Annotated in this window: 182 protein-coding genes, 3 pseudogenes and 1 riboswitch; of the genes and pseudogenes, 63 read left to right on the forward strand and 122 right to left on the reverse strand. The window is 39.8% G+C overall.

Translation table 11 applies throughout. The features are described 5' to 3' along the window. Nucleotides 1-18 precede the first annotated feature (18 nt). The 24 genes from RV13_RS21490 to RV13_RS01865 form a co-directional block, all read right to left on the reverse strand. Nucleotides 19-144, reverse strand: a complete 126-nt coding sequence (locus tag RV13_RS21490; RefSeq protein WP_010743578.1) for a hypothetical protein — start codon at nucleotides 142-144, stop codon at nucleotides 19-21. Beyond that, nucleotides 141-2,609 (reverse strand): hypothetical protein, encoded by a 2,469-nt coding sequence (locus RV13_RS01760; RefSeq protein WP_010743579.1) that lies wholly within the window; start codon nucleotides 2,607-2,609, stop codon nucleotides 141-143. The genes RV13_RS21490 and RV13_RS01760 overlap by 4 nt, the downstream gene beginning before the upstream one ends. An 8-nt stretch (nucleotides 2,610-2,617) precedes the next feature. Continuing rightward, nucleotides 2,618-2,977, reverse strand: coding sequence for a DUF6711 family protein (locus tag RV13_RS01765; protein WP_010743580.1), 360 nt, complete (start codon nucleotides 2,975-2,977; stop codon nucleotides 2,618-2,620). Between the two features lie 12 nt (nucleotides 2,978-2,989). Beyond that, entirely contained in the window at nucleotides 2,990-7,630 is a 4,641-nt protein-coding gene (locus RV13_RS01770; protein ID WP_010743581.1) for a phage tail family protein, read from the reverse strand. Between the two features lie 3 nt (nucleotides 7,631-7,633). After that, nucleotides 7,634-7,981 carry a hypothetical protein gene (locus RV13_RS01775; protein WP_010743582.1) on the reverse strand — a complete coding sequence of 116 codons (348 nt, stop codon included), beginning with the start codon at nucleotides 7,979-7,981 and terminating at the stop codon, nucleotides 7,634-7,636. 32 nt (nucleotides 7,982-8,013) lie between these two features. After that, complete coding sequence (locus RV13_RS01780; protein ID WP_010743583.1) at nucleotides 8,014-8,388, reverse strand: DUF6096 family protein; 375 nt, start codon at nucleotides 8,386-8,388, stop codon at nucleotides 8,014-8,016. A gap of 71 nt (nucleotides 8,389-8,459) precedes the next feature. After that, nucleotides 8,460-8,897 carry a phage tail tube protein gene (locus RV13_RS01785; protein ID WP_010743584.1) on the reverse strand — a complete coding sequence of 146 codons (438 nt, stop codon included), beginning with the start codon at nucleotides 8,895-8,897 and terminating at the stop codon, nucleotides 8,460-8,462. 15 nt (nucleotides 8,898-8,912) lie between these two features. Continuing rightward, complete coding sequence (locus RV13_RS01790) at nucleotides 8,913-9,278, reverse strand: hypothetical protein (RefSeq protein ID WP_010743585.1); 366 nt, start codon at nucleotides 9,276-9,278, stop codon at nucleotides 8,913-8,915. Then, nucleotides 9,275-9,814, reverse strand: coding sequence for a hypothetical protein (locus RV13_RS01795; RefSeq protein WP_010743586.1), 540 nt, complete (start codon nucleotides 9,812-9,814; stop codon nucleotides 9,275-9,277). Before RV13_RS01795 ends, RV13_RS01790 begins: the two co-directional genes overlap by 4 nt. Continuing rightward, the gene (locus tag RV13_RS01800; protein ID WP_010743587.1) at nucleotides 9,804-10,157 is read right to left on the reverse strand and encodes a hypothetical protein; all 354 of its coding nucleotides are present in this window, start codon (nucleotides 10,155-10,157) and stop codon (nucleotides 9,804-9,806) included. Before RV13_RS01800 ends, RV13_RS01795 begins: the two co-directional genes overlap by 11 nt. Beyond that, nucleotides 10,138-10,485 (reverse strand): phage head-tail connector protein, encoded by a 348-nt coding sequence (locus RV13_RS01805; RefSeq protein ID WP_010743588.1) that lies wholly within the window; start codon nucleotides 10,483-10,485, stop codon nucleotides 10,138-10,140. The genes RV13_RS01800 and RV13_RS01805 overlap by 20 nt, the downstream gene beginning before the upstream one ends. Before the next feature lie 15 nt (nucleotides 10,486-10,500). Beyond that, nucleotides 10,501-11,535, reverse strand: a complete 1,035-nt coding sequence (locus tag RV13_RS01810; protein WP_010743589.1) for a major capsid protein — start codon at nucleotides 11,533-11,535, stop codon at nucleotides 10,501-10,503. A 17-nt stretch (nucleotides 11,536-11,552) separates the two neighbouring features. After that, complete coding sequence (locus RV13_RS01815) at nucleotides 11,553-12,209, reverse strand: DUF4355 domain-containing protein (RefSeq protein ID WP_010743590.1); 657 nt, start codon at nucleotides 12,207-12,209, stop codon at nucleotides 11,553-11,555. 143 nt (nucleotides 12,210-12,352) lie between these two features. Further along, nucleotides 12,353-13,591 (reverse strand): minor capsid protein, encoded by a 1,239-nt coding sequence (locus RV13_RS01820; RefSeq protein ID WP_010743591.1) that lies wholly within the window; start codon nucleotides 13,589-13,591, stop codon nucleotides 12,353-12,355. After that, nucleotides 13,572-14,048, reverse strand: a complete 477-nt coding sequence (locus tag RV13_RS01825; protein ID WP_010743592.1) for a ribosomal-processing cysteine protease Prp — start codon at nucleotides 14,046-14,048, stop codon at nucleotides 13,572-13,574. The genes RV13_RS01820 and RV13_RS01825 overlap by 20 nt, the downstream gene beginning before the upstream one ends. Beyond that, a complete protein-coding gene (locus RV13_RS01830) occupies nucleotides 14,020-15,438 on the reverse strand; it encodes a phage portal protein (RefSeq protein ID WP_010743593.1) in 1,419 nt (472 codons plus the stop codon). The genes RV13_RS01825 and RV13_RS01830 overlap by 29 nt, the downstream gene beginning before the upstream one ends. Before the next feature lie 17 nt (nucleotides 15,439-15,455). Next, the gene (locus RV13_RS01835) at nucleotides 15,456-16,736 is read right to left on the reverse strand and encodes a PBSX family phage terminase large subunit (protein WP_227131890.1); all 1,281 of its coding nucleotides are present in this window, start codon (nucleotides 16,734-16,736) and stop codon (nucleotides 15,456-15,458) included. Beyond that, entirely contained in the window at nucleotides 16,729-17,085 is a 357-nt protein-coding gene (locus tag RV13_RS01840) for a phBC6A51 family helix-turn-helix protein (RefSeq protein ID WP_010743595.1), read from the reverse strand. Before RV13_RS01840 ends, RV13_RS01835 begins: the two co-directional genes overlap by 8 nt. A 25-nt stretch (nucleotides 17,086-17,110) precedes the next feature. After that, nucleotides 17,111-17,335 carry a hypothetical protein gene (locus tag RV13_RS01845; RefSeq protein ID WP_010743596.1) on the reverse strand — a complete coding sequence of 75 codons (225 nt, stop codon included), beginning with the start codon at nucleotides 17,333-17,335 and terminating at the stop codon, nucleotides 17,111-17,113. Between the two features lie 330 nt (nucleotides 17,336-17,665). Further along, nucleotides 17,666-17,848 carry a hypothetical protein gene (locus tag RV13_RS01850; RefSeq protein WP_010743597.1) on the reverse strand — a complete coding sequence of 61 codons (183 nt, stop codon included), beginning with the start codon at nucleotides 17,846-17,848 and terminating at the stop codon, nucleotides 17,666-17,668. A 188-nt stretch (nucleotides 17,849-18,036) separates the two neighbouring features. Next, nucleotides 18,037-18,120, reverse strand: a complete 84-nt coding sequence (locus RV13_RS21245; RefSeq protein ID WP_219924597.1) for a putative holin-like toxin — start codon at nucleotides 18,118-18,120, stop codon at nucleotides 18,037-18,039. Between the two features lie 581 nt (nucleotides 18,121-18,701). Further along, complete coding sequence (locus RV13_RS01855) at nucleotides 18,702-19,181, reverse strand: RNA polymerase sigma factor sigma-70 region 4 domain-containing protein (protein ID WP_010743598.1); 480 nt, start codon at nucleotides 19,179-19,181, stop codon at nucleotides 18,702-18,704. A gap of 1,091 nt (nucleotides 19,182-20,272) precedes the next feature. Continuing rightward, nucleotides 20,273-20,659, reverse strand: a complete 387-nt coding sequence (locus tag RV13_RS01860; protein ID WP_028020968.1) for a hypothetical protein — start codon at nucleotides 20,657-20,659, stop codon at nucleotides 20,273-20,275. A gap of 2 nt (nucleotides 20,660-20,661) precedes the next feature. Then, the gene (locus tag RV13_RS01865; RefSeq protein ID WP_227131886.1) at nucleotides 20,662-21,162 is read right to left on the reverse strand and encodes a hypothetical protein; all 501 of its coding nucleotides are present in this window, start codon (nucleotides 21,160-21,162) and stop codon (nucleotides 20,662-20,664) included. 111 nt (nucleotides 21,163-21,273) lie between these two features. On the opposite strand from RV13_RS01865, the gene RV13_RS01870 reads away from it, so the two are divergent. After that, nucleotides 21,274-21,792 (forward strand): HdeD family acid-resistance protein, encoded by a 519-nt coding sequence (locus RV13_RS01870; RefSeq protein WP_016178316.1) that lies wholly within the window; start codon nucleotides 21,274-21,276, stop codon nucleotides 21,790-21,792. 52 nt (nucleotides 21,793-21,844) lie between these two features. On the opposite strand, the gene RV13_RS20935 is transcribed toward RV13_RS01870, so the two are convergent. The 15 genes and pseudogenes from RV13_RS20935 to RV13_RS01930 all read right to left on the reverse strand — a co-directional run bounded on the left by RV13_RS20935 (nucleotide 21,845) and on the right by RV13_RS01930 (nucleotide 28,919). Continuing rightward, nucleotides 21,845-22,012, reverse strand: a complete 168-nt coding sequence (locus RV13_RS20935) for a hypothetical protein (protein WP_016178315.1) — start codon at nucleotides 22,010-22,012, stop codon at nucleotides 21,845-21,847. 161 nt (nucleotides 22,013-22,173) lie between these two features. Continuing rightward, nucleotides 22,174-22,368: pseudogene (locus RV13_RS21250) on the reverse strand (nucleoside triphosphate pyrophosphohydrolase family protein); the annotation flags it as partial. A gap of 123 nt (nucleotides 22,369-22,491) precedes the next feature. Then, on the reverse strand, nucleotides 22,492-22,620 hold the full coding sequence (locus tag RV13_RS21495; RefSeq protein ID WP_255212362.1) for a hypothetical protein: 129 nt from the start codon (nucleotides 22,618-22,620) through the stop codon (nucleotides 22,492-22,494). A gap of 156 nt (nucleotides 22,621-22,776) precedes the next feature. Continuing rightward, nucleotides 22,777-23,196 (reverse strand): hypothetical protein, encoded by a 420-nt coding sequence (locus RV13_RS01880; RefSeq protein WP_060789315.1) that lies wholly within the window; start codon nucleotides 23,194-23,196, stop codon nucleotides 22,777-22,779. Between the two features lie 65 nt (nucleotides 23,197-23,261). Next, nucleotides 23,262-23,528: a hypothetical protein gene (locus RV13_RS01885; RefSeq protein WP_060789314.1), complete on the reverse strand. Its 267-nt coding sequence runs from the start codon at nucleotides 23,526-23,528 to the stop codon at nucleotides 23,262-23,264. A gap of 15 nt (nucleotides 23,529-23,543) precedes the next feature. Beyond that, nucleotides 23,544-24,434: an ATP-binding protein gene (locus RV13_RS01890; protein ID WP_060789313.1), complete on the reverse strand. Its 891-nt coding sequence runs from the start codon at nucleotides 24,432-24,434 to the stop codon at nucleotides 23,544-23,546. Continuing rightward, nucleotides 24,435-25,172 carry a conserved phage C-terminal domain-containing protein gene (locus RV13_RS01895; RefSeq protein ID WP_060789312.1) on the reverse strand — a complete coding sequence of 246 codons (738 nt, stop codon included), beginning with the start codon at nucleotides 25,170-25,172 and terminating at the stop codon, nucleotides 24,435-24,437. Nucleotides 25,173-25,326: 154 nt separating this feature from the next. After that, nucleotides 25,327-25,761 (reverse strand): hypothetical protein, encoded by a 435-nt coding sequence (locus tag RV13_RS20660; protein ID WP_060789311.1) that lies wholly within the window; start codon nucleotides 25,759-25,761, stop codon nucleotides 25,327-25,329. Further along, nucleotides 25,754-25,927 carry a hypothetical protein gene (locus RV13_RS20940; RefSeq protein WP_169794376.1) on the reverse strand — a complete coding sequence of 58 codons (174 nt, stop codon included), beginning with the start codon at nucleotides 25,925-25,927 and terminating at the stop codon, nucleotides 25,754-25,756. The genes RV13_RS20660 and RV13_RS20940 overlap by 8 nt, the downstream gene beginning before the upstream one ends. Beyond that, nucleotides 25,920-26,330: a hypothetical protein gene (locus RV13_RS01905; protein WP_060789310.1), complete on the reverse strand. Its 411-nt coding sequence runs from the start codon at nucleotides 26,328-26,330 to the stop codon at nucleotides 25,920-25,922. The genes RV13_RS20940 and RV13_RS01905 overlap by 8 nt, the downstream gene beginning before the upstream one ends. Continuing rightward, the gene (locus tag RV13_RS01910; protein ID WP_060789309.1) at nucleotides 26,323-26,865 is read right to left on the reverse strand and encodes an ORF6C domain-containing protein; all 543 of its coding nucleotides are present in this window, start codon (nucleotides 26,863-26,865) and stop codon (nucleotides 26,323-26,325) included. Before RV13_RS01910 ends, RV13_RS01905 begins: the two co-directional genes overlap by 8 nt. After that, nucleotides 26,858-27,784: a DUF3102 domain-containing protein gene (locus RV13_RS01915; protein WP_070509087.1), complete on the reverse strand. Its 927-nt coding sequence runs from the start codon at nucleotides 27,782-27,784 to the stop codon at nucleotides 26,858-26,860. Before RV13_RS01915 ends, RV13_RS01910 begins: the two co-directional genes overlap by 8 nt. After that, a complete protein-coding gene (locus RV13_RS01920; protein ID WP_060789308.1) occupies nucleotides 27,784-28,083 on the reverse strand; it encodes a hypothetical protein in 300 nt (99 codons plus the stop codon). The genes RV13_RS01915 and RV13_RS01920 overlap by 1 nt, the downstream gene beginning before the upstream one ends. Before the next feature lie 12 nt (nucleotides 28,084-28,095). Beyond that, on the reverse strand, nucleotides 28,096-28,716 hold the full coding sequence (locus RV13_RS01925; RefSeq protein ID WP_060789307.1) for a BRO-N domain-containing protein: 621 nt from the start codon (nucleotides 28,714-28,716) through the stop codon (nucleotides 28,096-28,098). Nucleotides 28,717-28,727: 11 nt separating this feature from the next. Next, nucleotides 28,728-28,919 carry a hypothetical protein gene (locus tag RV13_RS01930; RefSeq protein WP_060789306.1) on the reverse strand — a complete coding sequence of 64 codons (192 nt, stop codon included), beginning with the start codon at nucleotides 28,917-28,919 and terminating at the stop codon, nucleotides 28,728-28,730. A gap of 316 nt (nucleotides 28,920-29,235) precedes the next feature. Here RV13_RS01930 and RV13_RS01935 point away from each other — a divergent pair, with 316 nt between their 5' ends. The 3 genes from RV13_RS01935 to RV13_RS01945 all read left to right on the forward strand — a co-directional run bounded on the left by RV13_RS01935 (nucleotide 29,236) and on the right by RV13_RS01945 (nucleotide 31,843). After that, nucleotides 29,236-29,577 carry a helix-turn-helix domain-containing protein gene (locus RV13_RS01935; protein WP_249024452.1) on the forward strand — a complete coding sequence of 114 codons (342 nt, stop codon included), beginning with the start codon at nucleotides 29,236-29,238 and terminating at the stop codon, nucleotides 29,575-29,577. Between the two features lie 15 nt (nucleotides 29,578-29,592). Beyond that, nucleotides 29,593-30,540: an ImmA/IrrE family metallo-endopeptidase gene (locus RV13_RS01940; protein WP_060789304.1), complete on the forward strand. Its 948-nt coding sequence runs from the start codon at nucleotides 29,593-29,595 to the stop codon at nucleotides 30,538-30,540. 109 nt (nucleotides 30,541-30,649) lie between these two features. Further along, entirely contained in the window at nucleotides 30,650-31,843 is a 1,194-nt protein-coding gene (locus tag RV13_RS01945; protein ID WP_010743621.1) for a hypothetical protein, read from the forward strand. Between the two features lie 3 nt (nucleotides 31,844-31,846). Here RV13_RS01945 and RV13_RS20945 read toward each other — a convergent pair whose 3' ends face one another. Then, a complete protein-coding gene (locus RV13_RS20945) occupies nucleotides 31,847-32,017 on the reverse strand; it encodes a hypothetical protein (protein WP_010743622.1) in 171 nt (56 codons plus the stop codon). 212 nt (nucleotides 32,018-32,229) lie between these two features. Between RV13_RS20945 and RV13_RS01950 the strand changes: the two genes are divergently transcribed. After that, entirely contained in the window at nucleotides 32,230-33,372 is a 1,143-nt protein-coding gene (locus RV13_RS01950) for a tyrosine-type recombinase/integrase (RefSeq protein ID WP_010743623.1), read from the forward strand. A gap of 99 nt (nucleotides 33,373-33,471) precedes the next feature. On the opposite strand, the gene RV13_RS01955 is transcribed toward RV13_RS01950, so the two are convergent. Continuing rightward, nucleotides 33,472-33,747, reverse strand: a complete 276-nt coding sequence (locus tag RV13_RS01955) for an HU family DNA-binding protein (protein ID WP_010743624.1) — start codon at nucleotides 33,745-33,747, stop codon at nucleotides 33,472-33,474. A 322-nt stretch (nucleotides 33,748-34,069) separates the two neighbouring features. Here RV13_RS01955 and RV13_RS01960 point away from each other — a divergent pair, with 322 nt between their 5' ends. Together RV13_RS01960 and RV13_RS01965 are read left to right on the forward strand one after the other, a co-directional pair. Continuing rightward, a complete protein-coding gene (locus RV13_RS01960; protein WP_010743625.1) occupies nucleotides 34,070-35,593 on the forward strand; it encodes an AcpB/EbpR/MafR family transcriptional regulator in 1,524 nt (507 codons plus the stop codon). Further along, nucleotides 35,571-37,115: an AcpB/EbpR/MafR family transcriptional regulator gene (locus RV13_RS01965; protein WP_010743626.1), complete on the forward strand. Its 1,545-nt coding sequence runs from the start codon at nucleotides 35,571-35,573 to the stop codon at nucleotides 37,113-37,115. Before RV13_RS01960 ends, RV13_RS01965 begins: the two co-directional genes overlap by 23 nt. On the opposite strand, the gene RV13_RS01970 is transcribed toward RV13_RS01965, so the two are convergent. Next, nucleotides 37,108-37,509 carry a hypothetical protein gene (locus RV13_RS01970; RefSeq protein ID WP_010743627.1) on the reverse strand — a complete coding sequence of 134 codons (402 nt, stop codon included), beginning with the start codon at nucleotides 37,507-37,509 and terminating at the stop codon, nucleotides 37,108-37,110. The two genes, RV13_RS01965 and RV13_RS01970, sit on opposite strands and share 8 nt — an antisense overlap. A 295-nt stretch (nucleotides 37,510-37,804) precedes the next feature. On the opposite strand from RV13_RS01970, the gene ald reads away from it, so the two are divergent. After that, nucleotides 37,805-38,941, forward strand: coding sequence for an alanine dehydrogenase (gene ald, locus RV13_RS01975; RefSeq protein ID WP_010743628.1), 1,137 nt, complete (start codon nucleotides 37,805-37,807; stop codon nucleotides 38,939-38,941). Between the two features lie 86 nt (nucleotides 38,942-39,027). Beyond that, on the forward strand, nucleotides 39,028-40,722 hold the full coding sequence (locus RV13_RS01980) for a M3 family oligoendopeptidase (RefSeq protein ID WP_010743629.1): 1,695 nt from the start codon (nucleotides 39,028-39,030) through the stop codon (nucleotides 40,720-40,722). Between the two features lie 66 nt (nucleotides 40,723-40,788). Here RV13_RS01980 and RV13_RS20665 read toward each other — a convergent pair whose 3' ends face one another. Continuing rightward, a complete protein-coding gene (locus tag RV13_RS20665) occupies nucleotides 40,789-40,965 on the reverse strand; it encodes an LPXTG cell wall anchor domain-containing protein (protein ID WP_161349258.1) in 177 nt (58 codons plus the stop codon). A 115-nt stretch (nucleotides 40,966-41,080) separates the two neighbouring features. Continuing rightward, nucleotides 41,081-41,860: an ABC transporter ATP-binding protein gene (locus RV13_RS01990; protein WP_010743630.1), complete on the reverse strand. Its 780-nt coding sequence runs from the start codon at nucleotides 41,858-41,860 to the stop codon at nucleotides 41,081-41,083. A 107-nt stretch (nucleotides 41,861-41,967) separates the two neighbouring features. On the opposite strand from RV13_RS01990, the gene RV13_RS01995 reads away from it, so the two are divergent. After that, the gene (locus RV13_RS01995; RefSeq protein ID WP_010743631.1) at nucleotides 41,968-42,663 is read left to right on the forward strand and encodes a TIGR00266 family protein; all 696 of its coding nucleotides are present in this window, start codon (nucleotides 41,968-41,970) and stop codon (nucleotides 42,661-42,663) included. Nucleotides 42,664-42,740: 77 nt separating this feature from the next. Then, entirely contained in the window at nucleotides 42,741-44,513 is a 1,773-nt protein-coding gene (locus RV13_RS02000) for a putative polysaccharide biosynthesis protein (protein ID WP_010743632.1), read from the forward strand. 66 nt (nucleotides 44,514-44,579) lie between these two features. Here the strand turns inward: RV13_RS02000 and RV13_RS02005 are convergent, their stop codons facing one another. From RV13_RS02005 to RV13_RS02065, 13 genes are all read right to left on the reverse strand, one after another. Further along, nucleotides 44,580-45,086 (reverse strand): prolyl-tRNA synthetase associated domain-containing protein, encoded by a 507-nt coding sequence (locus RV13_RS02005; protein WP_010743633.1) that lies wholly within the window; start codon nucleotides 45,084-45,086, stop codon nucleotides 44,580-44,582. 5 nt (nucleotides 45,087-45,091) lie between these two features. Next, entirely contained in the window at nucleotides 45,092-45,550 is a 459-nt protein-coding gene (locus RV13_RS02010; protein WP_010743634.1) for a hypothetical protein, read from the reverse strand. A gap of 194 nt (nucleotides 45,551-45,744) precedes the next feature. Next, complete coding sequence (locus RV13_RS02015) at nucleotides 45,745-46,899, reverse strand: trans-sulfuration enzyme family protein (protein ID WP_010743635.1); 1,155 nt, start codon at nucleotides 46,897-46,899, stop codon at nucleotides 45,745-45,747. Between the two features lie 120 nt (nucleotides 46,900-47,019). Further along, the gene (locus tag RV13_RS02020; RefSeq protein ID WP_060789303.1) at nucleotides 47,020-48,087 is read right to left on the reverse strand and encodes an SLC13 family permease; all 1,068 of its coding nucleotides are present in this window, start codon (nucleotides 48,085-48,087) and stop codon (nucleotides 47,020-47,022) included. Between the two features lie 172 nt (nucleotides 48,088-48,259). Next, complete coding sequence (locus RV13_RS02025) at nucleotides 48,260-49,303, reverse strand: HAAS signaling domain-containing protein (RefSeq protein WP_010743637.1); 1,044 nt, start codon at nucleotides 49,301-49,303, stop codon at nucleotides 48,260-48,262. Between the two features lie 2 nt (nucleotides 49,304-49,305). Further along, entirely contained in the window at nucleotides 49,306-49,641 is a 336-nt protein-coding gene (locus RV13_RS02030; protein WP_010743638.1) for a PadR family transcriptional regulator, read from the reverse strand. Between the two features lie 105 nt (nucleotides 49,642-49,746). Beyond that, nucleotides 49,747-50,973 (reverse strand): DUF1015 domain-containing protein, encoded by a 1,227-nt coding sequence (locus RV13_RS02035; protein WP_010743639.1) that lies wholly within the window; start codon nucleotides 50,971-50,973, stop codon nucleotides 49,747-49,749. Further along, the gene (locus RV13_RS02040; protein WP_010743640.1) at nucleotides 50,973-52,160 is read right to left on the reverse strand and encodes a 3-phosphoglycerate dehydrogenase family protein; all 1,188 of its coding nucleotides are present in this window, start codon (nucleotides 52,158-52,160) and stop codon (nucleotides 50,973-50,975) included. Before RV13_RS02040 ends, RV13_RS02035 begins: the two co-directional genes overlap by 1 nt. Beyond that, nucleotides 52,161-53,243, reverse strand: a complete 1,083-nt coding sequence (serC, locus tag RV13_RS02045) for a 3-phosphoserine/phosphohydroxythreonine transaminase (protein ID WP_010743641.1) — start codon at nucleotides 53,241-53,243, stop codon at nucleotides 52,161-52,163. 525 nt (nucleotides 53,244-53,768) lie between these two features. Then, a complete protein-coding gene (locus tag RV13_RS02050) occupies nucleotides 53,769-54,197 on the reverse strand; it encodes a DUF3788 domain-containing protein (protein WP_010743642.1) in 429 nt (142 codons plus the stop codon). A 290-nt stretch (nucleotides 54,198-54,487) separates the two neighbouring features. After that, nucleotides 54,488-55,579, reverse strand: coding sequence for a hypothetical protein (locus RV13_RS02055; protein WP_010743643.1), 1,092 nt, complete (start codon nucleotides 55,577-55,579; stop codon nucleotides 54,488-54,490). Between the two features lie 198 nt (nucleotides 55,580-55,777). Further along, entirely contained in the window at nucleotides 55,778-56,350 is a 573-nt protein-coding gene (locus RV13_RS02060) for a helix-turn-helix domain-containing protein (RefSeq protein WP_010743644.1), read from the reverse strand. A 426-nt stretch (nucleotides 56,351-56,776) separates the two neighbouring features. After that, nucleotides 56,777-57,388 carry a TetR/AcrR family transcriptional regulator gene (locus RV13_RS02065; RefSeq protein WP_010743645.1) on the reverse strand — a complete coding sequence of 204 codons (612 nt, stop codon included), beginning with the start codon at nucleotides 57,386-57,388 and terminating at the stop codon, nucleotides 56,777-56,779. 167 nt (nucleotides 57,389-57,555) lie between these two features. Here RV13_RS02065 and RV13_RS02070 point away from each other — a divergent pair, with 167 nt between their 5' ends. Both RV13_RS02070 and RV13_RS02075 read left to right on the forward strand, forming a co-directional pair. Beyond that, nucleotides 57,556-58,257, forward strand: coding sequence for an ABC transporter ATP-binding protein (locus RV13_RS02070; RefSeq protein ID WP_010743646.1), 702 nt, complete (start codon nucleotides 57,556-57,558; stop codon nucleotides 58,255-58,257). After that, nucleotides 58,257-60,506, forward strand: a complete 2,250-nt coding sequence (locus RV13_RS02075) for an FtsX-like permease family protein (RefSeq protein WP_060789302.1) — start codon at nucleotides 58,257-58,259, stop codon at nucleotides 60,504-60,506. The genes RV13_RS02070 and RV13_RS02075 overlap by 1 nt, the downstream gene beginning before the upstream one ends. 46 nt (nucleotides 60,507-60,552) lie before the next feature. Here RV13_RS02075 and yjeM read toward each other — a convergent pair whose 3' ends face one another. The 12 genes from yjeM to RV13_RS02135 form a co-directional block, all read right to left on the reverse strand. Beyond that, the gene (gene yjeM, locus RV13_RS02080) at nucleotides 60,553-62,040 is read right to left on the reverse strand and encodes a glutamate/gamma-aminobutyrate family transporter YjeM (protein ID WP_010743648.1); all 1,488 of its coding nucleotides are present in this window, start codon (nucleotides 62,038-62,040) and stop codon (nucleotides 60,553-60,555) included. Between the two features lie 640 nt (nucleotides 62,041-62,680). Continuing rightward, a complete protein-coding gene (locus RV13_RS02085) occupies nucleotides 62,681-64,276 on the reverse strand; it encodes a hypothetical protein (RefSeq protein ID WP_010743649.1) in 1,596 nt (531 codons plus the stop codon). After that, nucleotides 64,269-65,027 carry an ABC transporter ATP-binding protein gene (locus RV13_RS02090; protein ID WP_010743650.1) on the reverse strand — a complete coding sequence of 253 codons (759 nt, stop codon included), beginning with the start codon at nucleotides 65,025-65,027 and terminating at the stop codon, nucleotides 64,269-64,271. The genes RV13_RS02085 and RV13_RS02090 overlap by 8 nt, the downstream gene beginning before the upstream one ends. 87 nt (nucleotides 65,028-65,114) lie before the next feature. Next, nucleotides 65,115-65,582, reverse strand: a complete 468-nt coding sequence (locus tag RV13_RS02095) for a GyrI-like domain-containing protein (protein ID WP_010743651.1) — start codon at nucleotides 65,580-65,582, stop codon at nucleotides 65,115-65,117. Between the two features lie 151 nt (nucleotides 65,583-65,733). Then, nucleotides 65,734-65,940, reverse strand: a complete 207-nt coding sequence (locus RV13_RS02100) for a hypothetical protein (protein ID WP_010743652.1) — start codon at nucleotides 65,938-65,940, stop codon at nucleotides 65,734-65,736. A gap of 151 nt (nucleotides 65,941-66,091) precedes the next feature. After that, entirely contained in the window at nucleotides 66,092-66,478 is a 387-nt protein-coding gene (gene lpdD / locus RV13_RS02105; RefSeq protein ID WP_028020502.1) for a prenylated flavin chaperone LpdD, read from the reverse strand. After that, on the reverse strand, nucleotides 66,471-67,040 hold the full coding sequence (locus tag RV13_RS02110) for a UbiX family flavin prenyltransferase (protein ID WP_010743654.1): 570 nt from the start codon (nucleotides 67,038-67,040) through the stop codon (nucleotides 66,471-66,473). Before RV13_RS02110 ends, lpdD begins: the two co-directional genes overlap by 8 nt. 9 nt (nucleotides 67,041-67,049) lie before the next feature. Continuing rightward, the gene (locus tag RV13_RS02115) at nucleotides 67,050-68,522 is read right to left on the reverse strand and encodes a UbiD family decarboxylase (protein WP_010743655.1); all 1,473 of its coding nucleotides are present in this window, start codon (nucleotides 68,520-68,522) and stop codon (nucleotides 67,050-67,052) included. An 86-nt stretch (nucleotides 68,523-68,608) separates the two neighbouring features. Further along, nucleotides 68,609-69,490 carry a LysR family transcriptional regulator gene (locus RV13_RS02120; RefSeq protein ID WP_010743656.1) on the reverse strand — a complete coding sequence of 294 codons (882 nt, stop codon included), beginning with the start codon at nucleotides 69,488-69,490 and terminating at the stop codon, nucleotides 68,609-68,611. A 53-nt stretch (nucleotides 69,491-69,543) separates the two neighbouring features. Then, on the reverse strand, nucleotides 69,544-70,116 hold the full coding sequence (locus RV13_RS02125; protein ID WP_010743657.1) for an NUDIX hydrolase: 573 nt from the start codon (nucleotides 70,114-70,116) through the stop codon (nucleotides 69,544-69,546). A 121-nt stretch (nucleotides 70,117-70,237) separates the two neighbouring features. Beyond that, complete coding sequence (locus RV13_RS02130; protein ID WP_010743658.1) at nucleotides 70,238-70,933, reverse strand: response regulator transcription factor; 696 nt, start codon at nucleotides 70,931-70,933, stop codon at nucleotides 70,238-70,240. Nucleotides 70,934-70,964: 31 nt separating this feature from the next. After that, a complete protein-coding gene (locus tag RV13_RS02135) occupies nucleotides 70,965-72,425 on the reverse strand; it encodes a sensor histidine kinase (RefSeq protein WP_060789301.1) in 1,461 nt (486 codons plus the stop codon). Nucleotides 72,426-72,610: 185 nt separating this feature from the next. Here RV13_RS02135 and RV13_RS02140 point away from each other — a divergent pair, with 185 nt between their 5' ends. Next, nucleotides 72,611-74,917 carry an HAD-IC family P-type ATPase gene (locus RV13_RS02140; protein WP_010743660.1) on the forward strand — a complete coding sequence of 769 codons (2,307 nt, stop codon included), beginning with the start codon at nucleotides 72,611-72,613 and terminating at the stop codon, nucleotides 74,915-74,917. 50 nt (nucleotides 74,918-74,967) lie between these two features. Here the strand turns inward: RV13_RS02140 and RV13_RS02145 are convergent, their stop codons facing one another. The 4 genes from RV13_RS02145 to RV13_RS02160 all read right to left on the reverse strand — a co-directional run bounded on the left by RV13_RS02145 (nucleotide 74,968) and on the right by RV13_RS02160 (nucleotide 79,236). Continuing rightward, on the reverse strand, nucleotides 74,968-75,825 hold the full coding sequence (locus RV13_RS02145; protein ID WP_010743661.1) for an AraC family transcriptional regulator: 858 nt from the start codon (nucleotides 75,823-75,825) through the stop codon (nucleotides 74,968-74,970). Nucleotides 75,826-75,898: 73 nt separating this feature from the next. Further along, nucleotides 75,899-77,050 carry a pyridoxal phosphate-dependent aminotransferase gene (locus RV13_RS02150; RefSeq protein WP_010743662.1) on the reverse strand — a complete coding sequence of 384 codons (1,152 nt, stop codon included), beginning with the start codon at nucleotides 77,048-77,050 and terminating at the stop codon, nucleotides 75,899-75,901. Between the two features lie 19 nt (nucleotides 77,051-77,069). After that, a complete protein-coding gene (locus RV13_RS02155; protein ID WP_010743663.1) occupies nucleotides 77,070-77,792 on the reverse strand; it encodes an amino acid ABC transporter ATP-binding protein in 723 nt (240 codons plus the stop codon). After that, on the reverse strand, nucleotides 77,785-79,236 hold the full coding sequence (locus RV13_RS02160) for an ABC transporter substrate-binding protein/permease (protein WP_010743664.1): 1,452 nt from the start codon (nucleotides 79,234-79,236) through the stop codon (nucleotides 77,785-77,787). Before RV13_RS02160 ends, RV13_RS02155 begins: the two co-directional genes overlap by 8 nt. Before the next feature lie 141 nt (nucleotides 79,237-79,377). Between RV13_RS02160 and RV13_RS02165 the strand changes: the two genes are divergently transcribed. Continuing rightward, on the forward strand, nucleotides 79,378-80,460 hold the full coding sequence (locus RV13_RS02165) for an iron-containing alcohol dehydrogenase family protein (RefSeq protein ID WP_010743665.1): 1,083 nt from the start codon (nucleotides 79,378-79,380) through the stop codon (nucleotides 80,458-80,460). Between the two features lie 335 nt (nucleotides 80,461-80,795). Here the strand turns inward: RV13_RS02165 and RV13_RS02170 are convergent, their stop codons facing one another. Together RV13_RS02170 and RV13_RS02175 are read right to left on the reverse strand one after the other, a co-directional pair. Beyond that, nucleotides 80,796-82,565 carry a hypothetical protein gene (locus tag RV13_RS02170; RefSeq protein WP_231371748.1) on the reverse strand — a complete coding sequence of 590 codons (1,770 nt, stop codon included), beginning with the start codon at nucleotides 82,563-82,565 and terminating at the stop codon, nucleotides 80,796-80,798. 32 nt (nucleotides 82,566-82,597) lie between these two features. Then, nucleotides 82,598-83,131 carry a GNAT family N-acetyltransferase gene (locus RV13_RS02175; protein ID WP_028020504.1) on the reverse strand — a complete coding sequence of 178 codons (534 nt, stop codon included), beginning with the start codon at nucleotides 83,129-83,131 and terminating at the stop codon, nucleotides 82,598-82,600. Between the two features lie 395 nt (nucleotides 83,132-83,526). On the opposite strand from RV13_RS02175, the gene RV13_RS02180 reads away from it, so the two are divergent. Continuing rightward, a complete protein-coding gene (locus tag RV13_RS02180; RefSeq protein WP_010743668.1) occupies nucleotides 83,527-84,957 on the forward strand; it encodes a basic amino acid/polyamine antiporter in 1,431 nt (476 codons plus the stop codon). Nucleotides 84,958-85,026: 69 nt separating this feature from the next. Here RV13_RS02180 and menA (RV13_RS02185) read toward each other — a convergent pair whose 3' ends face one another. The 4 genes from menA (RV13_RS02185) to pplA form a co-directional block, all read right to left on the reverse strand. Then, entirely contained in the window at nucleotides 85,027-86,013 is a 987-nt protein-coding gene (menA, locus tag RV13_RS02185) for a 1,4-dihydroxy-2-naphthoate polyprenyltransferase (RefSeq protein ID WP_010743669.1), read from the reverse strand. 89 nt (nucleotides 86,014-86,102) lie between these two features. Then, entirely contained in the window at nucleotides 86,103-87,053 is a 951-nt protein-coding gene (gene menA / locus RV13_RS02190; protein WP_010743670.1) for a 1,4-dihydroxy-2-naphthoate polyprenyltransferase, read from the reverse strand. Between the two features lies 1 nt (nucleotide 87,054). Beyond that, the gene (locus RV13_RS02195) at nucleotides 87,055-88,119 is read right to left on the reverse strand and encodes an FAD:protein FMN transferase (RefSeq protein WP_010743671.1); all 1,065 of its coding nucleotides are present in this window, start codon (nucleotides 88,117-88,119) and stop codon (nucleotides 87,055-87,057) included. 279 nt (nucleotides 88,120-88,398) lie between these two features. After that, nucleotides 88,399-89,298, reverse strand: coding sequence for an extracellular electron transfer flavoprotein PplA (gene pplA, locus RV13_RS02200; protein ID WP_010743672.1), 900 nt, complete (start codon nucleotides 89,296-89,298; stop codon nucleotides 88,399-88,401). Between the two features lie 259 nt (nucleotides 89,299-89,557). Here pplA and RV13_RS02205 point away from each other — a divergent pair. From RV13_RS02205 to RV13_RS02220, 4 genes and pseudogenes are all read left to right on the forward strand, one after another. Further along, nucleotides 89,558-91,513: pseudogene (locus tag RV13_RS02205) on the forward strand (FAD-dependent oxidoreductase). A gap of 159 nt (nucleotides 91,514-91,672) precedes the next feature. After that, on the forward strand, nucleotides 91,673-92,086 hold the full coding sequence (locus RV13_RS02210; protein WP_010743674.1) for a NusG domain II-containing protein: 414 nt from the start codon (nucleotides 91,673-91,675) through the stop codon (nucleotides 92,084-92,086). Between the two features lie 11 nt (nucleotides 92,087-92,097). Continuing rightward, on the forward strand, nucleotides 92,098-92,664 hold the full coding sequence (locus RV13_RS02215) for a Gx transporter family protein (RefSeq protein WP_028020506.1): 567 nt from the start codon (nucleotides 92,098-92,100) through the stop codon (nucleotides 92,662-92,664). Continuing rightward, nucleotides 92,661-93,647, forward strand: a complete 987-nt coding sequence (locus tag RV13_RS02220; RefSeq protein WP_010743676.1) for a polyprenyl synthetase family protein — start codon at nucleotides 92,661-92,663, stop codon at nucleotides 93,645-93,647. The genes RV13_RS02215 and RV13_RS02220 overlap by 4 nt, the downstream gene beginning before the upstream one ends. Nucleotides 93,648-93,689: 42 nt before the next feature. On the opposite strand, the gene RV13_RS02225 is transcribed toward RV13_RS02220, so the two are convergent. From RV13_RS02225 to RV13_RS02245, 5 genes are all read right to left on the reverse strand, one after another. Beyond that, nucleotides 93,690-94,040 (reverse strand): DUF1634 domain-containing protein, encoded by a 351-nt coding sequence (locus RV13_RS02225; RefSeq protein ID WP_010743677.1) that lies wholly within the window; start codon nucleotides 94,038-94,040, stop codon nucleotides 93,690-93,692. Beyond that, complete coding sequence (locus RV13_RS02230; RefSeq protein ID WP_010743678.1) at nucleotides 94,040-94,888, reverse strand: sulfite exporter TauE/SafE family protein; 849 nt, start codon at nucleotides 94,886-94,888, stop codon at nucleotides 94,040-94,042. Before RV13_RS02230 ends, RV13_RS02225 begins: the two co-directional genes overlap by 1 nt. Nucleotides 94,889-95,033: 145 nt before the next feature. Continuing rightward, on the reverse strand, nucleotides 95,034-96,602 hold the full coding sequence (locus RV13_RS02235; RefSeq protein WP_010743679.1) for a phosphatase PAP2/LCP family protein: 1,569 nt from the start codon (nucleotides 96,600-96,602) through the stop codon (nucleotides 95,034-95,036). A gap of 25 nt (nucleotides 96,603-96,627) precedes the next feature. Continuing rightward, nucleotides 96,628-97,779 (reverse strand): FtsW/RodA/SpoVE family cell cycle protein, encoded by a 1,152-nt coding sequence (locus RV13_RS02240; protein WP_035019482.1) that lies wholly within the window; start codon nucleotides 97,777-97,779, stop codon nucleotides 96,628-96,630. Further along, nucleotides 97,757-98,899, reverse strand: a complete 1,143-nt coding sequence (locus RV13_RS02245) for an FtsW/RodA/SpoVE family cell cycle protein (RefSeq protein WP_010743681.1) — start codon at nucleotides 98,897-98,899, stop codon at nucleotides 97,757-97,759. The genes RV13_RS02240 and RV13_RS02245 overlap by 23 nt, the downstream gene beginning before the upstream one ends. A 115-nt stretch (nucleotides 98,900-99,014) precedes the next feature. Further along, nucleotides 99,015-99,182, reverse strand: a riboswitch (M-box (ykoK) riboswitch). A 348-nt stretch (nucleotides 99,183-99,530) separates the two neighbouring features. On the opposite strand from RV13_RS02245, the gene RV13_RS02250 reads away from it, so the two are divergent. After that, a complete protein-coding gene (locus RV13_RS02250) occupies nucleotides 99,531-101,732 on the forward strand; it encodes a MucBP domain-containing protein (RefSeq protein ID WP_028020864.1) in 2,202 nt (733 codons plus the stop codon). A gap of 45 nt (nucleotides 101,733-101,777) precedes the next feature. On the opposite strand, the gene RV13_RS02255 is transcribed toward RV13_RS02250, so the two are convergent. Further along, on the reverse strand, nucleotides 101,778-102,473 hold the full coding sequence (locus RV13_RS02255; RefSeq protein WP_010743684.1) for an alpha/beta hydrolase: 696 nt from the start codon (nucleotides 102,471-102,473) through the stop codon (nucleotides 101,778-101,780). Continuing rightward, on the reverse strand, nucleotides 102,474-103,109 hold the full coding sequence (locus RV13_RS02260) for a pentapeptide repeat-containing protein (protein WP_010743685.1): 636 nt from the start codon (nucleotides 103,107-103,109) through the stop codon (nucleotides 102,474-102,476). It lies immediately after the preceding gene. A gap of 147 nt (nucleotides 103,110-103,256) precedes the next feature. On the opposite strand from RV13_RS02260, the gene lepB reads away from it, so the two are divergent. Then, nucleotides 103,257-103,826 carry a signal peptidase I gene (lepB, locus tag RV13_RS02265; RefSeq protein WP_010743686.1) on the forward strand — a complete coding sequence of 190 codons (570 nt, stop codon included), beginning with the start codon at nucleotides 103,257-103,259 and terminating at the stop codon, nucleotides 103,824-103,826. Nucleotides 103,827-103,894: 68 nt separating this feature from the next. Here the strand turns inward: lepB and RV13_RS02270 are convergent, their stop codons facing one another. The 4 genes from RV13_RS02270 to RV13_RS02285 all read right to left on the reverse strand — a co-directional run bounded on the left by RV13_RS02270 (nucleotide 103,895) and on the right by RV13_RS02285 (nucleotide 107,137). Further along, a complete protein-coding gene (locus RV13_RS02270) occupies nucleotides 103,895-104,314 on the reverse strand; it encodes a hypothetical protein (protein WP_010743687.1) in 420 nt (139 codons plus the stop codon). 2 nt (nucleotides 104,315-104,316) lie between these two features. Continuing rightward, the gene (locus RV13_RS02275; RefSeq protein ID WP_010743688.1) at nucleotides 104,317-105,615 is read right to left on the reverse strand and encodes a Y-family DNA polymerase; all 1,299 of its coding nucleotides are present in this window, start codon (nucleotides 105,613-105,615) and stop codon (nucleotides 104,317-104,319) included. A gap of 247 nt (nucleotides 105,616-105,862) precedes the next feature. Further along, the gene (locus RV13_RS02280; protein ID WP_010743689.1) at nucleotides 105,863-106,807 is read right to left on the reverse strand and encodes a permease prefix domain 1-containing protein; all 945 of its coding nucleotides are present in this window, start codon (nucleotides 106,805-106,807) and stop codon (nucleotides 105,863-105,865) included. Between the two features lie 3 nt (nucleotides 106,808-106,810). Next, nucleotides 106,811-107,137, reverse strand: a complete 327-nt coding sequence (locus RV13_RS02285) for a PadR family transcriptional regulator (protein WP_010743690.1) — start codon at nucleotides 107,135-107,137, stop codon at nucleotides 106,811-106,813. 196 nt (nucleotides 107,138-107,333) lie between these two features. On the opposite strand from RV13_RS02285, the gene RV13_RS02290 reads away from it, so the two are divergent. Further along, a complete protein-coding gene (locus RV13_RS02290; RefSeq protein WP_010743691.1) occupies nucleotides 107,334-108,443 on the forward strand; it encodes an NAD(P)/FAD-dependent oxidoreductase in 1,110 nt (369 codons plus the stop codon). 16 nt (nucleotides 108,444-108,459) lie between these two features. Here RV13_RS02290 and RV13_RS02295 read toward each other — a convergent pair whose 3' ends face one another. The 3 genes from RV13_RS02295 to RV13_RS02305 all read right to left on the reverse strand — a co-directional run bounded on the left by RV13_RS02295 (nucleotide 108,460) and on the right by RV13_RS02305 (nucleotide 110,778). Then, on the reverse strand, nucleotides 108,460-109,023 hold the full coding sequence (locus RV13_RS02295; RefSeq protein ID WP_010743692.1) for a YdeI/OmpD-associated family protein: 564 nt from the start codon (nucleotides 109,021-109,023) through the stop codon (nucleotides 108,460-108,462). Nucleotide 109,024: 1 nt separating this feature from the next. After that, complete coding sequence (deoC, locus tag RV13_RS02300) at nucleotides 109,025-109,726, reverse strand: deoxyribose-phosphate aldolase (RefSeq protein WP_028020866.1); 702 nt, start codon at nucleotides 109,724-109,726, stop codon at nucleotides 109,025-109,027. A gap of 146 nt (nucleotides 109,727-109,872) precedes the next feature. Next, the gene (locus RV13_RS02305; protein WP_010743694.1) at nucleotides 109,873-110,778 is read right to left on the reverse strand and encodes an AraC family transcriptional regulator; all 906 of its coding nucleotides are present in this window, start codon (nucleotides 110,776-110,778) and stop codon (nucleotides 109,873-109,875) included. A 306-nt stretch (nucleotides 110,779-111,084) separates the two neighbouring features. Between RV13_RS02305 and RV13_RS02310 the strand changes: the two genes are divergently transcribed. The 11 genes and pseudogenes from RV13_RS02310 to rarD all read left to right on the forward strand — a co-directional run bounded on the left by RV13_RS02310 (nucleotide 111,085) and on the right by rarD (nucleotide 117,689). After that, nucleotides 111,085-112,116, forward strand: a complete 1,032-nt coding sequence (locus RV13_RS02310) for an aldose epimerase family protein (protein WP_010743695.1) — start codon at nucleotides 111,085-111,087, stop codon at nucleotides 112,114-112,116. A gap of 1 nt (nucleotide 112,117) precedes the next feature. Continuing rightward, the gene (locus RV13_RS02315; RefSeq protein ID WP_010743696.1) at nucleotides 112,118-113,284 is read left to right on the forward strand and encodes a galactokinase; all 1,167 of its coding nucleotides are present in this window, start codon (nucleotides 112,118-112,120) and stop codon (nucleotides 113,282-113,284) included. Nucleotides 113,285-113,412: 128 nt separating this feature from the next. Then, nucleotides 113,413-113,625: a DUF3955 domain-containing protein gene (locus RV13_RS02320; protein ID WP_192926140.1), complete on the forward strand. Its 213-nt coding sequence runs from the start codon at nucleotides 113,413-113,415 to the stop codon at nucleotides 113,623-113,625. A 139-nt stretch (nucleotides 113,626-113,764) separates the two neighbouring features. Further along, nucleotides 113,765-114,235 carry a hypothetical protein gene (locus RV13_RS02325; protein ID WP_010743698.1) on the forward strand — a complete coding sequence of 157 codons (471 nt, stop codon included), beginning with the start codon at nucleotides 113,765-113,767 and terminating at the stop codon, nucleotides 114,233-114,235. Between the two features lie 122 nt (nucleotides 114,236-114,357). Then, complete coding sequence (locus tag RV13_RS20950) at nucleotides 114,358-114,507, forward strand: hypothetical protein (protein WP_010743699.1); 150 nt, start codon at nucleotides 114,358-114,360, stop codon at nucleotides 114,505-114,507. A 168-nt stretch (nucleotides 114,508-114,675) separates the two neighbouring features. Then, nucleotides 114,676-114,933, forward strand: a complete 258-nt coding sequence (locus RV13_RS02330; protein ID WP_010743700.1) for a hypothetical protein — start codon at nucleotides 114,676-114,678, stop codon at nucleotides 114,931-114,933. A gap of 159 nt (nucleotides 114,934-115,092) precedes the next feature. After that, nucleotides 115,093-115,272 (forward strand): hypothetical protein, encoded by a 180-nt coding sequence (locus RV13_RS02335; protein ID WP_010743701.1) that lies wholly within the window; start codon nucleotides 115,093-115,095, stop codon nucleotides 115,270-115,272. Nucleotides 115,273-115,321: 49 nt separating this feature from the next. Beyond that, complete coding sequence (locus tag RV13_RS02340; protein ID WP_010743702.1) at nucleotides 115,322-115,756, forward strand: GNAT family N-acetyltransferase; 435 nt, start codon at nucleotides 115,322-115,324, stop codon at nucleotides 115,754-115,756. 121 nt (nucleotides 115,757-115,877) lie between these two features. Then, nucleotides 115,878-116,054, forward strand: a complete 177-nt coding sequence (locus RV13_RS20955) for a hypothetical protein (protein WP_010743703.1) — start codon at nucleotides 115,878-115,880, stop codon at nucleotides 116,052-116,054. 94 nt (nucleotides 116,055-116,148) lie between these two features. Beyond that, nucleotides 116,149-116,667: an HdeD family acid-resistance protein gene (locus tag RV13_RS02345; RefSeq protein WP_060789284.1), complete on the forward strand. Its 519-nt coding sequence runs from the start codon at nucleotides 116,149-116,151 to the stop codon at nucleotides 116,665-116,667. A 130-nt stretch (nucleotides 116,668-116,797) separates the two neighbouring features. After that, nucleotides 116,798-117,689: pseudogene (rarD, locus tag RV13_RS21645) on the forward strand (EamA family transporter RarD). A gap of 42 nt (nucleotides 117,690-117,731) precedes the next feature. On the opposite strand, the gene RV13_RS20960 reads toward rarD, so the two are convergent. From RV13_RS20960 to RV13_RS02380, 7 genes are all read right to left on the reverse strand, one after another. Then, entirely contained in the window at nucleotides 117,732-117,896 is a 165-nt protein-coding gene (locus RV13_RS20960; protein ID WP_010743706.1) for a hypothetical protein, read from the reverse strand. Between the two features lie 319 nt (nucleotides 117,897-118,215). Continuing rightward, nucleotides 118,216-119,115: an NAD(P)-dependent oxidoreductase gene (locus RV13_RS02355; RefSeq protein ID WP_060789283.1), complete on the reverse strand. Its 900-nt coding sequence runs from the start codon at nucleotides 119,113-119,115 to the stop codon at nucleotides 118,216-118,218. Between the two features lie 182 nt (nucleotides 119,116-119,297). Next, entirely contained in the window at nucleotides 119,298-120,743 is a 1,446-nt protein-coding gene (locus RV13_RS02360; RefSeq protein WP_010743708.1) for a PTS mannitol transporter subunit IIBC, read from the reverse strand. Between the two features lie 13 nt (nucleotides 120,744-120,756). Beyond that, the gene (locus tag RV13_RS02365) at nucleotides 120,757-121,188 is read right to left on the reverse strand and encodes a PTS sugar transporter subunit IIA (RefSeq protein ID WP_010743709.1); all 432 of its coding nucleotides are present in this window, start codon (nucleotides 121,186-121,188) and stop codon (nucleotides 120,757-120,759) included. A 9-nt stretch (nucleotides 121,189-121,197) separates the two neighbouring features. After that, nucleotides 121,198-122,343, reverse strand: coding sequence for a mannitol-1-phosphate 5-dehydrogenase (locus RV13_RS02370; RefSeq protein WP_010743710.1), 1,146 nt, complete (start codon nucleotides 122,341-122,343; stop codon nucleotides 121,198-121,200). A 9-nt stretch (nucleotides 122,344-122,352) separates the two neighbouring features. Continuing rightward, nucleotides 122,353-122,910, reverse strand: coding sequence for a 6-phospho-3-hexuloisomerase (hxlB, locus tag RV13_RS02375; RefSeq protein WP_010743711.1), 558 nt, complete (start codon nucleotides 122,908-122,910; stop codon nucleotides 122,353-122,355). 13 nt (nucleotides 122,911-122,923) lie between these two features. Beyond that, nucleotides 122,924-123,619, reverse strand: coding sequence for a ribulose-phosphate 3-epimerase (locus tag RV13_RS02380; RefSeq protein ID WP_010743712.1), 696 nt, complete (start codon nucleotides 123,617-123,619; stop codon nucleotides 122,924-122,926). Between the two features lie 279 nt (nucleotides 123,620-123,898). Between RV13_RS02380 and RV13_RS02385 the strand changes: the two genes are divergently transcribed. Next, nucleotides 123,899-124,648, forward strand: coding sequence for a DeoR/GlpR family DNA-binding transcription regulator (locus RV13_RS02385; RefSeq protein ID WP_010743713.1), 750 nt, complete (start codon nucleotides 123,899-123,901; stop codon nucleotides 124,646-124,648). Between the two features lie 34 nt (nucleotides 124,649-124,682). Here the strand turns inward: RV13_RS02385 and dapF are convergent, their stop codons facing one another. The 4 genes from dapF to RV13_RS02405 all read right to left on the reverse strand — a co-directional run bounded on the left by dapF (nucleotide 124,683) and on the right by RV13_RS02405 (nucleotide 129,645). Then, nucleotides 124,683-125,510, reverse strand: coding sequence for a diaminopimelate epimerase (gene dapF / locus RV13_RS02390; protein WP_010743714.1), 828 nt, complete (start codon nucleotides 125,508-125,510; stop codon nucleotides 124,683-124,685). Between the two features lie 24 nt (nucleotides 125,511-125,534). After that, on the reverse strand, nucleotides 125,535-126,833 hold the full coding sequence (gene lysA / locus RV13_RS02395; RefSeq protein ID WP_010743715.1) for a diaminopimelate decarboxylase: 1,299 nt from the start codon (nucleotides 126,831-126,833) through the stop codon (nucleotides 125,535-125,537). A 15-nt stretch (nucleotides 126,834-126,848) separates the two neighbouring features. Next, nucleotides 126,849-128,003, reverse strand: coding sequence for a M20 metallopeptidase family protein (locus tag RV13_RS02400; RefSeq protein WP_174520508.1), 1,155 nt, complete (start codon nucleotides 128,001-128,003; stop codon nucleotides 126,849-126,851). A gap of 247 nt (nucleotides 128,004-128,250) precedes the next feature. Next, nucleotides 128,251-129,645: a glycoside hydrolase family 1 protein gene (locus RV13_RS02405; RefSeq protein WP_010743717.1), complete on the reverse strand. Its 1,395-nt coding sequence runs from the start codon at nucleotides 129,643-129,645 to the stop codon at nucleotides 128,251-128,253. A 186-nt stretch (nucleotides 129,646-129,831) separates the two neighbouring features. Between RV13_RS02405 and celB the strand changes: the two genes are divergently transcribed. Both celB and RV13_RS02415 read left to right on the forward strand, forming a co-directional pair. Continuing rightward, nucleotides 129,832-131,103 (forward strand): PTS cellobiose transporter subunit IIC, encoded by a 1,272-nt coding sequence (gene celB, locus RV13_RS02410; RefSeq protein WP_010743718.1) that lies wholly within the window; start codon nucleotides 129,832-129,834, stop codon nucleotides 131,101-131,103. 98 nt (nucleotides 131,104-131,201) lie between these two features. Then, nucleotides 131,202-131,921, forward strand: a complete 720-nt coding sequence (locus RV13_RS02415; protein ID WP_010743719.1) for a GntR family transcriptional regulator — start codon at nucleotides 131,202-131,204, stop codon at nucleotides 131,919-131,921. A 62-nt stretch (nucleotides 131,922-131,983) separates the two neighbouring features. On the opposite strand, the gene RV13_RS02420 is transcribed toward RV13_RS02415, so the two are convergent. Genes RV13_RS02420 through RV13_RS02430 form a run of 3 tightly spaced genes read right to left on the reverse strand, consistent with a single transcriptional unit; the run spans nucleotide 131,984 to nucleotide 135,989 of the window. Continuing rightward, nucleotides 131,984-132,223, reverse strand: coding sequence for a hypothetical protein (locus RV13_RS02420; protein ID WP_010743720.1), 240 nt, complete (start codon nucleotides 132,221-132,223; stop codon nucleotides 131,984-131,986). After that, nucleotides 132,217-133,950, reverse strand: a complete 1,734-nt coding sequence (locus RV13_RS02425; RefSeq protein WP_010743721.1) for a hypothetical protein — start codon at nucleotides 133,948-133,950, stop codon at nucleotides 132,217-132,219. Before RV13_RS02425 ends, RV13_RS02420 begins: the two co-directional genes overlap by 7 nt. A gap of 14 nt (nucleotides 133,951-133,964) precedes the next feature. Beyond that, nucleotides 133,965-135,989, reverse strand: a complete 2,025-nt coding sequence (locus tag RV13_RS02430; RefSeq protein ID WP_060789281.1) for an LPXTG cell wall anchor domain-containing protein — start codon at nucleotides 135,987-135,989, stop codon at nucleotides 133,965-133,967. Between the two features lie 589 nt (nucleotides 135,990-136,578). Here RV13_RS02430 and RV13_RS02435 point away from each other — a divergent pair. Then, nucleotides 136,579-138,210: a malolactic enzyme gene (locus RV13_RS02435; RefSeq protein WP_010743723.1), complete on the forward strand. Its 1,632-nt coding sequence runs from the start codon at nucleotides 136,579-136,581 to the stop codon at nucleotides 138,208-138,210. 139 nt (nucleotides 138,211-138,349) lie between these two features. Next, nucleotides 138,350-139,672 (forward strand): 2-hydroxycarboxylate transporter family protein, encoded by a 1,323-nt coding sequence (locus RV13_RS02440; RefSeq protein ID WP_010743724.1) that lies wholly within the window; start codon nucleotides 138,350-138,352, stop codon nucleotides 139,670-139,672. Nucleotides 139,673-139,730: 58 nt separating this feature from the next. Here RV13_RS02440 and RV13_RS02445 read toward each other — a convergent pair whose 3' ends face one another. The 5 genes from RV13_RS02445 to RV13_RS02465 all read right to left on the reverse strand — a co-directional run bounded on the left by RV13_RS02445 (nucleotide 139,731) and on the right by RV13_RS02465 (nucleotide 145,774). Beyond that, entirely contained in the window at nucleotides 139,731-141,023 is a 1,293-nt protein-coding gene (locus tag RV13_RS02445) for an MATE family efflux transporter (protein ID WP_010743725.1), read from the reverse strand. A gap of 152 nt (nucleotides 141,024-141,175) precedes the next feature. Next, nucleotides 141,176-141,622, reverse strand: a complete 447-nt coding sequence (locus RV13_RS02450; RefSeq protein ID WP_010743726.1) for a GNAT family N-acetyltransferase — start codon at nucleotides 141,620-141,622, stop codon at nucleotides 141,176-141,178. 120 nt (nucleotides 141,623-141,742) lie between these two features. Then, complete coding sequence (locus tag RV13_RS02455) at nucleotides 141,743-143,278, reverse strand: MFS transporter (protein WP_060789280.1); 1,536 nt, start codon at nucleotides 143,276-143,278, stop codon at nucleotides 141,743-141,745. A gap of 54 nt (nucleotides 143,279-143,332) precedes the next feature. Further along, the gene (locus RV13_RS02460; RefSeq protein WP_010743728.1) at nucleotides 143,333-143,866 is read right to left on the reverse strand and encodes a PadR family transcriptional regulator; all 534 of its coding nucleotides are present in this window, start codon (nucleotides 143,864-143,866) and stop codon (nucleotides 143,333-143,335) included. A gap of 228 nt (nucleotides 143,867-144,094) precedes the next feature. Further along, complete coding sequence (locus tag RV13_RS02465) at nucleotides 144,095-145,774, reverse strand: metallophosphoesterase family protein (protein WP_010743729.1); 1,680 nt, start codon at nucleotides 145,772-145,774, stop codon at nucleotides 144,095-144,097. 265 nt (nucleotides 145,775-146,039) lie between these two features. Between RV13_RS02465 and RV13_RS20965 the strand changes: the two genes are divergently transcribed. Next, nucleotides 146,040-146,189: a hypothetical protein gene (locus tag RV13_RS20965; protein ID WP_010743730.1), complete on the forward strand. Its 150-nt coding sequence runs from the start codon at nucleotides 146,040-146,042 to the stop codon at nucleotides 146,187-146,189. Nucleotides 146,190-146,767: 578 nt separating this feature from the next. On the opposite strand, the gene RV13_RS02475 is transcribed toward RV13_RS20965, so the two are convergent. Then, nucleotides 146,768-147,106 (reverse strand): hypothetical protein, encoded by a 339-nt coding sequence (locus RV13_RS02475; protein ID WP_141741227.1) that lies wholly within the window; start codon nucleotides 147,104-147,106, stop codon nucleotides 146,768-146,770. 254 nt (nucleotides 147,107-147,360) lie between these two features. Here RV13_RS02475 and RV13_RS02480 point away from each other — a divergent pair, with 254 nt between their 5' ends. The 5 genes from RV13_RS02480 to RV13_RS02495 are packed head-to-tail and all read left to right on the forward strand — an operon-like array spanning nucleotide 147,361 to nucleotide 151,067. Then, a complete protein-coding gene (locus RV13_RS02480; protein ID WP_010743733.1) occupies nucleotides 147,361-148,071 on the forward strand; it encodes an ABC transporter ATP-binding protein in 711 nt (236 codons plus the stop codon). A 17-nt stretch (nucleotides 148,072-148,088) separates the two neighbouring features. Then, nucleotides 148,089-148,868 (forward strand): hypothetical protein, encoded by a 780-nt coding sequence (locus tag RV13_RS02485; RefSeq protein ID WP_010743734.1) that lies wholly within the window; start codon nucleotides 148,089-148,091, stop codon nucleotides 148,866-148,868. Nucleotides 148,869-148,920: 52 nt separating this feature from the next. Further along, complete coding sequence (locus tag RV13_RS02490; RefSeq protein WP_010743735.1) at nucleotides 148,921-149,388, forward strand: response regulator transcription factor; 468 nt, start codon at nucleotides 148,921-148,923, stop codon at nucleotides 149,386-149,388. Then, nucleotides 149,389-149,616, forward strand: coding sequence for a winged helix-turn-helix domain-containing protein (locus RV13_RS21265; protein ID WP_303621059.1), 228 nt, complete (start codon nucleotides 149,389-149,391; stop codon nucleotides 149,614-149,616). Beyond that, on the forward strand, nucleotides 149,613-151,067 hold the full coding sequence (locus tag RV13_RS02495) for a HAMP domain-containing sensor histidine kinase (RefSeq protein WP_010743736.1): 1,455 nt from the start codon (nucleotides 149,613-149,615) through the stop codon (nucleotides 151,065-151,067). The genes RV13_RS21265 and RV13_RS02495 overlap by 4 nt, the downstream gene beginning before the upstream one ends. 265 nt (nucleotides 151,068-151,332) lie before the next feature. Here the strand turns inward: RV13_RS02495 and RV13_RS02500 are convergent, their stop codons facing one another. Then, nucleotides 151,333-152,937, reverse strand: coding sequence for an NlpC/P60 family protein (locus RV13_RS02500; protein WP_060789279.1), 1,605 nt, complete (start codon nucleotides 152,935-152,937; stop codon nucleotides 151,333-151,335). A 295-nt stretch (nucleotides 152,938-153,232) separates the two neighbouring features. Between RV13_RS02500 and RV13_RS02505 the strand changes: the two genes are divergently transcribed. Then, the gene (locus tag RV13_RS02505) at nucleotides 153,233-154,147 is read left to right on the forward strand and encodes a GIY-YIG nuclease family protein (protein ID WP_192926142.1); all 915 of its coding nucleotides are present in this window, start codon (nucleotides 153,233-153,235) and stop codon (nucleotides 154,145-154,147) included. Between the two features lie 70 nt (nucleotides 154,148-154,217). Continuing rightward, nucleotides 154,218-154,712, forward strand: a complete 495-nt coding sequence (locus tag RV13_RS02510) for a GyrI-like domain-containing protein (RefSeq protein WP_028020873.1) — start codon at nucleotides 154,218-154,220, stop codon at nucleotides 154,710-154,712. 513 nt (nucleotides 154,713-155,225) lie between these two features. Here the strand turns inward: RV13_RS02510 and RV13_RS02515 are convergent. Further along, complete coding sequence (locus tag RV13_RS02515) at nucleotides 155,226-155,840, reverse strand: histidine phosphatase family protein (RefSeq protein ID WP_010743740.1); 615 nt, start codon at nucleotides 155,838-155,840, stop codon at nucleotides 155,226-155,228. 357 nt (nucleotides 155,841-156,197) lie between these two features. Here RV13_RS02515 and RV13_RS02520 point away from each other — a divergent pair, with 357 nt between their 5' ends. Together RV13_RS02520 and RV13_RS02525 are read left to right on the forward strand one after the other, a co-directional pair. Beyond that, nucleotides 156,198-156,458: a DUF6442 family protein gene (locus RV13_RS02520; protein ID WP_010743741.1), complete on the forward strand. Its 261-nt coding sequence runs from the start codon at nucleotides 156,198-156,200 to the stop codon at nucleotides 156,456-156,458. Nucleotides 156,459-156,558: 100 nt separating this feature from the next. Beyond that, nucleotides 156,559-157,293 (forward strand): YdcF family protein, encoded by a 735-nt coding sequence (locus RV13_RS02525; protein WP_010743742.1) that lies wholly within the window; start codon nucleotides 156,559-156,561, stop codon nucleotides 157,291-157,293. A gap of 33 nt (nucleotides 157,294-157,326) precedes the next feature. Here the strand turns inward: RV13_RS02525 and RV13_RS02530 are convergent, their stop codons facing one another. Together RV13_RS02530 and RV13_RS02535 are read right to left on the reverse strand one after the other, a co-directional pair. Then, a complete protein-coding gene (locus tag RV13_RS02530; RefSeq protein ID WP_010743743.1) occupies nucleotides 157,327-157,743 on the reverse strand; it encodes a hypothetical protein in 417 nt (138 codons plus the stop codon). 189 nt (nucleotides 157,744-157,932) lie between these two features. Beyond that, entirely contained in the window at nucleotides 157,933-158,187 is a 255-nt protein-coding gene (locus RV13_RS02535) for a hypothetical protein (protein WP_010743744.1), read from the reverse strand. A 334-nt stretch (nucleotides 158,188-158,521) separates the two neighbouring features. Between RV13_RS02535 and aspD the strand changes: the two genes are divergently transcribed. From aspD to RV13_RS02550, 3 genes are all read left to right on the forward strand, one after another. Further along, nucleotides 158,522-160,117: an aspartate 4-decarboxylase gene (gene aspD, locus RV13_RS02540; protein ID WP_010743745.1), complete on the forward strand. Its 1,596-nt coding sequence runs from the start codon at nucleotides 158,522-158,524 to the stop codon at nucleotides 160,115-160,117. A 158-nt stretch (nucleotides 160,118-160,275) separates the two neighbouring features. Beyond that, nucleotides 160,276-161,094, forward strand: coding sequence for a bifunctional hydroxymethylpyrimidine kinase/phosphomethylpyrimidine kinase (thiD, locus tag RV13_RS02545; RefSeq protein ID WP_010743746.1), 819 nt, complete (start codon nucleotides 160,276-160,278; stop codon nucleotides 161,092-161,094). Beyond that, the gene (locus RV13_RS02550; protein WP_028020693.1) at nucleotides 161,084-161,632 is read left to right on the forward strand and encodes an ECF transporter S component; all 549 of its coding nucleotides are present in this window, start codon (nucleotides 161,084-161,086) and stop codon (nucleotides 161,630-161,632) included. Before thiD ends, RV13_RS02550 begins: the two co-directional genes overlap by 11 nt. A 118-nt stretch (nucleotides 161,633-161,750) precedes the next feature. Here RV13_RS02550 and RV13_RS02555 read toward each other — a convergent pair whose 3' ends face one another. After that, a complete protein-coding gene (locus RV13_RS02555; RefSeq protein WP_010743748.1) occupies nucleotides 161,751-162,143 on the reverse strand; it encodes a nuclear transport factor 2 family protein in 393 nt (130 codons plus the stop codon). Between the two features lie 187 nt (nucleotides 162,144-162,330). On the opposite strand from RV13_RS02555, the gene RV13_RS02560 reads away from it, so the two are divergent. The 6 genes from RV13_RS02560 (at nucleotide 162,331) to RV13_RS21650 (ending at nucleotide 169,009) form a co-directional block, all read left to right on the forward strand. Beyond that, nucleotides 162,331-163,071, forward strand: a complete 741-nt coding sequence (locus RV13_RS02560) for a LytR/AlgR family response regulator transcription factor (RefSeq protein ID WP_010743749.1) — start codon at nucleotides 162,331-162,333, stop codon at nucleotides 163,069-163,071. 15 nt (nucleotides 163,072-163,086) lie between these two features. Beyond that, entirely contained in the window at nucleotides 163,087-164,481 is a 1,395-nt protein-coding gene (locus RV13_RS02565) for a sensor histidine kinase (RefSeq protein WP_010743750.1), read from the forward strand. 111 nt (nucleotides 164,482-164,592) lie between these two features. Beyond that, nucleotides 164,593-165,666: a CPBP family intramembrane glutamic endopeptidase gene (locus tag RV13_RS02570; RefSeq protein ID WP_010743751.1), complete on the forward strand. Its 1,074-nt coding sequence runs from the start codon at nucleotides 164,593-164,595 to the stop codon at nucleotides 165,664-165,666. A 306-nt stretch (nucleotides 165,667-165,972) separates the two neighbouring features. Further along, entirely contained in the window at nucleotides 165,973-166,119 is a 147-nt protein-coding gene (locus RV13_RS20970; protein ID WP_010743752.1) for a hypothetical protein, read from the forward strand. 518 nt (nucleotides 166,120-166,637) lie between these two features. Continuing rightward, complete coding sequence (locus RV13_RS02575) at nucleotides 166,638-168,167, forward strand: ABC-F family ATP-binding cassette domain-containing protein (protein WP_010743755.1); 1,530 nt, start codon at nucleotides 166,638-166,640, stop codon at nucleotides 168,165-168,167. Nucleotides 168,168-168,418: 251 nt separating this feature from the next. Beyond that, a complete protein-coding gene (locus RV13_RS21650) occupies nucleotides 168,419-169,009 on the forward strand; it encodes a helix-turn-helix domain-containing protein (RefSeq protein ID WP_010743756.1) in 591 nt (196 codons plus the stop codon). Nucleotides 169,010-169,052: 43 nt separating this feature from the next. On the opposite strand, the gene RV13_RS02585 is transcribed toward RV13_RS21650, so the two are convergent. Next, nucleotides 169,053-169,493, reverse strand: coding sequence for a hypothetical protein (locus RV13_RS02585; protein ID WP_010743757.1), 441 nt, complete (start codon nucleotides 169,491-169,493; stop codon nucleotides 169,053-169,055). Nucleotides 169,494-169,656: 163 nt separating this feature from the next. On the opposite strand from RV13_RS02585, the gene RV13_RS02590 reads away from it, so the two are divergent. Then, nucleotides 169,657-171,228 (forward strand): Nramp family divalent metal transporter, encoded by a 1,572-nt coding sequence (locus tag RV13_RS02590; protein WP_010743758.1) that lies wholly within the window; start codon nucleotides 169,657-169,659, stop codon nucleotides 171,226-171,228. Between the two features lie 40 nt (nucleotides 171,229-171,268). Here the strand turns inward: RV13_RS02590 and RV13_RS02595 are convergent, their stop codons facing one another. Next, entirely contained in the window at nucleotides 171,269-171,823 is a 555-nt protein-coding gene (locus RV13_RS02595; RefSeq protein ID WP_010743759.1) for a DUF5131 family protein, read from the reverse strand. Next, nucleotides 171,820-171,987: a DUF5131 family protein gene (locus RV13_RS21735; RefSeq protein ID WP_016250127.1), complete on the reverse strand. Its 168-nt coding sequence runs from the start codon at nucleotides 171,985-171,987 to the stop codon at nucleotides 171,820-171,822. The genes RV13_RS02595 and RV13_RS21735 overlap by 4 nt, the downstream gene beginning before the upstream one ends. A gap of 133 nt (nucleotides 171,988-172,120) precedes the next feature. On the opposite strand from RV13_RS21735, the gene RV13_RS02600 reads away from it, so the two are divergent. The 3 genes from RV13_RS02600 (at nucleotide 172,121) to RV13_RS02610 (ending at nucleotide 174,531) form a co-directional block, all read left to right on the forward strand. Then, the gene (locus RV13_RS02600) at nucleotides 172,121-172,390 is read left to right on the forward strand and encodes a hypothetical protein (protein ID WP_010743760.1); all 270 of its coding nucleotides are present in this window, start codon (nucleotides 172,121-172,123) and stop codon (nucleotides 172,388-172,390) included. Nucleotides 172,391-172,432: 42 nt separating this feature from the next. Beyond that, on the forward strand, nucleotides 172,433-173,353 hold the full coding sequence (locus RV13_RS02605; RefSeq protein ID WP_010743761.1) for a DNA/RNA non-specific endonuclease: 921 nt from the start codon (nucleotides 172,433-172,435) through the stop codon (nucleotides 173,351-173,353). A 161-nt stretch (nucleotides 173,354-173,514) separates the two neighbouring features. Further along, the gene (locus RV13_RS02610; RefSeq protein ID WP_010743762.1) at nucleotides 173,515-174,531 is read left to right on the forward strand and encodes an LPXTG cell wall anchor domain-containing protein; all 1,017 of its coding nucleotides are present in this window, start codon (nucleotides 173,515-173,517) and stop codon (nucleotides 174,529-174,531) included. A gap of 40 nt (nucleotides 174,532-174,571) precedes the next feature. Here RV13_RS02610 and fsa read toward each other — a convergent pair whose 3' ends face one another. Continuing rightward, the gene (fsa, locus tag RV13_RS02615) at nucleotides 174,572-175,219 is read right to left on the reverse strand and encodes a fructose-6-phosphate aldolase (protein WP_010743763.1); all 648 of its coding nucleotides are present in this window, start codon (nucleotides 175,217-175,219) and stop codon (nucleotides 174,572-174,574) included. Between the two features lie 240 nt (nucleotides 175,220-175,459). Between fsa and RV13_RS02620 the strand changes: the two genes are divergently transcribed. Continuing rightward, nucleotides 175,460-175,831, forward strand: a complete 372-nt coding sequence (locus RV13_RS02620) for a YxeA family protein (RefSeq protein ID WP_010743764.1) — start codon at nucleotides 175,460-175,462, stop codon at nucleotides 175,829-175,831. Nucleotides 175,832-176,141 lie beyond the last annotated feature (310 nt).

Genomic DNA, 176,141 nt, shown 5'->3' on the forward strand with positions numbered 1-176,141 from the left:
TATCTTGACTTATTACCACTAGACTTTATCGTTTTCTTCTGCGGTAGTTGAATTTAATGCAACGGTCAATTTTGCGTTTTCTAGCTCTAAATTTGCAATACGTTGCAACAATTGTTCAATCACTTTTTCAGCATCTACATTCACAGGTCTTCCCTCCATCTTTCTTCTATTTCTTGGTTGGTAAATTCTTGCAGAACCAAACGATCTTTTTCATATCCTGTACGTTTGGCTTTGATTTCCCAAGCAAACCGAATCATCGGTCTATCTGAACAAACTAAAAAAGCATCTGATCGAAAATCAGATACCCAGACTCTTGCATCATCGTAAACTTGTAAAAACACTTCGTAAGGTATATCCAAATTGACCGTATCACTAAAGATCGCATCAATCGGCACCCATACCTCGCATTCTTCATTTGTCACGTTTCTACCGATATCTCCCAAATAGCTCTCTGTCGTTTCGTAAGCGGGTGTCGCTCTCACGCCGTCTCTAGTCACATGAATAGCGTTTTTTGCCCCTGTCGCGTTTAGATTTCCGACAGTAAGATTTCCTCTTATATCATTGGTGTATGACATAAGTAACGTCTTAGTGTTGGCATAACCGATTTGAAGGGTTTTGTTCTCTTCAGAAAAAAGATAAGCATCCCCATTTGACAGCACCTCGAATCCAGCAACCCTTTGATACTCGACTGAACCATTTGAAAGTTTTTTATACTTGTAACTAGCTACTTCTAGCCCACGGTTGCCAATAAGTCCAGGAGTTCCGCTGAACTTCCCAACGGCTACAATAATCTTATTGTCATAAATATCAATATTTGACGATGTCGGCGTTCCGTTGTATACAACAAATCCGTTATCCCCGATCACACTTGAATTCGTTGTATTTTTTTTAAAATACATCAGACTTTTATCCAGATTAATATTAATTTTTCCTAAAGCGTTGGTAATATTCCCCGATTGAAAATTGACTTGTCCGGTATCGAAATTGATACTTAAATTCTTTCCAGTAGCGATTCCAGTAGAGATTGCTTTTGCATTCAAATTCGTTACCGTGATTTTACTTGCATCTAAGGTTCCTGCGTTTATTGTACCTGCGTCGACTGATCCAATCATTGCGGATGTGATTATAGCTCTGTCAATCTTAGTTTCTTTTGTCAGCCAGATTTTTGCTCCCTCGATTTTCAACCATTCTTTGCCATCCATTTCGGAGCTTAAATTGATCGTTTTGATGATGTCATCTTTAGGTGTAGAATTTTCAATCTGATCCTTAATATCCTGATCCATTGTCGTTGAAGTAGTCATCACCCACTCAAAAACTCCAGGAGAAATCTGTTTGTATACCCAAATTTCATCATCAGGACCATTCTTCTTGAACCAAATATCGCCTTCTTTCGGATGTTTCGGTTCTTCGGTGCCATCGTAGACATTATTCTTCCCTGCGGCATCCACTCGATGATCAAGTTCGTCCAATTTTTGTTGAAGTGGTCCTTTGAAGGTCGAAACATTTGATGAATAGGCTTTTGTATCTGCGCTAATCGTTGAGTTTAGCCCACCGTCGAAAACAATCGTATAGTTTAACACAGGAGACTTGAACTGTTTCCCTTTACGATCGATCATCGTGACCCAATCGCCAACCTCTAAAGCTGGATTTCCGCGCCATTTTAAGTTTATGGGATAATAATTTATTCCCTTCACTTGTTGGAAAATCAAATTCAGCAGCGGCTGTGTCATTACATTATTCTCTATACTGATTTGAGCGCCTGCAGTCGATCCTGCTTGTAATACGTTCGTTTCGTTACTTGACTCTCCTTTAGGCGTAACTACTTTACACGAAATCCCTTTAGGTTGGTACATGAGTTCGCTTTTGGTAAGTCCTTTTAAGAAATATTCATTCGGATCAATGCGGAAGCGCGGGTCTTCTAAATTTCGAATCGCTAATCGTCCATACCGATCGAAGAACACGAAACCAGATTGAAATTGGCCAATCAATCCAATCGCTTGTCGATAGGTATATCCTACTGGCTCATTGATGACATATTCATTTAAATGGTTAAATGAAACGGGATCAATTTCAGAGCCGCTCAAGTTTGCGATTTCTAAGGCGACATATGGAAGTTCGATTGGATAAGACAGCTTCGATTGATAATCAGACTCCATAAAAATAAAGCCATCTCTGGCTTCAATGGTCGTGGTGTTCTCGTTTCGGTTCGGATCCACACGATCGCTGATATAAAATGTCCCCAATGGGACAAACTCATACCGATCCGGAATATAGCTCACTATTCTTGCCTTTCCTATTTTTGCTCGACCGATTCTCGAAACATTATTGATATCCGAAGGTAGACCAGAACCACGAATTTTTATTCCTAATTCAATTTTCACTTCATCTAATTCTTTTAATCCTTCAATGATTTCAGTAAAGATAATTTTTACTGTCGCCGATTGAGTGGAGCCTATTTGATAGTTCTCCCCACCAAATACCCCTGCTGAATAATTGATCGTTTTGATTTTATCTTTCAGATAGGTTGTTCCATTGATTGTTACTTTTGCGAAAACTTCACGTTCCGATTCTTTGAAGGCTTTATGAAATTCTTCTGTCACGCTCAACATGTCATCACCTACATTTCAATGAATGGCACAGATAACCCTTGCCACATCATCTTTGAAAATTTAGCGTTCCACGAATAAACGGGAGTTGAGCGATCGCCACAATAAAACGATTTAGTGATTAGCCCGCCTTCTTGTGGATCGAGGTATCTAACGGTGAAAAATGCCGCATCAATTAAACGTAAAATTAAAGAGACCTCTGATGTATTCAGAGGCCCCCATTTTGCATCCAACTTTGTTTTTCTACCTAAGATATCCCTTACCATGTCTCCGTTCGCATTCCGTCCACTAGAGCCGCTATCTAAGGTTTGGATACTCACTGTGAGTTCTTTTGGTGTTGCCACTTTTGATCCTGCTATTAAAAAATCCATGTTTTATCCTCCTTACAAGTTAAGCTCTAGGGCTCCTATCTGTTCATGGTACTGATTGATTCCTTTTACAGTCACTTGACCTAATCTCGTGGAATCTACTTCAAGAATAACTTCTATCGGTTGGTCTCCGCCTTTTAGTTTTAGACTAGACAGTGCTTGTACAATCGCAGTTGCGATGGATTCCCCAAGACTTGCCAGTAAATTAGTGGACAATCCTTCCATTCCATTTCCAGAAATAGCCATTGTCGATGTTCCCTTTTTACCGCTACCGGAGTAGCCTTCAGAAGAATCACTAAACACATCAGGCATGGTCAAATCTGGGAGACTATCATAGCCCATAAAATCTAACGCTTCATTGATTCGTTGGAAAGCTAGTTCCGAATTACTCAATGGGACGATCATCTCCGGATTATTCCCCTCAGCCAATTGATACCAACCAAAACGATCCACCAATCCACCATCTGCGAAACCTGTGAAATTATTGATCATTTCGACAATCATATTTGTCACGGCGTCTTTTGCATATTTCAGAAAGCCTGAAGCAACTGACAACATCGGATCTTGAATACCTGAGATATCAACAAATTTGCTGATTGCTTCAGAGACCAACGCAGAAGGGTTAGATATAACATTCCATACATCCTCTGCGACCCCTTTCGCTTTATCAAATCCATTTGTAAAGAAATCTTTAAAGCTTCCGAATATTCCCCCAGCGTAGTGAGGAACCAGACTTCCTGGCAAGACTTGCGCACCTCTTGGAAGATCAACCAACATATTCCGTTGTCTTGGGAACATACCCATGCGGCCACCCGGTAATTTGAACATTTCTTGGTAGCTAGATCCTGGTGCATCATTGACTAGCGCCGGTCCTCCAGGATGGTAATCCGTACCTGTTTTGTATGTAGGGATTGACCATTTGTTCAATGACCATCCCGCGTTCACGGCACCTAGAACCCAGTTGATCGCGCCAATAGCGGAATTGACCGCATCACCAATTGGTCTAGCAATCGTATTCGCAATGTTTCCAATGGCATTGCCAATCGCCTGAACACCATTTGATAGACCGTTCGCAATCTTTCCTGGTAAATCTTTGGCCCAGTTTCCTATATTGCTAAAAACATCCGAGGCTACGCTCTTCACGTCATTCAGTTTAGAAGAAACGCCCTCTTTCAAGCTACCAAACGCTGAGACTGCTTTACTTTTTGCAGACTCGGCTCCTGAACGGACGGCTTCGGCTGCACTCGACATTTTTGAACTTGCTGCATTCCGAACTTCTTCAAATTTGCTAGACGTTGCACTTTTTAAGTCATTCCATTTTTCTGATGCCCAATCCTTCGCATTCCCAGCTTTTTCTTTAACTGTGTTAGCGACATTCGTAAATTTATCTTTTGCAGCATTATAGATTTCACTTGCTTTACTGGTCACAGCGTCTTTCGCAGCATTCCATTTTTCCGAGGTCCAATTTTTTACATTATCCCAAGCAGTTGAAGTAGCATTTTTGATACCTTCCCATTTTTCACCGATCCAGTCTTTCAACTGGCTAGCTTTCTCTTTGATGGTATCCCAATTTTGCCATAACAAAACACCAACGGCAATGGCTGCACCTATCGCAATGGCCCAAGGTCCTCCAAGAGCAGTCATGAACGCTTCAAGTCCAAATTTAACTAAAGACAATGCTCCGGCTAGACTTTTTATTGAAGTAATAAAGTTAAAAACTCCTACAAGAACTTCTGCCAAACCAGCTAATTTACTAATAGCTAAAAGAACCCCTGCAAAAGTTCCGAAAACAGTTACAAATGTAGAAAATCCTTCTTGATGTTCAGATATCCAATTCCCAATACCCGAAAGAGCGTCACCTAGTTTTTTCAATACATCAACGATTAATCCACCGGTCCATTCAGCAATAGGTTTTAGAATGGAGTTCCAAAAGAAATCAAATGCTGGTTTACATCCATTAATAATTCCATTTAGTCCATCTAGAGCACCACTTAATGCTTTAAGGAATGCTGGAATTAAATCTTGAATTGTGTATTTAGCTAAAGGAAGTAAGACGTTCTTATAAAACCATTCCAAGCCATCTCCAATGTTTTTTGTCAATGATTGTATTGATTTAAGTAACCCATTAATAGAATTAAGGAGTGGACGGAAGTCAAGAGTCTTAGCCCACTCTGCAGTCGCTCCTGTCATTCGTTTGATTGTCCCAAGGACTGTGTCAATTATCTTCATAATCCCTTCGAAGATTGTTTGACCTCGGTTATTTTCATCCCATGCCTCTCGAAAGCTTTTTGCCAGATTTCCAACAGTATTGAAAATATTCGTAATGATCTCCATGATATTAGCTAGAATACTTTCGCCAATTCCCGAAGCAAAAGCCTTGTCAAATGCTGTCATGATTGAATTGATTAGCTTAAGAACTTCTGATAACGCGTTAAAGATAGCTTGAATGATCGCCGTCCCTCGACCGTTGTCGTTCCAAGCATTTTGAAATGCTTTACCTATAGTTTCTATTAAATGAAATAGCTTAGTATAGAATTCTATCAATTGTCTTGCAAGCTCTACCCCAGTGCCATTATTCCAAACTTCTCGGAATGACTCCGCGATATCATGCAAGACTTCTAACCACTGATTTAAAGCATTAAATATTTGCTGAATCAATTTAGTGCCTCGGCCGTTTTCTTCCCAAGCAATTCTAAAAGCCCTTGCAATATCACCAATGATATAAAGAACATCGCCCAATAATACTAAAAGATTTTCTACAAACTTTTGTCCGGTTCCATTAGTCCATACCTCCAAGAATGATTTACCAATTGCCTTAATCAATTTTCCAATTTCAGATAATGAATACTTGAACGCATCCATAACACGTTTTCCTTGAGCGTCCCAAGCTTTCTTTATTGGATCAAAGAGTTTTGACATGATGTCTTTAAATTTCTTGGCAAAATCCGTTAACCATTTCGGAGTTTCTGGAACTGCTGCTGATCCAAAGTCAGCCCATGGATCAGAACCAGATCCATTCGGATTCTTCGGTCTTGTTGGAATTTCCTGAGGAATGAACTCATTTGATTCGTCGTCAGAGTCATCACTGAAATCCAAAATGTTTAATTCATCAAACCCAGCTAAAAGACGTTTATATTCTTTTGCTTTTTTTCGAGCTGCTTCTGTTCTATCATGCTGATCTTTAAGTTGCTTATTTGAATCCTTAATGGATTGAGCCATCTCATCGTATCCATCTGATGCATCAGATGCAGCACTTCCAGTATCATCTAAAGCTTGGACATTGTTCATTAGTCCCTGAGCACCGTTGAATGCATCACCGATGTTCATTCCGAAAAGTGTGGATATAAATCCAGCAATATAGCCAGTAACTTTAGCTAAGGCCGACATCAAAGCATTTATCGCTGGCAAAGCTGCTTGGTAAATTGGATAAAATGCAGTTAGTAAATTGACCTTAATTTGATTTAAACTAGCTGAAAACTGTGCGTTAGTCTGTAACGCTTTAAAAAGCCCGCCAGCTAGAGTCATGATTCCTTGGTATAAGAACGTGAACAAGAATAACTGCGACCATAGCATCTTCATGGAGCGTCCAAAACCACCCATGCCTTGAGCCATTCTAGATGTTCCGCTAGTGACTTGTTTCGATTGTCTGTCAAATAAACTTCCAAATCTACCAATAGAATTACTCATCATATTTTTGAAACGTGAAAAGAGTCCTTCTGATTGTTTCGTGGAACCCGACAGATTCCTCATTCCATTTGCTGCCATACGAGCTTTTACAGGTTGCTCGCCAAGTTCCGTATTTACACTAGACAACGCTGTCTTTAGAACATCAGAACGATCTTCCAACTGAGCATATGAACGTTGCAAAGCATCATTGTCTGCAATCAATTTCTCCATTTTTGCTGATTGTTTAGAAATAGCTTCAGCGGTTTTGGTTGATTGTGGTGTATCTTGTATCCCTGTAGATTTCCACTTTCCAGATGCGAAACTTCCTGTTTCTGTTTGCTGCATCTTCATTTCATTTTTCAGAGCCTTAACTTTAGCTCTCATAGCTTCAATCTGCCGCTCATTGCCTTCCATCTTAGCTGAAATGTTAGACAGAGAATTAGGGATAGTATCATATTCGGATTTTAACCCGCGCACAATCGCTTGTGCTTGTTGTTGTGACTTGTTCATCTGAATTTGTGCTTTTGAAATTTGTTCGCCTATTCTTGATTCACTTTTAGAATCCCCAGACAACCGCGCCCCGTTTTTATTAGCCTGTAAGTTAGCTATTCGTTGTTGCGCTGCTTTGGCTTGCTGCATTTGCGTGTTCACTTTATCAACTGCGGTTTGAACATCTTTTGTCATTTTAACAGCGCCTTTGGATACTCCAGCAGAAAGTGACTTCCCAACTTCTTCGCCATTTTTTGCCGCCGATTGATTCATTCTCTTCAGCATAGAATCAAAATTTGAATTCATTTTCTCGAATTGTTTGGTAAATTTATCGAACCCTTTTGAATCAGATAAGTTTTTTTCTACAGCGTCCATCCCTTGACCAGATGAACTCTTGACTCGGCTCATCATAGAATCCATCTTTTGTTCAAATCGTGCGACCTTTTCCTCAATGGGGTTCAAGTCACCATCAAAAACGACTTCAAGTCTATCCAGCTCCATGATCTATCCCTCCTTTTCCTGTTTATTTTTCCGCTCTCGTGTAGCTTTAATCAATTCCGTTCGTTCAATCATCCGAGCCTTCATAATTTCCCAATCTTGCGGCCGATTTGATTGTTCCTGCTTATCTTCCGTTTTCAAGAATGGATAGTGTTGATCTGGTTTAGGCATTTTCTTCGGATCATTAAAACCATAAGCATTTAATTGTGCAGCTTTGTAATCCATCATGGCTTTTTCTTCCAACTGTTGCTTTCTAATCGCAACATTTGCTTCTGCTTGAATAACTATTTCTTCATAGGTCATTGACCAGTATTTTTCTGCTGGAATTCCTGCTTCTACTGCTTTGGGATACATCTCTTCTAGTAATTCAGAAAAAGAGGAGAACCTTATACTAGGCTCTCCTCCTCGTTCTTCTCTTCGCCGATTAAATCGGTTCTGTCCGTCTCTTCCTCTGAGCCGAAAAAACCTGCTTCTTCCATCAATTTTTGGATAACTTCCAATAATTTCATCATTGAGCCGCCATTATTTACATACTCATCGTACATCTCAGGCATATCTGCCATTTTGATATTGGCTGTTTGATTCGTTGCATGAAGAATCGTTAGCATCTCACCTAAACGCGGCATTTTAAACCCGCCATTACCACTCATCATAATACCGAACAGTGATTTACCTAATCGTTTTTCAATATCCACTGTCGCTTTTCCGTCTAACACTAAAGATAATGTTTTCTTGCCAAATTCTACTTTCATTGGTTTCATATTGTTTTTCCTCCTAAGATTTAAATAGGGCCAGAGGGTTATCTCTAGCCCATATAGTTTTCGTTAAACGTTTATGCCCAATCCGGTCCATCTGAAACAGTTACAGACAGCGTAAATTGATAGGCTCCGTTTACTTCACCAGAACCCATTTTCACAGTCACGCCGCCAGTAAATGTGCATTTCGCACCGTCAGGATAAGACAATTCAAATTTTGCTTCTTTTCCTGACGTTTGCACTGCCTTTAACTTTGTAAATACAGCTTTGTCATATAAGAAAGTGAACTCTAATGAATCCATATCTTGAATACCCGAAATATATTTTTTATTTGCGTCTTTTAGCGTCGTAACATCAACTTGTTCTGGATCTCCACCGATTTCAGGAACAGCTTGTAATCCTTCAATTTCAGTAAAGCCAGACTCGGAGCCTGATTTCATTGATAACGCCGTGCCCTTAGTTAGTAAACCGGCAAATAATTGTAAGTTCATCGGTAAAATTTTTGTTTTCTTCATGGTATTTCCTCCTTGTTATTGGTATACAAAAAGCGTTCGATTATCTACCACTCCTCGGAATGTTAGAATCGAACGCTTCAATGCATCTTGATTGCCATCATCACTGGCTGTATTCTTAAATCCAATCTCTTTCAATACTTTAATTATTTCACTCTGTATTGTAGATAGAGATTTGTTTCCGTATAAATCGATTTTTACTGTCCATTCAGTTAGTGCTTCTTTGTCGGATATATCTTTCTTGTGCGGCTTTGCCTTTGTCGAATAAATTGCAGCGGGCATATTCGACCATGTGTTAGGATACTCCGCAGATACGAGCTTCAGCTCAGCGACTTTTTTCAACTGAGTAACAATATCAGACTTTATGTTATAACGCTCTGTCATAGTTTCCTCAGTCCTTCCTTCACACGATCTTTATAAATGTCTTCGGCCATTTCAACCACTTCTTTCATTGACGGATATAGCCAAGGTCTTGCCGGCTGCCCACGAGTCATAAAGAAATCTTGTCCCTTGATAGTCACTCTTGGAATACCGTATACCATCTCAAGGTCAACAGGTGTTTTGTGTACAGGAATAAACCATCGTTCAGTAGAATAAACAGGATTCACTCCTGGTGGCAAATCTTTTGGTGACTCTGCTCCGACTGGACCTGTACCAAATTCACGAAACAACGCTTGTATCTTATCCGACCAAACACGACCGACTATTTTTCCTCTGCCATCTATCACGACTTCTTGTTTTGGAGAGCCGCTTAATTCGCCTGATCCGTACTTTATTGACGATTGCAGGTGACTTGTTGCTCTTGCCACAGTTTCATCTACAATATCGAATGTCGCTTCAAAAACAGCGTCTTCCATCACTTTAGGAATCGCTCGTATTTTTGACATCAGTCGGTCAGCACCTCTGAACTCAACGCCCATCTTCATCACCTAGTTTCTTCAAGGTCACATTACAATGAGCAGAAAATGTTTGAATGGCAACAATTTCATAGTCTGGTTCTTTATCTTTGCTCACATAAAGACAAATACCATCTTTCTCATTCTTTCCTTCTTTGATTTTGTCACCTTGATACTTGCAAGATTTGATGTATGGAAGACTTTGACCATAGACAGAAGCCATTACTTGTCCTCCTGCGGATTGAATATTCATTTGAATCTCTGTTGATTCATCTGAAAAACCTTCTTGAAAGTTTCCTTCATCATCTTGCCCAGTTAACCGCTCTTTTAAATAAACGGTTGAAAGGTCACGTTTCCTTAGGCGCATGAAAACTCACGACCTTTCCCAGCCTGTGATTATTTAAGCCCGATTTTAATTTAGGCGGAATATCTGTAATAAAGGTATGGGAGACGCCGCCTTCAGAACGAGCAGCATCTCCCTCATTTCCTTCCTGATTCCAAGCAATCACAACTAATTGTCGCGCATAGTAATAAAGGCTATCGTTCATCTGTTCGGTTGTTCGAGCGGTATAATCAAGAATGAGAGTAATCGCGTCCTCTAACATGCCTTTAATTTTAGGTCTTTCCTTTTCCTCAACATCGTCGAGACGTTCCATCAACACATCCGTGTGTTTTTCCAGTAACTCATCATTCATTTTCCTTTACCTTCTTTACTTACCTGTTCCAGTTCTACCAGAAGCCGTGACATTAGGAACATAAAGCTTATGTTTGAATTGAACAATACGAATATTTTTTGGCTCATATACACGTTCCCAATTACTTGCCGTTGCCAATTCGGCATTCGTAGGAGAAGAACCTGCGACAGATTTATTAGTAAATTTCACCCCTCTTGGATGTAACAAGAAGTGTTGGCGATTAATCAAAATATCATCTCCTGCTAAAGCATCACGATCAGTTTCCGTTGGCACAGGAGCCGCGCCGTTTCCTAAACCGATTGCTCCTTCTCCGAAAATATAAGAAGTGAACACATCTCCATCTAACGGCATACCATCATCAACAATGACACGTTTCCCCATATAAGTTGGAATTTTAGTATTGTCAGAAGCTAACAAGAATTCAATTAAGTTTTGTTTTCGTAAATTAGCGTATACTGAAGAATGAACAGCTAATGCTGTTAATTTTTCTTCTGCATCTCCCAGTTTGTAAGAAGCATTGATAAATGTTTCCCCTGTAAATGCTGCATCATTTCCAGTTTCAGCGGAAATATCTAGACTATTTCCAGCCATTTTAGTTGATGTTCCTCCGAACACACCTTTCAATATAGAAAGCAAAGTTACTTGTTGACGACGCGCCCAATAAGCGGCAACTAAATCACCAATTGCTCGCATAGGATCATCACCAGAAAGTGCTTTTGCTAAATCGTTCGCTTTCCAAGCTTTACCACGCATCAATAGAACCGCCTGATCTTGATTCGCGGTGATTTTATCCGTTTCTAATGGATTCGTATCAGATAAGACTTCGTCTTCACCAGTTAAATCAGCCCAAAAAGGCATGTTGATTAGTTTACCACCGGCACTAGCTAGAGCATCTAGCTCCGGATTATGGCTTACAATACCCGATTGGTATAAAGCTGATAATTCAGCTGTACGCTCGATTACATACTTATTAAAAACTTCTGGAACAATAACATCTTCAATTTTTGTTTTTTTAGCGAAAAACTGTAAATTCATTTTTAATTTATCCACGATTTTATCCTTCTTTCTTATTTATTGGCTTGAGCCATTAGCACTTTTGCCCGCTCTGGATCTTCTTTCAAAATCTGACCTTGTTTTGTAAGGTTGAGTGTTTCCTTTTTCCAAGGGTTAACTTCTGGATTTGTTGCATCCCCCAAAGGATTATCAACACTATTTTTTAGTTCTTCTTTCACTTTCTTTTGTAAGGATTTTTCCCAAGTTCCCACAGCTTTTTCCCACGTTGTTTTCAATTTGTTATATGCAGTTTGACATTTATCTGCATCTGACAAATCTAAAAGATCAACTAATTCAACAGGTAAATTATCCTCTGTTAACTGCGTAATTGACTGCGCTCGTAATTCACGCATATTTAGTTCCAATTCTCGCTGATCTAATGCCGCTTCACGCTGTTGGCGATCATAATCCGCTTTTTGTTCAGCATTCATTTGCGCCATTTTTTCAGCTTCTGTTTTCGCATCTTGCCGAACCTTTTCCAATTTCTCATCAAGTTTCGATTGCCATTTTTTGTCATTATTTTCCAAAGCCGTATTGACTGCTTTAGAAACTGCAGCATCAAACTCAGGATTTCCAGCTTCATATGGATTCCTGATTTGTTCGGAATTCTGATCTGAGGGTTGTTCTTCAGCAAAAAGTTGCAGGTCTAATTTCATTAGTAAATTTTTCAATTCAATCTCTCCTATCCCAATCAGTCCTAGCGCACGCAAAAAAAGCAGCCCAGTTTAACCAGTCCACTTGATTTTTGATTGATAGACCCAATCAGTATGTTTGATATTTTCGAACAGTTTAACGCCATATTCAGGGCAGTTAATTATTTTTTTCTGTAATTCCGAAGCTTCTTTTTCTGAAGCTCAATTTCTTTTTTAGAATATCGTTGTTTTAACTTATTCATCCAATCATCATATGTTTCTCTTTGTTCCATGGTAATTGTTTTTCCGCTGATCGGATCATGGGCTATTCGTTTGCCTGTTAGTGATCGTTTGCCAATAATAGCAACAGCAACAGTTCGACACCAAGGATGAAACGGTGGATACGTTCCGGCTTCCCCATTAACAACAGCTTCGGAAACAAGATAAATCTTTCCGTCTTTCTTCTGGCAAATTTCAGATGTTCTTAAATCTAATACAGCAATCAAACGATACTCTTTTACACCTCTGTCTCGCCATGCTTTGAGCTTTGCTTGATTTGCCATATAATTGGCCTCGGTTCGTATTAAACGCTGAGCAACACCAATTGAGCGGTCAAATTCAGTCGCTATCGCTTTAGCCATTTCAAACTCGGACATCCCTGTCATAGACTCAACAGTAAATAACTCTTCAAGACGTTTGGCCAATGCTTCAGTATCTTTCCAGATACGTTTTGAATAATTTGAACCATGCCAATGAGAATCAAGAATATTCTTGGTGTACTTAGTTGAAAGCTCCTTGAATTCGTAATCAGTCGATCGAATATCAGGATCATTCCACACCTCAATCGGTACGTCACGTTTTTGCGTCTGTTTAGATGCTTCTATTTTTGAACCATGCTTTTTTCCATTCCGAACACTGATGATCTGATCAGATTTTGTTTGCTCAACTTGCCTTATGATTGTTTCGGCAGTTGTCTCATTATACGAATCGTGAATAACATCAATATAAAATTCAGTCGATTTATCTAGTTGCACAGAAGCAATCTGTTTGGAAACTAAAAAAGACTTGGCTTTCAAGTCTTCAGCTCGTGTTATTCGCTCTTTAAATGCCAATCCATTCAATCGTTTTCTTGCGGACTCTTGAAGTTCAGGATGAGAAACATCATCAGCAAGCTTTCTCAATTCTACTAACTCATCAGGTTGAACAGTTTGATTAAGTAACGCTCTTGTTTCTCCCTCATCCATTCCAGAACGTTGTTTCGCTCGACTAAATAGTTTTCTAACTTGCCTCGTCAAATAACTTTGAGCCTGTCGATAAGCTACAATTATCTTTTGTTCGACTTGTTTCGCAGCGTCATTAATTTTTTTCTCTTGCTTAATCCCTCGATCGAGCCAGTAGGAATCATCTTGTTTTTTCGGCAACTAACTTCCCCCTATCAAAGTTTTTCTGTAGCAGTCCCGGTGGACAAATCATCAAAACCCGACTACGAGAAACTGAAACAGACTCTGCAAACTTGATTGCTTCATCTCTAGAATGAAAAGTTTTTGAATACCCATGGACAGCATACTTCATGTTTGCTGTCCATTTTTTAGATACTTCAACAGAAACATAATTAGGATAGTTTTGTTGAATATCATACAAACCGCATAATAACGCTTCGACTAACGCATTATCAATCTCATCCGGATTAAGAATGGAAACTTTCTTGTCTTGCAACTTCACGTACGATTTACAAAGTAATTGATTAGTAATCGTGATAAAAAGAGTAGACACACCAGCGCAAACGATATCTTTGCCCGGTTCAGCGTAGTGAGCATGACCAGTAATCTCATAACTAATATACGAGCCGTTACTCTTTATGAACGTTGCTTTGATCATCGTCTTCCTCCTCAGGTGGTTCATCTAAATCCGAATGACTGTCTTCTGCTTGAACGCCCATCACTTTCTTCTGTAGCTCAATTTTTTCTTCCTTTTCTAGATTCAATTGTTCAATTACTTCATCGACATCATCAATATCGGGCAACCACGACAATAAAATTTTTAGTGGCAAAATCCCTGCGTTATAAGCAGTCACAATCTGATTGATTATGTCGCTCGTGTTAATTGGGAGATTAGGTTTTAACTTAATTTTCACTCCTGAAATATCTATCTCTGGCTCTGTGTACCTCAACACTGTTGAAAATATTTCTAAGCGTTGCCTTAATCCCTTAATCATGTATCGAGACTTCACAGACATTAATTGCAACAAACCAAACAATTTATATTTCATTGCCTCACCCGAAACGTTTCCCGCGAACTTCTCATCATTCATATTTGGAACATACGTTACTTTATGAATGTCATCTAGGATTGCATCACGCAACAAAGTCACACTTGATTCATCTAATGCTTTTGTTAGATAGCTTGCAGCTGTATCAGATTTTGAACCTGGAGCTTGGAGCATTTTTTCTTTCTGAAGCTTTTCACCATCACCGTCTTGGAGAACAAACCCCTGAATAAAAAGAATCGCATCAACGAACGCTTCTTTGTCGTTCAGTCGATCCGATTGTAATAAGTTATATGCGTCAATTAATGAGATTGCTTGCTCAAAGTCCCCCTGCTTTTCTTCATTGTTTCTGTACTCAATTACAGGAACTCTTCCAAAATAGTGTGGTAAAGCTTTAACTAACTGATAGGAGCCAAATCCTCTCGATTCAGTTCTATACGTAAGTATCCGATCATCACTGTAATACTTAACAATATAATGGCTAATGCCACCTTGCAAAGTGAATACTGGTTGATAGTGAATCGCAAATAGCGGATTTTTGTCGATAGTGTCATCAGTAACTAAAAAAATCCCTCGTGGATCAATACATTTTATAGATAATTCTGCCTCATCTTTCAAATAAATTAATTCATAACCTATTCCAAAGGTCGATAAATCTTTTTCTAATTCCGTGTCATGTGAAACAATATCAATACGATCATACTCGTCAAGAATAGGCGACAAATCAACTTCTCCAGTTCCTGAATAAGCAACAGGATTGCCAACCATAAAACCAACATTCATATCAACTACATACTTCGCATGATTGATAAGAACTTTATTATTCGGAGCCGATTCGTTCTCTTTTTTTCTAAGCAAGATATCGTGCTTTCCATCATAATAATTTGAAAGTCTTTCTAACCGCTCTAATTGTTTCTGATGTTCTTGCAAGCAGTAATTTAATAGTTCTGCAGAAGGATTTTTCAAATCTCCTGCTATTTCTCTATTTACTACAATCGCCATTTAACTTTATCCCTCCTTTATAGTCCGATTTTCGCTCTATTGCCGATTACTGCTGTATTATTTCTCATATCTTCACTAAAAGCATATCGAGTTGCATCAATCGTATGGTTGTCTTTATCTTCAAGTCTTGGCTTTGGATTCCCATCCTTATCCACTTGGTAATCTATATTTTCAAATTCTCTTGCAATATTTGGTGTTCTCAGCGGGTCAATACAGATAAAATCTAAGTCGTCTAACCATTCTTCCCCGTATTCGACTGAATCAGGTCCTTTTTTTACTCCTCTAATTCTCCGAATCTCATGCTCACTTTGAAGTTCAGCAATTGATTTAGGCTCAGCGGAATCAGCAAATATTTCATCCGATTGATACCCTCTTGCTTTTGCTTGATTTGAGAACTCTCGATTGCTCATTTTTACACCATAGATTTCATCTATAGCGTAAATCCCATTTTTCTTTTTGTCATAATGCCAACGAACGAATGCTAGCGGATCTGTTGCATAACCAAAATCGAGACCATTCCTGATGTTGTCAAAGTTCGCTACCATCTCATCCGTAATACTTCCTGGTTCTACTTGAAGATTATCGAACGGAACAACACCTGAACCGATGGCTTTGCCTAAATACTCCCAATCATAACGCCTCGAATTACGTTCTTTTGTTGCTTCTGCCTCTTCTATAAAGGCTTTAGCTATAAAGGGATTGTCTTTATATGTTGTATGGTGAACATATGTATTTTTGGGCTGGAAGCTAGTCTCATATTTTTTATTCACCCAACTTTGTTTTCTCTTCGGCGGGTTGTAAGTGTAAAAAAACTTATAAAAAAGACCATCTGCAAGCTCTCCACGTAAAAGGGAGTTTGTAATGGTCGTTACATCTTCTTCTGTTTTAAACTCTGCTAATTCTTCTATCCAAGCTATTGTGAAAGGAAACTTGCTATCTTTTAAAGATTTGATCCGTTCTGGATTCTGAGCACCTCGAAAAGTAATGTAGTTACCTCTAGGCAGATATGTAATTTTCATGGGACTTTTATTGACCTTAAAATAGCTCGTTACGCCTTGCTCTTCGATTGCCCACCTCAATTGTTCAAAAACAGATAATTCAATCGTATTGTCGATAAAACGAATCGCCACTGCATTCACGGGATAACGCATGACCAATTGAATGATGATATGAGCTATATCAGAAGATTTGCCGGAACCACGTCCCCCTTTTTCTACAATGTGTAGAATTTCTGGATTAATCGCTGCTTTCCACGTACTATGAAAAGCTTTTGGCAAATACTCAGATAGTTTAACCATCTGGCTCACCACTGATGTCATCCTTAAATACAGGAGGCTCAATTGAAGTAATCTCCTTCTTATCAACAGGAGCGAATCCTCCACGATCAAGAATATCTTTAGCTGCGTTAAAACGAACCATTTCTGATCTGGCTGCTAAAAGCTTCAACATTGTATTCAACGCTTTACCTGATGACTTACCCATAATAGTTTTTACATATTCATCATAAGCATGAGTGAAATCTTCGTCTTTTAACCAATTGTAAAGTGTCTGTTCGCTTATCTTTAGTTCTTCAGCGATTTCAATCCGCTTTAAAGAGCCTTCGAACAGCAATTCTATAGCCTTATTATGCCTATTAGTAAGTTTCATAAAATCACCTCCAAACTAAAACAAACTAAACGTATTTTCTGATGTTTTCTTGTATATGAGCATCTTTCCAACGCCCATACCCACAATAAACTAGCTTGCAATGATCAATCTCTACTGGCGTTGCCTCTCTGGTCATTTCGACAATTGAATACTTCGCCTTCATTTGAACAGACATCACAACACGTTTATGTTGTCCTTTCATTGGCTTCGGATATTTATTGTTTAATGACACGTACCAGTAAGTTTTCATTGCTCTATCCCTTTCTGCGTTGCAATGTAAGCGTTATTATTGTATGCTTTATGTATAAATTGTTTACGTTTCACAGATAGATCGCTGCGGAAACAGCGGTCTATTTTTGTGTGTTGAAATACATGGCCAAGGATGATATATTTATAGTTACTTGTTACACTAAAGGGCTGCTGCGGAAACAGTGGCTCTTTTTTGTATTGCTATGTAAACGCTATGATGTTATACTTGTCTAACAACCCTTTAACATCTTTTTCATTTAATTCCTGACCACTATTACCCGGTAGTGGTCTATTTTTGTGAGCAAAATAAAACAGCCTCACGAGGAGACTGCTAGATTCTGTACGTTCCTTCTGGGTCGGCAATCATTTCAACTGCACGATCTAATTTCATTCCCCTAACTTTATTGTTCAATGATTCTTTAGCCTCAACGATTTCTTCAACTGAGACATCTTTTCTTCGAGTCAAGTTTTTCAAATATGCTGTTTCACCCTTGATAATAGCTTCTTGTAGCATTCTCATTCCTCCTCAAAATAAAAAGACCGCCGAAGCGATCTCAATTGATTTTCTATTTTCCCATGCTATAATAGACATAGAAAAAGGACGTGCTGGTAACACGCCCCATGTAGAACCGTTAAAAAGACGGTGGCTTAAATGAATAGTTTTTTTGTTAAACCATCTATCCTCGCCAAAGTGTTAGATGGTTATTTTTTGTTCTTGTGATCTGTAATCAGCAACACTAACGTCGCAAATGCGATCATCAGTGACAATGCTTGATAAACAGACATGCCTACTCCCTTCTAGGGATAAAGCTATGAACCATAGGCATCACCCCTTTATTCAAGAGATTAGCCACCATCTTTTCACTTTTCTACGCAAATATTATACAAAAAGACTAATAATCATGCTAGTATGTTTTAATTTAACAGCAAAAAAGAACGTGCTGTATGCACGCCCTGTAGAGTTGTTAAGATGAGTAAGATCTTTTTTTAAATCGTTTAAAAAATCATTCTCAAGGTATATCATTTTTTTTTTAACTTGCGCAGAGTCATAAAAATGGAGCTACTCATCTTAACTTCTCTACGTTAAATATTATACAAAAGAACATATTCGAAATCTATAAATTTTAATAAAAATTATTTGATAACAATAGACAGCACAGCGAACTTTCAACGGAAATGAAACTTTTCAACTCCATTCATTATTTATTTTTTGTGCCGTCTAGTATTTATCGTCTTGCAAACGATCGAAAAAATTGAAACGAAGAGGAGCTTCCTCCTTTCAAAATTTTCTATGCTAATAAAATATCATGCCTATTTCAATACTTCCATACACAAAATGAGTGCACATTTAGTGAATGTTGAAATTTTCAAAAAAGGGAAAGTTGCTGAGTTTTTCTCCTTTTTTCATCGTAGTATTCAAGCTCTTCTTTTTTTGCTTTTCTATCTAAATGGCGAGCCTCGTAATCATCAATAAATTGAAGCTTACTTCTGATTTCCGCATGCTTTTTTCTTATGTAAGAATCGCTATATCCGGTTTCTTCCACTATTTCTTCCAAAGTTAATCCCTCAATGTACTTCATACGAACAATTTCATTTTCGACTCCTTTGAAAGATTGAATAATGACCAACATTTCCTTTTGTTGTTCTTCTAACAATTCAATCTCATTTTCAATTTGAGTAATATTCTCCTCGAGCAATGACGATCGAGAGTTTTTTTCTATACGTACTTTCGATAAATCACCAGTTGTCCACCGAATCAATTCAAGTTTACTTTTATTCAGATTCCACTTTAAGTAGAGTAACTGTTCTTCCAAATCTTGATAATCCTTTAACCATTGAAATCTCACAATCGCCACTCCTTATGGTATAATTATCTTGTCAGTTTTTATTCATAAAGAGGCGTTGGGAACTTTCCCAGCGTTTTTTTGTACGATCTTGAAACGGAAAAATGAATTTGATAAACTTTTAGTGTGAGCTGGTTTCTAATTTTTCCATATTACCCGAATTTTTCTAGTTCACAAGCCGCTGTTTTTTTACTCAGCGGTCTTTTTTTCTTACTTATCTCCGTGTAAAATAAGACTAGGGCTAGTAATTTTCTTGAAGTTTGAGACCGACAATTTTGACACTGCACTAGCCCAATGAGTTAGGTTAAATAAAAATATAACCCACTTATTATAAGCACAACGACCTAACTCAGGGACCGCTGATATAACTGTTCAGTGGTCTTTTTCTATGGTATCATCTAAATGAGCTAGTTCTTTCCTTTCTAATTTTCGTTAACGTCAAAACCTATTTCATCTAGCTCGTAGACCGCTTTTTTAGTGGTCTATTTTTGTGATAAAACTATTTTGTCTAACGAAAACCAGGCATTATACCTTTCAAATTCATAAAACCTAGGCTTCTTAATTTATTTTTTTGTTATTTCACTTTGATTCACATAGGTGTACAATATATTTGAGCTAGAAAAATCCATAAATAATCCAAGAATACTACACTAGCTTAGGGACTGCCATATGAAAAAGCGGTCCTTTTTATGATACAATTATGAAGAGCTGATATTTTCTTTTGTTGACTACAAACAACTTTCGCAATCGGCTCATTGACCGCTAACTGACTGCCTAGCGGTCTTTTTTTATTGCGCTACTAGGTGTACAATAGTGATGAGCTGGCCCCTCCTTTTTAATCGGGTTAAAAGCATATTTCAATCAGCTCATGGCCGCTGACCAATCCCCAGCGGTCTTTTTTTGTTACAAATTATTTTGTCTAGCGGAAACTAGACGAGAGTTCTTTTCCAAGGCAGCCAGTGGTCGGCTGTCTTTTTTTATTTTTGTTTTAGGTGTAAAATACCTTTGAACTATTCTAATCAGCTACCCATAGTTCATTGACTGCCGTTTCATACCGCGGCAGTCTTTTTTACTATGGCTTCAGTTACCGAATCTTAGCAAACAGAAGTTTTCTCAAAGTCCGGCATTGGACCAAACTTCTTTTCAAACGAACCTTTGGCTTTTCTTGATTCTTCACGTACTAAGTCTATTCCGCTATACTCAATCTTTTTCGCTGCTAAACCTGCATTCTCCTTCATCAATACGAGCATTTTTTCTTTTGTATCACACATGATCATATCAAGTATCGAAATTGGTAATGATAATATCCTTGATCCCGAGTTGAGATCACTAAAAACTATCTCGATAGGATCAATCGGCACCATGACGACGGAACAATCTATACCAGCTATTTTTGCTTTGAAGCCAACTGCTCGATTCCATCCGTTTTCACATGCAAGCCACACGTAATACTCCTGTGGATCAATCACTACTTCACTCATTCTCACTCCTCCACTTTCTCGACTGCGCCACCTATTAATGACGTCTGTTGTTTTGCTTCTTTATAGCTTTTGAAATGACATGCTAGTTCTTTTTTGGGCGTAATTTCTACTGTCTCAATTTGTCCTGTTTCTAATGGACTCTTTAGATACATAGTGCTATAACAAACTATCCACTTCGGCTCTTCCTCGACCTCGTCTGGAATATGAAGTTCAGTAAAATGTGTCTTATACTTTGGAAAATCGTCATCTAGTGGCGTGCCGCAATATGGTGGTTCTTCGACTGGGAAATCCCACCAGAGAACAGGACCAATGTCTTCGTGCCATTTTTCGGCCAAATGAGCAATCACTTTCGTCGGTTCGTCTAGTTGATTAACAATTCCGATAATGTCATCGGAGGCATCATTGTATCCTTCCTTATAATCCGATCTGTCCAGTGACGTCCACGGTTTTGAAAAATCATATTTTTCTTGCTTTATTTTCTCTATAACTTCTCGTATTTCCATTTCATACCTCTTTTCTTACTTGATAGGCTGAATTAGCGTATTATTTACGTTTTATTTTCATTATTTTATTCATAAGGTTATACTATTATTTATCATAAGGAGGTGATAAGCATGGTAAGAAAAATTGGATTTAGTTGGGAATATTTTTTAATTGGATTACTTTTTGTTATAGCTTCTTTAGTATCATTTAATAATCCAGATAGTAGTTTAAAAGCAGTTGTCTACGTTTTTGCCATTGCTGCAGTTTTAAAGGGAATTTTTGAACTGTTTTTTAGACGTAAACTTCATGAATTCACTAATCAAAAATCAACCCTACTAATGATTCTCGGTATATTTGACCTGCTAATTGGTGTATTTTTACTCTTCAATACTAATGCAGGTTTACTAGCCCTACCTTATATTTTTGCTATTTGGTTTATTGTAGATTCAATTATGGGGCTTGTAGGAGCAGATATTTACAAGGTCAATGGATCAAGTTACTATTGGTTTATTCTGATAGTAAATATTATTGGGATAATTGTAGGAATTATGCTCTTATTTAATCCAATTGTTTCAGCATTTACATTAGCATTCTTAGTTGGTTTTTATTTAATGATGATTGGAATTTCTCTTATCGCATATGCGTTTTAAAATAGAGGCTTCTGCCTCTATTTTTATATGATAGGCGTGGTTACCGGAACTATTATTCTTCTGGCAACCCGTTTAGATATTCCTCTTTTTCATATCGTTCTAAAACACGTTTGTATAATGCAATCAATTGAAGAAATTCAGTTCTATTCATCACTGGTGTAATATCTTTGACTCTTTTAATAGCCTCTCTCACCTCTGGAATTGAGACTTGATCTTTCATTCGCCGTCCTCCTTGTATGCTCTCTTACTATTCCATAGAAACGATGACATGTTTAGCTCAATAAAATTACCAATACTCCACTTCCCGCCGAACAACAGAAAACTAATGGGTAGTAACCCCCATATAATATTTAAAAAGTATTAAATCCCTTCTAAGCGGAACTATCCAATCTTCAAGTCCTCAGACTTAACAAACATGCCGTTGATCATTTTCCCGTCTCGACCTTGTATCTCACCATATGCGTGCATCACGCACTCATACAGGCTCATATCGTTCTGCAAAGCTAGATTGAGTAATGTTATGACCGAATCGCCTATCGCATCTCTGAGGGCGTCTTTATCGTCTCTGACAACAGCTGGTAAGTTCTAGCCATCAATCACGTTTTTTTCTTTTTGAAGGTTTCTTCTTGACCTTACGAGGCGATACCCAATTACTCTTACAACTTTTTCCGAAACATTACATTTTTTTGTCACTTTTTTTCAGATAGGATATTTTGTTGTATCATTCTTTTTCTTTCGAGCTATTCGATTCATTTTTATGAAATAGTGATACCGTTCATAGTTTCCTTGTTTTAATTCAAAGAATGCTTGCCTTTTGTAATCATTCATAAACTTTATGCCCCCTCCGGTTGCAAAAACCACTCTAATCTTGTAATTTGGTTGCAACGACACATAAATGTTGATATAGAGCCTTTTTCTATTTTTTACAACTTTGATACGAGAAATGGGCTTTTTTCACAACCGGACTCTTTTCACCCTGTTATTTTATTGTGCTATTGCAACATCAACTACTTCTTCAATCACTTCGAAAAGAACAATGTTTTTTTCACGCATAATGCTGTAATAAATACTCATGATTGAATCATCGCTCTTTTCATGATGCATTTCTTTTTGAAGCAAGCTGTAAAATTCTGTCTGAAATCCGATGTTATCTTGTGTCAAATCAATAACTTTTTTTGTTACTAAGCTAATGTTGTTCATATTCGTCATAGTCTCTATCTCAATCTCTAATAGCGAGAGTTTAATTTGCTTGTAGATATCAAGGACCATACACTCTTTTTTCTCCTGGGCAGGGAGATCGCTTGATTTAAGACTCTTGAAACTATCTGTCTCGCGATAAGTTTTAAAGTGACTTGTTACCATCGATAGAGCGATTCTTTTTTTAATATTTTCGATATCAATCATTTCTATTCCCCCAAATATATGTTTTATTGATTTATAAAGTGGCCATACAGTAATAACCACTATTTCTATTCACACTTGTTGCACTTCGGACACGGCATCCACTTAGCTATGGATGATTGTTCATCAACGACTACTTTCTCACCGTGGCACATTGGACAAAACTCTTTTGCTAATTCATCAGATAACTGAGCGGCATTTCCAACAACCATAATCAAATCTTGTTGTAATAATTCCGGATCTTTTACACCCTCATCAATTTGATTTTTGATATCCCCGACTAATGTTTCTAGGTTCGAAACCAAATTCTTTTTATTATCAACCATTGAAATCATGTGATACCTCCATTCTTAAAACCTTGGTTTACTACGTTTATCTTGAGTTTTTTTAGTAAATTTAATAATGTGTCCATCAACACCTTTATAAATTCGACTAGTGATTTTGGGATTGTAGATTTCTTCCAATTGTTCGTTATTCAAATTAGTGGTGATTATCGTATGTTGGCGTGCGTTTAACACGCCGAAAATTACATTTTGGATATATTCTCCCGCTTCTCGGTTCTCGCGCTTAAACGACGATTCAGAGCCCAAATCATCCAACACCAATAAATCGACTTTCGAAAGCAAGTCAGTCATATTCAATTCGGTGTATTTGCTCTCGCGATTGCCAAAGCTTGCCTTAATCAATCGGAACATGTCATTCATTGAGATAAACAGGCAACTTACCATTTCTTTCGAATGCTGATTGACTGCCTGTAACATCGCCATAGCTAGATGTGATTTACCGACCCCAGGAACTCCTGTAAAAAGAGTATTGAAGCTAGGTATCATTTTCAGATCTTTTCTCGCCTTCTCACGTTCTTCGTCCGTTTTGTCTTCATCAGCAATAATTTTCAAGCATCTCTTTTCTGCTTCAAGATTTGTCATATAGGTTCCAGCAGATTTCCTGGCCATCAGCAAAGCTTGTTTCGATTCTTCACCTTCTGGGTCATAGTTACTGAAAGATGCATTCCATAAACTCGGATCACCTACGATCGAGTCTTTTTTCAACACTTCGATTGTTCGACGTTTCTGGTGTTCAGATAGAGCACTGTCTATTTCCTTTTGTTCTGATTCAGCCAGCTGTTCTTTTCGGCACTCAATGCAAAATGGTTCCATATCTCTCAACTGAACCAATAGGCAGCCATGTATTGAACAGGTTTCATCAGTCTCTTTTAATTCATCCAACAACGGAAAATCCATCTAAAACACCACCGGGCTATTGGAATTTGATTCCCTCTTAGGTTTCAATTGTTCGTTCAAATAACTATCAAACTTATTGCTGAACAACGTTTCTGGTCTAAGATAATTACTCATTTTAGGGTTATCTAGCCATTGGGATGTTTTGATATCAATAACCTTGATGAAATCATCATATCTTTGACCCTCGTTCCATCGTGCTTTTATCAAATCTTTCCACTTATTTGTGACCTTGAAGGACCTGTTAGCTTTTTTGTTTAGATACTTGATAATGTCCGAATAAGGGATCGAGTCGGGCTTGCTCGACATATGGTTTTTATTATTACTGTTACTTTTAATACTGTTAATATTAGAACTGTTAATATTAGTGGGTACACCACGTAACCGTACGTTTTGTACGTGTACATTCTCATCGGTTACAATTTGTTCCTGAACGAATTTTGGCAAAGTATAGATATTATTGCTGAAGCCATTATCTGTCCGTTCACGTGTTGCCAGAACATAATTGGAATCTCTTAGTTGCTTCATGTGTCTGTGGAACCGTCTTTCACTTATTCCTAAGTCGTGACACATTAGTTTTATGGATGGAAAAGCCGTATCTCCGGCTCCGCAATAAGAACATAAATATGCGTATATAGCCTTAGCCTCAACCGTTAAGCCACGATCTTTCATCACTAGCTTTGGAATCATCCCGTATCCTAATGAGAGTAAGTCCTCTTGTTTAAAATTATTTTTATCCATGCCTTTACCTGCTTACTTTCTATTTCATTTGTTGCATTACTTGCTGTTGTCATGGTAATATTTACGAAATACTAGCTTTATTTTTCTTCGCTTACTTCGTTGGCGGACGAAGTAGGCTCTTGTTTTATTTTCTTTTTCATATAAATTAACCTCTCTAATCTGGACAAATTACATTTAAAATGTTTTGGATTACATCTATTAACTCAGAAAGACTATCACCAATATCATCAAGCAATCCCGATTGGACTTGGTGATGTACTGCAAATTCGTCTCCTGAAGCTCTTGAATACTCTACATTTTCTAATAATCGATTGATAATTCGAATCTGATTAGAGACCGAAGTTAGCTCTGCAGCATGTTGGAGTAATTCAGCATCGCTAAGAGCACAACCGATGGTTGATCGTTCACCACAGTAAAAGCCAATAGAAAACATTTTATGCATAATGCTCCACCGTTCTTTCGGATATTTCTTAATTAAATAATCCGCTAGATCAAGCACATCTTCATGATATGGATCTTTATCTGCTAATCGTTCATCTTCTGCATAACCTAGACCGTAAGTTAAATAAGGTGTTTCCGTGTTACTCATTTTTCATACCTCCTTTTACTCTCTGTTCATATTCCCACTCGTCATACTGAATAAAAAGAATCAACGCGATCGCCACAAACAAACAAATTTTAAGTAGTGTTGGCAGCACTGTGGCCACGCCTCCAAACAAGATGGATGCTAAGACTAAATTTACTTTCTTATTCATCGATCTGTTCCTCTTCTAGTTCATCTAATTCGTTTTGGATCACTCGAAGCTCTTCGGCTTTCTTAACCAGGCAATCTAACTTATTTAAAGAGCCTTTCATTTCAGGATCAAGCACTAGAAATTGTTGACTAATGATTTTTCCGTCCTTCATATACGTATGAATCTTTTTATTATCAGAAAAGAACTGTGCGAAAATGATCTCATCATTTTCTCCGTGCATGATATAACCGGCATTTCCATTTGAGGTTTCCAATGCAGAGTTCCCGATAAAGCTTTCAATGGCCGGATAATTGTCTGTCACAACGTTATAGATAGGTGTTTCTTCTTGAAATGCTCTCAAAATAAAATCGATGTCTCCAATAAGTTTGTCCTGTTGCTCCCATAGCTCATCTTGTTTATTCATGATTTTTATTTCCTTTCTCTAATTCGATAATTTCTAACTGTTTTGGTGTCATTCTCATTTCATAATATTTAAAGTCTGATAGATCCAATTCTTTCACAAACTCAAGAGCATTCTCAAAATCCTTGTGTCGAATATTTACGTATTTGCGAACATGAAACTCCTTTTTTAGCTTATCCCACACTCTCCCTCGTATTTGGCCCATCTTGCTTAACAACAGATTTGAACTGACTCGCAGTTCAACACCATTGTTGGCTCTTTTAAAGTAACCCTTAGTGAGGATTGTAGCTTTCTTATACACTTCACTTTTAACCTCAAGTACTTCAGATTCATCTAAGAAAATTCGATCGTTCATTTTCTGAATGTCCTTTTTCAAATTGGTTTCGATTTCTTTTACTTCATTTCGTGTATTGTAAATTTCACCAATCATTTGCTGGATTGCTTTACTTTGTTCATCTTGGCGTTGCATTGTAAAACTAATAGCTTCTAATCCTTTGTCGATAGCTCCATTACTGCTAAGCTGTAAATTCTCAATCATCAATAATCTCTCCTTCTATAATTTTTCTATTTTTGTCAGGCAGGATTGCCTGCATCTCTTCTACCCACGCTTGAACCATATCTACTACACTGATTAGCTGATTTGTTGCATACGTATCTTGCAACTCATTAATTAGAGGTTTAAATCGTAAACTTGCCATTTCGGTATCAAAGAATCGATTAATGTTTATTATTCGGTCATTAAAATCGAATAAAGCTTTTACTTTCTTGTCAATGGACCGTTCTTGTTTTCGTAAAGTTTGAATATTCGCTTCCAATCGCTTGGCCTCTGCAGTATTTTTTTCAAGTAGATCGTGTTCAATTTTCAATAGCCTTAAATCACTTTGAATAGAAGATAATTGTTTTTTCAGGCTTTCATTTTCAGTTTTAGCGGCTTGATAATCTTCAGGTACCTTCTCCACTTCAATTTTTTTCTCGATGACTTCGGGACCGATAAGTTCCAACTCCTCGATTCGTTCTTCATGCTCCTTAAGCTGCTTGTCCTTCTTACTTAGCAGAGCGTCCTTTTTCTTGAGTTGCTTTTTTAATTCTTGCAATTCGCGAACTGTCATTTCATCTGGGGTTTTGGTTTCACCTTTAGTAGTGACATGTTCTTTGGTTCGTTCTTCTTCGGGAAGTGTGGCAATAGCATATAAATTTTGAAGTCCCAAATTCCGATTCGAGTCGTATTTTCCATCAAGCTCTTTTACGATTTTCATATATCTGTTCGCTAAATCATGATTCATATTCAGTTCATTTAACCAGTCACCAAAATCTCCGTGATTTAATTTATTGTTTTTTACATGTACTAATCTTCTGCCAATCTCCCAAATAAGATAATTTCCAGCTTCTTCAAAGGATTTAATTTGTGCCGTAATTATATTAATGTCATTTGATAATTCAATTTCATTCATTTTCATCAACTGGCCTCTTTCAAAATGTCATTAGGAGATACTTTCTTAGTCCTGTATTTGTTCTCATCTTTCCATCGTAGAAACCAAATGAATGTATGGACATGAATGAAAGTTGTCGAATGCCCCGGTCTAAGGATTCCATCTTTGAATTCGTCGATGCCTTCCATCTCTTTACAATATTCAACCAGTGTCGTCTTCGACATTCCATGAAACATTTCTAAGATCAAACCTTGTCGATACCAGTCATCTGGTTTTACATTTTTTTCTGCGGATTCGATTAGTTCTGCTAGTGTTGGCTTCTTCAATATCAACACCTCCTATACAGCTTGTTGACGATTGTTTCGGTTATAGATTTTTTCGCTGACAGAAAAATCAAGATTAAATTTATCTTTTATTCCCATCAGTTCAGTTGTTTCATCAAGTATTTCTTGCCGATCGATAAGCATTTCTGGCGTCATTTCTGCTTTCTTAACCATTTTCGGAAAGCCATGTAAATTAGATACTGCCTTGTTAGCAATCACATTCGCTTTGATGAAATCAATTCGTACAGGTTTCCGTAATGACTTTTTTAGATTTTGCATAGCTACTTTCTGATGTTCCTTATCCAACATGCGAAATACTTGGAAGCCTTCAAAACCTGTTGATTGGCGTAGTTCTTTGATGACTGATTTGATCCATTTTTTGAATGCTTTTGCCTCTTGTTTGCGAGACTTAAAAATCAATTCATAAATTCCAGTTTCTGCAATAATGGTAAATTCTTGTTTCCCTCCAAGGGTGTCGATAGTAGCTACCCCCTTTTCGTCAGAATCTAACTTTTTAATTGCGTCACGATTATTTCTAATAGCTAACGCATTAGTCACATCTTTCGCCACCGCCCACCATTCGCCATTAATGTTGACAAATCTGATTGTATGTCCGTTCCAAATTTCTGTTTTCATTTGATTACCTCCTATCTGATTTTGTAGAAGTCGATAATAGCCAAAAGGGTTTCGTGAGCTTTTTTACTTTGATTCTTCCCAGATAAGTAATCGTTTAAATCTTGTCTTGGCAAGTTAAAATAAGTTGCTACACTGATCAACGATATACCCTTCGATTCAAAATAATCACGAATTTTTTGTCTACTTACTGCTGTATCCGGCATACTAGTCTCCCCCTTTCTAAAATGATTTGTAAGTTAATAGAACAGAAAAGTATAAATAACCATTGACTTAATTGACCCGTTCGTATACTATGAAGGTACAGAAAATAAGCCACAACAATGCCTTTTAATTTTGCTTTCGGTCGATAAACTTATGCAAAGAAGGTGTGTTTTTGGTTTGTTGTATATCAAATTAACTTACAAGAGGAGTATAACCCTATCGGAAACTTTTTTCAAGTAAAAAAGTATCTTTTAGTAAACTTTCTTTTGTAATAACAAGGAGAATGCCTTTATGACAGTGTTTGAGAGAATACAAACTTTGGCAAAAAAACAAGGAAAAAGCGTAAAGCAGCTATCAAGAGAAATTGGATTTGGAGAAAGTACTATTTACAAATGGAAAACTCAATCTCCAAAAATGGAGTATCTTGATAAAGTCGCTGAAAAATTGAACACTACCACAGATTATCTGCTCGGTAAAACTGATAACCCTAGTATGAAGGAGTCATTCTTAGATAGTGATGAAAGTGATTTACTAGCAGCCTTCCGTCTTGAGAGTGAAGATATGTCAGAAGAACAGAAAAAGAAATTCAACAATTCTCTAAAAGGCATGATGAAGGTAGCTCGCGGATTACTGGATGATGATTCTAAATGGAAGGAATAATCGTGGTGACAGCTTATGACCAAATTCGAATACCAGCATGTCTTTTCAGATGAATATAATGAGTACCTAGAAAAAGCAAACCAACTACTTTTTGACATATCAATGCAATTTAACAAATCTGTTGATAAGCTTCGTTACGATGATATAATCAATTATTTTCGAATCAATTTTAATGTACACTTCGCTTTTTTTGAAGCAGATCCAACAGAATTATATGGTGACGAAGGATGGCCGAAAACTCAGCCTGATTCTTCTTGGATTAAATATAAAGATACGATTCAAAGTGCTGACTTCTGCTTTTTAGATTCAGAAATTGTAGATCGAATTTCAGGTGTCACTATTCCTGAAGGTAACCGTACTCTTATCTTAATTAATCAGGATCGTGTTTATCCCAGAATCATTTTTACAATTTTGCATGAACTATGTCATTTTTATTTTCACATAAGAGATAAAGATAAGAAACGAGCCTTCATTTCTCTAACTAATGATCAAATTGAAGGTCAATACTCAGATGAACTAATTCCTTTTGAAAACGAAGCAAATATTATTGGATCAATTCTTTTCTGCCCTGAAGAACGTCTTGAATACATGCTGGCCAAAAAATATACTTTTAAAGACATGTGCCGAAATACCGGTATGAGTGAGCCTGCTATGCATAACCGACTACTAAATTATTTTGATCATATATTAAAACTACCTTACTACCTAGCGTTAAATTATGTCTGGAAATTTAGAAAAGATGATTCATATACTCGAAATCTTATTGCACATAAAGTTAAGCTTTCACAACACGAAAGAAAAAATCAAGAGAAAACAATAAAACTTTTACAGATGCAAAGAGCTTATGTTGATAAACTTCAAGGTAAGCCCTTCTGGGATAGCATCCTTAAAGAAATGAATTATTTAAAAGATCCAATTTATGACTACAGTAACTTTCCTAAAAGATACCAAGATAAAGATTAACAGTCCTAAAATAAATAAAAAAAACACGATCCCACTCCGGCAAGAGTATGATCGTGATCAAATAAAGGACAGCAAAATAATTTGATTATTACATCATAGGAGTGAAATTATGGAGCAAATGGAACAATTATTTTTGACAGAAGAATTTTCTAATGCAATTGATAACTCTATTAAGGATATCCCGACACTTGATTCATCAATTGATTACTGGTTAGTTAGAGCTCAATCAGGGAAATTCTATACGGACTTCAACATCAATAACTATGTAGGGATTGGTTGGAATGAAATATCATTAGCTGATATAGAATCAACAAACAACTCATCAGAAATGTTAAAGCCAATACTTAAAATGAAATTGAACCCACAAACTTTAACTGATTCTCAGAATACAGATGAGGCACCAGTAGACGCAGAAACAAAGGAAACTCCACAAAATGACAAAACTGAAAGCCAGATTGGAACTTGGGCCGGTCAATTGCTCCGGTTTGTTAATAATTTAAAGAAAAATGACGTTGTAGTTGTTCCATCTGAGAAATCAGAGTTTTTTTTAGTGGGAAGAATTACGGGAGATATTTATGAATTAACAGATGACGATCTAAACAAACAGGAATTGTCAAAAAACTATAAAAAATCAGATTTCAAGAAACGTTGGCCAGTTGATTGGTGGGGATATTTCAGAAGGAATGATGCAGACAGCGCATTATATAAAATGATTTATTCACATGCCACATTAACTAATATCAATGACTATAAACCATATATTAATCGTGCTATGTTTCCATATTACATTGAGGATAATAAATTTCACCTGACCCTTCAAGTTACTCAACCACAAGATATTGATAGTATTTATTTAGGACAGTTGATTTATCAATATTCTCAAATGTCTACAACCATTTACCCAGAAGACAGAGTCGATGCTAAAGTAAATATTCAGTCCGAAGGTATTTTTGAAATAATCACACCTTTAGTAAAACACGGATTAACAATATTTGCCGTACTATCAGTAGTACTTGCCTTACCTTATGGAGGAAAGCTAAAGTTTTTTGGTCAATCCTTAGATATTCCTGGTATCATATCAGGGCATCGTAAATCTAAAGAAAAGAAACTTAAGGCAGACGAAAAACAGCTTGAAATCATTAGGCAAGCGATGAACTTGGCTAGAGAACTAAAAGTACCCATTTCTCAATTAGGAGTAAAGTTACCCAAGGATCTCATCAAGATACTGGATGAGCAACTCGAAGAAGAGTTTAGCAATCAATCTGAGAATTCGGAAATTGAAGATAACTCTATCGAGGAATAAAAACTAGTATGCCTCAAATTTGACATTATGCTTGAAAATAGCTGCTATCAGAATAGCTACTAAAATACCTATGTAATCATTAACTCCAACTTTTTCAAAAAGAAGCAAAGTAGGGAACAAAGCAACAAGAAAAATTGTAATTGCAACACTAAAATTTGTAATTCTTTTTCTCATAACGACCACCTACTATCTTTCTTTTTTTTATAAATATTGAATACTTTTATTTAAATTCATTTTAGCATAAATTTCAATACTTTTTTTCTAAAATGCTTAGACAAAAAACACATCCCACCCCGGCAAGAGTATGATCGTGCAAAAATAAAGCGCCTATAGGCATAGGCTTCTTTAGTTGTGCCTATTATACCAAATGATAGGAGAAAATGACAATGTGGGTAGAACCATTGAAAGATGGGCGTTTCAAGTTTATTGAACGCTACAAAGACCCGTATACTGAAAAGACTCGGAAAAAATCAGTGGTACTAAATAGCCAATCAAAACAAGCATGGAATAAAGCGCTAAGTATCCTGAATGATAAAATAGAAAATGAACTGGCTAAAAAGAAAATCGAGAAAGTCCCCTTCCAGCAAGTTTATACTGAATGGGAAAATAATTATTTTAAATCTTTGAGACCTAACTCAAAGAACACGTATGTAGCCATTCGAAAAATTATTTTCAAGAATATAAACGAAGACATTCTGATTTCAAATATTGATACAAGATTGTTGCAAAACTTCTTTGCCTCTCTCGACTATTCTCAGACTTATATCGCCCATATCAAGTCGAATCTTAACTTAGTATTCAAATATGCGATTAAACTCGGCTACGTTGATAAAAACCCTGTTGAAAACGTAGAGATTATCCCTAAAGCGAAAACCCTAGAAGATATAGAACGTATTGAGGATAAGTACCTTGAAAAAAATGAAGTAAAATTGATCCTAGATCAACTTTATAAAAGTCGGTCAACCTTTCGTGTCGGTCGATTAGCTGAATTTATGTATTTAACAGGAGTTCGCTTTGGCGAAGCAGTCGCATTAAGAGAAGGAAATTTTGACTTGGATAATAATATCGTTCACATTAGAGGTACAATCGACTACAGCAAAGGTTACAAACAAAAAGCGATAGGACCAACTAAGACCCAGAAATCGAATAGAGATGTCCAATTGACTCGGCGAACGGTTGATCTCGTAAAACGTACTTTTGAAGAAAATAAACTAGATTTGGTATCCGAATCTGATTTTAGTAATGATGGGTTCGTTTTTGTGACCCGATCAGGTACGCCGATGCAAAATAGTTCATTCAATCGTTCTTTTGCTGCTGCAGGTAAAAAAAGTGGGATCCACAAACGGTTAACATCTCATATTCTTAGACATACCCATGTATCGCTACTCGCCGAACAAAATACACCTCTGAAGGCTATTATGGATCGAGTAGGTCACGAAGATGCCGACGTCACAAATAAAATCTATACGCACATCACCGACAAAATGAAGACTGATTTAATCAGCCAACTAGAAGAGAATGGTTTATAATCATTCTTTTTCTTTTTGCCCCTTTTTTGCCCCTTTTGACCTTAGCACAAAACAAAAACCTGCTAGAGCCTTACAGCCCCAACAGGTTTGATGACGATACTATTTTACAGCATCTTTTAATTGTTTACCCGCTTTAAATGCAGGTGATTTGCTTGCTGCGATCGTGATTTCTTCGCCTGTTTGAGGGTTACGACCTTTACGAGCTGCACGTTCGCGTACTTCAAAGTTACCAAATCCAATGACTTGAACTTTTTCGCCATCTTTTAATGATGTTTGAATCCCATCAAACAAAGCGTCTACAGCTGCTGTTGCGTCTTTTTTTGTCAATCCTGTCTTCTCTGCTACTTGTTCAACTAAACTTTGTTTATTGATCATAATGTATAGCCTCCACTATCTTTTTAATGTATTCCAAAGATAATTCTATTCGTTATTGCAGAGAAAGGCAACAGTTAACGCCCTTTTTCTCTTTTTTTCACTTTTTTCTTTTTTGTTTATTTGAAATTAAAAAATAAGAAAATTATCCAAATGTTTTCAAAATAATTTGCAATATTCCTTATTATATTGGTATTCTATAAAAGGATAATTCTTATTGATCATTTTTTAAATAACAAATATATTGGAAAATTGAAGTTTCCACGCTTGTTTCACTCCTCTTTGAACATTATATTAAATTAAAAAATATTCAAGGAGCTCTATTATGAAGTTAAGAGGATTAATGAAAAAAGAAACTATTAGAAGATTACGTATTGTAGAAGAATTATATTTTGCACATGATTATTTAACATCTGAACAGTTATTAGATAAAGTGACTTGTACACTCCCTGTGTTAATTAGCGATGTTCGTTTCTTAAATGGTGAAGATCTACCATTTCAAATTTCTAAGAATAAGGGACTTTATTCCATTGATTTTGACGATAGCGCAACAATCGATAGCATTTATGCCCACATTCTTCGGAGCAATCTGGAATTCCAAACGATCGAGAGTGCTTTTTTTGAGGAAAACCAGCGCATTGACATAGCAGCTAAACGTCTGAACTGCAGCTTTTCTAACATGCAGAGATATCTCAAAGCGATCAATGCAACGCTATCCGATGGTGATATAGCACTTCTTTACCGTCCAATACGAATTGATGGCGATGAGCTCACTACTCGACGCTTTTGTTATCTTTTCTTTAAGGAATCTAGAGTCCCCTTCTCTAACTATCGTTTTTCTAATAGATTGGTAAACGCTGTGGATCAGCTGATACGGCAAATTATGTCTGAAAACAAGATCACCAATACGATGAATAGTCATTTTCAATTAGTGCACAGCTTTTTGATTGCCTTACATCGTTTGAAAAATGATCATTTTATTCGAGGGTTGTCTTCCAACAGTGGTCTTAAAATTCCAAAAGTGGAGAGACTTTCCCGACTAGGACGCTTTATCAGACAAGAGGTTGAAATAGAACTGACCGACGCGATCTTAAGAGAATGCCTATGGCCGCTGTTCAGTCATCATTTGATTTTGACTCGTCAGCAACAAGCAACGGCGCACAAAATAGATAACAAGCTTGCAGATTTTTATGATTTGCATATGTTCTTATTGCAAAAGTTGAATGCTTTGTTAGACACCCCACTCTCACACGCTGAAATGGCGGAAACAACACGATTACTAGGCAATGAATTATTCTGCTACTATCCAAATGATTGTCCTATCGAGATCCTTCAAGAAACGGAACGAATGCTTTTGACCTTGATTGATAAGAAATACAGCCGTGAATTAAGCAAGCTCAGACGAATTGTGAATGAGTTTTTAGCTCCAATCGGCCGTGAGATGATGGCGCCGCTATATCTAAGTTGCCTCATTACCATGATTGAGAATATTTTCCAGCGCTTGGTTGCTGCAGATAAGCCGCTTAAAGTGCTTTTACTATCAGATACTTCTACAACTCATGAGCGTTTCTGGCAGTCTATTTTTCCTGTTTATATTAAGGGCTCTGTCAACTATGAATACTTTGAAACGCCTTTTATCCTGCAGGAGCAATTGACTAGCTTAACGAAAAAATACGATTTAATCATAACTAATGTAACCATGACTGGATTAGAATCAGCCTGTCCATTAATCGCGATCAATGCGTATCCAACCGCTAAGGATCTTGAACGAATTCAACAATTTGTAAATCAATTCGAATCACTCTCAACACGAAAGGAATTATACGATGAACTTAAGACGTCTTCTTAAACGAGATAGTCAACGTCAATTGCAGTTAATTGAAACACTTTACTATTCCCAGCATCCACTGTCTAGCGATGAGTTAACCAAAACGATCCAATGCACTACTCCGGCACTGTTGAGTGATATTCGCTCAATCAACACTCAAAGCGACTATTACAAAGTCATTCGCGAAAACAGTCTTTATCGATTAGAGTTGAAGGAGAACGCCACTATCGATGTCCTCTTTTCAACATTGCTCCAAAAATCCATAGCCTTCAGAATGTTAGAAGCGATTTTCTTTGAAAATTGTTATTCTCTCATTCAGCTTTCTAAAAGTGTCTTCTGTAGCCTAACCGCTGTCCAAGCGTCAATGAAAGATTTAGAGGAGGCGTTAGCTCACTGGAATATAGAGATTTTGCGCCGGCCATATCGAGTCGTTGGAAACGAAACAGCCATTCGTCATTTATTTTTCTTATACTTCTCAGAAAAGAAAATCGATCGGAAGGATACACCATTTAGTGCAAACTTTTTTAACTCTGCGGATAACGTCGTCCGATCAATGATCGACAATAATAAGTTAAATGTTTCACTCGCTCAATATAATCGGTTAAGTATGACATTTTTCATTAGTCTCGTTCGTATCTCAAACGGACACCGAATGCCCGTCAGCAGTTTGAAATCCTCAGCTCTGTTGCCACCAAGTCAGAGTGCTGTCTTTAAATTTAACCCGTATCTTCGCAAGGAATTACTCTTTATTTACTCTGAAGACGTGATGAAGGATAGTTTCTGGCTACTCTATTCTGACATGTTTCTACTCGGCGATGAACAACGAAGACGGGCTTTAGAAACAAATCATAAGCTGGCCTACCATTATGAAACACATCTTGCATTAGCCGAGAGACTCAGTCAAATGCTAGTTGATCCGCTAACTAAAAAACAAAAAGAGCAGCTGGCAACAATTTTGGTTAATCAACATTTATTTCATATGAAAACTAAGAAATTTATCAGCGTCCTTCGAGACCGTAAAAAAGACTGTCTCTCATTATTGGAAACTTTCCATGCACATTGTGTTCATCAACTACGTAACTTAATGATAGATTTTACAAAAGAGTATCGGAACTTTCGCTCACAAGAATTCATAGACAATTATATCTATCAAATTGTCGCTACCGTTCCTAGCTGTTTAAACGGGATGAAACAAACAGAAAAGCCTGTAGATATTCTGATCGTTTCAACAGATTCTAAAATGCAGGAAAGCTTATTAATAGAGCTACTTCGTTTCTCAATTAGAGGAAACTACGTGATTCATCAAATCAATATGAATCAATTACATAATAAAAGCTACTTAGAGGTTTTCGAAGAGCATGATATTGTTGTCAGTACCTCTACCTTTGACGTTCCTCATTGTCAGACGCCGATTATTGCTGTTGAACTTTGTCCAAGTATCCAATCGTTAAATAAAATTCAGCAATTAGTCGATCAAATCATTACAAAAAAAGCGACTACTAAACGAACACCTAAAAAAAATAGACTCAAGCAACCTACTTGAGTCCATTCTTAAGCCCGTTTTCATCTTGTAAACGGGCAATTTCTTTATCCATCGATGCTTTTTCCGCTGTTAGACTGTCAATCATCCGTTGGTATTTCTCCTGACCATTCTTTTTGCGAATCACGTTTAATTGAATCGCTGAGAACAAAATAACCGCAAAGGCTAAAATGATGATCACGAAAAATACGAACCCTCGCTCCATTCTTACAGACGCGTACATCAGAACGATCAAGCTGATCAAGATTTCTATAAGACTCAGCTTGGCTCTGCGGCCGCCTCCAAAAATGATCCGCTTTAACAACGGACCCTCTAGCAGCTCTTCATATCTGGTCAGGCGTGCTTCAAGAAAGCTTACCTGCTCTTTTAATAAATCAATTCGTTGGTTATCTGGCATAGTGACTTCGCTCCTTAATATCCTTGGTTTTATTATGGCGAGTAATACGCGTTTTCGCAAATATTTTATTTCTTATTATAAAAATAATAAGTTTTTCAGTCTCTTGTATTTGTACGCTTTTTCTGGGAAGAGAAATCCCTCTATTAGAAAATGTAAAGGGTTTCATTTGACCGTAATTATTCAAACAGACGAAATCCTTTGCAAATTCTTAGTTGAAATTGTCTCAAAATCCTGTACAATTATTTTGTAAGCGAATTCACTTCGTGTACGACTACTTCAAAAAGGAGTGTATTAAATGATTATTGGAATTCCTAAAGAAATCAAGAACAACGAAAACCGGGTTGCCCTTCCCCCATCTGGTGTATTTGATCTGACCAACCGCGGCCATCAAGTATTAGTGGAAAAAGATGCTGGCAAAGGCTCTGCCATCGCTGACGATGAGTATGTAGCAGCAGGTGCGACGATCATCGAAAATGCCGCAGACGTCTGGGCAGCTGATATGGTCATGAAAGTGAAAGAACCGCTTCCTGAAGAATATCAATATTTCCGCAAAGGGTTACTACTATTTACCTATTTGCATTTAGCAGCAAACAAACCTTTAACTGAAGCATTAGTGAACAGCGGTGTGAATGCCATCGCCTATGAAAATGTTCAGCCCGCAGACAATACACTGCCTTTACTTGCTCCAATGAGTGAAATCGCTGGACGAATGGCCGCGCAAATCGGCGCCAATTATTTAGAACGCGTCAATGGCGGCAAAGGTATCTTATTATCCGGTGTTCCCGGTGTTCGACGCGGCAATGTCGTTGTTATCGGCGGCGGTGTCGTAGGTCTAAATGCAGCGAAATTAGCTGTAGGCTTAGGCGCTAACGTGACAATACTTGACGTCAGCGTTCCTCGCTTGAAAGAATTAGACATTATTTTTGGCAACAGTGTACAAACAATGATGTCAAACAGCTACAACATCCAAGAATGCATCAAAACTGCCGATTTAGTGATTGGTGCAGTATTGATCCCAGGTCACAAAGCACCGACTTTAGTGACAAAAGAAATGGTCGCTAATATTCCTGATCATTCAGTCATCGTGGACGTAGCGATTGATCAAGGCGGAATCTTTGAAACCGAAGATCGTGTAACTACTCATGATGACCCAACCTATGTGAAAGAAGGCGTTGTACACTATGCGGTTGCAAACATGCCTGGTGCAGTTCCACAAACGGCTACCTACGCGTTAAGCAATAGCACAATGAGCTACGCCAACTTGTTAGCGAATAATCCTTTAGAAGAGCTATTAAAGGACAATTTGGCCCTTCGCCGCGGAGTTAATACTTACAACGGCAAACTGACGATTGAAGCAGTAGCCCATGATCTATCCATGGAATACACACCAATCGATGAAGTACTAAACGAAGAGTTAATGATGAACTCATAAACAAAACAGGAGGAACCTGTCAGCATCTGCTGACAGGTTTTTTTGTTATAATGAACTGAATTCTTTTACTATAGGAGGTTTTTTCAATGCGATTCTCAGAGTTTCCCTACAAACGTCCTGACCTTGCGCAATACGAAGAGGTATTCAACAAGGCAAACGAACGATTCGTTCATGCGGACAATTATTCAGAAGCCAAACAAGCTTTACAGGAGCTGAATCACTTACGCAGCGAAATGGCTAAAAATTTAAAGTTGGCCTATATTCGCTTCTCTATTGATAACTATGATTCATTCTATCGTGAGGAAAATGAGTTTTGGGATCATCATGAGCCTTTGGTCGGCCAAATTCATAATCGCTTTTATCAAAGTCTGCTTCGTTCTCCTTTCCGCAGTCAGTTAGAAAAAGAATACCCTGAAACACTTTTTCTATTTGCAGAAGATCAATTACGTCTATTAGATGATTCCGTAATTGAGTTGAAGCAGCAAGAAAATGAAGTAGTCAGCCAATATACCCTTTTAATTGCTTCTGCTGAACTCGAGTTTAATGGGAAGACACTGACGCTTTCCGAGTTATCTGCTTACTTCACTGATCCGAGCCGAGAAACACGTCGGGCGGCTCATGAGGTTTACGAAAGCTTTTTTACAGATCATGAGGAAGAAATCGATGCAATTTACGATCAGCTCGTACACAATCGACACCAGCAAGCAAAGAACCTTGGTTTCGCCAATTATGTGGAATACGGCGATCGCTTGATGAACCGCTGGGGTTATGATCGTTCTCAGCTGCATGCATTCCGACGCTTTATCGTTGAAAAAGTCGTGCCGATCAATCAAAAGCTTTACGAGCGGCAACGAGAGCGGCTGGGTGTTGAGGTTCTGGCTCATTACGACCTGCCGTTGGTTTTTCCTGAGGGGAATCCTCAACCACAAGGCACCAGCGACGAATTAGTGGAAAAAGCGCAACAAATGTATCACGAGTTGTCGAAGGAAACAGGGGATTTCTTTGATCTCATGGTTCAGGATGAGTTATTGGACCTGATTAGTCGACCTGGCAAGCAAAGCGGCGGCTACTGTGAGTTTATTGACGGTGTGCAAATGCCCTTCATTTTTGCCAACTTCAATGGCACATCAGATGACGTCGATGTTTTAACCCATGAGACTGGCCACGCCTTTCAAAGTTATCTATCTCGCTGGATCGAGGAACCCGAGTTGGTCTTCCCGACCTCTGATACCGCTGAGATTCATTCTATGAGTATGGAATTTTTAACCTGGCCGTGGATGGATAAATTCTTTGGTTCAGAAAAGGAAAAATATACCTACGCCCATTTAAGCAGCGCTTTACAATTTCTCCCTTACGGTGCGTTAGTGGATCATTTCCAAGAAGCGGTCTATTTACACCCTGACTGGTCTGCTGCGGAGCGTAAGAGCTGCTGGCGTGAACTGGAACAGCTTTATTGTCCAGAACGAAATTACGAAGAATCTGAAGCTTTGACTCGAGGAATTTATTGGTATCGACAAGGACATATTTTTGAAGTGCCCTTCTACTACATTGATTACACCTTAGCGCAAGTGTGTGCACTGCAGTTTTGGGAGCGTAGTATCGTTAAAGAAGATCCGACGACTTGGAAGGATTACTTAGCGATTTGTCGGGTTGGCGGCAGCCAAACCTTTTTAGAAACTGTTCAATTAGGACAGCTCGCTTCTCCTTTTGATCGAGAGAAAATGTCGGATTTACTAGTTTCAGCTGAAACGTTTTTAGCGGCTTTTCCTGACGTTGATTAAAACGGAAGATCGTTTCTATGAAAAAAGAAGTGGCACAATACGTTTGTGTCCACTTCTTTTTTTTGCTTAGATTTTTTTCTTATTTAGAAAGAGTGCTGTAAACAGGAAGATGCAGGCGCCCCCGATAATCGTCAAAATTGAACTGGTTTGTTCATTGGTTTTAGGAAGCTCCGCCTGTTTGATATAGACCGATGGCGTTTGATTCGGATGAATAGGTGGTGAAATGCTTGCTTGAACAAACAAACCAATTTTACCAGTACCACCAATGACTGAAATTAAAAAACGAATATTATTTACGATTTTTATATCGTTATTTTTGACGAAAAAAATGGCTCCTCCTCTTAGGAGAAGCCTCTACCTATTTAGGAATGACCATCAATCGATCATCGGACATTTCATGGATAGTGATCGGTCGTTGATAGAAGTCGTTCAATACTTTTTCTTGCAGCAGTTCTTCTCGTTTGCCTTGCTTGAAAATTTTCCCGTCACGAATCATCAACACATGATTCAACAGCGGTAGAATCTCTTCCGTATGATGAGTCACATAGAGCAGGCTTGGCGCGTCCGCCGTTCGTTTCATTTCTTTGATACGCGATAACAGATCCTCTCGCGCAAATAAATCCAATCCATTACAAGGTTCATCTAAAATCAACAGCTCTGGTTTTGCCATCAGCGCCCGTGCGATCAAAATAAGCTGTTTTTCTCCTTGCGATAGCACCTGATACACTTTTCCAATCAGCTTTTTGGCCCCCAAAGACGCCATCAGCTGTTTCGCTTCATCCAATTCAGCTATTGTGTATTTTTGATAAATACCAATACTGGCAAATTTCCCTGACAAGACGATATATTCTGCCTGCTCTTCCCGATGGATACGCTCCTGCAGCGATTGACTCACCCAGCCGATTCGTTTCGTCAGATCGGGGATCGAGGTTCGACCGAAAACTTCCCCTAAAACCGTCAGCTTGCCGCTGGATGGCCACAAATTACCTGAGATCATGTTCAGCATCAGACTCTTTCCCGCCCCGTTTAATCCTAGAACTGCCCAATCCTCACCCGCTTCGATCCGCCAATCGATTTCCTGCAGCAGGGCTTTCTGCTGACGAATAAATTGAACCTGTTCAAACGCTAAAATTTCCATACCTACGCCTCCATATTCTTCCTTTTAACAATTTTATCAAAACAACACAGAAAAGATACGGGAAATGATATAATTTTAGCAAATGTCTTTGGAAGGGAGCTTTACCTATGAATTATGAATTATCCGAAAGTACTTTTGCGCCAATCGCGAAGGTCCACCTGCAACAAGGAGAAAAGCTGCGCATCGAACCGGGTGCGATGGTCTATGAGCTTGGTGAGATTGAATTGGAAGGACAAATGAACACAAATGGCAAGAAAGGAATTGGCGGGGCCTTAAGCGCTCTAGGTCGCTCAGTAACTAGCGGTGAAAGTTTCTTTATCAGCACAGCGACTGCCCATTCAAATGAATCGGTGATCGCCATCGCCCCTGCTGTTCCGGGAAAAATCTTTGCATTAGATGTTGGTGCAGAGCATTGGCGCTTAAACACCGGTGCTTTTCTTGCCAGCGAAGAAAACGTCAATTATCAAATGAAGCGGCAAAAGCTTTCGGGCGCTCTTTTAGGCGGCACTGGCGGACTCTTTGTCATGGAGACAACGGGCAGCGGACAAATTTTGGTTTCGGCCTTTGGCGACGTTGAAAAGATCGAACTGGATGGCCAATCACCTGTGATCATTGACAATCAACACGTCATCGCATGGACGAGTTCGTTGGACTACAATATTCGTGTCGCGTCAGGCACCTTTGGTTTCAAAACTGGCGAAGGCGTCGTAAATGAGTTCCACGGCCGCGGAACCGTATATATTCAAACCCGTAATCTCGAAAGTTTCGCCAGCCATATCAATACCTTCATCCCTAATTCTTAAAGATTGCAAGACAGGATTGTAACTAGAAGAAAGAACAGGTAAAATATGATGGATACTGTTGCAGAAAGCTGGTTAATATGACTGATAATAATACACACGAAAACGAGTTCCGAGAAACACCCTCGCGGATGGCTCGTTATCATACCGAAGCGGCCGCACCGCCGAAAAAGGAAAGAAAAAGGAAAGCCGTTCAAGTAACAGAGGTTGAGCCGACCGAACCCGTCGCGCCGCAACCTAAAAAACAAGCAACGGCACAAGAAAAAATGGTGCAAAGCACCGCATGGCTGACCGTCGGCAACATCTTTTCCCGACTATTAGGAGCGGTTTACGTTATTCCATGGATCGCTTGGATGCAGCCTCATGGGTTGGAGGCCAATTATTTATACACAAAAGGGTATAACGTTTATGCCCTCTTTCTGATGATCTCGACCGCTGGGATTCCAGCGGCGGTAGCGAAGCAGACCGCTCGTTATAATTCTATGAATGAATATGGATTAAGTAAAAAGCTGCTGTTTTATACGATGCGGTTGATGACCATCGGCGGGATTATTTGTGCCGCCATCATGTTTTTGGGCGCCCCTTATCTTTCTCAAGGAAATGCTGATTTGGTGCCGGTGATGCGATCTTTAAGCGTCGTACTACTGATCTTCCCTGCTATGAGTGTGATTCGCGGCTTCTTCCAAGGAAACAACAACATGAAGCCCTACGCGATCTCACAAATTGTCGAACAAATCGCTCGGGTCTGCTATATGTTGGCTTCGGCTTTTATCATCATGCAGATCAACAACGGCAGCTACAAGACTGCTGTGGTTCACTCGACCTTCGCCGCCTTTATTGGGGTAGCCTTTGCAATGGGGGTTCTGCTATTCTCACTGCTGAAGGAACGAAGCGCCTTTCGCGAGCTTATTAGAGAAAGTAACAATCAGATCACCTTCTCTGGCCGACAATTGGTTTTACAGATGATTCAACAAGCGATTCCGTTCATTATCGTGGGAAGTGCCATCAGTATTTTTAAATTGATCGATCAATACTCCTTTGAAAAAATCATGTCGATCGTGACGGATAATTCCGCTGCCACAAACGCTGATTTATTCGCCTTGATCTCTGCAAACCCGGACAAATTAACAATGGTGGTCATCGCGCTAGGTACCGCAATGGCAACCGCTGGTCTGCCATTGATCACAGAACGCTTTACGAAAAAAGATCACCAAGGGTTAGCAAAATTAGTCACGAACAATATCCAATTGCTGTTCTTCGTCATGATGCCGGCAACTGTCGGAATGTTCGTTCTGGCGTATCCATTGAACACGCTGTTCTACTGGCCAAATCAATTAGGATCGGACTTATTAGCCGCTTCCTGTGTGGTGGGGATCATGATGGGATTATTCATGGTTTGCTCTACTATGCTCCAAGGGTTGGATGGCAATATGCAGGCCGTCTGGTTTTTAGCGATCGGGATCTTTGTCAAAATCGTCGCGCAGTTCCCACTGACCTTTTTGTTTGAAGCCTATGGGCCACTAATCGCAACCTTTGTTGGTTTCTTGGTCGCAAACATGTTCCTATTAGACCGCATCCATGTTATCTCACAGTTTCCATTTAGAGAAACCGTGACATCGATCATTAAGGTCACCGTGATGTCGCTCATCATGGGGGCAGTCGCTTTCGTCGTGAAATTTGGTTGTGAACAATTCTTAAGTGCGGATTCAAAGGTTCAATCAATGATCATTATTTTAATCGTCGCTGCATTTGGCGGCTTCACCTACATGATCTTAGCACTAAAGACACGCATGGCCGACAAATTATTAGGTCCACGAGTGGACGGCATCCGTCGTCGTTTACACATGCGCTAAACAGCTTCACTCCCCGCAGATAATTCTGTGGGGAGTTTTTTGTCTACGCAAAAAACAGCTCAAAGCTTACGCTTCGGGCTGTTTTTCCGGAATGGTTAAATAGTGTGGTTCGATAGACAGGTTCGATAAAAATCGTTGGAAATCACGAAAGGCGATCACCAGTGTCGCTGTATTTATATTGGGATGAAACCCGATTTTTTCTGATTGATCAATGACCTCATCAATTACCAGCGTAATTCGCTGCTCTCGATCATGAGGCAAAGCCAATGGTGTTACAGAGCCTCGCTCTAAGCCCAGCAGCTCAAAAAGTTCTGCTTCTGAGGCAAAGGACAATTGCTTTTCTCCCAACTCCTTGGCAAGTGCTTTGATATCCAAACGCTTTTCTCCAGGACAGATCACAAAATAATAGTGATGACTTTTCTTGCTCTTCATCAATAAATTTTTCACGTCGGTCCCATCAATTGAAAAATCAATCTCTGCCACCGTATACACCGCCTTGTGATCCACACGCTCATAAGGAATCTGCCATTTCTCCAGCAGTTGATATACTTCCGTATCCGTCGCTTTGGTCATTTCTCTCACCTGCTTTCTTTTAAAAGATTGCGCCACGTAATGATGGTTTTATTGACGTGATTCAATACTTCTAATTCCAGCTTTTTCGTATCTGACACGTCGCGCTGCTGGAAGCCCTCCAATGTCTCATAATTTTCTTCCAGCAACGCTGGGATGGCTTTATTTGACTCTGAAGGAATCAAGCTGCCTGCTTCGGCCTTCAACTGCTTAACCACGATCGGGGTCGTTTCTTGAAAATAGGCGTAGCCGTATGTATTCAGATTTTTTTTATAAGATTGCAGCGTAGCCAGTGAAGCTTCCAAAACGGCCCAGCCATCCGCCGTCCGTTCTGGTGCTTGGACAACTTCCTTTCGCTGCTGCGGTTTTTCTTTTCGTTTTATGGCCCACCGCGTAATTAAAAAAGTCGCTAAACAAACAACCACGTTCGAAAGCAAGACTTCTGGGCGCAAAAGATTCTCAATCATGACGTTCACTTCCTCTAAGAGATGATACCATTATACCGAAATCCTTCAAGTTAAGGGAACGATTTTTCTAAAAAGATCTAGACGATATTTATGAGAGAAGTGGTTGGCTTCAAGAAATCCCCCTTCTTCCGAAGAAGTTGCCATTTGTTCGTAAAAAGGGAGAGGACAAAAGCTTTTTGTCCTCTCCTATCCTCTTATTTTACAGTTAAGCGAACTTTTGTAAGAGCCTGCTCTAAATCCTCGATCAAATCCTCAGTATCCTCGATCCCTACAGACAGCCGCAGCAGTCCTTCGGTTACACCTTGTTTGTCGCGCTCTTCTTTTGGCACACAGGCGTGACTCATAGTGATCGGATAGGATAGAATAGATTCGACACCCCCTAGACTCACCGCCGCGATCGGCAGCTGCAACGCATCCGCAAACGTATAAACAGCTTCCTGATTCGCCAGCTCAAAAGACAGTACCGCTCCACCGCTAGTGGCTTGACGTTTATGAACTTCATGACCTGGATGGCTTGGCAGTCCTGGATAATGAACCTTTTGTACCACCGGATGCTTTTCTAGCATTTCACTGATCTTCTCAGCGCTGCGGGCACTCTGCTCCATCCGCAAACTCATGGTTTTCAAGCCCCGCATGGTCAGCCAGCAGTCCTCTACGCCTAAGATGCCGCCTAGAACTTTTTGCTGCAGCTTGATTTGAGTATGCCATTCCTCATCATTTGTTACGACCAATCCTGCTACCACATCGCTGTGACCATTGATGAATTTCGTGGCACTGTGGATCACAACATCTACCCCTAAAGCCAATGGTTTCTGAAATTGCGGTGTCATAAAGGTATTGTCGATGATGGTTACTAAATGATGGTCTTTAGCCAGCGCCACCACCCCCGCGATATCAGTCACCGAAAGCAACGGGTTCGAAGGAGTCTCCAAATAAAGACCGCGGGTGTTTGGTCGAATCGCATGCTTCCAATCCGTAAGATCAGTCTCATCAACGAAGGTCACTTCAATACCGAAGCGATTCATCACTTCATTGACTAACTGGAAGGTCCCTCCATAAATACTTTTACACATCACTAGATGATCGCCTTGATTAAAACTCAACAGCACCGCCGAGATCGCGCCCATTCCCGAGGCGAAGGCTGTTGCATATTTTCCTTCTTCTAAAGCCGCGACAGCCTCTTCTAAAGCCGTTCTCGTTGGATTGCCGAAACGGGAATACGTATACGCTTGTCCCTCTTTAATAGATGCTTGCTTAAAGGTTGAACATTGGTAAATCGGAATGGATGAAGCGCCAGTCTCTTCATCAAACGCATGATAGCCATGAATCAGCTTTGTCTTATCTTTCATCACAAATCCCCCTTAGTCATTACTCACAGGATTAGCTTAACACTATTTAAAGCGTTTTCATCATTTTTGGATGAATTCCCATAAGAAACTTAGCTTATTTTTAGGAATTCTTGGCGCTTTTTAATGGATAAAGAAATAAAAGATCGTTCCCAAGAACAGAAGCAGACCAAAATTGACCACACTAAACAAACCAAGGAACTTCTTCGTCTCATTCGGATAATACGTGCGAAACAAATTGTAGCCGATCAGGTTGGCTAAGGAGGCTAATAGTGTCCCTAACCCGCCGATATTTACACCTAGAATAACCGCTTGCTGATTCGAAGTAAAAGGCGCGATTAAAAAGGCTGCGGGGACATTGGAAATGACCTGACTCAAGCCTAACCCTGCCAAATAAATTTGTTTGCCGCTTAACGCTTGTAAAAAGCGTTTGATAAACTCAGCATCGCCGATATTTCCCACGATGATAAAAAAACAGACAAAGGTCAGCAGCAAGCCATAATCCACTTTACGAAATAATTCCCGTCGATAAAACCAGACAATCAAAGCGATAACTGGAATGACCCACTGATAAGGCAAGACATTCAGAACCACCAAAATCATCACTAGCATCAGCCCGATTAATAAAGACGTTTCTCTACGGTCAAACTGATTCTCTTTCAGCTCGATTTCCTTCAAGGATTCCTTTGCTACCAGTAGAGTCAAAAGGAATAATGAGAAGAAACTAAATAGTAAAACCAAAGACATCCAGCTCAAAAACTGACCCAATGGCACCTGATAGTAATCATATAAATATAGATTTTGCGGATTACCAAAAGGGAAGAAACTGCTGCCCAAATTTGCCGCAACGATGATCAACACACTACCTAGCAAACGCCCCTTAAATTTCGGCAATACCGAAAGCAGCTTAAAATAAATCGGCAGCAAGGTCAAAATCGCCACATCATTCGTTAAAAACATCGAACCAACCAATGATAGAAGGATCATTAACTGAACCAACTGCCGGCTGTTTTTTGAATAGTGAAGTAATTTTTGCGCGACGAATCGCAGCAGTCCCACTTGCTCGAAGCCTTGAATCAACAGCATTAAACCAAACAGGCTGAAGATTACCTTATAGTCAATGAAAGCTGCTGAAAAGCGCCCAATCAAGCAACTGATGATGGCTAACAGCAGCGAGATAGTGAGTAACATATTCTTACGAAAATAATTTTCTAACTTCTTTATTAGTCTCACCTCCCTTATTAGAATACCTCAGAGACTAAAATTTAAACAAAAAAAGACTCTCGAATTGAACTGATCCACAAAAGTCAGACCAAAAATCTAACTTATGGCTTGCAATTCACGATTCAAGAGGTCTTTTCTTTTATGCACTTTTTCGATAGTAATTATCTTGAAAAGAGACCACTTTTGCCCGATGAAAAAAGACAGCAATGATTTGAATCAGCGATATGACAACGATGATCCCCGCTAGGATCAGTCTGATCTTCCCAGTTTCCCCGATCGATATATAATGAATGATGTCTCCTTCTGACCACGTCCGTTCGCTAAGAGAAGCAACCAATTCAGAGCTAAAAATATTTCTATGCATCAGCAGAAACGCCCACATGACAGCGGTGATCGCATTATCCGCAATGACCCAGGCGCATACTCGATTGGTCCAACGGCGGTCGAGCAGCTTATAGATATTAGCAATTACAGTCAATGCGATTCCGACGATCAAGACAGGAATTAGAAAGAAAACAAAACTATCGCTGAATAACGGTTCATCAATGATTCCAGTACCTGAAATGAAAGAACCGCTTGGCAAAATATCCAGCGCCCATAAGATCAATAAACCACCAAATAAAATGGTCACAGCCAATTCGGCAACCGCATCAGAGATCGGAATAAGTTTTTCGACAGTAACAGGTGCCAGATCTGACAATTTCCACTCTGCATCTTTGCGTTTTTCAAAGATACCCGTTCGTTCTGCGATTACAAAACCGATCGTTGTCCAGACCAACGTTTGCAGCACTCCTGAAACACCGCTATTAATTCCACTCTGGAAAATAGTTTGGACAATTTTATTCACAGATTGATTGTCTCCTTGGAGAACCTCAAAGGCTCCCGTCACAGCTCCAATGATTGCTGTCAAGATCCCAACAATCGGAACCAATAGTTTCAAGAGCCGAATATATTCATTGTAAACTTGTGGAGAAATCAAGTAGCGCGGATTTTGTCGGTATTCTTCAGCCAAAGCTGCGGGCGAACCCATCTTTTGCAGCACTTGCTCTATTTCTGCTTCACTTGGATTATCCGACAGCATATCATAGATATTACTTCTTAACTCTCGTTCTACTTCAGCCCGTTCCTTCTCCGGCAGGTGTTCTACCACCGCGAAGACGTAGCGATCAATCCAATTCTCCATTTTTATCTCCCCCGATAGATTTCTGCAATATTCTTTTGCATTTTCTTCCATTCCTCCAACAACTCAGACCTCACTTCTAGCCCTATTGGACTGATAGAATAATACTTACGCGGTCTACTCTCGGTCGTATCCCAGTCACTTACCAGCAGCTCCTGCTTCTCAAGACGTCGCAGTAAAGGGTAAAGTGTGTTTGCTTCGATCTCGATCCCTTTTTCCTGCATTGTCTGTAAAAGCGCATAGCCGTAATGAGGTGTCGTTAAGCTGCCTAAAACAGCCAAAACCAAACTCCCTCTCTTTAATTCTGTCACATAGTTCTGAACAATATCTTTGTCTGACATATGATCACCTCTTCACACTCATTATACTGTGTGATACACATCATAGTCAACAGCATAATATTGTTAAAAAGAAAAAAACTCCCGAAAAATTCGAGAGTTCAATGTTTATTTTGTTTCTAAATCATGCAGGAACAAGCCGCTTAAAAGCTTTGGTTCAAACCATGTCGATTTCGGCGGCATGATTTTCTTCGCATCGGCCACATCTAAAAGATCGGTCATTTGCGTTGGATACATTGAAAAGGCTAGCTTCCAATCGCCGGAGTCAACTAGTTTTTCCAGCTCTTCCGTTCCCCGAATACCGCCGACAAAGTCGATGCGTTTATCAGTGCGAATATCCATGATCTCAAAAATATCTTCTAAGACATATTTTTGCAGCAAGGCTACATCCAGTTTTTCTACTGGATCATTGGGCACCTTTTCAGGTTTGATGCTTAAAGTATACCAAGCAGTTCCGTCATACAGCTGGCAATCGCCGGCTTTTACAGGCTTTTTGACACCTGTTTTTTCGACCTGATAATTTTCACTCAAACGATCCATGAAGTCAGCGGGTGGCGCAGTTTTCAACACGCGGTTGTACTCCCAGATCGCTAATTCATCCTCTGGGAAAATAATCGACAAGAACTGTTCTGTCTCAGGATTTTGCTCGCCAGATTCTCGTTTTTCCAAGCCAATCTTCACGGCGGATTCAGTACGATGGTGTCCGTCTGCGATATACAAAGCATCCACAGCTGTAAATAGCGTCGTCAATTTTTCAATGGTCGCTTTTTGATCCACCACCCAAACACGATGCGTCACCTCGTGGTAGCTGGTGAAGTCGTAGACAGGTGCATGTTCTTTTTGCCAGTTTTTGACGATGGCTTGAATTTCTTCCTGCGGACGATAACTCAAGAAAATCGGACTCGTATTGGCATCACAGGTGCGAATGTGGTTCATACGGTCGATTTCTTTTTCATGGCGCGTAAACTCGTGTTTCTTGATTTTTTCATCGATATAGTCGCTGATGGCTGTACAGGCTACGATCCCGGTTTGGCTGCGGCCATCCATCACCAATTCATATAAGTAGAAATAGTCTGCGTCTTCCTTGAACAACCAGCCTTTTTCTAAAAACATGGCTAAGTTATCTGCCGCTTTTTGATAAACCTGCTGGTCATAAGGCGAAAGCTCCGCCGGCAAATCAATCTCCGCTTTATCGATATGAAAATAGCTGTAAGGATTATCTGCTGCTAAATCTTTGGCTTCCTGGGAATTCACCACATCGTAGGGCAATGCCGCTACCTTATCAGCCAAATCTTTCGCTGGACGAATTCCTTTAAAAGGATGAACTTGTACCATTAAAATTCACTCTCCTCATCCCGCTGGATTGCTCGAACACGGATAATGCCTTCATTTTGACTTAATTTCTCAACGATCGCAGCAATTTTGTCTGGGTTCGTCTCTGAAACATCCACTAAGGTATAGGCGAAGTCATCTTTCCCGCGGTTCACCATGTTGTCAATATTCACCTCTAAAGAAGCGATATCAGACGCAATCAACCCCAACATGTTAGGCACATTTTTATTGATGATCGTGATTCGGTAAGGCGAATCAAAAGCCATTTCGACATTCGGGAAATTGACAGAACGCTTAATAACACCTGTTTCCAAGAAACGCTTCAAGCCCCGCGCGGCCATTTTCGCACAATTTACTTCTGCTTCTTCGGTTGACGCGCCTAAGTGAGGCAACACAGTAATTTTATCGTTATGCAGTAATTTTTCTTCCGCAAAATCCGTCGTAAAACCAGCGATTCGCTCTTCATTGACCGCCTTCACTACCGCATCTGTATCCACGATCTCACCGCGAGCAAAATTCAATAGATGAGCCGTTTTCTTCATTTGCATCAGCTCTTCAGTGCTAATCAGATGCCGAGTATGTTCTGTTAACGGTACGTGAATCGTCACAAAGTCACAATTGGTCAAGACTTCCTTCAAGTCCTTCGCCCGTTTCACCCGACGTGAAATACTCCAAGCGGTATCCACTGAAACATATGGATCATATCCCGTTACTTCCATGCCCAATCGATACGCATCATTGGCAACCATCGCGCCAATAGAACCTAAGCCAATCACGCCCAGTTTTTTGCCTTCTAATTCGGTTCCGGCAAACTGCGATTTTTGTGCTTCTGCTTGTTCGTCCACGTTTGCGCCTTCTAAGGTTTGCACCCACTCGATTCCTTGAACCATCGGACGAACCGACAGCAGCAGGCTCGCTACGACTAATTCTTTTACCGCATTGGCGTTGGCCCCCGGGGTATTGAAGACAACGATTCCCTTTTCTGTACATTCTTTGACTGGAATGTTGTTCGTCCCAGCACCTGCACGGGCAACGGCTAAGACTGATTCTGGAAAATCATAATCATGGAGCTTTTGGCTGCGCAAAATAATGCCGTCCGGCTCTTCACTTTCGTTAATACGGTAATTTTCTTTATCAAAACGCGCCATTCCTTCAGGAGCGATCGCGTTGAATGTTTTAATCTGAAACATTTACTTCCCTCCATTTTCCTTTTCAAACTTCGCCATGAACGCGACTAATGCTTCAACGCCCTCGATCGGGAAGGCATTGTATAGACTCGCCCGCATTCCTCCAACAGAGCGGTGCCCCTTCAAGTTTTCAAACCCTTCAGCTAAAGCGGCTTGGTTGAAGGCCTTGTCTAAGGCTTCATCGCCTGTAACAAATGGAATGTTCGTGATTGAACGACTCGCTTTTTCGACTGGACTCTTGAACAGAGCGGATTTTTCAATCGCGTCATACAGAAGCTGAGATTTTTGCTGATCCTTTTCAGTGATCCCTGCCACACCGCCTTGTGCCTTCACCCATTCGAAAACCAACTTCGCGATATAAATAGCATAAGTCGGTGGTGTATTATAAAGAGAATTGTTTTTCGCTTGTAACGCATAATCCAGCATTGGTGAGAAAATCGCCTCTTGATTGAGCAAGTCTTCACGAATGATGACAACAGTCAATCCAGCCGGTCCGATATTTTTTTGTGCACCAGCATAGATCACACCAAAATCTTCTACTTTATAGTCATTCGCTAAAATGTTTGAAGACATGTCAGCCACGACTGGGACGTTGCCGAATGATGGAATCTTAGCATATGCCGTTCCTTCGATTGTATTATTCGTTGTAATATGCACGTACGCTGCGTCTTGATCGACAGCTTCCGGCAGTTCTGGAATATAGGTGAAATTCTTATCCTCACTAGAGGCGATGACTTCAACCTCCACATTGTCAAGGGCCTTAGCTGCACTAATAGCTTTCTTAGACCATGAACCAGTACTGACATATAAGGCTTTTTTCCCTTGCGCCAAGTTCAACGGTACCATCGTAAACTGTAAGCTCGCACCGCCTTGTAAGAATAAGACCTTGTAATTATCTGGAATCGCCATCAGCTTTCTTAGCAAGCTTTCGGCTGATTGAATGATTTCTTCAAATAAGGAGGAACGATGACTCAGCTCCATCACCGACATGCCGCTATTTTTGTAATTAAGCATCTCGGACTGTGCGATCTCCAACACAGCTTTTGGTAGTACTGCGGGACCTGCAGAAAAATTGTAAATCGTCATACTTATTCTCTCCTTTTTCATTTTATAAAATTTAATCCAGCTTAAGGATGGCTAGCTCTTTAGCAGTAAATCGCATTGTAAACAAGCCGCTACCCACCATCAAGATGTGATGACAATTATAACAGATGTCCTTAAATGATAAAAGCCTAATTCTAAATTAATTTCACTGTAATTTGAATTTTTATCTGAAATTTTCAGTATTTCTTACATATAAAGACTCTCTTTATTAAAACCATTTTGTCCAACTATAGAATTAATTGAAGATTTCTGGTTCTTCACTCTGTAAGGGCAATAGTACTTTCTCATCTTTTCAAATAGACAATAAAAAAGTATCCTAAAATTGCTATCAACTTTAGGATACTTTTTTAACTATTTGATACTTAGAAGATATAGTCATTTCTTTACTTTGACTAAGATTACTTAGATCAACTTGATTATATAAAATGTATTTACCATTTCCTAAGCGATCTGAATCCTGAAAATACGCCACAGATTCCCTTCATCATTCTTCTCATTTGCTGTATCTCAGCTCACCTTGCGCCGCAGCAGCATTCCCCGCTTCACGTCCTCAAGGATTTCAGCGTTCCTCACCTCAAACATCAGCCAGCGTTGCCCCATGCCTTCTTTGGTTTGGCGATACAGATTTTGGGTATACTCAGTAAAGGTCCACAATGTTTCTTCCATCTCGCTTTTCTCTTTTTGACCGATGACCACCAAAGCCACGAACCACCCTTCTTGTGGATAGAGGGTGCACAAGCTTTTCCCAGCTTTTTTAAATTTAACATTCCAGCCTGGTGCCATACCGCAGCCGCTATAATCTATACTGATCCGCGCTTTATAGGTGGTATCCATATATGCCAAAAGATCATTCCATAATTCATCGTTCACCCACTCTGTAATCGTAGAGAGTTCTGGTACGCTTGCTTTGTTCATCTTATCCCATTTATTCCCCATAATTTCGCCCCTTTTTTAGACTACCTTCTCGACCTTTTTTTGCCTATAAAAAAATTATAACATGACGTTTAACCAGTCACTTGTTTAGTAGTGCTCTTTTTTAAGAAAAATTTTTTGGGGTTTTAAATGTTTTCAAGTATCTTGAAATGACGTTTAAATTTAAGTAAAAGCGCCACTGGATTCATAAGAATCAACTCCGTCTTTTTTAAAGAAAAAGATTCACTGAATGCAAAAAAATTGTTATTAGCGGTTTACGCTAGCAAAAATAAGCCAACTGACGATGGCAAAAATTACTCGTTTTTCTTTTTTCTACCCTGATTCGATTTTTTCCGCCCATTCCCTTTCCAAGCCTCGATCAAACTAAGGGCCGATAGCTGCCTACCACTAAGCGGGCGATTATTGGACGATCGTTTGGCAGCTCTATCGTATTTTGGCGGTTCGGCAATGGCAACGGGGCTTTCCTCTTCTAGCGGTCTCTGGGCAGCTGCCTGTGTGGATTGTTCTTGGACAAAATCAGTAATCGTCGGTGGTACAACACTTCCCGGTTCTTTTTCTGCTACAGGATCGGCTGGACGCTCGACAAACAGAACCTCGATATCATCGAAGGTTTTCCCTTCCGGCATGTGCGCCTGAATTAAGACCATAGCCTCTGTATCACTTAAGGTTCTTGGATCAAAGCCGTGAGGCACCCTAATCGTAACCTTTTCTTTCGGTTCTTCACTTGGAACTGGAACCTCCTCTTGTGGTTCCTCATAATGGGAGACATTGGCAGCTTTAAAATAATCAAATTTGACAAACTCCGCGAATTTTCGGACATCTTCTTGTTGGAATAGTGTTAGTGTGGTTAATAACTTTAATAGAAGATGGGTTTGTTCACAATTTTCCTCATGAGCAACCGCTGGATGAATATCTCTCAAGGTCCACGTATGTTTCTTACCGTTGGATGCTTTAAATACGGTAATAAGGTGATAATGATACTCAGATCCCTCATTAGGTGCTGCCGTTTCAGTGTGTAAATACTTGCTAATCAGACGAGCCTCCTCGGAACATTGCAGATAATCCTTTTTATTTTTAAATAGCCGTTTGATGATCACATCAAACTCGCCGCTTTTGAAATAAGGTTTGAAATAGCTGAGATTCTTGCGCAAAATGTCGCTCGGTTCGGCCGTCAGGAATATTTCTCGAATCAAGTCTTTCAAAAAATAAGAATAATCGCTTAGAACCAAGGCATTCTTTATCATGATCGCAACAGCGTACTGAATGATAGCGGATACATCTCTTGAGTGCTCAAAATAGCTTGTCACTTTTGCCTCCAGCGTAGGGCGTTTGGTCACAAACAGTTGAACTTGACTCAAGGGTTTGACTTGTTGGATTTTTTTCATGGCATTTCGCTTCCTCTCACTTTTTCTTTCCTTTAAAAAACTTCTTACAACTATCATACCGCTGAGACTAAAAAAAGACGAATTCTTTAAAAAAAGAAAAAATAAAAAAATAAGCAACTTTTTTGTGGCTATTTAGAAAATAAAAAAAGCCTAAAAAGGCTGATTTCGCAACCTTTCTAAGCCCTATGAAAAAGATTTTTAAAACATTCCGCTGATCCAGAGACTCAATAAAACGATTGCGGATACTATTGCCGTAAATGTCACCACTATAAGTATCTTAGTTGCTAAATCTTTCCCAAAGCTTCTTTCCTGTCTTTTTTCCTCTACATCTCCACTCTCCATATAGGCAACGATTTCTTTATACGTTTTGACATTCTTTTCCTTTTTGATCTTCTCGATTTTTATCGCTGCCCACATACCAATCAACCAAAGAATAAAGGGAATCCAGAGACCTTTATCCCCGAAGATTTTCCATACCGGTCCAAAAGAAATAGCGGCCGCCAGAATCGTCCCTCCCATAATATAACTGTACTTATTCATCTCATCTTTATTGATCACTTTTTTCATCGTTTCCACGTCTCCTTTGACAAGTTCGTCTAAAGTCACGTTAAAAAGAACACTCAGTAATAACAGATTATGGATATCCGGATAGCTACGTTCGTTCTCCCAATTTGAAATTGTTTGACGCGAAACATAGATTTTTTCAGATAGCTCCTCTTGGGAGTACCCAGCCTCTTCTCGTAATTTCTTAATCTGCTTGCTTAAATTCATTTCATCCGCTCCTTCATCCTCACCTTATGACTTTCTGCTGATCGGCACCAGCAAAACTCTTTGTCATCGGCCCTATGTCCCCTGTCAAAAGACTTTATCAAGTTGATTAAGCTTGATACAACAACGTTTCCGGACAACAAATCTTCTCCAAAAATGTTTCTCTCACTTTACATACCTACACTTTTATTCGTCCGAAAATTGTAGCTTCAGATAAATTATCCGCTCGATTCGATGCACCGCTATCGAATCAATTCTCAGGCAAAGAACCAATCTTCCTTTATTGAATTCCGGTTACTAGCCATTGCACCGTGGAAAACCCGATGCTCAATCTAATCCACTTGTTCCTTTCAATCTGAAAGTCTCGCACTTTTAAAATAACAACAAGACTAAAATAGTTATCTCATAAAAAATTTAAAATGAACCTTTTTATCCTTGTTCAATCGCTTCAAAAAGCTCGATAGGTGGAAAGGTCATACACTTAGAGATGACTTGTGCGATCTCTTCCGGTGACTCCTTCGCCCCGTTTCGAATCCATCGCTTAACAATGGCGATTGCACCATAATAAATGAAATCCTGTTGCAGCTCTTCCAGTTCGGTAAACGCCGCTGAACTCAGACGGATCTTCTTTTGGACCTCAGAAATATAGGCTCGCTCCAATTTTTCAATGAACTGCGGGCGCCCGAAATCCCCTAGCAGTATTTGCGCCGTTTCTTTTCGTTCATACAAAAAATTCATAACCACTAAACAGGCTTCCTCGAAAAACTTTCCCACTTGATTACGGCCGTATTTATCAATCTTTTCCGTTACTGTCCAGCCGACATGGTCCGCTAGAACTTGCTGAAAATTGGAGAAAATCTCCTCCTCTACCTCTTCTAAGATCGCATATTTATCAGCAAAGTGATGGTAAAATGTGCCGCGATTGATTTTTGCTCGTTTCGATAGACTGGCAACTGTAATTTTTTCAAAACCTATTTCATTCATCATCTTAAAAAAAGTTTGGATGATATGGGCCCTTGTACGATCTGTTTTATTCGACATCGTTTCCTCCAACTATTTAATCGGATCTGTTGAATTTTTGAACACTTATTCGTGAATTGTTTAACTTTTGAACATTCACGACGGAATTGTTCGTTGTTCCATCCATAAATCAAGCTTAAACTATAAATCATAAAAAAACAACACAGTGTTCAATTTGGAGGGGTTAGATGGAATACATTCAGGCAAAACAACTAAAAAAGAGCTATCAAACAGCTACGACCGAGATACTTGCATTAAAAGAAGTGTCCTTTTCACTAAATAAGGGAGATTTCACCGTGATTCTAGGACCTAGCGGCTCTGGTAAAACCACCCTGTTGAACCTTTTAGGCGGTATGGACAAGCCTACCAGCGGTGAATTGTTCGTCCAGCAGGAACCGATTCATCAGTATAAAGAAAAGGAGTTAACGGATTATCGTCGGGAAAAGGTGGGATTCATTTTTCAATTTTACAATTTGATCCCCACCCTAACCGCCCTAGAAAATGTGTCTATCGCGCAAAAAATAGCTCAAAATCCTTTTCAAGCCAAGGATATTCTGGAAAAGGTTCAGCTCTCTCATCGACTGACGAACTTTCCACAGGAGCTCTCTGGCGGTGAGCAGCAACGCGTCTCTATCGCTCGTGCCGTCTGCAAAAATCCGCAGCTGATCCTATGTGATGAGCCTACGGGAGCCTTAGACAGCGAAACGGGAAAACAAGTCTTGCGCCTGCTGAAAGAAATGTCGGTCATCCATGGACATACGATCATCGTCGTGACCCATAATGCATCGATTGCCAAAATCGCGGATCGTGTTTTGTATTTAAAAGACGGATCGATTGTCAAAAACACTCGTCAACCACAGCCTTTGGAGATTGACGAGGTGAACTGGTAATGGTAAGAAAAACCTTCCGGGATCTACGCAAAAACTGGATCAGCTTTCTCTCTGTCTTTCTGATGAGTTTTATTTGTTTGTTTATTTTTACCGGCATCTTCCATCTCAGTCAGCAAATGGACGTTACTGGAAAGGAATTTGTTAAGGAGAGTCAATTAGCAGATACTGTTTTATCTGTTTCTCGTTTCGACGCTGACAAAGAACAACAAACGAATAAACTGGAAAACATTACACAGGTCGCCAAGCGTTCCATCGGACAGTATCAGACGGACAAGTTTTCATTGACTCTTTTGTCCTTCGATCATTCTTCTATTAGCAGACCTCAGGTAGTTCAAGGGGCAAAACTTTCGAATCGATCAGGGATCTGGCTAGATGAAGACTTCTTTCGGGCACGTGATTATCAGCTTGGCGATGCCTTTGTGATTGAACAACAATCCTATAAAATTTTAGGAACCGTTCGTCAACCAGAATTCATCTATCATACGGGAAGCGACGATCAGCCGTTGCCGAATCACAAAAAAAGCGGATATGCTTATGTATCACAGGAAACTTTTGAGCAGTTGCCTCTTTATCCAGTCCATCAGCTCTTATTGAAAACAGATAGCAGCAACACGCCTTGGCTGGAAAAGGAGCTTGCCTCCATTTGGCAAGATGACTACGGGCAATTGACGGAGACTCAAAAACATGCCGGGCTCTCGATTTTCTTTGATCGTGTGACGCAGGTTCGCCGCTTGGCCTTTCTTTTTTCAAGCTTGTTCCTACTGCTGACCTTGATTACCATGGAAGCGACGATGAGGCGCTTCGTTAAGCAGCAACAGGTACAAATCGCAGGCTTGAAGGCACTAGGTTTTCGTCGCCGCACGCTTCTAATCCACTACCTTTCCTTTAGCATGATCGTGACTTTTTTAGGGGCGAGTTTCGGCTGTATGCTAGGGCCGAAGCTGCTCTCGCCGGCCTTGATCGCCGCTATCGGCAACCAGTTTTCTGTACCAGCCTGGTTATCGGTAGAGTCTTCTGTCGGCTATTGGGCAGTCGCACTTGTTGTCCTGCTTAGTATGCTAATTACCCTACTTCCAATAGGAGCGCTTAGTGGCAAGTTATCGGCAACGATCCTACAATCGCAAACAACGCAGCGCTACAAACGAAGCTGGCTGGAAAAGACAAAGCTATGGGCCTATCTTCCATTTTCTTTACAATGGACCTTGCGGGATATTCAAAGAAATCGCCGGCGTGCGGTGTTAGGGATTTTTGGGGCTATGGGCTGTATGCTGCTGCTGATTGCAGCGTTCGGGATAAAGGATTCGATTCATTTTTCTTTGGATTCTGTCTTTCGTGATACCTATAATTACGAGGAGAAAGTCACCTTTAAGACCGCTTTGCCTTCGGATGAAAGAAACGCGGTTGTTCAGAAACTCGATTCTGATTATCAATGGCTGGAGCAGCAAACCATCACCGTACTAAAGGATTCAGAGGAGCAATCGACCACAGCACTTGTTCTATCAGCTGGAAATGAACTAAAGCTGCCAGAAACAGACCTGCAACACTTCACAGAGAATCAAATTGGCCTGTCTGAAGCCTTGGCAAAAAAACTGCAGGTACAGATTGGTGATACCCTTTACATCAAGCTGCAGCAGCAGATGCTTCCCGTATTTATCAAGAAAATAGTCTCTGTCTCTTCTCCGCAAGGATTGTTTTTCTCACAAACCACTTGGAAAAATCTCCAACAGCCCTTTCGACCGCAAAGTCTATTATTGCGAGAAAAGGATCAATTGACTGACATACCGATGATCGCCAGCACAAGCGAGAAGCGGCAGCAATTTAAGGATTCCCAAAAACTGATTGAAGGAATCTTAATGATTGTGTCTTTATTGATTTTAGCGGCTCTGGCTTTAGGGATAACCATTATGCTGAACTGTCATTTATTGATCTTTTCCGAACGCTTTATTGAATTCTCCACGCTAAAGGTTTTAGGCTTTAAACAGCGAGAAGTACTATCCCTATCTTTTTTAGAGACTTCTCTATTAACCTTAGTCGGCTGGCTGCTTGGGCTTCCTTCTGGTTGGCTGTTTCTTAAAGCATATGTTGCGATGGTTTCCACTGATCAGCAGCAGTATTTGCCTCATATTACTTTTCAAAGCTTGATGATCGCTAGTCTTGTTCTGCTTGTCTGTATGCTGCTGGTTCAGACTTACTTAACGATCCGCATCAAGCGAATTGACTTTGCTACCGCATTGAAGCCTTCAGAATAAAAAAATCTCTCAGCGACATTCGCTGAGAGAATTTTTTTTATTAAACCTATTCTGCTTTTGAACGACGTACGTAGTTTTGGTAAAGAATGATACCTACTACTGTAAATCCTACTGGACCTGCGATCATCCAAAGCGTATCGCGAGCGCCAGCGCCTTCGATGATTGGCTGGAAGATCGTAAAGATATTCGCACCCAATACTAATAAGAAGACAACCACACTGATCGCCATGGTCATACCATGAGATTTGTACACTTCAAATGGACGATCCAAACCATCTTTTTTCTTGAATTTAGGGAAAGCATAGATCAAGAACAAGTAAGGCAAGGTCATTGAAACGTTCGCCATCAATGTCAAGATATTGTAGAAGGCAGATGGATCTGGTGTCGCAAATGAAGCAATCAAGATGATTGCAACAACGATCCCACATTGTGCCCACATTGCATAGCTTGGCATGCCGTTCGCGTTCAATTCAGTGAATTTCTTCGGCCATAATTTCTTTGGTGTACCCATGATCAACGTCTTCAATGGTGAATACGTCAAGGTAAAGAAGGCACCACTATAAGCCAAGAACATTCCTAAACCAGTGTAACGAGCAAACCAGTTACCCATACTGATCGCGGCACTTTGACTTAAGCCAATCGCGTCACCGAAAACATAACCCAAGTTGTTCATCATAACGTAAGAAATATTTCCTAAGTTTGTTGTATCACCAGATAAAACATCTTGCCAGTTCGTACTTACACCCCACAAGAAGATACCCAACGCATAACCAACAGAGATGATCAATGCTGAAAGGACGACTCCTTTAGGGAACGTTTTTTCAGGGTTTTTGGTTTTATCAACCATGCCCCCAACAGCTTCCAAACCACCGTAGGCGAAGATCGCGAATACCGCGAAGCCTAACAAGCCGATTGGACTTTGATAACTAGGATTTGGAGAATGTAAAATATGATTGAATGGTTGAGCCAAGTGTCCCCCATTTGCAACCAGAATAATTCCAGAAATCACAATCAAAACAACGTTCAAACTAGTTACCGCAAGACCACCTAAGCTAGTGATTTTGACGATTCCTTTGACCCCTTTAATTGAAACCAAAGTTACGATGATCATCCACACACATGCTAACAAACCAACTACTTGTGTTGAGTTCATCCCAAGTAGATGCAGCTTTTGCGTTTGGTCACTTCCGGCAAAGGCCGTAGTAAACGGAATCCAAACTTTAGATGATGTAGAAACCATCCAGACAACGTAAGAAGCAAACCACATGAATGTTCCGATAAATGCGAAACGTGGACCTACGCTGACCTCCAACCATTTATACATCCCACTGTTTTCACCTTTGATAGTAGAACCGAATTCGGCCATCATCAATGCGAATGGAATGAAAAACAGAATCGCAGCAACGACATAAAAGACGATTGAGCCATACCCCATCAGGTAGAATGCCACTGGACCGTTAGCAAACCCAAATACTGAGGTAAAGATCATCATGACCAAGGCGCCAAGCGTCATGCCTTTTTCTGCTTTGGACATTGAAACCACTCCTATTCAATTTTGTCTCGGGATTTTTTGTCCTCTGATTTTCATGTTCAATTAGTTATTAATTGAGCATGAATCCTTTAGAAACAAGCAAACCCTAAATGTAACTCTACAATGAAAAAACACGAAGCGCAAGAAACAGCATTGTCGAAATTTTCAGATAATTCTTTACTTAGACCGCTTTCTTCGATTAGAAAAATGCCACATTCTAAATGATAAAATAACTATAATTTGAAGTGTCACTAAGAAAAAATCAATTTTGTTTTTTTATCTCCTGTGAGCGTCTTAAAAAAAGCTTGTTATATCAAAGCTTATTTATAATTATTAAAAAACAGAAAGCGCTTGCCTTTCCTTTCACTGCTTTATTTAAAATTAAAAAAGTACAGGCCATTTACTAATAAAAAAGAGGAAGAATCCCCTCTTATTTTCTAAGCACTAAATAATATGAAAAAATGATTGAAATAATTTTATCGTTTTGCCATCATTTATCCATCAATAATCAATCAAAAAAAGCAAATATTTTAATCCGATTGATTACATTTTTACACATTTATACAGCGAACTTAACTTTTATTCTTTCATTGAAGACAAAAAAAGAAAGAACCTCTGTTAAGATTCTTTCCTACTTTTTTCGTTAATCAGCCAGTTTTTTCCAAAAATTGTTGCGATTGATCCACAGCCAGGCTCCGGACAAGATTCCTAACCATAGCATGACTCCGCCATTCAGAAAAACAGGATTCAGATTCATGACCACCGCAACAGCGTATAGCGTAACCAGTAAGACACCGATGATTATTGTGCCAAACATCCATAGCATCAAGCCATAATTTCCTACGCCTCTAGTGAAAAGCTGACTGACATTAGTCCAGGTAAGATTCATCAATCGATAATCCCGGCTGAAAAAATGTAAAGACAATAGATAAGTCCCCCACAAGATCCCTGCTACAAAAGAAAGCAGTAAGAAAAGAGGAAATCGCAGCACAAGTGCCATAATCAAGCCAACACCGCCAGAAATACACATCTGAATCTTACAGCCTACCCAAAATTTTTGTCGCAGGTATTTTTCCAACGATAACGGCAATGACTGGATAAAGGCAAAGTTTTCACGATCCAGCGAAATCAGATTGCTGACAAAAGAGGTCTGGTTGATAGTGATCCCCGCGAAAACGATCCCGCATACGAAGAATACACCCATGAACTTTATTCCCAACTCCTGCAAGCTGATGGGATTGGTCGTCACCATCGTTCCGATCATTACGATCGGCATAATCAAAGAGGACGTCAGCACCTGCATAATCAGGTTAGGATTTTTTAGCAGCTGATGGTTGTAGCTGGCTAACTGCCTCTTCAACGATTGATTGACTTTTCGTTTACGTTTTGTTGCCACGGTACGCGAGCCTTCATCGCTGAATTGCTCATACAAACTAGGAACCACGAAAAATCTCAAGGCCAACAGCAATAGGCCAGTCAGAATTAGCAAGCCTGCCAAAGTCAGCAGACCTTTCGCCGTTAGCATTCCATGCATAACATGATAAAACGGCATAAAGAGCGCAAAGGGGTGGCGGTCAGGAACACCCGCCGAGTGATCCACCATATTTTGCGAAAAATTCACGGCAAGGATACCTCCGACAGAAACCACCATTGAGAAACCCAGCATCAAACTGGTAAACAATTTTTTATGCTGACGAAATAGCTTCGTCTTCGTCATCCCAAAGACGATCAAACTACACAAACTGAATAGTAAAATGAAAAAGATTAAAAACAGTACTATCGCGCCAATTACCGCAAGGATTATCGGATAGCCGCTTTTAAAGGCTGTAAGAAAAAATAAAATCAATAACGGTAATAGAAAGGGAACAATCGTCATCCCCACCGCTAAGAATTTTGCGATAAATACTTCCCCCTGCTTAATCGGCAGTGACAAATAATCCTGCAGGTCTTTACTTTCGAAAAAGACATTGAAAATAGCAGAGAGGGACTGAGAAAAACCGATCAGCGCGAAGAGTATCATATAGTACGTAAAAAAGCCGGGTAATTTGGCGAAATCGATCATCACCATCGTAATCCCGTAGATCGCTAGAAAAATGACCCCCGACATTAAGTATTGCTGAGCGATACTGCGAATGACCTTTTTGCCCTTATATCCTTTTTTCCGAATTTGATTGGTGGATGAAGGATTAACATAGAGCATGTTCACCGCGATTAGTCGCTTGATGATCCCACTATTCATGAGCATCCTCCTCAATTTCAGAAATCAACTCGCCATTTGCTTGTCTCCCAGCCATCTTAAGGTAGACACTTTCCAGTGATTCATTTGGATAATCTTCCAGCAGAGCCTCCACAGAGCCGTTATAAATCAGCTCGCCCTTTTTCAAAATCGCTAATTCGTCACACAGCTGTTGCGCAGTATCTAAAACATGGGTAGAAAAAATTACAGTATTGCCCTTTTCTGCATGACGCTTGATCATTTCCTTCAAGTCAAATGCTGCCTGCGGATCTAATCCCTGCAAGGGCTCGTCTAAAATCCAAATATCCGGGTCCGGTAATAGGGCACCAATAATGATCGTCTTTTGACGCATCCCATGAGAAAAGCTTTCCAGTGTTTCATCCTCATGACCGACTAAATCAAATAATTCAATCAGCTCTTGACGACGATGCTCCTGCCCCTTCAATTCATAGGCCGCTGAGATCAGGTCCCAGTATTCATTGGCAGTCAATTGTAAAAACATATCCGGTGAATCGGGAACATAGGCAATTTTTTTCTTGATCGCCAACCGATCTTCCTTTAAATTCTTCCCATCAAACAAAATTTCTCCACTCGTAGGTTCAATAATGCTAACTAAGCTTTTGATCGTGGTAGATTTCCCCGCACCATTATGTCCTAAAAAGCCAAAGATTTCTCCAGCCTTTATTGTTAAACTTAAATTATCCAAGGCCTTTTTTTGACCATAGACTTTCGTTACACCTGTCAATTCAATCATCTTTTATCGCCCTCCTTACCAATCACTATACGGAAAAAGCTTCTCCATGACAATAAACTCCAAGAAAAAAACACTCATTCGAGTGTCCTAGGCCTTCAGGGGAACCCAAATTTCGATCACCGAATTTTTTTGATTCCACTGAAATTTTTCATCATATTTTTCAAAGTGCAGAAAATCCACTTGCTCCAAAGATAGACCCAGCTTCGGGATAAGCTCCCGATAAAGGGTCTCGTAAGTCGCGTAAATATGCTTCATCGCACCCTGATGCTCCACCACCAAATAGGTACAGGTCGGAATCTCCTTCGACAGAAAATTTACCGGTACAGTCTCTGGCTGAGGAATGCCACAAAAATAATAGAACTGACCCTCTCGCCGTGTCATAAAAGCATACTTCGTCCATATCCCTTTTTGACCAAGCCGATTTCTTTTCAGCTGTTGATTAAAATACGGCCAAAACGATAGGCAGCGTTCCAGATTTTGACTCTTTTTTTCCGTCAGCGTTTGTTCTAAACCAATGACTGAAAAAGTTGGCAGTTCTTTGATTGTATACTTCATTCCACTCTCCAATTATCCACTAAGTATTTTCCTTTAGTCTACCTGAAAGAACTTAGAAATGATATCAGAGAAGGGATTGCAATCAAACTAATGATATCAGAGAAGGGATTGCAATCAAACTTTCGAATAAAACATAGCAAATTAGAGGCCATTAGCTCGCTTGTTTCAAATCATGATCAGATTTTGCATCTACATCGTCCAGCTGCATTTTAATAGCGGTCGCTAGGATTTGTTCTTTGCGTTGTGCTTCAAGTTCGTTGATGCGTGCCCAATAAGTCGCATTTGCTTTTGCTTTCTGTTGATTTCTAACACCAGTAAGCACCCCAACAATCAGGATCAATAGAATAAGAATCATCATATTTAGCACCTCCTATGCCCTTATTCTAGTCCCTTTTCAGAAAACCAATTAGGACATATGTCACATTTGGAAAAGAAAATTTCTTCCTGCAAAAAATTATCTTGATGCTACGTTAAAAAGCTGCCTAACTATCACGCTAGGCAGCTTTTTCTTATTCGTATAATGGGGCTTTTGCTAAGGGATGCTCTTCAAGCCACAGCAGAAGCTCCGCCGCAAGCTCTTCCGTCATTGAAAATGAGGCGTCGATCTGTTCTTTTGAGATATGATCCACATGAACGCCCGCCGTAATGACGCAATTTCCTAGAAGCTTTGCCTGAATTTTCTTTATCAAGATATCTGCTAACACGTCATCTTTATGAAACCGACCATCATGGCTGGGAAAGCGTTGAACCTGTAGATCACCTGCTGAAAAAGTAGTCACTGTCCCAATATGCGGTGTGTCTCCGCCATAAAGACACAGCAGCAGGTCGTTTCCGATCCATTCGGCCTTTAACGAGAGTTCATAGCCGACTTTTTTAATGGAAAATGTTTTAGTCATTGTCTTTCCACCGCCCGGAGACATGGTTCTCGATTCCTAAAGCATCCATCAGCTTCATGGACTGATGCGCCACGATGTCTTCTATTGTTTTCGGCTGACTGTAAAAGGCTGGGATCGGCGGGATGATTTGAACCCCTAGTCGCGCCAATTTGGTTAAATTTTCTAAATGAATCGCATTCAGCGGCGTTTCTCGGGGAACCAAAATCAGCTTTCGCTGCTCCTTCAAGGAGACATCGGCCGCTCGCGAGATTAAGCTGTCGCCAAAGCCCATGGATATGCCTGCGACGGTTTTCATACTCGCCGGGACGATTACCATGCCATCCGTTAAAAATGAACCGCTGGCGACTGCCGCGCCTAAATCGCGATTGCTGTAATGATAATCCAGCATTCCCTCCAGCTCCTTCAGACTCACCTCGGATTCTAGCTTCAAATTCTGCTTCGCCCAGTCACTGATAATTCCATGGGTCTCGATCGTCGAATCGGCCTTTAATCTTTTGATCAAGTCAATCGCGTAAATGATTCCAGAGGCTCCGCTGACGCCAATCACGATTCGTTTTTTCATTCGTCTCACCTACTTCAAATATTTTTCCCAATCTGGTACTTCTTTAAATTCTGCTCGAATGAAATCATCCTTTAAATCAAAAGGAACTGTTCCATCTAAAATTGTTTTACTGCTCATGCCGCGGAAACGAATCGATTTTGGATCGTATTCTGGACGCTCGGAAGGGTCTAACGGGTGATTGCGCATTCCAGGCAGCACGAGAATATCCTGATCTCCCTGGAAGCGAGTATTCAGGGTCCACATCACATCATTCATATCAAAAATATCAACATCGTCATCCACTAGAATAACGGTTTTTAATTCTTTAAAAGCAGATAACGCCAAAATCGCCGCTTGGCGTTGAATCCCCTCATCCGCTTCGCTTTCCTTGTGAATCTGCAGGATCGACATTAGTTTCCCGCCGCCAGCTGGTGGATTATAGACATTGGTTACTTTTCCGGGAATCGCTTTGTCCACTAGATCCAAGATGCTGGCTTCTGTCGGAATGCCCGCCATCGAGACATGTTCTTCTGAAGGGCCGATCGTTGTCTGCATGATTGGTCGATCTTTCCGATGGGTGATGGCTTTGACTTTGACTACATTGACCGCTGGATTGGCGTCGCCGTTGTAGCCGGGAAATTCAGGCATTGCTTTGCCTGTGTTGGTGTTGATATCTTCTTGAATCGTTTCATGGGGCAAAATTTCTGCTTCAATAATAAACTCAGAGCGCGCGATTCCGACTTCATCCACCGCAACGCCATCGACTAATTGTACTGGCTCTTGACGTAGAGCCCCCGCTACCCACAGCTCATTGTAGCCTAAGGGAGTGGTTGGCGGCTCAAAGGTGGTGCCGATAGAAATCGCCGGATCCAACCCGATATTGATGGTAATCGGCATTGGTTTGTTTAACGCTTCATATTGTTTCTGAAAGTGCCCGATATGGCGTCCGCCAGGCATAATGTACATGCCGATGGTGTCTTCGTCTTCCAGAACCATCCGGTGAATAGTGACATCGCTCATGGTTTTTTCTGGGTCTGAACCAAAAACCACGCCCATTGTAATATAAGGTCCCGCATCATACTCCGTATTAGTCGGTGCCGCTAAAATTTTGCGAATATCAAAGCCTTCATCTGTCGCTAAATGGATCACTTCCTGCGCCGGCGCGTCTGTTTTAGCAACCTTCACTGGTTTCACGGGATTTTGAACAGAGTCCTTTAACAAGCGTCCTAAGTGCTTTGGATCATGGTGTAAAATTTTCCCTACACGGTCACGACTAGCAATGATTCCGATCAATACCCGCGTATCAGGAAATCCTTTGACACAATTAAACATCATCGCTGGTCCTTCTTTTGTTGGCCGCTTGACTGTCCCTCCTGCACCGATGTACCGATAAACGCCAGATAATTCCGCATGGGGATCAACCTCCACGTTCGTTTCGTGGTATTCCCCCGGCATTTCCTGCAGCTCCGCTAAAACTTTTCGTAAATCATAAGGTGTCGACATAAAAAAGCCTCCTTGTATTGTTGGTCTTCTGATAAGTAAATTTTAGGCTTATCGTTAACCCAATACAATTCAGCTTTTCGTCCATTCTATTCCAATTTGGAATGATAAGAGTGTAAAAAATTAAAAAACGCTTTGGAGGCTTGCGCGTCTGTCTCTTCAGATAAACAAAAATACAAATAACTCTCTTTAGTGGGAAGGATTTCGCGGACCACTAATTCCTCTGATAAGGAATCACCTAAAGATTTTTCCATCATTAGTGAAATTCCCAATCCCTCCTCAATCATTCGCAAAATCAAATCGATGCGCGTTCCTTGGTAAGTAATCCGTGGATCGAAGCCCGCTTCACGACAAAGCTGCTCCACCGAATAATACGAATTCTGCGCCTGACCCAATAGTAGAAAATTTTCCTTTGCCAACGCAGCCAGATTGATGGGGGCTTGGTCAACTAACGGATGATCTTTCGACAGGACCGCTACGAAATGGTCTTTTTCAGTAGGAATAGCATTTTTCTCAACGATTTGACTCATCGAACGGAAAAAATAAACTGTATTCTTCTCGATCTCAAACGCTCCCAGTGCCATCTCTTCTGATTCCTTTAAATTCAAGTGCACCTCAGGATGCTGCTTCAAAAAAGTGGCTAAGCGATCAAACCCTAGATAATTAGGCATCGTAGGGATCGTATGAACCGTCAATACCCGCTCTTTTTTCTCCCGATAATCGCTCAGCGTATCTGCTAACGCCTGATAATCCTCAACGATTCTTCTGATCGCCGGCAGCAATAGCTGGCCCTCTTCCGTTAATTGAATCTGGCGATTTTTGCGGTCGAATAAAGGCACCTGCAGCTCCCTTTCCAACGCGTTGATTTTTTTCGAGACATTCCCCTGTGTCATGTAGTTTCGTTCCGCCGTTTCCGTATAATTCAACGTTTCCGTCAAATCAAGGAACAGCCTTAGCTTCTGCTGATCCATTTTTTCACTCCTATTCCACTTAGGAATATTATAAAGCACCGCGGCTTTATTCTCTATCCATTATTTCGTTTAATCAAAGCCTTTTCCATCAGCTTGTGATAATAAGGGCGCATTTCTTTCTCGGTCACCGCTTGATCAAGATCGGCAACCTCGATCCACTTCACCGCACTGTTCTCATCCGCCTTCACCTGCAGGTCCTGATTTTCTGAAGCCATGAACAAATAGGTTGTGTTGATGTGATGATGGGCTTTGATAAATTGTCCCTTTTTATAGTGAGCATTCACCGGCAAAATATCAAAAGCAAAAAGACCATCATAAATCAGTTGGTACTCCTTAATGCCAGTTTCTTCCTCTAGCTCTTTCTGGGCAACGGTTAAAAGCTCCTCACACCCATCCGCGTGTCCGCCGGTCCAAGAATAAGACTGATAGATATTATGGTAAACCATCAGCACTTTGTCATAAGTAGGATTGACAACCCACGCCGAAGAAGAAAAGTGATACTCCTGATTCTCTCTTGTCAATAAATTGTCTTGAAATTGAAGCTTGTCTAAAAACAGCTTTTTATCTGCCGCCTCCTGTTCTGTATATGGTTTATAGGCGGTAATCGCATCAATAATTCTCTTCATCTAAAGACCTCTTTTTCTAATCTTCTCTAAATCCTGTCATCACAAGTTGATTATAGCAAATCTGTTCTACCACGAAAAAAAAGACTTGGCTCACTGACCCAAATCTTTCTGCGCGATTTCTTTAGGGAACAAACCGATAGCCGGCCCCCCAAACCGTTTGGATATGCGCAGGTTTAGAAGGATCAGCTTCGATTTTTTCTCGCAGACGATTGATATGAACCGCTACTGTTCGAATATCTCCATTTGAATTCATTCCCCATATTTTCTCATAGAGCTCTTCTTTACTAAAGACCTGTTGGATGTTCTCCATCAAAAAGAGCAGCAGCTCGAACTCCTTATACTTCATAGCCACTTCCTTCTCTCTAACATACACCTTCATAGCCTTTGGCTGGATCACAATCTCGCCAGTACCAATCGTGTGGGTTTTAGGAGTATCCTGCCTCTGCTGGTTCAACCGCTCAAATTGAGCGAGGTTAGCCCGCACGCGGGCCACCAGCTCCGTTGGTGAAAAAGGCTTGCTGATGTAATCATCTGCACCTAGACCTAATCCCCGCAGCTTATCGATTTCTTCATTTTTCGCGGTTACTAATAAAATAGGAACCAGCACTTCGCTGCGTATTTGTCGCAATATCTCGATGCCATCGATCGTCGGCAGCATGACATCCAATAAAATCAAATCATAGTCTTTGGTTAAAGCAGCCTTTAACCCTTCCGCGCCATCATGAACAATTCTACTTTCAAATCCGTTGATCGTTAAAAAATCCTGGAGAATGTCCGCAATCGCCTCATCGTCTTCGATAATCAAAATCTTCTTCATTGTTTGTCTCCTTCAAGCTAACGTATTCGTTTCATTTTGTCGGCGCGTCTTTGCTAATTGGCAGTTGAATGCGTATTTGCAATCCACCTTTTGAAGAATCGCGCGCTTCAATCTCCCCGCCTTGACTTTCAATGACACGACGTGCAATGGCCAGCCCTAGACCGCTGCCTTCTCCTGACTGCGTCCGCGCTTTATCCCCCCGATAAAACACATCAAACAAGTTTTTCTGTTGCGGCCAAGGAACACCCGGACCATTGTCACTAAAGGTTATCACGATTTTCTCTGACTCTTCGTATTGTTCGATTAGCAGCTGATTGTCGGAGGGATGTCCATATTTTACCGTATTTTCAATAATATTGATAAATACGGTACGCAGCTGCTCTGGATCAACAGCGGCCTGTGTTTGATACGAGTGCACACCAAGGGTTATTTTTAAGCCCCGCTGCCGATATTCTTCGGTCACGCCTTCAATCAAGTCAGCTAAATATTTTCCAATAGTCACATTCTGAATCCGCAACGCAAAATCTCCTAAATCGACTTTAGAAAAGAGGAAAAGCTGATCAACTAAATGCGTCAGTTCATCCGTCTTTTTTGTAATTGTTTTTAAATATTTTTCTTTCATCGCCGGTGTTGTCGCTATCCCTTTTTCCAGACCTTCAACATACGCCTTGATCGCAGTCAGCGGCGTGCGCAAGTCGTGGGAAATCCCCGCGATCAGCTCTTTGCGATTTTCACTGTTTTTTTCCTGTTCTGTTACTAGGATTTCAAGCCGCTCAGCCATTTCATTGAGACTATTGACTACTGGACGAAATTCATCCTCTTCTTGATAGTCTGTTCGCCAGCTGAGATTGCCGTCCCGAATCTGCTGAACTCCCTGCAGCAGAACGGTCAACCCGTCATTGATCGGTCGAAAAATAAAGCGGGACAAAATGTAATTCGTCAAGACCACAAAAAGAATCACACAGACAACGATTAACAGAACAACCAAGAAGATCATCCTCTTGTTGTCTAATAATTGCTCCTCTAAGTTCATATGGTAATTCTGATTAACCAATAGCACCTGAAACTGACCAATCGTTATACGATTCATCAAAACCTTATTCACTACCAATGTATGCTGATCTGGATTGTCCAGCATACTTTTCACGATACTATCCTCCTGATAAGTCCCCCTGCGCTGAAGCAATGCTCGATCACTATCATAAAGTAAAACGCTGACGACCTCGCTAGCTGGCTGCTCCTTATTCAGATCATCAGGTGCTTGAATTAATTGGGCCTGGGTCGGGTCTTCTACTTGAAACTTCTTTTGAAGGGCTTCAATGCGGTCATACTCTTTGGTATACAGCTCATTTTCCTGCCATTGATTGATAAAATCACTGCCGAAGGTTTCAGAAAAAATGAAAAAGAGCCCGCCTAAAACGATTCCTGTCAAAACAATCGGCATGACGATCATTAAAATATTGGAAAAGTACAGTCGCTGACGAATCGTCATCCTTTGTCACCTCATTTGATTTCTTCTATCTTCCTATTTAACACGAACCTTTCCTCTTTTCGTAAAAATGAAGCAAGTATTAATAAATAGTTTATAAATTGTTTATCCTTTCCGCACTTTTTATTTCCTTTTGTTTTGTATCCTAAAGCGAACCTATTGATTTGTCACTTGGAGGAAAACTACTTATGCAACCATTTAAAGGATTAACAGAAAAACAAGTCCAGGAACGGATCGCCGCTGGACAAACCAATGATTATCGGATGAACCCAGCAAAATCGACCGGCACGATCATTCGAGAAAATACCCTGACATTGTTCAATTTATTGAACTTCCTTTTGGCCGCTTGTCTATTTGCGGTCAAAGCCTACAGCAACATGTTTTTTATTCTGATTATCATCATGAATATCGTAATCGGCATCGTTCAGGAAATTCGCGCGAAAAAAATGGTAGACCGTTTAACGCTGCTCGCTCAAAATGATATTACCGTGATTCGAGACGGTAAAAAGCAAGCTATCGCTCCAGAGCAATTGGTCTTAGGTGATCATGTTCTGCTAAAATCGGGGGAACAGATTCCCAGCGACATGCTGGTACTAGACGGACTGGCGGAAGTCAACGAATCCCTGCTTACCGGTGAATCCGATACCATTGTTAAGAAAAACGGCGCGGAAATACTCTCTGGCAGCTTCTTAACGAGCGGACACTTAGTTGCAGAGGTACGGCACGTTGGCGCAGATAATTACGCCGCAAAAATTATCAATGAAACGAAAGCCGCAAAGCCAATCAAATCCGAACTGATTCAATCAATCCAAAAAATCTCAAAATTTACCAGCTTTATTATTTTGCCGATTGGAATCCTGCTTTTTCTTGAAGCCTTTTTCCTACGTAACAGCTCTACTTATACTGCTGTTGTCGCTTCGGTTGCGGCTCTGTTAGGCATGCTGCCGAAGGGGCTGGTACTGCTGATCAGCATCGCTTTGACTACCGGTGTCCTGAAATTAGCGAAAAAAAATGTCCTTGTTCAAAATATGTACGCCATTGAGAATTTGGCGCATATGAATGTTCTCTGCTTGGATAAGACTGGAACCTTAACTGAAGGGAAAATGCAGGTTGAGAATCTGTACCTTTTAGACGAAAACTATCGCGACCTTCTGCCGACTCTGATGACCAGCTATTTAGCAGCGACAGAAGACAGCAATCCCACCGCTCAAGCTTTAAATCGTTATTTCGGTGAGGGCGCAAAGGAACCTGCCAAGCAGGTACTGCCCTTTTCTTCTGAACGAAAATACGGTGCGGTTGCCTTTGAAAATGGCAAAACACTCTACTTAGGTTCTCCTGAAAATCTATTACAACCGAGTCAGATTCCATCAATCATTCATCATTACCAAGAATCTGGATTACGTATTCTTTTGATTGCCTTGACTTCAGACGGGATTTTAGAACAACCAAAAGACCTGATGCCGATTGCTTTTTTGACCTTAAGCGATCCAATCCGTGCTAACGCCAAAGACACCTTGAACTTTTTAACTGAGCAAGGGGTCGAATTAAAAATCATTTCAGGCGACAATCCTAAAACAGTCTCAGCAATCGCTGAAAAAGCTGGATTCGCCGATTATCAAAAAGCGGTTGATCTTTCCAGCTATTCCGATGAAAAGGAGATCCGCGCCTTGGCACACAGTCATTCTATCTTCGGCCGTGTAACGCCGCAACAAAAGAAACTGCTGATTCACGAATTGAAATCACTAGAAAAAACCGTTGGGATGACCGGCGATGGTGTAAATGATATCTTGGCTTTGCGGGAGGCGGATATTTCTATCGCGATGGCAGAGGGAGATGACGCAACTAGGCAGATTGCTGACGTGGTGCTGTTGGATTCGAACTTCGGCAGCTTACCGTCCATTATTTTTGAAGGCCGCAGAGTCATTAACAATATTACCCGATCCTCTGGCGTCTTCTTTATCAAGACGATCTATTCATTGTTGGTGTCTTTGTTCTGTATTTTAACCGTATCAACGTTCCCATTTATTCCACTTCAAATCACCTTAATTGATTTGGCAATTGAAGGGTATCCAGCTTTCTTCCTTTCCTTTGAAGCGGACAATCGGAAAATCCAGGGACGCTTTTTACCGACGGCCATCAAGCGTGCTCTGCCTAGTGGCATCCTAGTATTAGTGAATGTTGTACTTGTTTGGTTCTTGGGACAGCATTTCCTATCCGCCTTAGATACTCGCACATTGATGTATTATTTGTTGATCGGAATCAGCTGCTTTGCAGTGATGAAATCTTGTCAGCCATTTAATCGTCTACGCCTTTTCTTAGTTATTACAACGACTCTAGGCAGCTTTGTTGCGGTCGGATTATTCCACGAGCTTTTATCAGTAGGCGCCATGACTCTTCCAATTCTTGTCGGATTCACGATTATGATGCTGTGCAATGTGCTGCTCTGGCAGCCGCTGGCTAAACAAGTCAATAAATTGAAGCTTACCTTTTTATAATCTATGAAACAAAAAACAAGCCATCCAGTATCGGAGGCTTGTTTTTTGATTTATTCAGCTTTCGCGCGAACGGGCAGCCAAACCTGGAACTGGGCATTTTCTGGATTCGCATCCAAGTAAAGCTCGATATCCGGCAACTCATCGTATTCAAAGCCGGAGGTCGGCAGCCATTCCTGAAAGACCTGCTGCTGTAATTCTTGGATCGCGCCAGGCATCGGACCTGTTCCTGTGAAAATCGCCCATTTCGCAGCAGGGATTTCATAGCTTCCAAATTCCGCTGTGGCTTCTTCACTAACAACGCCAATCACATATTTCCATGCCTCTTGAACCTCCGAAGACATCAAGCTGACTCCTAAAACGCCCGGATTGTTTTGATCCATAAGCGGGATCAATTTTTCCAAGTCTCCGCTGGCACCTACTTCATTCCAAAATTCTGGAATGCGCTTTTGCGCCATCTCCATATCCTTACCTAACTCCAAGCCGATCCCTGTTACGTGAAACGCTTCTTTGTCTATCAGTTGATACTCCATCGCCTGTACTCCCTTTACGGTTATTTTGAAGGTCAACATGGGATAGCTGGTCAATTTCGCTCCAGATTGCTTAGCTTCCTTCGGCGTAATTCCGTGAACACCTTTGAACACTCGATTAAAGGACGTTGGAGAATCATAGCCATATTTAGTCGCGACATCGATGACTTTTTCGCCCCGCTGCAGATCCACACCCGCTAAACTCATTCTGCGCCGTCGGATGTACTCCCCTAGCGTTACCCCAGCAATATAAGAAAACATTCGCTGGTAATGATAACTGGAACATTGCGCCAATTGTGCTGCCCTGTCCAAGTCAATGCTTCGCGCCAAATTCTCCTCAACATAAGCAATACTGTTATTAAAATGATCTAACCATTCCATTCATTTTCCTCCTACCTCTACTATAATAGGATCAGTAAAGAGTTACCTCTCAAAATGTGCCGTCTTCTGCGAGCTAAAACGTCAACTCAGCCAATCGATCAAACGCCTTCGCTAAAACTTCCATTGGTTGCGTCGCCGCCAGACGAATATAGTCATCTCCGACATTTTCACCAAAGGCTTTTCCTGGAACGAACAAAACACCGCTCTGTTCCAATACTTTTTCGACAAAGGTTACAGAATCTAAGCCGCTTTTACTGATATTAATAAAAGCATACATGCTGCCAGCCACAGATGGCAAGGACAAATAAGGAATTTCTGCCACTCTTTTTTCAATATAGGCCAGTCGTTCTTTGAAAATCGCCACTGTTGGAGGAACGAGCTCTTCATAGTGCTTTAACGCATATATCCCGCCGCGTTGGGAAGCTGTCGGCGCGGAGTAAGTGATACTCTCGTTGATCATCCCAGCCACTTGATTGATATACGTTGGCGCTATCATGTAGCCTAAGCGCCAGCCAGTCATGGCAAAGCCCTTTGACACCCCGCTGATAGTGATCGTGTTATCAGGCGCAAGACTGGCCATCGGCACAAATGTTTCTTTAAATGCAAAGTCTTCGTAGATTTCATCTGAAATAATGAAGAGCTCCTTTTCGATCGCTACTTCCGCAATCTGCTTCAGCGTCTTTTCTGAGAAAACCGCACCAGTGGGATTGTTTGGCGAATTGATGATGATCGCCTTTGTTCGGTCAGTGATCGCCGCTTTTAAGTCAGCCACATCCAATTGAAAGCCATTTTTCTCATAGGTTGGAACAAAAACCGGCGTTCCGCCAGATAAGGTCACCTGTTCGCGATAAGGCGAAAAATACGGTTCATGGATAATCACTTCATCACCGGGATCTAGCAGTACTTGCATCACCAGATACATCCCATGTAAAGCACCCACTGTGGCACGGACCTGATTCACCTGAAAATCGAGGCCATATTTCTTTCGATAAAAATCCACGACAGTAGTTAAAAATTCCTTGCTGCCGTCAGGGGCTGTATACTTCGTCGCTCCCTTTTTAACATCGGCATATGCCGCTTCAATGATCGCCGGGTTAGTGATCAAATCAGGATCACCAATCGACAAATCAATAATATCTTCCTTTTCCTTGGCTAAAACCGCGATCTTCATCAGCAAATTCTCTGCCGGCTGCTGAAAACGTTGCGCAATTTTTTCTTTATTCATCCCTCTTCACCTCGTAAACCTACAATACTTTATTCAAGAAATCCTGTGTCCGACTGTTTTGCGGACGATCAAAGATTTCCTCTGGTGTGCCCTCTTCTTGAATAATGCCGTCCGCCATGAAAATCACACGATCCGCCACTTCCTTAGCAAAACCCATTTCGTGTGTCACCACTACCATGGTCATTCCTTTTTTCGCTAAATCCTGCATAACAGCCAGTACTTCACCCACCATTTCCGGGTCAAGGGCAGAAGTTGGCTCATCGAACAGCATCACATCAGGGTTCATAGCTAAGGCACGGGCAATCGCTACCCGCTGCTGTTGACCGCCTGATAAGTTACTAGGATAGCTGTCGGCTTTTTCCTTCAAACCCACTTGATCCAATAAAGCTAACGCCTGATCTTTCGCCTTGGTGGGATCTTCTTTTTTGATCTTCACTGGTGTGATTGTCAAATTCTCTAAGACACTCATATGAGGAAACAAATTGAAGCTTTGGAACACCATCCCCATTTTCTGGCGAATCTGATCGATGTTGCTGTCAGGTGCCGTAATGTTTTGCCCTTCGAAAAAGATTTCGCCAGAGGTCGGCTCCTCTAATAGATTCAAGCAACGTAGAATCGTACTTTTTCCACTTCCAGAAGGGCCGATGATTACGACTACTTCGCCTTCTTTGACCGTAAGATCAATGGCTTTTAGCACTTCATTCTCACCAAATTGTTTTGATAATTGTTTTACATTAATCATTCAGACCCATTCTCCTTTCAACTAACCCTAATAGACGGGAAATACAGAAGGTCATTACAAAGTAGATCAGCGATACTAAGACGTACGGTAAGAACGGCTTGAAGCTGGCGCCCTGTACCACGCCTGTCTGGAAGATCAATTCTGATACGCCGATAACAGAGACTACTGAAGATTCTTTTATGATCGTTACGAATTCATTCCCCAGTGCCGGCAATATATTTTTGATGGCTTGCGGGAAGACAATATAGCGCATCGCTTCCTTTTGATTCATTCCTAATGAACGTGCGGCTTCCATCTGCCCTTTGTTCACAGCGTTGATCCCCGCACGAACGATTTCCGCGACGTAGGCTGCGCTGTTTAACGATACTGCAATACAACCTGCGAGCAATTTCGACAAGTCTAGACCTAGGACCCCTGTCCCGAAATACACGATGAAGATTTGTACCAGTAATGGTGTTCCCCGAACATATTCAATATAGATGACCGCAAGCGCCTTTAAGATCTTGCTCTTGCTCAACTTCATCAATGCCAATAAACTACCAAAAATCAATCCAAATAAGACCCCAACAAATGCTAGTAAAATCGTGTATTTAGCCCCACTTAGATAGTATGGCCCATATTTTTGCAAGAAGGACTTCTCTCCTTGGAACATCAATTCGTTGGCCTCTTTTTGATAGCCCTTCAGCAAATCATCGTCGTTGATGGTCTTGATTGACGCGTTGACATGCTTTTTCAATTCCGGTGTGTTCTTCGACATGGCGATCGCCGTGACTTTTTCTCCCTGCTCAAATTTCACTGGGGCTAACTCCACATTGTCGCTTTGTTGCACATACGCTTCGGCTACGGGCTGCTCCAGCACGACCGCCTCAACCTTTTTATTCAGCAAATTGTTTATTAAATCAGGAACCTTTTGCAGCGAGGTCGGTTCCGCTCCAGTCATTTCATTTTTAACTAAATCCTCTTGAGTCGTTTGTTTTTGCGCGCCGACTGCTAAACCATTGAAATCTGCCGTCGTCTTGAACTTATTCTTATCGCCCTTACGAACCAAAACCTTCTGTTGAACCACAAAGTAAGGATCAGAAAAATCTACTTCCTTCAATCGTTCCTCCGTGATCGACATCCCGGATATGACCAAATCAATCTTACCTGTCTTCAGTGCTCCTAACAGAGCATCAAAGCCGAGCTCTTCAATTTTAAGCTTTACACCCATATCCTTCGCTATTTTTTCTGCGATTGACACATCGAAGCCGACGATTTTATCCTTCCCATCTACCTCTGCGTGAAACTCATAAGGGGCATAATCTGCCGACAATCCAACGACTAATTCTCCGCTCTGTTGAATTCGTTCGTAAATTTCATCCTTTTCTGCTCCTTGTGCCTTTACCGGTAAAAAACTGAACAGCATTAGTACAACCGCCAGCAATACACCAATTCTCTTTTTCATCCATCCCGCTCCTTTGAATCATAATGTATAATAATATAAAATTAATAGAATAAATATGCAAAAAACGACTTGAATTCATACTACCATAATAGTTATAATAAAAAAAGAATTATCTAAAAAAATAATGAAAGAAGTTTTCTGATGACAAAACAACTGATTGTACGCGGTGCGCCGCAGGAATACGAGCTAAAAACAAAGGCTTGGGATTCATTACAAATGCATTTAAATAGAAGAAATATTGAGAATGTTCTCATTCTCCATGGAGAAGCCTCATGGAAAGCAGTAAAAACTTACTTTCCTGAACTATCAATAACAAAAACCTTTCATTACTATGGTGGACAATGTACAGATGCAGCTGCAGAAGAATTTGCGTCTTTATGCAAAGAAAAGGCATTTGATGGAATCATCGCTGTAGGAGGGGGAAAAGTCGCCGATCTAGGAAAATTCACGGCCTACAAAGCACAGCTGCCGATTATTATTTTACCGACATTGGCCGCTACCTGTGCTGCCTATACGCCATTGAGCGTAGTCTATAACGAAACCGGCGTGATGTTGCGTTACGATATCTTCCCGAAAGCTAGTGATCTAGTACTGATCGATCCGGCAATTATTTTAGAATCGCCTCGCCCGCTGATGATCGCAGGCATCGGGGATACTCTAGCCAAATGGTACGAATCCCGGGCAATCATCTCTCAGTTAAGTGTGAAGCCGGTCGAGGTACAAGTCGCAGAGTTCGCGGCAAAGCAATGTCGACAGATTCTCCTTGACAAAAGCGAAGCCGCTCTACACGCGATGGAACAAGGTCAAATCAATCAAGCATTCATTGACGTCGTTGAGGCGAATATTCTATTAGCAGGTATGGTGGGCGGCTTTGGCGATGAATACGGGCGCACTGCCGGCGCTCATTCGATTCATGATGCCTTAACTGTCTTGCCTGAAAGTCACCAGCAGCTTCATGGAAACAAAGTTGCTTATGGCATTCTTGTGCAGTTAATGATTGAAGACAATCAGACTGAGATTCAGCAGTTGCTACCCTTTTACCATCAACTGAACCTGCCGACTAGCCTCGAGGCGATGAATCTATATCTAACAGAAGAGGACTACCAAGCTGTTGCGGAAAGGGCCTGCACGCCAGGCGAAATGATTCATTTAATGAAGGAAACCATCACTCCTGAATTAGTCATTCAAAAAATGAAGGCTTTAGAAGATCGGATGAAGGGATGAGAAAAAGATGATTTCAGTTTTCCTATAAGGAAATTGAAATCATCTTTTTTGGTCTAGCTTCGTTAAAATAGTAAAAAAAGATACTTATAAAGCAAAGTATCTTTTAAAAAATTTTCCCAGTTCTAATGGCATAAATAGTTAAGGAAATTAGAATGAACAACGCCAACATTTCCAATAGAAAGTCGGTGGCTTTTACTTCGTTTTTCGAAGTGTTCCTCTCTCGTTTCATTGTGCTATTAGGGCCCTCCTTACGTGTACAATGCAAGGATAGCAAACCATTGGTATAGGCTCGTAACAATTCCTAATGAATTTCATTAGAATACTATTAGCTGAATCTAATTTAATTGCTCTTTACTTTCGAACAATTGGTTCTGAACATTCCTAACGATCAACGCCACACCCAGAAGCTCAATCAATTGAATCAGCGGTACACCTGCCCCTGTATAGAAAAACATAAATAGGCCTTTTCCACCTGGCGCCCAAGTCGAAAACCACGATACACCAAATAAGTAAAGTAGATAGGTCAGCAGTAAGCCTAGAAGAATAATCAAATAATCCGCTAAAACCTTGCGGGTCTTTTGCCGTTTGAAAAAGCCTGTCGCAAAAATCACTCCGGCCGCTAAACTGACAAGCAGCAAAACAGGCGCTATGATTCGGTATAACCAGATGATTCCATTGATGATGATCACTACTGGCTTTGTACGCTTTTCATCTGCCTTCATGCCTTTTTTTACTGTCGAAACAGAACGAACATTCAATAGGTCTAAAACGACTTGAGCAGGTTGATCTGGCATAAAAATCGATCCGCCATAGCTAGTCTGATAGCTCTTGTAAAGAGTCGTTTCCAAAATTCCAGAACGCATGTAAGCAAAAACCTTTCCCATATCTTCCGGCTTTTTCCCATTGCTCTGTTTCGAAACGAAGAACATTTTTTTCTTCTTCAACGCCCCAGACTTAAAACCTTCTGAAAGCTCTTGATTGATCTTTTTAAAGACCTTTTCATTGTCACGACCATTTTTATATAATCCTTCATGCTGAAACATCTCTCGTAAGCCCCAGACAAACATATCCCCCGGCAGCTCACCATTTTTCACCGGCCAAGAATCCGGCCAAATCGACTCGTTCAGCATCCAATCGATCCCTTTTCGATATTTCGCAAAGGTTGGAGACACCTTTTGTGCTTCTGCAAAAGTTTTTTTCGAGACCCAAATGCCGCTGTTTTCAGCAGTGTCCTTAGAATCGTACTTGCTGTTGTCAATCTGAATCAAATTTTCTGTCAGCTTGGCAAAGGATGTTTTCGTCCGATCGTTCGTCGTAAAAATCCCGTAGTAATTCTGATTCATTTTTGAAATCGCCAAGGATTCTCCTAAGGTTAAAAGTATCGGAGCAATCAGTAATAAGAGGTTTCCAACGAGCTTTTGCTTATTCGTTTTCCTCAGTAAATGCCAAAAAGTGTGTAGGCCTTCTTTCATGGACGTGCCCAGTGGCTGGTTCTGTACAATCATTCCAAAGAATGTACAGATCGTTGCTACAATATAAAGCGGCAATAACCAGATGGAGTCTTCTCGCAGATACCAGAAAAACGGAAAAGCAAGCATCAATAAAATCGACCAGGGGATTCTTTTTTTAATGGTTTCTTTTCTCCGCAAATACAGCCCCAGAATCCCGGCTAAAACTGCGAGTACCGCCGCAAAGACCAGACTATTTCGATACACCCGCAGCGAAAAATCTGAAGTCAACGTTGCCGGCGAGTAGATTAGGAATAAGAAGCCTAAGCCGCTGAGATACTTATTTTTAATTAACGGTGCCAATGCCTTGATCATAGCAAAAGCTGCACCAATATTCACTAAACACAAGAACAACGGATAAGACAAGTGTGAAAAATGATTCACAAGCAAAAAGAATGTAAAGGATAAACCTTTCGTTAATGTTCCTGTGCCGTAATCCCCCAACCATTTTCCATCTAAAATGGTCAATGCTTGATTGATCGACAGCGCGTCATCATATCCTGCCTGCATATAAATTTTGACTGGCATCAACACCGCCAATCCTAGTCGAAAAATAACCGCAAAGACAAAAACGCCGATCATGATTCTTTTCATCATTAAAGAATCGAGTTTAGTTAATTTTTCTTTCATCATAGCTTAGCAAAAGGGATAAACGCAGGTAATTCCCCTTCTGTCTCCGTCATAAATTTTTGAAGCCAGACAACATCATGCCATTGATCAAACTTATAGCCAATGGCTGGAAAACGAGCCACCTCTTGGTAACCAAGTTTCTCATGAAATTTCAAGCTGCCCGCATTGCCGCCAGTAATACAAGCGGTTAAAATAGCAACATTCTGCTTTTTCAATATTTCTTCCAAAGTCTGATATAAAAGCTTTCCAGCGCCATTGCCACGTTTCTTGCGATCCACATAAACACTGACTTCAACGGCCCAATCATAAGCTGCCCTGTCTTTATAGGCATGCGCATAGGCATAGCCTAAAATGTGCCCCTTTTCTTCAGCGACAACATAAGGATATCTTTCCAAGGTTTCTTGGATTCGTTGGACAAACTCCTCTGTACCTGGTACGTCATAATCAAAGGTAATCGTCGTCTCTTCAACATAAGGCGCGTAGATTGCGACCAATGCAGACGCGTCCTCTGGTGTTGCTACTCGAATGTCAATCATCTTAGCCCCCCTCGCTGGTTCAATTCTATCACTCTGTCAATTAAAAAAACACCCTCTCTAAAAAAGAAACGTAGAAATTCTTAATAATTATCCCATTTCTTAATGAAAATAACGCTCTACTTAATCCCTTAATCGGCTGTATCAAACATAGTAATAATAACAACAAAAAGAAGCGATATTCTATTATTTAGAATAAATGATAATAAAATGATGGTTCTCTAATGATCAGGTCGTTTAGTTTCACCCCTTCTTTATGGTTATTTTTCTATAAATATGCTTATATAGAAAGAGTGTTTCTTAAAACATTTAGCTTGCTGTTTCAAATAATGGAATACTGAAAGTTTGCAGGCAGTTAGATAAAAATGAACGTATTACGAATTAGGAGAATAGTTATGGAACAGAATCAAGTACCTGACAATCATACGAAAGAGCTGAGCTTGTTAGGTCTAAGTATGATCGTCATCGGGTCAATGCTTGGAGGCGGCGTCTTTAATCTGCCCAGCAGCATTTCCCAGTCAGCTGGTGTGGTGGCTTCCTTATTGGCATGGCTGATTACTGGTGTTGGGGTTTTCTTTATTGCGAAGGTCTTTCAAACCCTCTCGAAGGAAGAGCCTGAGATTATTGGCGGCATTTATTATTATGCTAAAGATGGCTTTGGGGACTATATCGGCTTCAACTCTGCTTGGGGATACTGGCTGAGTAACATTATCGGGAATGTTTCCTTTGTCATCCTCTTTTTAGATGCTTTGAGCAAATTTATTCCCTCTATTGGCGGTTCAGGGGGACAAATCGGATTGTTTTTAGGCACCTTCATGATTTGGGGAGTTATCTTTTTAGTGGCTCGTGGTATTCGCACCGCTAGTATTTTGAACACGATCGCCACAAGCGCAAAGGTCATTCCGATCTTATTAGCAATTTTTCTTTTATTTATCCATTTTAAATACCAGACCTTTTCGATGGATGTCTTCGCCAAAAATATGATGCTTAACGGAAAACAGTTAGGCAGCATTCCGACACAAATTCGTCATGCGATGCTGCAAACAATGTGGGTTTTCGTTGGGATCGAAGGTGCGGTGGTTTTATCAGGACGTGCCAAACGTGCCCGGGATGTAGGGCGTGCAACATTGATTGGGTATTCTACAACACTGGCGATTTATGTTTTAATCGTTATGCTAAGCTTCGGCTCATTGCCGCAGGAGCAGCTGGCAAACCTACCGAGTCCTTCACTCAGTGGTGTTCTGCGGGCATCGACCGGCCCTTGGGCTGGCAGTATGATCGATATTGGTGTCATTATTTCCGTCTTAGGCGCTTGGATTTCTTGGACGATTTTAGCTGCTGAAATTTCTTTTGATGCGGCTCAGGATAAGATGTTCCCTGCTTTCTTAGGTAAAGCCAACAAGCAAAATGCTCCCCTGAACGCACTGGTGCTGAATGGCGTAATCATGCAAATCGTCTTTTTAATTTCTCGCTGGGCGATGGATGCCTTTCAAGCAGTAACAGATACAGCGACCACAATGGTGTTAGTGCCTTATGTTTTGTCCGCCGCTTTTTTATGGCAGGTTGCTAAAGGTAAACAACATAAAAATCAACAATTTTTAGCTCTTGGAGGAATCATTTATGGCTTTTATATGCTCTATTCCTCTGGCATCTTAAATTTACTTTACTGCATTGGAATCTATGCATTAGGCTTTGTTTTCTGGTTATGGAACAGTCATACTTATAAGCGACCGGTCTTCGCCACCAAGCGAGACAAGCTGTTATTTGCGATTGTTACTATCTTAGGAATCGTCAGTCTGATCGTTCTTTTGCTGCAATTACGTTAGGAAGCTGGACATCCCCCTTCCTCTACCTAAAAAATGAGCCAGTGATTATTTAAATCACTGGCTCATTTTTTAGATATACTGCAACATCATGGTTACCAAAAGCCCCAATGCGTAGCAGCTGTTAAAGACAATTAAATTTTCAACAGACATAGGAAAGGTTTTGCTTTTGATTTGTTCTCGCGTGAAAACTTTGGTTTGCGGGATTACCTTTACAAGACTGATAAAGGTAATTAGGATCGGCCACTGATAGATCCCGGCGATTAAGCCCATTAAGATCACACCATAGCAGCTATACATGAGAAAGTTGAACAATCGCACACCCCACTCGCGTCCAATATAAAAGGGCAATGTATAGCGGTGATTTTCAATATCCTGCTCCAAATCGCTTAAATTGTTCGCCAACATGATATTGGCAATAGTCAGCATCAATGGCAGAGCTGCCCAAATAACCGCAAGCACAGCCATCGTATTGCCTGTGATCGCAAAACGCTGCACACTTAATTCCATATAAAATAAACGTAAATCATAGGTATTCAAATAAATCGTAATGGCGAAGATCCCCAAACCCTCAGTAACACCACTAAATATTTCTCCTAACGGCATTCTTGAAAGTGGAATAGGCCCATAGGTATAAAACACACCGACAAAGAAGCAGGCCGCGCCCATTGGCAAGAGCATCCAGCCCGTTTGAACCACTAGTATCAAACCCACGATCGCCGAAAAGCCTACCAAACCAAAAATAAGTCGTTGAATCTGCTTCTCCGATAAATTTTCTCGACCAATAAGGTTCTCTTCATATTTGTATTTCTCCGAATGTGCTTTTAAATAATCCATATAATTATTGATAGCCGTAATCGCTAAATCAAAGGCAAACATGCCGAAAAAGAAAAAGAGCGTCTTTCCTGGATGGAAGGAGTGAAAATACGTATTGGTAAATAGAACGGCAATCACAAAAGGAAAGATGCCCGCGAATTTTGTACGTATTTGCACAAGCTCAAAGAAATGTTCTTTCGTCAATTTATTCTGACCAGCTTTTAGTTTTTTAGTATTGTCCATACGAACTCCCTAAATCATAAATTTTCCTATTTCTTCTATTATAAGTAAGTGACACTCACCTTACCTAAATCGATAAGGTGAGTGTCCGGCTAAATGATACCCTGCAAAAGCAGCGTTACAAACAGGCCAAGAGCATAACAACTATTAAACGAAACAAGATTCTTGATGGACATCACGAAGGTTCTGCTTTTCACCTGTTCTTTCGTAAAGGCTCTTGTTTGTGGATAGACTTTCACCAAACTAAGGAATGTGAGTAGGATTGGCCATTGGTAAATCCCAGCAAGCCAGCCTACTATGATCGCTCCATAACAGCTATACATCAAAAGGTTAAATAGAACGACCGCATTTTTCTTTCCTAAATAAAAGGGCAGCGTATAACGATGATTGGCGATATCCTGTTCTAAATCACAAAGATTATTTGCCAGCATAATATTCGCGATCGTGGCGATCAGCGGAAGTGAGGCCCACACAACTGCTAAAGCTGCCGTGGTACTTCCAGTAATTGCGAAATGCCGCAAGTCCAGCTCCATGAAAAAGAGTCTTTTGTCATAGGTATTCAAATAAATCGTAATCGCAAAAATCCCCAGTCCCATGGTAACACCACTAAACACTTCTCCTAAAGGCATTCGCGATAATGGGATCGGACCAAATGTATAAAATACCCCGATGAAGCAGCAGGCACAGCCCATCACCAAAAGCAGCCAGCCTGTTTGCACAGCCAAGGTTAGTCCGACGATCGCCGCAAAACCGATCAAAGCAAAAATAATTAAAACAACGGTTCGTTCAGACAGCTGATCTTTTCCGATGACGTTTTCTTGATATTTGTATTCTTCAGAATGGGCCTTGCGAAAGTCCATATAATTATTGATCGCTGTCGTCGCCATATCAAAGGCAAGCATACCAAAAAAGAAAAACAGTGTCTTTCCCCAATGAAAGGAATGAAAATAGCTGTTGGTAAACAACACCGCAATCAAAAAAGGAAATAAACTTGCTAATTTGGTACGAATCTCCACTAGATCAAAAAAGCTTTTTCTTGTCATATTATTTCAAATCCTTATCGTTGCCCATGGTGTATCCGGCTTCCTTGTTCAATTCAAAAACATCCTTCAAACCAGAAGTTACGTATACTTTATCGTCGCGAGTAACAAAAATTGCTTCCGTATCCTTCAGACTTTCTACGTACTGAGTGCCCTCTTTTACCCCCATCGAAAAGACTGCCGTAGACAATCCATCGCCATCGATTGATTTTTTCGAGATGATCGTGACACCAGCAATATCATTGTCAAAAGGATATCCTGTCTTAGGATTAAACAAATGATGATACGTTTTGCCATCGACTTCTAAATAACGTTCATAGATACCTGACGTTACCAGTGACATATTACTTTCTGGAACACTACCTAAAACGACATTACGAGCCTGATTAGGGTCTTGGATTCCTACCGTCCAGTCCTCTTTTTGATCCCCTCTAGGGCTATGCCCCATCACATAGACATTTCCGCCAAGGTCAATAATTGCCGTCGTTACGCCCTTTTCTTTTAGCACCTTCACGACTTCATCGGTAATATATCCTTTAGCGATCGCGCCTAAATCTAACTTCATTCCTTTTTCCTTCAAGTAAACAGATTTCTCTGAATCATTGAATTCAACCTCGTGATAATTGACTAATTTCAAGGCTTGATCAATTTCACTCTGATCAGGCTTACGAGCATCGGGAAAACCAATACGCCATAGTGAAGTGATTGAGCCGATCGCCATATCAAAGCCACCCTTAGAGTCTTGACTATATTTGTAGGCTTCTTTAAGTAAGTAATACATGTCATCACTTACCTTAACTGGCTTTACACCCGCCTCTTGATTGATCGCATCGATTTCCGATCCCTCTTGATTCACAGTAATCTTATCAGCCAGCTCTTTAACTCGTTTGAAGGCAGGTTTTAATGCCGCTTCTTTGCCATCATCATAGATACGAATCTGGACATATGTACCCATTAAAAATTGTTTATCATCATAAGGCTTCTCATTTATTTTTGGCTTGTCGTTGCCACAAGCGGTCAACAAAATTGCAAGCAGCCCAAGTATCATCAACAGTGCACGTTTCTTCACGTTCATACTTCCTTTATCTATTTAAAATTTTGTCACCTTATCATAGCGTTTTTAGCAAGGTTTTCAAAGTATTTTTCATAATAAAATCGCAAACTCGTTTTGATTTACGATGCCAAATTACTACTTGTTCCACAGCAGCTCTTAAAATCGTTTGAGAAGCTGGACAATCAAAATATTGTTCTGTTCGGGATAAGCACTTTCAACCGGTTATGCCTTCTTTCTCTTCAAAAAAAGAGCTGGGAAACCCCAGCTCTTCCAAGATTCCCTAAATATCAGGAATTAATTTTTAGTTACGATGTTGTCTACTTGAATCGCTGTTGTATTACCTTTTTCAGCAGCGTTCACTAATTGTGCAGCATATGTTTGGAAAGCATGTGAAGAATGAGTTGCACCAGTTACTACTTCAACTTCTGAAGGTGTTCCTTTTTCAACTAACCCTTTGTTTAATTCTTCGATGTATTCTTTTGGTCCTACACCGCTTTTTGCTTTCATGTTCTTTTCATAGTCAGCGTCATCTTTTTTAGATTTGCCGTCTTTATCTACCATATCAAAGTTTGATTCAGTGATTTTCCCACCTGCAACAGTCATGTTGAAGACTGTACGGTAACCGTTAGAGTAGTTCTTTTCTTCTAAAGTATACGTACCATCTTTCAAATCTGCGCCATTGTCGATCTCAATTGTATTGGTATCGCCAGCTTGAGCAGCTTGAACCAATTGTTGAGAGTAATTTTTAAAGCTTTCGCTTGAATGTGTCGCACCAGTAACTACTTCAACTGAATCTGGATTTTGAGTTTGTTCTAAAGATTTATTTAACGCAGGAATGTATTCTTTAGGACCTGTTTTTGTTTTTTCTTTCATGTTTTTTTCGTAATCAGCATCTTTTTGTTTTGATTTACCGTCTTCATTTAAGTAATCATAGTTTGATTTCGTAATTTTGCCATCTTTAACAGTCATGTCGAAAACCACACGGTACCCATTTTCGTAGTTCTTTTCTTCAAGTTTGTAGGTGCCATCCTTAAGATCAGCGCCTGCTACTTTTTCCGCTGGCTTCGCAGCTTCTGAAGAATTTGTTGAAGAGCTTGCAGCCGTGTCTTTATCATTGTTTCCGCCACAAGCAGCTAACGCAAGTGTAGAAAACGCCACCACAGCAAATCCTGATACTATTTTTTTCATTTTCATGATTAAACTCCACCTTTACTATTTTATGTGATTCATTAAACAAGAATCATTCTAAATCACTATCCTAATTTTGTACATCACTTTTTATATATAACCTACTTTTTCTAATTAATTTATTAAAAAAGACCCTATATTAGTTTATATTAATTCTAATAGACAAAGAAACCAACTATATGTATAATATATTCGATTGTTCAGGAGTTATCAATTCATTATTATTGTGCAGTCATTATCATTTACTATAAGGAGCGGATTTTCAATGGCAAAACATAAGATTGTCGTTGTAGGTGCAGGGTATGCAGGTGTCGCAGCAACGAAATTCATGGCCAAGAAGTAAAAAAAAGATGACGTTGAGATCACGTTGATTGATCGTCACTCTTACCATACAATGATGACCGAATTACACGAAGTAGCTGGCGGACGAGTAGAACCAGAAGCAGTTCAATATGATCTGCAACGGTTATTTGCCCGTAAGAAAAATGTTTCTCTTGTAACAGATACGGTGATTGGCATCGACAAGGAGAAGAAAATTGTTCAAACGAAATTAGGCAAGTATCCTTTTGATCAACTGATTATTGGTATGGGCGGTGAACCGAATGATTTTGGGACGCCTGGTGTTAAAGAACACGGATTTACCCTCTGGTCAATGGAGGACGCAATCAAAATCAGAAAGCATATCGAAGACACAGTCGCAAAAGCAGCACTGGAGCCAGATGAAGCAACTCGTCGCGCAATGCTGACCTTCGTTGTCTGCGGTTCTGGCTTCACCGGAATTGAAATGATCGGTGAATTAATGGAATGGAAGAATGTTTTAGCAAAAGAGCACAAGCTACGTCCTGAAGAATTCACTTTGATGGTTGTGGAAGCCCTACCGACTATTTTGAATATGCTTGACCGCAAAGATGCGGAAAAGGCCGAACGCTTCATGATGAAAAAAGGCATTCAATTGAAAAAAGGCGCACCAATCACTGAAGTCACAGCAGATCATATTGTCTTAAAAGATGGTTCGCAAATTCCGACCAATACGTTGATTTGGACTGCTGGTGTTAAAGGAACGACAGATGCGGCTGATTTTGGATTAGAAGCAGCACGCGGTCAACGTCTATACGCCAATGAATTCATGCAAGCCAAAGGCTATGAAGACAAAGATATCTACATTGTCGGTGACTTGGTTTATTATGAAGAAAACAACGATGGCAAACCTACACCGCAAATTGTTCAAGCTGCTGAACAAACAGCGCATACTGCCGCAGCGAACATTGTAGCAAAAATTAAAAACACACCAAAACATGAGTTCAAGAGTAACTATCAAGGCTTCATGGTTTCCATCGGTTCTAAATGGGGTGTTGCCAACTTGATGGATAAAGTTCATTTAGCCGGCTTTATGGCAATCGTCATGAAACATATCGTGAACTTGAAATACTTCTTTGATATGCGTTCTGGTTACTATATGTTCCAATACATGATGCATGAATTTTTCCACATCAAAAACGATCGCAATGTTACCCGCGGGCATTCATCTCGTTATGGAAATGTCCTTTGGAGCGTACCGTTGCGTGTCTTCTACGGCTCTATGTGGCTGATCGAAGCATCGAAAAAAGTCGTCGGCGACGGCAGCTATCTGAACCCAAGCTCTTGGTTCGGCAGTGGTTCATGGTTTACTGATAAAGTGGTATTCCCTTTCCCATGGCTGCAAGAACAAGTAACTACTGGTGCCTCAGCAGCCGGATCACATGCAGCTGAAGCTACGACTGCGGCGACTGGCGCTGCGGGCGGAGCAACTGACGCGGCAGCGACTGCGGCAACTCATTTCGGCTTCAACTATACGTTTGGCGAAAATCCAATGCCGGTTTTCGAAAAGATGCCTCATTGGTTCGCAAAAATCATGGAATTCATGATGCCAAATAAAGATGTCGCTTTGTTTATGCAGAAATTTATGACCTTTGTCGAAATTGGTATCGCATTAGCCCTAATCTTTGGTCTTTTCACTTGGTTGGCCAATGCTGCAACGATCGGTTTAGTAATTGCTTTCTGCTTATCAGGCATGTTCTATTGGGTAAATATCTGGTTCATTCCAGTTGCCTTTGCTTTAATGAATGGTTCTGGTCGAGCACTTGGTTTGGATCGCTGGGTAATTCCTTGGATTCAGCGCACTGCCGGCAAATGGTGGTACGGAACACCGAGATCCATTTACGGAAAAGAAAATTCCAACTAATTTGACTGTTTAATAATGGAAAGTTCTAAAGGGCTTGTTTTTCTCTTTAGAACTTTCTTTATGTTATGATAAGAAAAGATTTATTGATGCTTTGTAGGAGCTACAGGTTACTTATCTGTCAAAATGGATAGTACAAGAAAAATAAGAGAGGTGTGGACTTTGAAACTGAAGGATTTTGCAAAAAATAGTTTGCTTCGGCCTTGGGATGGCATCATTGTCGTAATACTTATTCTGCTCTCTTTTGCGCCTGTATTGGTCTTCAGTCTCAATCGAGCATCGAGTCCAACACAAGAAGCGGTTCTTTCGGTTGACGGAAAAGAAATCAAAACTTTTGATCTCTCAGATAACTCGCAGGCCTACACCTATCGTTACGAGGATAAAGATGGCGACTACAACCTGATCGAGGTTAAAGGAAACCGCATTCGGATCAAAGAAGCAGACTGCGGGGATCAAATCTGTGTGCGCCGCGGGTGGATTGAACAATCTGGTGAAACCATTGTTTGCTTGCCCCATAAATTGCTAATCGAAGTCAAATCCTCAGACGGAGGGGAACCCGGCAGTGTCATTTATTAACTGCCCTTACTATGAATAAAACGCAAAAACTGATTTACATAGCACTTTTAGTCGCTCAAGGGGTTATCTTGGGCTTGATCGAGAATATGTTTCCATCCCCTTTCGCCTTTGCGCCGGGGGCAAAGCTGGGACTCGCCAATTTAATAACAATTGTTGCGATTTTTACTATGCCTAAAAGAGACAGCTTTCGTTTGATCTGGATGCGTCTGATTTTGACCACCCTTTTAGGCGGAACAATCTCCACCTTCTTATACAGCATGAGTGGTTCTTTATTGAGTTATTTCGGCATGCTGCTGGTAAAAAGTCTGGGACCTAAACGAGTAAGTATTATCGGCATCAGTGCCACAGGTGGTTTTCTTCATAACGTAGGCCAGCTGCTGGTGGCTAGCTGGATCGCTCAATCTTGGACGGTGATGCTCTACTTGCCAGTTATGTCTCTTTTAGGAATTCTTGCTGGAATCGTTATCGGAATCGCAGGAAACTATCTATTGGTACATGTCCGAGCATTGCAAAAATTTCAATTAGATTATGAATTATCAAAAAAATCGAAAAAAGGATCAGGAGGCTATCAAAAATGAAACTTCATCCTATGTGGCAAGACTATCCTGACCTTGCTGAACAATTGACGACCACTCTTGAACTAATGGAAAATGTCGTCAAATTAAAAAATAAAAAAGTCGAGGCTGCTGTACTAGCCATGATCCACGCTGGCGGAAAGCTGCTGCGCCCTGCCTATCAACTCTTATTTTCACAATTTGGACCAGACCAGGATGAGAAGAAGGCAACATCATTGGCGGCATCCATCGAAATGCTTCACACAGCAACCTTGATCCACGATGACATTGTTGATGAATCCGAATTACGCCGCGGTTTGCCGACGATTCGTTCTACTTTTGGGAATGATACGGCCGTTTATGCCGGTGATTATTTGTTCATATGCTGCTTCAAACTGCTCTCCGATTACGCTACTTCTTTACGGAGCTTACAATTGAACTCTCGCAGCATGGAAAAAATTCTTGATGGTGAATTAGGTCAAATGGATGACCGCTACAAGCTTGATCAAACAGTCGACGAATACTTGGAGAATATTTCTGGAAAAACTGCGGAGCTTTTTGCTTTAAGTTGTTCAGTAGGTGCTTTTGAGAGCGGCAATAGTGAACGCTTCGCTAAAAAAGCTGGTACTATTGGACTGAATATTGGGATTGCTTTTCAAATTATGGATGATTTATTGGATTACGAAGCAAATACTGAAACATTAGGAAAACCTGTTCTAGAGGATGTTCGCCAAGGTGTTTACTCTCTCCCCTTAATCTATGCACTGAATCAAGCGCCGCAACAGTTGCGGCCCTACTTGGAAAAGAAAAAGGAAATGACAGATGATGACACTTTGCACGTACAACAGCTCGTTCATCAACTAGGCGGCGTTGCCTATGCGCAACAATTAGCAACAAAGTATACCGAACAGGCCTTAAAGGATATTCGGAAATTACCGGACAATTATTTTGGTACTAAAGAAAAGCTTGAACGCTTAACCAGTCAAATTTTAACCCGTAAAAGCTAACAAAAAATCCGAGCTGCAGCCTAAACGACAGCTCGGATTTTCCTATTCTACTAGACCAAAACTCATGCCAATCACCAAAATGACCAATACGATCAGCGTAATAACCACATACAAATAATCCTTTTCTTTCGCAAATGCAAAGATAGACACAACTACCCGTAGAACGGGTGTCAAAATCAGGCAAAACAAGCCCAACATGATAAAGGCTTCTCCATTCAACTGCTGTACCCCTTTGAAAATCAACTGCAGACTGCTGGGAACCTGGCCCGAACTTGGCAAAAAGAACAGCAGTAGCATTCCCGCCAAAATAATTATGGCTGAAACTATCACACCTATTCGTAAAATGTATCCGATGGAACGCTCAATCTTCAGCATTTCTTCCTTGTTTTCCATTAGATGATCACCCCAAATCCACGAAGAACCATTTGTAGTCCCATAAAGAATAAAATCGGAATGAAAATCATTCGAATCACGATCGGTTTAAGTCGCGTCATGATTCGCGAGCCTATTGTTGCACCTACTAATACACCTAATGCCAGAGGAGCAGCGATTTGTGGCAAAATGGCTCCGCTGAAAAAGTAAACCATCGCAGAAGCAGCCGCAGTGACCCCCATCATCAGATTACTGGTAGCGCTAGAGGGCTTCAAAGGTATTTTCATAATAGTGTCCATCGCCGTTACCTTAAAGACTCCACTGCCGATTCCTAATAACCCCGAAGCGATTCCCGCTCCAAACATCATGGCAAAGCCTCCTGGTACTTTCTCTACCTGATAATCAATTTGTTCTTGCAACACTTTATCATAGTAAGAGCCATTCAATTTCAGCTTTTCAGCCAACGAATCTCCTGCAACTTTTTCAACCGCTTTGTCTGTTTTTCCCCGCAGCTTTTGAATCATGTTAATGACTGAAAAGAGCAAGAAGCCGCCGAATAAAATAAATAAAAAGCTCGTCGGCACAACGCCTGAAAGTAACGCACCTACGATCGCTCCAATCGTGGTCGCAATCTCCAAAAACATTGCGACACGCAAATTCAGCATATCATCCTTTAAATAAGCAATAGTAGCGCCTGAACTTGTCGCGATCACGCAAACAATACTGGCCGCAATCGCATACTGAATGTCTAGTCCCATTATTAACGTCAAAAAGGGCGTTAAAATAATTCCTCCGCCGATTCCTAAGATCGACCCTAGTATTCCGGCCAATACACCAACAATAAGTAATACTCCTATTTGACTAAACATACCTTCCCGCCTTTCTGCTGCTATTATAACGCAACTTTCTTTTCAAGCAGGAAATTTAGTAAACATATTAAATCATTCGATGAAAATTTTCAGAAAACAGAGTCGTTTCACTCATCGATTCTCATTTGCTTCACGTTTTCCTATTTCATAAGTTTAATTGTTTGTGCAGCAACGTTTTCACACGATCTACTTCTTCTTGCGAGATTTTTTGATAGGAAATCCCCTCTTGTCCTGTAAAACCGTCTCCAGTAAATCCTTCCCCCTGAACCTGTTGACTGTCGATCTTAGTCAAACAAGAGTGATACCCAGTCAAGATTTTCTGCATTTGATCAAAGGTTAAGTCTGTTTTCCCATTTTCGCCAATTCCATCTAAAATTTTCTGGTAGCTAAAAATACTTTTAGTTGAAAGGATCTTCTCTATCAATAATTCCATTACTTCACGCTGTCTACCCTGACGTCCGTAATCACCTTTTGGGTCTTCATACCGCATTCTAGAATATTGAAGAGCCTCCCATCCATTCAAGTGTTGCCTACCTTTTGGGTAATCAATTCCTTCTGCCGAAAAAGCAAAATCATTGTTCACAGTCACCCCGCCAACGGCGTCCACTAGCGTTTGAAGGCCATCCATATTAACCGAAACATAGTGATGGATCGGAATATCTAAAAATTTTTCAACTGTATCCATCATCATCTCAGGGCCGCCAATTGAATGGGCATGATTGATTTTGTCTTCATAATCTGCTCCAACAATCTCCACAAACGAATCCCGCGGAATGCTTACTAAGGTTGTTTCATTCGTTTGATTATTTAGCGTCGCGACCATGATCGTATTGGCCCGGAAATCTGTTTTTCTTTTCGCATCATTGGCAATTCCGAGAATCAAAATACTCATAGGTTCTGAAGCTTGAGGCGTCTTTGCTTTTCCCCCACGCTCAACTGGGGAGTACATAGAGTCTGCCATTTTCTGTGAACTATGATAAAACTTCAATGCAAACGCACTTAGTCCTGAAACCAACACCACTAACACTGCAAGCACGCCAATCAATACCTTCTGCCAAGTCAAAAAGCCATTTTTACTTTTCCGTCGTTGGGACTGACGGGGGTTTTGTAAATATGGATAGCAGAAACCCGCCGTCCCGAAAGTGAGCCCTCCACCTAAACACACCCCCGCCAAAACATCACTCATATAATGAACGCCTAAATAAATTCTGCCACCTACAATAATGAACATTAAGAAAAATAATCCTATTTTAAGTAATAGAGGCATGCGACGTTCTCTGAAAAAATAGAGCACGATCAGCGTACAAACAAGCGTCATAATCAGCAACGAATGTCCACTTGGAAAACTATAGGAGGAACGAGAAAGGTATTGAATCTGGTCTGGGCGCGACCGCTGAATCACCTGCTTTAATAAATAACCTACCCCACTGACGAAGATCAGATTTCCCAAGCACCAAACAGCTAATGCCCGCTCATGTTTTCTCAGCAAATAGAAAGCAAGAAGTCCAAAAATAATCACCATCGGACCGATAGTAGCGATTTTCGCCATTCCTCCCACAAAAGCCGTTAAATAGGAAATATTTGGTAAGCGATTTTGGAGAAATACAGCATCTACCTCTTTCATCCAGTGTGCATTCATTGCGACAGCACTAGTTATCACCATGACTGAAAGGAGCATGCCTGCACTTCGTAGGAAAAACTTTTTTCGCATCATTTTGTTCAATTCTCCATTCAATTTTTTATATTAATCGTTCTTTTTCTCGAAAGCCCATCATGATTCCCAAGCCAACACCTAGAACAATCAAGGAGGTTCCTCCTTGACTTAAAATCGGCAACGGAATACCCGTTAATGGCAGAATACCAATCGCAGCTCCGATATTTTCAAAAATTTGGAACAGCAAGCCAAATACAAAAGTAACCGCCAAATAGAGATTGCCTTTATTATTTGTTTTCATCGCAGCTGAAATGATTTGATAAAACAAGTAGAAGTATAGAAAAACCACTAAAGTACTGCCAATGAAGCCAAAGCCTTCTCCAATCACCGTAAAGATCATATCTGACTCACGAACAGGCACATACACGGATGCCTGCTCACTGCCGCGACCAAACAAGCCGCCCGATCCAATCGCGTAAAGACTCTGTACTTGCTGATAGGCAATAGAATCACGGTATTGAAAGGGGTCAACCCATGCACGCACACGATCTAGCTGATATGTTTTAAAATGCAGCCAATATAGCAGCTTATTCCCCCATTCACTGAAAACCAAAACCAATAAAGTGGCACCTAAAGCTGCTCCGATACCCGTAATCGTCGTAAGTATTTTCCAATGAACCCCGGATATTACAAACAGTGCACCTAAAATAGCAATAAATACTAAACTCGTTCCAAAATCTCGTTGAATAAACATCAAGAAAAATGTCGGCAGGCTGAACAAAGCAACCTTCCCTAAATAACGCAGATCACTTTTCAAGGTTCGCTGAGAGCAATTCAACTCATCTATTAGTGCTAAGCGAACCATAAAAAGAGTAAAACTCAGTTTCATCAATTCTGATGGCTGAAAAGAAAAACCGCCGATACGCAGCCAGCGTTTCGTATTCGTTACAGTGTACATCGCCGGATCATAAAACCAATACAATAGCGCCATGATCCCTAACGATACAACATAAAAAAAGGGCGCATATTTTAACAAAGTAGCCGTTTTGAATTTACTGACGATCCCCATGGCCAATAGAGAAATCAGACAAAAAATAATCTGCTTCGTTACAACATTTTTAACGTCAGCCCCATCTAGCTCAGCCGCCATCGATTGTACACCGATACTAATTAAATAAAAGATGAAAATGGGTAAAAACAAAGAATAGTTAAATTCACTGCTTAAACGTTTGATCATTTATTCGATCCTCCGAAGAAAGTTTTAGACAGATACCCAGCGCGATAGAAAGAATCAGGTAGCTCGTCCCCCCATAACTAATAAATGGCAACGGCACTCCTGTCATAGGGATCAGTCCTAAAATACTAGCAATATTGATACTGGTTTGGAGAAGCAAAAGCGTTCCAACCCCAAAATAAATTAAGCTGACCTGCTGATTCACTTCCTTCGCCGCTAAAACAAATAGACGAAGAGCAATCAGAAAAAGCAATGCCAATACGAGTAAGCCGACAACAACTCCTAATTCCTCCACCAAAATCGAATACACAAAATCTGTTTCCGCTACTGGTAAATAGCCTTTTTTAGTAATACTATTTCCCAGCCCTCTACCAAAAAAACCACCGTTATAAAGTGCGTAGTACGAATTACTCATTTGAAATCCTTTGCCGTAGGGATCTAGAAATGGGTCTCTCACTAAACGGATACGATCATAGGTATGAGCAAATAATTCGGGCAAAAGATGGTGACTGCCCAAAAAAAGTATCGCGCCTCCGATTAAAACAATCCCCAAAATCAACCCTGAAAAAATAAGTACCGACCACTGATAAGGCAATTGCGCAGTCGTAATAATGACTAAAGCGACTCCCCAAATAATGATTGCACCTGTCACTTTAGGCTGGAGCAAAATCAATAATCCGCTAAGTGCCACTAGACCACAAGGCACCAGCATTTCCTTTCTAGTGCGCTTCACGCGGAAAAAATACGCCAAATAAAGAATCAGTGCTACATTTGTGACTTCAGAAGGCTGGAATTGAATACCTAATAAGGAGACCCATCTTTGTGCGCCATTAATATTGACGCCACTTATTTTCACTAGCAGTAAACTAACTAGTCCAACTGCTAATAAACTTTGCGCTAGCTTACCATTTATTAGTACATTATTTTTCACATGATAAAGCACAGCAATCAGCAGCCAGCTTAGCCCCATAAAAATCGCCTGCTTACTAAATAGCGACAATGGATTTTCCCCTTCCGCCATCAAACGATAAGAACTAGCACTAAAAACAATTAAAAGACCGATCAGGCTTGTCCCCAAATAAGGTAATAACAGCAGCCAATCGATCTTTTTTCTTTTCATCATGTTCATCTCTCCCTTCATCAAGTAATTGTTTGAGACGAGAGAGTCCACAATAAATAACCTAAAAAAGAGACACCAAACGTTAGCGAAAAAAACTAACAAGTCTGGTGTCTCACACAATCAATCTCATCGTCTGAGTTTTAGCACTAAACAACGTAAAGAATCACTCTTAGCTATTTTATGAAAAGCCTTAATCCGACAATTCCTATTTTACACATTGGCGTCTTTCGACGTTTCTGCGCAATAGCCTATGTTTGTTTAGGAGCCTCACCTAACAAGTTTACTTATATTTACTTTCACAAAGAATACTACTTTTTTTGTCAGTAAATAGCAAAATATTCTAAAGAAAATACGACTTTCTTTACATTTGCTTATAAAATCCTTTACTAAAAATTTACTAGGATCAGAAACCTTTTTATGGTATTTAAAAACCTTCTTTTAATAAAAGAACGATTAATTTTGAAACCACCTTTTTAGCAAGCTCTTGTACAATAAGCATCTATTTAAGTAAAACAACTTCCTTCTAAAAAAATGGTCAAATAAAATAATACGAAAATTAAAACTTGATCAGTTTGTTTATTAAAAAAGAATTATTATTTATCCGTTACATACTTATTATAAAGGAGTTACATTTGTGAAAAAGAATTTATATAGTTTATTTACCTGCTCAATCGTGTTGAGTTCTCTCTCAACCTTCCCAATCCGAAGCATTGCTGAAACGTCTACTAACAGCAGTACCCTAAATAGTACGGTTTTGTCTGAATCACTGAACACGACAAGCTCAGTAAATAGTCTCTCATCAACTACAGAAAGCTCCGCAACACCAAATAGTACAGTAGCACCCATTCCGGGAACAACTGAACCTTCTACAGCGGATTCACAATCTTCAAGCGCTTCATCCACAACACTTGAACCGCGAACAGCCTCTGTAGACTCGTGGATGCCTGATCCTGTCTTACAACAAATCGTGGCAAAAACGATTGGCAAAACCAAGGATACCTTGACTAAAGAAGATATGACAAAGATTACTGGCTTATATATTCAAAATGCTGACAATGCTATCGCTAGTTTACAAGGGTTAGAGTTAGCCACAAACTTGGACTATTTTTATATGAATTCAAATAATCAAATTACGGATTTTTCAATTTTAGCTGCTTTGCCAAAACTAAAACAAGTCTATCTGATGGGCACAAATGTTAACGATGAAAATGTCCCGAATTTTGGTACAACGATCACTAGACTGAACCTTTCTGGATCAAGTGTTACTGACAAGGTATACGACAAAATCAGCAAAATGACGAACCTAGAGTCCTTAACCTTTGAATCCAATATGAATATCACAACAATCGAACCTGCGATAACTTTAACAAAGCTAACTGAATTACGTGTTCAGTTTTGCGGGATTACGGATTTTCGCCCGATCAATCAAATGCCGACATTAACCCAGCTTGCTGCCTTTGGACAAAATACTGGTCGAAATGATCCAGCTACAGCGATCAATGCCAACGCGTTAAATTACGATGCAGACAAACAAACAATCTATGTTCCCTTTTCAATCATGCCAAATCGTATGACCAACTATGATGGCTACATACCGCCTTTCACAACGTCAAATAGCGATAGTCAAACCTACTTTGACTTCAATGGCGTACAGCTAGACAGCAGCCGTTTGGCGATTACAGATGAAGGGATCACTGTATCTGGTGTGACACAGGATGAATTTGATCAACTCAAGACTTTTAAGTACAATGCTCGTTTGAATAACCCAGCAGGTTCTTATAATCAACCGGATAGATTTACGTTCTATGCTATTTCATCAGGAACCTACCTGCATCAATTTGACGTGCAGCATACGACGCCTTCGCCAGGAGTGACGATTAAATATGTTGATGAGGATGGTGACAATATTCATCCACCACAAATTTATAACGGAAACGTTGGTGAGGATTACGATACAACCAGCGAAACTTATCAGCTTGCTATTGACGGCTACACCCTAGACAACACACAATTACCTGAAAATGCCGTTGGGAAATTTACTGCGGATATGCAAACTGTCATATACATTTATAAACGAAACGACGTAACGTTGAAGGCGCATGACTCAATGATCTCTGTCGGCGATCCATGGGACCCCGCAGATAATTTCGATGGCGGGATAGCTCCTAATGGAGAAAACATCGCCCTTAGCGATGTTTCTGTCAAAGGGACCGTTAACAATCAAACAGCTGGAAAATACGAAATTACCTATACGTACGCTCGTGTTCCAAATAGAAGCTGGTCCGGTGATTCTGCCACTGCAAAAGCGACAGTTACAGTGGTTGATCCGATGGTAACCATTCAATATGTTGATCAAAATGGAAAGAAAATTCATAAAGAAACGGTTATAAAAGGAAAACTAGACACCCAGTTTGATGTATCCGGTAAAGACTATCAACCGGATATCAAGGGGTACGCATTGGATAAAAAACAATTACCAAAAAACGCTAAGGGAACCTTTAGCGCTAAAGCGCAAACAGTCACTTATGTGTATCAGTCTACAACGACTCCAACAACTAGTACCAACGACAGCGAGTCCACGACAACTGCTCCAACCGCAAGCACTGAGACTAGCAGTCAAACCACAGGAGAAATCTCTGATTCAAGTAAGAAGAATGACATGACACCTGTTGGATCATCCAACAATCCGTCTAGAAGAACTATTTCTAACCAAACGACAGCAAAAAAATTGCCTAAAACGGGTGAGCGCTATACACCAAGCTACCTTATCACAGGTATCAGTATTTTATTCCTTGCCACTACATTGCTGTTTTTCAGCCGTAAAAAAGTAAAATAATGTAAAAAAGTATCCTAGCAAGATTTTGCTAGGATGCTTTTACTTTTATAAATTTGTTTTTAACCACTTTTGAAAAACATCAAGCTGTTCTGGTGTATGAAAGAAATGCTCCCCCGCTTCTACAACCGTTAAGGAGATCTCCTCAGCTTCAGAAAAATTTTCAACGGTTTCTCTTGAAGTCAAGTTGTCATTTTCACCATATAATATTTTTGTCGGCACTTTCCAGCTGATTGGGTGCTCCACAACATATGAATAGTACTCCCAATCCAAAGTGTTGATGGGTGTTTCAATTCGTTTTTCCTTCTCTAGCTCCTCCAATGTTCGGTGGAACCAGGTTAGCATATTCTCAATTAATTCTTGCATATCGACAATTGGAGACAAGAAAAAGCTCTGCTTGATCCTTCTATCTTGCGTCGCCAGCATGCCAAAATAAGCCCCGATGCTGCAGCCAAACAATGAAATCTCTTCTGTTTGCTCAGCCAATTCAGCAATTAGCTTATCTGTATCTGCCAGAACATTTTGCGGGTTAAGGGCATAAGTTTCCCCTTTGCGTTCCCCGTGTTCTGGAAGATCAAAGCTCCAGACCTGATAGCCTTCTCTAACCGCAGCCTCTGCGAATAACTGAATGATCGTATCTTCTTTGTGCGATTGATCCCCATGAAAAGCTAAGATTCCCTTAGCACTGGATTCACCCCAGCATACAACTGGAATTCCCTTAATTCGCTTCTTTACTTGTTTCATTTACCCCTCCACAATCTGCAAACCTAATCCAGCCGCAATAATCATGGCCTGATAGGAATCCACCTTCAAGCCCTTCAATTGCTCCATCGAAAAAGCAATCTTGCTAAATTGATTACTCGTAAAATCCAAATCAGCTAGTTTTGTCCGCATCCAATTACTATTATCTAATTCATTATTTGTTAAAAATAAATGCTTCCAAGTTACCTCGAAAAATTCGCTATCCGTCAGCTTGCAATTTTCAAAAGCAACATTTTTCAGGTTCGTCCCACTAAATGAACCAAAATTGATCATACAATCTTTGAATCGACAATCTCGCAAATAGCTTTCCGCAAAGTTGCAGCCCATTAGTTTACAATTTTCGAACACAACTTGATGAAAACTGCCGCCGATCCACTCAAGATTTGAGAAATCACAATTTTTGAAAAGAACATTCCCTGCTTCGAAGCGAATCAATTTTGTCCGCTGCATCGTTACCTTCTCCAAAATTGTTCGGCGCAGGACAAGATTTTCACACGTTAAATAACTATAGTCGTATTCAATAGCATGGACTTCATCAATCACAGCCTCATCTTCTAAATAAAAATCATCAGTAAAATTCTTCGGTAAAATCGGTGGTGCTGGGTAATTCTTAATCATTTTCTTTCCCCTATCCATTCATTCATGTTCTCAGTTTCCCATAAAAGGTAAAATTTCTCTAGTGCTTGCTGAAATTTCCCTTGAAGCAGTGGTTAAAAGAAGCTTTTTGTTTTGAAGAATGATAAAATTTACCATTGAGGTGACCTTATGAACAATAAAATAAAAGAATGGCTTCCTGTAGTCATTATTATCGTATTAATTTTTCTTGCTAGAATGTTTGTTTTTTCTCCCGTGAAGGTTGAAGGCCACTCAATGGATCCTTCGCTTCATGATAATCAACGATTAATCACATCTAAAATATCGAAGCTGGATAGACAGGATATTATTACTACCAAAGAGCCAGATAATCAAAGTATTTATGTGGTGAAACGAATCATCGGTTTACCCGGCGATCGAGTGGAAATGAAGAATAATGTTTTGACCATTAATGGAAAAGAATATGACGAACCTTACCTGAATGAGTTCAAGGAAAAATTCAAAAAAGATAAGCTTTTTGATGAGTATTCCTACAACAAAGCTTTTCAGGAACAAGCAGCTAACGCAACGAGCTTCACTAATGATTTTGATGTGACCGTGCCTAATAATCAATATTTTGTTTTAGGCGACAATCGCTTGATCTCTAAAGACAGTCGTATTTTCGGTTTCGTTGACAAATCTCTAATCCAAGGGAAAGTGATTTTACGTTTCTGGCCATTGAATGAATTCAAACTCTTTTAAGCACCGAAAAAGTCATGACGACTCTGTCATGACTTTTTTTATTCCTCAATGTGTCGAAAAGAGAACGGCTACTTCGTGATTTTCTCGTTAAGAATCTTTTTAGGACCAAGTATTTCGACATGATGAATCTGTTCGATTGTCAAATGAAGCATTCCCCGCTCTTCCTCATTCAAATAGATCTGTTCCTCTCTTTGACCGACAATCTTTCCCACCAAATCATCTAAATAGTTTCCTTCGTTATCTAACGATTCTAGTTGAATAGCGATTCGTTTATTCTTCAAATATGCCTGCTGCAGCGTTTCGCCGATTTCCTCTAGGCTCATTTGCTCTTTTTCAATATTGATATGATTTCGAACTTTCGATTCCTTATTCAGCACCGCGGTATGATCCGATAAGTAAAAACCAATCCATTTCATCATTCCACGGTCCTGATAGACCTGCTTTGCTTCCATAAAAAGCTTCTCTGCACTATCATCATCATAGATCATGGCTAATCCATTCCTTCCATTCCGCCAGCATGGCCGCCGACCAAGCCAGCTCTTTTGATGGCAGTTGCCCCTTCATTTAGTGAATGTGCCCGTACGATCGACGTAAATTTATAGCGACTGCGGATTTGTGCAATGACTTCATCAATTTTTTCTTCCTTCATCGTTTGAAGTGGATCTTCAAAAAGATTCAGTTGCAAGCTTCCAGCAGGTCGCAGTGAGGAAACTGTAATAGAGATATTGCGTACTTCGGAATTGTCCCAATATTTTTCAAACAGCGCAAAAGCTACACGAGTCAGTTCCTTCGCCTGATGGGTAGGCGGAATTTTTAATTGATGATGAAAGCCACCGCGTTTTCCACTTCCAAAATAAGCATAGGCGATCCCTAAATGCAGCGTGCCGCCTAAGACATCCGCTTTACGCAAACGTTGGGCAACCTGCTCGCAAATTTCAGCAATGACCGTTAGGATATCTCCTTTATGCGCGTAATTTTTCGGCAAGACCTGTGAATTGCCGATAGACTTTTCCTTAGTAGGATACAAATCTTTTTGGGAAAGAACTGAGCGATCAATCCCCCACGCATGCATATAGTGCTGCATCCCCATCACACCATAGTGATTTTTTAAAACAAACGGATCGGTATGAGCTAAATCGCCCATAGTGCTTAAGCCCATCATTCGATAACGCCGCTCCATCCGGTTGCCGATTCCGCAGAATTTACTCAAACGAAGCGGCCAAATTTTTTCTGGTACATCTTGATAGTGCCATTGAGCGAAATGATCCTTCCGCTTTTTTGCTTCGATATCCATCGCAATTTTCGCTAATAAAGGATTATCCCCCATCCCCAATGACGTATAAATGCCGATTTTTTCTATAATTTCTTTTTGAATCCTTTTTCCGACCTCCGCCGAACTATTGCCAAACAACTTCCAACTATGAGTCAAATCGCCAAACTGTTCATCAATGCTATATGTATGAATGTCTTCCTCTGCCATATACGAACGAAAAATCTCCTGAATACGCATGTGGTATTGAATATACAAGGTCATCCGCGGTGGTACAATATGCAGCTTTGGATGATTAGGAATTTCAAAACCACGGCTAACATTACTGATGCCTAACTCTTGTTTTGCCATCGGACTCGCCGCTAAAACCAAGCCAGCATTTTCCCGATCCCCACTCATAACGACTAACAGGTCTTTTAGCGGATCCAAGCCATGCTCGATACATTCAACACTGGCATAAAAACTTTTAGAGTCCATACAAAAAACATCTCTGACCGGCTCTCCTTCATAAATGTTCATCAAAACCACCTCCTTAAAAGCCAAACATACGTTCGATTTAAGTTTAAGTTTATTCTGATTTTTTGTCAATCATTTGTTTATAAGTTATGAATGATAATTTACTAACAAAATGCTCTTTTTTTGTTTCCTTTATTTGTTTTCAATCAAATATTCACTTATAAGAATTAAGAAGTACTTAAATTATGCAATGCAAAAAAGCGGTAAGCATGAAATAAATGCTTACCGCTTTTCGTGAATAAACCCTACGCTACTTTTTTACAAAGATAGCCTCCAATACACTGTAAAAAATTCCTGCCATCACAAAAATCATCCAACTGAATCCCCATGAATGTGTCAAGAAAGACCAACCAAAATAGATCATTACAACTAGCGGCCAATAGACTCTTTCTAGCAAATGCTTAGTACGAGCAGATTCACCATATTTTTCATGCATCGCATTAGGACCCATTTCATCCTCATCTGCAATAAAATATTTTTCCTTGATAAATTTATCAAAGCTACTGTAGTTAATACTTCCGTATATAATCAAAAATACTCCAATTGCTAAAAAGAAAAACATTACCGGGATACCATATTCCGCGTAAGTAAACATTTGAAAGAAGAAAATGGGAGAAACGCTCAACACACATAAACAAATACCAAATACCAAACTGACCTGAAAGCTTTTTTGGTACCCTTGTTTTAATTTTTGTGCCTCTTTATTCAATTCAACCGGAATATAACGATCATTCAATACCACACTATTCTTTGAAAATTGCATGCCATTATAAATAATCACCCCAACACTAATAGCAATAAGAATGAAGAATAGTAAGAAGCCCATCATTTCCGCACCGCTGATACTTAACCCAATCAGTGTTCCGACAGCTAGCAAACACCCGCTAATCCCTAAACTCAGGCCTTTTGCATCTTTTTTTCGTTCGGTTAAATAATGATACATTTCTTCTTCCTCAATGCCATTTTCAGGCTCTCGTTCACGCGTTGAAAATTCCAGTTCCTCACGCAGCTCATCCACCGAGCCAAACTCACTAATCACCTGACCGATTGCCTCGTGCTCACTTTTTCCTTCATCCAGTAAAGCTAAATAGTGATCTTCCATAATTGTTAAAATTTCTTGTTTTGCTCGCTGGACTTCCTTCGTATTTGGAAATTCGAGAAACAATGTCTCTACATAATTTTTGATCGTATCCATTTTTTACCCTTCTTTCATAAATCGGTTCACAACTTTTTTAGTCTGCTTCCATTCATCCCGCTTCTCTTCTAAAAAAGTCAGGCCTTTGTCTGTTATTTGGTAGTACGTTCGTTTCTTCCCATGAGTAATCTCTCCTGGGTAAGAAAGGATGTAGCCATTTTTCTCTAAACGGTTGAAGGCGGAATAAAGTGTCGTTTCTTTAATGACATAGATTTCTTCACTTACATCCCGAATCTTTTGAGAAACAGCGTAACCATAGGAATCGCCATCCTTTAGTACGGACAAAATGATGACATCATTGTACCCGCGAATTCCATCGCTCGAAATCATTTTGCCACCTCCTAAAATTACTTCATCTGTCGTTGTAATCATTGTACGACAATTACTACGACAGGTAAAGTAAAAATTTCCAGATCTGTTGAAAAATAATTTTCGTTATGGCAAAATCAGCAGCAGAAGCTTCCAGTTTACTTAACTTATGGAATAGTATTTCGCAATTATCTAAAAAAAGAAAGAAGTCACATATATGCAGAAACTCGCTATTATTGGCGGCGGCATCATAGGTATGACGTTGGCAAATTATTTAGATCAAACAAAATATCAAGTAACGTTGTTTGATGATCCTACAGGTCAAGCAACGAAGGCCAGTGCAGGGATTATTTCCCCTTGGCTATCAAAGCGGCGAAACAAGCAATGGTACAATCTAGCAAGAGATGGCGCCGCCTTTTTTCCAAAGCTGATTCAAGATTTCCAATTGGATCAGACCATCTATCAACAATCTGGCACCTTGCTTCTGCGACCCGAAAAACAGCTTACGGAGCTTTTGAAGCTGGCAGAAGGGCGAAAAAAAGAAGCGCCTGAAATTGGTACGATTAAATTGCTTACGGGGGTACAAACACAAAAAGAATTACCATTGTTAAAACCTTTACCCTCAATCAAAATCAGCGGTGGCGGCCGATTAGATGGAAAGGCCTATTTGACTCATTTGCAAAAAAGAGCAGAAGAAAAAGAAGTTACTATTATTCAAGAGCATGTTCAGCTGACAGATGATCAGGCCATTAGCTATGGCGAAAACAAAGATGTCTTTGACCAAATCGCCTTAACTGCCGGCCCGCATTTGAAAGAGCTGCTCGCTCCCTTAGACTATCGGGTAGATTTACGTCCACAAAAGGGGCAACTTTTGGTCTTCCAAACTGCACTTAAAAAAAGTGGAGACTTTCCAGTAGCTATGCTAGATGGCGAAGCGGATTTGATTCCCTTCTTAAACGGCAAAATTCTATTAGGCGCGACGCATGAAAATGAAGCCGGCTGGAACTTAGATGAAACCACCACTGCTTTTGAACAGCTGACTGCTGGTGCTCGTAAATTTTTAGCTGAACCCGAAAAATTACTTGGCACACCGTTTCATTATCGCGTTGGTACACGTGCTTATACTTCTGATTTTGCGCCATTTTTTGGTCCGTTAAACGACCGGTTGATTGTTGCTAGCGGTTTGGGTTCCTCTGGTTTAACGACCGGTCCCTATATCGGCTATCTAATGGCTGACTATTTAAATACTGGAATTGCAAAGTGGCAGGAGTACCAAAAAGAGCTGGCAACTTATATTCAACACGAAAAAAAGCTGAAACCTTATTAGGGTTCCAGCGTTTTTTTTACATCGGCTTTAAGTTTTTTTCTAGACGTTCCATCATCCAAGCCAAGCGGCTAGCTCTTCCAGCCTCTGTTTTCGCATCAAAGTAAGCACGCGTGTAGGTTTTTCTAACAGATGAAGACATGTTGGCAAAATTCTTTGCGGCTTCGGCATTTTCTGTTAGTAGTACGGCGACTTCCGCAATCTGTTCATCCGTGACCGCTGAAGGGCGCGTGGCGTTCTCCCACTGTCCGTTTTCCTTTGCTTCTGCGATTTTTTCACGTCCTAGCTCGGTCATTTGCCCTTGTTCTTCCAGCTTCGCCACAATTTTTTTATTCTTTTCTGACCACTTACTGTTTTTGCGCCGCCTAGCAAAATATTTCAAGTAGGAATGCTCATCCACTTTTTTCATAACACCATCAATCCATCCAAAACACAAAGCTTCCTCCAGCGCTTCCCCTGCCTTCAGAGTTTTTACTTGTTTCGTTTTTCCGAATATTAGCCAAACACCCTCGCTAGTCGTCGCATTTTCTGTTAACCATGCACGAAAATCCTGCCGCGTTTCAAATCGTAAGTTATCTTCCATATTACTTTTCTAACCCTAAAACAACCGGTGTTGATTTAAAGCCGATACCCATACGGTCGATTCCCATATCGATCAGTTCCAAGAAATGTTCACGTGTTCGAATTCCCCCGCTGCCTTTGATTTTAATGCGGCCTTTGCATTGATCCATCATAATTTGAATCACTTCATTTGTTGCACCTTTACTTTCATAACCGGTAATAAACCCCGTACTTGTCTTAACAAAGTCCGCATTTGCGGCAATCGCACATTCACAGGCTTGACGGATTTGCTCTTCATTTAATGTGTCCGTTTCAAAAATTACTTTAACCGCTGTTCCATGAGCATGACAGGCTTCAACAATCACCAGAAGTTCTTTCGTCACCTCTTCATATTTTCCGCTGCGGATCCACCCAAAATTTGCAACGATATCGAGTTCATAAATATCCTCTCGTTGACAATACGTTTCTGCCTGAAGAACTTTGGAGGCCGTCGTACTAGTTCCAAATGGAAAATCACACACCACACAAATTTTTGTATCTGTTCCTTCTGTCATTTCTGCCGCGATATCCAAAGAAGATGGATTGACACAAACAGTGGCACAATGATAATCGATCCCTTCTTGAATATACTTTCGAATCTCTGTTTCGGTAAAATCCGGCTTCAGTACAGATTGATCAATGTAGGCACCTAGTTCTTCCACTGTCATCTCGCTTGCTTTTTTCATGGTGAATCCCTCCTGCTTTTTTTATTTGATTGCTTTCTCTGCACTTATCAATTTTATGCAAGAAAAATAACCATATATCTTATATTTTAAGTATAGAATATCCACTATTCATTGTAAACGCTCACTTTGCTAAGTTTTTCACTTTATTAGGTAGCACGATTCACTACTGTTTGCTTTTCTAATTGGCTCTTTAATTCATTTAACGAAATATTTTTAAAATCCCCATTCTTCATTCGTTTTCGATAAGCCGAGGCTGTCTCCCCAGTTAATTTTTTAAACATTCGACTAAAAACAACCAGACTATTAAACCCAACTTGTTCTGCAATTGATTCGACAGATTCGTCAGTCATAGACAATAGAAATGCCCCCTGATTAATCCGTACTCCTAAAATATATTCTTTCATGCTAATAGCCATATGCGTGCGAAAGACTCGAGATAAATGGCTGCGATTCACCGATAAATGCTGCGCAATCTCTTCCACTGTCAATTGCTCTGCGTAATGTGCTTCAATATATTCCACGGCAGCTACAGCTAGCGGTGAATAATTTTTTTCATCTCCTAAATGAATTTTTCCGCCATCAGATAATAGGTCCGCTAAAAAATGATATGTTAATCCATTCAGCTGCAGCTCATTTTCTAGTGTTTCATCCGCATAAGACAAGCAGTCTAAGATTGTCTCACTATATTTTTGAATATCTGAAGAGATCATCGTATATTGGTCTTCTTTAAAATGAGATTGACGGATGATTTCATTTGCTGCAGAACCACCGAAAGAAAGCCAGCAATACATCCACGGCTCCTCTCCATCTGCTAAATAGAAAGTTGAATCCCCCGGACGAATTAAAAACAGATCTCCTTTTTTTAGATGATAATGATGATTTTTCACATGGTAAGTTCCCTTGCCCTCCATCACGACATGCAGAATATAATTCTGCCGAACTGCTGGACCAAAAGAATGAAAAGGAAGGGTTTTAGAAATACCGCAAAAATCAAAATGTAAATCTGTTTGTATATAGTGCTGCTTCTTTTTCAAAAAAATCGTTTGTTCCATTGCCAGTTCCTCCATTTCAGCTTCCCCTTAAATTATACATGAAAAAGTTAAATCCATTCAAAATATTCTATAAAATTGCTTTGATGGACCACTACTATCAACCTTCTATCTTTTTATTTCTTAAAAATATATGCAACAAAAAGTTAAATAGTCGTCACAGAAATACGTAATAAAGAAAACGATTACTTGTTAAGATAGCTTTAGACTTAATAATAAAACTTCTAGTCCTTGTCACTTTCTCCATATATCGGTAAAATTACAAAGACACGTGAAATTGAATAATTCTTATGAAGAGAGGTTTTTTTAATGCACATTACAGAAAAAGATTTTGGACAAGATTATCATTTGATTACTCTTAGAAATGAAGACGGTTTCCAAATGGCTGTGACTGATCTAGGCGCTCGAATTGTCAGTCTTGGCAAGGATAAGGAACTAATTTTAGGTTTTGACTCTGCCCAAGAATACTTAGAGAAGGATCCTTTTATTGGCGCAACAATCGGGCGAACAGCCGGTCGAATCGAGAAAGGTCAATTTTCACTTGATGGAAAAGACTATCAAGTATCCACAGACCCAGCAACTGGACATTCTCTTCATGGTGGAAAGCCGGGATTTGAGGAAAAAAAATGGGCCTATACGATCGAGAAGGACGAAAGTGAAGCCTCGGTTATTTTTACCATGCTCAGTCCTGATGGTGAACATGGTTTTCCAGGAAACTTAGAGGTTGAGGTACGCCATACGTTGACAAATGATAATATTTGGCGCGTGACAACTACAGGAATTAGTGACCAGACAACACTGTTTAATCCAACCAACCATGTGTACTTTAATTTGACTGGCGACGTGACTCAAGCAATTGATGAACATAAGCTTTGGCTAAATAGCGACTCCTTTGCTTACCTTCGTCCAGATACCATTCCAACTGGTGAAAAAATGGATACAAAGGACACAGCCTTTGATTTTCAAACTGAAAAAGCATTAGCGGAGGTATTTGCCAGTGACTTTGAACAAAAGAATTTGTGTAACGGACTCGATCATCCTTTCTTCTTAAAGGAAAGCAATTTGGATATCCCAGCAGCAAAATTAACGAGTCCCGATGGGAAAATCGAATTATCAGTGTCCACTGACTCATCCAGTGTTGTGATTTTCACCGCAAACTTTGGTGATGAAGGCCCAGAGATTCGTGGGAAGAAATTAGCAAATCATGGGGGAATTACATTTGAGACACAAATCGCCCCTGGTGCGGAACAATATGCTGCCTTTGGTTCAATGGTCTTACCTGCCAATGAACCCTTTAAAACAATTACTGAATACAAAATAACTTTGAAAGAAGCGGATTGAAATGGAAATTAAACGCGAATTAAATACAAAATTTGCTGAAATATTTGGTCCAAGAGAGACGACACAATATTTTTCTCCTGGTCGAATCAATTTGATCGGTGAGCATACGGATTACAATGGCGGGCATGTCTTCCCCGCTTCAATCACTTATGGAACCTATGGCGTCGCAGCACCTCGTGAAGATAAAAAAGTGTTGGTTTATTCGACAAATTTTGATGATATCGGTGTGATTTCCTTCGATATTGACCATTTAGAGTACGATAAAAAAGACAATTGGGCGAATTATGTAAAGGGCATGGTCTTAAAACTAAAAGAAGGACATACGATTGATCATGGCTTTGAACTGTTAGTCGAAGGAACGATTCCAAATGGTGCCGGCCTTTCTAGCAGTGCCTCACTAGAATTATTGGTTGGCGTGATGCTGGAGGACTTATTTGATCTGAAAACGGATCGACTTGAATTGGTTCAAACAGGAAAAAAAGTCGAAAATGAATTTATTGGTGTAAACTCTGGTATCATGGATCAATTTGCCATTGGATTTGGTGACGTGGATCAGGCCATTTTATTAGATACCAACACATTGAAATACGAAATGGTCCCAGTGAAACTCGATGGGTACGCCGTTGTCATCATGAACACCAACAAACGCCGTGAACTAGCGGACTCTAAATACAATGAGCGCCGCAGCGAATGTGAGGAAGCCCTTGCTCGTCTACAAAGAAACTTAGACATCCAGTCTTTAGGTGAACTAGATGTGGCAACTTTTGAAGCAAATAGCTCTTTAATTGCCGACGATACTTTAACTCGCCGAGCACGCCACGCGGTAACTGAAAATCAACGAACCTTAGAAGCTAAGGCTGAATTGGAAAAAGGAAATCTAGCAGCTTTTGGAAAACTGCTCAATGCCTCTCATCATTCTCTGCGTTATGACTACGAAGTTACTGGAATCGAACTAGATACACTCGTTGATACCGCGCAGGCACAAGAAGGTGTACTTGGTGCTCGCATGACCGGTGCAGGATTCGGAGGATGTGCAATCGCCTTAGTCAAAGAAGAAAATATTGCCACCTTCAAAAACAATGTCTATGACGTGTATCTAAAAATTGTCGGCTATGCCCCAGATTTTTATGTCGCCCATATTGGCAGCGGAACAACAAAAATTGGATAATTACTCCCCAAAAAGAAACTCCCCCATCTATTTTAGGTAGGGGAGTTTCAACGTTTTTGAGGATATCACTTACATTTTTGTCACACTTACCTTTTCTTAATTATTTTTTTATATGATATTAAAAAATTATGGAGGTATTTTTAGTGAAGAAGTATGGATTATCCTTCTTATTTCTTTTTTTAAGCATTTTATTATTTTCACTTTCTACCCTTATTGGTTCTTATATTGATTCCAATGGTATGCTGATTGAGCCCGCATTCTTTTGCATCCCTTTTGGTTTTTTCTTGCTTATACTATCTATTTTTGCCGCGATTTACGCATTCACTAAGCAAAAATTTTAAAACGACGCTCTCACAAGACTGCAGTTTTGTAAGAGCGTCATTTTTTATCAGCGAAGCAGTTTCACTTGATTGCCTTTAAATGTGTGTCGCTGGATTTTCTTTTTTACTTAAGCTATCATTTCTTTAAAAAGGTGATATTATGGATTTTTTTATTGATTTATGCGGTCTTCTAGGTGTATGGCTTTTGTTTACGTTTCCTCTTTATCAAGCCTGTCTGGAGTTATCTGCTCAAGCTATTGCCTTTAAAAAGCAAGTAACTTCAAAAATAGCAAGTAAAAAAATTTCTCCCTTATACTGGATTTTTCCGCCTCTCAAAATCCACAAAGAGAAAAATAGAGCTGTGTGTATTTTTAAAAGCTTGCATCTAAGTGATGACACATTACGTCAAATGCTGCTTTATTTTGACAAAGCGACTGCTTGGTTTTATGTTTCTCTTGCAGGATTACTCAATAGTATTTATTTTTCCTATGACTTATTTGAAAAGTATCATCCAATGCATCCGAGTTTCTTCTTTCTATTTCTATTTTGCATGATAGTTTTTTGTATTTTGAACGTTATCTATCGAATGGATCAAAAACGGATTCAGAAAAAAATAAACTCTCTAAAGTAACTATAGTTTTATTAAGTTTGATTATTAGAATTTTTTTCAAATTTGTGGTATATTTAATGATGGAATTTCGTTATGAACGTTTTAGTTGCCTTTCGTCACTAAATGAGAAAGGAGAATGCTCTATGACATTCACTAACAACAAATTGGAATACCGCGTAACTTTAGATACTAACTTAAATCTATTTATCGTTTTCGACAAACAAGACGAAAACAAATTTGCGACAGGTACGACAATTGAAAATGCAGTACAAGAATTAGCAAAAATCGCATAAGGAGTGTAATTCTCTAATGGACAATTACTGTTCGTACTGAAAGCATCTACTGTAAACAACGGTGGGTGCTTATTTTTTTGCTTCTGGAATTGTTGTTTCTACCTTTCCTACTGATTTTGCTGAAATTATAAAGTGAGATAATGTATAATAAAATCGGAGGTGGTTATTATGTTAACGAAAGATATTGTTGCTTTTGCCCTTTGTGCACTAGGTGCTATTTTAGGCGCCTATACAATTGCTTTGTCGGAAAAAAGACCCTCTTTATTTCAAATGCTCGCTGCGTGCTTCTTTTCTGGCGGATCATTGGTATTTTATTACTATTACTTCGAAAGCTTCCAGTCACCTTTCCTACCTATTTTGTATTACACAGTTGTAATTGGTTCTGCTATTTTATTTTCACGATTCAAAGACAAATCAAAGACGTAGTCATCCAAAAAAACTGGATGGACTTTTTTACATTAGTTCTTGGATTTCGTTCTAAAGTCCTATTCCAGCTAATTTTTTTAACATGTATACTTATATTAAGGAAAATTGCTAAAACCACCAGCATTTTATCCTAACTATTTTAGTATAGGAGACGATTACATGAAGTGGATAAACCAAGTAAAACCTAATGGCTTTTTTTACATCGGAATCCTCATTATGATACTTAATGTCGTTTTTTGGGACTGCAGCTTTTTGCTAATGATGATTGGTTCTGCGCTTGTCTTCTTTTCTGATACGATTACAAATTCAATGAATAGCTACTTAAAAGCCGATGATTAATGATTGGCTTTTTTTATTGTGCTATACTTGTCAAAAAACGGAGTTCTTTATGATTAAGGAATTTGAAAAATTACCTGCGGATGACCTTGATAAAATTGCTGACATTTGGCTGAAGAGTAATTTGTCCGCCCATCATTTTATTGACGCAAGCTATTGGCTAGAAGACAATTACGCCTATGTTAAGGAAGCCTTCCTAACTGCAGATATTTATTTGTATTATTACGAGAATGAAATTGTTGGATTTCTTGGGATCATCGATCATTACATTGCAGGCATATTTCTGCTGGAAGAATTCCAGTCGCTTGGAATCGGGACGCAATTACTTAAAAAAGTACAGTCTGAATACACAAAGCTTGGCTTACATGTATACGAAAAAAATAGTCATGCGGTTCAATTTTATCTGAAAAATGAGTTTATCATTCAAAAAAAAGCGTTGGATATAAATACAAACGAGATTGAATTATTTATGGAATGGACGGCCTAATCTTGGATTAGCTGTCCATTTTTTCATTTTGCAATCTTCCCACAGATATAGTCAGTATTTGGAGCCTCTATTTTGACCTCAGGGAAATCTAGGAATATACTCCCAGAAAGAGGTGTTCACAATGAATTTGAGAGATTTCAACAATATGTACACTTATTTGGCGATTTCCTATTTTTTTGTCTCACTTTTTTTCGCCTTTCAGGATGGAAAAATACTTAAATTAGCAAGCTTCTTTTTTCTTATTTCTTTCGGTATCAATGCCTTTAAAGCAATAAAGGCAGCGCAAAATCGACAATAATTTGGGGACTCTCCTTGAAATAGAATTTTATCTGATCATTTTCTTTTCATATTTTTTCAGAAAGTGATAAGATTTTCTCAAGGAGGTGAAAGAAATGGAAAGAAAATCTAGCTTTAGTTGGCCTTATTTTCTAATGGGCATCCTTTTTATTCTCGTTGCTTTAGCCTCATTTAGAGATCCCCAAAGCAGCTTACTTGCAATTGTTTATATTTTTGCGCTTTCCGCAATTTTAAAAGGTGTCTTCGAATTATTCTTTAGACGGAAAATCCATGAATTTACAAATCAAAAATCAACACTTTTAATCGTTCTCGGTGTCTTTGATTTATTGGTTGGTATTTTCTTCTTATTTAATATCTCTGCCGGATTAATCGCTTTGCCTTTTGTCTTTGCGATTTGGTTCTTAGTTGATTCTATCGTGGCTCTATTGACCGCAGGAATTTATAGGCTTGAGAGTACGGGGTATTACTGGTTCCACATCATTCTTAATGTCATCGGAGTTATTCTAGGTTTCATGCTTTTATTTAACCCAGTAACTTCAGCATTAACACTCGCTTTCTTAGTCGGCTTCTACTTTATGATGGCTGGTATATCACTGATCGCCTATGCATTTTAAGAACTTTAACTGGAGACGCTATCGTCTCTAGTTTTTTATTGTTTTGAAGCGGCATAAATTTTTTATTTCTGAAAATCTCCTTAATGATTTGTGCTAAAATGATAAGACATTATTTATTTAGGAGGTTCCAATGAAAAAAGAATCTGGATTGACTTATGGGTTTGGCGCGTATATTATTTGGGGCATCCTGCCGCTTTATTGGAAATTATTAGGAAACGTCGGTGCTGTCGATATTTTATTTTACCGAATTATTTGGTCGTTGATTTTTATGACTCTCTACTTAGTCATATTACGAAAAATCCCCTTGTTTATCAAAGAGGTCACAGAGCTTCTGAAGAGCCGACGCAATACGTTAGCGATCATAATCGCCGCTATCTTTATTTCATTAAACTGGGGAATCTATATCTATACCGTGTCGATTGGTCAAGTGCAGCAGGCTAGTCTCGGATACTATATTAATCCATTGTTGAATGTACTGGCAGGTGCACTCTATCTAAAAGAACCGCTATCTAAACAGGCAAAGCTTGCTAGTCTTTCCGCATTAACAGGGGTAGTGCTGCTGACGATTCAAACAGGTGTTTTTCCTTTCAATTCGATCTTCTTGGCCGCTAGCTTCTGCCTATATGGCCTAACAAAAAAAACAACTGAAGTTAAGTGCGGCTACTAGTATTACTTTGGAAACCTTGATTATCGCGCCTTTTGGATTGATTTATTTATTCTTTCTTTCACCCACGGGATTTATGAACTACTCGTTAAACACAAATTTATTATTGATAGGTGCCGGCATCGTTACGGCGATTCCTTTACTGCTTTTTGCAACGGCCGTAAAAAAATTATCTTACATCACTCTTGGCTTCCTACAATATGTTAATCCTACCATTATGCTAGCAATGGCCATCTTTTTATTTCATGAACCGTATGCCTTACCCCAATTCATCGCTTTTGCCTTTATCTGGTTAGGTATTCTTATTTTTGTATTAGGCAATCTTATTGACTCACGAAAAAAAGGGATCCGCTTATAATAGGCGATCCCTTTCTTTTTACTCTGTTTTCAAGCAGATGTTTTAATAATTAAACTCATGCACGACTTCTCCTGATTTAAATACTTTACTTGCTTTGACTATTCCATAATTCGTTGCATAACAGAGCGCCTCCCGATGTGTCTCAAACGTTTCCTCGATCATTTCCCCTACGATCGTTTTCACCTGAACTACATATTGATACTCCATATTTCGTCCCCATTTCTTTTCAACCATCATCTACTTAAAACGTCAACTAGTTTATATTTTTATCATACCTAGCTTTTCTTAGAGATTCAATAACATATGTTATATTTCCTAACATAATAGTAAAGTTTTTTCAAAAAGAAGACAACCAACGTCACATTTAGTTACATGGTTATGACTTGTACTCAAAAAGGAGCTTGTGAGAGAAGTGGCCAGTTTCAAAAAATTTCGGCTTATTTCCCCGAAGAATTGGCTTATGGAACACCGTTTATTCAAAAAAAGAGGTGTGACAGGTCTTTTGTCACACCTCCTCACAGAAGATTTAGTTATTCTTTTGAAATTCTTCGATATTTTGGATTACTTTTTGCGCTAAACGTACTTTTGCCATTGAGGTTAGACCTGCATTTGTTTTACCTGCAAAAACATTCGGCAACCCAATCACTTCCTCACCCAAACCAGCTTCAGTATCACTGAAAGCATAGTTTCCTGGCTGGTCTAACCATTTTCTTAGTGCAGATACCTCGTGTGAAGGAGCAATCGAAACATTCATCAAAATTTTCCCATTGCCAAATTTTTGAAATACTGCTTCATCTAATAAAACGACATTTTTATTCAAACATGTAATTAAAATATCTACTTCGTCTAACAGCTTATCCAAAGGCAAGTACGCCATTCCGACTTCTTCTTCCATTTCAGGTTTACGCGTTCGACTATAGTAATTGACATCCATCCCAAAGAAATTCATTGTTCGCGCTAGTAAACTGCCGACGGTGCCCATTCCAACAATCCCGACTTTCACATCTGTCAGTTCCATAGGTTCATCTTTCCACATCGCTGATCCACGTCCTTGTAATAAACGAACCAATTCGCTGATCGCGTATTCTTTTACGCCTTCATCCCCGTAATCCCGTACACCTGTTACAACGATTCCTTTCTTCTCCGCGTGACGAATATCAACATTTGCATTTTCTGGTGCATACAAACTTGCGCAAATTCCGATATAGCGAATGTTGGGACAAGCATCCAAAACTTCCTTATCAATAAAACTTGTAAAGCTTAACATTACACAATCTGCATCACCGATACGGTCAATGATGACTGCGGACTCAGTTGGAATATCTTCATAAAAAATCGCTTCTTCCGCAAATTCCTTTAACTTTTCATCCCATTCCGGCAATAACTTGGTTGGTTCGATTGCCACCATCTTCTTAAATTTTATCATGTCAGCCTCCTAGATAATCGTATTCACTTCATGATACGACCTGTGAATTTTCACGTCAACGAAAATCAATTATCGAAAGGAATAGCTGCTTATTTGAGAGCCTTCCTTGGTATTCTGCTTCGTTTAATAACGATTTTCTTCCTATAATAAAACACCGATAAAATTTTACCGGTGTCATGCTTTTACTCTTTCGTTTTAGCTGCAACGATTTCATCGACTAATTGGTCGATTGCTGGATCCTGCAAATAATTCTTCAACGTAACTATGGTCATTTGTGGATGTGCCTTACGGGTCCGTTCTTCTAAGTCTCGATGAACGACCACCATGTCACTATCTTTCGGTACGTCTTCGATTCGATAATTTTTGACTTCGATATCGGTGATGCCCGCTTTTTGCAATTTTTTCTTAAAGGTAGTCGCTCCCATCGCACTGCTGCCCATTCCCGCATCACAAGCAAAGGATACCTTTCTCAAGTTTGCGATTATACTGTTCGCAGACTTGCTGCTTTCACTATTTAGTAACTCTTTTCCTTCTGATTTCATTGCTTTTGATTTTTGAACAGATTCTTCAAAACTTTCATCCTCGTCGGAAGTCTTATCTGCCTTCAAAATCACCGCAGTGACTAAGAACGAAACAACTGTTGCGATAGCTACTCCTGCAATCACTCCAAAGAAATTGCCGCGAGGCGTCAAAGCGAGATAAGAAAAAATGGAGCCGGGACTTGGTCCAGCAACTAATCCCACATTCAACAATTGGAAAGTCAGCGTCCCAGCCATTCCCCCTGCAATCATTGCCAAAATAGTAATCGGTTTCATCAACACGTATGGAAAATACATTTCATGAATCCCACCGAAGAAATGGATGATGATCGCTCCAGGTGCTGTTCGTTTCGCTACTTTCTTTCCAAAGAAAGAATAGGCTAAAAGTAAGCCTAAACCTGGTCCAGGGTTGGATGCCACCATGAAATAAATGGATTTTCCAGCTTCTAAGGTTTGCTGCATTCCTAATGGATAATAGACTCCTTGGTCGATTACATTGTTCAAAAACAACACTTTTGCCGGCTCATTGATCAACGAAAGCAACGGAAGGAACCCCGTCGAAACTAACGCTTCAATCGCGCTCGTTACAAATTGATTCGCCGATTGGATCGTTGGGCCGATCACCAAATAAGACAAACACATCAAAATAAAACCAATAATACCAATCGAAAAATTGTTCACGACCATTTCAAAGCCTGCAGGGATTTTTCCATCTAGAAAGTCATCCGTTTTCTTCATGATCCAACCGCCCAATGGTCCAATCACCATGGCCCCCATGAACATCGGGATATCTGAACCGATAATCAAACCGATGGTTCCAATAGAACCCAATACTGCACCACGATGACCTCCAATCATGCGGCCGCCAGTATATGCTAGTAGTAATGGCAATAAGTAACTAACCGTCGGACTAACCAATTCATTTAATGATTCATTTGGAAACCAACCTGTTGGAATGAACAACGCGGTCGCGATCCCCCATGCAATAAATGCGCCGATGTTTGGTAAAACCATATTCGTTAAAAATCCGCCAAATGCCTGGACTCTCGCCCGCATTGATACTTGTTTCCCTTCATTCGTTACATCCATTTCCTTCTCTCCTTTATTCCTTAACCAAATCCAACAACGCTTGTTCTGTCTCTACCTCAAATAATTTCTGATATAATTTCTCATCACTTAATAACTCGCCTAAGTTTGCGATTAACTCTAAATGTCCGTCCGGTGAATCTGACGAAAGGGTAAATAAAACTTTTACAGGTTCGTCTCCAGGAAATAGTACTGGCTGATCCAAATGTAAAAACGTCATTCCAATACCATTGCTGCCGGCTTCTGGTCGTGCATGGGGCATCGCCACTTGAGGCAATAGAATAATGTAGTTGCCGTTGTCCAATACATTTTGGATCATCGCGTCTATATAGGCTTCTTCGATAATTCCTTGCGCTAAAAGCGGCTTCGCTCCTAGTCGAATGGCTTCTTGCCATGACCCAACCGTTTCAACAAATTTTGTATTCCCTGTTAATTGCTCTTTTAACATTTGTTCCTCCTATACCAGTGTTGCCGTCTCATAAGCGGCAATCACTTCTTCAAGCAACGCTCCATCTAGTTTAGAAATCGTCTTGATCGTAGCTGCTAATCCCTCTTCTTCAATCATCTCAGCCAGCTTGTCAGCCTCTGGATCAGCAGCGTTTCGATAATGGTAACCTGCTGCGATTACTTTGACACCTGATTCATGAGCGAGTTTCAAGTCTGCTAGCTTTTCCGTTGGAGCAACTAAGCGATCAGTTGGACCTAATTTTCTGATGGGTGAACCGCCAACACGGGAAATCTCATCTGAAAGCTTCTGATTGCCCTGTCGCTTCAGTGTTTTTTCAATAAAACCCGTCAGCTCTTCCCGATCAAACTGGTATTCCTGCACAAAATATTCCAAATTCTCTGCTAAAAACTGATTGACCACCTGTAGAATAGCTTGATCTTGAATGGCTGTTTGAACCGTTTGATACTTTTTCAAGGCTCCCAGATAGGCAATTGCGGCATGGGCGGCGTTGACAATATACAGTTTTCGCTCGATATACGGCTGCATCTCATCGACTAAAACCACTTTTTTGAGCTCATAGGGGGTTGCCGGATCAAGTTGTTGCCGATTGATTACCCATTCAAAGTACGGCTCTACAACAGCAATTGATTTTCCATTAACTGTTTTTCCAAGGGATTGCCGATCAATAGCCGTATTCACAAAATAAGCAAACTGGTTGAAGCTTATTTTCTCCTCTTCTGACAGCAACTCATAGACTTTATTTTTCAAGCTATCACTGGCATTGATGACATTTTCATTAGCCAAAATATTGATGCTGCACTTCTGTTCAAAACGTTTCCTTAGCCCCTTTGTGATCACTGGAGCGATCTTTGCCAGATTATTCGCACCCACGGAAGTAGTTAAAATATCTGCTTCTTCAATCGCTGAAACCACTTTATCCGTTTCAGTCAAACTATTCAGCGCTGTCACCTGATCCACAAAATCCCTTGACGCATTTTCATCAATGATCTCAACCAAATAGCCGTCGTCTTGATTCAATTGTTGAATCAGTTCTTCATTTGTATCAACGAAACAAACCTCAAAATCATTTTGATGTAAGAGCTGACCGATAAATCCCCGACCGATATTCCCTGCGCCAAAATGTACTGCTTTCATCCTCTTCACCTACTCTAAATTGGCATGATACTGCCATAAACTATGCATATCAATCGCTTTTTCCTCCACCATCATCAAGGCGATACTATCCCCTAGTAAAAGAAGGCATTGTTCAAATAGACTCGTCATTGGTTGAACGGAAGGTATCTCACCTGGCAAAGCCAATTTTGTTTGAACCGGTATTCGGATAAAAAAATCCGTGTACTCTTTCATTGAGCTATTTCCGTTCGACCCAATATGTGCCACCGTTGCTTTAAAGCTTTTCGCTTTTCTTGCAATCGCTAACGGAAATGAGCTCTCGCCACTGCCAGATCCAACAATTAACAGATCCTTTTCGGTGATTGCCGGCTCGGTAATTTGTCCTACCACCACTGTTTGAACCCCTAAATGCGCCAAACGCTTCGCAATGCCTTCTAACGATAGCAATACACGACCGACACCAACGAAAAATACCCGTTCGGCCTTTTCAATTTCCGCAACAAGCTCTTCTACTTCTTCTACGGCAATATTATCTAAAGTCGCTGCAATCTCATTGACGATTTTCTGTTCTACACTTTTAAACCCCAACGTCATTTCCTCCCTATCTGACTAAAACTGATTTATTCACTGCTTCAGACAATAATTGACGATTTTCTGTCAACGTATTTCCTGCAATGAACAGGCTTGTACTTCCTAACACCAAGTTTGTCGCACCCGCATCTAACAAATCTGGAATTGTTGCTAGTGAAACGCGCCCATCCACTTGAAGATCAACCGCTAATTCTTGCGTATCAATCAACCTACGAAGATCAGCAATTTTCTTTAAGGCGTAAGGAATCTGCTTCTCTGCCTTATTCGTCGCAAAGCCGGGATTAATCAACATTAAACACACACGATCAATCTCGGGTAAAATATAATCCAAAACATTTAGCGGTGTTGCCGGATTCAACGCTACCCCAACTTTTGTCCCTGTATTCTTGATTAATTGAATATAGCGATCAATATGTAAGCTCGTTTCCTGATGGAAAGTGATTCCTTCAACACCAACCTTCAGCATCTCACCAATAAAAAATTCATTATCATTTGACATGATATGCACATCAAAGGCCATCGTTGTGATTTCCCGCATTCGCTTGATTGTCTCTATTCCCAAAGGCATGCTTGGGCTAAACGACCCATCGATAACATCGATATGCAAAGTATCCATACCGACAGCTTCTAACTCACTGATACTTTTTTCTAGATTCACCAAATCGCTGCACATGATTGAAGGCGATAAAATGATTTTCTTTTTCATAAATGTTCTCCTCATTCGTTTTAATGACACTACTATTCAATTGAACATTCTGCAGATTGTAATTGAAAGGTCTTGTAAACGTTGGTCATTAGTAAAACAGTGACCTTCATTTACAAGCTCATTGTAACCGCTTAACAAATGCAAGTCAACACAAACATGCAAATAAATTAATTTTATTTGCATGTTTGTGCACGTTAGCTCGTATAACTCTAGATAACATTGACATAAAAACGCATACATGGCATGATAAACAGGAGAAAACAAGAAGGAGTGCGCAAGATGTTAAAAGAAGAACGTCACCAGAAAATTGTCGATCTATTAAATATTGAACAAAAAGTTATCGCCAGCGATTTAAGCCAGCGATTCAACGTTTCAGAAGATACAATTCGTCGTGATTTGAAGGAATTAGATGGACAAGGTCTTTTAAAAAGAGTCCATAGCGGGGCTTTACGTGTAGGTCCTCCCATTACGGATTTTAATTATCGAGAAACTGTAGCTAGTGAACGAAAGAAAGAGTTAGCACAGAAAGCACTGCCCTTTCTAAAAGAAGACTCCGTGATCATTATTGATGGCAGTACAACAAACTTAGCTTTAGCCAAAGAAATCCCACAAGATTTCCGAGCAACCATTATTACGAACAGCCCTCCGATCGCTATCGAATTGGCGCAGCATTCGAATATCGAAATCATAAACATTGGCGGTGTTTTTTATAAGCAATCCATGATTAACATCGGTGTGCAAGCCTACAAGCAGCTGAGAAATATTCGTGCCGATCTTTACATTATGGGGATCTATAATCTTGATATAGATGCCGGAACCAGTGTCCCGACTACGCAGGAATCTGAAATAAAAAGAGAAATGATCCGTATCTCTACTGAAGTTCTTGGAATGATTACGAATGACAAATTTGGAACAATCAGCAACCATATTGTGGGACCGGTTGACGACCTCACTTATTTAATTTCTGAGGAAATTCCAGATAAGGTGCGTAAGGAATACAATAAGCAAAAAATTGTTCTGATCGATTAACTAAAAAAAGATGACCAGATTCGGTCATCTTTTTTTACGCTAAGTCTTCATCCAATATTGTGCCTTCAGCCACGATATTGGTATCCCCTATTAAATAAAGTTCTTCGTTCACAACGTTCACTTTTAGCTGTCCGCCTAAAACCTCGATTACGACTGGATCCGTTGCAATTAAGCCTTTTTTAGTTAAGGCGTATGCCGTTGAGCCTGTACCTGTTCCGCAAGCCAGCGTGAAATCCTCTACCCCTCGTTCATAGGTGCGCTCCACGACCGTTTGATCAGACAAAATATCATAGAAATTTACATTCGCTCCCTTTTCAAAAGCGGAATGATTTCTCAGCTTTTTAGCAAACTCAATAATTGTTTCTAATTCTGTCATTGCAAGATCCGGTATATGAACAACTAAATGAGGAATTCCTGGATTCCCCAATTCGACATAATCAATGCTGACCTCTTTTCCACCAACTAAAAGCTGCTTATCTGCTTCGAAAACAGTCGGAGAATTTAATTGTACACGATAGGTTCGAGTATCCAATCGTTCAGCGGGAACATTGCCAGCAATCGTTTCAATAACCATTTTATCTTTTGCTACTCCGGTCTCATAAGCCCAACGAGCAACACAACGAGCTCCGTTTCCACACATCTCTGCTTCAGACCCATCTGCATTAAAGAAGCGTGCATAAAAGTCGCCATCTTCACGAGCATTTTCAATTGCAATCAGTGTGTCTGCGCCAACTGAAATACGTCGAGTGCAAACACGCGCTGAAAAAATCGCTAATTGCTCACTAGAAAATTTTTGTTTTTGATTATCGATTAAAATAAAATCATTTCCAGCGCCTTGCATTTTATAAAAAGGAACCTTCATGCTCTAGCCTCTCTTTCAGTATTTCTAGTTTAAGAAACTTGGAATTTCTTCATTTTGAATAATTTGATCTAATGTTTGTCTTTTGACAATCAGTTCTGCCTTTCCTGCTTTTGTTAATACAACTGCTGGAATAGCAAGCTTATTGTAATTGCTAGCCATTGAATACCCATAAGCTCCTGTTGAGAAGGTAGCGAAAATATCTCCTGTCTCAACCTTTGGCAACGCGATATCTTTCACTAAAATATCAGTACTTTCACAGGCTTTCCCTGAAACAGTCACTTTTTCGACAGCTTTTTCCTCAGCCTTATTCGCTAAAATCCCGGTGTATTCTGCTTCGTAAAGCCCTGGGCGGATATTATCTGTCATTCCACCGTCGATGCTGACATATTTCCGCAAACCAGGAAGCTCTTTGATCGCACCAATTTTGTGCAAACTGATTCCTGCTTCTGCTACAATACTGCGTCCCGGCTCAATAACGACTGCAGGCTGAGGAAAATTCTCCTCCTCACAAAACGCTAGAACTTTCTCCATCATTGGATCAGTAAAATAGCTAAAAGGCTTCGGCTGATCCGCGTCTGTGTAACGAACACCAAACCCGCCACCAAAATTCAACTCTTTTACTGTATAAGCAAAGCGTTCTTTCACCATTTTAACCAAATCCAACGCGATAGCTACTGCAGCAAGATGTGCTTGGTTATCAAATAATTGACTGCCGACATGAAAATGAAAGCCTAGGAAGTTCACTTCCGGTGTCTCAATCGCCTGTTGAATCTGTGGGAATAAAATCGCTTCATCAATCGGAATCCCGAATTTTGAATCCTTTTGCCCAGTCGAAATAAAGGAATGGGTCTGTACATTCACTTCCGGCGTAATTCGAAATAGAATGTCCACTGTTTTTTGTTTTTCTTTGGCAATCGCCGCAATCAGATCCACTTCCTGCAGACTATCAATGATGATTCGGCCAACACCATAATCAATCGCCATTTCAAGTTCTTCGATAGATTTATTATTACCATTCATTTCAATATGTTCAGCTGGAAAATCCCCTTTGATTGCTGTGTAGAGCTCTCCATCAGAGACAACGTCTAGAGAAAAGCCTTGCTGCTGAATAATTTTCAGCAACGCTAACGTAGAAAATGCCTTACTAGCAAATGCTACCCGAACATTTTCGTACTTATCTACAAAATCTCGCTGCAATTCTTGGCATTTTTCTTCAATCATCGTTTGCGAAAAAACATAAAGCGGTGTACCGAATTTTTCTGCCAAAGCAACTGTGTCACAGCCATCCCACATCAAATGTCCATTTTTTGTTTCAAATTCCATTTTAAGCCCCCTCAATTAGTTATCATTCAATCCAGCAATCAAATTTACATAGGTCTGAATTCCCAAAAGCAGATTTACTTCATCGAATTTCATCTTTCCACTATGTAGTGGATACGTATAGCCTTTTTCCTCATCTCGAATACCCAAGAAGAAAAACATCCCAGGAATTTCTTGCTGATACATCGAAAAATCTTCTGCAATCAAATATGGCGGTGTTTCTACATAATAATCCGCCGAAACCTTTTCCAGCGTCTCAACCATTTTCGGATCATTATCCACCACCCGATACATATGGTTAAAATCAACTATTGCCTCGCAGCCATAGCCATTCGCTATTTCTCCAGCCAACAGCTCCGTTCGACGAACCACCTCATCATAAACTTGATCATCAAAGGCTCTCATAGTTCCATGCAAAACGACTTCCTTCGCTACGATATTCATCGCTTCTCCGCCGTGAATCGTGCCGAAAGTCAAAACGACATTGTCTAAGGGACCAATATTTCTGGCTAAAATACTATTTAGCCCTGAAATGACGCCGCCTGCAGCAACAATCGCATCTTCTCCAAGCTGCGGTTGAGCACCATGAGTGCTGACTCCTTTGATCGTGATCGTCACCTCGGCATTACGAGCCATCATCGGTCCTGGCCGACAAGAAATTTTCCCCGCTGGCAAATCTGGAAAGACATGCAAACCAACGATTTCTTCTACACCTAATTTTTGTAAAATACCCGTTTTCATAATCAATTCTGCGCCGCCAGGTCCTTCTTCAGCGGGTTGAAAGACAAAAACAAGCGTCCCCTGAACTTTTTCCGGGTGCTTATGCAAATAAGCGATAAACCCCAGTAACGTTGCCATATGACCATCATGCCCGCAAGCATGCATTTTCCCCGCTGTTTTTGAAGCAAACTCATAGCCTGTCTGTTCTTCGACCGGCAATGCATCAATATCTGAACGAAAAGCCAATGTTTTCCCTGGTTTTTCTCCTCGTAGGACTGCAATCGTACCTGTTTCAATGACTTCATACGTTTCACTGACACCATAGGATGCCAATTTTTTTCGAATATATGCAGCCGTTTGCTTTTCTTCCAAACCTAACTCAGGGATTTGGTGCAGCTCTCGACGCATGGTAGTAACTAACTCTTCTAGCTCTTTAACTTCCGTATCGATCATCGTCTCACTCATTTCCATAGAAATTCTTAGAATAATGCCCTTTAAATTAGAATCTCATTGATAGTTTCTCATATTATAGTATAGATTGCTTCTTTGGTCATCAATTTGTTTCGCAAATTTTCAGTATATAGAAAGAAAATTTCTCAATTTTGTCTGCTTAGAACGTTTGTGGTAAAACGCAATAAACTTTTCTTCTATTAATATAAAGAACTAGCGAAAGCACTAAAATAGTGTTTTCGCTAGTTCTTTATTCTGTAAAGCCATGATTATCCGCTACGGTTTTAAACCAGTGACCGGATTTTTTGATCGTTCGCTTGCCATCATTTTTTATATCCACCGAGATAAAGCCATATCGATTTTTATAGGCATTGGTCCATGACCAATTATCCATGCAAGTCCACATATGATAACCTAAACAATTGGTTCCTTCTTGGATCGCTTGATGAACATATTTCAAATGGTCTGAAACAAACTCAATGCGATAGTCATCCTCAATCTGACCATGCTCGTTAATGTAACGCTCTTCGCCTTCGACACCCATCCCATTTTCAGAGATGAAACAACGAATATTTCCATAATTTTCTCGTACATTCGTCAAGATATCATAGATACCTTTTTCATAAATTTCCCATCCACGATAAGGGTTGATTTTTTTATCTGGCATATCATAATAATCAAAATAATCATCAGGCATGGGGCCATGTGTAGGATCAACCAGTGTTTCCTTTGCTTTGATCCGTCTCGGTTGATAGTAATTAATTCCCAACAAATCAACCGTATTATTTTTGATGATTTCCAAATCTCCCTCTTGTATCTCTGGCACGATCTCTAAATCCTTCACCACTGCGATTAATGCTTTAGGAAACTCACCCTTAACTGCAGGATCTAGAAAAGAACGATTGAAAAAGGCATCTGCCATTTGAGCCGCTTTTACATCTGCTGGATTGTCCTCATCCCTTGGATAGCTAGGAGTTAAATTCAAAATAATACCAATTTCTCCAGCTAGTCCCATTTCATGATAAGCCTGTATCGCCTTTGCGCTGGCCAAATTTTCGTGATACCCTACCATCACAGCTTCCTCCATAATGACATGGTTCGGATAATGAAATTGATAAAGATATCCGCCTTCCACCGGAACAACTGGTTCATTATGCGTAAACCATTTCTTTACACGATTCCCAAATAACTCAAAGCACGTTTTCGCATAAACTACATAAGCATCAACTGTCTCTCGATTTGTCCATCCACCTTTTTCTTGAAGTGCTAAAGGCATGTCAAAGTGAAATAGATTTATAAAAGGTTCGATTCCGTTTGCTAAAAGCTCATCAATATAACGATTATAAAATCTAACCGCCTCTTGATTGACTTCTCCCACCCCGTCTGGAATCAAACGACTCCATTGAATAGAGGTTCGGAATGAATTATGACCCGTCTGCTTCATCAGGTTCACATCTTCTTGAAATCGTTCATAAGCTCGAGAGGCTTTATCTGGACCTACTCGATCAAAAAACTTCTCAGGCTCTATTTTGTACCAATGATCCCAAATATTTTCACCCTTACCATCTCCCTCGAATCTTCCCTCTGTCTGTGGTCCACTTGCTGACGATCCCCACCAAAAATTTTCTGGAAATGTATACTTCATCGTTTCTTCCTCCTAAATTTCAACATCTATTCTGCTTCGAAACAAAATGACTCTTTATCTCTCTTACCAATCATAACAAATTAAAAATAAAAATCAATCATTTTAAAAACTATGACTAGACATAATTTTACAATCGTGTTAAATTATATCTGTAATCGATTACAAAAAATTTTAGAGGTGAATAGAATGAATGGGTTTATGGATAAACTGGCGGAGAAAATCATGCCTCTAGCAAATAAGCTAGGACAAAATCGCTACTTAACGGTATTAAGAGACGCATTTATGTTGTCATTTCCACTGACCATGTTTGGTTCAATCGTGGTTGTTATTAACAACCTACCCTTTTTTAACGACGCTACTAAAGGAATGTTATCTGAACTCTTTGGTAACGGTCAAAATGCGACGATGAGCATCATGTCTGTGTTTGTTACATTTGGGATTGGCTATTATTTATCAGAATCATATGAAGTAGAAGGAATTTTTGGTGGCGCTGTTTCTTTCGCCAGCTTTCTAATTTTGACACCTTTTGTAATGAGTCTAGAAAATGGTGAAGAAATCGGCGGTGTTCTTTCGTTGGATCGGCTTGGTGCAAAAGGGATGTTTATTGGGATGATTGCCGCATTTATCGCAGCCGAAATCTACTGCCGAATTACTAAAAGAGGGTGGCAAATCAAGATGCCTGATGGCGTGCCGCCTGCAGTAACAAAATCATTTGCTGCTTTAATTCCTGCCGTTATGACACTTACTGTTTTCTTAATTGTCAATGCAATTATGACAGGCGTTTTCCATGCAAACTTACATGATGTTATTTACGAAGTAATCCAAAAGCCTTTGACAGGTCTTGGCAGCAGCCTACCCGCTACACTATTGGCTCTTTTCTTAGTACAATTTTTATGGTTCTTTGGTCTTCACGGACAAATTATTGTCAATTCAGTGATGGATCCAATTTGGAATACCTTAATGCTAGACAATCTGGAAGCTTATAAAGCGGGAGATCCGTTGCCTCACATCATCTCAAAACCATTTATGGAAACTTTTACTGTAGGACTGGGAGGTTCTGGTATGACCTTGGCTGTAGTTATTTTGATGGCCTTTGTCTTGAAGAAAAAACAATACCGTGATGTGGGTAGACTAGCTCTTGCCCCTGGGATTTTTAATGTGAATGAGCCGGCGATCTTTGGCTTGCCGATCGTATTAAATGCGACCATTTTGATTCCTTGGGTGTTGGCTCCTCTGGTTGTTACGACTATTAATTATCTAGTCATGGCTGCCGGTATCGTACCTCCACCAACCGGTGTTTCTGTTCCGTGGACTGTCCCTATCGTCGCCAGTGGTATTTTGGCTACAAATTCTTGGTTAGGAGGGGCATTACAAGTCCTTGATTTCATTATCGTCGGCTTTATTTGGTATCCTTTCCTACGCATTCTCGACAAGCAGCCGAATTTCGATATTGAATAATGAATAGTAAGTTAAGATAGACCTAAAAAGTTTGTCTTAACTTTTTTATTTATTGTATAGACATTTAAACTTAGGTATAATCATATCGAGGTGATTACATGCCAAAATACGAAGAAATCGCTAATACATTACGAAACCGAATAAAAACCGAGACGTATCCTGCTGGCTCCTTATTACCAAAGCAAATCGAATTGGTGAAGGAATTTTCTGTCAGTCGCATGACTGTTCAAAAAGCCCTAGAGATTTTAACTCTAGAAGGATTGATTGCATCAAAAAAGGGAGTTGGGACAACCATTCTACACCATCCCTTTTTAACCAAGGACACCTCTGCCTTGTCCTACTATGATGGTCTCAGTGCGGAAATGGAAAAAGCCAATCGAAAATTGGAAAGCCGTATCATCGAGTTTAATGTTGAGTTTCCCGATACAGCGATTCAAGAGAAATTGCATATATCTGAGGAAGAACCCGTCTATAATATCATTCGTCTAAGAGTATTAGATGACAATCCTTTCATTTTGGAACATACTTATATGCCGATCCAGGCTGTTCCTAACCTGAAAAAGGAGATTATTGAATCCTCAATTTATCAATACATCAAAAATGATCTTGGTATAAAAATTACCGGTGCTTACCGAACAATTCGAGCGGATAAAAGCTCTGAATACGATCAAAAGTATCTGGATTGCGCAGTGGACGATCCTGTTCTGGAAATTCGGCAGATCGCCTATCAGCAAAATGGGGACCCCATCGAATATTCCCGCAGCCGAAATCGTTTTGATGTTCGCGATTATTCTTTCCTAGATATGAAAGGAAATTAGGCCGCAGCAAAAAGACCATAGGAGTAAGTTCCTAAGGTCTTTTTCTGCGAAAGCTTTTCTCTTTACCACCTTCCACGCTTAAGCCTCGCTTTATTCACATATCGCTTCGCGTTTTCAGGGATGCGTTCAGGAGAGTCGTCAGTATCAACCTCCCAAGGATAAAGTCCTGCTTCATTTTTTTCATAATTACTAAAGTCTAAAGAAGCTGGCTTTTTCTTATGTTCCTCTTTTTTTCGTAATCGTGTAATTAGATAGGAAACAGCGATCAAAGCTAAAGCAATAAAACGAATTGTTCCTACCATAGTTTCTTCTCCTCCATTTCATGAAGCCTAAAATTAATCAATCCCGACAAAAAATGTTCCGCATCATCAATTCTCATCCTAAATCGATCATGCCTTGCAAAAAAACCATAGCTGATTTTACTAGGTTTTTTGAAAAACTGAGCAAACTCTGGAAACATAACCCCAGTGGATAATTCATGCTGGACCCTTTTTTTCATCACAGCGTTTATTCGATCCTTTACCGCTAAAAACTCTTCCTCCTTTTGAAAAATCATTGGTTTCATTTCACTGACCGCAAGCTTGTCCACCATCTTTGAAGCAGCCACCAACAACTCCAACATAGTTGGGTAAGCAGTATCTCTTTTATCAATGAAGCGAATATTTCCTAATGCGTTGTTTAATCCAAAGCGATAATACTCCTGTTTTTCTTGATATTTTAAAAATTCGTTGGTGGCGTAGCTTAACCAATGATCGTGGTATTTTTGATAGTCATTTTCAATAAATTGCTTCATTAGTACCTCGCAAGTTCTTAAAATCTTCTCTTCTCTAAATATTCCATATGCGCGAAGCAAAGCGAAAAGAATTTCACCATCATAATAAACAATTCTGAAAGTTTCTTTAATTGACAGATCTTCATTTAATACATGAATCGTTCGATTGTCCTTAGTCATAAATTTATCTTCAACAGACATAATCAATTTTTTCAAAAATGAATTGAACTGGGTGTCTCCTGTCACTTCAGCATATTTTGCAATTGCTAGAATTGCCGTTGCTTGAGCGCCTAGTTTATATTCGATACTCGTATTTAAGGGCTCCCCTACCATTGTATAGCCATGAATAGTTGACGTTAACTGTTGAATTCCCCAAAGAATTCCTTTGCTTAAATCGTTATATACACTTTCGGCCTTTAAGTATTGTGCAGCTTCACATAATGCATACAAAGAGGAAAAGTGACGGACCGAATTATAGCCTTTGATTTCCTGATCATAGCAGGGAAAATAACCATAAATGAATTGGCCGCTGGAGGTTAACTGATTTTTTAAATAATCTGTCCCATGATGAATCACTAAATCAGTCATTTCTGCTAAATTTGAATACGTAATTGCTCTAACACGATTACCATTTCCATAATCCTTTAGAGAATAAGCTTGATCGGCCTCAAAATAGAAGGCCTGAGTCTCAAATATGTAAATAACCGCTTGTTCTAGGTAACTTAAATCAGAGTCTCTTTCTCCATACTTTCTTTTCACATAGCCGCGATAATTTTGTTCATTAATTGATAGTTCAGGAAGATTTCGTCCCACTCTGTGTTTTTTGCTTGGTTTTAAAATAGCATTTCCAGTTAATTCCTCCTTTAAAAAACTACGCTGTTTTTTTCCTACGACTCGAAAATTGAAATCCCCGTAGTTATTTCTTTTAATACGACCTATCACTTCTTTCAACTCTTCAAAACTTACAAGCTTTTCCTTAGTCAGTATATCAACTCTGAAATAGCTTTTTTGATCGAGCTTCTTTTCATTATAATAAGCTAAAAAATCACTCCAAACATTTTCATGAGTTTCTCCATATATTTCATTAACTTGCCCTCGGTTATCAAATTCTCCCCAGCTTACAATAATCAAAGGTACCACGTTTTCTTGTTTATTTTTTTCCAGAATATTTCTTACACTTTGAAATCGATTCTCAATTGTATAAATAGACAAACGATCACCCCATAATTGGTTGATGAAGAAGCGATACTTCTTCATCAACCGTCGATTAATTAGTTTTCTTTCTTATTTTTTCTAAATTTCCATATGCCTAAACCAGTAACAAAGGTGGCCAGAGCACCTAAAGCTGTTAACGCGCCACTTTGCTCTTCACCAGTTGCAGGGTACTGTTTCGCACTACTTGTATAGCCGGACCCTGTACCACCACCACTGGAAATATAACCACTACCGCCAGAGCTACGTGGAGGTGTCCCAAGATTATCTGCTAATAGAGCCACTGCTCTATCCCGATCCGCGTCGGCATCGGCGTCAGCGTCGGCATCGGCATCTGAATCGGCATCAGAATCGGCGTCAGCGTCGGCATCGGCATCAGAATCGGCATCAGAATCGGCGTCTGAATCGGCGTCTGAATCAGCATCGGCGTCAGCGTCGGCATCAGAATCGGCATCGGCATCAGAATCGGCGTCGGCATCGGCATCGGCATCAGAATCGGCATCAGCGTCGGCGTCGGCATCAGCGTCGGCGTCGGCGTCAGCATCGGCATCAGAATCGGCATCGGCATCAGAATCGGCATCGGCATCGGCGTCGGCATCAGCATCGGCATCGGCGTCGGCGTCAGCGTCGGCATCAGCATCGGCGTCAGCGTCGGCATCAGCATCGGCATCGGCATCGGCGTCGGCATCAGCGTCAGCATCGGTGTCGGCATCGGCGTCGGCATCAGCGTCGGCATCGGCATCGGCGTCGGCATCAGCATCGGCATCAGTTTCATCATCATCCGGAATGATCGCTGGCGTTGGAAGACTAGGAATATTGTTTTGATCGTAAGCAATTAATTCGATTTCATCTAACGCATCAACATCGTCTGCAGAAACTGGAATCGTAAATCTACCTGTGCCATCTGTTTGACCTTCAGCTATTAATACATCGTCTTTGTAAATTCTAACTGTAGTATTCGGATCTGCGTAACCAGTAACTTCATAACCAGTTGATGAACTTCCTGTAACTGCGACATCATAGGGAGCAGTTACAGTCGCGGCTCTATAATAGATTGGCGTGTAGCCATTATTTCCAGATGCGATATTAATAGAAAGTACATTCGACTTGACAATAGTAGCCAAGAAGCCAGCTTCATAAGGATTACTCATATCTATTCCTTGATTGATTAAATCTTGATAAACAGGATCTGTAATGGTTGTAGGAAGTATGATTGTTGTTTGTCCTAAAACGCTAGCATCCACGAGATCGCCTAGTAATGTTGACCCAACATTTACCAGTGCTTCTGCAGTCTCAAATGTCGCGTTAAAAACTGGTTTGATCGTTAGGTTTAATGTCTGATTCAAAAGTGTTGCGCCTGTTCCAGTTATCGTTAATGCCTGAACTGCATTGTTCAAATCTGTTAAAATCTCAGTTAAATTTTGTCTAATGATTGTTTCTAATACACCATCTAAATCAGCATAAATGTACTGATCTCCTTGCGCTTGTAATTGCAAAGCGACATCTGCCGCTGTCAGGCTACTCAAACTTTGTAGTTGATTTAGCTGAGCATATACGTCATCCAAGTTGATATTAAGCAATGGATTTGAATTGATCAATGCATTAATTGAATTGATCAGAGTGGTTGTCGCACCATTGACAATTGAAAATAATGGATCCAAGCCATTTTCTGGAAGTAATATATTTGTTGAAAACGTTCCCGTACCATTTGGTGTTACGTGGCCTCTTAACCCTTCAGGGACGGCCAATACAGCACGTCTATTCCCAGGAATAAGACTTAGATCAATACCACTGTCTGCCGAGATAGTAAAATCTACATTTCTACTAGCATTCTCAATTGGAAAAGGGTTCGCAATGCTTGTTCCACTTGAATTAGAAGAGGTTAAGTTGCTAAACAATTGACCATCTATAAGCGCTGCATAGGTCTTAGTTGACTCGATTGAAAAAAACGGAGTTACTACAGAAACAGGTGCTAAACTTAATAAAACACCCGCTGCAACAGAAGTTCCTACATAGACATATTTTTTGGATCGTCGCCTCGCACGAGCTTTTTGATCCATCAGTTTTCGATAATCCTTTCTCATCGTAAATCCCCCTAAAAATTTGATGAATTGATTTCTTTGCTGGCGCCAGCAAAAAGAGCCTACTTAAGTTAAGTGAAATCTAACAACAAATTAAAAATCAACCTAGAAAAATGCTTTGCAACAAATAACACATTTATCCCTTCTGTCAACAATTTTTAGGAGACCCTTATTATATTTTTTTGCATATCTGCGTTATGCTATTCTATTGTTTAGAATTAAATCTTCCAAAAGATTATTTAGCAAAAATATAATAGTTTATTAATAGATTATTTATTTCTAATAAAAGATATAGAAAAATATAGATTTCTATATTAGTTATTTTAAATCCGATTTACATTAAATATAAAGAAAAAAATCCCATAGAAACGGGATATTTCTTAAATTTCTTCATAAAAGAAAAAAATGACGACTCATTTTATTTTTTTCAAATTCAGGATAAGCGAACAAATCTTTTCGTTTCCATACATTAATTAACAAGATAATCAAAACCTCTCATATAAACAATATTTATTGTTACCCAATATTTTGACTATAAACTTCCTCTCCTTTTATACTGCGCTAGCAATCAAATTTATAGGAGGATTTATTTATGCTTAAAGGTTTAAACCTATTGAATAATCCCTTTTTAAACAAAGGGACTGCTTTTACAAAAGAAGAACGGACAAAATATGGTATCACAGGGATGCTTCCTAGCACTGTTCAAACACTTGAACAACAATCTGTTCAAGCTTATGGACAATACCTAAGCAAACCATCTGACTTAGAAAAACGTATTTTCTTAATGAACATCTTCAACACAAACCGTACATTGTTCTACAAATTAATGGGGCAACATTTAGTTGAATTCATGCCAATCGTTTACGATCCAGTGGTTGCGGATTCCATCGAACAATACAACGAAATCTTCGTTGAACCACAAGACGCTGCTTTCTTATCAATCAATGATCCAGAAAGCATCAAAGACAGCCTAAAAAACGCTGCAGACGGTCGCGACATTCGCTTGATCGTTGTGACTGATGCAGAAGGCATTCTAGGAATGGGAGACTGGGGTGTTAACGGTGTAGATATCGCGATTGGTAAATTGATGGTCTATACTGCTGCAGCTGGTATCAATCCTGCACAAGTATTACCTGTTTCTATTGACGCTGGAACAAACAATGAAACATTATTGAATAATCCACTTTATTTAGGGAATCGTCATGCACGGGTTGAAGGCGATACTTACTATGACTTTATTGATCAATTTGTTGAAGCTGCAACAGATCTTTTCCCTGAACTGCTATTACACTGGGAAGACTTTGGTCGGGGCAATGCCGCTAACATTTTAGAAAAATATCAAGACAAGATCACCACTTTTAACGATGACATTCAAGGGACTGGGATTGTCGTACTTGCTGGTGTTCTAGGCGGATTGAATATTTCTGGCGAAGCATTGAAAGACCAAACAATCTTAACCTTTGGTGCTGGTACCGCAGGAGTTGGCATCGCAAATATTTTATTAAAAGAAATGGTTCGTCAAGGAACACCGGAAGAAGAAGCACGCAAACACTTCTACCAAGTCGACAAACAAGGACTATTGTTTGAAGATACTGAAGGCTTGACACCTGGTCAAATCCCATTTGCTAGAAAACGTGCTGAATTTACAAACAGCGAAGCATTAACAAACTTAGAAGCCGTGGTAAAAGAAATCCATCCGACAATTATGATCGGTACATCTACGCAACCTGGAGCTTTCAGTGAAGCAATCATTAAAGATATGGCTGCCCACACTGCTCGTCCAATCATTATGCCTTTATCAAATCCAACAAAATTAGCTGAAGCGACAGCAAAAGATTTGATCGAATGGACAGATGGTAAAGCATTAATCGGAACTGGGATTCCTGCTGATGATGTTGAATACAATGGGGTTACTTATCAAATTGGTCAAGCAAACAATGCTTTAATGTACCCTGGCCTAGGTTTAGGCTTAATCGCTTCAACTTCTACTCGCGTAAATGATGAAATTATTTCTCAAGCAAGTCGTGCATTAGGCGGTATCGTTGATGTGACAAAACCAGGTGCATCTATCTTGCCTCCAGTAGCAAAAATTACTGAATTCTCACAAATCATTGCTGAAACAGTCGCAAAATCTGTTGTTGATCAACAACTAAATCGTGAGGAAATCACTGACGTCAAAGCCGCTGTCGAAGCTGCTAAATGGGTCCCTGAATACCAAGATTAATCTAAACCATTCATCCCTCTCTCATTGCTTAGTTTATTAGATAAATAGAAACACTCTCTGAATACGGGAGTAGATAAAATGCTACTCCCGTTTTTTATGGGATTAAACATCGCTTTACTAAAGAAAGGATCTTTTAATAATGGCACAAAAAGAAACATCAACTGCAATGCCAGTTGAAGAAAAAAAGACCGGCTTCTGGTCAACAAAAATTTCCGGTGTTAGCCTGCCTATTTACTTGATCATGGTCGTTGTTTTGATCGTAGCCATGGCCTTAGGCAAATTACCAACGAATATGATTGGACCAATCGCTATCTTAGTTATTTTTGGGAACTTATTTCATTTTATTGGGAACAAAATTCCTATCGTCAAGAGTTACTTAGGTGGTGGATCTGTTTTTGCGATCTTCGCCTCTGCAGCGATTGCAACCTTTGGTATCTTACCTGATGCTGTTGTTAAATCGACTGAAAACTTTGTAACCAATATGGGCTTCTTGGATTTTTACATTGCCGCTTTGATTACAGGTAGTATCCTTGGGATGAACCGTAAATTATTGATGAAAGCCTCTGTTCGTTTTATTCCTGTCGCTCTTATTTCAATGGTTGTTTCTTTCTTCGCCGTAGGAATCGTCGGCATGCTGATCGGTAATGGTTTTGCTAATTCTGTATTATACATCTCATTACCCGCTATGGCTGGTGGTGTCGGTGCTGGTGCCGTCCCATTATCAACAATTTATGCGCATGTTCTAGGAACGGATGCTTCATCCATTATTTCTCGTTTAATTCCTGCAACAGCGATGACGAATGTTTTAGCAATTATCGGTGCCGCTTTAGTTTCACGTGCGGGTCAATCGCTGCCTAAATTAAATGGTAATGGTAAATTGATGGAAAAAGGCGACCTTGGCGATGGCAAACCTCGGGAAGTAAAACCCGACATTGCTCAGCTTGGTGTTGGCTTGATGGTTGCGCTATCCTTCTTCATCTTAGGTCAAATTTGTAACTTCTTTGTTCCAAAAATTCATGCTTATGCCTTCATGATCATCATTGTCGTAATTTGTAAAATTACGAATATCCTACCTGAATATTATGAAGATGCAGCCATCATGTTCAACAACTTAATTGTTAAAAATCTTACTGCCGCGGTTCTTGCCGGTATCGGTATTGCTTTGCTGAACTTAAATGTTTTGGCCTCTGCTTTAACCTGGCAATTTGTTGTTTTATGTTTAACGAGTGTGGTTGTTATTTCACTTGTTTCTGGATTTGTAGGTCGTTTGTTTGGACTCTACCCAATCGAATCAACAATTACCGCTGGATTATGTAACAACTCGATGGGCGGAACAGGAAACGTAGCCGTATTATCTGCTGCGAACAGAATGGAATTAATCGCCTTTGCTCAAATGGGTAACCGTTTAGGTGGGGCTCTTGTATTGATTATCTCAGGATTCTTAATGCAACTGTTCTCATAAACACACTCTCCACAAAAAAATCAGCGATAACCTTATATGGTTATCGCTGATTTTTTGTTTACATTCTTGTAGGGCTAATATTTGTTTTTCGATACTTCTGTAAAAAGTAAAAGGAAAATAGCAACGTCAGTCCTTCAGTGATTGGCAGGCTGACCCAAGCACCCGTCAGCCCCAAAATTCCTGCGAGTACAATTACCAATGGTACTAAGAAAAAGTATCCACGAAACAACGCCAGTGCAAAGGCTTGTTTAGCATGACCAATTGCAGAAAAGAAAATACTGAATACTAAATTTAATGACGAGCCAAATAAAGACAAGAAGAAAATTGGAATGCCGTACGCTGCTAACTGAATCAGCATCGGATCATTCTCACGGTTAAAGGCAGAGATGATTGGATACTTAAGGAAAAACAGAATCAGATAGAGTCCTACTGCCATCACAAAGCTGGTTCTTAAGCCAAAATTCAATGTATTTTGAACAGTCTGTGGCTCTTTTTTGCTTACGGCGCGGCTTATCAAGGGTTGAATTCCCTGTGCAACGCCAGTGAATAAGGACAGAGCTACAACGAGAATATTCGCTAATACGCCGTAAGCAGCAATGGCGATATCTCCTCCTAAGCCAGTCAGTACTTGATTAAAAACCAAAATACTAACTCCTGTACTCATTTCTGCAAGAAAGGAAGAAACCCCTAGTTGAATACTCTTGATGATTGTTATGAGTTGAGGCTTCACCCAGCTCAGCGAAATTCGCCGTTTTGGAAAATGTCGATGGGTGCTTAAGATAGCCAAACTGAGCACTGGTGATAATACAGTTGCCAACGCGGCTCCAGCCATGCCCATATTCAGTGGAAAAACGAAAATGTAATCAAAAATCATGTTAAAAATACTGGAGCAAATCATGGCCTTCATAGCCAGTTGCGGATTTTGATCATTTCGAATAAATGCCAAACACAGATTATTGATGATAAAAAATGGTGCCATCACCAAAATGAAGCGCATATACATCGTCGTCAAATCTACCGTTGCTCCGCTAGCACCTAGTAATAGCGCCAAGAATCGGCTAGAAAAGAGACCCAGTAGCGTAAAAATCAGTCCAATGATCCCACCGACAATTAACAGTTGAGAAAAATAGTTCCCTTTTCCACCCTTTAACGCAAAAAGTGTCGCTCCGCCCATCCCCAACAGCAGTCCAAGCCCAGTCAGCAGATTAAACAAAGGCATAGCGATATTCAAGGCAGCTAATCCCAGCACCCCTACTCCATTTGCGATAAAAAAAGTATCCGCTAAAATATACAACGACAAGCCCAACGTGCTTAACACACTGCGTGTAACGTACCCTTTGATCTCATTCATTTGATTCCCTCCACAAAAAAATAGCATCCTACCCTCCATTGGCCTAATGGGTAGACTGCTACTCAAAACAAAACCCGGCGATTTTGCTAAAAGTTCTTCATATTTTCCATTCATTTTAGCAACGAATCACTGAAAAGGCAATCATATATTTATTAAACCTCCAAATACATGATGCGTTCCCCATTTTCAGGATCATATTGATGACTGTCAATAAAGTCGAAACGTTGATAATAAGGAATTATTTTTTTATTTTCCTCATGGACACTTAAATAAATCCGCTTAATCAAATAATGTGCCTTCATATAATCAATCAGTAACGGTATAAAACGACCACCATAGCCATTTCCCTGAAAGCGCACATCGATCATCAATCGATCCAGCCACATGCTTTCACCGTTTCTGGCACCAATCATGGAAAAGCCAACAAGTTGGTTCTCATCATATAGCGCCAATGGTCGCCAATTTAGCGAAACATCGTACGCGGCCTCTAGCAAGGATTGCCCATTACTTTCGATAAACTCTTCCTGATTTTTCGCTACAGAGAGCGCCACAACTGCTTGCCAATTTGTCTCATCTATGTCTTTGATTATTAGATTCAACCTCTGTTCCCTCCTTCATAGATAGTTAATCTTATAAAACACAATAGCAAAAAAAAAGTAAGAACGTCAAAAAACAGCCTCCGATAAAATCGAAAGCTGTTTAAGACCACAATGAAATTTTTACTCAATAACTTCTTTACGCTCTCGCATAAAAATAGCCGCACCAACTGCACCGATCAAAACAATCGTTCCAGCAACATAACAAATTTGGATCAATCCTTTGTCATAAGCATTGACTACAACCTTTTGCAATTCATGAGCAAACGGCACCTTACTTAACGCATCAGAAAAAGCAAGTTCATGACCAGAAAATGGCCCTGCTTTGATTAGGGCGTTGGTTAGTTTTTCAGGCAAATGCATGGCTGTCGCATGTTGATTCACAACAGCCGCATAGCGATTGGCTTCGACTAATCCCAAAATCACTACCCCAAAACTGGTTCCGAATTGACGGAAGACATTCAGCAGACCTGATGCCATTCCCATCTCTTCAGGAGCCACCCCTTCTAATCCAGCAGAATTCAACACCGGATTAACAATTCCATTTGCGATCCCGATCATCACAAGGGTTGGCCACAATTGGGCATAGCCCATTGTTGGTGACAATTGACCAATCAAAAAGAGAAATCCAGCACCACTGACTAATAGTCCTGCCACGATCATCCACTTCTTCGAGAATTTATTTCCAAGAATTCCAACGACTGGGCCTAAAATTAATGACCAAACAGACAATGCTAATTGGCGAATTCCTGTATCAAAGGCGGACCAGCCGATATAATTTTGCATAAGCACAGTCAGATACGTATTAAAAGCATAAATTCCTGAACCTAAGGCAAAAGCGACTAAAACAGAGCCAATGAAATTGATATTCTTGAACATCTTCAAGTTCATCATCGGATTTTCAACTTTTGATTCAGCAAAAATGAATAGCGCTAAAAGAATAACGGCCAAAAGCAGCCAACCACCTACTTTAGGATTTGTCCACGCCCAGCTGATATGAGTTTCTTTTTGAATCAGTCCATATATCCCACTGAATAGCGCTGCCGCGGACAAAAACATTCCGATGAAATCGATTTTCTGGTCTCTTCCATAACTCGGCGTCTCATTAACATAACGAATCGTCATTAAAACCGCAATAACTCCGATGGGCAGATTAATAAAGAAGATCGATTCCCAGCCAAACGCGTCCACTAGCAATCCTCCCACTAAGGGACCCGAGGCAGAGGATAAACCAATAACTGAACCTAGTATTCCTAAAGCTAGCCCCCGCTGCTTGCCATCAAAGTTAGAAGCAACCAGAGCCATAGATAAGGACATCATCCCAGCGCCACCGACTGCTTGCACACCGCGACCAATATCTAAAATGAGTAATGATGGTGCAAAACCATTCACTACAGAAGCAATCACAAATAAAATTAAACTAGCTAAAAAGACTTTCTTTCGCCCGTACATATCCCCCATTTTAGATACAATTAATAAAGTAACCGCAAAAACTAAGGTATACGCATTTAATACCCATTGCAATTGGGTAAAAGGTTCATTGAAGGCCTTTTGCATTGTTGGTAACGCCACATTCACTACGGTAACGTCCAAAAGTCCCATAAAGACGCCCAAAGACATCGCGACTAATGAAAACCATTTTTTTGAAGAATTTTCCATAAATTGTTAACACTCCTACTAGCTATAAATATCCATTGCTTGATCGATCATCCTTTATTTCCGATCAGCAATTTGTTTCTTGATCCACGTTAATTTTGTCAAAGCGAGTTGAATATCTAGTTCATAAGCCTCTGCCAGAACTCGGAAGCGCTCCACATTTTCTGGAAAACGTGCTTGATACTCTACCATATCCGCCTGGGCTTTTTGATAGAAAGCCAAGTCCTTTTCAATAAATAATTGAAACTCCTCTAAAATATTCAGCTGTTCCGATCGTGTCACACTATCTAATGAGCGCAGCTTAAAATGAATCATGTCGTTGCGTTTCGCATCAGAAGGGATTTTTTCTTTCATCAGCTCAATAAAACGATCGACGCCTTTTGTGGTAATATGCCACATTTTCATCTTTCTTCCATCTTCATAGATGGTAGAAGTGACAAGGCCCTCCTTTTCTAATCTTTCTAATGAAGGATACAATACACCGCTGGAAACTTTACGCATTGGCTGTAAAGCAGAGCCCACGATTTTTTGTAGTTTATAGCCGGTCTTATCCCCTGAAATCAATGAACCCAAAAGTAGTAAATCGTACATGTAATCCTCCCTACCGATAAATTTGTTTCAGTCTTTTAGATATATCAACGTGCTAATTATAGGTTTTTTAGACATATTGTCAACAGAAAAGTTCTCTCCTTGTAAACTTTAAAAATAATCTAGCCCCAGCAAAAAAACTCGCGCTTCTTTTCATTAAGAAGGCAAGCTTTTCTCAAATTAGGTTGAATCTAACTATTTAAGCAACAGACATTTGTGCTCTTTTTCATCCTAAAGTAAACTCATTAATTCAAATCCAGTATTCACTTTGGAATAAATCGAGCAAACCACAAACAGTTGTTTCCCAGCAAACTCAGTCTTTTTAAAACGACGTGATGATGCAGGAATATGATGATGTCCATGAATCACTCCGATAATCGGGTATTGTTCAAATAATTTCTCTATTTTTGGCTCCTCACAGCTATAATCTTTATTGTAAGCGTCGCTGGTTTCGGGAAGCAAACTCAGCTCATTGAATAACGGCGCGTGCGAGACAATTACTGTCGGAGTCTCTGGATCTTCTGCCAACAATTTCTCTAAAGAATTTAGAATATAGTGCTGCTGCGCTTTTTTTCTCTTGACCAATGCTGCTGGAATCGTAAGTCCGATATAACGAATTCCCTCATGAACAACACTTTGATTGTTCAACACATTCATTTTAGGGAATCGTTCAGCCAGCTCAGCCTCGACCACTTCATAAAATGGATGTTCTCCTGTGGGTAGTAAATACCACGCCTCATCTGGGTCTTGCAGCAGTTCTTTAAACCATTCATAATTGAAAAACGGGCGCCACTTCTCCCACTGTACATCCGTTTGATCCGTCGTTTCAGGCAGCACATCCACTAACTCATGCCCGCCGATAATATAAAGACCGGAAACTTCTTCGTCCCTCACATGTGAATCAGAAACATCCCCCGTTAAAATATTGAAGTGACGATTAAGAAACGGCAGCTTCCCGTCTTTGGCATGAATGTCAGAAACCACATTGATCAGATTACGATTTTCCGTGGAATGGACATTTTGAAAATATTTTTCCGCCTCATCTGGATGAACACTGTGTGCAATATAATTTTCTCGCAGCCTAGATAATTCTTCGCCATATTCTGAGCGTAAAAGTGGTTGCGTGTTTATTACTCCAGCTGTGTTTGCTGAAACGAGGGCATTTTCGATTCCTTGCTTCACTTCGCTTGGTAGCAAAGACAATGCTGATTCAATATCAGAATGAATGGATAAGGTTTGCTCGATAAACTGCTGATCTTGCCCTGCTTTTTCCAGCAACTGTACTTCTTTCCCGTCAATCATTAAAGGCAATGAATTCGCCACTTGCACAACAAAGTTCAAGTATTCAGAAATATAGCCAGCAATTCCGGTTTTGATATTTTCGCTAAAGAGAAATTTTCCTGCTAGATTGGCAGACAGCGGTCCGGTTTCATCATGCTGCATTAATCGCCCAGCAATCTGAATTTCCAATAGCGGATTCTGTAAAATGGCATTGTAGGCCTGCTTTACTTCAAATGACTGTTCATCCACTCGCTTGCCGGTCACTTGAAAAATACTTAACGTCAAATATTTTTCTACAGTTGTTTGATGCAGTTCGATATAGCGGCGGATTTCTTCTGGATGAAGCAAATACTGAATCGCCGCTCGTTGAATATAGTTCCTAGCCGTATCATAAGGGATCGCTGAATAAACAAGATCCCCTTTTGAAGAAATAGCCATCGAATGGTTTCTTGTATTGTAGGTTAATTGAAAATAGTCATTTTTAAAGACTGTCTTATTCACAGGTCGGCGTTTATTTTCCGGATAACGCTCGATTCGTTCGGCCAGTGCCGGTGGCAACATTGTTTTTGTTGGCAAAGATGGCATACCTTTTCTGACCATCAATTCTTTCTCATTTTCCTTTGATTTCATCAAAGCACCTCTATATTTAAAGAGAATTAGTTTTCTCCATTTATATAAGTTTGTATAATATCTCTATTATAGCGTTTCTCTTTGTTCCAAGCTTCTGAAATTATCAAATCAATAAATTTTTTTAGGAAATGTCTGCTTCATTGGTTCAACTAATGAATAATAACAAGTAAAACGCACTATTAATTATTTCATTTCCTTATAAATTATTGAAGAGAATGTTTTAGCTTTCAATGTTAGCATAGCCACAGAGAGGGATGAGTAATTGATGGAATTAGTTATTGGAAATAAAATCACCACCTATGATTGCCATGGAGAAAAAGTAACAGGAATCATTGAACAAATTTACGTCAATACAATAATTGTCGGAACAAGTACAGCAAAATACGTATGTCTTAAAAAACAACTTACTGCATAAAAAGAAGACAACGCGTTGATTAAAACCTCTTTAGTATACTTAAATAAAATGAGAAGGCTTCTTTTGTTTAGTTCATCGAAAGGAATTAAATGTTCGTTGCTTTTTCATTTTGTTTTATTAGTTCCTTATTTCTCTGATCTAAACCATACCCAATCACCCGTTTTCCCTAGTTTTTTAAAATGTTTAAAAAAATGGAACGTCCCTCCTTCACCTTTCTTTCGTATAATAAAAGAAGAAACAAAAGCCTTAAAGGAATCAGGTGATGATCTTGGAAAAATATGTATATTTAACTGTACTGTCCTTTTGTATTTTTCTACAGCGAATGTCATTCATCAGCTTTTCAGTCTTTTTACTATTATTTGGTATTATCTCTGGGATCGTCGCTGGCCGTGTTTTCCTTTTCCGTAAATACGAGCTATTTCTATTCTTTTATAAAGATACATTACTGAGTGAAAACGGAAAGATTATCGTCTTGTGTACAAGTGTTGTCCTATATATCCTTTCTCTTTCTTTCATTGCTATAGGCTCCTGGCTGTGTGTCCAATAATCTTTCGTTTACTAAAAAGAGGAAGACTGTCTTAGTCTTCCTCTTTAATAGGTACTTCTTTTTTATTGCCCTCTCTCATATTTACCACAAGGACATCCTCTTTTGATAAACATAATTCTTTTATCAGCAACGACTGCATTTCCTCTTTAGTGATAACGGATTTCCCCTTAAAAACACCCTCACCATATACTTCCCAAGCTGCTGCTTGTTTTATTTTCGGATGTTGAAGGATATTAGGCGCGGGCGCTACCTTTATCGAAACAATCAAATCATAGGTGACAACGTCCGCCTCTGTTTTTTTTGATTGCTTAATAAACAGAACGATTATGACGATTGCAGCTATTAAACTAAAAATCAAAAATATCTCCATCGTTTCTCCCACCCCACGATACTCGTCCTTCACGCTTTATCTCAACCAACTATTTTAAGAACCTGTAAAACCATACTCATGAATCACCTTAATTATACCAAAATAAGACTACAAATAATAAATTTCGCTTATTTCATTTTTCGAATTTTGTTTTTCCGTTACTTGTCATTTGTAAGGTTACTTTAAGGTTAAGTTTGGTTCTATGCAAGCTTGTCTCTTTATACTTCTTTTATCAAGTAATGGAGGGATAAAACATGGCAACAACGATTTTAGAGATCAAAGATCTGCGGAAGAGTTATGGATCAAACGAGATTTTAAAAGGGATAGAGCTCCAGCTACTTCCTGGAAAAATCACAGGATTACTGGGGCGCAATGGTGCAGGAAAAACCACTTTAATGAAATGTGTATTGGGTCTTACCACAAATTATCATGGAAAAATGACTTTTAATGGAAAAGACTTAAATACCACGGATACCGAGACAAAAATGAAGATTGGTTCACTTGTCGATGTACAGTTTTACGAAGATTTGACTGCCTACGATAACTTACTACTTTCCCTTCGGTTAATTCAATCCCTTTCACGAAAAGAACGTAAACAATTGATTCAAGAAAGCTTGGAATTTGTAGAACTCAGTAATGCGGCGAAGAAAAAAGTCAAAAACTTTTCCTTTGGAATGAAACAACGGTTGGCCTTAGCCCTCTCATTAATCACAAAACCGGACCTGTTGATTTTGGACGAACCTTTTGTCGGCCTTGATCCTATTGGTGTCGAAGAAGTGAAGGAACTGCTGAAAAAGCTTTGTCAGGAGCGAGGAACGGCGATCCTCTTTTCCAGCCATCAGATGCAGGAAGTCTGCGAATTGACGGATAATATCTTGGTATTGAGCAATGGTGTAATTAGTTACTCTGAACACAATGAACATTTTGACAACCAACAAGCACAGTTAATCGAGTTAATGAGATAAAAAAGGAGCGAGTAATTATGGAGATTTGGACAATATACAAAATGGAAATGATTAAAACATTGAAAAGAAAAAATAGTTTGATCCTGTTAATTCCGTCAATTTTGGTTGGTATCATGGCTTTTGGTATTTCAACTGGAGGGCTGACTTTTACTGGGGATGCCTTATCCGCTGATGGAAAATTTGCTTGCTTAGATTTTATTACCACCCTATGGCTCTTCTTTAGTGCCTTAGGTGTTTGGGGAATCCTATTGATCTTAATAACCGCCTTTCAGTTTTCAGGAGAAATCTCCAGCGGTCAAATAAAAATGACGCTATTACGTATCGGAAAACGAGGTCCAATTGTTTTTGCAAAATTTTTGGCGCTGCTAACAACTACTTTTGGTGCATTTGCTTTGTTTACTCTCACAGCTGGTGGCGGGTACTATCTTTTTATAGCAAACTCTGATGTTGGAAATGGGCATTTTTCTTCCTCCATGATTGATTTGCCAACGGTGATCGCCACGATTGGATTCATTTTTCTACATCTTGCTTTGTTTATGGCAGTTACGCTGCTGATAGGGTTGTTTTTGTCCCCTTTCATTGCATTTATCTTTTCACTAGTCAGCTTATTTGCTGTAAATTATTTGATCAATACGAATGCACTTGAGCTTTTGAAATATTCTGCTTTATCTATAAGCAACAACCTGATTGCGGGGAAAGTGGAGAATGTGTTCCCTACATTCCTTCTGTCTATCGCACTTATTATTTGTCTTTTACTTTTGACTTCCCTACTTTTTAAAAGAGTAGATATAAAATAGCCGATTAGAAAGGTATAATAGAAGGAACTATTTTGTAACGGGGGTGCATTTAATGGGGTTCTCAATTTTAGTAGCGGATGATGAACAAGGGATTATTGATTTTGTTACCTTATATTTAGAAAAAGACGGATATACGGTAGTATCGGCCACTAATGGTGAAGAGGCATGGACCTGTATCCAACAAGAGAAAATCGATCTCGCCATTTTAGATATCATGATGCCTAAACTCAACGGCTATCAATTAATCAAAAAAATTCGGGCAGAAAAAAATATCCCAATCATTTTTTTGACCGCGAAAGATGCCGGTGCGGATAAGGTTCTTGGTTTAGATATTGGCGCAGATGACTATGTGACGAAGCCTTTTGATCCCTTAGAATTAGTCGCGCGTGTCAGTGCTCAGCTTCGTCGCTTTTATTCATTAGGTTCGAGAGAAGTTCATCTGCCTAAAATTCTCAAACTTCATGATTTGGCTCTTGATCTTGATCAATGTCTCCTTTTTAAAGAAGAAGAAGAAGAATAAATAAACTTAACTTCGATTGAGTTTAAAATCCTGCGTTTGTTGATGGCTTCTCCAGGAAGAGTATTCACAAAAAAGCAGATTTATGAGGCAGTTTGGGAAGATACTTATATCGTCGATGATAACAATATCATGGTCTATATTAATCGACTCAGAGAAAAATTGGGAACTAGAAAGGAGGAATCTTATATTCAAACAATTCGCGGATTAGGATATAAGATAGTGCCATGAAAAAAAAGCCCAAGACATTAGGACGGTTCCTAACAAAGAAGTATATTACGACTTCGATTTTGTTACTGGGGTTAATCTCTATTTTCACTTTTTTTATTCAAATATTTTTAATTGGTAACAATTCGGATGCAAAGGCTTTATCTGCCAATAAAATTGTACGATCTGACTACCAAAATATTAATATATCTGCTCTTGAAGATGTTGGTGGTTGGTTGGAGATACTTGACGAAAATAATAACGTAATCTATACCAAAGGAAACGTTCAAAAAGCGAAGACTCATTACACACAAAATCAATTATTAGAAATGGATGGTTTACAAGCTGTTATTGATAAAAAAAATTATCAGTTTGGACCAATGTTTTTAGAAATAAATAATCCAAAACAAAGTTACATGGCTACTTTTGCACCATTTAAAGGAGAAGATAGAAAGAACTACACCTGCATAGCTAAAATTCCCAAAAATGGATTAAGAGGAAACATTAATCCTGTTTACCATAATCTAACTTCTATGGTTACCTCTTCAAATTTTAAATGGCTTCCAGTTATTCTACTTCCGCTCCTGCTCATTTTCATTTTTTGTCTTAGACGTTACTCAAAATCGGTCAAAGAACATATCGTCGCACCAAATACCATTTTAATTGATGGGTTACGGACGATTAATGAAGGAGATTATAGTAAAAAAATCCATGTGAACGCGGAATACGAATATGTCGAAATCGAAAATTCCTTCAACCATTTGGCGGATCAGCTAAAAAAAGCCGATCAGCAGCGAACTTCTTACGAAAAAGAGCGGCAGCTGCTTTTTGCCAATATGGCCCACGATTTACGTACTCCCCTTACTACAATTCAAGGAACTGCTAAAGCTGTAGCAGATGGGTTAGTCTCTGATGACAAGCTGACTCAAACGATGGAAACCATTATGTCAAAAACAGCGCATATGAATGAACTAGTCAATCGCTTATTGATTTTTTCTAAGCTGGAAAGTCCTGACTATCAGCTCCACTGCCAAAATCTAGACTTAGTCGAATTGATCCGAGAAGTTTTATTAGAACAACTTGATGTCGCAGAAAAAAATAAGATCCACTTAAATTTCGACCTGCCAGAATCCGCGTTAGAGATTTCTGGAGATCCAACTGAATTAAGGCGTGTTTTTGATAACTTGATCGGAAACAGCATCCAGCATAATCCGCCTGAAACAACAGTACAACTCAAACTCTATACACTTGATAATCAACTTGTTTTTGAAATCAAGGATGATGGCACTCCCATCCCTAAAGAATTACAAACGCAATTATTTGATCCCTTTGTCAGCGGTGACAGCTCACGTTCTACTCAAAATGGTAGTGGACTAGGCTTAGCCATTAGTAAAAAAATTGTTGAGAAGCATGGTGGTAATATTTTATTTGTTGAAGTAAATAAGCAGGAGAAACTATTTCAAATATTTTTGTAGTTCTATTTTGATGGACTTTTTTATTGAATAGTGTGGTTTCTTCATTCTCTTGGTGCTTTTCAACTCTCTCCTTACCTTGTTGCGTTCATATAGAAATACTCTTCTTTCAGGGTTGACCCAGCTTTTCCTCCGGCAAAATCTCTGCTATCAAAAGAAAATGTCCCCTTTATAAATGAAATGACTATTATTTCTATAATTCAATAAAAAAATATCCAAGGAGACTTAGTCACTTTAAGCCTTCTTGGATATTATTTTTAAGTTAATTTTAGTATACGCGGACACCGAAGTCTGGTGCGTAATATTGAGTTGAACCATATTTCACGTTTTCACCTGGTTGTGGTGCGTGGATATATTGATCGCCCCCAGCTGAGATCGCTACGTGATAGCTTGATCCTTGGTCGCCCCAGAATAATAGGTCCCCTTGTTGTGCTTGACTGACATCGATTGTCGTACCTGATGATTCTTGTGCTACAGTCCAAACACCAATATCTTTACCCGTTACTTGCTTGTAAACATATTGAGTAAGACCAGAACAGTCGAAACCGCTCGTGTCTTTTCCACCCCATACATATGGTGTGCCGATATATTTTTCCGCTTCATTCACGATTTGTTGACCGCGAGTCGTGTCGGTTGACTGATCAGTCGTTGTTTGTTGCTGATCTTGTTGTGTCTGCTGTTGCTGTTGATCCTGTTGTTGTGTTTGTTGTGTTTGTTGTGTTTGTTGTTCTTGCTGCACTTGTTCAGGTTGTTTTTCCGGCGTTGTTGTCGCTGGTGTCTCTGCTACAGGTGTTTGTACTGCTTGTTCCTCCTGTACAGGCGCTTCTTCCTGTTGAACCGGTGTGGTTTGTGCTACATCAGGAGTTACAACCGGCGTTTCTGGTGCTGGTGTTACTTCTGGTGTTGATGTAGAATCAACAATTGGCTGTTGATCTAAGATTGGTTGTTGATCCACAATCGGTGTGGTATTTTCTAATTGGGTTGTTGGTGCAACTGTCGCTGGTTCTTCACTTACTGTACCGTTGCCCACAACAACGTTTTGACCAGCATAAATGTTATTGTCTTCAATATTGTTCCAATCATTAAACTCTTGTACACCAATTCCGAATTGATCCGTGATAGAATTAACCGTATCGCCAGATTGGACAGTATATTCAGTCGGTTGAGCTGGTGTTTCTACAGCAGGTTGAGCGACTGGCGGTGTAACTGGCTCTGTTGCGTCATAGCTAGTTAAATTATGTTCTTGGATAGTTGACACTAATTTTTGAACATAACTTTGATCATCATTGAAGCGTCCTTCTAAAGCTGCAGCGGCTGTTTGGTAGTCCTTTGCGTTACTGCGCCAAGTACCACTAAAGTAATTTTCGTTACCGTCACGAGAAGTTGTTTTGATGATTTCAATATAGTCCTGAATTGCTTCTTTATAAGAACCGTATTGTTTCATCTCTTTCTTTTCAGTTTGACCAGTTTCTGAATTTTTCTTATCCAGCATTGCTGATTTGCCTTTATACTGACCTTCTAATCCAAAAAGGTTGTAATAAGGGGCTTGCGCATAGTCGTTTTGTCCCCAATCACTTTCGACGATGGCTTGAGCAATCATAATAGAAGCGTACAGGTCATGTTTCTCAGCTAATGGCTTGATCTCATTTGAAATTTCATTGATAAACGCTTTTTTATCAACATTTGACGTAGTTGCAGTCGTTTTTCCTTCAACAGCTTCTACTTCATGTGTGTTTAGTAATGGTGCCGCTACCGAAACCGTTACTAAGGCAGTACCTACTACAGCAGACCCTTTTTTAAGATAGCGATAGTTCGTGGTCTTCTGGCGTTTCTGTTGACGTAGTTCACGTCGGGTTAAAACTTTATTTGACATTTAACATCTCTCCATTCTCTCTCTCATTGCTTTCTTAACAATATTAATTATAACACAATGGAAATGATAGGTCATTGTTAATGAACTGCATTTCTTGATATTTTAGATTATTTTTTAAGAGAATAGACCAAAAAGGCCTATTTTTCAATTATTTTCAAATTTGTTAAAAAAATGATTCTGGAACAGCTCGTTTAAAAGTTGTTTAAAAATCTTTTTTGTTAAATCGAACAAATGAGGTGAATATGTGCTAAAAGAGAAAATTAAGAATTTACCAAGAACTCCCGGAATTTATAGAATGAAAAACACTAGCGGGGAAGTAATCTACGTTGGAAAGGCAAAAAACTTGAGACAACGTGTGAGTTCCTATTTTGTTAAAAACAAGCAACACTCCCGTAAAGTTCAAGAAATGGTCCGCTTGATCGACGACTTTGATTATGAATTGGTGGCAACTGAATTTGATGCGCTCTTATTAGAATGCCATTTAATTCATCAACTTCGCCCAAGATATAATCGAATGATGAATTACTATGAAGGCTACGGCTACTTTCAATTTCTTAACAAACCACCCTACTTGAAAGTTCTGAGTGAGTGGTCAGAAGATGGGCTAGTCATTGGTCCCTTTTATAAGGAAAGTAAAATTCAAGAGCTGAAGGAAATAATTAATAGCACCTATCGTCTAGATGGTCCTTTAAAGTATGTTGCCGGTATCGTCAAGAGTTACAAGGAAATCTCTCCAGATGAGGAGTTTGAGTTGCGTATTCAAGAAATCAAAGACACCTTACTTGGTCAATCCACTGCTCTGCTTACTCGAATTGATCAGCGGGTCCAAGCAGCTAGTGAGCGACACGATTACGAAGCTTCTGCACAATGGTGGAACAATTACTTGACTGTTCAAAGGTTTCTGCGCCGCAATAAGCAGTTGATCCAAATCATGCAAAACCAAACTTTTGTAGGAATACTACCTGAAGAGGGCGGCTATTACTGTTACCTTTATGCTAAAGGAGAACTCTTGAATCGAGTCGTCTATCAACGAAAGCCTTCCTTTAAACAAGCAAAAAAGAGATTAGCTCAAGGTGTCTCCGCCAAAACGTGGCAACGACTCAATGAAAAAGATCGGTTAGAAAAGGAAGATGTCGATCTCTTCCCCATTTTCTTTAACTATTTGAACCAGCACGGACAAGTTCTAGGATTTTCTACTGAGGAAGAATAGCTCCTATTTGTATTCGATTTCATTCCTTGTTACAATCAGCGTAGGAGTTTATGAAATGAGGGATGGCTATATGCAAATTGAAAAAATCACTAAACCAGCACAAACAATCGTTTCGATGTCTACTCATATCTCACATGAGCATCTACCAGATTATATCGGAACTTCCTTTATGGATTTGTTAGAATATATTCAAAAACACGGAGCTGAGCTCGTGGGAACACCGTTTATTTCCTACTTAAATCTTGATGATACAGGGCAGCCTAAAGATGAATTATTAGATGTAGAGATTGGTTTTCCTATTGATAAAGAAATTCCTTCAACAGAAAAATTCCAAAGTTATGTACTTCCAGGATATCAAGCAGTTCGGACGCTTTATGTTGGGGATTACGATGATTTAACAGCATCTTATAAGGAATTGATCGATGCGATTAAGCAAGAAAATGGCATCTTCACTTTCCGCAGCTATGAGTACTTTTTAACGGATGCTTCAGTCCCTTTAGAGGATCAAGAAACGATGATTGAATTGACTTATCGCTTAAAGCGAAAAGATCTATTTACAGAATGATCTCATCAACATTAGAATAAAATGAGAGCCCTTCGATTAAAAACTCGAAGAGCTTTTTTCTTGTTTCTTCTTTTCCAAAGTCTTTTTAATCAGGCAAACGACGTTTTTTTATTTTATCGGCATTCAATTACTTACATAATAAAAAAACAAAAACAGAAAAGACTTTAAGAAACCTTTTAAAAGTTATATGTAAGTTACCTTTCTTTTTCAGTTTAACTCTAGACGAGTTTCGGTAAAAATTATCTTTTCTTCAATCACTTATAAGGAAAAAGTAAGTGAATCTTAAAGAGTTGCTAAGTTATCTTATGTCATTTTTTATTATTCTAAGCAACAAAAAAACGTCCATAAATAACTAAAATAATTATATAGACGTTCTTTTCTAAATATGTTTAAATTAATATATAGTTCTTTTTGAAAATGTTAAGATTGTGTTAAAATCATTACAAATTGAATTTAACCGTCTATTTATAGATGGACAAGCAGTATTTTTTCATTATTTACTAATCTCCTTGATTAGAAGGTTTGTCCCCACGTCTCGATCGCTGTTTTGTCTGTTGAATGAGTGAGAATCGTTAGGCTTGAATTTTCTAAGATTCCTCTCTCACGAATTTTTGCTAGTGGCACTCCATTCAAGGTATTCAATAGAGCCATTAGCAAAATCCCATGGCTAACGACCAATATTTTTTCTTTCGGATATTTTTCTGTCACGCTGTCAATCACTGCTTTACTTCTTTCGATTAAATGTGAATAAGATTCCGCGTGAAATTTCTCTGCGTCAAACAAATCTGGACGTGTGCGATAATTTTTTAAATCTTCCGGATAGGCTTCAGTAATCTGATCAATCTTCTCACCATCCCAATCGCCTAAACGCATTTCTCGCAAATCCTCAATAATCGTCAATTCAGGCGGCCGTTTATTTTCTGAAAGAATGATCTGCGCAGTTGTTTGCGCGCGCATTTGAGGTGAAGTCAATGCAACATCGAATGGAACATCCTTAAGATATTGCGCCATTCGCTTCGTTGCCTCAACTCCTGTTGGAATCAATGGAGAATCAACGGTTCCCCCATTAAATCGTCCCGCTTCATTAATTTCTGTTTTTCCGTGTCGAACAAAATAGAATTGCGTCACACTCTCACTCCCTGTACTCATAATCCTCAAAATAGAGCAATCAGCCAAACTGATTCAACAACCTGCAGCTTAACTTTTGCTTCAATGGATTTCTCCCACCCAGTATACACCAATAATCGGAGAAAACGATCAAAAAAAAGAAGTTCCTTGATAAATTCGACAAAAAATAACTGATTTATAAAACGGATGCGGCGAATACACGTGACATTGTAATCGGATTCATCTATAATTAAAACAACAATATCTACTATATCGCCTTGTTTTTAATAGAGATGTTTGTAATTGAGCAAGAAAACTATAACTTTTTAGTATGAAATTAAGAGCACAGAACTTATTTTACGAAATGGAGGGCATCGTATGGAAAAAAGAAAAGAACAGACCAGTACAGATTTGGCTTTGGCCACAGCGGGTATTTTCAGCTTGATTCTTTTTAGCATCTTAATGCTCGCACGTGTCGTGGAGCATCGCGAGGTCATGGATCTGTTTAGTCTCTTTACAGGTGCTGCCTCTGCCTTCTGTTACGGAAAGTTCCTATGGATGAAGCAAAAAAGTTGGTTAACATTATCGGTCATTCTTCTCATCTGTTGTCTTTTCTTCTTTGTTCGCTATTTATTTTAACTCTTCCCTGCCGATAATTTATCGGCAGTTTTTTTCTGTCTGAAAGTTTGCTACTATTTATATAGAGTTATTCAGTGCATTTATTAATAAGGAGGCAACTATGTCTGATTTTGCGATACTCGTGGACTATCTAACGACCATCCCGGAAAATCCAACTTTTCAATCTGATACATTATTGATTGCTGGAAACAGCTTACCTCAATTGATTATTTCCGCTGCACAATTTTGCCAGAGGGAAAATGCTGTAAAGCGTGTCATTTTTGTTGGAGGAATTGGTCATGGCACAGAACCTCTGATCACCAATTGCAAGAAATTTTATCCGGCGCTTGTTCGACCAGAATGGGATCAGCTTTCAGAGGCAGAAATTACCCAAGAGATATTTCTGCAGTTTTGTTCGCGCAAGCTTACTTTTCTATTAGAAAGAAAATCCACCAATACTGGGGAAAATGCCCGTTTTTCTTACGAGCTTTTTAATAAGGATACACCAAAAAACTTTTGGTTAGTTCAGGATCCCATGGTCCAAAAACGCAGCCATGTCACCTTCAGCAAAGAATGGCAATTGCCTCTATCAGCAATCCAGCCGCTCTTTTTTGAACAACCAAAGCTGATTGATTTTGATACACGCCCACATTTTAAAAATTCTGTAATGGATGACTGGTGGGCACCTGATTATTTCTTATCTCTCGTTGTTGGTGAAATTCGTCGATTGAATGATGATTCCGAAGGCTATGGACCAAAAGGCGCAAATTTCATTCCTCATGTAGAGGTTCCTGAGAACGTATTGGACAGCTATCGCCGTTGTCGAAAATATTTGGAGAATATCGAACGGAAATAACCCTTCCTTTTTCTATTTATAAAAAGATCGTACTCATCTAACAGAGTACGATCTTTCTTTATTCCTTACTTTTATTTTGCATCTCCTTTTCGCTGTAAAAGTGATCAGATAGTTTGGACTCTTCCTAATCCTCAGATCACCAAATTTTTTATTTTTAACATGTTCAGGCTCTTCGTATTCCGTCACAAACCGAATCAACCCGTCCTTTGCGCGAATGACGATAATAGCAACTGTCGTCATTCGATTTTGCCATTTACGTGCCTGCAAACTTAAAAAATTTGCTTCAGGCTGGCCATTAAGACGTAGATTGATCTTTTCTACTTCATGAAAAAGGTCATAAACCGAGTGTAAAAACTGCGGTTTCCTCTTTTCTTCAGCATGCTTAAATTTTCCTCTTTTTTTCTTTTCGATCGTGACCCATTGTTCTGAGGCTTCTGAGGTCATTCCCATGGCCCATCCCTCCTGCTGTGCACTAACAAATTTTGCCTTTCACCTTAATTAGATTATAGCTGGAGTTTGCTGTTTATCCTGAGACAATCTTTATTTCGTATAACTATTCTTTTTCAAAAGTTTAAATTTATTGGTTTTTTTCCAGAAAAAAAGGCTGCAATCAACTTTGCAGCCTTTCATCTATTCTTTTTATTCGATCACAGTACCTACAAAGCCCGCTACCTTATCAAACAGATCTCCGAAGAAACCAGAAACACTTTGCCACAATCCGCCAAAATTAGGATTCGCAATAAAATTTTGAACCTGAGAGATCACTTGGTCCTTATACACATAAATGATGAAGAGCAAAAACAAGACGCCGGCGATACGCCATAATACAGAACCAACCTTCACGACAAAGAAAACCAATAATGCGATAAACGCAAGAGCGATTAATTGATCCATCTTCAAATCCTCCTTTACTAACTATCTATATACTTCAACCATCAATTGTCTTTACGATCAACTTATAGGTATAGTATGCCTCTTTTCTTACTATTTGGCATGGGTCGAAAGTCTGATATCTGATCATAAAATTCAAGAAAAAAGAATTCTAAGAATTTTGTAATCGTTTTCTTTGCTGCTGTATCGCTCTTTTTAGTATTAAGAAAAAGAAAACGACTCTTATTTCTTTGTATTTTAACAGAAACTTTCTCATAAACTCTAAGCGTATTTACGCTATATTAAAAATTATTCTCGTTACTATGGAAGCAAATAAACCGTTGAAGGAGTCGTATTTGTGTCTACAATTACTGAACAAGCCTTAGAAGAATTAAGTCCCTTTGAATTAAGTCTCTTTTTGGAACAAAAGATCCACGAAAATAAAAAGGTTACCAACCTTTTGAACGCTGGACGAGGAAACCCTAACTGGACCGCTCCTACTCCGCGGGAAGCTTTCTTTTTGCTTGGTCAATTCGCTACGCAAGAAACGTTATATGGCACAGGGGAATTGACTGCGGGAATGATCCAATCTGATACAGGTCGCGGACAACGCTTCGTTGATTTTTTAGCAGCACATCCAGGTAAAGGCGCCGATTTTTTAAAAAAAATCTGGTTTTCTGACAATAATTATCTTGGAATGCCAAAAGACGCCTGGTTGACTGATATGCTGGACCACATTATCGGGGACAATTATCCAAACCCCGTTCGTTGCTTAACTGCCTGCGAAGGACCTATTAAAGCTTATTTGAATCAGGAATTATTTTCCGACAGCAGCATACCTTTCGATATTTTCGCTGTTGAAGGCGGAACTGCGGGGATCTGCTATATTTTTGACACCCTATTAAATAACTTCTTATTGAATCGTGGCGATAAGATCGCTTTGATGCTGCCGACATTCGCGCCTTATTTAGAAATTCCAGAGTTACCAAAGTATTCCTTTGATATCGTCAAGGTTCAAGCAAAACAAACAATGATTGACGGAAAAATGACGTACCAATATCCAGACGAAGAAATCAATAAATTGCGAGATGCTGATATTAAAGCTGTTTTCGTCGTCAATCCAAGCAACCCGACAGCAAACGCACTAGCACAACCAACCATTGATTTACTAAAAGATGTTGTTGCAACAGATAATCCTGAGTTAATGATTTTGACAGATGATGTTTACGGTACATTTGTTCCAGTCTTTACTTCTCTATTTTCCGAACTTCCTTACAATACCGCCTGCATCTATTCTTATTCGAAATATTTTGGTGCTACCGGCTGGCGTGTAGGAACGATTGCTGTAGCTAAGCACAATCTTTTTGACGAATTGATCGCAAATCTACCGCAAGAAAATATTGAGCTGCTAAATGAACGATATGCATCATTGACTGCTGACCCAACGACAATCACCTTTATTGATCGAATCGTGGCAGACAGTCGTGACGTGGCATTGAACCATGCCTCTGGCCTTTCTGCACCGCAGCAGGTCATGATGGTGATGTTCAGCTTGTATAGCCTACTAGACGAAGGAAAAGCCTATAAAGCTGAAGTCATGGATATTTGCCGCCAGCGGGAAAAATTACTATTCCATACTTTAGGTCTACAAGAACCATTAGAAGACTTAGATACTGCTTATTATTGCGAGATCAATTACGAAGAGTGGACCCGTAAACGATACGGCAACGCCTTCGCAGATTATTTGAAAAATAAATGGACCGTTACAAAGGTTCTAACCTCTTTAGCAGAAAAAGAACAATTGATGCTATTAAAAGCCAATGCTTTCGGCAGCAGTGAGTGGGCCGTGCGGGTTTCCTTAGCAAACTTAGCCACTAATCAGTACCCAGAAGTTGGCAAACGAATCATTCGTTTGACGGATGAGATTCGTGATCAATGGATGAAAACAAAATAACTACCTTTAACCTTGAGCCTAGCTCAAGGTTTTTTCTTTTTCTTCTGCTAGTGGTACACTTTATTATGTAAATTGGCTGAGGGAAAACAAAGCCAATTGGCTGTTTTCAGCTGAGAAGTAAAAAGCTATCCTATAAAAAACAAATGGAGCGTTTCTATATGAAAAAAGTTGCAACCATCGCCGGCTCTGATGCTACAGGCGGAGGCGGTTTAGAAGCCGATCTAAAAACCTTTGAAGAATTTGGTACCTTTGGTTTGGCGGCGATCACTTCGATTGTTACCTTGGAACCAGAAACTGGGGCGCATCATTTACGCACCCTTCCATTAGAGCTGATTCAAGAACAAATCGCCTCTATCTTTGCGGGACCGATTGACGCGATCAAGACTGGCCTGCTGCCCTCGCAGGAAATCATAGGTCTTGTTAGTGAGATTCTTCCGAAAGATATTCCACTGATCGTTGATCCCGTTATTGGCGGCAAAGGAACCCAAGACTTTATTAAAACTGACCAAGTTCAAGCATTACGGGAAAATTTATTGCCCCAAGCACTAATCACAACCCCTAATTTACGAGAGGCCGGTATTTTATCCGAATTAGGAGAGCTCACTTCAGAAGAACAAATGAAGAAAGCGGCAAAAAAAATTGCTTTGCTTGGGGTCAAGCATGTCGTAATCAAAGGTGGTGCACGTTTGGCTTCGAAAGAAACCTTAGACTTGCACTATGATGGCAGAAATTTCCAGCGCTATCCCCATGCTGTGATTGACACACCGTTTAATCATGGTGCCGGCTGTACTTTTGCCGCAGCCATCACTGCAGCAATCGCAAAAAACTATCCCGTTGAGGCTGCCATCAAGCAAGCGATTGATTTTGTACAGGCCGCGATCACAATGGGTGAACAAATCAATCCATATGTAGGACATGTATGGCATGGCGCCTACACCCACGGAGAAAAACGATTGGAGTATTCAGATGAACAGTGATAAACGAATTCAAAACTTAGTCTTGGTCGCGCTCTTTGCGGCACTTACCTTGATGGGAACCATGATCAAGATTCCTTTGCCGACTGGCGCCTTCATTCATTTCGGCAACTCAGTGGTGCTTTTAGCTGTCCTATTAGTCGGCTATTGGCAAGGCGCTTTAGCTGGCGGGATCGGTTTTTTTGTCTTTGATATTTTAAATGGCTTCGCCGCGGAGGCCCCTTACTTCTTAGTAGAAAGCTTTGTAGTAGGCGCCGCAGCTTATGTTGCCTTTTCTATTTTCAAACGCAAACCTACCCGCATTTGGCAGGTTATCATTATCGGGATTTGCGCCGGTATTGCGAAATTCGTCATGTCGGTCATTAAAGCAACAGTGATGGCAATGATCGCTGGGGCACAGCTGAAGCCTGCCTTCTTCGCTGCATTAGCCACTATGCCCGCTACTGTCATAAATATTTTTTCAACGATTCTAATCGTAAGTCTCGTCTACTTCCCATTAAGACGGGCCATGCAGTTGATTTTTCATAATCAACCTGTCTAATTTATGCTATAATAGATGTCCTTGGCAGGGGCGAAAGCTAAAAATACGACCTGAAATTTTCAATAATTTCAGGTCGTATTTTTAGCTTTTTTGTATGCAACTGGCTGAAAAACATATATCAATCGTTACATTTTACAGAATCCTCCTTCATCGAATCCAACTGCTTTTTTGAATCACAGAAAACTTGCCATGTTTTGATTTGCTGCCCTTTAGTTTCCACCTTCCATGCAGCTGGAAAAGCCCAATGATTCTCAGGTTTTCCTAAATAAGAGCCACTGGCCTTACCGATTATCATCGTAAATCTCTCATTCACTGCATAATCATCAATTTCAATTCGGTAGTCTGGAAACCACTCAAAATACCCTTGCCAGCCTAGCTTCATCGCTTCTTTTCCTTCTCGATCACCATATGTATCAATGAATTGAAAATCCTCCGCCATCTTCTCAATGATCTGCGGAAGATTTTGCTCGTTGATCGCTGCAATAAATTCCTCAATTACCTTTTGTTCCATGCCCACTTCCTCCTATAACCTTTTATGCTTCTAGTATAGCAAGAAAGGCAACGTACTTTTTGCTGAACCCTTAAACGAATCGTCAATAATCATGATAAATATTTCATAAAAAGAGCATTTTTCTCATTTGAATTAGTGTATATTGTAAGTATTCTGTAAAAATTCTTTTCAAAAAAGGAGGATGTTTATGATCTCTATCCACATCTGTGAAGATGATCCAACTATATTGACTTTTTTACAGAAAAAAATTACCGATATTTGCATGATCGAGGACTACGATTTCACAGTAGAGACCGTCACTACCTCTCCTCAAGAAATAGTAGCCGCACTCTCATCTAATCCTAGACAAGGCATCTATTTTCTAGATGTTGATTTAAAAGATGAAACAATGAATGGGTTCGAATTAGGAAAACAGATTCGCTCACTGGATACTCGTGGTTTTATCGTATATGTCACGTCTCATTCGGAGCTTTTAACTGAGACATTTAAATATCGGCTAGAAACGTTGGATTATATCCCCAAAGAAGATGAAAAGCATATGCTGGAAAGAATTGCTTTATGCCTTGCAGATATTAATGAACGCTGCAAAAATGACAAGCGTGAGAAAAAAGAATTTTTCGCTGTTCAGCGGATGAATGAAACCTCTTATGTCCCGCTGGAGGACATTGTCTATTTTGAAACTTCAACGAAAAAGCACGTTCTAAATCTCGTGGCAGAAGGAGCCTTTATTGAGTTTTACGGTAAGCTTGCAGATATTCAGGAGCAGCTAGGCGAAGCGTTCGTTCGCACCCATCGCTCCTATCTAGTTAATCGTTCGTTTATCTCAGGGATAAATAAACAAAAGAAATTGATTCAATTAACAAATGGCAATACTGTTTTGCTTTCACGTACTAAAAAGAATGAAATTTTAGCGCTTTTGGAAGAGTAAGGGAGGAATATGCGTATGACTGAATTTTTACTGTTTCTAAAATCACTTCCTTTTCATGCTCCACCTCTATTTGTGACAGATCTTATCAGCTTTTTCTTTTTATTAAAAGTATTCAATTTACATGTTGATGGCAGGAAACAGCGGGCGGTCAACCTGTTTACCATAGGCAGCTTTTCAATCGTCCAATCCGTTTTTGTTTTTCTATTGAGTGACAGCAGCTTAACGTTGTTAGCGCGAATAGTAGTCTTTTCCACCTATTCTGCCTTTTTTGTTTTTGCTATGTCTCTATTGATTCATTTAAACGCTAAACATTTTCCACTGTATAAAATCACGATGCTCTCTATTTTGATTTTGCATCTGAACATTCTGGTAGAAATGATTTCGGGCTTTTTCCTGCTTTTAATTGTCTTGATTGCGAATCGCGCCGACATTCTACCAATCAGCAATGCGTTTGCTCCACTATTTTTTTATCTATTTGACGCCCTTCTTCTTTTAGGGGCTTTCGCTATTTTGTTGCGTACTCGTTTTTCTAATTACCTGAATGAAATTTTTGAGCAACGCTCACTATGTATCAAGCTTTGCTGGGTGGCGGCGGTGATTCAAATTGCTTCTTACTCTCTTCTGCATGCTATGAAAAATACGCTGTATTGGAGTCTTGCGATTTCTGGCATTATCGTGATCAGCTTCCTACTTTGTCTGTTTTTAATCGCGGTTTACTCAAAAAATTTAAGTAAAACATTGGAGCTTAAACAATCTCGTCTATTGCTTTTGCAGCAGCAAGCCTATATGAAGCAGTTAGAAGCCATTCAAAATGAGTTGCGGGCGATTCAGCATGATCATAAAAACCTTATCACCGGACTTTACCTCCACGCAAAAGATGGTGATACTAAGGAAATTCAGCGCTATATTGAGAAATTCTTGTTAAATATGGATGAAGGAATCCAAGAGCAAATGAAATGGAGCAATCAATTAACCAGCATCGCTTCCCCAGAACTCAAGGGACTGCTGCTTTCTAAAATGCTTTTAGCACAGCAACACGATGTTTTCTTTAACTTGGAAGTCGCTACAACGGTAGAAGAGATCAAAATGGCCACCAATGATTTTATTCGTTGCATGGGTATTCTGCTGGACAACGCAGTGGAAGCGGCCCAATGTGAAGACGAAAACCGCCGAGTGGACATTCTTTTTTACAAAGAAGAGGACAAATTGACCCTTGTGGTGAAGAATCCTTGCCAAGAAAAGGTCAATCTCGCCAAAATTAGGAATCGTGGTGTCTCCACGAAAGGAAGCGGCCGCGGTTTAGGCCTGTCCATTTATCAAGAGGTTGTTCAAAAATACAGCAATATCTTAAGTGAGACGAAGCAGCAAAATGGTGAGTTTATCCAGGAGCTAGCGATATTTGACTCTTAATTACCGTCGTTTAGGACAAAGAATCAACCGTTTAGGAAGAATGCATCGCTAAGGATGACTTTTCCTATATCCTTACTTTTGTAATATGATTTTTTATGAAGGAGTGAAAAAATGTACGAGGATGAACAGAATGAAAAAAAGCAGTTGACCATTTTTTCTGCAATTGCTTTTGGCATGCCTGTCATTATGGGGTTGTTTATGTGGTATGGCTATAGCCAAGGGAAAAATATTGATTTATTTTCTATGACTCATATGTACTATCCTGCTGCTGGAGCGATGATCGCCTTGATGATTGGCGGAAGAGACAATAAGCTTTTGCCTAAACCTTTCTTTATTTGCTATTTATTGCAGACTGTCGTGATGATCGGCTTCAGCTTAATGGGGCTGTTTACCGATAGTAAGGCTCTTGTTCAACAAGCAACTATCATTATGCTGGTGGGTGGCCTGCTATTGTTAATTTGCTTAGGGATCGCCAAAAAGGAACGACGTGCGGCTTATGGGTTGAGCCGAAAAAATTGGAAAGCAACGATTGGAATGGTCCTGCTTTATCTCATTTTATACGTTGCACGAATGTTGGTCGCTTTTCTTTTTGAAGGTGGGATAGACCCATTAATCAAGACCTTCTCAGATTCAATGACCTGGATCGCTCTTTTTTCAACATTGGCTTCCTATATTCTTTTATTCGTCCCTTATTTTGGCGAAGAATACGGTTGGCGCTATTTCTTCCAGCCAATCTTACAAAAAAGATATGGCTCGATTAAGGGCGTTTTACTTCTCGGACTTCTTTGGGGGTTGTGGCATTTACCATTGAATTTCTTCTTTTATACGTCGCCAGCGGACGGCATTATTTCAGTAACCAATCAGGTTGTTGTGTGTCTGGCATTGGGAATCTTTTACGCTTATGCCTACATGAAGACCGATAACATTTGGACAGTTGTTGCGATGCACTTCTTAAATAATAATTTAGTACCGATTTTTTCTGGCGATTTAACTGGAGAATCAATGAAGGGTTACAGCATAACTTGGAATGATGTAGCACTTATGGCCGTTATCATGACCCTCTTTTATGCTTGGCCAGCCTTGACAAAATTCTTTAGAGATCGCAGGAATCTCAATCCAACACCTGAATACCGAGCGGATCAGGTAGCCTATAGCTTAGAAAATGAAAAAGATATGATTGGGTAAAACATACATTCCATAAAATAGTAACCTTAAAAACGCACCTTCAAAAGTTAGAGCGACGTTCTAATTGATTGAAGGTGCTATTTTTATTGAAAAAAACCTTTCGATTTCACCTGATTTGTCATCCATTCCTCCTTTCAACAAGTGACCTTCTACTAATCAACGACTTCACTATTGACTCTGTTCGTTCAAAATCTAAATAATTAAAATAATTTATGAATACAAAACTCTTTTATTATTATATTTTAATGTGTTATACTTTTAATTGTAAGTTTGTTATTAAATAAAAGAAGGAGAGGAGGAAAAGACATGACCTTTTTCGAACAAGAAAAGCCTTACCGTGTCACATTTGATCTGGAAGAAAACATCTTCATTGTTTATTCTACTCTTACCGGTCAACAAGGAACTGGAATCACCATTGAACAAGCGATCTATGACTTAAAAAAATCTGCCTAAGGAGCGCATCTCTCAATGAATGAAGCCTATAATTAAAAGCCTCTGCTTATGAATGGAAAGCAGGGGCTTTTTTGTGTCTTCGTCTTACATAATTGTTCGTTCATGATAAGGTAAATCCATGTCTTCTTCTGCTTGATTCAAGCTATACTAAAGCAACAAAAAAATACGGAGGTTGAAAATCATGAAAAAAATGTTATTTCCATTCTTCGCAGTAAGTTATTTCTTGGCTCATGTGACGTTGCATCTGACCCTTCATCCCATTCATTGGGTGGCTGGTTTGTTTAATTAGTGAGGAATCGAATATGATTGATTTAATAATCGACTTTTTTATCAGCTTAATCAGCTGGAGCGTGGAATTTTTTGGACAAATGATTGATATCATTTCGGATATTATTGTCTATTTATTCTCTGCCCAGCTTTAAAAAAATTCCGGAGTCCTTAAAAAAGGGCTCTTTTTTTCTTGACTATCCCCTTCTTTTGTTAGAAGATGAGAGTTTGAGTAAGAAAGTAGGAGAAACATGAGTATCTTAGATTTAACAGGCATCGCCCAACAATTTGGTGACAAAATCCTGTATGAGGATTTAGAATTACATTTGAATAAAGGGGAACACCTTGGGCTGATTGGACAAAATGGCGCAGGAAAAAGTACCTTGATTAAAATCATTACCGGAGAACAGTTGCCGGATGAAGGCACCATTGCCTGGCAAAAAAATATCCATGTAGGGTATTTAGACCAATACGTTGAAGTTGATCCAACCCTGTCTATCAAGGAGTTCTTGAAAACCGCCTATGCGGCAGATTTTGAAAAAGAAGCAAAAATCGGTGAGCTTTACATGGCCTACAGCGAATCTATGGATGATAAGCTGTTAGAAAAAGCGGGTCGCTTACAGACAGAGTTAGACCAAGGAGATTTCTATCAAATTGATACCTTGATCGCTGAAATGAGCAGCGGATTAGGCTTAGACGTTTTAGGTATGGACACCCCGCTGGAAGACTTGAGCGGCGGACAGCGCTCGAAACTGATTTTAGCAAAATTATTGTTGGAAAAACCAGATGTCTTGATCTTGGATGAGCCGACAAACCATTTAGATGATGAACATGTTGCATGGCTGAGTCAGTTTCTTCAAGATTTTGCCGGTACCTTTGTGGTGATTTCTCATGATCGTGATTTTTTGAATCAAATTACCACGCATATCGCAGACATTGAGTTTGGGAAATTAACCAAGTATACAGGCAATTTGACGAAGGCGCTAAAACAAAAAGAACAATTCCAAGAAACCTATATGAAACAATACGCTGCACAAAAACGTCAGATTGAAAAAACAGAAGCCTATATTCGCAAGTACAAGGCCGGTTCACGTTCAACAATGGCGAAAAGCCGTCAAAAGCAATTGGATAAGGTGGAACGTTTGACTCCACCCTCTTCCAACGCAGTGGCTCACTTTGAATTTCCTTATGCGCCGATTGTAACAACACTAGCACTTGAAACTACTGATCTTGAGATCGGCTATCAAAAACCGCTGTTGGCCCCCATCAACATTACTTTACGTTATGGGGAAAAGGTCGCCATTCGTGGATTTAACGGAATTGGTAAGTCCACCCTGCTGAAAACATTGATTGGAGCAATTCCAAAAATAGCGGGTGAATTCCATTTTCCAGCCAATACAAAAATTAATTATTTTGAGCAGGACCTGCAATGGGAGAATCCGTACCAAACACCGCTGCAATATTTAAGCGAACATTTTCCAAAAGAAACCGTGAAAGAATTGCGGAAGCATCTTGCGAAAGCAGGGTTGCCAAATCAAATCGCTCAGGAACCACTTAGCACCTTAAGTGGTGGAGAACAAACCAAGGTCAAGCTATGTCAAATGACCATGCAAAAAGGCAACTTATTGATTCTCGATGAACCAACCAACCACATCGACCAAGCCACAAAAGATAGTCTGCGTGAAAGCTTGGCAAACTTTGCCGGCACCGTTATCGTCGTTTCTCATGAGGAAGGTTTTTATCAGGATTGGATCGATCGTGTGATCGAGATCAGTCAGTAATAATTTACTAAATTAGCCTATAAGAATTGCTCCAGCAACTGCTCCTATTTCTAGGAAGAATTGCTGGAGTTTTTTTGCGTAATTGGATTCAAGAAAAATTTTGAGAGAAGCTCCTCGTTTTTCTATCCACGATAAAACGGGATGTGATACTATTTAATTAGTAATACTAAGGCTCAACTGTTAGTTGAGGGCTTTTTTCACGCGTTCAATCAAAGGTTGATTGCCTATTGTATATCTTGGAGGATAAACTAATGGTAGAGATCGGAACAACTATCAAAGAATTGAGACAGGCTAAGAGAATGTCCCAAAAAGAGCTAGCAGAGCATCTGCACGTTACACCTCAAGCCGTGTCCAAGTGGGAGCTTGGCAAAAGCTATCCTGACCTAGACACTTTGCTTCAGCTGAGTGACTTTTTCCATATCTCGACAGATAAACTGCTGGGGAATGCTTCACCATCATTCCTCGAGGCCCTCTTTTCAAAGAAAGGAAACAGGACTATGAAAAAGAATGCCCCTGAATCAAAACCAGAGTATCCAAAAGGACCCGTTCCAAAAGCGATAAAGGTAGAGAATGCCGCTAATTATCTAATGATCACTTTTGATAATGGAGAAACGCGCTACTTAAGATCTCATTACCTTGATGACTACTTAGATGCCTATTCTCTAAAAAAAGGACGAGGAAAAAGACGGCTCCTTATCGGTGGTGGGCCAGCAACGATGTGGCTTGGCACTGAAATTGAGATCTTAGATGATGGTACAGTCCTTTTATTCGGCAAAGACCGTTATTCTCCTCAAGAACTGTGGTATGAAAGCCGGTCTAGAGCCATCGATCTATCAGAATAAAGAAAAAAAGGGCTTCCCATTTCGAGGCCCTTTCATATTGTCTTTATAACCATTGAAGTTCTTTACATTCCTTTAACGTCAAGCCAAAACTTTCGTAATTCTCCATCATGCGCTGACGTAAACTTGGATCTTCCGTCCCCTCTTTGATCAGCACATCAATTCCTGCTGGTGTAACTAAAGACTTCTCAAACCGAATGACCAATAGATCTCCCTTCATCGTTACGACTTTCCAATGACTACTTAATAATCTCAACATACCGACTCCACGCCAGACAAACTGATCTCCCGCTAAACGATCGATTCCTCTAATCTGCTTCGTTTTTCCGTTGGCTTCATATTCCACCAGATCAAGTAGCTCTACTGTCTTTTTCTCCGTTCGTTTGTAAGTGATTCGCGGATGTTTTCTTTTCTCAGACAACCACATAGGAAACGTCGTACCTTTGATTGTCCAAGTGCCATCAAGCTGCGTCTGCCATTTTTTCATGCTTCCACCTCAGTTTCTTCTTTTTAGTGTAGAATACATTCGATTTTCACAAAAGAAATATGCTTTTTCGTAATTTTAGGCATGCCGAATCTTTTTCTTTTCATTTCCTGATTTTGGGTGTATGATTGCTTCGTAGAAAAGTTTATAGAAAGGTGGGAGCTTTTTGAGCAAAAATAATCATCCCATTTTAGAACATACAAACGGACTTTCTTTAGAAGAAGTCAATGGTACGATCAAAGTACCAAAAGGAAAAAGTTTCTGGCGGACATTGCTCGCCTATTCAGGACCGGGGGCACTCGTTGCTGTCGGGTATATGGATCCAGGAAACTGGTCAACCTCGATTACCGGTGGGCAAAACTTCCAGTACCTTTTAATGTCAGTTATTTTGATTTCTAGTTTGGTGGCGATGCTTTTGCAATATATGGCGGCTAAACTAGGAATTGTTACTCGCATGGACTTAGCGCAAGCGATACGCGCGCGAACCAGTAAATCATTGGGGCTTGTTCTTTGGATATTGACTGAGTTGGCGATTATGGCAACAGACATTGCGGAAGTAATCGGAGCTGCCATTGCCTTGTATCTCTTATTCAATATTCCGCTGGTCATCGCTGTCTTCATTACTGTTTTTGATGTCTTTTTACTACTGCTGCTGACAAAGGTCGGCTTTCGGAAGATCGAAGCGATTGTCGTTTGTTTGATTTTTGTGATTCTTTTCGTTTTTATTTATCAAGTAGCCTTGTCTGATCCTAACTGGGGGGATGTTTTAAAGGGCTTTATCCCGACAAGCGAAACATTCGCCAATGATCCTGCAATTGGTGGGCAAACCCCGTTAACAGGAGCCTTAGGAATTATCGGGGCAACGGTTATGCCCCATAATTTGTATCTTCACTCCGCGGTTTCACAAACTCGCGAAGTCGATCATGACGATGAAGAAGATATTGCAAATGCGGTTCGTTTCACCACTTGGGATTCGAATATTCAATTGTCTTTAGCCTTTTTAGTCAATGCGCTCCTATTAATCATGGGGGTGGCAGTCTTTAAAACAGGCACTGTCAAGGACCCCTCATTCTTTGGTCTTTATGAAGCCTTGTCAAATCCAGCTACTATGAGCAACGGTATTTTAATGAGTGTCGCAAAAACTGGCGCACTTTCCACCTTGTTCGCCGTTGCATTACTAGCCTCAGGTCAAAATTCGACGATTACTGGTACCTTAACTGGACAAGTAATCATGGAAGGCTTCGTCCACATGCGGATGCCAATCTGGCTTCGTCGTTTGGTTACTCGTCTAATATCGGTCGTGCCTGTATTGATCTGCGTGCTGCTTACTCGTGGCGATACAGTGGTTGAAGAGCATGAAGCCTTGAACAATTTAATGAATAATTCGCAAGTCTTCTTGGCCTTTGCCTTGCCTTTTTCTATGCTGCCGTTGTTAATGATGACCAATAGTAAAGCCGAAATGGGCGAACGGTTTAAAAACAAACGAATCATTCAGTTCCTCGGTTGGGTCTCAGTGGTGGGTTTGACGTATCTGAACTTGATTGGCTTACCTAGCCAAATCGAAGGCTTCTTCGGTAACAATGCCACCGCAATGGAACTCGCAACTGCCGATACCATTGCCTATGTTTTGATTGTCGCAGTATTGGCTCTGCTAGTATGGACAGTTGTCGAACTACACAAAGGCAATAAACGTGTTGCGTTGGCTGCAAAAGAATTAGATGAAGATTTATCGGACTAATAAAAAACAGAAATCCCTATTTAACAGGATTTCTGTTTTTTTATTTGCTTGGATACCAATTAATGTCGGCCTTTTTCGCTTGTGAGAAAAGTTGGCGATAGGTTAATTTATAGTCGTTTCCATCCTTGATGAAATGGGTGCCGCATTGACGAAATTCAAAGGGAATGTTCCGTGTAATGGCTTCCTCCCTCACCTTCAAAATCCAATCATAATTCAAGGGTCGAGCATTTCTATGGTACTCTCCGCCTGCCACCACTAATTCCACATCGTCGAGATAGTCATTGATGGTCACTTCTTCAATCAAAGGTTGGCAGATAATATTTTTATGCTTAATCGGCAGCTGCTGCAGCAAGGACAATCGTTGATTTGCGCGCGTCTGGTTTTCTACAGATACACCGATGGTCACATTGTCATAGCCATCGCCCCAATCCTCAGGAACCACGTCCATTAACCGTTCAAGGCGCTTCGTTAAGAAAATGAACTCTAAATCTTTCCGTTCTTTGATCATCTGCCAGCACTCTTCACGCCACGGATCCGCTTCTTCAATCAAAAAATCACTGGAAAAGCAGACGTAAACCTTTTGTCCCCCCTTCATTTTGTAGCCATTTTTCGTTTTTTTGATCGGCGCATCAAATTGAGCAGATTTTTCAATCTTGCTTGTATCAATCGCCCGTTTTTTGTCACCTTCATGAATAAAAAACAGTATTTACAGCCCTCGCTAACGCGGCGACAGCCTCGCCACGGGTTCCACATTGCCATGTGCTCACCTGCTTTTTTCTTTTATCTTATCAAATATATGTTTGAAAGTGCGAACTATTTCTTTATCAAAGCATTAATTGCCTAAAAATGCTAAAATCAAGCTATAGATTTTTATAAAAAAGGAAGTGATTTTTTGGAAGAATATCGCGGCTTATTAGAAAAAACGATTTTACTGCAAGAAAAGCCGATCATGATGTCTTTGTTGATTATGAGTGATGGCGAGAACAAAACAGAGGTCTTGATCAAAGACCGCTATTTATCAAGCTACGTTTTCCGTCTGCCGGAAAATAAATATAGAATTCATATCGAGGGGCGTCGGAATAAACGAAATCAGCTTGTTGCCAAGCACTTTGAGATCATGAATCCTGATGAATATATCAAGATTATCGGTGCACCAGAATAAATCGAGCAACGCAAAGATAGTAAAAGAATAGGAGCAATTCCCTTGTCAAAGAAAACTAAACTAGTTGCTGCAATCGTGATTGCGGCAGCTAGTTTCGCTGTGTATAGCGTAAAAGATCAGTTTCAAGATACAAAAACAACGTCACCTACTGCCTCTCAAACACATGTAATCTCTGGGCAGGAGGATTTAGCCAAACTTGAATACGAAGGCACTCAAACCATTGAGATTAACCAAAACAAACCAACATTTTCCAAAGGGGACCTTTCCACTGAAAAGGGGCCTTGGGAAAAATACGGAGATTTAGATTCTTTGAATCGAGCAACAGATGCGGAAGCATTATTGAATAAAAAGTTAATGCCAACAGAAAAACGGGGAGAAATTTCCAGTGTGACGCCTACTGGATGGCACAGCAAAAAAATCAATGGCCAATATTTGTACAATCGTTCTCACCTGATTGGCTACCAGCTAAGCGGAGAAAATGCCAACTGGAAAAACTTGATTACTGGTACTCGCCAGTTAAATAGTCCCGAAATGCTGCGGTTTGAAATGGATATCAAATATTACCTCGAGAAAAGTACGAAGAATTATGTCCGCTACTCGGTTGTTCCCGTGTTCCGCGGAGATGAATTACTCGCTCGTGGCGTTCATATGATGGCGCAATCAGTTGGCAGTGACGCGATTCATTTTAACGTGTACATCTTTAATGTCCAAGAGGGCGTCACTTTGAACTATGCGGACGGAACCAGTACCCTTGCAAAAACAGTAAGCACCCATACTTCGTCCTCTGCCCCATCTTCAAGGAAGGAATATGTCGATAGTAACGGAAAAGGATTGATCAAGGGCTCAAAAAGCGGAGTCTATCATCTGCCAGGTAGTAAATATTACGACAATACCACAAATCCCAAGGCATGGTTCAAAACCATTGAGGAGGCAAAAAAGGCGGGGTATCGGGCACCAAAATAATTTTTGAAAGAAAATCTACACTTTTACTTTACAGATACATTTCTTATGTTACAATATTGTTACGAAATAATTAAAGATAATCTTCAACTTCCGTCTATGTACGAGTGAGTGGTTGACTATCGCATAAGAAATGAGTTTACATCATTAAAGGAGTGAGATTTTTGAAAAAAACATTAGTAGCTTTATCATTACTCGTTCTATTCCCCATCAGTGCCTATGCAGAAACTGAAAGCTCCACTGTGTCAGACAATGCGGCTGTAGCTTCAACTGAACAATCAACACCTGTCCAAGATCAAAGCGCCGACAATACTGTGGGTGACTCAAGTGCTCCAGCTGATGCAACTATGGCCAGCGGCACAGAAAACAGCGAAACGAAAGATGTTCAGAAAGCACAGGATAAAACCGTTGATCAAATTGAAAAGGAAACGGGCGTGAAAAAGAGCAGCGACCCTATCGGGAATGAACAGGATACCGATAAGATTCGTGAGATGCTGAAGGACGAATCAATGAAGAGTATCATTTCATCTAGCGAAGTGGATGACTATACCGACCAGCAGTTATTAAATGCTATGACAGTTTGTGTTAGAATCAGCACAGACACCTATGGTTTAGATGTTGGCGGCTATGCTCGGATTCTTCAAGCACTTTACAAAGACAACACCCTATCTTGGGATAAAATCCAAAATATCTTAAATTACAATCCTAGTAATTACACCAATGCGATTGAAATGACGGATCAAATTGACAGTTTGCAGGCATATTTAGCCGCGCTTTATCCAAGTAACAGCTCATTCATGCCGATTCGTCAAATGAGCAATCAGGAATTAACCAATGTTCTGAAACACATTTCACCAATTCAAGAAAAGATGATTGGTACGGACGGCGACTTTTTCCCAGGCATCATCGCTTGGATCGCACGTTATTCGAAAGATGACGCTATTCGCAATGGTACAGCTGCGAATACAACCACCAGCACCACGGAGGAATCTACGACAGCCTCAACGACTCAAAGTGCTGAAAATAAAGCACCAGTAAAAAATGATACTGACAAAAAAGACGACAAAGGCGGCTTCCTACCAAAAACCGGTGAAGAAAGAAGAACCTGGTTGACGGTTGCTGGGGTAATTATTTTGGCCCTTATCGCTTTTATCATGGTTCGTCGCAATCGTAAAAAATAAAGAAAATCAGTGAGCGGAAGTCCTTCGCTCACTGATTTTTTTATTTTGATTGAAACGCCTGCCAATCAGCTTCGAATTGAGCGATACCATTGGTAGTCAAGGGATGGCTCCACAATTTCGGGAACAGGCTGCCTGGAATTGTTGCAATGTCTGACCCAGCTAACGCTGCTTCCTCCACGTGACCTAGATGCCGAACACTTGCCGCAATAATCTCTGTATCAAAATCATAAATATCAAAAATATCACGTAAATCACTGACTAATTGGATTCCATCTGAAGCGATATCATCCAAACGTCCTAAAAAGGGACTGACATAAGTGGCGCCGGCTTTTGCTGCCATTAAGCCCTGCGCCGCTGAAAAAATCAACGTCACATTGGTTTTGATTCCTTCTTTTGAGAGGGTGTAGACCGCTTGTAGGCCTGCTTCGGTCATCGGGATTTTAACGACGATATTCTTCGCCCATTGACTGATTTCTCTCGCTTCGCGAATCATCCCTTCACTTTCCAGCGAAGTGACCTCCGCACTGACTGGTCCAGGTACCAACGCACAGATTTCTTTGATAACCGTCTCAAAGTCTCTGCCCTCTTTTGCGATAATCGTTGGGTTTGTTGTGACACCATCCACCAAACCCAGTCGATTGATCCGCTCAATTTCTTCAATATTTGCCGTATCTAGAAAAAACTTCATGTTCTCCTCCTATAATAGGTCGTTCCATCAGCAACAGTCGCATTTGTACCTAGCTAACAACTAAAAAATAAAGCGTTTTCTATCCTATCTAGAGTATACCCACTCTCCTTTCCTCCTTCAACTTTCAGCTTAATGTTGTGACAATTTTGTTCGTTTCAGATAGGTCCCTCGCCCGATTTTCGAAAGAACATTTCTTGATACGCTATATGTATCAACAATGAAAGGAAGGTCATACTACTTATGATCAAAAAAATATTAGGCGTTATCGCCTTCATCACCATTTTACTCTTTGGATCGATGCTTTACTCAAAAAACTCATCCAGCGAGATCGCTGGGGTTATGGATCAGCTAAACCCATTAGTAAAGGAAAGTGAGCTCTATGTAAAGACAACAAAACCACAATCCGTCAATGAATATGGGACAGCCAGCTACCAGCAATTAGCAGCCAATAAAGAGGGAGAGACACGGACGATTCAATTTAACGGCCTCTCTGAATTAAAAACCGATCGTTACCTGAAGCTAACAAATAAAGGTGCTCATGTAGAAACTTACGAAGAAGTTCGCAGAGATCAAGTACCGGAAAAAGCTTTAAATGAAATTGATCCGCGATAAAAGTGGTACCTCGTCACACAATTATTTGACTAAAAATCATTGGAAAAATTTCATGTCTTTATAAAGTTAAAAAATTTCATGATAGACTTTTTATCTACAAAACTCACCTTGCTTGGATAGATATCAGGTAAACTATGGATTTTGGTCCTCATTTAATAGGAACACATTCTTTAAGTCGCTCCGATTAATTACATAGACGGGCTGTAGGAAATAAGAAAACAATCAGACAATTGAGCAGATGCTACATCAAAAAACCTTACTAAGATATAGTTTTACATTTAGTGGCTCTATAATTTCTAGGACTGATAGA

Source organism: Enterococcus raffinosus (assembly GCF_001886185.1).
In the GTDB taxonomy this organism is placed as follows: domain Bacteria; phylum Bacillota; class Bacilli; order Lactobacillales; family Enterococcaceae; genus Enterococcus_A; species Enterococcus_A raffinosus.

Bases quoted from the DNA above. Each gene is read 5' to 3' on its own strand.
- RV13_RS02270 (WP_010743687.1), bottom strand. From the start codon at position 104,314: ATGATCTATGATGATGATAGTGCAGAGAAGCTTTTTATGGAAGCAAAG.
- RV13_RS01910 (WP_060789309.1), bottom strand. From the start codon at position 26,865: ATGATTGAGAATTTACAGCTTAGCAGTAATGGAGCTATCGACAAAGGA.
- RV13_RS01980 (WP_010743629.1), top strand. From the start codon at position 39,028: ATGCGATTCTCAGAGTTTCCCTACAAACGTCCTGACCTTGCGCAATAC.
- fsa (WP_010743763.1), bottom strand. From the start codon at position 175,219: ATGAAGTTTTTTCTAGATACGGCAAATATTGAAGAAATTGAGCGGATC.
- RV13_RS02415 (WP_010743719.1), top strand. From the start codon at position 131,202: ATGCCAAAATACGAAGAAATCGCTAATACATTACGAAACCGAATAAAA.
- RV13_RS01840 (WP_010743595.1), bottom strand. From the start codon at position 17,085: ATGAAACTTACTAATAGGCATAATAAGGCTATAGAATTGCTGTTCGAA.
- RV13_RS02425 (WP_010743721.1), bottom strand. From the start codon at position 133,950: ATGAAGAAGTATCGCTTCTTCATCAACCAATTATGGGGTGATCGTTTG.
- RV13_RS02565 (WP_010743750.1), top strand. From the start codon at position 163,087: ATGACTGAATTTTTACTGTTTCTAAAATCACTTCCTTTTCATGCTCCA.
- RV13_RS01785 (WP_010743584.1), bottom strand. From the start codon at position 8,897: ATGAAGAAAACAAAAATTTTACCGATGAACTTACAATTATTTGCCGGT.
- RV13_RS21245 (WP_219924597.1), bottom strand. From the start codon at position 18,120: ATGTCTGTTTATCAAGCATTGTCACTGATGATCGCATTTGCGACGTTA.
- RV13_RS01905 (WP_060789310.1), bottom strand. From the start codon at position 26,330: ATGAATAAACAAGATGAGCTATGGGAGCAACAGGACAAACTTATTGGA.
- RV13_RS01775 (WP_010743582.1), bottom strand. From the start codon at position 7,981: ATGTATCCCAAAGCAGTAGAAGCAGGAATTCCAGCAGAAAAATACTGG.
- RV13_RS02460 (WP_010743728.1), bottom strand. From the start codon at position 143,866: ATGTACGATTTACTACTTTTGGGTTCATTGATTTCAGGGGATAAGACC.
- RV13_RS02490 (WP_010743735.1), top strand. From the start codon at position 148,921: ATGGGGTTCTCAATTTTAGTAGCGGATGATGAACAAGGGATTATTGAT.
- RV13_RS01890 (WP_060789313.1), bottom strand. From the start codon at position 24,434: ATGGATTTTCCGTTGTTGGATGAATTAAAAGAGACTGATGAAACCTGT.
- RV13_RS02485 (WP_010743734.1), top strand. From the start codon at position 148,089: ATGGAGATTTGGACAATATACAAAATGGAAATGATTAAAACATTGAAA.
- RV13_RS02290 (WP_010743691.1), top strand. From the start codon at position 107,334: ATGCAGAAACTCGCTATTATTGGCGGCGGCATCATAGGTATGACGTTG.
- RV13_RS02475 (WP_141741227.1), bottom strand. From the start codon at position 147,106: ATGGAGATATTTTTGATTTTTAGTTTAATAGCTGCAATCGTCATAATC.
- RV13_RS02100 (WP_010743652.1), bottom strand. From the start codon at position 65,940: ATGATGATTCTTATTCTATTGATCCTGATTGTTGGGGTGCTTACTGGT.
- RV13_RS02525 (WP_010743742.1), top strand. From the start codon at position 156,559: ATGTCTGATTTTGCGATACTCGTGGACTATCTAACGACCATCCCGGAA.
- RV13_RS01865 (WP_227131886.1), bottom strand. From the start codon at position 21,162: ATGGAAATACGAGAAGTTATAGAGAAAATAAAGCAAGAAAAATATGAT.
- RV13_RS20950 (WP_010743699.1), top strand. From the start codon at position 114,358: ATGACATTCACTAACAACAAATTGGAATACCGCGTAACTTTAGATACT.
- RV13_RS20945 (WP_010743622.1), bottom strand. From the start codon at position 32,017: ATGAGAAAAAGAATTACAAATTTTAGTGTTGCAATTACAATTTTTCTT.
- RV13_RS01930 (WP_060789306.1), bottom strand. From the start codon at position 28,919: ATGCCGGATACAGCAGTAAGTAGACAAAAAATTCGTGATTATTTTGAA.
- ald (WP_010743628.1), top strand. From the start codon at position 37,805: ATGATTATTGGAATTCCTAAAGAAATCAAGAACAACGAAAACCGGGTT.
- RV13_RS02030 (WP_010743638.1), bottom strand. From the start codon at position 49,641: ATGTCAGACAAAGATATTGTTCAGAACTATGTGACAGAATTAAAGAGA.
- RV13_RS02055 (WP_010743643.1), bottom strand. From the start codon at position 55,579: ATGAAAAAAATCCAACAAGTCAAACCCTTGAGTCAAGTTCAACTGTTT.
- RV13_RS01795 (WP_010743586.1), bottom strand. From the start codon at position 9,814: ATGGGCGTTGAGTTCAGAGGTGCTGACCGACTGATGTCAAAAATACGA.
- RV13_RS01845 (WP_010743596.1), bottom strand. From the start codon at position 17,335: ATGAAAACTTACTGGTACGTGTCATTAAACAATAAATATCCGAAGCCA.
- RV13_RS02420 (WP_010743720.1), bottom strand. From the start codon at position 132,223: ATGGTAGGAACAATTCGTTTTATTGCTTTAGCTTTGATCGCTGTTTCC.
- menA (WP_010743669.1), bottom strand. From the start codon at position 86,013: ATGGACAATACTAAAAAACTAAAAGCTGGTCAGAATAAATTGACGAAA.
- RV13_RS02555 (WP_010743748.1), bottom strand. From the start codon at position 162,143: ATGGAACAAAAGGTAATTGAGGAATTTATTGCAGCGATCAACGAGCAA.
- RV13_RS02040 (WP_010743640.1), bottom strand. From the start codon at position 52,160: ATGTTTCAGATTAAAACATTCAACGCGATCGCTCCTGAAGGAATGGCG.
- RV13_RS02305 (WP_010743694.1), bottom strand. From the start codon at position 110,778: ATGGAACAAACGATTTTTTTGAAAAAGAAGCAGCACTATATACAAACA.
- RV13_RS01830 (WP_010743593.1), bottom strand. From the start codon at position 15,438: ATGGCGATTGTAGTAAATAGAGAAATAGCAGGAGATTTGAAAAATCCT.
- RV13_RS01915 (WP_070509087.1), bottom strand. From the start codon at position 27,784: ATGAAAATGAATGAAATTGAATTATCAAATGACATTAATATAATTACG.
- serC (WP_010743641.1), bottom strand. From the start codon at position 53,243: ATGACGATTTACAATTTTTCTGCAGGTCCCGCAGTACTACCAAAAGCT.
- RV13_RS02530 (WP_010743743.1), bottom strand. From the start codon at position 157,743: ATGGGAATGACCTCAGAAGCCTCAGAACAATGGGTCACGATCGAAAAG.
- RV13_RS02285 (WP_010743690.1), bottom strand. From the start codon at position 107,137: ATGATTTCGAGCGATGGAATTCGCGGGTACAATGATGTCATCATTTTG.
- RV13_RS01885 (WP_060789314.1), bottom strand. From the start codon at position 23,528: ATGATTTCAATGGTTGATAATAAAAAGAATTTGGTTTCGAACCTAGAA.
- dapF (WP_010743714.1), bottom strand. From the start codon at position 125,510: ATGAAGGTTCCTTTTTATAAAATGCAAGGCGCTGGAAATGATTTTATT.
- RV13_RS01955 (WP_010743624.1), bottom strand. From the start codon at position 33,747: ATGATCAATAAACAAAGTTTAGTTGAACAAGTAGCAGAGAAGACAGGA.
- lpdD (WP_028020502.1), bottom strand. From the start codon at position 66,478: ATGACTAAAACATTTTCCATTAAAAAAGTCGGCTATGAACTCTCGTTA.
- RV13_RS02135 (WP_060789301.1), bottom strand. From the start codon at position 72,425: ATGACGATTCGTCAGCGACTGTACTTTTCCAATATTTTAATGATCGTC.
- RV13_RS01825 (WP_010743592.1), bottom strand. From the start codon at position 14,048: ATGATCAAAGCAACGTTCATAAAGAGTAACGGCTCGTATATTAGTTAT.
- RV13_RS02015 (WP_010743635.1), bottom strand. From the start codon at position 46,899: ATGAAAGATAAGACAAAGCTGATTCATGGCTATCATGCGTTTGATGAA.
- RV13_RS20955 (WP_010743703.1), top strand. From the start codon at position 115,878: ATGAATTTGAGAGATTTCAACAATATGTACACTTATTTGGCGATTTCC.
- RV13_RS20940 (WP_169794376.1), bottom strand. From the start codon at position 25,927: ATGAATAAGAAAGTAAATTTAGTCTTAGCATCCATCTTGTTTGGAGGC.
- RV13_RS02480 (WP_010743733.1), top strand. From the start codon at position 147,361: ATGGCAACAACGATTTTAGAGATCAAAGATCTGCGGAAGAGTTATGGA.
- RV13_RS01805 (WP_010743588.1), bottom strand. From the start codon at position 10,485: ATGAATGATGAGTTACTGGAAAAACACACGGATGTGTTGATGGAACGT.
- RV13_RS02335 (WP_010743701.1), top strand. From the start codon at position 115,093: ATGAAGTGGATAAACCAAGTAAAACCTAATGGCTTTTTTTACATCGGA.
- RV13_RS02150 (WP_010743662.1), bottom strand. From the start codon at position 77,050: ATGAATAAAGAAAAAATTGCGCAACGTTTTCAGCAGCCGGCAGAGAAT.
- RV13_RS02235 (WP_010743679.1), bottom strand. From the start codon at position 96,602: ATGATGCGAAAAAAGTTTTTCCTACGAAGTGCAGGCATGCTCCTTTCA.
- RV13_RS02005 (WP_010743633.1), bottom strand. From the start codon at position 45,086: ATGACCAAAGCGACGGATACGGAAGTATATCAACTGCTGGAGAAATGG.
- deoC (WP_028020866.1), bottom strand. From the start codon at position 109,726: ATGAAAAAAGCAAGCGAGATGACAGTGGAAGAACTAGGTGCCTACATT.
- RV13_RS20660 (WP_060789311.1), bottom strand. From the start codon at position 25,761: ATGAGTAACACGGAAACACCTTATTTAACTTACGGTCTAGGTTATGCA.
- RV13_RS02090 (WP_010743650.1), bottom strand. From the start codon at position 65,027: ATGATTGAATTGACAGGTGTAACGAAAGTCTATGGTCAAAAAAAGGCC.
- RV13_RS02085 (WP_010743649.1), bottom strand. From the start codon at position 64,276: ATGAATAGTGGGATCATCAAGCGACTAATCGCGGTGAACATGCTCTAT.
- RV13_RS02445 (WP_010743725.1), bottom strand. From the start codon at position 141,023: ATGAATGAGATCAAAGGGTACGTTACACGCAGTGTGTTAAGCACGTTG.
- RV13_RS02245 (WP_010743681.1), bottom strand. From the start codon at position 98,899: ATGATGAAAAGAAAAAAGATCGATTGGCTGCTGTTATTACCTTATTTG.
- RV13_RS01940 (WP_060789304.1), top strand. From the start codon at position 29,593: ATGACCAAATTCGAATACCAGCATGTCTTTTCAGATGAATATAATGAG.
- RV13_RS21735 (WP_016250127.1), bottom strand. From the start codon at position 171,987: ATGGCAATGTGGAACCCGTGGCGAGGCTGTCGCCGCGTTAGCGAGGGC.
- RV13_RS01995 (WP_010743631.1), top strand. From the start codon at position 41,968: ATGAATTATGAATTATCCGAAAGTACTTTTGCGCCAATCGCGAAGGTC.
- RV13_RS01770 (WP_010743581.1), bottom strand. From the start codon at position 7,630: ATGGAGCTGGATAGACTTGAAGTCGTTTTTGATGGTGACTTGAACCCC.
- RV13_RS02230 (WP_010743678.1), bottom strand. From the start codon at position 94,888: ATGTTTAGTCAAATAGGAGTATTACTTATTGTTGGTGTATTGGCCGGA.
- RV13_RS01970 (WP_010743627.1), bottom strand. From the start codon at position 37,509: ATGCCAGATAACCAACGAATTGATTTATTAAAAGAGCAGGTAAGCTTT.
- RV13_RS01835 (WP_227131890.1), bottom strand. From the start codon at position 16,736: ATGGTTAAACTATCTGAGTATTTGCCAAAAGCTTTTCATAGTACGTGG.
- RV13_RS02215 (WP_028020506.1), top strand. From the start codon at position 92,098: ATGAATAAAACGCAAAAACTGATTTACATAGCACTTTTAGTCGCTCAA.
- RV13_RS02120 (WP_010743656.1), bottom strand. From the start codon at position 69,490: ATGGATCAGCAGAAGCTAAGGCTGTTCCTTGATTTGACGGAAACGTTG.
- RV13_RS02065 (WP_010743645.1), bottom strand. From the start codon at position 57,388: ATGTCGAATAAAACAGATCGTACAAGGGCCCATATCATCCAAACTTTT.
- RV13_RS02140 (WP_010743660.1), top strand. From the start codon at position 72,611: ATGCAACCATTTAAAGGATTAACAGAAAAACAAGTCCAGGAACGGATC.
- celB (WP_010743718.1), top strand. From the start codon at position 129,832: ATGAATGGGTTTATGGATAAACTGGCGGAGAAAATCATGCCTCTAGCA.
- RV13_RS01860 (WP_028020968.1), bottom strand. From the start codon at position 20,659: ATGAGTGAAGTAGTGATTGATCCACAGGAGTATTACGTGTGGCTTGCA.
- RV13_RS02295 (WP_010743692.1), bottom strand. From the start codon at position 109,023: ATGGAAGATAACTTACGATTTGAAACGCGGCAGGATTTTCGTGCATGG.
- RV13_RS02010 (WP_010743634.1), bottom strand. From the start codon at position 45,550: ATGATTGAGAATCTTTTGCGCCCAGAAGTCTTGCTTTCGAACGTGGTT.
- RV13_RS02180 (WP_010743668.1), top strand. From the start codon at position 83,527: ATGGAACAGAATCAAGTACCTGACAATCATACGAAAGAGCTGAGCTTG.
- RV13_RS02570 (WP_010743751.1), top strand. From the start codon at position 164,593: ATGTACGAGGATGAACAGAATGAAAAAAAGCAGTTGACCATTTTTTCT.
- RV13_RS02315 (WP_010743696.1), top strand. From the start codon at position 112,118: ATGGAAATTAAACGCGAATTAAATACAAAATTTGCTGAAATATTTGGT.
- RV13_RS02495 (WP_010743736.1), top strand. From the start codon at position 149,613: ATGAAAAAAAAGCCCAAGACATTAGGACGGTTCCTAACAAAGAAGTAT.
- RV13_RS02455 (WP_060789280.1), bottom strand. From the start codon at position 143,278: ATGGAAAATTCTTCAAAAAAATGGTTTTCATTAGTCGCGATGTCTTTG.
- RV13_RS02510 (WP_028020873.1), top strand. From the start codon at position 154,218: ATGCAAATTGAAAAAATCACTAAACCAGCACAAACAATCGTTTCGATG.
- RV13_RS02020 (WP_060789303.1), bottom strand. From the start codon at position 48,087: ATGTTACTCACTATCTCGCTGCTGTTAGCCATCATCAGTTGCTTGATT.
- RV13_RS01800 (WP_010743587.1), bottom strand. From the start codon at position 10,157: ATGCGCCTAAGGAAACGTGACCTTTCAACCGTTTATTTAAAAGAGCGG.
- lepB (WP_010743686.1), top strand. From the start codon at position 103,257: ATGAACAATAAAATAAAAGAATGGCTTCCTGTAGTCATTATTATCGTA.
- RV13_RS02240 (WP_035019482.1), bottom strand. From the start codon at position 97,779: ATGATCAAACGTTTAAGCAGTGAATTTAACTATTCTTTGTTTTTACCC.
- RV13_RS20965 (WP_010743730.1), top strand. From the start codon at position 146,040: ATGGAATTAGTTATTGGAAATAAAATCACCACCTATGATTGCCATGGA.
- RV13_RS02430 (WP_060789281.1), bottom strand. From the start codon at position 135,989: ATGAGAAAGGATTATCGAAAACTGATGGATCAAAAAGCTCGTGCGAGG.
- RV13_RS02170 (WP_231371748.1), bottom strand. From the start codon at position 82,565: ATGATGAAAAGAATCATGATCGGCGTTTTTGTCTTTGCGGTTATTTTT.
- RV13_RS20935 (WP_016178315.1), bottom strand. From the start codon at position 22,012: ATGAAAGATCAAGTCTCAATTCCAGAGGTGAGAGAGGCTATTAAAAGA.
- RV13_RS01760 (WP_010743579.1), bottom strand. From the start codon at position 2,609: ATGTTGAGCGTGACAGAAGAATTTCATAAAGCCTTCAAAGAATCGGAA.
- RV13_RS02405 (WP_010743717.1), bottom strand. From the start codon at position 129,645: ATGAAGTATACATTTCCAGAAAATTTTTGGTGGGGATCGTCAGCAAGT.
- RV13_RS02505 (WP_192926142.1), top strand. From the start codon at position 153,233: ATGAAAAACACTAGCGGGGAAGTAATCTACGTTGGAAAGGCAAAAAAC.
- RV13_RS01945 (WP_010743621.1), top strand. From the start codon at position 30,650: ATGGAGCAAATGGAACAATTATTTTTGACAGAAGAATTTTCTAATGCA.
- RV13_RS02380 (WP_010743712.1), bottom strand. From the start codon at position 123,619: ATGAAAAAGAAAATCATTTTATCGCCTTCAATCATGTGCAGCGATTTG.
- RV13_RS02550 (WP_028020693.1), top strand. From the start codon at position 161,084: ATGAACAGTGATAAACGAATTCAAAACTTAGTCTTGGTCGCGCTCTTT.
- RV13_RS01850 (WP_010743597.1), bottom strand. From the start codon at position 17,848: ATGCTACAAGAAGCTATTATCAAGGGTGAAACAGCATATTTGAAAAAC.
- RV13_RS02370 (WP_010743710.1), bottom strand. From the start codon at position 122,343: ATGAAAGCAGTACATTTTGGCGCAGGGAATATCGGTCGGGGATTTATC.
- RV13_RS02520 (WP_010743741.1), top strand. From the start codon at position 156,198: ATGGAAAAAAGAAAAGAACAGACCAGTACAGATTTGGCTTTGGCCACA.
- lysA (WP_010743715.1), bottom strand. From the start codon at position 126,833: ATGGAATTTGAAACAAAAAATGGACATTTGATGTGGGATGGCTGTGAC.
- RV13_RS02385 (WP_010743713.1), top strand. From the start codon at position 123,899: ATGTTAAAAGAAGAACGTCACCAGAAAATTGTCGATCTATTAAATATT.
- RV13_RS02595 (WP_010743759.1), bottom strand. From the start codon at position 171,823: ATGAAGGGGGGACAAAAGGTTTACGTCTGCTTTTCCAGTGATTTTTTG.
- RV13_RS02050 (WP_010743642.1), bottom strand. From the start codon at position 54,197: ATGGGGAATAAATGGGATAAGATGAACAAAGCAAGCGTACCAGAACTC.
- RV13_RS02275 (WP_010743688.1), bottom strand. From the start codon at position 105,615: ATGAACATTTATGAAGGAGAGCCGGTCAGAGATGTTTTTTGTATGGAC.
- RV13_RS02330 (WP_010743700.1), top strand. From the start codon at position 114,676: ATGTTAACGAAAGATATTGTTGCTTTTGCCCTTTGTGCACTAGGTGCT.
- RV13_RS02160 (WP_010743664.1), bottom strand. From the start codon at position 79,236: ATGAAAAAGAGAATTGGTGTATTGCTGGCGGTTGTACTAATGCTGTTC.
- RV13_RS02345 (WP_060789284.1), top strand. From the start codon at position 116,149: ATGGAAAGAAAATCTAGCTTTAGTTGGCCTTATTTTCTAATGGGCATC.
- RV13_RS02220 (WP_010743676.1), top strand. From the start codon at position 92,661: ATGAAACTTCATCCTATGTGGCAAGACTATCCTGACCTTGCTGAACAA.
- yjeM (WP_010743648.1), bottom strand. From the start codon at position 62,040: ATGTCCAAAGCAGAAAAAGGCATGACGCTTGGCGCCTTGGTCATGATG.
- RV13_RS02500 (WP_060789279.1), bottom strand. From the start codon at position 152,937: ATGTCAAATAAAGTTTTAACCCGACGTGAACTACGTCAACAGAAACGC.
- RV13_RS02340 (WP_010743702.1), top strand. From the start codon at position 115,322: ATGATTAAGGAATTTGAAAAATTACCTGCGGATGACCTTGATAAAATT.
- RV13_RS02075 (WP_060789302.1), top strand. From the start codon at position 58,257: ATGGTAAGAAAAACCTTCCGGGATCTACGCAAAAACTGGATCAGCTTT.
- RV13_RS02560 (WP_010743749.1), top strand. From the start codon at position 162,331: ATGATCTCTATCCACATCTGTGAAGATGATCCAACTATATTGACTTTT.
- RV13_RS02225 (WP_010743677.1), bottom strand. From the start codon at position 94,040: ATGGAAAACAAGGAAGAAATGCTGAAGATTGAGCGTTCCATCGGATAC.
- RV13_RS02465 (WP_010743729.1), bottom strand. From the start codon at position 145,774: ATGAAATCAAAGGAAAATGAGAAAGAATTGATGGTCAGAAAAGGTATG.
- RV13_RS21495 (WP_255212362.1), bottom strand. From the start codon at position 22,620: ATGAATGATTACAAAAGGCAAGCATTCTTTGAATTAAAACAAGGAAAC.
- RV13_RS02125 (WP_010743657.1), bottom strand. From the start codon at position 70,116: ATGAAGAGAATTATTGATGCGATTACCGCCTATAAACCATATACAGAA.
- RV13_RS01895 (WP_060789312.1), bottom strand. From the start codon at position 25,172: ATGGATAAAAATAATTTTAAACAAGAGGACTTACTCTCATTAGGATAC.
- RV13_RS02365 (WP_010743709.1), bottom strand. From the start codon at position 121,188: ATGTTAAAAGAGCAATTAACAGGGAATACAAAATTTGTTGAAACGGTT.
- RV13_RS02280 (WP_010743689.1), bottom strand. From the start codon at position 106,807: ATGGATACGATCAAAAATTATGTAGAGACATTGTTTCTCGAATTTCCA.
- RV13_RS02535 (WP_010743744.1), bottom strand. From the start codon at position 158,187: ATGGATCAATTAATCGCTCTTGCGTTTATCGCATTATTGGTTTTCTTT.
- RV13_RS02070 (WP_010743646.1), top strand. From the start codon at position 57,556: ATGGAATACATTCAGGCAAAACAACTAAAAAAGAGCTATCAAACAGCT.
- RV13_RS01780 (WP_010743583.1), bottom strand. From the start codon at position 8,388: ATGAAACCAATGAAAGTAGAATTTGGCAAGAAAACATTATCTTTAGTG.
- RV13_RS01990 (WP_010743630.1), bottom strand. From the start codon at position 41,860: ATGGAAATTTTAGCGTTTGAACAGGTTCAATTTATTCGTCAGCAGAAA.
- RV13_RS02155 (WP_010743663.1), bottom strand. From the start codon at position 77,792: ATGATTAATGTAAAACAATTATCAAAACAATTTGGTGAGAATGAAGTG.
- RV13_RS02115 (WP_010743655.1), bottom strand. From the start codon at position 68,522: ATGTCGACACCTTATGATTTACGAAAAGTTTTAGCGGAGCTGCAGGAA.
- RV13_RS01790 (WP_010743585.1), bottom strand. From the start codon at position 9,278: ATGACAGAGCGTTATAACATAAAGTCTGATATTGTTACTCAGTTGAAA.
- RV13_RS01950 (WP_010743623.1), top strand. From the start codon at position 32,230: ATGTGGGTAGAACCATTGAAAGATGGGCGTTTCAAGTTTATTGAACGC.
- RV13_RS02165 (WP_010743665.1), top strand. From the start codon at position 79,378: ATGACAAAACAACTGATTGTACGCGGTGCGCCGCAGGAATACGAGCTA.
- RV13_RS02620 (WP_010743764.1), top strand. From the start codon at position 175,460: ATGATCAAAAAAATATTAGGCGTTATCGCCTTCATCACCATTTTACTC.
- menA (WP_010743670.1), bottom strand. From the start codon at position 87,053: ATGACAAGAAAAAGCTTTTTTGATCTAGTGGAGATTCGTACCAAATTA.
- RV13_RS21650 (WP_010743756.1), top strand. From the start codon at position 168,419: ATGGTAGAGATCGGAACAACTATCAAAGAATTGAGACAGGCTAAGAGA.
- RV13_RS02325 (WP_010743698.1), top strand. From the start codon at position 113,765: ATGGATTTTTTTATTGATTTATGCGGTCTTCTAGGTGTATGGCTTTTG.
- RV13_RS02145 (WP_010743661.1), bottom strand. From the start codon at position 75,825: ATGGAATGGTTAGATCATTTTAATAACAGTATTGCTTATGTTGAGGAG.
- RV13_RS02110 (WP_010743654.1), bottom strand. From the start codon at position 67,040: ATGAAAAAACGAATCGTGATTGGCGTCAGCGGAGCCTCTGGAATCATT.
- RV13_RS02060 (WP_010743644.1), bottom strand. From the start codon at position 56,350: ATGAATTTAAGCAAGCAGATTAAGAAATTACGAGAAGAGGCTGGGTAC.
- RV13_RS02320 (WP_192926140.1), top strand. From the start codon at position 113,413: ATGGAGGTATTTTTAGTGAAGAAGTATGGATTATCCTTCTTATTTCTT.
- RV13_RS01880 (WP_060789315.1), bottom strand. From the start codon at position 23,196: ATGATTGATATCGAAAATATTAAAAAAAGAATCGCTCTATCGATGGTA.
- RV13_RS02095 (WP_010743651.1), bottom strand. From the start codon at position 65,582: ATGAAGTATACAATCAAAGAACTGCCAACTTTTTCAGTCATTGGTTTA.
- RV13_RS02130 (WP_010743658.1), bottom strand. From the start codon at position 70,933: ATGAAGAAGATTTTGATTATCGAAGACGATGAGGCGATTGCGGACATT.
- RV13_RS02255 (WP_010743684.1), bottom strand. From the start codon at position 102,473: ATGAAACAAGTAAAGAAGCGAATTAAGGGAATTCCAGTTGTATGCTGG.
- RV13_RS02000 (WP_010743632.1), top strand. From the start codon at position 42,741: ATGACTGATAATAATACACACGAAAACGAGTTCCGAGAAACACCCTCG.
- RV13_RS01765 (WP_010743580.1), bottom strand. From the start codon at position 2,977: ATGGATTTTTTAATAGCAGGATCAAAAGTGGCAACACCAAAAGAACTC.
- thiD (WP_010743746.1), top strand. From the start codon at position 160,276: ATGAAAAAAGTTGCAACCATCGCCGGCTCTGATGCTACAGGCGGAGGC.
- RV13_RS02400 (WP_174520508.1), bottom strand. From the start codon at position 128,003: ATGATCGATACGGAAGTTAAAGAGCTAGAAGAGTTAGTTACTACCATG.
- RV13_RS02035 (WP_010743639.1), bottom strand. From the start codon at position 50,973: ATGGTACAAGTTCATCCTTTTAAAGGAATTCGTCCAGCGAAAGATTTG.
- RV13_RS02575 (WP_010743755.1), top strand. From the start codon at position 166,638: ATGAGTATCTTAGATTTAACAGGCATCGCCCAACAATTTGGTGACAAA.
- RV13_RS02355 (WP_060789283.1), bottom strand. From the start codon at position 119,115: ATGATAAAATTTAAGAAGATGGTGGCAATCGAACCAACCAAGTTATTG.
- RV13_RS02440 (WP_010743724.1), top strand. From the start codon at position 138,350: ATGGCACAAAAAGAAACATCAACTGCAATGCCAGTTGAAGAAAAAAAG.
- RV13_RS02260 (WP_010743685.1), bottom strand. From the start codon at position 103,109: ATGATTAAGAATTACCCAGCACCACCGATTTTACCGAAGAATTTTACT.
- pplA (WP_010743672.1), bottom strand. From the start codon at position 89,298: ATGAAAATGAAAAAAATAGTATCAGGATTTGCTGTGGTGGCGTTTTCT.
- RV13_RS20960 (WP_010743706.1), bottom strand. From the start codon at position 117,896: ATGGAGTATCAATATGTAGTTCAGGTGAAAACGATCGTAGGGGAAATG.
- RV13_RS02435 (WP_010743723.1), top strand. From the start codon at position 136,579: ATGCTTAAAGGTTTAAACCTATTGAATAATCCCTTTTTAAACAAAGGG.
- RV13_RS01925 (WP_060789307.1), bottom strand. From the start codon at position 28,716: ATGAAAACAGAAATTTGGAACGGACATACAATCAGATTTGTCAACATT.
- RV13_RS01960 (WP_010743625.1), top strand. From the start codon at position 34,070: ATGAAGTTAAGAGGATTAATGAAAAAAGAAACTATTAGAAGATTACGT.
- RV13_RS20970 (WP_010743752.1), top strand. From the start codon at position 165,973: ATGACCTTTTTCGAACAAGAAAAGCCTTACCGTGTCACATTTGATCTG.
- RV13_RS01965 (WP_010743626.1), top strand. From the start codon at position 35,571: ATGAACTTAAGACGTCTTCTTAAACGAGATAGTCAACGTCAATTGCAG.
- RV13_RS02025 (WP_010743637.1), bottom strand. From the start codon at position 49,303: ATGGAGAATTGGATTGATCGCTACGTCTTCGCGGTGGTAGAACACCTG.
- RV13_RS01870 (WP_016178316.1), top strand. From the start codon at position 21,274: ATGGTAAGAAAAATTGGATTTAGTTGGGAATATTTTTTAATTGGATTA.
- RV13_RS02360 (WP_010743708.1), bottom strand. From the start codon at position 120,743: ATGGATGTAACGAATGAAGGGAAACAAGTATCAATGCGGGCGAGAGTC.
- RV13_RS02585 (WP_010743757.1), bottom strand. From the start codon at position 169,493: ATGAAAAAATGGCAGACGCAGCTTGATGGCACTTGGACAATCAAAGGT.
- RV13_RS02310 (WP_010743695.1), top strand. From the start codon at position 111,085: ATGCACATTACAGAAAAAGATTTTGGACAAGATTATCATTTGATTACT.